This window comes from Saccharomonospora amisosensis, from assembly GCF_011761185.1.
Lineage (GTDB): Bacteria > Actinomycetota > Actinomycetes > Mycobacteriales > Pseudonocardiaceae > Saccharomonospora_A > Saccharomonospora_A amisosensis.
On record NZ_JAAOYM010000001.1, the window covers coordinates 2,034,308 to 2,259,371 of the forward strand.

Annotated in this window: 227 protein-coding genes, 2 tRNA genes and 3 pseudogenes (2 of these 232 cut by a window edge); 143 read left to right on the plus strand and 89 right to left on the minus strand. The window is 70.0% G+C overall.

Annotated elements, in window-relative coordinates; genetic code table 11:
* Both FHU38_RS09920 and FHU38_RS09925 read left to right on the plus strand, forming a co-directional pair.
* Positions 1-264, plus strand: the end of a protein-coding gene (locus FHU38_RS09920) for an endonuclease/exonuclease/phosphatase family protein (RefSeq protein ID WP_167169289.1). It extends 936 nt beyond the left edge of the window; the window shows 264 of its 1,200 coding nt (coding positions 937-1,200); the start codon falls outside the window, past its left edge; the stop codon is at positions 262-264.
* 9 nt (positions 265-273) lie between these two features.
* Positions 274-1,218, plus strand: coding sequence for a D-2-hydroxyacid dehydrogenase family protein (locus tag FHU38_RS09925; RefSeq protein ID WP_167169292.1), 945 nt, complete (start codon positions 274-276; stop codon positions 1,216-1,218).
* Positions 1,219-1,241: 23 nt separating this feature from the next.
* Here FHU38_RS09925 and FHU38_RS09930 read toward each other — a convergent pair whose 3' ends face one another.
* The 5 genes from FHU38_RS09930 to FHU38_RS09950 form a co-directional block, all read right to left on the minus strand.
* Complete coding sequence (locus FHU38_RS09930; RefSeq protein ID WP_167169295.1) at positions 1,242-2,057, minus strand: serine hydrolase domain-containing protein; 816 nt, start codon at positions 2,055-2,057, stop codon at positions 1,242-1,244.
* A 9-nt stretch (positions 2,058-2,066) separates the two neighbouring features.
* Complete coding sequence (locus tag FHU38_RS09935; protein WP_167169298.1) at positions 2,067-2,732, minus strand: dienelactone hydrolase family protein; 666 nt, start codon at positions 2,730-2,732, stop codon at positions 2,067-2,069.
* A complete protein-coding gene (locus tag FHU38_RS09940; protein ID WP_167169301.1) occupies positions 2,729-3,391 on the minus strand; it encodes a phosphoribosyltransferase in 663 nt (220 codons plus the stop codon). The genes FHU38_RS09935 and FHU38_RS09940 overlap by 4 nt, the downstream gene beginning before the upstream one ends.
* Before the next feature lie 35 nt (positions 3,392-3,426).
* Positions 3,427-3,714 (minus strand): DUF6343 family protein, encoded by a 288-nt coding sequence (locus FHU38_RS09945; RefSeq protein ID WP_167175880.1) that lies wholly within the window; start codon positions 3,712-3,714, stop codon positions 3,427-3,429.
* 81 nt (positions 3,715-3,795) lie between these two features.
* Positions 3,796-5,061: a PTS transporter subunit EIIC gene (locus FHU38_RS09950; protein ID WP_167169304.1), complete on the minus strand. Its 1,266-nt coding sequence runs from the start codon at positions 5,059-5,061 to the stop codon at positions 3,796-3,798.
* A gap of 176 nt (positions 5,062-5,237) precedes the next feature.
* On the opposite strand from FHU38_RS09950, the gene FHU38_RS09955 reads away from it, so the two are divergent.
* Both FHU38_RS09955 and FHU38_RS09960 read left to right on the plus strand, forming a co-directional pair.
* Positions 5,238-5,474 (plus strand): glucose PTS transporter subunit EIIB, encoded by a 237-nt coding sequence (locus FHU38_RS09955; protein ID WP_167169307.1) that lies wholly within the window; start codon positions 5,238-5,240, stop codon positions 5,472-5,474.
* Positions 5,471-5,935 (plus strand): PTS sugar transporter subunit IIA, encoded by a 465-nt coding sequence (locus tag FHU38_RS09960; RefSeq protein WP_167169310.1) that lies wholly within the window; start codon positions 5,471-5,473, stop codon positions 5,933-5,935. The genes FHU38_RS09955 and FHU38_RS09960 overlap by 4 nt, the downstream gene beginning before the upstream one ends.
* Positions 5,936-5,984: 49 nt before the next feature.
* On the opposite strand, the gene FHU38_RS09965 is transcribed toward FHU38_RS09960, so the two are convergent.
* On the minus strand, positions 5,985-6,446 hold the full coding sequence (locus FHU38_RS09965; RefSeq protein ID WP_167169313.1) for a QcrA and Rieske domain-containing protein: 462 nt from the start codon (positions 6,444-6,446) through the stop codon (positions 5,985-5,987).
* Between the two features lie 179 nt (positions 6,447-6,625).
* Between FHU38_RS09965 and FHU38_RS09970 the strand changes: the two genes are divergently transcribed.
* From FHU38_RS09970 to FHU38_RS10015, 10 genes are all read left to right on the plus strand, one after another.
* A complete protein-coding gene (locus FHU38_RS09970; RefSeq protein WP_167169315.1) occupies positions 6,626-7,012 on the plus strand; it encodes a hypothetical protein in 387 nt (128 codons plus the stop codon).
* The gene (locus tag FHU38_RS09975) at positions 7,009-7,521 is read left to right on the plus strand and encodes a sigma-70 family RNA polymerase sigma factor (protein ID WP_167169318.1); all 513 of its coding nucleotides are present in this window, start codon (positions 7,009-7,011) and stop codon (positions 7,519-7,521) included. Before FHU38_RS09970 ends, FHU38_RS09975 begins: the two co-directional genes overlap by 4 nt.
* Entirely contained in the window at positions 7,518-8,177 is a 660-nt protein-coding gene (locus tag FHU38_RS09980) for a zf-HC2 domain-containing protein (RefSeq protein ID WP_167169321.1), read from the plus strand. The genes FHU38_RS09975 and FHU38_RS09980 overlap by 4 nt, the downstream gene beginning before the upstream one ends.
* 191 nt (positions 8,178-8,368) lie before the next feature.
* Positions 8,369-9,061, plus strand: a complete 693-nt coding sequence (locus FHU38_RS09985; RefSeq protein ID WP_243852224.1) for a prepilin peptidase — start codon at positions 8,369-8,371, stop codon at positions 9,059-9,061.
* Positions 9,062-9,095: 34 nt separating this feature from the next.
* Positions 9,096-10,289, plus strand: coding sequence for a chorismate synthase (gene aroC, locus FHU38_RS09990; protein WP_167169324.1), 1,194 nt, complete (start codon positions 9,096-9,098; stop codon positions 10,287-10,289).
* Positions 10,290-10,345: 56 nt separating this feature from the next.
* Positions 10,346-10,918: a shikimate kinase gene (locus FHU38_RS09995; RefSeq protein ID WP_167169327.1), complete on the plus strand. Its 573-nt coding sequence runs from the start codon at positions 10,346-10,348 to the stop codon at positions 10,916-10,918.
* Positions 10,915-11,349 carry a hypothetical protein gene (locus tag FHU38_RS10000; RefSeq protein ID WP_167169330.1) on the plus strand — a complete coding sequence of 145 codons (435 nt, stop codon included), beginning with the start codon at positions 10,915-10,917 and terminating at the stop codon, positions 11,347-11,349. Before FHU38_RS09995 ends, FHU38_RS10000 begins: the two co-directional genes overlap by 4 nt.
* 8 nt (positions 11,350-11,357) lie before the next feature.
* Complete coding sequence (gene aroB / locus FHU38_RS10005; RefSeq protein ID WP_167169333.1) at positions 11,358-12,464, plus strand: 3-dehydroquinate synthase; 1,107 nt, start codon at positions 11,358-11,360, stop codon at positions 12,462-12,464.
* Positions 12,461-12,892 (plus strand): type II 3-dehydroquinate dehydratase, encoded by a 432-nt coding sequence (gene aroQ, locus FHU38_RS10010; protein ID WP_167169336.1) that lies wholly within the window; start codon positions 12,461-12,463, stop codon positions 12,890-12,892. Before aroB ends, aroQ begins: the two co-directional genes overlap by 4 nt.
* 165 nt (positions 12,893-13,057) lie before the next feature.
* The gene (locus FHU38_RS10015; protein ID WP_167169339.1) at positions 13,058-14,578 is read left to right on the plus strand and encodes a beta-xylosidase; all 1,521 of its coding nucleotides are present in this window, start codon (positions 13,058-13,060) and stop codon (positions 14,576-14,578) included.
* Here the strand turns inward: FHU38_RS10015 and FHU38_RS10020 are convergent.
* The gene (locus tag FHU38_RS10020; protein WP_167169341.1) at positions 14,548-15,000 is read right to left on the minus strand and encodes a B-4DMT family transporter; all 453 of its coding nucleotides are present in this window, start codon (positions 14,998-15,000) and stop codon (positions 14,548-14,550) included. The genes FHU38_RS10015 and FHU38_RS10020 overlap by 31 nt on opposite strands.
* Positions 15,001-15,093: 93 nt before the next feature.
* Here FHU38_RS10020 and FHU38_RS10025 point away from each other — a divergent pair, with 93 nt between their 5' ends.
* Genes FHU38_RS10025 through nusB form a run of 3 tightly spaced genes read left to right on the plus strand, consistent with a single transcriptional unit; the run spans position 15,094 to position 17,248 of the window.
* A complete protein-coding gene (locus FHU38_RS10025; RefSeq protein ID WP_167169344.1) occupies positions 15,094-16,185 on the plus strand; it encodes a M24 family metallopeptidase in 1,092 nt (363 codons plus the stop codon).
* A gap of 38 nt (positions 16,186-16,223) precedes the next feature.
* The gene (gene efp, locus FHU38_RS10030; protein ID WP_167169347.1) at positions 16,224-16,781 is read left to right on the plus strand and encodes an elongation factor P; all 558 of its coding nucleotides are present in this window, start codon (positions 16,224-16,226) and stop codon (positions 16,779-16,781) included.
* A 14-nt stretch (positions 16,782-16,795) separates the two neighbouring features.
* On the plus strand, positions 16,796-17,248 hold the full coding sequence (gene nusB / locus FHU38_RS10035) for a transcription antitermination factor NusB (protein WP_167169350.1): 453 nt from the start codon (positions 16,796-16,798) through the stop codon (positions 17,246-17,248).
* Between the two features lie 28 nt (positions 17,249-17,276).
* Here nusB and bldD read toward each other — a convergent pair whose 3' ends face one another.
* Positions 17,277-17,765: a transcriptional regulator BldD gene (gene bldD, locus FHU38_RS10040; protein ID WP_009154954.1), complete on the minus strand. Its 489-nt coding sequence runs from the start codon at positions 17,763-17,765 to the stop codon at positions 17,277-17,279.
* A gap of 259 nt (positions 17,766-18,024) precedes the next feature.
* On the opposite strand from bldD, the gene pyrR reads away from it, so the two are divergent.
* The 23 genes from pyrR (at position 18,025) to FHU38_RS10155 (ending at position 41,888) form a co-directional block, all read left to right on the plus strand.
* Entirely contained in the window at positions 18,025-18,606 is a 582-nt protein-coding gene (pyrR, locus tag FHU38_RS10045; RefSeq protein ID WP_167169353.1) for a bifunctional pyr operon transcriptional regulator/uracil phosphoribosyltransferase PyrR, read from the plus strand.
* Positions 18,603-19,580, plus strand: coding sequence for an aspartate carbamoyltransferase catalytic subunit (locus FHU38_RS10050; protein ID WP_167169356.1), 978 nt, complete (start codon positions 18,603-18,605; stop codon positions 19,578-19,580). Before pyrR ends, FHU38_RS10050 begins: the two co-directional genes overlap by 4 nt.
* Positions 19,577-20,875, plus strand: coding sequence for a dihydroorotase (locus FHU38_RS10055; protein ID WP_167169358.1), 1,299 nt, complete (start codon positions 19,577-19,579; stop codon positions 20,873-20,875). The genes FHU38_RS10050 and FHU38_RS10055 overlap by 4 nt, the downstream gene beginning before the upstream one ends.
* Positions 20,875-21,378, plus strand: a complete 504-nt coding sequence (locus FHU38_RS10060) for a PH-like domain-containing protein (protein ID WP_167175886.1) — start codon at positions 20,875-20,877, stop codon at positions 21,376-21,378. The genes FHU38_RS10055 and FHU38_RS10060 overlap by 1 nt, the downstream gene beginning before the upstream one ends.
* Positions 21,375-22,532, plus strand: a complete 1,158-nt coding sequence (gene carA, locus FHU38_RS10065) for a glutamine-hydrolyzing carbamoyl-phosphate synthase small subunit (RefSeq protein ID WP_167169360.1) — start codon at positions 21,375-21,377, stop codon at positions 22,530-22,532. The genes FHU38_RS10060 and carA overlap by 4 nt, the downstream gene beginning before the upstream one ends.
* Positions 22,516-25,842 (plus strand): carbamoyl-phosphate synthase large subunit, encoded by a 3,327-nt coding sequence (gene carB / locus FHU38_RS10070; protein ID WP_167169362.1) that lies wholly within the window; start codon positions 22,516-22,518, stop codon positions 25,840-25,842. Before carA ends, carB begins: the two co-directional genes overlap by 17 nt.
* 33 nt (positions 25,843-25,875) lie before the next feature.
* On the plus strand, positions 25,876-26,709 hold the full coding sequence (pyrF, locus tag FHU38_RS10075; protein WP_167169366.1) for an orotidine-5'-phosphate decarboxylase: 834 nt from the start codon (positions 25,876-25,878) through the stop codon (positions 26,707-26,709).
* A gap of 322 nt (positions 26,710-27,031) precedes the next feature.
* Positions 27,032-27,349 (plus strand): integration host factor, actinobacterial type, encoded by a 318-nt coding sequence (mihF, locus tag FHU38_RS10080; protein WP_005455668.1) that lies wholly within the window; start codon positions 27,032-27,034, stop codon positions 27,347-27,349.
* 68 nt (positions 27,350-27,417) lie between these two features.
* A complete protein-coding gene (gene gmk, locus FHU38_RS10085; RefSeq protein WP_208416192.1) occupies positions 27,418-28,017 on the plus strand; it encodes a guanylate kinase in 600 nt (199 codons plus the stop codon).
* Entirely contained in the window at positions 28,014-28,289 is a 276-nt protein-coding gene (gene rpoZ / locus FHU38_RS10090; protein ID WP_167169372.1) for a DNA-directed RNA polymerase subunit omega, read from the plus strand. Before gmk ends, rpoZ begins: the two co-directional genes overlap by 4 nt.
* Positions 28,290-28,295: 6 nt before the next feature.
* Entirely contained in the window at positions 28,296-29,534 is a 1,239-nt protein-coding gene (gene coaBC / locus FHU38_RS10095; protein WP_167169374.1) for a bifunctional phosphopantothenoylcysteine decarboxylase/phosphopantothenate--cysteine ligase CoaBC, read from the plus strand.
* A gap of 60 nt (positions 29,535-29,594) precedes the next feature.
* Positions 29,595-30,812: a methionine adenosyltransferase gene (gene metK / locus FHU38_RS10100; protein WP_167169377.1), complete on the plus strand. Its 1,218-nt coding sequence runs from the start codon at positions 29,595-29,597 to the stop codon at positions 30,810-30,812.
* Positions 30,813-30,896: 84 nt separating this feature from the next.
* Positions 30,897-32,021 (plus strand): acyltransferase family protein, encoded by a 1,125-nt coding sequence (locus tag FHU38_RS10105; RefSeq protein ID WP_167169380.1) that lies wholly within the window; start codon positions 30,897-30,899, stop codon positions 32,019-32,021.
* An 84-nt stretch (positions 32,022-32,105) separates the two neighbouring features.
* Positions 32,106-34,187: a primosomal protein N' gene (locus tag FHU38_RS10110; RefSeq protein ID WP_167169383.1), complete on the plus strand. Its 2,082-nt coding sequence runs from the start codon at positions 32,106-32,108 to the stop codon at positions 34,185-34,187.
* A gap of 102 nt (positions 34,188-34,289) precedes the next feature.
* Positions 34,290-35,213: a methionyl-tRNA formyltransferase gene (gene fmt, locus FHU38_RS10115; protein ID WP_167169386.1), complete on the plus strand. Its 924-nt coding sequence runs from the start codon at positions 34,290-34,292 to the stop codon at positions 35,211-35,213.
* Positions 35,210-36,634, plus strand: coding sequence for an RsmB/NOP family class I SAM-dependent RNA methyltransferase (locus tag FHU38_RS10120; protein WP_167169388.1), 1,425 nt, complete (start codon positions 35,210-35,212; stop codon positions 36,632-36,634). Before fmt ends, FHU38_RS10120 begins: the two co-directional genes overlap by 4 nt.
* Entirely contained in the window at positions 36,631-37,140 is a 510-nt protein-coding gene (locus tag FHU38_RS10125) for a flavoprotein (protein ID WP_167169389.1), read from the plus strand. The genes FHU38_RS10120 and FHU38_RS10125 overlap by 4 nt, the downstream gene beginning before the upstream one ends.
* A gap of 104 nt (positions 37,141-37,244) precedes the next feature.
* Positions 37,245-37,916: a ribulose-phosphate 3-epimerase gene (rpe, locus tag FHU38_RS10130; protein WP_167175889.1), complete on the plus strand. Its 672-nt coding sequence runs from the start codon at positions 37,245-37,247 to the stop codon at positions 37,914-37,916.
* A 56-nt stretch (positions 37,917-37,972) separates the two neighbouring features.
* Positions 37,973-38,980 (plus strand): bifunctional diaminohydroxyphosphoribosylaminopyrimidine deaminase/5-amino-6-(5-phosphoribosylamino)uracil reductase RibD, encoded by a 1,008-nt coding sequence (ribD, locus tag FHU38_RS10135; protein WP_167175892.1) that lies wholly within the window; start codon positions 37,973-37,975, stop codon positions 38,978-38,980.
* Positions 38,980-39,606: a riboflavin synthase gene (locus FHU38_RS10140; RefSeq protein ID WP_167169390.1), complete on the plus strand. Its 627-nt coding sequence runs from the start codon at positions 38,980-38,982 to the stop codon at positions 39,604-39,606. Before ribD ends, FHU38_RS10140 begins: the two co-directional genes overlap by 1 nt.
* Positions 39,607-39,608: 2 nt before the next feature.
* The gene (locus tag FHU38_RS10145) at positions 39,609-40,898 is read left to right on the plus strand and encodes a bifunctional 3,4-dihydroxy-2-butanone-4-phosphate synthase/GTP cyclohydrolase II (RefSeq protein WP_167169391.1); all 1,290 of its coding nucleotides are present in this window, start codon (positions 39,609-39,611) and stop codon (positions 40,896-40,898) included.
* Positions 40,895-41,401, plus strand: coding sequence for a 6,7-dimethyl-8-ribityllumazine synthase (gene ribH, locus FHU38_RS10150; RefSeq protein ID WP_167169392.1), 507 nt, complete (start codon positions 40,895-40,897; stop codon positions 41,399-41,401). The genes FHU38_RS10145 and ribH overlap by 4 nt, the downstream gene beginning before the upstream one ends.
* Positions 41,402-41,420: 19 nt before the next feature.
* On the plus strand, positions 41,421-41,888 hold the full coding sequence (locus FHU38_RS10155) for a PH domain-containing protein (RefSeq protein ID WP_208416197.1): 468 nt from the start codon (positions 41,421-41,423) through the stop codon (positions 41,886-41,888).
* Positions 41,889-41,903: 15 nt separating this feature from the next.
* Here FHU38_RS10155 and FHU38_RS10160 read toward each other — a convergent pair whose 3' ends face one another.
* The gene (locus FHU38_RS10160) at positions 41,904-42,821 is read right to left on the minus strand and encodes a DMT family transporter (RefSeq protein WP_167169393.1); all 918 of its coding nucleotides are present in this window, start codon (positions 42,819-42,821) and stop codon (positions 41,904-41,906) included.
* 82 nt (positions 42,822-42,903) lie between these two features.
* On the opposite strand from FHU38_RS10160, the gene FHU38_RS10165 reads away from it, so the two are divergent.
* A complete protein-coding gene (locus tag FHU38_RS10165) occupies positions 42,904-43,803 on the plus strand; it encodes a LysR family transcriptional regulator (protein WP_167169394.1) in 900 nt (299 codons plus the stop codon).
* Here FHU38_RS10165 and FHU38_RS10170 read toward each other — a convergent pair.
* On the minus strand, positions 43,800-44,588 hold the full coding sequence (locus tag FHU38_RS10170; protein ID WP_167169395.1) for an exodeoxyribonuclease III: 789 nt from the start codon (positions 44,586-44,588) through the stop codon (positions 43,800-43,802). The two genes, FHU38_RS10165 and FHU38_RS10170, sit on opposite strands and share 4 nt — an antisense overlap.
* A gap of 70 nt (positions 44,589-44,658) precedes the next feature.
* On the opposite strand from FHU38_RS10170, the gene FHU38_RS10175 reads away from it, so the two are divergent.
* From FHU38_RS10175 to FHU38_RS10200, 6 genes are all read left to right on the plus strand, one after another.
* Entirely contained in the window at positions 44,659-45,342 is a 684-nt protein-coding gene (locus FHU38_RS10175; RefSeq protein ID WP_167169397.1) for a haloacid dehalogenase, read from the plus strand.
* A gap of 85 nt (positions 45,343-45,427) precedes the next feature.
* Positions 45,428-47,398 carry an excinuclease ABC subunit UvrC gene (uvrC, locus tag FHU38_RS10180; protein ID WP_167169399.1) on the plus strand — a complete coding sequence of 657 codons (1,971 nt, stop codon included), beginning with the start codon at positions 45,428-45,430 and terminating at the stop codon, positions 47,396-47,398.
* 26 nt (positions 47,399-47,424) lie between these two features.
* A complete protein-coding gene (rapZ, locus tag FHU38_RS10185) occupies positions 47,425-48,282 on the plus strand; it encodes an RNase adapter RapZ (RefSeq protein WP_167175898.1) in 858 nt (285 codons plus the stop codon).
* Between the two features lie 8 nt (positions 48,283-48,290).
* The gene (locus FHU38_RS10190) at positions 48,291-49,259 is read left to right on the plus strand and encodes a gluconeogenesis factor YvcK family protein (protein ID WP_009154924.1); all 969 of its coding nucleotides are present in this window, start codon (positions 48,291-48,293) and stop codon (positions 49,257-49,259) included.
* On the plus strand, positions 49,250-50,236 hold the full coding sequence (whiA, locus tag FHU38_RS10195) for a DNA-binding protein WhiA (protein WP_167169401.1): 987 nt from the start codon (positions 49,250-49,252) through the stop codon (positions 50,234-50,236). The genes FHU38_RS10190 and whiA overlap by 10 nt, the downstream gene beginning before the upstream one ends.
* Before the next feature lie 166 nt (positions 50,237-50,402).
* On the plus strand, positions 50,403-51,431 hold the full coding sequence (locus FHU38_RS10200; RefSeq protein ID WP_167175901.1) for a glucosyl-3-phosphoglycerate synthase: 1,029 nt from the start codon (positions 50,403-50,405) through the stop codon (positions 51,429-51,431).
* Between the two features lie 13 nt (positions 51,432-51,444).
* On the opposite strand, the gene FHU38_RS10205 is transcribed toward FHU38_RS10200, so the two are convergent.
* The gene (locus FHU38_RS10205; protein ID WP_167169403.1) at positions 51,445-51,888 is read right to left on the minus strand and encodes a PPOX class F420-dependent oxidoreductase; all 444 of its coding nucleotides are present in this window, start codon (positions 51,886-51,888) and stop codon (positions 51,445-51,447) included.
* Between the two features lie 82 nt (positions 51,889-51,970).
* Between FHU38_RS10205 and FHU38_RS10210 the strand changes: the two are divergent.
* Positions 51,971-52,972 (plus strand): annotated as a pseudogene (locus FHU38_RS10210) (DUF5914 domain-containing protein); the annotation flags it as partial.
* On the opposite strand, the gene FHU38_RS10215 reads toward FHU38_RS10210, so the two are convergent.
* The 7 genes from FHU38_RS10215 to FHU38_RS10245 all read right to left on the minus strand — a co-directional run bounded on the left by FHU38_RS10215 (position 52,957) and on the right by FHU38_RS10245 (position 58,215).
* The gene (locus tag FHU38_RS10215; protein ID WP_208415617.1) at positions 52,957-53,496 is read right to left on the minus strand and encodes an MSMEG_6728 family protein; all 540 of its coding nucleotides are present in this window, start codon (positions 53,494-53,496) and stop codon (positions 52,957-52,959) included. The pseudogene FHU38_RS10210 and the gene FHU38_RS10215 sit on opposite strands and share 16 nt — an antisense overlap.
* 71 nt (positions 53,497-53,567) lie before the next feature.
* Positions 53,568-55,079 carry an FAD-dependent oxidoreductase gene (locus FHU38_RS10220; protein ID WP_167169404.1) on the minus strand — a complete coding sequence of 504 codons (1,512 nt, stop codon included), beginning with the start codon at positions 55,077-55,079 and terminating at the stop codon, positions 53,568-53,570.
* Positions 55,076-55,783, minus strand: a complete 708-nt coding sequence (locus tag FHU38_RS10225) for a class I SAM-dependent methyltransferase (RefSeq protein ID WP_167169406.1) — start codon at positions 55,781-55,783, stop codon at positions 55,076-55,078. Before FHU38_RS10225 ends, FHU38_RS10220 begins: the two co-directional genes overlap by 4 nt.
* A complete protein-coding gene (locus FHU38_RS10230) occupies positions 55,783-56,139 on the minus strand; it encodes a lycopene cyclase domain-containing protein (protein ID WP_167169408.1) in 357 nt (118 codons plus the stop codon). The genes FHU38_RS10225 and FHU38_RS10230 overlap by 1 nt, the downstream gene beginning before the upstream one ends.
* Positions 56,136-56,462: a lycopene cyclase domain-containing protein gene (locus FHU38_RS10235; RefSeq protein WP_167169410.1), complete on the minus strand. Its 327-nt coding sequence runs from the start codon at positions 56,460-56,462 to the stop codon at positions 56,136-56,138. The genes FHU38_RS10230 and FHU38_RS10235 overlap by 4 nt, the downstream gene beginning before the upstream one ends.
* Positions 56,463-56,464: 2 nt before the next feature.
* Positions 56,465-57,484: a phytoene/squalene synthase family protein gene (locus FHU38_RS10240; RefSeq protein ID WP_243852225.1), complete on the minus strand. Its 1,020-nt coding sequence runs from the start codon at positions 57,482-57,484 to the stop codon at positions 56,465-56,467.
* A gap of 83 nt (positions 57,485-57,567) precedes the next feature.
* Positions 57,568-58,215 carry a LysE family translocator gene (locus FHU38_RS10245; RefSeq protein ID WP_167169412.1) on the minus strand — a complete coding sequence of 216 codons (648 nt, stop codon included), beginning with the start codon at positions 58,213-58,215 and terminating at the stop codon, positions 57,568-57,570.
* A gap of 267 nt (positions 58,216-58,482) precedes the next feature.
* On the opposite strand from FHU38_RS10245, the gene gap (FHU38_RS10250) reads away from it, so the two are divergent.
* The 9 genes from gap (FHU38_RS10250) to FHU38_RS10290 all read left to right on the plus strand — a co-directional run bounded on the left by gap (FHU38_RS10250) (position 58,483) and on the right by FHU38_RS10290 (position 65,308).
* Positions 58,483-59,487, plus strand: a complete 1,005-nt coding sequence (gene gap, locus FHU38_RS10250; RefSeq protein ID WP_167169415.1) for a type I glyceraldehyde-3-phosphate dehydrogenase — start codon at positions 58,483-58,485, stop codon at positions 59,485-59,487.
* 10 nt (positions 59,488-59,497) lie between these two features.
* On the plus strand, positions 59,498-60,700 hold the full coding sequence (locus tag FHU38_RS10255; protein ID WP_313886873.1) for a phosphoglycerate kinase: 1,203 nt from the start codon (positions 59,498-59,500) through the stop codon (positions 60,698-60,700).
* Positions 60,700-61,485, plus strand: a complete 786-nt coding sequence (tpiA, locus tag FHU38_RS10260) for a triose-phosphate isomerase (RefSeq protein WP_167169420.1) — start codon at positions 60,700-60,702, stop codon at positions 61,483-61,485. The genes FHU38_RS10255 and tpiA overlap by 1 nt, the downstream gene beginning before the upstream one ends.
* A 59-nt stretch (positions 61,486-61,544) precedes the next feature.
* Positions 61,545-61,775 carry a preprotein translocase subunit SecG gene (gene secG, locus FHU38_RS10265; protein ID WP_009154909.1) on the plus strand — a complete coding sequence of 77 codons (231 nt, stop codon included), beginning with the start codon at positions 61,545-61,547 and terminating at the stop codon, positions 61,773-61,775.
* 53 nt (positions 61,776-61,828) lie between these two features.
* Complete coding sequence (locus FHU38_RS10270) at positions 61,829-62,170, plus strand: RNA polymerase-binding protein RbpA (RefSeq protein ID WP_167169424.1); 342 nt, start codon at positions 61,829-61,831, stop codon at positions 62,168-62,170.
* A 12-nt stretch (positions 62,171-62,182) separates the two neighbouring features.
* On the plus strand, positions 62,183-63,229 hold the full coding sequence (locus tag FHU38_RS10275; protein WP_167169427.1) for a DUF6346 domain-containing protein: 1,047 nt from the start codon (positions 62,183-62,185) through the stop codon (positions 63,227-63,229).
* Between the two features lie 22 nt (positions 63,230-63,251).
* Positions 63,252-63,698, plus strand: a complete 447-nt coding sequence (locus tag FHU38_RS10280) for a YbaB/EbfC family nucleoid-associated protein (protein WP_167169430.1) — start codon at positions 63,252-63,254, stop codon at positions 63,696-63,698.
* A gap of 81 nt (positions 63,699-63,779) precedes the next feature.
* Entirely contained in the window at positions 63,780-64,094 is a 315-nt protein-coding gene (locus FHU38_RS10285; protein ID WP_167169433.1) for a type VII secretion target, read from the plus strand.
* Between the two features lie 2 nt (positions 64,095-64,096).
* The gene (locus FHU38_RS10290) at positions 64,097-65,308 is read left to right on the plus strand and encodes a WXG100 family type VII secretion target (RefSeq protein WP_167169436.1); all 1,212 of its coding nucleotides are present in this window, start codon (positions 64,097-64,099) and stop codon (positions 65,306-65,308) included.
* 10 nt (positions 65,309-65,318) lie between these two features.
* Here the strand turns inward: FHU38_RS10290 and FHU38_RS10295 are convergent, their stop codons facing one another.
* The 8 genes from FHU38_RS10295 to FHU38_RS27285 form a co-directional block, all read right to left on the minus strand.
* Entirely contained in the window at positions 65,319-66,530 is a 1,212-nt protein-coding gene (locus FHU38_RS10295) for a sensor histidine kinase (protein ID WP_167169439.1), read from the minus strand.
* A 124-nt stretch (positions 66,531-66,654) separates the two neighbouring features.
* Positions 66,655-67,431, minus strand: coding sequence for a 6-phosphogluconolactonase (pgl, locus tag FHU38_RS10300; protein ID WP_167169442.1), 777 nt, complete (start codon positions 67,429-67,431; stop codon positions 66,655-66,657).
* Positions 67,428-68,402, minus strand: a complete 975-nt coding sequence (gene opcA, locus FHU38_RS10305; RefSeq protein ID WP_167169445.1) for a glucose-6-phosphate dehydrogenase assembly protein OpcA — start codon at positions 68,400-68,402, stop codon at positions 67,428-67,430. Before opcA ends, pgl begins: the two co-directional genes overlap by 4 nt.
* Positions 68,399-69,928, minus strand: a complete 1,530-nt coding sequence (gene zwf, locus FHU38_RS10310; protein ID WP_167169447.1) for a glucose-6-phosphate dehydrogenase — start codon at positions 69,926-69,928, stop codon at positions 68,399-68,401. Before zwf ends, opcA begins: the two co-directional genes overlap by 4 nt.
* A complete protein-coding gene (locus FHU38_RS10315; protein WP_167169450.1) occupies positions 69,925-71,550 on the minus strand; it encodes a glucose-6-phosphate isomerase in 1,626 nt (541 codons plus the stop codon). The genes zwf and FHU38_RS10315 overlap by 4 nt, the downstream gene beginning before the upstream one ends.
* A gap of 6 nt (positions 71,551-71,556) precedes the next feature.
* Positions 71,557-72,672 (minus strand): transaldolase, encoded by a 1,116-nt coding sequence (gene tal / locus FHU38_RS10320; protein WP_167169453.1) that lies wholly within the window; start codon positions 72,670-72,672, stop codon positions 71,557-71,559.
* Positions 72,673-72,714: 42 nt separating this feature from the next.
* Entirely contained in the window at positions 72,715-74,811 is a 2,097-nt protein-coding gene (gene tkt, locus FHU38_RS10325; RefSeq protein WP_167169456.1) for a transketolase, read from the minus strand.
* A gap of 166 nt (positions 74,812-74,977) precedes the next feature.
* A complete protein-coding gene (locus FHU38_RS27285; RefSeq protein ID WP_243852226.1) occupies positions 74,978-75,661 on the minus strand; it encodes a hypothetical protein in 684 nt (227 codons plus the stop codon).
* Positions 75,662-75,880: 219 nt separating this feature from the next.
* Here FHU38_RS27285 and FHU38_RS10335 point away from each other — a divergent pair, with 219 nt between their 5' ends.
* The 6 genes from FHU38_RS10335 (at position 75,881) to FHU38_RS10360 (ending at position 81,837) form a co-directional block, all read left to right on the plus strand.
* The gene (locus FHU38_RS10335) at positions 75,881-76,105 is read left to right on the plus strand and encodes a hypothetical protein (protein ID WP_167169459.1); all 225 of its coding nucleotides are present in this window, start codon (positions 75,881-75,883) and stop codon (positions 76,103-76,105) included.
* A complete protein-coding gene (locus FHU38_RS10340; RefSeq protein ID WP_167169461.1) occupies positions 76,105-76,635 on the plus strand; it encodes a DUF6879 family protein in 531 nt (176 codons plus the stop codon). Before FHU38_RS10335 ends, FHU38_RS10340 begins: the two co-directional genes overlap by 1 nt.
* A gap of 7 nt (positions 76,636-76,642) precedes the next feature.
* Complete coding sequence (locus tag FHU38_RS27950) at positions 76,643-77,461, plus strand: DUF5753 domain-containing protein (RefSeq protein ID WP_167169464.1); 819 nt, start codon at positions 76,643-76,645, stop codon at positions 77,459-77,461.
* Positions 77,462-77,662: 201 nt separating this feature from the next.
* Complete coding sequence (locus FHU38_RS10350; RefSeq protein ID WP_208415618.1) at positions 77,663-78,688, plus strand: heme o synthase; 1,026 nt, start codon at positions 77,663-77,665, stop codon at positions 78,686-78,688.
* 113 nt (positions 78,689-78,801) lie between these two features.
* Complete coding sequence (locus tag FHU38_RS10355; RefSeq protein WP_208415619.1) at positions 78,802-81,246, plus strand: ATP-binding domain-containing protein; 2,445 nt, start codon at positions 78,802-78,804, stop codon at positions 81,244-81,246.
* Between the two features lie 21 nt (positions 81,247-81,267).
* Positions 81,268-81,837, plus strand: a complete 570-nt coding sequence (locus tag FHU38_RS10360; RefSeq protein ID WP_167169467.1) for an FKBP-type peptidyl-prolyl cis-trans isomerase — start codon at positions 81,268-81,270, stop codon at positions 81,835-81,837.
* A gap of 136 nt (positions 81,838-81,973) precedes the next feature.
* Here FHU38_RS10360 and FHU38_RS10365 read toward each other — a convergent pair whose 3' ends face one another.
* A complete protein-coding gene (locus tag FHU38_RS10365; protein ID WP_167169469.1) occupies positions 81,974-82,945 on the minus strand; it encodes a quinone oxidoreductase family protein in 972 nt (323 codons plus the stop codon).
* A gap of 129 nt (positions 82,946-83,074) precedes the next feature.
* Here FHU38_RS10365 and FHU38_RS10370 point away from each other — a divergent pair, with 129 nt between their 5' ends.
* Genes FHU38_RS10370 through FHU38_RS10390 form a run of 5 tightly spaced genes read left to right on the plus strand, consistent with a single transcriptional unit; the run spans position 83,075 to position 87,785 of the window.
* Complete coding sequence (locus FHU38_RS10370; protein ID WP_167169472.1) at positions 83,075-84,133, plus strand: DMT family transporter; 1,059 nt, start codon at positions 83,075-83,077, stop codon at positions 84,131-84,133.
* Positions 84,134-84,137: 4 nt separating this feature from the next.
* The gene (locus FHU38_RS10375) at positions 84,138-84,824 is read left to right on the plus strand and encodes a hypothetical protein (RefSeq protein ID WP_167169475.1); all 687 of its coding nucleotides are present in this window, start codon (positions 84,138-84,140) and stop codon (positions 84,822-84,824) included.
* Between the two features lie 36 nt (positions 84,825-84,860).
* Positions 84,861-86,603 carry a phosphatase PAP2 family protein gene (locus tag FHU38_RS27290; protein WP_313886722.1) on the plus strand — a complete coding sequence of 581 codons (1,743 nt, stop codon included), beginning with the start codon at positions 84,861-84,863 and terminating at the stop codon, positions 86,601-86,603.
* Complete coding sequence (locus FHU38_RS10385) at positions 86,596-86,916, plus strand: hypothetical protein (RefSeq protein WP_167169478.1); 321 nt, start codon at positions 86,596-86,598, stop codon at positions 86,914-86,916. Before FHU38_RS27290 ends, FHU38_RS10385 begins: the two co-directional genes overlap by 8 nt.
* Positions 86,913-87,785, plus strand: coding sequence for an ATP-grasp domain-containing protein (locus FHU38_RS10390; protein ID WP_167169481.1), 873 nt, complete (start codon positions 86,913-86,915; stop codon positions 87,783-87,785). Before FHU38_RS10385 ends, FHU38_RS10390 begins: the two co-directional genes overlap by 4 nt.
* Positions 87,786-87,981: 196 nt before the next feature.
* Here the strand turns inward: FHU38_RS10390 and FHU38_RS10395 are convergent, their stop codons facing one another.
* The 5 genes from FHU38_RS10395 to mptB form a co-directional block, all read right to left on the minus strand.
* Positions 87,982-88,932, minus strand: a complete 951-nt coding sequence (locus FHU38_RS10395; RefSeq protein WP_167169484.1) for an acyl-CoA desaturase — start codon at positions 88,930-88,932, stop codon at positions 87,982-87,984.
* A 169-nt stretch (positions 88,933-89,101) separates the two neighbouring features.
* Positions 89,102-90,088 (minus strand): COX15/CtaA family protein, encoded by a 987-nt coding sequence (locus FHU38_RS10400; RefSeq protein ID WP_167169487.1) that lies wholly within the window; start codon positions 90,086-90,088, stop codon positions 89,102-89,104.
* A 90-nt stretch (positions 90,089-90,178) separates the two neighbouring features.
* On the minus strand, positions 90,179-90,988 hold the full coding sequence (locus tag FHU38_RS10405) for an ABC transporter permease (protein ID WP_167169490.1): 810 nt from the start codon (positions 90,986-90,988) through the stop codon (positions 90,179-90,181).
* Complete coding sequence (locus FHU38_RS10410) at positions 90,985-91,911, minus strand: ABC transporter ATP-binding protein (protein ID WP_167169494.1); 927 nt, start codon at positions 91,909-91,911, stop codon at positions 90,985-90,987. The genes FHU38_RS10405 and FHU38_RS10410 overlap by 4 nt, the downstream gene beginning before the upstream one ends.
* A 24-nt stretch (positions 91,912-91,935) precedes the next feature.
* Positions 91,936-93,507: a polyprenol phosphomannose-dependent alpha 1,6 mannosyltransferase MptB gene (gene mptB / locus FHU38_RS10415; RefSeq protein ID WP_167175910.1), complete on the minus strand. Its 1,572-nt coding sequence runs from the start codon at positions 93,505-93,507 to the stop codon at positions 91,936-91,938.
* Between the two features lie 137 nt (positions 93,508-93,644).
* On the opposite strand from mptB, the gene FHU38_RS10420 reads away from it, so the two are divergent.
* The 9 genes from FHU38_RS10420 (at position 93,645) to FHU38_RS10460 (ending at position 102,106) form a co-directional block, all read left to right on the plus strand.
* Positions 93,645-94,400, plus strand: a complete 756-nt coding sequence (locus FHU38_RS10420) for a helix-turn-helix transcriptional regulator (RefSeq protein WP_208415622.1) — start codon at positions 93,645-93,647, stop codon at positions 94,398-94,400.
* Entirely contained in the window at positions 94,397-95,857 is a 1,461-nt protein-coding gene (sufB, locus tag FHU38_RS10425; protein ID WP_167169500.1) for a Fe-S cluster assembly protein SufB, read from the plus strand. The genes FHU38_RS10420 and sufB overlap by 4 nt, the downstream gene beginning before the upstream one ends.
* Before the next feature lies 1 nt (position 95,858).
* On the plus strand, positions 95,859-97,034 hold the full coding sequence (gene sufD / locus FHU38_RS10430) for a Fe-S cluster assembly protein SufD (RefSeq protein WP_167169503.1): 1,176 nt from the start codon (positions 95,859-95,861) through the stop codon (positions 97,032-97,034).
* Between the two features lie 74 nt (positions 97,035-97,108).
* Positions 97,109-97,879, plus strand: a complete 771-nt coding sequence (sufC, locus tag FHU38_RS10435; RefSeq protein WP_167169505.1) for a Fe-S cluster assembly ATPase SufC — start codon at positions 97,109-97,111, stop codon at positions 97,877-97,879.
* A 15-nt stretch (positions 97,880-97,894) separates the two neighbouring features.
* Positions 97,895-99,190, plus strand: a complete 1,296-nt coding sequence (locus FHU38_RS10440; RefSeq protein ID WP_167169508.1) for a cysteine desulfurase — start codon at positions 97,895-97,897, stop codon at positions 99,188-99,190.
* Entirely contained in the window at positions 99,187-99,639 is a 453-nt protein-coding gene (sufU, locus tag FHU38_RS10445; RefSeq protein WP_167169511.1) for a Fe-S cluster assembly sulfur transfer protein SufU, read from the plus strand. Before FHU38_RS10440 ends, sufU begins: the two co-directional genes overlap by 4 nt.
* On the plus strand, positions 99,636-100,037 hold the full coding sequence (locus FHU38_RS10450; RefSeq protein WP_167169514.1) for a metal-sulfur cluster assembly factor: 402 nt from the start codon (positions 99,636-99,638) through the stop codon (positions 100,035-100,037). Before sufU ends, FHU38_RS10450 begins: the two co-directional genes overlap by 4 nt.
* Before the next feature lie 159 nt (positions 100,038-100,196).
* Positions 100,197-101,444, plus strand: coding sequence for a sensor histidine kinase (locus FHU38_RS10455; RefSeq protein WP_167175912.1), 1,248 nt, complete (start codon positions 100,197-100,199; stop codon positions 101,442-101,444).
* A complete protein-coding gene (locus tag FHU38_RS10460; protein ID WP_167169516.1) occupies positions 101,441-102,106 on the plus strand; it encodes a response regulator in 666 nt (221 codons plus the stop codon). The genes FHU38_RS10455 and FHU38_RS10460 overlap by 4 nt, the downstream gene beginning before the upstream one ends.
* On the opposite strand, the gene FHU38_RS10465 is transcribed toward FHU38_RS10460, so the two are convergent.
* Complete coding sequence (locus tag FHU38_RS10465) at positions 102,083-103,198, minus strand: lycopene cyclase family protein (protein ID WP_167169519.1); 1,116 nt, start codon at positions 103,196-103,198, stop codon at positions 102,083-102,085. The two genes, FHU38_RS10460 and FHU38_RS10465, sit on opposite strands and share 24 nt — an antisense overlap.
* A 30-nt stretch (positions 103,199-103,228) precedes the next feature.
* Between FHU38_RS10465 and FHU38_RS10470 the strand changes: the two genes are divergently transcribed.
* From FHU38_RS10470 to FHU38_RS10485, 4 genes are all read left to right on the plus strand, one after another.
* Positions 103,229-104,794 (plus strand): deoxyguanosinetriphosphate triphosphohydrolase family protein, encoded by a 1,566-nt coding sequence (locus FHU38_RS10470; protein WP_167169522.1) that lies wholly within the window; start codon positions 103,229-103,231, stop codon positions 104,792-104,794.
* 12 nt (positions 104,795-104,806) lie between these two features.
* Positions 104,807-105,478 (plus strand): acVLRF1 family peptidyl-tRNA hydrolase, encoded by a 672-nt coding sequence (locus FHU38_RS10475; RefSeq protein ID WP_167169525.1) that lies wholly within the window; start codon positions 104,807-104,809, stop codon positions 105,476-105,478.
* Positions 105,479-105,615: 137 nt separating this feature from the next.
* A complete protein-coding gene (locus FHU38_RS10480) occupies positions 105,616-107,244 on the plus strand; it encodes an ABC-F family ATP-binding cassette domain-containing protein (RefSeq protein WP_167169528.1) in 1,629 nt (542 codons plus the stop codon).
* Between the two features lie 192 nt (positions 107,245-107,436).
* Entirely contained in the window at positions 107,437-107,646 is a 210-nt protein-coding gene (locus FHU38_RS10485) for a helix-turn-helix domain-containing protein (RefSeq protein WP_005437638.1), read from the plus strand.
* Here FHU38_RS10485 and FHU38_RS10490 read toward each other — a convergent pair.
* Positions 107,633-108,964: a glycosyltransferase 87 family protein gene (locus tag FHU38_RS10490; protein WP_167169531.1), complete on the minus strand. Its 1,332-nt coding sequence runs from the start codon at positions 108,962-108,964 to the stop codon at positions 107,633-107,635. The genes FHU38_RS10485 and FHU38_RS10490 overlap by 14 nt on opposite strands.
* A 157-nt stretch (positions 108,965-109,121) precedes the next feature.
* Here FHU38_RS10490 and FHU38_RS10495 point away from each other — a divergent pair, with 157 nt between their 5' ends.
* The 8 genes from FHU38_RS10495 (at position 109,122) to FHU38_RS10530 (ending at position 119,674) form a co-directional block, all read left to right on the plus strand.
* A complete protein-coding gene (locus FHU38_RS10495) occupies positions 109,122-110,990 on the plus strand; it encodes an ABC transporter ATP-binding protein (protein ID WP_167169534.1) in 1,869 nt (622 codons plus the stop codon).
* 2 nt (positions 110,991-110,992) lie between these two features.
* A complete protein-coding gene (locus FHU38_RS10500) occupies positions 110,993-111,697 on the plus strand; it encodes an alpha/beta hydrolase (protein WP_167175913.1) in 705 nt (234 codons plus the stop codon).
* 245 nt (positions 111,698-111,942) lie between these two features.
* On the plus strand, positions 111,943-113,121 hold the full coding sequence (locus FHU38_RS10505) for an LCP family protein (RefSeq protein ID WP_167169538.1): 1,179 nt from the start codon (positions 111,943-111,945) through the stop codon (positions 113,119-113,121).
* A gap of 171 nt (positions 113,122-113,292) precedes the next feature.
* On the plus strand, positions 113,293-113,853 hold the full coding sequence (locus tag FHU38_RS10510) for a TetR/AcrR family transcriptional regulator (protein WP_167169541.1): 561 nt from the start codon (positions 113,293-113,295) through the stop codon (positions 113,851-113,853).
* Entirely contained in the window at positions 113,853-114,482 is a 630-nt protein-coding gene (locus tag FHU38_RS10515; protein ID WP_167169544.1) for a hypothetical protein, read from the plus strand. Before FHU38_RS10510 ends, FHU38_RS10515 begins: the two co-directional genes overlap by 1 nt.
* 160 nt (positions 114,483-114,642) lie before the next feature.
* A complete protein-coding gene (gap, locus tag FHU38_RS10520) occupies positions 114,643-115,659 on the plus strand; it encodes a type I glyceraldehyde-3-phosphate dehydrogenase (protein ID WP_167169546.1) in 1,017 nt (338 codons plus the stop codon).
* A gap of 35 nt (positions 115,660-115,694) precedes the next feature.
* Positions 115,695-117,272: a trehalose-phosphatase gene (gene otsB, locus FHU38_RS27955; RefSeq protein WP_167169549.1), complete on the plus strand. Its 1,578-nt coding sequence runs from the start codon at positions 115,695-115,697 to the stop codon at positions 117,270-117,272.
* Positions 117,269-119,674 (plus strand): glycoside hydrolase family 65 protein, encoded by a 2,406-nt coding sequence (locus tag FHU38_RS10530; RefSeq protein WP_167169552.1) that lies wholly within the window; start codon positions 117,269-117,271, stop codon positions 119,672-119,674. Before otsB ends, FHU38_RS10530 begins: the two co-directional genes overlap by 4 nt.
* A 24-nt stretch (positions 119,675-119,698) precedes the next feature.
* On the opposite strand, the gene FHU38_RS10535 is transcribed toward FHU38_RS10530, so the two are convergent.
* From FHU38_RS10535 to FHU38_RS10560, 6 genes are all read right to left on the minus strand, one after another.
* Positions 119,699-120,157 carry a peroxiredoxin gene (locus FHU38_RS10535; RefSeq protein WP_167169555.1) on the minus strand — a complete coding sequence of 153 codons (459 nt, stop codon included), beginning with the start codon at positions 120,155-120,157 and terminating at the stop codon, positions 119,699-119,701.
* Positions 120,158-120,186: 29 nt separating this feature from the next.
* A complete protein-coding gene (locus FHU38_RS10540) occupies positions 120,187-122,037 on the minus strand; it encodes a diguanylate cyclase domain-containing protein (protein ID WP_313886723.1) in 1,851 nt (616 codons plus the stop codon).
* Positions 122,038-122,243: 206 nt separating this feature from the next.
* A complete protein-coding gene (locus FHU38_RS10545) occupies positions 122,244-123,695 on the minus strand; it encodes a cytochrome P450 (protein ID WP_167169558.1) in 1,452 nt (483 codons plus the stop codon).
* Between the two features lie 96 nt (positions 123,696-123,791).
* Entirely contained in the window at positions 123,792-124,841 is a 1,050-nt protein-coding gene (locus FHU38_RS10550; protein ID WP_167169561.1) for a ribonucleotide-diphosphate reductase subunit beta, read from the minus strand.
* Between the two features lie 35 nt (positions 124,842-124,876).
* Positions 124,877-127,330, minus strand: a complete 2,454-nt coding sequence (locus FHU38_RS10555; protein WP_167169564.1) for a ribonucleoside-diphosphate reductase subunit alpha — start codon at positions 127,328-127,330, stop codon at positions 124,877-124,879.
* Positions 127,331-127,568: 238 nt separating this feature from the next.
* Positions 127,569-129,029, minus strand: a complete 1,461-nt coding sequence (locus tag FHU38_RS10560) for a flavin-containing monooxygenase (RefSeq protein WP_167169566.1) — start codon at positions 129,027-129,029, stop codon at positions 127,569-127,571.
* Positions 129,030-129,101: 72 nt separating this feature from the next.
* Between FHU38_RS10560 and FHU38_RS10565 the strand changes: the two genes are divergently transcribed.
* Positions 129,102-130,034 (plus strand): AraC family transcriptional regulator, encoded by a 933-nt coding sequence (locus FHU38_RS10565; RefSeq protein ID WP_167169569.1) that lies wholly within the window; start codon positions 129,102-129,104, stop codon positions 130,032-130,034.
* Positions 130,035-130,570: 536 nt separating this feature from the next.
* On the opposite strand, the gene FHU38_RS10570 is transcribed toward FHU38_RS10565, so the two are convergent.
* Both FHU38_RS10570 and FHU38_RS10575 read right to left on the minus strand, forming a co-directional pair.
* Positions 130,571-131,188, minus strand: coding sequence for an acetoacetate decarboxylase family protein (locus FHU38_RS10570; protein WP_167175918.1), 618 nt, complete (start codon positions 131,186-131,188; stop codon positions 130,571-130,573).
* 8 nt (positions 131,189-131,196) lie between these two features.
* Positions 131,197-132,033 carry an enoyl-CoA hydratase-related protein gene (locus FHU38_RS10575; RefSeq protein WP_167169572.1) on the minus strand — a complete coding sequence of 279 codons (837 nt, stop codon included), beginning with the start codon at positions 132,031-132,033 and terminating at the stop codon, positions 131,197-131,199.
* A gap of 227 nt (positions 132,034-132,260) precedes the next feature.
* On the opposite strand from FHU38_RS10575, the gene FHU38_RS10580 reads away from it, so the two are divergent.
* The 8 genes from FHU38_RS10580 to FHU38_RS10615 are packed head-to-tail and all read left to right on the plus strand — an operon-like array spanning position 132,261 to position 142,100.
* The gene (locus FHU38_RS10580) at positions 132,261-133,052 is read left to right on the plus strand and encodes a TIGR03084 family metal-binding protein (RefSeq protein ID WP_167169575.1); all 792 of its coding nucleotides are present in this window, start codon (positions 132,261-132,263) and stop codon (positions 133,050-133,052) included.
* Positions 133,053-133,054: 2 nt separating this feature from the next.
* On the plus strand, positions 133,055-134,740 hold the full coding sequence (locus FHU38_RS10585) for an acyclic terpene utilization AtuA family protein (protein ID WP_167175920.1): 1,686 nt from the start codon (positions 133,055-133,057) through the stop codon (positions 134,738-134,740).
* Positions 134,737-135,885 (plus strand): acyl-CoA dehydrogenase family protein, encoded by a 1,149-nt coding sequence (locus FHU38_RS10590; protein ID WP_167169578.1) that lies wholly within the window; start codon positions 134,737-134,739, stop codon positions 135,883-135,885. Before FHU38_RS10585 ends, FHU38_RS10590 begins: the two co-directional genes overlap by 4 nt.
* The gene (locus tag FHU38_RS10595) at positions 135,882-137,489 is read left to right on the plus strand and encodes an acyl-CoA carboxylase subunit beta (RefSeq protein ID WP_167169582.1); all 1,608 of its coding nucleotides are present in this window, start codon (positions 135,882-135,884) and stop codon (positions 137,487-137,489) included. Before FHU38_RS10590 ends, FHU38_RS10595 begins: the two co-directional genes overlap by 4 nt.
* Before the next feature lie 20 nt (positions 137,490-137,509).
* The gene (locus FHU38_RS10600) at positions 137,510-139,471 is read left to right on the plus strand and encodes an acetyl/propionyl/methylcrotonyl-CoA carboxylase subunit alpha (RefSeq protein ID WP_167175922.1); all 1,962 of its coding nucleotides are present in this window, start codon (positions 137,510-137,512) and stop codon (positions 139,469-139,471) included.
* A 2-nt stretch (positions 139,472-139,473) separates the two neighbouring features.
* Positions 139,474-140,631, plus strand: coding sequence for an acyl-CoA dehydrogenase family protein (locus tag FHU38_RS10605; protein ID WP_167169586.1), 1,158 nt, complete (start codon positions 139,474-139,476; stop codon positions 140,629-140,631).
* A 19-nt stretch (positions 140,632-140,650) separates the two neighbouring features.
* Positions 140,651-141,493 carry an SDR family oxidoreductase gene (locus FHU38_RS10610; RefSeq protein ID WP_167169589.1) on the plus strand — a complete coding sequence of 281 codons (843 nt, stop codon included), beginning with the start codon at positions 140,651-140,653 and terminating at the stop codon, positions 141,491-141,493.
* Positions 141,483-142,100, plus strand: coding sequence for a TetR/AcrR family transcriptional regulator (locus FHU38_RS10615; protein ID WP_167169593.1), 618 nt, complete (start codon positions 141,483-141,485; stop codon positions 142,098-142,100). The genes FHU38_RS10610 and FHU38_RS10615 overlap by 11 nt, the downstream gene beginning before the upstream one ends.
* 158 nt (positions 142,101-142,258) lie before the next feature.
* Here FHU38_RS10615 and FHU38_RS10620 read toward each other — a convergent pair whose 3' ends face one another.
* A complete protein-coding gene (locus FHU38_RS10620) occupies positions 142,259-142,873 on the minus strand; it encodes a TetR/AcrR family transcriptional regulator (protein ID WP_167169596.1) in 615 nt (204 codons plus the stop codon).
* A 44-nt stretch (positions 142,874-142,917) separates the two neighbouring features.
* On the opposite strand from FHU38_RS10620, the gene FHU38_RS10625 reads away from it, so the two are divergent.
* Genes FHU38_RS10625 through FHU38_RS10635 form a run of 3 tightly spaced genes read left to right on the plus strand, consistent with a single transcriptional unit; the run spans position 142,918 to position 145,507 of the window.
* On the plus strand, positions 142,918-143,670 hold the full coding sequence (locus FHU38_RS10625; protein ID WP_167169599.1) for an SDR family oxidoreductase: 753 nt from the start codon (positions 142,918-142,920) through the stop codon (positions 143,668-143,670).
* Positions 143,667-144,452: an SDR family oxidoreductase gene (locus FHU38_RS10630; RefSeq protein WP_167169602.1), complete on the plus strand. Its 786-nt coding sequence runs from the start codon at positions 143,667-143,669 to the stop codon at positions 144,450-144,452. Before FHU38_RS10625 ends, FHU38_RS10630 begins: the two co-directional genes overlap by 4 nt.
* A 56-nt stretch (positions 144,453-144,508) precedes the next feature.
* The gene (locus FHU38_RS10635; RefSeq protein WP_313886724.1) at positions 144,509-145,507 is read left to right on the plus strand and encodes a phosphotriesterase family protein; all 999 of its coding nucleotides are present in this window, start codon (positions 144,509-144,511) and stop codon (positions 145,505-145,507) included.
* Between the two features lie 12 nt (positions 145,508-145,519).
* Here FHU38_RS10635 and FHU38_RS10640 read toward each other — a convergent pair whose 3' ends face one another.
* The gene (locus FHU38_RS10640; protein ID WP_243852227.1) at positions 145,520-145,939 is read right to left on the minus strand and encodes a GNAT family N-acetyltransferase; all 420 of its coding nucleotides are present in this window, start codon (positions 145,937-145,939) and stop codon (positions 145,520-145,522) included.
* 183 nt (positions 145,940-146,122) lie between these two features.
* Complete coding sequence (locus tag FHU38_RS10645) at positions 146,123-146,719, minus strand: TetR/AcrR family transcriptional regulator (protein WP_167169607.1); 597 nt, start codon at positions 146,717-146,719, stop codon at positions 146,123-146,125.
* A gap of 106 nt (positions 146,720-146,825) precedes the next feature.
* Here FHU38_RS10645 and cutA point away from each other — a divergent pair, with 106 nt between their 5' ends.
* Positions 146,826-147,149, plus strand: a complete 324-nt coding sequence (cutA, locus tag FHU38_RS10650; RefSeq protein WP_167169610.1) for a divalent-cation tolerance protein CutA — start codon at positions 146,826-146,828, stop codon at positions 147,147-147,149.
* 7 nt (positions 147,150-147,156) lie between these two features.
* On the opposite strand, the pseudogene FHU38_RS10655 reads toward cutA, so the two are convergent.
* From FHU38_RS10655 to FHU38_RS10690, 8 genes and pseudogenes are all read right to left on the minus strand, one after another.
* A pseudogene (locus FHU38_RS10655) lies at positions 147,157-148,282 on the minus strand (acyl-CoA dehydrogenase family protein).
* On the minus strand, positions 148,279-149,472 hold the full coding sequence (locus FHU38_RS10660; protein ID WP_167169613.1) for an acyl-CoA dehydrogenase family protein: 1,194 nt from the start codon (positions 149,470-149,472) through the stop codon (positions 148,279-148,281). The pseudogene FHU38_RS10655 and the gene FHU38_RS10660 overlap by 4 nt, the downstream one beginning before the upstream one ends.
* Complete coding sequence (locus FHU38_RS10665) at positions 149,469-150,680, minus strand: acyl-CoA dehydrogenase family protein (RefSeq protein ID WP_167169616.1); 1,212 nt, start codon at positions 150,678-150,680, stop codon at positions 149,469-149,471. Before FHU38_RS10665 ends, FHU38_RS10660 begins: the two co-directional genes overlap by 4 nt.
* Positions 150,680-151,702 (minus strand): phosphotransferase family protein, encoded by a 1,023-nt coding sequence (locus FHU38_RS10670; RefSeq protein WP_167169619.1) that lies wholly within the window; start codon positions 151,700-151,702, stop codon positions 150,680-150,682. Before FHU38_RS10670 ends, FHU38_RS10665 begins: the two co-directional genes overlap by 1 nt.
* Before the next feature lie 111 nt (positions 151,703-151,813).
* On the minus strand, positions 151,814-152,275 hold the full coding sequence (locus tag FHU38_RS10675) for a MaoC family dehydratase (protein ID WP_167169622.1): 462 nt from the start codon (positions 152,273-152,275) through the stop codon (positions 151,814-151,816).
* Entirely contained in the window at positions 152,272-153,033 is a 762-nt protein-coding gene (gene fabG, locus FHU38_RS10680) for a 3-oxoacyl-ACP reductase FabG (RefSeq protein WP_167169625.1), read from the minus strand. The genes FHU38_RS10675 and fabG overlap by 4 nt, the downstream gene beginning before the upstream one ends.
* 30 nt (positions 153,034-153,063) lie before the next feature.
* Positions 153,064-153,717: a DUF998 domain-containing protein gene (locus tag FHU38_RS10685; protein ID WP_243852228.1), complete on the minus strand. Its 654-nt coding sequence runs from the start codon at positions 153,715-153,717 to the stop codon at positions 153,064-153,066.
* 128 nt (positions 153,718-153,845) lie between these two features.
* Positions 153,846-155,057, minus strand: a complete 1,212-nt coding sequence (locus FHU38_RS10690; protein WP_167169631.1) for a J domain-containing protein — start codon at positions 155,055-155,057, stop codon at positions 153,846-153,848.
* 288 nt (positions 155,058-155,345) lie between these two features.
* Here FHU38_RS10690 and mmuM point away from each other — a divergent pair, with 288 nt between their 5' ends.
* The 3 genes from mmuM (at position 155,346) to FHU38_RS10705 (ending at position 159,821) form a co-directional block, all read left to right on the plus strand.
* Positions 155,346-156,230: a homocysteine S-methyltransferase gene (gene mmuM / locus FHU38_RS10695; protein WP_167169634.1), complete on the plus strand. Its 885-nt coding sequence runs from the start codon at positions 155,346-155,348 to the stop codon at positions 156,228-156,230.
* Between the two features lie 79 nt (positions 156,231-156,309).
* On the plus strand, positions 156,310-157,575 hold the full coding sequence (locus FHU38_RS10700) for a serine/threonine-protein kinase (RefSeq protein ID WP_167169637.1): 1,266 nt from the start codon (positions 156,310-156,312) through the stop codon (positions 157,573-157,575).
* 149 nt (positions 157,576-157,724) lie between these two features.
* A complete protein-coding gene (locus FHU38_RS10705) occupies positions 157,725-159,821 on the plus strand; it encodes a VanW family protein (protein WP_167169641.1) in 2,097 nt (698 codons plus the stop codon).
* 20 nt (positions 159,822-159,841) lie between these two features.
* Here the strand turns inward: FHU38_RS10705 and FHU38_RS10710 are convergent, their stop codons facing one another.
* From FHU38_RS10710 to FHU38_RS10730, 5 genes are all read right to left on the minus strand, one after another.
* Positions 159,842-160,195 (minus strand): hypothetical protein, encoded by a 354-nt coding sequence (locus FHU38_RS10710; protein WP_167169644.1) that lies wholly within the window; start codon positions 160,193-160,195, stop codon positions 159,842-159,844.
* The gene (locus tag FHU38_RS10715; RefSeq protein ID WP_167169647.1) at positions 160,192-160,686 is read right to left on the minus strand and encodes a hypothetical protein; all 495 of its coding nucleotides are present in this window, start codon (positions 160,684-160,686) and stop codon (positions 160,192-160,194) included. Before FHU38_RS10715 ends, FHU38_RS10710 begins: the two co-directional genes overlap by 4 nt.
* Before the next feature lie 118 nt (positions 160,687-160,804).
* Positions 160,805-161,536 carry a metallophosphoesterase family protein gene (locus FHU38_RS10720; protein WP_167169650.1) on the minus strand — a complete coding sequence of 244 codons (732 nt, stop codon included), beginning with the start codon at positions 161,534-161,536 and terminating at the stop codon, positions 160,805-160,807.
* Complete coding sequence (locus tag FHU38_RS10725; RefSeq protein WP_167169653.1) at positions 161,533-161,799, minus strand: BON domain-containing protein; 267 nt, start codon at positions 161,797-161,799, stop codon at positions 161,533-161,535. Before FHU38_RS10725 ends, FHU38_RS10720 begins: the two co-directional genes overlap by 4 nt.
* Complete coding sequence (locus FHU38_RS10730; RefSeq protein WP_313886725.1) at positions 161,777-162,403, minus strand: nucleotidyltransferase; 627 nt, start codon at positions 162,401-162,403, stop codon at positions 161,777-161,779. Before FHU38_RS10730 ends, FHU38_RS10725 begins: the two co-directional genes overlap by 23 nt.
* Positions 162,404-162,690: 287 nt before the next feature.
* On the opposite strand from FHU38_RS10730, the gene FHU38_RS10735 reads away from it, so the two are divergent.
* Complete coding sequence (locus FHU38_RS10735; RefSeq protein ID WP_167169656.1) at positions 162,691-164,088, plus strand: aldehyde dehydrogenase family protein; 1,398 nt, start codon at positions 162,691-162,693, stop codon at positions 164,086-164,088.
* 31 nt (positions 164,089-164,119) lie between these two features.
* On the opposite strand, the gene FHU38_RS10740 is transcribed toward FHU38_RS10735, so the two are convergent.
* On the minus strand, positions 164,120-164,665 hold the full coding sequence (locus tag FHU38_RS10740) for a YbhB/YbcL family Raf kinase inhibitor-like protein (protein ID WP_167169659.1): 546 nt from the start codon (positions 164,663-164,665) through the stop codon (positions 164,120-164,122).
* 55 nt (positions 164,666-164,720) lie between these two features.
* Positions 164,721-165,713, minus strand: coding sequence for a selenide, water dikinase SelD (selD, locus tag FHU38_RS10745; RefSeq protein ID WP_167169663.1), 993 nt, complete (start codon positions 165,711-165,713; stop codon positions 164,721-164,723).
* 71 nt (positions 165,714-165,784) lie between these two features.
* On the opposite strand from selD, the gene FHU38_RS10750 reads away from it, so the two are divergent.
* From FHU38_RS10750 to selB, 3 genes are all read left to right on the plus strand, one after another.
* Positions 165,785-165,876, plus strand: a tRNA-Sec gene (locus FHU38_RS10750).
* A 191-nt stretch (positions 165,877-166,067) separates the two neighbouring features.
* On the plus strand, positions 166,068-167,360 hold the full coding sequence (gene selA, locus FHU38_RS10755) for an L-seryl-tRNA(Sec) selenium transferase (RefSeq protein WP_167169666.1): 1,293 nt from the start codon (positions 166,068-166,070) through the stop codon (positions 167,358-167,360).
* Positions 167,348-169,090: a selenocysteine-specific translation elongation factor gene (gene selB / locus FHU38_RS10760; protein WP_167169669.1), complete on the plus strand. Its 1,743-nt coding sequence runs from the start codon at positions 167,348-167,350 to the stop codon at positions 169,088-169,090. The genes selA and selB overlap by 13 nt, the downstream gene beginning before the upstream one ends.
* 5 nt (positions 169,091-169,095) lie before the next feature.
* On the opposite strand, the gene FHU38_RS10765 is transcribed toward selB, so the two are convergent.
* From FHU38_RS10765 to FHU38_RS10775, 3 genes are read right to left on the minus strand one after another with little or no spacing between them, the layout of a single operon-like run.
* Entirely contained in the window at positions 169,096-171,117 is a 2,022-nt protein-coding gene (locus FHU38_RS10765; RefSeq protein ID WP_167169671.1) for a CocE/NonD family hydrolase, read from the minus strand.
* A 26-nt stretch (positions 171,118-171,143) separates the two neighbouring features.
* Positions 171,144-172,412, minus strand: a complete 1,269-nt coding sequence (locus tag FHU38_RS10770) for an ATP-grasp domain-containing protein (RefSeq protein ID WP_167169673.1) — start codon at positions 172,410-172,412, stop codon at positions 171,144-171,146.
* A 57-nt stretch (positions 172,413-172,469) separates the two neighbouring features.
* Complete coding sequence (locus FHU38_RS10775) at positions 172,470-173,105, minus strand: alpha-ketoglutarate-dependent dioxygenase AlkB (RefSeq protein WP_167169675.1); 636 nt, start codon at positions 173,103-173,105, stop codon at positions 172,470-172,472.
* A gap of 136 nt (positions 173,106-173,241) precedes the next feature.
* Here FHU38_RS10775 and trxA point away from each other — a divergent pair, with 136 nt between their 5' ends.
* Positions 173,242-173,601 (plus strand): thioredoxin, encoded by a 360-nt coding sequence (trxA, locus tag FHU38_RS10780; RefSeq protein WP_167169677.1) that lies wholly within the window; start codon positions 173,242-173,244, stop codon positions 173,599-173,601.
* Between the two features lie 37 nt (positions 173,602-173,638).
* The gene (locus FHU38_RS10785; RefSeq protein WP_167169679.1) at positions 173,639-173,911 is read left to right on the plus strand and encodes a metal-sensitive transcriptional regulator; all 273 of its coding nucleotides are present in this window, start codon (positions 173,639-173,641) and stop codon (positions 173,909-173,911) included.
* 99 nt (positions 173,912-174,010) lie between these two features.
* Here FHU38_RS10785 and FHU38_RS10790 read toward each other — a convergent pair whose 3' ends face one another.
* Complete coding sequence (locus FHU38_RS10790; RefSeq protein WP_313886726.1) at positions 174,011-174,277, minus strand: SHOCT domain-containing protein; 267 nt, start codon at positions 174,275-174,277, stop codon at positions 174,011-174,013.
* Between the two features lie 26 nt (positions 174,278-174,303).
* Positions 174,304-174,546 (minus strand): PLD nuclease N-terminal domain-containing protein, encoded by a 243-nt coding sequence (locus FHU38_RS10795; RefSeq protein WP_167169681.1) that lies wholly within the window; start codon positions 174,544-174,546, stop codon positions 174,304-174,306.
* A gap of 139 nt (positions 174,547-174,685) precedes the next feature.
* Between FHU38_RS10795 and FHU38_RS10800 the strand changes: the two genes are divergently transcribed.
* Both FHU38_RS10800 and FHU38_RS10805 read left to right on the plus strand, forming a co-directional pair.
* On the plus strand, positions 174,686-176,113 hold the full coding sequence (locus FHU38_RS10800; RefSeq protein WP_167169683.1) for a DUF4389 domain-containing protein: 1,428 nt from the start codon (positions 174,686-174,688) through the stop codon (positions 176,111-176,113).
* Positions 176,114-176,165: 52 nt separating this feature from the next.
* Positions 176,166-176,435 carry a PASTA domain-containing protein gene (locus FHU38_RS10805; protein ID WP_167169686.1) on the plus strand — a complete coding sequence of 90 codons (270 nt, stop codon included), beginning with the start codon at positions 176,166-176,168 and terminating at the stop codon, positions 176,433-176,435.
* Positions 176,436-176,469: 34 nt separating this feature from the next.
* On the opposite strand, the gene FHU38_RS10810 is transcribed toward FHU38_RS10805, so the two are convergent.
* Genes FHU38_RS10810 through FHU38_RS10820 form a run of 3 tightly spaced genes read right to left on the minus strand, consistent with a single transcriptional unit; the run spans position 176,470 to position 177,810 of the window.
* Positions 176,470-176,853: a VOC family protein gene (locus tag FHU38_RS10810; protein ID WP_167169689.1), complete on the minus strand. Its 384-nt coding sequence runs from the start codon at positions 176,851-176,853 to the stop codon at positions 176,470-176,472.
* Complete coding sequence (locus FHU38_RS10815) at positions 176,850-177,140, minus strand: ArsR/SmtB family transcription factor (RefSeq protein WP_167169692.1); 291 nt, start codon at positions 177,138-177,140, stop codon at positions 176,850-176,852. The genes FHU38_RS10810 and FHU38_RS10815 overlap by 4 nt, the downstream gene beginning before the upstream one ends.
* 22 nt (positions 177,141-177,162) lie before the next feature.
* Entirely contained in the window at positions 177,163-177,810 is a 648-nt protein-coding gene (locus tag FHU38_RS10820) for a dihydrofolate reductase family protein (RefSeq protein ID WP_167169695.1), read from the minus strand.
* A gap of 91 nt (positions 177,811-177,901) precedes the next feature.
* Here FHU38_RS10820 and FHU38_RS10825 point away from each other — a divergent pair, with 91 nt between their 5' ends.
* The gene (locus tag FHU38_RS10825) at positions 177,902-178,465 is read left to right on the plus strand and encodes a TetR/AcrR family transcriptional regulator (RefSeq protein ID WP_167169698.1); all 564 of its coding nucleotides are present in this window, start codon (positions 177,902-177,904) and stop codon (positions 178,463-178,465) included.
* 42 nt (positions 178,466-178,507) lie between these two features.
* Here FHU38_RS10825 and FHU38_RS10830 read toward each other — a convergent pair whose 3' ends face one another.
* Positions 178,508-179,836, minus strand: coding sequence for an FAD-binding oxidoreductase (locus FHU38_RS10830; protein ID WP_167169702.1), 1,329 nt, complete (start codon positions 179,834-179,836; stop codon positions 178,508-178,510).
* 70 nt (positions 179,837-179,906) lie between these two features.
* On the opposite strand from FHU38_RS10830, the gene FHU38_RS10835 reads away from it, so the two are divergent.
* On the plus strand, positions 179,907-180,800 hold the full coding sequence (locus FHU38_RS10835) for a LysR family transcriptional regulator (protein WP_167169704.1): 894 nt from the start codon (positions 179,907-179,909) through the stop codon (positions 180,798-180,800).
* Here FHU38_RS10835 and FHU38_RS10840 read toward each other — a convergent pair.
* Positions 180,784-181,572 (minus strand): ribosome hibernation promotion factor, encoded by a 789-nt coding sequence (locus FHU38_RS10840; protein WP_167169707.1) that lies wholly within the window; start codon positions 181,570-181,572, stop codon positions 180,784-180,786. The genes FHU38_RS10835 and FHU38_RS10840 overlap by 17 nt on opposite strands.
* Positions 181,573-181,753: 181 nt before the next feature.
* On the opposite strand from FHU38_RS10840, the gene FHU38_RS10845 reads away from it, so the two are divergent.
* Positions 181,754-182,008 carry a hypothetical protein gene (locus tag FHU38_RS10845; RefSeq protein WP_167169710.1) on the plus strand — a complete coding sequence of 85 codons (255 nt, stop codon included), beginning with the start codon at positions 181,754-181,756 and terminating at the stop codon, positions 182,006-182,008.
* A gap of 178 nt (positions 182,009-182,186) precedes the next feature.
* Positions 182,187-182,627, plus strand: coding sequence for a PPOX class F420-dependent oxidoreductase (locus FHU38_RS10850; protein WP_167169713.1), 441 nt, complete (start codon positions 182,187-182,189; stop codon positions 182,625-182,627).
* Positions 182,628-182,701: 74 nt separating this feature from the next.
* On the opposite strand, the gene FHU38_RS10855 is transcribed toward FHU38_RS10850, so the two are convergent.
* The gene (locus FHU38_RS10855) at positions 182,702-183,208 is read right to left on the minus strand and encodes a flavodoxin family protein (RefSeq protein WP_167169716.1); all 507 of its coding nucleotides are present in this window, start codon (positions 183,206-183,208) and stop codon (positions 182,702-182,704) included.
* 178 nt (positions 183,209-183,386) lie between these two features.
* Positions 183,387-183,677 (minus strand): hypothetical protein, encoded by a 291-nt coding sequence (locus tag FHU38_RS10860; protein WP_167169719.1) that lies wholly within the window; start codon positions 183,675-183,677, stop codon positions 183,387-183,389.
* 122 nt (positions 183,678-183,799) lie between these two features.
* On the opposite strand from FHU38_RS10860, the gene FHU38_RS27305 reads away from it, so the two are divergent.
* From FHU38_RS27305 to FHU38_RS10920, 11 genes are all read left to right on the plus strand, one after another.
* A complete protein-coding gene (locus tag FHU38_RS27305; protein WP_167169722.1) occupies positions 183,800-184,084 on the plus strand; it encodes a hypothetical protein in 285 nt (94 codons plus the stop codon).
* 63 nt (positions 184,085-184,147) lie between these two features.
* Complete coding sequence (gene fdh / locus FHU38_RS10875; RefSeq protein ID WP_243852229.1) at positions 184,148-187,399, plus strand: formate dehydrogenase; 3,252 nt, start codon at positions 184,148-184,150, stop codon at positions 187,397-187,399.
* 1 nt (position 187,400) lies between these two features.
* On the plus strand, positions 187,401-188,342 hold the full coding sequence (locus FHU38_RS10880) for a 4Fe-4S dicluster domain-containing protein (protein WP_167169731.1): 942 nt from the start codon (positions 187,401-187,403) through the stop codon (positions 188,340-188,342).
* Between the two features lie 2 nt (positions 188,343-188,344).
* The gene (nrfD, locus tag FHU38_RS10885) at positions 188,345-189,328 is read left to right on the plus strand and encodes an NrfD/PsrC family molybdoenzyme membrane anchor subunit (protein ID WP_167169734.1); all 984 of its coding nucleotides are present in this window, start codon (positions 188,345-188,347) and stop codon (positions 189,326-189,328) included.
* Complete coding sequence (locus tag FHU38_RS10890; protein WP_167169738.1) at positions 189,325-189,978, plus strand: cytochrome c oxidase subunit II; 654 nt, start codon at positions 189,325-189,327, stop codon at positions 189,976-189,978. The genes nrfD and FHU38_RS10890 overlap by 4 nt, the downstream gene beginning before the upstream one ends.
* Positions 189,975-191,600 (plus strand): cytochrome c oxidase subunit I, encoded by a 1,626-nt coding sequence (locus tag FHU38_RS10895; protein ID WP_167169741.1) that lies wholly within the window; start codon positions 189,975-189,977, stop codon positions 191,598-191,600. The genes FHU38_RS10890 and FHU38_RS10895 overlap by 4 nt, the downstream gene beginning before the upstream one ends.
* Complete coding sequence (locus FHU38_RS10900; RefSeq protein WP_167169744.1) at positions 191,597-192,091, plus strand: hypothetical protein; 495 nt, start codon at positions 191,597-191,599, stop codon at positions 192,089-192,091. Before FHU38_RS10895 ends, FHU38_RS10900 begins: the two co-directional genes overlap by 4 nt.
* The gene (locus FHU38_RS26950; protein WP_313886727.1) at positions 192,088-192,552 is read left to right on the plus strand and encodes a hypothetical protein; all 465 of its coding nucleotides are present in this window, start codon (positions 192,088-192,090) and stop codon (positions 192,550-192,552) included. Before FHU38_RS10900 ends, FHU38_RS26950 begins: the two co-directional genes overlap by 4 nt.
* Positions 192,549-194,114, plus strand: a complete 1,566-nt coding sequence (qcrB, locus tag FHU38_RS10910) for a cytochrome bc1 complex cytochrome b subunit (protein ID WP_167169746.1) — start codon at positions 192,549-192,551, stop codon at positions 194,112-194,114. Before FHU38_RS26950 ends, qcrB begins: the two co-directional genes overlap by 4 nt.
* Positions 194,056-194,529: an NUDIX domain-containing protein gene (locus FHU38_RS10915; protein WP_167169749.1), complete on the plus strand. Its 474-nt coding sequence runs from the start codon at positions 194,056-194,058 to the stop codon at positions 194,527-194,529. Before qcrB ends, FHU38_RS10915 begins: the two co-directional genes overlap by 59 nt.
* Before the next feature lie 117 nt (positions 194,530-194,646).
* A complete protein-coding gene (locus FHU38_RS10920) occupies positions 194,647-194,952 on the plus strand; it encodes a hypothetical protein (RefSeq protein WP_243852230.1) in 306 nt (101 codons plus the stop codon).
* 248 nt (positions 194,953-195,200) lie between these two features.
* Here the strand turns inward: FHU38_RS10920 and FHU38_RS10925 are convergent, their stop codons facing one another.
* Positions 195,201-196,298, minus strand: a complete 1,098-nt coding sequence (locus FHU38_RS10925; protein ID WP_167169752.1) for an ABC transporter ATP-binding protein — start codon at positions 196,296-196,298, stop codon at positions 195,201-195,203.
* A gap of 128 nt (positions 196,299-196,426) precedes the next feature.
* Here FHU38_RS10925 and FHU38_RS10930 point away from each other — a divergent pair, with 128 nt between their 5' ends.
* The gene (locus FHU38_RS10930) at positions 196,427-197,563 is read left to right on the plus strand and encodes an ROK family protein (protein ID WP_313886728.1); all 1,137 of its coding nucleotides are present in this window, start codon (positions 196,427-196,429) and stop codon (positions 197,561-197,563) included.
* A gap of 104 nt (positions 197,564-197,667) precedes the next feature.
* Here the strand turns inward: FHU38_RS10930 and FHU38_RS10935 are convergent, their stop codons facing one another.
* The 10 genes from FHU38_RS10935 to FHU38_RS10980 form a co-directional block, all read right to left on the minus strand.
* A complete protein-coding gene (locus FHU38_RS10935; protein ID WP_167169755.1) occupies positions 197,668-198,282 on the minus strand; it encodes an SRPBCC domain-containing protein in 615 nt (204 codons plus the stop codon).
* A 21-nt stretch (positions 198,283-198,303) separates the two neighbouring features.
* Positions 198,304-198,651, minus strand: coding sequence for a histidine triad nucleotide-binding protein (locus FHU38_RS10940; RefSeq protein ID WP_167169758.1), 348 nt, complete (start codon positions 198,649-198,651; stop codon positions 198,304-198,306).
* Positions 198,652-198,816: 165 nt separating this feature from the next.
* Positions 198,817-199,167 carry a histone-like nucleoid-structuring protein Lsr2 gene (locus FHU38_RS10945; RefSeq protein ID WP_167169761.1) on the minus strand — a complete coding sequence of 117 codons (351 nt, stop codon included), beginning with the start codon at positions 199,165-199,167 and terminating at the stop codon, positions 198,817-198,819.
* A gap of 166 nt (positions 199,168-199,333) precedes the next feature.
* Positions 199,334-200,173 (minus strand): HAD-IIA family hydrolase, encoded by an 840-nt coding sequence (locus FHU38_RS10950; RefSeq protein WP_167169764.1) that lies wholly within the window; start codon positions 200,171-200,173, stop codon positions 199,334-199,336.
* Positions 200,160-201,629, minus strand: coding sequence for a biotin carboxyl carrier protein (locus FHU38_RS10955; RefSeq protein WP_167169767.1), 1,470 nt, complete (start codon positions 201,627-201,629; stop codon positions 200,160-200,162). The genes FHU38_RS10950 and FHU38_RS10955 overlap by 14 nt, the downstream gene beginning before the upstream one ends.
* Complete coding sequence (locus FHU38_RS10960; protein WP_167169770.1) at positions 201,622-203,010, minus strand: acetyl-CoA carboxylase biotin carboxylase subunit; 1,389 nt, start codon at positions 203,008-203,010, stop codon at positions 201,622-201,624. The genes FHU38_RS10955 and FHU38_RS10960 overlap by 8 nt, the downstream gene beginning before the upstream one ends.
* Positions 203,007-203,474, minus strand: a complete 468-nt coding sequence (locus tag FHU38_RS10965; protein ID WP_167169773.1) for an acetyl-CoA carboxylase biotin carboxyl carrier protein — start codon at positions 203,472-203,474, stop codon at positions 203,007-203,009. The genes FHU38_RS10960 and FHU38_RS10965 overlap by 4 nt, the downstream gene beginning before the upstream one ends.
* Positions 203,471-204,517: a PEP/pyruvate-binding domain-containing protein gene (locus FHU38_RS10970; protein ID WP_167169776.1), complete on the minus strand. Its 1,047-nt coding sequence runs from the start codon at positions 204,515-204,517 to the stop codon at positions 203,471-203,473. Before FHU38_RS10970 ends, FHU38_RS10965 begins: the two co-directional genes overlap by 4 nt.
* The gene (locus FHU38_RS10975; RefSeq protein WP_167169778.1) at positions 204,514-206,331 is read right to left on the minus strand and encodes a PEP-utilizing enzyme; all 1,818 of its coding nucleotides are present in this window, start codon (positions 206,329-206,331) and stop codon (positions 204,514-204,516) included. The genes FHU38_RS10970 and FHU38_RS10975 overlap by 4 nt, the downstream gene beginning before the upstream one ends.
* 18 nt (positions 206,332-206,349) lie before the next feature.
* Positions 206,350-208,341, minus strand: coding sequence for an acetoacetate--CoA ligase (locus FHU38_RS10980; RefSeq protein WP_313886729.1), 1,992 nt, complete (start codon positions 208,339-208,341; stop codon positions 206,350-206,352).
* A gap of 87 nt (positions 208,342-208,428) precedes the next feature.
* Here FHU38_RS10980 and FHU38_RS10985 point away from each other — a divergent pair, with 87 nt between their 5' ends.
* From FHU38_RS10985 to FHU38_RS10995, 3 genes are all read left to right on the plus strand, one after another.
* Positions 208,429-209,235, plus strand: coding sequence for a helix-turn-helix domain-containing protein (locus FHU38_RS10985; protein WP_167169783.1), 807 nt, complete (start codon positions 208,429-208,431; stop codon positions 209,233-209,235).
* Between the two features lie 120 nt (positions 209,236-209,355).
* Positions 209,356-209,985 carry a class I SAM-dependent methyltransferase gene (locus FHU38_RS10990; RefSeq protein ID WP_167169787.1) on the plus strand — a complete coding sequence of 210 codons (630 nt, stop codon included), beginning with the start codon at positions 209,356-209,358 and terminating at the stop codon, positions 209,983-209,985.
* 48 nt (positions 209,986-210,033) lie between these two features.
* Complete coding sequence (locus tag FHU38_RS10995) at positions 210,034-210,516, plus strand: rhodanese-like domain-containing protein (protein WP_167169789.1); 483 nt, start codon at positions 210,034-210,036, stop codon at positions 210,514-210,516.
* Positions 210,517-210,543: 27 nt separating this feature from the next.
* On the opposite strand, the gene FHU38_RS27960 is transcribed toward FHU38_RS10995, so the two are convergent.
* Positions 210,544-211,338, minus strand: coding sequence for an MOSC domain-containing protein (locus FHU38_RS27960; RefSeq protein ID WP_208415625.1), 795 nt, complete (start codon positions 211,336-211,338; stop codon positions 210,544-210,546).
* A 60-nt stretch (positions 211,339-211,398) separates the two neighbouring features.
* On the minus strand, positions 211,399-212,721 hold the full coding sequence (locus FHU38_RS11005; RefSeq protein ID WP_167169792.1) for a M20/M25/M40 family metallo-hydrolase: 1,323 nt from the start codon (positions 212,719-212,721) through the stop codon (positions 211,399-211,401).
* Between the two features lie 99 nt (positions 212,722-212,820).
* Between FHU38_RS11005 and FHU38_RS11010 the strand changes: the two genes are divergently transcribed.
* A tRNA-Leu gene (locus FHU38_RS11010) sits at positions 212,821-212,904 on the plus strand.
* A 90-nt stretch (positions 212,905-212,994) separates the two neighbouring features.
* A complete protein-coding gene (locus FHU38_RS27310) occupies positions 212,995-213,243 on the plus strand; it encodes a hypothetical protein (RefSeq protein WP_167169795.1) in 249 nt (82 codons plus the stop codon).
* A gap of 192 nt (positions 213,244-213,435) precedes the next feature.
* Here FHU38_RS27310 and FHU38_RS28155 read toward each other — a convergent pair.
* The 3 genes and pseudogenes from FHU38_RS28155 to FHU38_RS11030 form a co-directional block, all read right to left on the minus strand.
* Positions 213,436-213,948: pseudogene (locus FHU38_RS28155) on the minus strand (recombinase family protein); the annotation flags it as partial.
* Positions 213,949-214,196: 248 nt separating this feature from the next.
* On the minus strand, positions 214,197-214,439 hold the full coding sequence (locus FHU38_RS11025) for a hypothetical protein (RefSeq protein ID WP_167169797.1): 243 nt from the start codon (positions 214,437-214,439) through the stop codon (positions 214,197-214,199).
* Between the two features lie 63 nt (positions 214,440-214,502).
* Positions 214,503-215,162: an HNH endonuclease family protein gene (locus tag FHU38_RS11030; RefSeq protein ID WP_313886730.1), complete on the minus strand. Its 660-nt coding sequence runs from the start codon at positions 215,160-215,162 to the stop codon at positions 214,503-214,505.
* A 391-nt stretch (positions 215,163-215,553) separates the two neighbouring features.
* Between FHU38_RS11030 and FHU38_RS11035 the strand changes: the two genes are divergently transcribed.
* The 5 genes from FHU38_RS11035 to FHU38_RS11055 are packed head-to-tail and all read left to right on the plus strand — an operon-like array spanning position 215,554 to position 220,694.
* Positions 215,554-216,654, plus strand: a complete 1,101-nt coding sequence (locus FHU38_RS11035) for an ABC transporter ATP-binding protein (protein WP_167169800.1) — start codon at positions 215,554-215,556, stop codon at positions 216,652-216,654.
* 27 nt (positions 216,655-216,681) lie between these two features.
* The gene (locus FHU38_RS11040; protein WP_167169803.1) at positions 216,682-218,055 is read left to right on the plus strand and encodes an ABC transporter substrate-binding protein; all 1,374 of its coding nucleotides are present in this window, start codon (positions 216,682-216,684) and stop codon (positions 218,053-218,055) included.
* A 2-nt stretch (positions 218,056-218,057) separates the two neighbouring features.
* On the plus strand, positions 218,058-218,909 hold the full coding sequence (locus FHU38_RS11045; RefSeq protein WP_313886731.1) for a metallophosphoesterase: 852 nt from the start codon (positions 218,058-218,060) through the stop codon (positions 218,907-218,909).
* Complete coding sequence (locus FHU38_RS11050) at positions 218,903-219,871, plus strand: carbohydrate ABC transporter permease (protein WP_208415627.1); 969 nt, start codon at positions 218,903-218,905, stop codon at positions 219,869-219,871. The genes FHU38_RS11045 and FHU38_RS11050 overlap by 7 nt, the downstream gene beginning before the upstream one ends.
* Positions 219,861-220,694, plus strand: a complete 834-nt coding sequence (locus tag FHU38_RS11055; RefSeq protein ID WP_167169809.1) for a carbohydrate ABC transporter permease — start codon at positions 219,861-219,863, stop codon at positions 220,692-220,694. Before FHU38_RS11050 ends, FHU38_RS11055 begins: the two co-directional genes overlap by 11 nt.
* On the opposite strand, the gene FHU38_RS11060 is transcribed toward FHU38_RS11055, so the two are convergent.
* Positions 220,687-221,577 carry a LysR family transcriptional regulator gene (locus tag FHU38_RS11060; protein ID WP_167169811.1) on the minus strand — a complete coding sequence of 297 codons (891 nt, stop codon included), beginning with the start codon at positions 221,575-221,577 and terminating at the stop codon, positions 220,687-220,689. The two genes, FHU38_RS11055 and FHU38_RS11060, sit on opposite strands and share 8 nt — an antisense overlap.
* A 226-nt stretch (positions 221,578-221,803) precedes the next feature.
* Between FHU38_RS11060 and FHU38_RS11065 the strand changes: the two genes are divergently transcribed.
* The 4 genes in view from FHU38_RS11065 to FHU38_RS27965 are tightly spaced (at most 11 nt apart) and all read left to right on the plus strand, a layout consistent with a single transcriptional unit that may run on beyond the window.
* Positions 221,804-222,760 (plus strand): acyl-CoA desaturase, encoded by a 957-nt coding sequence (locus FHU38_RS11065; protein ID WP_167169814.1) that lies wholly within the window; start codon positions 221,804-221,806, stop codon positions 222,758-222,760.
* 11 nt (positions 222,761-222,771) lie between these two features.
* Entirely contained in the window at positions 222,772-223,041 is a 270-nt protein-coding gene (locus FHU38_RS27735; protein ID WP_313886732.1) for an acyl carrier protein, read from the plus strand.
* Positions 223,038-223,919, plus strand: coding sequence for a class I SAM-dependent methyltransferase (locus FHU38_RS11075; RefSeq protein WP_313886733.1), 882 nt, complete (start codon positions 223,038-223,040; stop codon positions 223,917-223,919). Before FHU38_RS27735 ends, FHU38_RS11075 begins: the two co-directional genes overlap by 4 nt.
* Positions 223,916-225,064, plus strand: the 5' portion of a protein-coding gene (locus tag FHU38_RS27965; protein ID WP_167169817.1) for a cytochrome P450. Its footprint extends 90 nt past the window's final position; the window shows 1,149 of its 1,239 coding nt (coding positions 1-1,149); it begins with the start codon at positions 223,916-223,918; the stop codon falls past the right edge of the window. The genes FHU38_RS11075 and FHU38_RS27965 overlap by 4 nt, the downstream gene beginning before the upstream one ends.

Genomic DNA, 225,064 nt, shown 5'->3' on the forward strand with positions numbered 1-225,064 from the left:
ACGTGCCCCGCCAGTCTCGGTGCCGCGGTGGCGGCGCGGGAGCAGGGCGGGGCCAACACCGAGCACGAGACAGATCCCTGGCTGGACACCGCCGACTTCGGCGACGCAGCGCCCGGCAACCTGCGGGTGGACTACGTGCTGCCCGCTCGCGGCCTTGGTGTGCGAGGTGACGGGGTGTTCTGGCCGGTGCCGGGGTCGGCGCTGGACCGGTTGGGGGACGCCTCCGACCACCACCTGGTGTGGGTGGACCTGCGAGTGCCCTAGCGTGAGGGCATGAAGATCGCGATCCTGGACGACTACCAGAACGTCGCGCTGAGCCTGGCCGACTGGAACTCGCTGCACGCCGACATCGAGGTGTTCACCCGCCACATCGCCGATCGCGACGAGCTGGTGCGACGCCTCGCCGGGTTCGACGTGGTGGTCGCGATGCGGGAGCGCACCCCGTTCCCGGACGGCGTGCTGGCCGGGCTGCCCGACCTGCGGCTGCTGGTGACCACGGGACATCGCAACGCCTCGATCGACGTGGCCGCGGCGACCAGGCGGGGCATCGTGGTGTGCGGCACCGGTTACCTACCGCACCCGACGGCGGAACTGACGTGGGCGCTGATCCTCGCCGCGCTGCGGCACCTGCCGAAGGAGGAGCGCGCGATGCGGGAGGGCGGCTGGCAGACCACCCTCGGCACCAGCCTGCACGGCAGCACGCTCGGCCTGCTGGGGCTGGGCAGGCTCGGGTCGCGGGTCGCGGGTATCGGGCAGGCCTTCGGCATGCGCACCATCGCCTGGAGCCACAACCTCACGCAGGAGCGCGCCGCCGAGCACGGTGTCACAGCGGTGTCGAAGGAACGACTGTTCGCCGAGTCCGACGTGCTGTCGATCCACCTGGTGCTCGGCGAACGCACCCGCGGGCTGGTCACGGCGGCGGAGTTGGCGGCCATGAAACCGACAGCACTGCTGGTGAACACCTCCCGCGGCCCCATCGTGGACGAGTCCGCGCTGGTGCAGGCGCTGCGACAGGGCACGATCGGCGGCGCGGCACTGGATGTCTACGACACCGAGCCGCTACCGGCGGACCATCCGCTGCGGTCGCTGCCGAACACGGTGCTGACCCCGCACATCGGCTACGTCACCCGCGACGTCTACGAGGTGTTCTACCGTGACGCGGTCGCCGACATCGCGGCGTTCGCGCAGGGGGCACCGATCCGGGTCGTCACCGCCTGATACGCGACGCCGGTGGGCCGCTCTCAGCGGCCCAGCTCGGCGAGCACCGCGTCGGTGAACGGCGGCCACGCCTGCGCCGCCCACGGCCCGAACTGCCGGTCGGTGAGTGCCACGCATGCCGCACCGGCGTCAGGGTCCACCCACAGGAACGTGCCTGACTGTCCGAAGTGGCCGAAGGTCCGGGGTGAGCTGCGGCTGCCCGTCCAGTGCGGGCTCTTGCCGTCCCGGATCTCGAAACCGAGGCCCCAGTCGTTGGGTTTCTGCTGCCCGAATCCCGGTAACACCCCGTCCAGGCCGGGGAACGCCACTGTGGTCGCCGTGTCCAGGGTGGAGGCCGCCACCAGCTTGGGCTGCTGCAACTCGACGGCGAACGGAATCAGATCATCCACGGTGGACGAAGCTGCTGAGCCGGGGGAACCCTCCAGCCGGGTCCGCGACATCCGAAGCGGGTCCAGCAGCGCCTCCCGCTGGTAGTCCGCGAAGGCGATGCCTGAGTGCTCGGTGAGCGCGTCGGCGAGCTGATCGAACCCGGTGCTGGAGTACATCCTGCGTTGCCCGGGAGCGGCGAGCACGCGGTGGTTGTCGAAGCCGAGGCCTGAGGTGTGAGCGAGCAGGTGCCGGATCGTTGACCCCGGCGGTCCGGCGGGCGTGTCGAGCTCCACCACGCCCTCCTCGATGGCGATCAGCGCCGTGTACGCGGTGAGGAGTTTGGTCACCGACGCGAGCGCGAACCCCCTGCCGCGGTCACCGTGTGCGCCAAGCACCGTGCCGTCGGCGGCCACCACCGCCACCGCCGCGTTGTCGACGGGCCACTGCTCGATCAACCGCACGCTGTCCATGCCCCCACCCTACGAAGGCGAGACACCCTGCCCTTCGGTGAGGTACGTGTGCAGCCAGTCACCGGCCAGTTCGGCGACCCGCCGCAGCGCGCCGGGCTCCTCGAACAGGTGCGTGGCACCGGACACCACCTGGATGTCGTGCGGGGCGCGTAACCGCCGCGCGGCCTGCTCGTTGAGTTCGAGTACCTGCCTGTCGCGCTCGCCGACGACGAGCAGCACCGGCGCCCTCACGTCCTCGAGCGCGTCATCGGCAAGGTCCGGCCGTCCTCCCCTGGAGACCACCGCCTGCACCAGGCCCGGCCTGCGCGCGGCGGTCGCCAGCGCGGCCGCCGCGCCCGTGCTGGCGCCGAACAGTCCGATGGGCAGCCCTCGGGTGTGCTCGGCCTTCGCCAGCTGGTCGACGGCGGTGACCAGCCGCCCGGTCAGCAGGTCGATGTCGAAGCGCAATCGTGCCGTCTGCCGGTCCAGCTCTTCCTCGTCGCTGCTGAGCAGGTCGAACAGCAGCGTGGCCAGTCGGTTGTCCTGCAACGTCCTTGCGACGGCGACGTTGCGCGGGCTGTGCCGGGAGCTGCCGGACCCGTGTGCGAACGCCACCACGCCCCGGGCGTCGGCGGGCACGGTCAGCTCGCCCGGTAGCGCGGCCCTCCCGGTCGAGACGTCGAAGGGCACCGTCATGCCTGGCTCCCCTCGTCGAGAAGTCGGATCACCTCGTCGTCGGTGGTCTGCGAGAAGTCGGAGTACCACTCGCCGACGGCGTGGAAGCGTTCGGGCCGCCAGGCGCAGACCACCTCGTCGGCCTCCGCCCGCAGCGCCTCCTCGGCCTGCGTGGCACACACCGGCGCGGCGAAGACCAGCTTCCGAGGGCCTTCCTGGCGAAGTGCCCGCAGCGCCGCCGTGGCGGTGACGCCGGTGGCGAGGCCGTCGTCCACGACGATGACGTCGTGGCCCTCCACCGGCTGCGGCTGCCTGTCACGCTGGTACAGCCGCGCTCTGCGCTGGGCCTCGGCACGCTCGCGTTCCGATGCCACGTCCAGCTCGTCGGCCGAGATACCCAGCGCGCGGACGCCGGCCGCGTCGTAGTTCGCCGGTCCGTGCGCGGTCACCGCGCCAACGCCGAACTCCGGCCTGCCGGGCGCGCCGATCTTTCGCGCCACCACCACGCCGAGCGGGGCGCCGAGCAGGCGCGCCACCTCGGCGGCGACGGGCACCCCACCTCGTGCCAGCCCCAGTACGACCGGCCGCACCCAGTGCCGTCCGGCGAGGGTTCGCGCCAGCCTCACGCCGGCTTCGCGGCGGTTGGTGAACGTCTGTCCGACCTTCGTCGTCCTGCGCATCACTTCCTGCTCGCCTCGTTCGACGTCGCTCGCGGTCAGCCCGGCTCGCCACGCCGCTTGCGACGGACGACCCAGCCGAGGTCGACGGCGCTGCCCGCGGCCAGTACGCCGAGCACGACGGCTCCCCAGATAATGCCGAACCAGGCGAACAGCACCGCGCCCGCGATGCCGAGCACGACCGCAAGGCTCGCGAGCACGATCCGCAACGTCAGCGCGCTGTAGGCGGGGGCGGCGCCGCCGAAGCCCCCGGTCGGGTCGTGGTAGTCGGGCAGACCTCGCTCGTATTCCTCGCGGGTGCGGGGCCGGTCGTGTCGTGCCTGCATGTCGACGGAGTACCCAGCCGCGCTTCCCGCGACACCTGCGGGTGACACCTGGACGGCCCCTCCTACCTCGGCGTCGGGCGGTCAGGTGTCGGCCTTGCCCGGCCGCTCGTCGGCGGTTTCCGTTCGGTCCGCGGGTTGGGTGGCGGTGGGCTGGTCGTCCTCCTCGCGGCCGGGGGTGCGCAGGTTCCACCTGACGATGACCCACCTGAACAGCAGGTAGTACAGCACGGCATAGGCGATCCCTATCGGGATGAGCAGCCACGCCCCGCTCGCCGCCTGCGCGCCCGCGTTGAGCAGGAAGTCGATCCCGCCCGCGGAGAAGGTGAAGCCGAGGTGGATGTCCAGTGCGTTGGCCAGCGCCAGGGACAGCCCGGTCAGCACCGCGTGAATGATGTAGAGCGGCCACGCCACGAACATGAAGGAGAACTCGATCGGCTCCGTCACACCGGTGAGGAACGAGGTGAGCGCGGCACTGACCATGATGCCACCGACGATCTTGCGCTGGCCCGGGCGCGCTGTCCGCCAGATGGCCAGCGCCGCCGCGGGCAGCGCGAACATGAAGATCGGGAAGAAACCGGTCATGAACGCGCCCGCGTCGGGGTCGCCCGCGAAGAAGTTGTTGATGTCTCCGCCGTCGAAGATCAGCCACACCGGGACGTTGAGCAACTGGTGCAGCCCTACCGGGATCAGCAGCCGGTTCAGCATGCCGTAGATGCCGCCGCCGACCACCGCGTCGGACGTGACCGCCTCGCCGAGCGAGCGGATGGCGGCGTCGATCGGCGGGAACGCGAGCCCGAACAGCACGCCCACCAGCAGCAGCACGAAGGCGTTGAGGATCGGCACGAACCGCCGCCCGCCGAAGAAGGCGAGGTAGGTCGGGAGCTTGACGCGGTGATAGCGCTGCCACAGCACGGCGGTCACCAGGCCTACCACCACTCCGGAGAGGATGCTGTAGGGCCATTTCACCGGCTGCAGGTACCAGCCCTGTTCGAACCCCTCCAGGTTCTCTATCGGCGCGAAAACCTGCACGACCTTGTTGAACACCACGAACCCGACCACGGCGGCCACGCCGGTGGAGCCGTCGCCCCTGCGTGCGAAGCCGACCGCGATGCCAACCGCGAACACCAGCGGCAGCCAGTCGAACAGCCCGCCACCGGCCGCCGCGAGCACCCTGGCGATGTCCTCGGTGGCCGACCAGCGGCCGAGCATGTCGTCCTGTCCGAGCCGCAACAGCAGGCCCGCGGCGGGCAGTGTCGCGATCGGCAGCATCAGGCTCCGCCCGAACCGTTGCAGCCCGGCGAACCGCCTGCCGCTGCCCTTCGGGGTGGCCTCGGTGGTGGCGTTCATCGGGAACCTCCGGTTCAGGTTGTGGCGGTGCCTCCGTGCTCGCCTTCGCTTGCCTGCCTTGGTACGTTGCGGGGTCTAGACCATTCGTCGATGGGGCAGAATGCTCCGCCACCGAGGCGGTGTCAACCGCCGTTACGGGTTTGTGGCTGCCAGCCGCACGACATGAGGAGATCACGATGGCGGACGAACGGCCGCGCCAGATCCTCGCCGCGCTGGGCGGCGTGGACAACATCGTCGACATCGAGGGCTGCGTCACCAGGTTGCGCTGCGAACTGCGGGACGGCTCCGCGGTGGACGAGGCCGCGCTCAGGCGGACGGGCGCGCACGGTGTCGTGCGAATGGGCGGCGTCGTGCAGGTGATCGTGGGGCCCGAGGCGGACACGATCGCGGGCGACATCCAGGACCTGCTGTGAAGCTGCGAGTCGGCAGCCCCGTGGCTGGCCGCACGGCGACGCTGGCGCGGGTGCCGGACCCGGTGTTCGCGCGGGCCCTCGTGGGGCCGGGTCTGGCGGTGTGGCCGGAGGACGGCCCCGCGGATGCCGTGGCGCCGATCGACGGCACCGTCGCCACGCTGCACCCGCACGCGTTCGTGGTGGCGGCGGACGACGGCCGTGCCGTCCTGGTCCACCTGGGCATCGACACCGTCGAACGACACGGCGAGGGCTTCACCTCACACGTGGTGCGCGGCGAGTCGGTACGGGCCGGCCAGCCGGTTCTCGGCTGGCATCCGGCGGCGGTGCGGCAGGCGGGTTACTCACCCGTGGTGCCGGTGATCGCGCTCGACGCCACGACGGCGGCCCTGGCCATACCGCCGGAGGGCGCGACGGTCGGCGTCGGGCAGGAACTGTTCGTCTGGTCGCCCCGACAGGCCTGACAGCGCTTTCAGCGCTGACAGCCGGGTCCCGTCGCCGACCGTCGCCGCCTCAGGCCGTGACGATCCGGCCGTTGTCGACGCGCACGTTGATCTCGGGTAGCGGCTGGTCGGCGGGACCTCGCCGCACCTCGCCGGTGAACGCGTCGAACACAGAGCCGTGGCACGGGCAGCGCAACTCGGCCCCCTGCGGGTCGACCTTGCAGCCCTGGTGCGTGCAGATGGCGCTGAACGCGGCCACCTCGTTCGCCGAAGGCCGGGACACGACCGCGTCCTGACCGTCGGGGGTGGTCACGGCTGTGGCGCCGCCTACGGGGACGTCGGACAGCGAGGTGAGGTTCTGCCCCGGTTGCCCGCCGGCTGTGGGCTGCTGCTCACCGCCTCCCGAGGTAGGCCCGCCCTGCTCACCTCCGCAGGCGGCGAGGGCGGCCCCGCCGACCGCGGCGGTGGCCACGGCGGCTCCGGTCGTCAGGACGGTGCGGCGGCTGGTTGAGTGCCGAGATCGCTCAGTCATATGCCTACATACGACAACGACACGCGTTCGGTTCAGTTTCTCGTGGGATCGAACCCCGCGGTGGGGTGCACCGTGTTATCGGTAGGGGTTGTCGTAGGGAACGCGAAAGGCGACGCGGATGCCGGAGGCTGCCCGCCGACGGCGGGCACCATGACAGCGACGGCGAGTCGGGAGTGGCGATGGTCGGCTGGGTGTTGCGGGTACTGGTGGCGGCGGGACTGCTCGGCTCGGCGTGGGTGCACCTCGTGGTGTGGCTCGACTGGGCGTCCGAAACCGCTGTGGTCGGAGAGTTGTTCCTGGTCAACGTCGTGGCAGGGGTGGTCATCGCCGCCGCCGTGCTGCTGTGGCGGCACTGGCTGCCCGCGCTTGCCGCCGTGGGTTTCGGCGCGGCGACGTTGCTGGCGTACGTGCTGTCGTTGACCGTGGGCCTGTTCGGCGTCCAGGAACAGTTCGCCACGCAGGAGGAGCTGTGGGCACTGCTGGCCGAGGCGGGCTGCGTGGTGTTCGGGCTGGCACTGCTGTTCGTCACCGGTCGGCAGAACTCGACCCGAGGCGACGTGGCGTGAACGAAGCGGCCGAAGCGCGGTTGATGCGTGCACTGCACGACGAGCACGCGGCGGCGCTGTGGTCCTTCGCGCTGCACCTGACCGACGGCGACCGCACCCGCGCGGAGGACATCGTGCAGGAGACGTTGCTGCGCGCGTGGCGCCACTCGCGGGTGCTCGACCAGTCCCAGCGGTCGGCGCGGTCGTGGCTGTTCACGGTGGCGCGGCGCATCGCCATCGACGGCTGGCGCTCGGCGGCGGCCCGCTCCGAGGTCGCCACCGACGTTCCGCCGGAGTCCGCCGTACCCGACGACACCGAGCGAGCCGTGCAGGGCTGGATCGTGGCCGACGCGCTGGGCGAGCTGTCCCCACGGCACCGCGAGGTGCTGCTGCTGTGCTTCTTCCAGGGACTGTCGGTGGCCGACGCCGCGGCACGGCTCGGCGTCGCCGAGGGCACCGTCAAATCCCGCACCCACTACGCCCTGCGCGCGCTGCGGCTCGTGCTCGAGGAGAAGGGGGTGACGAGGTGAGCCCAACCCCCGACGGCCACGTCGATCCGTTCACCACGTTCGACGGGGCCTACGTACTCGGTGCGCTGACCCCGGGGGAGCGAGCCGAGTTCGAGGAACACCTGCGGCACTGCGAGGAGTGCGCCCGCTCGGTCCGTGAGCTTGCCGGACTGCCCGGTCTGCTGGCGCAGGTCGAATCGCCTGCAAGGCTGGAGACGCACCCGCCGCCCGAGTTGTTGCCCGGTCTGCTGGCGAAGGTGCGCGGGCAGCGAAGGCGCCGGGTCGTCGGCGGTGTCGCGGCCCTCGCGGTTGCTCTCGCCGCCTGCATCGCCCTGCTGCTCACAGCGCTGCCAGGTGGCGAGTCCCCGGGGCCCGCAGCCACCGCCATGACACCGCTTGGCGCGTATCCGGTGCAGGCGAGCGTGCGGCTCACCGAGGTCGACTGGGGCACCCGGGTGGAAATGTCGTGCAGCTACGAAGGCGGCAAGGGCGGGGACTACGTGCTCGTCGCCGTGCGGCCCGACGGTACGGCCACCCGGTTGGCCAGCTGGTACGCGGTGCCGGACAACACCGCCGAACTGAACATCGGGACCCCGCTCACCCGCGCGGAGATCGCCGCGCTGGAGGTGCGCGTGCCCCAGGGCCCGGTGCTGCTGCGGCTACCAGTGTCAGGCTGACCCGCTGCCCGCGAGTCCCCCGTTCCTGCCCGCGAGTTCCGCGTTCCTGCCCGCGAGTTCCGCGTCGCCGTCAGGCACGGACGCCGTGCCGTAACCCGTGCCCGGTTCGCGGTAGCGACGAGCTGCGAAACCCGCACGAGTGAAATACCTGAGCCCGGCGCCACGAGCGGAACTCTCGTACCACGGTTTCCTTGCCAGCCGACTCGTTCGCGCCGCAGGCTGAATCGGTGTTCTGGGGACTGATCTTCGCCGTCACCGGCTTCGCCATCGGCTGGGCCGCGAGCCGGGTGCTGTGCCACGCGCCGCGCCCGGCCGCCGTGCCGGTCCGCTGGTGCGCTGCCGGGACGGCGTCGCTCTGGGCCGCGGTGGCCTGGCGCTGGACGGCAGGCGGCCTGCCCGCGTGGTGGCTGCCCGTGCCGCTCGTCGTCACAGCGCTGAGCGTGCCGCTGGCCGTGGCCGACCTCGGTCATCGCCGCCTGCCCGACGCCCTCACCGTGCCCGCGTACCCCCTCGCGGCGCTGGCGCTGGGTATCGCGGCGGTGGCCGGGCCCGGTGGCGCACTGTTCGCGCGGGCGGTGCTCGCGGCCGTGCTGTTCGCCGGTGTCCACGCTCTGGTACACGCCGTCGCGCCGACCGCGCTGGGAGCGGGTGACGTGAAGCTGTCGGGCAGCCTCGGTGCGGTTGTCGGCGCGACGGGATGGCAGGCCCTTGTGGTCACCGCGAGCACGGCCGCGGTGACCACACTGGGTCTGGCCGCGACGGCAGCGGCGCTGCGCGTTCGCCGCTGGCGTGACGGGGTACCGCACGGTCCCGGCCTGCTCATGGCGGCCTGTCTGGTCACGTTGTTCCCCGGCGCGGGCTCGGAGGTGCACATGGGTAGCTGAATGAGCGCGTGTGGGCTCGTGACAGGATCGTCGGGTGTTGCGCTGGATAACCGCTGGTGAATCGCATGGCCCGGCCCTGGCCGCCGTCCTCGAGGGCATGGTGGCGGGGGTGCGGATCACAACCGCTGACCTGAGCGAGCAACTCGCCCGCAGGCGGCTGGGCTTCGGGCGCAGCCCGAGGATGGGTTTCGAGACCGACCGGGTCGAGTTCGTCGGCGGCGTGCGGCACGGCCTCACTCAGGGCGGCCCTATCGCGGTGCAGATCGAGAACGCCGAGTGGCCCAAGTGGAAGCAGGTGATGGCCGCCGATCCGGTCGATGAGGCCGAGTTGCGGGGCCTGGCCCGCAACGAGCCACTGACGAGGCCCCGGCCCGGCCATGCCGACCTTCCTGGGATGCAGAAGTACGGCTTCGACGAGGCACGGCCGGTGCTCGAGCGGGCGAGTGCCAGGGAAACCGCGTCGCGGACGGCGCTGGGCACGGTCGCCCGGGCGTTCCTGCGGCAACTGCTGGGTGTCGAGATCGTCAGCCACGTGGTGTCCATCGGCGGGGCGCAGGCGCAGGAAGGGCCGCTTCCGCGTCCGGAGGATCTGCCCGGTATCGACGCCAGTCCGGTGCGGGCCTTCGGCGAGGAGGCGACGCAGGCCATGGTGTCGGAGGTCGACGAGGTCAGGAAGGCGGGCGACACCGTCGGTGGGGTGATCGAGGTGATCGCCTACGACCTACCGCCCGGTCTCGGCTCACACGTGCACTGGGACCGCAGGCTCGACGCGAAGCTGGCCGGGGCTCTCATGGGCGTGCAGGCGATGAAGGGCGTGGAGATCGGGGACGGTTTCACCACCGCCCGGCGCTGGGGCAGCCAGGCCCACGACGAGATCGACAGGGCCGATGGCCCCAAGGGTGTCAGCCGCCGATCCAACCGGGCTGGTGGCCTGGAAGGCGGCATCACCAATGGGGAGCCGTTGCGGCTGCGGGTCGCGATGAAGCCGATCTCGACTGTCCCTCGGGCGCTGTCCACAGTGGATGTCGCGACCGGGGAGCCAGCGGTGGCGATCCACCAGCGCTCGGACGTTTGTGCCGTGCCGAGGGCCGGGGTCGTCCTGGAGTCGGTGGTGGCACTGGTGTTGGCCGACGCGGCGTTGGAGAAGTTCGGTGGCGACTCGCTGCCTGAGAGCAGGCGCAACGCCGAATCGTATCTGGCGGGGCTGGAAAGCTGGTGGCAGCGCTGACCGGCCGCGGACCATCCGGTGCGCGGCACACCGGCGCGGAAGGCTACCGTGAGCGCATGACCGCTCGTGGCCCGATCGTCGTCGTCGGCCCGCCCGGCTCCGGAAAGAGCACGGTAGGCCCATTGCTGGCGAACCGACTGGGTAAGCCCTACCACGACGCCGATGCAGAACTGGAGGCGAGCACCGGCCGGCGCATCGCCGACATTTTCGCCACCGACGGCGAGGAGGTCTTCCGCGCGATAGAGGAGGAAGTCGTAGCCGAAGGCCTCGCTCGCGACGACGGCGTCTACGCGCTCGGTGGCGGGGCCGTGCTTTCCGAGCGAACTAGAAAACGTCTCCTCGGGCACATCGTGGTGTTCCTCAACGTCGGTATGGCCGAGGGTGTGCGACGCACCGGCATGTCGACAGCACGACCGCTGCTCGCCGGAATCAACCCCCGTGCGACGTACAAGGCCTTGCTGGAGGCCCGGCTGCCGGTCTACCGCGCGGTCGCCACGGTGGAGGTCGACACCGACGACCGAAGCCCTGACGAGGTCGCCGACCAGGTCGTCGAGCGGCTGCGCGAGGGCGGTGTGCCAGAATCGGCGCCCGGCAACAACACAACAGAACACTCCACAAAGGAGCGATGATGCGTTCACGCGTGTGGCTCGTAGGGCTGCTGGCCGGCCTCGCGGGACTGCTCGGCGCCTGCGGCTCAGGTGCCGAAGCGGGCGACAGCGGATCCGAACCGGCAGACCAGACCACGCGGGAGAAGACCTCCTCGGCGGCGGAGGCGCCTGGCGAGGGGGATGCCGCACAGGACGTCAAGATCACCAGTTGTGAGCAGACCGGCTACGTGCCCAGGGTGGGCCTCGAGGTCACCAACAGCACCGCCGAGTTGTACCGCTACGCGGTCACGGTGAAGATCAGCAACTCCAAGGGTGAGTCCACGGAGGCCTACTTCGTGGAGGGCAGGCTGCGGCCGGGGCAGACCGCCACCGAAACCGTCCCGGGATCCAACCCGGTACCGGGCGAGGTCAGCTGTGAGGTCAGCGAGGCCAAGCGGCTGCCACCGCAGTGAGGAACCCGATGACCGACCCAGTCCGCATACCGGTACGCACGGCCCAGCCCTACGACGTCGTAGTGGGGCGCGGCCTGCTGGGTGAGCTCGCGGGCACGGTGCGGGACGCCTCCAAGGTCGCGCTCATCCACCCGCCCACATTGATCACCACGGCGGAGGCCGTGCGCGCCGAGCTGGCCGACAGCGGGCTCGACGCGCACCGCGTCGAGATCCCGGACGCCGAGGACGGCAAGGCGCTGTCGGTGGCTGGGTTCTGCTGGGAGGTGCTCGGCCGCATCGGCCTCGATCGCCGGGGTGTCGTCATCGGTCTCGGCGGCGGCGCCGTAACCGACCTCGCCGGGTTCGTCGCGGGCACCTGGATGCGCGGGGTGCGGCTGGTGAACGTCCCGACCACGCTGCTGGGCATGGTCGACGCCGCGGTGGGCGGCAAGACCGGCATCAATACCGACGCGGGCAAGAACCTCGTCGGTGTCTTCCACGAACCGACAGCGGTGCTGGCCGACCTGGCCACGCTGGAGACCCTGCCGCCCAACGAACTCGTCTCCGGGATGGCCGAGGTCGTCAAGGCCGGGTTCATCGCCGACCCGGCCATCCTGGAGCTGATCGAGCAAGACCCGGCGGCGGCGGTGGACACCGGGGGCGAGGTGCTCGGCGAGTTGGTGCGCCGCTCCATCACGGTGAAGGCCAACGTTGTCGCCGCCGACCTACGGGAGTCCGACCTGCGGGAGATCCTCAACTACGGCCACACCCTCGGGCACGCCATCGAGCGGCGCGAGCGCTACCGCTGGCGGCACGGTGCGGCGGTCAGCGTCGGCATGGTGTTCGCCGCCGAACTGGCCAGGCTGGCGGGCAGGCTCGACGACGCCACCGCCGACCGGCACGCCACCGTGCTGCGCTCGCTCGGCCTGCCGACAACGTACGACCCCGACGCACTGCCCCAGTTGATCGAAGGAATGCACGCCGACAAGAAGAGCCGGTCCGGCACGCTCCGGTTCGTGGTGCTCGACGGCCTTGCCAAACCCGGCAGGCTGGAGGGCCCTGACCCAGCGCTGCTGGCGGGCGCGTACTCCGCCGTCGCGGGCGGAGAAACCAAGGACGGGGGAGTGTTGCTGTGAAGGTGTTCGTGCTCAACGGCCCGAACCTCGGCAGGCTCGGCAAGCGCGAGCCAGCCGTCTACGGGACCGTCACCCACGACGACCTGGCGGGAATGTGCACCGACATCGGCAAGGAACTCGGCCTGGATGTCGAGGTCAGGCAGACCGACCACGAGGGTGAGCTGGTCGGGTGGCTGCACGAGGCCGCCGACGAAGGCTCGCCCGTCGTGCTCAACGCGGGTGCGTGGACCCACTACTCCATCGCAGTACGCGACGCGGCGGCGCAGTTGAGCGCGCCGCTGATCGAGCTGCACATCTCCAATGTCCACAAGCGAGAGCAGTTCCGGCACCACAGCGTGCTCTCCGACGTCGCGACCGGCGTCATCGCCGGGCTCGGTGTCGACGGGTACCGGCTGGCCCTGCTGTGGATGGCGGGCAACGCGGCCTGAGGCCGCGGTCGTACCGCTTCGGACAGCCGTGTCCTGGTGGGAGACCCCGCCGGACAGGACCTCAGGCATACACCTGTTCGGGTGAGCGGCCACGTAAACTGAGCGGGTCGTCGGCCGGGCGTGGGTTCCCGGCTCCGGGGGATGGTTGGAGGTCTCGGCGTCACCATGCGCACTCGCCGCGGTCGGGGGCCGCTCACGGCCACGGCGCTCGCCATGGCCGCCACCGCGGTGCTCGGTGCTTGCACGGCCACCAGCGCCCGCCCGCAGGCTGGGGGCAGTGAGCCTGCGATCGGCGGTGGCAAGGAGCGGACAGCTTCCACCGTGGAGCAGCGCACCCTGCTGTCCAGTTCCGAGCGGTCCAGCAAGGGTGTCGTAGCCCGCGGCGGTGCCGACTCGGTCTACAACTACGGCCCCACGGTGATGGTGGACGGTGAGCGCACCCGGATGTGGTGGTGCAGCCAGTACGGCAGCGCCAAGCCGGCCGGCGACGACATCCTGTACGCCGAGGCCAGCTCACCCGACGGACCGTTCACCGGGCCCGGCGGCGCGCAGCCGCCCGCGGTGCTGTCGGGCAACCGCGGCCGGTTCGACGGCGTGCACACTTGCGACCCGTCCGTGCTGCGGGTCGACGGCACCTACTACATGTACTACACCGGCGCGGCGGGCGACCACGCGCTCGGCAACGCGATCGGGCTGGCGACCAGCACCGACGGGCTGCACTGGATACGGCCCACCGGCGAACCGATCGTGCGTCCCGCGGGCGACACCCGCCGGGACAATACCTATGGCGCGGGGCAACCCGCCGCGGTGTACCTGGACGGCTGGTTCTACTTGATGTTCACCGACACCACCGCACGCGCGGCGGGCTGGAACGGTGCCGGTCAGTTCCTGTTGCGGGCCAAGGACCCCACGTTCGCGGCCGGGGTGCAGGCGCTGGGTCCCGAGGGGTTCCACCCCGTTGCCGACACCTCCGCGCCGAGGACGAACTCGCTCGTCGACGCGTTCAGCGCGGACCTGATGTGGGTGGACGCGCTGGACGCGTTCGCGATCGCCCACCAGACCGACCGCGGCACCACGATCACCTTCTGGGACCGGCGGTTCTCCGCGAGCCCGTACCGCCCGGTGCTGATACCCAGCGAATGGGAGGAAGGGCCGGGGTTGGTGCGGCAAGGCGACGGGCACACGCCCGTCGCCACGAGCGACCCGTGCGGCACCGTCCCGATCGACGTGCTGCACGCCACCGTCATCGGCAGCGCCGGGGCGCCGACCGGCCTGCGGCACTTCGGCCTCGACCTGCGCGACGTCGACGGTTGTGCCGGGGCGCAGCGCACACTGTCCGTGCTCGACGGGCTGGCGATGCCTTCACCGCTGCGCACCATGGATCTGGTGATCGGGGGCGAGGTACTGCGGGTGGACCGCCGTTCGGTGGCGACCGGGCTGGCCAGGGAAGTGCTCGACGAACGCATCCCCGCGCTCGATCAGGCGACCAGCACCGTGCGGCTGGCGGCGGGCGCCCGCGCGGTGCGCGCGCCGGGCATGGGTACGGGCTTCCTGCTCGACGGCAGGCTGTGGCCGCTGGCCACACCCCACGCCGAGGAGATCCTCGCCCGCAACGGCTCGACCGCCGAACCGATCAGCCGCCAGGAGTGGGAGGCCTACCCGGCAGGACCGACCCTGGGTTCCTGAACCACCCTGTCGTCGTCGGCTTCGGTGGCGCGTGAACCGCCGAGGCGAGCGCCGACGAGCAGGCCGAGCCCGGCCGGAGCCAGTACCAGCAGGGCGGTGAAGGCCGCGCCGCCGGTGAGGGCGGCGCCGAGCGCGTTCACGCCGGTCTGGTCGACGAACACCGCCCGGCCGATGACGGCGAGCACCCCGGAGACCGGTCCGGCGACCAGCGCGGCGATGAACCAGGTGCGGGGGGCCCTGTCCACCCCGAGCCACGCGTCGATGGCGCTCCACAGCGCCGCCGCGCCGACCAGCAGCGCCAATGTCACGATCGTGACGAAGGTGACCTCGGTGGGTTGGAACACGGCGATCTTGGCGAGCGCGACTGTTCCGGCGGCGTGCAGCACCGCCATAACGATTCCGCGAGTAACCCAGGACGGCATCGGGTCACCTTAACGCCCTTGGCCGCGAATCGTCCCGCCCTGCCGCCGGGCGCTGGACGCGACCGGACGTCGCCGTGCTCATAGACTGGTCGGGTGCCCGATTTCCACGCCGGACGGCGAGCCGCGTTGCGCGATCTGTTGCTCGCGGCCGATCTCGACGCACTGCTCGTCACCGACGTCGTCAACGTGCGCTACCTCAGCGGTTTCACCGGTTCCAACGCGGCGTTGCTCGTGCCGTCGTCGGGCGAGGAGGGCACGGTGCTGTGCACCGACGGCCGCTACACCACGCAGGCCGCCGCCGAGGTGGCCGATCTGGAACGTGTCATCGACCGGCCGTGCGCGCCGGCGCTGCTGCGCCGCGCCGCCGGTGCCGCCTACCGGCGCACCGGGTTCGAAAGCCACCACCTGACGGTGGAGGAACACGCCGACCTGGTCGCGCTGACCGACGAGGTGCGGCTGCTGCGCGCGCCGGGGCTGGTGGAGCGGCTGCGCGCGGTCAAGGACACCACCGAGATAGCGGCCATCCGTACCGCGTGCACCGCCGCCGACCGTGCGCTCGCCGAGCTGCTGGAAAGCGGTGGCCTGCGGCCGGGCCGTACCGAACGCGAGGTGGCCGCTGACCTGGAGACCGGGATGGTCAGGCACGGCGCTGAGGGGCCCGCGTTCGCCTCCATCGTCGCGGCGGGCGCCAACTCGGCGGTCCCGCACCACCGCCCCACCAACGCCGTGCTGGCCCGCGGCGACCTCGTCAAGCTCGACTTCGGTGCAGTGGTGATGGGATATCGCTCCGACATGACCCGCACCGTCGTGCTCGGCGAGCCCGCCGGTTGGCAGCGCGACCTGCACGACCTGGTCGGCGAGGCGCAGCGAAGGGCCACCGCCGCCGCGTTGCCTGGCGCGGACGTGGCCGCGGTGGACGCCGTGGCGCGTGACTTCGTCGCGGGCGCCGGGCACGGCGCAGACTTCCCGCACGGCCTCGGGCACGGGGTGGGGCTGCGCATCCACGAGGCACCGAGTCTGGCCGCGACCGGCGAAGGTACACTGGCCGCCGGTATGACGGTCACCGTCGAGCCCGGCGTCTACCTGGCGGGGCGCGGTGGCGTGCGCATCGAGGACACGCTCGTCGTGCGGGAGGCGACTCCCGAGATCCTCACCCTGAGCACGAAGGAACTCGTGGCCGTCTAGTGCGCGGCCCACGCCGAAACACAGGAGAACTCACACTCGTGGCCACCACCAACGACCTGAAGAACGGCATGGTCCTCAACCTGGACGGCCAGCTGTGGTCCGTCGTGAACTTCCAGCACGTCAAGCCGGGCAAGGGGGGAGCGTTCGTGCGCACGACCCTGAAGCACGTGCTGTCCGGCAAGGTGGTGGACAAGACGTTCAACGCGGGCACGAAGGTCGACACGGCCACCGTGGACCGGCGCCAGATGACCTACCTGTACAACGACGGCACCGACTACGTGTTCATGGATGCCGAGACCTACGACCAGATCAACCTGCCCGCCGAGACCGTCGGCGACGGCGCCAACTACCTGCTGGAGAACACCGAGGTGCAGGTAGCGATACACGAAGGCACGCCGCTTTACGTGGAGCTGCCGACAACGGTGGAACTCGTCATCGAACACACCGACCCCGGACTGCAGGGTGACCGCTCCACCGGTGGCACCAAGCCCGCGAGGTTGGAGACCGGTGCCGAGATCCAGGTTCCGCTGTTCGTCAGCAGCGGCGAGAAGGTCAAGGTCGACACCCGCGACGGCCGCTACCTCGGCCGAGCGTGAGCGGTACCGGCGCGGTGAGCACTCGAGGGTCGGCACGGCGCGGCGCGCCAACCGGTCGTCGCGCCGCTCGCAGGCGTGCCGTCGAGCTGCTCTACGAGGGTGCGCAGCGATCGGTCGACCCGGTGACGCTGCTGGGTGACCGGATGGGCGCCAAGGACGTGGAGCCGATCCCGGACTACACGGTCTCGCTGGTCGAGGGTGTGACGGCCAACCGGGAGCGCATCGACGAGTTGCTCGCCGAGCATGCGCAGGGCTGGTCGCTGAGCCGCATGCCGGTGGTCGACCTCGCGGTGCTGCGCATCGGAGTCTACGAGTTGTTGTGGGCGGCCGACGTTCCCGATCCGGTCGCCATCGACGAGGCGGTGGGCCTGGCCAAGGAACTCTCGACCGAGGACTCGCCCCGGTTCGTCAACGGCGTGCTCGGCAGGATAGGCACCATCGCGGACCGCCTGCGCGCGGTCCTCTGACCTCGGCGGCGAGGACCGCGCGCGGCGGTCAGTCCTCCTTCGACGGGCGGGCCTCCGGCGGAAGCACCCCCCACTCGATGAGCTGTTCGGTCAGCTCGCCGGGGGTCATGTCGTAGATGATCGCGAGTGAGCGCAGGTCCTCGGTGCGGATCGAGAGCACCTTGCCGTTGTAGTCACCGCGCTGACTCTGGATGGTCGCCGCGTAGCGGGCGAGCGGACCCACCTTCTCCGCGGGAAGTTGCTGCAACCGCTCGAGATTGATCACAATCTTCGTCGCGGGCTCGGCGCCGGACGGCACCCTGCCCTCCGGCAGCAGCTCGACCACCGGGACACCGTAGAAGTCGGCGAGTTCGGCAAGCTTTTGTACGGTCACCGCGCGGTCTCCCCGCTCGTACGAGCCCACGACGACGGCCTTCCATCGGCCGCCGGACTTCTGCTCGACTCCGTGCAGGGACAGACCCTGTTGCTGGCGGATTCCGCGGAGCTTGGCCCCGAGCGCCTTGGCGTAATCGCCCATGTGGTGGTTCTCCGTTTCCTCGCCCCGATCCGGCCCGGATGACCGACAGGGAACTCCTGAGTCGAATACTCACAGTAATGGTTACTCTTTGTCGTCACCAGGTCAAGCAGATCGTCGCTGGCTGGAGTTACGCGGTTGCCGACACCACCCGGAAGGGCGAGACGCTCGACCTGTTACTGTCTCTTTGATACCCCGCGTATCCAGGGTTATCGACATCCTTTAAGGACCCGTCCGGTGAGGCGGGGAAGGAGGTCCCAACGTGGCGCCACGCCCACGTGGCGCGACGGAACCCGCGGCCGAGCGCGAACTGCTCTCGGCTGGTGACGTCGCGCGCACCATCGCCCGAATGGCGCATCAGATCATCGAGAAGACAGCGCTCGGTGCGGAGGGCACGCCCCCGCCGGTGCTGCTGGGAATCCCCACCAGAGGCGCGCCACTTGCCGCGCGGCTCGCGGAGCGAATCAGCGAGTTCTCCGGTGTCGAGGTGCCGGTGGGCGCGCTGGACGTCACGCTGTACCGCGACGACCTGCGCCGCAGGCCAACCCGGCCGCTGCAGGAGTCGCAACTGCCCGGTGGCGGCATCCAGGACCGGGTCGTGGTGCTCGTGGACGACGTGCTCTTCTCCGGGCGCACCATCCGTGCGGCGCTGGATGCGCTGCGTGACCACGGCAGGCCGACGGCCGTGCAGTTGGCGGTGCTGGTCGACAGAGGCCACCGGGAACTGCCGATCCGCGCCGACTACGTGGGCAAGAACGTGCCGACCTCCCGCTCGGAGGCCGTCTCGGTGCTGCTCACCGAAACCGACGGGCGAGACGCCGTGTTGCTGGGGGTGCGGGCATGAGGCACCTGCTCGGCACCGAAGGACTCGACGTCGACATCGCCACCGCCGTGCTGGACACCGCCGACGAACTCAAGCGCACGCTGTTGGGCAGGGAGGTCCGCAAGCTGCCGACTTTGCGCGGCCGCACGGTGGTGTCGCTGTTCTACGAGAACTCAACGCGTACCCGGGTCTCCTTCGAGATCGCGGGCAAATGGATGAGCGCCGACGTGGTGAACGTCTCCGCGAGCAGCTCTTCGGTCGGCAAGGGTGAGTCGCTGCGCGACACCGCGCTGACCCTGGCCGCGGCGGGGGCGGACTGCGTCGTCGTGCGACACCCTGCGTCCGGGGCCGCGCACCGGCTCGCCGGCTGGCTGGAGGACAACGGCACCTCGGTGGTCAACGCCGGGGACGGCACCCACGAACACCCGACCCAGGCGCTGCTGGACGCGGCCACGCTGCGCGAGCGGCTCGGTGGGCTTGCCGGAAGGCGGGTGGCGATCGTCGGTGACGTGCTGCACAGCCGGGTCGCGCGCTCCAATGTCCACCTGCTGACCACACTCGGCGCCGAGGTGGTGCTCATCGCCCCGCCGACGCTACTGCCGGTCGGGGTCGGCGCGTGGCCGGTCACGGTGTCGCACGACCTGGACGCCGAGCTGCCCGCCGTGGACGCGGTGATGATGCTGCGCGTGCAGGCCGAGCGAATGCACGGCGGCTTCTTCCCCTCGGCACGCGAGTACTCGATCGCCTACGGCCTCAGCGAGGCACGGCAGCGGCTGCTGTCCGAGCATGCCGTGGTGCTGCACCCGGGGCCGATGCTGCGCGGCATGGAGATCGCCTCGTCGGTGGCCGACGCGGCGAGCGCCGCGATCACCGAGCAGGTGCGCAACGGGGTCCACGTGCGGATGGCGGTGCTCTACCACCTGCTGGCCGGAGACAACACAGCGGGCGCCGCCGACGCGGCCACCGCCACGCGAACCCACGGAGGCGAGGCGTGAGCGAGATCCTGATCACCGGTGCGCGGCTGTACGGGACGGGTGATCCGGTCGACGTGCTGGTCGCCGACGGCCACATCGCCGAGATCGCGGCGGTGGGCGCCACCGCCGCGCCGAAATCGGCCCGGCTGCTGCGCGCGCAGGGGCGGGTGCTGCTGCCCGGTTTCGTCGACCTGCACACCCACCTGCGGGAGCCGGGCAGGGAGGACACCGAGACCATCGAGACCGGGTCGGCCGCGGCCGCGCTCGGTGGCTACACCGCCGTGTTCGCCATGGCCAACACCGACCCGGTGGCGGACAACGCGGTCGTGGTCGAGCACGTGTGGCGGCGCGGCCGCGAGGTCGGCCTCGTCGACGTGCATCCCGTCGGGGCCGTCACCGTCGGCCTCGCCGGGGAACGGCTCGCCGAGCTGGGCACGATGGCCAAGTCCGCGGCGGGGGTGCGGATGTTCTCCGACGACGGTCACTGCGTTTCCGATCCGCTGCTGATGCGCAGGGCGCTGGAGTACTCCACCGCGCTGGACGTGGTCGTGGCGCAGCATGCCGAGGAGCCGCGGCTCACCGTCGGCGCGCAGGCCCACGAGGGCGAGCGCGCGTCGCGGCTCGGCTACGCGGGCTGGCCCTCCTCCGCGGAGGAGACGATCGTCGCGCGGGACTGCCTGCTCGCAAGGCACGCGGGCGCGCGACTGCACGTGTGCCACGTCTCGACCTCCGGCACGGTCGATGTGCTGAGCTGGGCCAAGGAACTCGGCACCGACGTCTCCGCCGAGGTCACCCCGCACCACTTGCTGCTCACCGACGAGCGGCTGGCGACCTACGACCCGGTGAACAAGGTCAACCCACCGTTGCGGGCCGAGCGGGACGTGCTGGCCCTGCGGCGGGCACTGGCCGACGGTGTACTCGACTGCGTGGCCACCGACCACGCTCCGCACGCGCCGCAGGACAAGGACAGCGAGTGGGCGGCGGCACGGCCGGGGATGCTCGGGTTGCAGACCGCGCTGTCGATCGTGGTGGAAACCATGCTGCGGCCGGGCCTGCTCGACTGGCGCGGGGTGGCGAGGGTGATGAGCGAACGGCCTGCCGAGATCGCCGGGTTGCCCGACCAGGGCAGGCCGCTGGCGCAGGGTGAGCCCGCGAACCTGGTGCTGGTGGACCCCGACGCCGAGTGGACCGTGCGTGGCGGCGAGCTGGCCAGCATCGCGGCCAACACGCCGTACGAGGGCATGCGGCTGCCCGCCGTGGTGAGCGCCACGCTGCTGCGCGGCCGGTTGACCTCCCTTGAAGGGAAGATTGTGTGATGGAGAGGCTGCTGCTGACGCTGCTGTTCGTCGCCCTGTTCGCGCTGAGCCTGTACGGCATGTGGCGGGGTTGGCGCAGGCAGGCGCGCGAGCAGAGCGTGCGGGTGCCACCGTTGCCCTCGGTGCCGGACGAGCCGGGCGAGCCGCTGCTGGAGTCCAGCGGGCTCTACGTGGCGACGACGTTCGCCGGCCGCTGGCAACAGCGCATCGTGACCAGGGGAGCGGGTTTGCGCGGCCCCGCCGTGTTCCGGTTGTACCGCGACGGTGTCGAGGTGGACAGGGCGGGCGCGGCTGGGTTCTGGATCCCGAGGGAGTCGATTCTGGACGTGCACACCGCCAGGGGGATGGCGGGAAAGGTGATGGGCACCGAGAGCCTGCTGGTGTTCACCTGGCGGCTGCGGGACGGGGATCGGGACGTGGAACTCGACACCGGATTCCGGGGTGACGACCTCGCCGAGTACCCGAGTTGGAGCGAACAGGTCGAGGGAGGTGCGCGGGCATGAGCGGCACGAACGGCACGAACACGTCGGGTGAACCGGCCGTGCTGGTGTTGGAGGACGGCCGGGTCTTTCGGGGAGCGGCCTACGGCGCGCGCGGGCGCACCCTCGGCGAGGTGGTGTTCTGCACCGGCATGACCGGGTACCAGGAGACGCTGACCGACCCCTCCTACCACCGGCAGATCGTGGTGCAGACGGCGCCGCAGATCGGTAACACCGGCTGGAACGACGAGGACGACGAGTCGGCGCGGATCTGGGTGGCCGGTTACGTGGTGCGCGATCCGGCGCGGGTGCCGTCGAACTGGCGGTCCACCCGGTCACTGGACGACGCGCTGGCCGACGCGGGCGTCGTGGCTATCAGTGAGGTTGACACCAGGACGTTGACCAGGCACATCCGCGAGCACGGCGCGATGCGCGCCGGGATCTTCTCCGGCGACGCGCTCGGCACCGACGACGACCTGCTCGCGCAGGTGCTGGCCAGCCCGCCGATGAAGGGTGCCGACCTCGCCGGCGAGGTCACCACGGCACGGCCCTACGTGGTGCCCGCACAGGGGCAGCGGCGGTTCCGCGTCGCGGCGCTGGACCTCGGCATCAAGTCCAACACCCCGAGGGAGATGGCACGGCGTGGCATCGAGTTGCACGTCCTGCCACTGAGCAGCACGGTCGAGGATGTGCTGCGCATCGAACCCGACGGCTTCTTCCTCTCCAACGGGCCGGGTGACCCGCAGACCCAGGAGCACGCGATCGAGCTGACAAAGGAGATGCTGAAGCGGCGTATTCCGCTGTTCGGGATCTGCTTCGGCAACCAGATACTGGGCCGCGCGCTGGGGCTGGGAACGTACAAGATGCGGTTCGGGCACCGGGGCATCAACGTCCCGGTGCTGGACGCCGAGACCGGGCGGGTGGCGATCACAGCGCAGAACCACGGCTTCGCGCTGGAGGGCGAGCCGGGGCAGCGGTTCGACTCCCCGTTCGGCATCGCGAAGGTCAGCCACTACTGCGCCAACGACGGCACCGTCGAGGGATTGCGCTGCGAGGACGTGCCCGCCTTCTCGGTGCAGTACCACCCGGAGGCCGCCGCGGGACCGCACGACGCGGCTTCGCTGTTCGACGAGTTCGTGACTCTGATGGAGAAGTACACCGATGCCCAAACGCGCTGACATCGAGCACGTCCTCGTGATCGGTTCCGGCCCGATCGTCATCGGTCAGGCGGCCGAGTTCGACTACTCCGGTACCCAGGCCTGCCGGGTGCTGCGCGCGGAGGGGCTGCGGGTCAGCCTCGTCAACTCCAACCCGGCGACGATCATGACGGACCCGGAGTTCGCCGACTCCACCTACATCGAGCCGGTGACTCCGGAGTTCGTCGAGAAGGTCATCGCCACCGAGAAGGAGCTGGGAAGGCCGGTCGACTCGCTGCTTGCCACCCTTGGCGGGCAGACGGCGCTGAACTGCGCGGTGGCGCTGCACGAGCGCGGCGTGCTGGAGAAGTACGGTGTCGAGTTGATCGGCGCCGACGTCGACGCCATCCAGCGGGGTGAGGACCGGCAGAAGTTCAAGGACATCGTGCGCGCCGTCGGCGGCGACGTACCGCGCAGCACCGTGTGCCACTCGATGGAGGAGGTGCGCAAGACCGTCGCCGAGGTGGGCCTGCCCGTGGTGATCCGGCCGTCGTTCACGATGGGCGGGCTGGGTTCCGGCATGGCGCACACCGAGGACGAGCTGGAGCGGATGGCCTCGTTCGGGCTGGAGGAGAGCCCGGTTACCGAGGTGCTCATCGAGGAGAGCGTGCTCGGCTGGAAGGAGTACGAACTCGAGCTGATGCGCGACCGGCACGACAACGTGGTGGTCGTGTGCTCCATCGAGAACGTCGACCCGATGGGCGTGCACACCGGCGACTCGGTGACCGTGGCACCCGCCATGACGTTGACCGACCGCGAGTACCAGCACATGCGCGACGTGGGTATCGCGGTGCTGCGCGAGGTGGGTGTGGACACCGGCGGCTGCAACATCCAGTTCGCCATCAACCCTCGCGACGGGCGCATGGTCGTCATCGAGATGAACCCGAGGGTCTCGCGGTCCTCGGCGCTGGCGTCGAAGGCTACCGGTTTCCCGATCGCCAAGATCGCCGCCCGGCTGGCGATCGGGTACACGCTGGACGAGATCAGCAACGACATCACCGGCGAGACGCCCGCGTCGTTCGAGCCGACGCTGGACTACGTGGTCGTGAAGATGCCGAGGTTCGCGTTCGAGAAGTTCCCCGGCGCCGACCCCGAGCTGACCACCACCATGAAGAGCGTCGGCGAGGCGATGTCGCTGGGCCGAAGCTTCCCGGAGGCACTCGGCAAGGCGATGCGCTCGCTGGAGACCAAGGCTGTCGGGTTCTGGACGCGGCCCGACCCCGAGGGCGCGACGCTCGAGTCCACACTGGAGGAGCTGAGGGTGCCGCACGACGGCCGGATCTACGCCGTCGAGCGGGCACTGCGGCTGGGCGCGAGCGTGGCGCAGGTGCATGAGGCCAGCGGCATCGACCCGTGGTTCATCGACCAGATCGCGCTGATCGGGGAGCTGGGAAGGCAGTTGCGGGACGCGCCCGTGCTGGACGAGCCGCTGCTGCGGCGCGCGAAGCGTACCGGCCTTTCCGACTCCCAGATCGCCGCGCTGCGCCCCGAACTCGCTGGCGAGGACGGCGTGCGGGCGCTGCGCCACCGGCTGGGTGTGCGGCCGGTGTTCAAGACCGTGGACACCTGCGCCGCTGAGTTCGCCGCGAAGACCCCGTACCACTACTCGGCCTACGAGTCCGACCCCGGGGCGGAGTCGGAGGTGGCGCCGCAGCCGGAGAAGCCGAAGGTGCTCATCCTCGGTTCCGGCCCCAACCGGATCGGGCAGGGCATCGAGTTCGACTACTCGTGCGTGCACGCCGCGCTGGCGCTTCGCGAGGCGAGTTTCGAGGCCGTGATGGTCAACTGCAACCCCGAGACGGTGTCCACCGACTACGACACCTCCGACCGGCTCTACTTCGAGCCGCTGACGTTCGAGGACGTGCTGGAGGTGGTGCACGCGGAGCAGGCGTCAGGCGAGGTCGCCGGTGTGATCGTGCAACTCGGCGGGCAGACCCCGCTTGGCCTGGCGCAGCGGCTGGCCGACGCAGGGGTGCCGGTGGTGGGCACGCCTCCGGAGGCGATCCATCTCGCCGAGGAACGGGGCGCGTTCGGCGACGTGCTTGCCGCCGCGGGGCTGCCCGCGCCCAAGTACGGCATGGCGACGTCGTTCGAGGGCGCCAAGCGGGTCGCCGACGAGATCGGCTACCCGGTGCTGGTGCGGCCCTCCTACGTGCTGGGCGGCAGGGGCATGGAGATCGTCTACGACGAGGTGGCGCTGGAGGGCTACATCCAGCGTGCGACCGAGGTGACACCGCAGCACCCGGTGCTGGTGGACAACTTCCTCGACGACGCCATCGAGATCGATGTGGACGCGCTGTTCGACGGCGAGGAACTGTACCTGGGCGGCGTCATGGAGCACATCGAGGAGGCGGGGATTCACTCCGGCGACTCGGCGTGCGCGCTGCCGCCGATCACGCTCGGCCGCACTGATCTGGACACCGTGCGCCGCTCGACGGAGGCGATCGCTCGCGGGGTCGGCGTGCGGGGATTGCTGAACGTGCAGTACGCGCTCAAGGACGACGTGCTGTACGTGCTGGAGGCCAATCCGAGGGCGTCGCGCACGGTGCCGTTCGTGTCGAAGGCGACGGCCGTGCCACTGGCCAAGGCCGCCGCACTGATCATGACCGGCTCCTCGATCGCGTCGTTGCGCGGCCGGGGCGTGCTGCCCGCGAGCGGCGACGGTGGGCACCTGCCCGCGGACGCGCCGGTGGCGGTGAAGGAGGCTGTGCTGCCGTTCCACCGCTTCCGCACCCCCGAGGGGCACGGCGTGGACTCGCTGCTGGGTCCGGAGATGAAATCCACCGGCGAGGTGATGGGCGTGGACACCTCCTTCGGGGAGGCGTTCGCCAAGTCGCAGGCTGGCGCTTACGGTTCGCTGCCGACCAGCGGCAGGGTATTCGTCTCGGTGGCCAACCGGGACAAGCGCTCCCTGGTCTTCCCCGTCAAGCGGCTGGCCGACCTCGGCTTCGAGGTGCTCGCCACCTCGGGTACCGCGGAGGTGTTGCGCCGCAACGGTATCCGCTGCTCGGTGGTGCGCAAGCACTACGAGGGCAGCACCGAGCAGGAGCCGAACATCGTCGAGGTGATCCGTGACGGCGGGGTGGACATGGTGATCAACACCCCGTACGGCAACAGCGGTCCGCGTGTCGACGGCTACGAGATCCGCACGGCCGCGGTGTCTCGCGGCATCCCGTGTGTCACCACCGTGCAGGGCGCCGCCGCGGCGGTACACGGCATCGAAGCGTTGATCAGGGGAGACATCGGGGTCCGGTCGATACAGCAACTTCAGCGAGGGCTGCGGGCCACGTAGCGGCCCGTACGGCCACGGCAGGAAGGGGCAGGGATGCGGGAGGCGTTCGGCAAGCGGCTCGCCGATGCGATAGCGGCCCGTGGCCCGCTGTGCGCGGGGGTCGATCCGCATCCCTCGCTGCTGCGGGACTGGGGGCTGGCTACGGACGCGTCCGGGCTGGAACGGTTCGCGCTGAGCGCCACGGAGGCGATCGCGGAGCACGTGGCGGTGCTGAAGCCGCAGTCGGCCTTCTTCGAGGCACACGGGGCGCCAGGAATCGCCGTGCTGCAACGGGTCATCGGCCTCGCGGGCGAGGCTGGCGCGCTGGTGCTGCTGGACGTCAAACGCGGCGACATCGGCTCCACCATGGCCGCGTACGCGTCGGCCTACCTCGGGGACGGCTCCGCGCTCGCGGCCGACGCGATCACGGTGTCGCCCTATCTCGGCTTCGATTCGCTCGAACCCGCCCTGCGGCAGGCTGAGGCCACCGGCAGGGGCGTGTTCGTGCTCGCGCGGACCTCCAACCCGGAGGGCGCGCGGGTGCAGCGTGCCGACGCTGGTCGGGGCCGCACGGTGGCACAGTCGGTGATCGATGCCGCGGCACTGCGCAACGCCGGCGCGGCGCCGATGGGCCATGTCGGTGTCGTGGTCGGGGCGACGAACGAGCCCGGGCAGGTCGATCTGACTAGGCTGAACGGGCCAATTCTGGCTCCGGGTTTCGGCGCACAGGGCGCCACGGTGCGGGATCTGCCCCTGGTTTTCGGCGACGCCCTGCCCAGGGTGCTGCCCGCCACGTCGAGGGCACTGCTGCGGCACGGACCCGATCCGGCCGCGCTGCGTGCCGCGGTACTCAGCGTGACCGGCGAGCTGTCGCAGCTCGTCGGCTAACGCTTCCGGCCGGGATGGATGCCCTGGTCGACAGGGTTGTTGATCTTGGTCTAGGGTATCCGACGTGGCGTAACCGGGGGTGTTGGCGCCGCACAGGGCGACGATTCCCGCCGCGCGGGCTGACAACGGGCAACCGAATGTGAGTAGGGTCGTTCCTGGCCGTGCCTCGGCGTCCAGTCGGGGCGCGACAACACCGCGAAAAGGGCCGTCGACCGGCGTCCCGATGTCGCGATCAGCGCCCACCCCCGCATTGTGGGTCCAGGTCGAGGGTGGGTACGGTCGCCACACCCACCCAGAATTTTGAGTAACACCGGAGGAAAACGTGGCACTTCCCCAGCTCACCGAGGAACAGCGTGCTGCGGCGCTGGAGAAGGCCGCCGCCGCCCGTCGCGCCCGCGCGGAGCTCAAGGAACGGCTCAAGCGCGGCGGTACGACCCTCGCCGACGTGCTGAAGCAGGCCGACGAGGACGAGGTCCTCGGCAAGATGAAGGTCTCCGCGTTGCTGGAGGCCCTGCCGGGCGTGGGCAAGGTGCGTGCGCAGCAGACCATGGAGCGGCTCGAGATCGCTTCCAGTCGCAGGCTGCGCGGCCTCGGCGACAGGCAGCGCAAGGCGCTGCTCGCCGAGTTCAGCGGCGAGTGAGCGAGCAGCGAAACCGCGGTTCGATCGTGGCCGGCCCCTACGGCGGCCGAGACGGCGTCGGTGAGCCGATGCCGGGCGAAACGGCCCGGCATCGGCTCACCGTCGTGTCGGGACCCTCCGGTGTTGGTAAGTCCAGCGTCGTGGCGGAGCTGCGCAGGCTGTGTCCGAAGATCTACTTCAGCGTCTCGGTGACGACGCGCCCTCCCAGGCCGAGCGAGGTCGAGGGGGAGCACTACCACTTCGTCGACCCTTCGACGTTCGAGGCCATGGCGGCGCGCGGGGAGTTCCTCGAGCATGCCGAGTTCGCGGGAAACCGTTACGGCACCCCGAGGGCACCCGTCGAGGCGGCGCTTGCCTCCGGCAGGCCCGCCGTGCTGGAGATCGAGCTGCAGGGCGCGCGCCAGGTCCGACTGGCGATGCCCAGGGCCCGGCTGGTGATGCTGCTGCCGCCTTCGTGGGCGGAGCTCGTGGACAGGCTCACCAATCGGGGAACCGAGCGGGACGAGGCCGTGCGAGCCCGGCTGGCCGAGGCGGAGCGGGAACTGGCGGCCGCGGGAGAGTTCGACGAGCACGTTGTCAACGCCGACGTGCGGGTGGCCGCACGGGAGTTGCTAAGCTTGATTACCGGCGAAACCACCGTTTGCGATGATTCGGAGCACAGTCAGTGACAGCGATTACGCTGGGTCCTCATGGTGAGCAGCTCGAGGGCATCACCAACCCGCCCATCGACGACCTGCTCGAGAAGGTCAGCTCCAAGTACGCGCTCGTGATCTACGCCGCGAAGCGCGCCCGCCAGATCAACGACTACTACGCCCAGCTCGGCGAGGGCCTGCTCGAGTACGTCGGCCCGCTCGTGGAGCCGGGCCCACGTGAGAAGCCGCTTTCGATCGCGCTGCGCGAGATTCACGCCGGGCTGCTTGAGCACACCGAAGGCGAGTAGCACCAGGTGGCCTCGCGACCCCGGGTCGTCCTCGGCGTCGGAGGCGGCATCGCCGCCTACAAGGCCTGCGAGGTGTTGCGGGGCCTGACCGAGTCCGGCCACGACGTCCGGGTGGTACCCACCGAGTCGGCGCTGAAGTTCGTCGGGTCGGCCACGTTCGAGGCGCTGTCAGGGCATCCCGTGCACACCGGTGTGTTCACCGAGGTGCCGCAGGTGCAGCACGTCCGCGTCGGCAAGGAGGCCGACCTGGTGCTCGTCGTGCCCGCCACCGCCGACCTGCTCGCCAGGGCCGCGCACGGCATGGCCGACGACCTGCTCACCACCACGCTGCTGACCGCTCGCTGCCCGGTGGTGTTCTTCCCCGCGATGCACACCGAGATGTGGGAACACCCCGCTACCAGGGACAACGTCGCGTTGCTCCGTGGTCGTGGTGCCGTGGTGGCCGAGCCCGATTCCGGCCGGTTGACCGGCGCCGACACCGGCAAGGGCAGGCTGGCCGACCCAGCCGAGATCGTCGACCTCGTTCGGCTGCTGCTGGCGCGGCCCGACGCCTTGCCACGCGACCTGGAGGGGCGCCGTGTCGTCGTGTCGGCCGGTGGCACCAGGGAGCCGCTCGACCCGGTGCGTTACCTCGGTAACCGCTCCTCCGGAAAGCAGGGCTACGCGCTGGCCAGGGTCGCCGCGCAGCGCGGCGCCACCGTCACCCTCGTCTCGGCCAACACCTCGGCGCTGCCCGACCCGGCGGGAGTGGAGGTGGTGCCCGTCTCGACCGCGGAGCAGCTCGCGGCCGCGGTCCACGACGCCGCACCGGAGGCTGACGCCGTGGTGATGGCAGCCGCCGTCGCCGATTTCCGGCCCGCGACGCTGGCCGAGCACAAGATCAAGAAGACCGACGACATGCCTGCGCCGACGGTGCCGCTCACCCGTAACCCGGACATCCTCGCTGGTCTCGTGGCGAGCAGGCCCGAGGGCCAGATCGTGGTCGGCTTCGCCGCGGAGACCGGGGACGACCGGGGCAGCGTGCTCGACCATGCCCGCAGCAAGCTCAAGCGCAAGGGCTGCGACCTGCTGGTGGTTAACGCCGTCGGCGAGGGCAAGGCGTTCGGCACCGAGGACAACACCGGCTGGCTGCTGTCCCCGCAGGGTTTGCGGTGGCGCATCCCACTGGGCTCGAAGTCACAACTGGCGGCCACGGTGTGGGACGCGGTGAGCGAGCTGATGCGGCGACCGGGGGAGCGCCAGTAGGCTCGCGGCAGGGTCGGTGTCGGCCGGCTCGCAGGCGTCAGTGAGGAAGTGACGACAGTCGTGACCGTGTCGAACCGCAGGCTGTTCACCTCGGAGTCGGTGACAGAGGGTCACCCGGACAAGATGTGCGACGCGATCAGCGACTCCATCTTGGACGCGATGCTGGCCGCCGACCCGCGCAGCCGCGTCGCCGTGGAGACTTTGATCACCACCGGGCAGGTGCACGTCGCCGGTGAGGTGACCACGGAGGCCTATGTCGAGATCCCGGCGATCGTGCGCGAGCGCATCCTCGAGATCGGCTACGACTCCTCGGCGAAGGGCTTCGACGGCGCGTCGTGCGGCGTGAACGTGGCGATCGGGTCGCAGTCGCCCGACATCGCGCAGGGTGTGGACACCGCCTACGAGACGCGAGTCGGGGAACGCGGTGACTCAGGAGACGCCGACGACCTGGACAAGCAGGGCGCCGGTGACCAGGGGTTGATGTTCGGTTACGCGTGTTCGGACACGCCGGAGTTGATGCCGTTGCCGATCGCGTTGGCGCACCGGTTGTCGCGGCGGTTGACCGAGGTGCGCAAGAACGGGACGGTGCCGTACCTGCGTCCGGACGGTAAGACGCAGGTGACGATCGAGTACGCGGGTGAGCAGCCGGTGCGGTTGGACACGGTGGTGATCTCCAGCCAGCACGCCGAGGGCATCGACCTCGACGCGATGCTCGGGGTCGATGTCGCCGATCAGGTGGTGGCGCCGGTGCTGGCCGAGTTCGGCATGTCCGGCGACGGGCTGCGGCTGCTGGTCAACCCGACGGGCCGGTTCGTGGTGGGCGGGCCGATGGGTGACGCTGGGCTGACCGGTCGCAAGATCATTGTGGACACCTATGGGGGGATGGCGCGGCACGGTGGTGGCGCGTTCTCCGGTAAGGACCCCTCGAAGGTGGACCGTTCGGCGGCGTACGCGATGCGGTGGGTGGCCAAGAACATCGTCGCCGCGGGACTGGCGGGCCGTATCGAGGTGCAGGTGGCCTACGCGATCGGCAAGGCGGCTCCGGTGGGTCTGTTCGTGGAGGCCTTCGGCACCGAGACGGTTGACCCGGTGAAGATCCAGGCGGCCATCGGCGAGGTGTTCGACCTGCGGCCCGCCGCGATCATCAGGGACCTGGACCTGTTGCGGCCGATCTACGCGCAGACTGCCGCCTACGGGCACTTCGGGCGCGGCGACCTTGACCTGCCCTGGGAGCGCGCCAACCGAACCGAGGAGCTGCGCAGGGCGGTCGGCGCCTGACGGTCCGTTTCCGGGGCAGGCCGCCGGTTGCGCCGCCAACCCGCCCGGGCGGGTGGCACCCGGTTGCCTTAAGCTCTCGGACCCATGGTGCAGGCTAAGGAGCTCACGGCCCCCGAGAGCGGTCTGGCGCAACCGAAACCATCAGGTGTGCGGCACATCAGCTGGGATGCGGTCCGGGTCGTCAGCATCCTCGCCGTACTCGCCTTCCATGCGACGTTCCTGGCCCCGCTGACCCTGCCCGGGCTGGAGCTGCCTCCCGCGCCGTTGCGGATGGACTTCCCGTTCGGCGCCTCGGTGCTCATCACCGTTTCCGGCTACTTCGCGGCCATGACCATCGGTAAGCAGACCTCGCTGCGCTGGTGGTTGCGCAGGCTCGCCAGGCTGCTGCCCGCGTTCTGGGTCGCCGTGCTCGTCATCTTCGCCATCACCCAGTTGTTCGCCCCCGAGGGCCTGCCGAGGCACACCTACAGCGACCTGCTCGGCAACCTCGCGCTGGTGCACGTGCTCATCCCCGAGGTTTCCTACATCGATCTCGCGCACTGGACGGTGCCGGTACAGGTCGCCGGGTTCACGGCGATCGCGCTGCTGGCGTGGGGCGGCCGGATCAGGGGCAGGGCGGCGACCACCGTGATGTGGGTGGTGCTGCTGGTTCCGATGGCCCTGCGGTACCTGTTCATGGGGCAGGGTGAGGTGGCGCCGTTCTGGGTCAGGGTGATCATGGACGGCACCGGCATCAGCCGTGCCCACCTGCTGATCGCGGGCGTGGCCATCTACCGGTGGTCGAAGGGCCGCATCAGCTTCACCGAGCTGTACGCCATGCTCGGGGTCGTGCTACTGGCACACGGCCTGCACCCGCCCGAAGGGGATTCCGTGCTCGCGTTCGCGGTGGCGCTCGTGCTGGTCTGCGTCGCCGCGTACCAACCGGTGTGGGACGGCAGGTGGCTCGTCAGGTTCGCGCGGCCCATCCGGTGGCTGGCTGGCATCTCCTACGGCGTGTACCTCATGCACTACGTGGTCGGCACGATCGTGGCGCGCCACCTGGCCGACATCGGTGTTCCGTGGTGGGGCTGGATACCCGCGATGATCGCGTCGGCGATCGTCCTCGGCTGGGCGCTCACCCGGTGGGTCGAGCAGCCGGTGTTCAAGTTCCTCACCCGGCGCATAGATCCGCGGCGCGGCACCGACGAGCCGAGGGTCGTGAGCGCCTGACGGCTGGTTCGGTGAGTGCCTCGCGGGCCTGCGCCACCACCGTGGGACGCTGTGGGGACTGCCACGCCTGGTAGAGATGACGGCGTGAGCGGCGAGGAAACGACACCAACGACCCCACCACTGTGGGAGCTGCCACGCCGGCGTCGCACCGGCGGTGCGGGCGGGAAGGGTGCGGGCTCGCGCCGCAAGGGACAACGAGTACCCGCCGAGTCGGACCCGATAGCGCGGGTGGTCGTTGACGTGCCGCTGGCGCACCTGGATCGCACGTTCGACTACCAGGTGCCGAGCGAACTCGCCGACACCGCCGTGCCCGGCTGCCGGGTGCGGGTCAGGTTCGCGGGTCAGCTGGTGGACGGTTTCCTGCTGGAGCGGGCAGCCACCACCGAACACACCGGCAGGCTGGCCTTCCTCGAGCGCGTGGTGTCCAGCGAAGCGGTGCTGCCGCCACGGCTGGTTCGGCTGTGCCGGGCGGTGGCGCAGCGCTACGGCGGCACGCTCGCCGACGTGCTCCGGCTGGCCGTGCCACCCCGGCACGCCAGGACCGAGGCCGAACCCGCCGCCGAGCCGGTACCGCCGCCCGCCGAACCGCCCGCCGACGGGTGGCGCCGTTACCCGAGGGGAGGGGCCTTCCTGGACGCGTTGCGCGCCCGCCGGCCCGCGCACGCGGTGTGGCAGGCCCTGCCGGGGGAGGACTGGCCAGCGCGGCTCGCGGAGCTGGCCGCGACCGTCGCGGCGGACGGCAGGGGCGCGGTGCTCGTGGTGCCGGACCACCGCGACGCTGCCCGGCTGTACCAGGCGTGCGAGCGGCTCGCAGGGCCGGAGACGGTGGTGGCGCTGTCGGCGGAGGTGGGCCCCGCGCGGCGGTACCGCCGTTGGCTGGCGGTGTTGCGCGGCAGCGCGCGCATCGTGGTCGGCACACGCGCGGCCATGTTCGCCCCCGTCCGCGAACCGGGGCTGTACGTGGTGTGGGACGACGGAGACGACCTGCACGCCGAGCCCCGCATGCCGTACCCGCAGGTGCGCGACGTGCTGGTGCTGCGGGCGCACACCGACGGCGTGCCGTTGCTGGTGGCCGGTCACGCGCGCACCGCGGAGGCGCAACTGCTGCTGGAGTCCGGCTGGGCGCACCCGATCGTGGCCGGGCGGGAGGAGTTGCGCGCGTCGGCTCCCCGCGTCACCCCGACCGGCGAGGACTTCGACGTGGCCAGGGACGAGGCGGCCAGAGCGGCACGGCTGCCCGCCGTCGCGTTCGAGGCCGCAAGGGCAGCGCTGGCGAGCGGTGCTCCGGTGCTGGTGCAGGTGCCCCGCAGGGGGTACGTGCCGAGCCTGGCCTGCGCGCGGTGCCGCACCCGCGCCCGTTGCCGCCGCTGCGCGGGGCCGCTGCTGCTGCCGGGCGGTGCGCAGGCCGGGCCGCCGCGCTGTCGCTGGTGCGGCGTGGTGGAGGCGAACCACCGCTGCGCCGCGTGCGGGTCGCCCCGGCTGCGGGCCGTCGTGGTGGGGGCGGGCAGGACGGCGGAGGAACTCGGCAGGGCGTTTGCGGGGACGTCGGTGCGTACCTCCGGTGGTGGAGAGGTACTGGCGACCGTGCCCGCGCTGCCCGCGCTGGTGGTGGCAACGCCCGGTGCGGAGCCGGTGGCCGATGGCGGTTACGGCGCCGCGCTGCTGCTGGACGGGTGGGCGCTGCTCGGCAGGCAGGATCTGCGCGCTGCCGAGGAGACGCTGCGCAGGTGGATGGCGGCGGCCGCGCTGGTGCGTCCCGCCGGTGACGGCGGCAGGGTCGTGGTCGGCGCGGAGGCGGGCATCCCCGCGGTGCAGGCGCTGCTGCGGTGGGACCCCGGCTGGCACGCCGAACTGGAACTGGCCGAGCGCGCCGAACTCGGGTTCCCACCCGCGGTGCGGATGGCGAGCGTGGAGGGCTCCGGCGAGGCCGTGGCCTCGCTGCTGGAGGAACTGAACCCACCGGGCTCGGCCGAGGTACTGGGACCGGTACCGCTCGGGGAACTCGACGACGAAGGCAGGGCGCAGCGCGAGCGCGCGCTGGTTCGGGTGCCACGCGCCGACGGCAGGGCGCTCGCCGCCGCCGTGCATGCCGCCCGCGCTGCCCGCGACGCCAGGAAGGTCACCGAGGCCGTGCGGATCCAACTCGACCCGCTCTCGCTCGTCTGACGCGGCGCGGCCGAGGAGGTGTCGGTCCCGGGATCTAGACTTGGCCGCGATGCTCGATTCCCGCTTCACCGTTGCCGCCAGGAACGCCGCCAGGAACCGCCGATGAGGCTGGTGTTCGCAGGCACGCCCGAACCCGCTGTCCCCTCGCTGCGGGAGTTGCTGCGGTCGAGGCACGAGGTGGTCGCCGTCGTGACCCGGCCGGACGCACCCGCGGGCCGGGGACGCAGGCTCACGCGCTCGCCCGTGGGGTCGCTCGCCGACGAGCACGGCATCGAGGTGCTGACCCCCGCTCGCCCCGGGGATCGCGACTTCCTCGACCGGCTGGCCCGGCTGGCACCGGATGCCTGCCCCGTGGTGGCCTACGGCGCGTTGCTGCCGCAGGCCGTGCTCGACATTCCCCGGTACGGCTGGGTCAACCTGCACTTCTCGCTGCTGCCGGCGTGGCGTGGCGCGGCCCCGGTGCAGGCGGCGATCAGGGCAGGCGACGACATCACCGGCGCTACGACCTTCCGCATCGTGCCCGAGTTGGACGCGGGACCGGTGTTCGGCACGGTCACCGAGAAGATCGGCGCCACCGACACCGCGGGAGAGCTGCTGGAGCGGCTCGCCGTGTCCGGGGCGGCGCTGCTGGTCTCCACGTTGGACGCGATCGAGGACGGCACGGCGAGCCCGGTGCCGCAGCCAGCGGACGGGGTGAGCTACGCGCCCAAGATCACGGTCGATGACGCTCACGTCAGCTTCACCGATCCGGCCCTGGCGGTTGACCGGCGGGTGCGTTCGGTGACGCCGGACCCGGGGGCGTGGGCGGTTTTCCGGGGAGAGCGGCTCAAACTCGGGCCGGTGACACCGGTGGAAGGCGCCGCGCTCGCACCGGGTGAGTTGCTGGTCGAGCGCGACCGGGTGCTGGTGGGCACCGCGACCGGTCCGGTGCGGCTCGGTGAGGTGCAGGCGCGGGGTAAGAAGCGGCTGGCCGCGAGTGACTGGGCACGCGGCGCGAGGATCGAGCAGAAAGAGCGCCTGGAATGACAGCCGAACGCAGGCGGCAGGACCGCACCCGGCGACCCGCGCCACGTAAGCAGGGGCCTCGCAGGCCACCCGTGCACGATCCCGCCCGGCGGGCCGCTTTCGACGTGCTTCGGGCGATCAGCGACCGCGATGCCTACGCCAACCTGGTGCTACCGGAGTTGCTGCGGGAGCGCCGGATCACCGGAAGGGACGCCGCGCTGGCCACCGAGCTCACCTACGGCACCGCGCGCGCCCAGGGGCTGCTCGACGAGATCATCGCGGCCTGCCTGGACCGGCCGCTGGAGAAGGTGGACAGGGCGGTACTGGACGGGCTGCGGCTGGGCAGCTACCAACTGCTGCGCACCCGCATCCCGCACCACGCCGCCGTGGCGTCCACGGTGGACCTCGTGCGGGAGGAGGCGGGCTCGCACGTGGCAGGGTTCGCCAACGCCGTGCTGCGCAAGGTGTCCGAAAAGGACGAGCAGGAGTGGCTGGCCGAGCTCGCGCCGGACCCCGAGACCGACCCGATCGGGAACCTGGCGCTGCGCACCGCGCATCCGAGGTGGATCGCGCGCGCGTTCGCCGAGTCGCTCGGGGACAAGGGCGCGGAACTCGAGGCCGCGCTGCGCGCCGACGACGCCAGGCCTGCCGTGCACCTGCTGGCGAGGCCGGGGGAGATCAGCGCCGAGGAACTGGCCGCCGTCACGGCGGGCGAGGTGGCACCGTACTCGCCGTACGGGGTGCACCTGCCCGCGGGCACCGGTGACCTGACCGAGTCGGAGCCGATCCGGCAGGGCCTTGCCACGGTGCAGGACGAGGGCAGCCAGCTCGTCGCCGTCGCGGCCACCGAGGTCGGCCTCACCGGCGCAGGTGACAGCAGGTGGCTGGACCTGGCCGCCGGTCCTGGGGGCAAGGCGGTACTGCTCGGTGCGTTGGCCGCGCTGTCGGGAGCCGAACTCGACGCGGTGGAGAAGGCACCGCACCGGGCTCGGCTGGTGCGGCGGGTCACCGAGGGACTGCCCGTGACCGTGCACGTCGCCGACGGCCGCGACCCCGGGCTGGCGGCCGGTTACGACCGGGTGTTGCTGGACGCACCGTGCAGCGGGCTGGGATCGCTGCGCAGGCGACCGGAGGCGCGCTGGCGCAAGGAACCCTCCGACATTCCCGACCTGACCAGGCTGCAGGGCGAACTGCTCGGCTCGGCGATCCGGCTGCTGCGAACTGGCGGTGTGGTCACCTACGTCGTGTGTACGCCGCACCTGGCCGAAACCGAGGGCGTGATTTCCGACGCCGTCCGCAGGAACGACGGCGTGGTCGAGGTGGTCGACGCGCGCGAGTTCTTCCCCGGCGTGCCGGACCTGGGCGAGGGTCCGTACGTTCAGCTGTGGCCGCACCGGCACGGCACGGACGCCATGTTCTGCGCCATGCTGCGCAAGCTGTGACGGCGGCAGGGAAGGCGCTCGGGCTCGTCGCCGCCTCGTGCGGCGGCGTGGAGACCCGGTTGTGCGCCGAACTCGCCGAGCCCGCCGTGCGGCGCGGGTGGCGGCTGGCCGTCACGTTGACCCCTACCGCGGCGCGCTGGCTGGCCGGGACCGGCGAGTTGGACCGGTTGCGGTCGCTGACCGAACTGGAGGTTCGCCACGAACCCCGGCTGCCGGGGCAGCCGCGCCCGCACCCCGACCCGGCGACGTTCCTGTTCGCTCCCGCGAGCGCGAACTCCGTGGCCAAGCTCGCGCTCGGCATCGCGGACAACCAGGCGACCACCGTGCTCGGCGACGCGCTGGGCGAGCCGGGTGTCGACATCGTGGTGGGCTACCAGGTGCGGGACAGCCGGTTCTGCCACCCTGCCTGGCAGGGCCATCTCGACACGCTGTCCGCCGCCGGCGTGCGCACCCACCGGCTGCTGCCGGGACGGTCGTGGACGGGGCTGCTCGACCTGCTGGCATGAGCCCGCAGTCCGAAGCCCGTCCGAAGCTGCCGGATCCCGGTCCGACACCGCGCGCGTGGCGGCGCGCGGGCCCCTCGTACACTCGCGGCGTGGCCCAGCAACCCCTGATCGCACCCAGCATCCTTTCCGCCGACTTCGCCCGGCTCGGTGAGGAGATCCACGCCGTCGAAGGCGATGGCGACGCGCGCGCCGACTGGATACACGTCGACGTGATGGACGGCCACTTCGTACCCAACCTCACGCTGGGCCTGCCGGTGGTGACCTCGCTGTTGAAGGTCACCGACATCCCGCTCGACTGCCACCTGATGATCGAGGACCCGGACCGCTGGGCGCCCGGCTACGCGGAGGCGGGCGCCTACAACGTCACCGTGCACGTCGAAGCGGCGCACGACCCGGTGATGATCGCGAAGAACCTGCACGCCGCCGGGGCCAAGGCGGGTCTCTCGGTGAAACCGGACACCCCGCTGGAAGACCACCTCGACACGTTGAAGCACTACGACACGCTGCTGGTGATGTCGGTGGAGCCCGGCTTCGGCGGCCAGTCGTTCATCCCAAGGGTGCTGGACAAGGTCCGCACCGCCCGCCGCCTCGTCGACACCGGACACCTCAAGGTGCTCGTGGAGATCGACGGCGGCATCAACGCCGACACCATCGAACAGGCCGCCGAGGCGGGGGTCGACTGCTTCGTCGCGGGCTCGGCCGTGTACGGCGCGCAGGACCCCGCCGAGGCCGTAGCGGCGCTGCGAGCACAGGCGAGGCGGGCAGCACGGCGGTGAGCCCGGCACCGGGCGAACCCGCCACCGACCCGGCTTCGGACGCGGTGGTGAAGGCCATGGCCCGCGCGCTGGCCCTCGGCGAGTCCGTGCGTGGCACCACCAGCCCCAACCCGCCCGTGGGCGCGGTGATCCTCGACGCGGCAAGCAGGCCGGTCGGTGAGGGCGCCACCCAGCCGCCCGGCGGACCGCACGCCGAGGTGATGGCGCTGCGGCAGGCCGGTGACCGCGCTCGCGGCGGCACCGCCGTTGTCACCCTCGAGCCGTGCGCGCACCACGGTCGCACCCCGCCGTGCGCGGACGCGCTGGTCAATGCCGGGATCGCGGCCGTGCGTTACGCGGTGGCCGACCCTCACCCGCTTGGCGCGGGCGGCGGCGAGGTGTTGCGGGCAAGCGGGGTGGACGTCGAGGCAGGGCTGCTCGGAGACCGGGTGGCAGGCGGCCCGCTGCGGGCGTGGCTGCACGTCACGCGCACCGGTCGCCCGCACGTGACGTGGAAGTACGCGGCGAGCCTCGACGGCCGCGTTGCCGCGGCCGACCGCACCAGCAGATGGATCTCCGGCCCACAGTCCCGTGCCGAGGTGCACGCCATGCGGGCAGCGGCCGACGCGGTCGTGGTCGGCACCGGCACCGTGCGCGCGGACGACCCGTGGCTGACCGTCCGCACACCCGAGGGCGAACTCGCCTCCCGCCAGCCGTTGCGCGTGGTGGTGGGCACGGGCGAGATCGGCGACTCCGCCAGGGTGCTCGACAGCGCGGCACCGACGCTGCGAGCACGTACCCGTGACCCTCGGCAGGTGCTCGGCCTGCTCAGCGAGCGCGACGTCGTGGACGTGCTGCTGGAGGGCGGTCCCACACTGGCGGGAGCGTTCGTGCGGGCCGGGGTGGTGGACCGGATCGTGGCCTATGTCGCGCCGATCCTGCTCGGGCAGGGCCCGGCGGCGCTCGGACCCTCGGGCGTGTCGACGATCACCGAAGCGCACCAATGGCGGGTCGAAGGGGTCACCATGACTGGTAGGGATGTGCGGATCTCGGCGGTCCCGGCCACGGGGCAAGGAGGCGGCTAGTGTTCACCGGCATTGTTGAGGAACTCGGCGAGGTCGTCGGCGTCGAGCCGCGGGGTGACGCCACCCGCCTCACCGTGCGCGGGCCGGTGGTGGCCGGTGATGCCAGGCACGGTGACTCCATCGCGGTGAATGGTGTCTGCCTCACCGTGGTGGACGTCTCCGGCGGCGAGTTCACCGTGGACGTCGTGGCCGAGACGCTGCGGCGCACCAGCCTGGACAAGGTCGAGCCGGGCCGCCTGGTGAACCTGGAGCGGGCGATGCCCGCCGACGGCCGGTTCGGCGGGCACGTCATGCAGGGCCATGTAGACGGCACCGCGGTGTTCCTATGCAGGGAACCGGAAGGGCTCACCCACTTCGCGTTCCCGCCCGAGCTGGGCCGCTACATCGTGGAGAAGGGCTCCATCGCCGTGGACGGCATCTCGCTCACCGTGGCGGGGGTGACGGCGGAGGAGTTCGCGGTGGCGCTGATTCCCACCACCCTGTGGCTGACCACGCTGGGTCGTGCCGAACCGGGCGACCGGGTCAATCTCGAGGTCGATGTGCTGGCCAAGTACGTCGAGAAACTGGCCACCGTCCACCTTCGGGGTGCCTCGGTGGACAATGGTGTGGGCAAGGAGGACGCGTGACCATGACTGAGCCCCCCGCTGTGGACATCGGTCTGATCGAGCAGGCCATCGAGGACATCGCCAACGGCCGCCCCGTGATCGTCGTGGACGACGAGGACAGGGAGAACGAGGGCGATCTGATCTTCGCGGCGGAGAAGGCCACCCCGGAGCTGGTGGCGTTCATGGTGCGATACACCTCCGGCTACATCTGCGTCCCGCTCACCGAGGACGACTGCGACCGGCTGGATCTGCCGCCGATGTACCACACCAACCAGGACCGGCGCGGCACCGCCTACACCGTGACCGTGGACGCTGCCGAGGGCGTCGGCACCGGCATCTCCGCGGCCGACCGCAGCCACACCATCCGGCTGCTGGCCGACTCCACCGCGCGGCCGTCCGACTTCCGCAGGCCGGGACATGTGGTGCCGCTGCGGGCCAAGGAAGGTGGCGTGTTGCGCAGGCCCGGCCATACCGAGGCGGCCGTGGACCTGGCCAGGATGGCCGGGCTCACCCCTGCCGGGGTGCTGTGCGAGATCGTGTCGCAGAAGAACGAGGGCGACATGGCGCTGCGCGACGAACTCGAGGTGTTCGCCGCCGACCACGACCTGCGGCTGATCACGATCGCCGACCTGATCGCCTACCGCAAGCGCAAGGAGAAGCAGGTCGAGCGCGTCGCCGAGGCACGTGTCCCGCTCGCCGCGGGGACGTTCCGCGCGATCGGCTACGACAGCCTGCTCGACGGCATCGAGCATGTCGCCTTCGTCTACGGCGACATCGGCGACGGTGAGGACATCCTGGTGCGAGTGCACTCCGAATGCCTCACCGGGGACGTGTTCGGGTCGCTGCGCTGCGACTGCGGGCCTCAACTGCAGTCCGCGCTGGCGGCGGTGGCGCGGGAGGGCCGGGGCGTCGTGCTCTACATCCGAGGCCATGAGGGGCGCGGGATCGGCCTGCTGCACAAACTGCAGGCCTACCAGTTGCAGGACGCGGGTGCCGACACCGTGGACGCCAACCTCGCGCTTGGCGTGCCCGCGGACGCGCGCGACTACGGCACGGGGGCGCAGATCCTGGCCGACCTCGGCGTGCGGTCGATGCGGTTGCTGACCAACAACCCCGCGAAACGGGTCGGGCTGGAGGGCTACGGGCTGCGCGTGACGGGGCGGGTGCCGCTGCCGATCTCACCCAATCCGGAGAACCTGCGGTATCTGCGCACCAAGCGCGACCGCATGGGGCACGATCTTTCGCAGTTGGAGCACCTCGACGACGTGGGCGCCGAGGTCGGTGAGCTGCGAGACGGCGGGGGTCAGGCATGAGCGGTGAAGGGCGGCCCGAGGCGGGCCTGGAGTTGCGGGAGTGCGCCGACCTGCGGTTGGCGATCGTGGCGACCAGGTGGCACCCGAGGATCACCGACAGTCTGCTGGAGTCGGCGCTGCGCACGGCCGGTGAGGTGAGGCTGGCGGAGAAGCCGACGGTGTTGCGCGTCGCGGGCGCCGTGGAGCTGCCCGTGGTGGCACAGGCCCTTGCTCGCGGCCACGACGCCGTCGTGGCGCTCGGCGTGGTGATCCGCGGCGGAACGCCGCACTTCGAGTACGTGTGCGACGCCGTGACCGCGGGACTGACGCGGGTGGCGCTGGACGAGAGCACACCGGTGGGCAACGGCGTGCTGACCTGTGACACCGAGGAGCAGGCGGTGGACCGCGCGGGCCTGCCGGGTTCGCGGGAGGACAAGGGCCGTGAGGCCACCGTGGCGGCGCTGACCACCGCGAACGTGCTGCGTGGGCTGCGCGAGCCATGGCAGGAACAGGGCTTCGTGTGAGGGTTCGGTGAGCTTTTCGATGGGCAAGGTGACCGGTCAGCGGGCGGAGGCAGGCGAGGGCATCGTGCTGCGGCCACGGCGCGTGGTGTGGATGGCGGTGTTCGTGGCCGTGGTGCTGCTGGCGGTGTTCGTGACGGTCGGCGTGCTGCTGCGCACCTCCGACACCGGAGTGATCTTCCACGTCAGCGATCAGGTGGCGATGATCGGTGTCGGCGTGGTGCTGGCGGCGGCCTCGCTGGTGTTCGCGTTGCCGCGTGCCCGTGCCGACGCCGAAGGCATCGAGGTTCGCAACGTGCTGTCCACCAAGTACTTCTCGTGGAACGAGGTGCTTTCGGTGAGTTTCCCCGACGGTGCCTCGTTCGCGCGGCTGGAGTTGCCGGACTTCGAGTACCACTCGGTGCTGGCCGTCCAAGCCGTAGACAGGGAACGCGCGGTCGAGGCCGTGCGTGCGCTGCGCAAGCTCCACCGGCAGGCACGCGGCGAGTAGCCGCGTGCGGCGGGGTCAGCGTGTTCGCCGCCTCGCGATGGCGACGCCCGCCAGGCAGAGCGCACCGCCCGCGAGCCCGTACCCGGTGGGCACCTCACTGAGCAGCAGCCACGACAGCAGCACCGAAACGGCAGGCACGGCGTAGGTCGTCGCGCTCATCCTGCCCGCTTCGGTGCGGCGCAGCGCGTAGGCCCAGGTACTGAAGCCGATCGCGGTGGGAAACAACCCGAGGTAGATGCCGCCCGCGAGCGCGCCGGGTGAGGCCGTGCCCAGTTCGCCGACGAGTTGCGGGGTCCAGGGCAGCAGCGCTGCGGTGCCGAGCGCGCAGCCCAGCAAGGTCACGGCCGCGGCGTCCACGCTTCGCAGTGCCACCTTCTGGATCAGCACGCCCGCGGCGTACAGCAGCGCGGCCAGCAGGCACAGCCCGACGCCGAGCCAGTCGCCCCCGCCGCCGGAGTCCATGCTGATCACGGCGATTCCGGCGAGCGCGACAAAGGAGCCGACGATGAGCGTGCGCGGGCGGCTCTCACCGAGGAACATCCCGGCACCGAAGGCGATCAGCAGCGGCGCGAGGTTCACCAGCAACGCGGCGGTGCCCGCGTCCAGGTGCTGCTCGGCGGCGTTGAGGGCCACCGTGTAGCCGGCCAGCCACAGCACCCCGTATGCGGCGACCAGCACCAGCGAACGCCGCGAGGTGGGTAGCCGCGGCAGCCGCCGGTAGCTGAGTGGTACCAGCACGGCGAGCGCGGCCGTGGCGACGGCAAGCCGAAGCAGTGCCAGCGGCGCGGGGGAGAACGCGTGCCCGATGCCCCGGATGGCGACGAACGCGGACGCCCACAGCACCACGGTGACGGTGGCGGCCACGGCGGCTTTGCGACGGTCGTTCGTCGAGACCACGGGATCCGGGTCGGAAACGGGCAGCGATCGGGTCATGTTCCCATCCTCACCAGGTAGGACTCGACACGACAAGCGAATATTTCTCCATGTCCGTTAAGCGCTGCTGTACATTCTGCGGATGCTCGACGTACCGCGCCTGCGCGTGTTGCGCACCGTCGTCGCGAAGGGGTCGGTTCGTGCGGCCGCTGCCGCATTGGACTACACGCCCTCCGCGGTGAGTCAGCAGCTGACGTCCCTGCAGCGGGAGACGGGGCTGCGGCTGGTGGAGCGGGTGGGAAGGGGGATCGAGCCGACGGCGGCGGCGCGGGTACTCGCGGCCGAGGCCGAGTCGCTGTTCCAGGCGCTGAGCCGGGTGGAGGGATTGGTCAGGGATCTGCGGGACGGCAGGACCGGTAGCCTCTCCATCGGTTACCTCGCATCGGCGGGAGCCACCTGGCTTCCCGAGGTGGTCGCCACCCTGCTCGCGGAGTTCCCGCGGTTGCGGATCGATCTCCGCCTCGCCGAGCCGGTCGATACGCAGCGGGCGGAGACGGACCTCGCGTTGTTCATCGAAAGCCCTGGGCGGCGGCCGCCTGAGCTGACCCGGGTGTGCCTGCTTGCGCAAGACCCCTACTTCGTCGTGGTCCGCGAAAGCGACCCGCTGGCCGGCCTGGCGCGGGTGCCGTTGGCGGCGCTGGCCGAGCGTGGCTGGATCGACAACGAACTGGAGAACGGGCCGTGTCGGCAGGTGCTGCTGTCCGCGTGCGCGGAGGCGGGGTTCTGCCCCCGGTTCACCGTGGAGACGCACGATTACCGCACCGCCATCACCTTCGCGGGCACCGGTATCGGGATCACGGTGGTTCCCGGGTTGGGTATCGGCCGGCTGCCGGAGGGACTGGTCGCGAGGCCGGTGGTGGAGCCTGTTCCGGTGCGCCGCGTGTGCGTGGCGATCAGGGAGGCCGTCGCAGAGCATCCGGCGACGTTGCGGGCGCTGGAACTGCTCAGGTCCGCGGTGGCGAGCGACCCGCCGGGGCGCTAGCGCGGCGAGATGTCGAGGTCCACGACCACGGGTGCGTGGTCGGAGGCGGCCTTGCCCTTGCGCTCCTCCCGGTCGACGTAGGCGTCGGTGACGGCGCCCGCGAACGCCGCGTTGGCATAGACCAGGTCGATGCGCATGCCGCGGTTCTTCGGGAACGCCAGTTGCCGGTAGTCCCAGTAGGTGTAGGGGCGGTCGTACTTGAGCGCGCGGGGGACGACGTCGGTGAGCCCCGCCTCGCCCAGCATCGTGAGCGCCTTGCGTTCCGGATCGGTGACGTGTGTGGAGTCGGCGAAGGCGGTGATGTCCCAAACGTCGTCGTCGGTCGGTGCGATGTTGAAGTCGCCGAGGACGGCGAAGGGCCTGTCGGGGTCGCGCTCGGCGACCACCGTCGCGTGCAGTGCCTCCAGCCAGCGGAGTTTGTAGCTGTAGTGCGGGTGACCCACTTCGCGGCCGTTGGGCACGTACACCGACCACACCCGGACACCCGCGCAGGTGGCGCCGATGGCCCTGCGCTGGGTCTCGCCCTCGTAGCCGGGCTCGCCGACCAGGCCGGTGGTGACGTCGGTGATACCGACGCGGGAGAGCACCGCCACGCCGTTCCACCGGCCGCCGCCGTTGCAGGCGACGTCGTAGCCGAGTTCACCGACCTCCCGGCTGGGAAACGCCGCCTCTTCGCACTTCAGCTCCTGCAGGCACACCACATCGGGTTGGGCCGAGGACAACCACGAAAGCAACCGGGGCAGCCGCGCGGTGACGGAGTTGACGTTCCAGGTGGCGATCCGCATGCGGCGAGAATCCCACACGCGTTTCGTATAACGTCCTATACGGCACGGCCGCCGTGCGTACCCTGTGGTCATGACGCGCGCGAGGGCGAGGAAGCCGCGAGCGATCCTGTTCGACGTGCTCGAGACGCTGGTGCGGCTGGAACCGCTGCGTGAGCGCTTCGTCGAAGTGGGCAGGCCGGAGCACGAACTGGAGCTGTTCTTCGCCAGGACATTGCGTGACGGGATGGCGTACACGCTGTCGGGCGAGGCGCCGCCGTTCCGGGAGGTGGCCGCCGCGCAACTCGCACTGACCTCCGGGCACACCCTGAACACGGGGCAGATCGAGTACGTGCTGGACGGCTTCACACAACTGCCGCTGCAACCGGACGGCCGCCGCGCGCTGGACCCGGTCTCCGAGGCCGGTGTCCCAGCCTACGGCTTCACCCACGGCTCCGCCGACGTGCTGGAGCGGGCCCTCGAAAGGGAAGGCCTCCGCGACCGGATCGTGCGGGTGCTGTCGACGCGCGAGATCGGCATATTCAAGCCGCCCGCCCGCGCCTACCACTGGGCGTGCGAGCGAACCGCCACCCGGCCCGAGGCCACCGCACTCGTCGCCGTGCACTCGTGGGACACCAGCGGCGCGGCGCGGGCCGGCCTGCTCGCGGGCTTCGCCACCCGATTGGAAGGCAGGCTTCCCACGATCGCCGAACCACCACATGTGACGGCGGAGGGCGTCGACGAGGTGGTCGCCGACCTGCTCGCGCTGCCGGACTGAGCGAGCGGCCGCGGCAGGAGCGTCGCGCGCCCGGCCGTGCGGAGGCACTTCCCGTGATGTCGGACGGCCGCCATAGGCTGGGAGTGTGGCTGACCCGTCGACCTACCGGCCCTCGCCCGGCAGCATTCCCGACGCTCCCGGTGTCTACAAGTTCCGCGACGCCGGGGAGCGGGTCATCTACGTCGGCAAGGCCAAGAGCCTGCGAAGCAGGCTGAACTCCTACTTCGCCGACCTGGCAGGCCTGCACCCCAGGACCCGGCAGATGGTCACCACGGCGGCAGGTGTGGAGTGGACGGTGGTGTCCACCGAGGTCGAGGCGCTGCAACTGGAGTACAACTGGATCAAGGAGTTCGATCCGCGGTTCAACGTCCGCTACCGCGACGACAAGACCTACCCCGTGCTCGCCGTCACGCTGCACGAGGAGTTCCCCCGCCTGCACGTCTACCGTGGTCCGCGTAAGAAAGGGGTGCGCTACTTCGGCCCTTACGCGCACGCGTGGGCGATCCGGGAGACGCTGGATCTGCTGCTGCGGGTGTTTCCCGCCCGCACCTGCTCAACCGGCGTGTTCCGCAGGCACGGCCAGATCGGCAGGCCGTGCCTGCTCGGCTACATCGACAAGTGCTCCGCGCCCTGTGTCGGCAACGTCTCCGCGCAGCGGCACCGCGAGATCGTCGAGGACTTCTGCGACTTCCTCGCGGGCCGCACCGAGGTGATGATCCGCAGGCTGGAACGGGAGATGGCGCGGGCGGCCGAGTCGCTGGAGTTCGAGCGGGCCGCCCGGCTGCGCGACGACCTCGGTGCACTGCGCAGGGCGATGGAGAAGCAGGCGGTGGTGCTCGGCGACGGCACCGACGCCGACGTCATCGCCTTCGCCCACGACGAGCTGGAGGCCGCGGTGCAGGTCTTCCACGTCAGGGGCGGCCGCGTCCGCGGCCAGCGTGGCTGGGTGATCGACAAGGTCGAGGAGATGGACGTGCCCGCGCTGGTGGAGCAGTTCCTCTCGCAGTTCTACGCCGAGCAGGCCGAACTGGCCGAACAGGCACCGGGCAACGGTTCGCCGGTGCCACGGGAGGTGCTGGTGCCGGACCTGCCGCCCGATGCCGACACGCTGTCGGAGTGGCTGTCCGGGTTGCGCGGCTCGCGGGTCCGGCTGCGGGTGCCGCAGCGCGGCGACAAGCGGGCGCTGGCCGAGACCGTGGCCCGCAACGCCGAGGAGGCCTTCGCCCAGCACAAGTTGCGCAGGGCCGGCGACCTGACCGCCCGCTCGGCCGCGCTGGCCCAGCTGCAGGAGTACCTGGGTCTGGACAGCGCACCACTGCGCATCGAGTGCGTGGACATCAGCCACATCTCCGGTAGCGACGTGGTCGCCTCACTCGTGGCGTTCGAGGACGGGGTGCCGCGCAAGTCGGAGTACCGCCGCTTCGCGCTGCGGGAAGCGGCCGCCGAGGGGGATGTGGCCGCGATCGCCGAGGTCGTGCGCCGCCGGTTCGCCCGTTACCTGGCCGAGAACACCGAGAACACCGGGAGTGCACAGGAACGGGAGGGCGCGCCCGGCATCGACGCCGAGACCGGCAGGCCACGCAAGTTCGCCTACCCGCCGAACCTGCTCGTCGTCGACGGAGCTGGTCCGCAGGCCACGGCGGCCGCCGACGTGCTTGCCGAGCTCGGCATCACCGACGTGGCCGTGGTGGGGCTGGCCAAACGGCTGGAGGAGGTGTGGCTGCCCGCGGAGCCGGACCCGGCCATCCTGCCGAGGACGTCCGACGCGCTGTACCTTCTGCAGCGGGTACGCGACGAGGCACACCGCTTCGCGATCCGCTATCACCGCCAGAAGCGGTCCAGGCGAATGCGGACGTCTGTGCTGGACGGGATACCCGGCCTCGGGCAGGCGCGAAAGACGGCGCTCGTCAAGCATTTCGGTTCGGTGAAGAAGCTGAAGCAGGCGAGCGTGGACGAGATCGCCAAGGTGCCTGGGTTCGGCATGCGCACGGCACAGGCCGTGCACGCCGCGCTCGCAGGGGAAGGCACCGAGACGGAAGGGGAGTCGCAGACGTGACCGACGAAGAAGCCAGGGCCTCCGGCATGGAGGTGGCGGTGGTGACCGGGCTTTCCGGCGCGGGCAGAAGCACGGCGGCGAAGTGCCTGGAGGACCTCGGCTGGTTTGTGGTGGACAACCTGCCGCCGGAACTGATTTCCACGATGGTGGAACTCGGTGCGCAGGCCAGTGGGGCGATCACCAAGGTGGCCGTGGTGATGGACGTACGCTCGCGTGCCTTCACCGACGACCTGGCCTCGGTCATCAAGGACCTCGACGCGCGCGGCTACAAGCCGAGGGTGTTGTTCCTTGAGGCCACCGACGCGGTGCTCATCCGCCGCTTCGACCAGGTGCGCAGGAGTCACCCGATGCAGGGCGACGGTCGGCTGGCCGACGGGATCGCGGCCGAGCGGGCGCTGCTCGCGCCGCTGCGGGAGGAGGCGGACCTGGTGCTGGACACCTCCGCGCTCTCGGTGCACGAACTGCGGGCCAAGATCGAGGACGCGTTCGGCTCCGAGACCAGCACCCAGACGAGGGTCACGGTGCTGTCGTTCGGGTACAAGTACGGCCTGCCGATGGACTCCGATCTGGTGATGGACGTGCGGTTCCTACCGAACCCGTTCTGGATTCCCGAGCTGCGCGACCACACCGGCCTCGACGGAGACGTCCGCAACTACGTGCTGGGGCAGGAGGGTGCCGAGGACTTCCTCGAGCGTTACCACGAGTTGCTGCGGCTCATCGGCGCGGGCTACAAACGCGAGGGCAAGCGCTACCTCACGCTCGCGGTGGGCTGCACCGGCGGCAAGCACCGCAGCGTGGCGATCTCCGAGGAACTCGCCAAACGATTATCCAAAGAGGACGGCATGGCGGTGAAGGTGGTGCACAGGGACCTGGGCAGGGAGTGAACGCGAGGATGCGTGCCGTCGCACTCGGTGGTGGTCACGGGCTGCACGCGACGTTGGCGGCGCTGCGCAGGCTGACCCGCGACATCACCGCGGTCGTCACCGTAGCCGACGACGGGGGCTCCTCCGGCAGGTTGCGCCGTGAGCTCGGTCTGCTGCCTCCCGGCGACCTGCGCCAGGCGCTCGACGCGCTCGCCGACAACAACGGCGAAACCCTGTGGGCCCAGGTGTTTCGATACCGCTTCGGCGGTACCGGCGCGCTGAACGGGCACGCGGTGGGCAACCTGCTGCTGGCTGGGCTGTTCGAGGTGCTGGGTGACCCTGTCACCGGGCTCGACGAGGCGGGAAGGCTGCTCGGCATCGAGGGGCGGGTGCTGCCGATGTCGGTGGAGCCGCTGGAGATCGAGGCCGAGGTCACCGGCCTGGAGAACGGCGAGGTGAGCCTCATCCGGGGTCAGGTGGCCGTGGCGAGCACGCCGGGCCAGGTGCATCGCATCACCCTGCGCAACCCGGGCAGGCCAGGGCAACCGCCCGCCGCCTGCGCCGAGGCCGTCGACGCCGTGCTGTCGGCGGACACCGTGTTCCTCGGCCCCGGTTCGTGGTTCACCAGCGTGCTGCCGCATCTGCTGGTTCCTGAGTTGCACGACGCGCTGGTGCGTACCAGTGCGACGAAGGTCGTCATCCTCAACCTTGTCCCACAGCCGGGTGAGACGGCTGGGTTCTCACCCGAACGGCACCTCGACGTACTCTTCCAGCACGCTCCCCGGCTCAAGGTGGACGCGGTGATCGCCGACCGTGACTCCGTGCCCACTCCGGCGCGGCTGCGGCGCGCGGCCGCCGCGCTGGGCGGGCGCGCGCATCTGGCTACCGTGGCTGCTTCGGGTGTGGCCGACAGGCACGATCCGGATGCCCTTGCTGGTTGTGTGCGAGAGGCTCTTGGTCTGACCGAGAGCGAGAGGGAGGGGCTGACATGGCGATGACCGCCGCGGTCAAGGACGAGCTGAGCAGGCTCGAGATCACCAAGCTCAGTCCGAGGCGGTCGGAGGTTTCGGCGATGCTGCGATTCGCGGGGGGCCTGCACATCGTCGGAGGAAGGGTCGTGGTCGAGGCCGAACTGGACACCGGTTCGGTGGCGCGCAGGCTGCGTAAGGAGATTCACGAGCTGTACGGCTACCACTCCGACGTGCACGTGATCACCGCGGGCGGGCTGCGCAAGGGGACCAGGTATGTCGTTCGGGTGGTCAAGGACGGTGACGGTCTGGCGAGGCAGACCGGGTTGATCGACCAGCGCGGCAGGCCCGTGCGTGGGCTGCCCGCCGCCGTGGTGTCGGGTGGCCTCGCCGACGCGGAGGCCGCGTGGCGGGGCGCGTTCCTCGCGCACGGCTCGCTGACCGAACCGGGCCGGTCGTCGTCGCTGGAGGTCACCTGCCCCGGTCCCGAGGCGGCGCTGGCGCTCGTCGGTGCCGCTCGCAGGCTCGGTATCCAGGCCAAGTCGAGGGAGGTGCGCGGCGCCGACCGGGTCGTGGTACGTGACGGCGACGCCATCGGCGCGTTGCTGACCCGGCTCGGCGCCCACGAGACCGTGCTCGCGTGGGAGGAACGTCGGATGCGGCGCGAGGTGCGGGCCACGGCCAACCGGCTGGCGAACTTCGACGACGCCAACCTGCGCCGCTCCGCGCGCGCCGCGGTCGCCGCGGCCGCCAGGGTGGAGCGCGCGATGGACATCCTCGGCGACACCGCGCCCGACCATCTGCTCGCGGCGGGCAAGCTACGGCTGACCAACCGGCAGGCCTCGCTTGAGGAACTCGGCCAGCTGTCCGACCCGCCGATGACCAAGGACGCCGTGGCCGGCCGGATCAGGCGGCTGCTGGCGATGGCCGACAAGCGCGCGCAGGAGCTCGGAGTCCCCGACACCGAGTCGGCCGTGACCCCGGAGATGCTCGAGGAAGGCGCCTGACCAGCGAGGTGTGAACACCGGGCTAAACCCGCGCCCGGCGCATCGCGGCAGCCGTAACGCAGCGGTTGCACGCCCGCGCGGCGACCCGAAACGTGCGCGGCCAACCCTCGTGGCACTGGCCGGACACGACAAAAGGGGGCCGCTGGTGCACACGACGGGCAACGACATGGTGGGTGCCACCGACAGTTCCGAACTCGCCGAGTTCGCCGTGGCGACCGTGGCCGCGCGGGTGCGAAGCTGGCTGCGGTGCCGCTCCTGGCGGGCCGACGACTGGACAGCGGCTGAGCTCGTCGCCGCCAAGAGCGGGCGCACGGTCAGTGTGGTGATCCCGGCTCGCGACGAGGAGGCCACGGTCGGCGAGATCGTGCGCACCATCCGCACGTCGCTGGTGGAGCGTCACCGGCTGGTGGACGAGGTGGTCGTGGTCGACTCCCGGTCCCGTGACGCCACGGCGGCCGTGGCGGCCGGTGCGGGCGCCACCGTCGTCGCGCAGGACGCGGTGCTGCACCCACTGCCCGGCCTGACCGGCAAGGGGGAGGCGCTGTGGAAGGGACTCGCCGCCACCACCGGCGACCTGGTGGTGTTCGTGGACGGCGACCTGTACGACTTCACCGCCGACTACGTCACCGGACTGCTCGGCCCGCTGCTGACCAACGCCGACGTGGACTACGTGAAGGGTTTCTACCACCGTCCATTCCTGGGCGAGGGCCGCACCGACGCCGACGGCGGCGGCCGGGTCACCGAACTGGTCGCCAGGCCGCTGCTGAACATGTACTGGCCGGAGCTGTCCGGGTTCGTGCAGCCGCTGGCGGGCGAGTACGCGGGCAGGCGGGAGGTGCTGGAGAGTATCCCGTTCGTCGCGCACTACGGGGTCGAGGTCGCCCACCTGATCGACCTGCTGGAGTGTCGTGGCCTCGACGCGCTCGCACAGGTGGACCTGGGTATCCGGACCCACCGGCACCAGAGCACGCGGGCGCTGGGCAGGATGGCGGGCCAGATCATCCTGACGATCATGGAACGGCTGGACGGTTACGGGCGGCTGGTGTCGGCCGAGCCGCCGTCACCGCTACTCGCCCAGTTCCGCGGGGGTGGCAGCGGTGAAGGCGTCGATCGCGAACTCCTCGTCACCGACCTCACCGTGCGGCAGCGACCGCCGCTGGCGACGGTGCGGCCCGCGCCCGCGTGCCGAGATTGACCTGGCGGGGGCGTCAGTCGGACACGTCGGCGTGGGCGACCACGTTGGTGATCCGCACCCGCACCAGGTACTCGCCCGGCACCGCGTTGCGCTTGCCGAACGCCTCGGCCTGCTCGGCACCCATGTACCGCCCGCCGATGACGGTGGCCCAGTGCAGCATCTCGTCCAGGTCCTCGCTGATGCTGGCCTCACCGGTGAAGTGCACGTAGGAGTACGGCGGACGCTGGTCGTCCACCGCCATCGACACCCTCGACTCGGCCCGCAGCGACCTGCCCTTGACCGAGGTCGCGCCGGTGTTGAACACGAACTCGTCGGCCCCGTCGGCACCGCCTTCGTTGAGCACGAACCAGATGGGGGTGACGTGGGGGGAACCATCGGCGCGGATCACGCCCAGCTTGCCCGTCCTTGTGCCCTCGTTCGCGAACGACCACCACTCTGCTTTGGACATCTGCCGCATGATCGCTGACAGTACCGGGCGCCGCGGCCGGTGTTTAGCGGCGTCCGCACCCGGTTAAACAATCGCGACCCGGGAGGTGAGCGTGGCTGAACGCGGATCGCGAAATGGGCGCTGGCCACAGCGCTGGCCGGTGCAACCGCTGCCGCGCACGCCATGGTCCGCTCAGGAGCCAACGGTCCACCAGGCCAGCCCCGCGTTGATCGACGCGGCGGCACGGCGCGCGGGCGCGCGGCCGTCCGGCAACTGGTTCGCCTTCGCCGACAGCCGCGTCGTCCGGGCCGACCGCCCGTTCGGGACCACGGTGGCGGGGCGGGAACTGGTCGCCTGGCGAGACGAGGGTGGTGCGCTCGTGGTCGGTCCGGGTGCCTGCCCGCACCTGGGCGCGCCGCTGGCCGAGGGCCGCGTGGTGTGCGGGGAGGTGGTGTGCCGCTGGCACGGTCTCGCCCTCCCGCCGGACGGCAGACCAGGCTGGCGGCCGTTGCCCGCCTACGACGACGGGGTGCTGTCGTGGGTGCGGCTGGATGCCGAGGGTGGCGAGCCGCCGACGCCGGAACCGGTGCTGCCGCCGCGTCCCGCCACTGCCGGGTCGCTTTCGGCCGTCACGCGGCTGGAGGGGGTGTGCGAGCCGTTCGACGTGGTCGCCAACCGGCTCGACCCCTGGCACGGCGCCTGGTTCCACCCGTACTCGTTCACGCGGTTGAGCGTGGTGCGCGCGCCAGGGGCCACCGCCACCGACGGAGACGACCGGTTCCTCGTGGACGTCACCTTCCGCGTCGGCCCCCGGCTGGGGGTCGCCGTCCGTGCCGAGTTCAGCTGCCCCGAGCCGCGCACCGTCGTGATGCGCATCGTGTCGGGCGAGGGTGAGGGCAGCGTGGTCGAGACCCACGCCACGCCGGTGGGTATCGGGCCGGACGGGCTGCCCCGCACCGCGGTGCTGGAGGCCACGGTGGCGAGTTCGCCGAGGCCGGGGTTCGCGGTGGCACGCAGGCTCGCGCCGCTGCTGCGACCCGCCATGCGGCGCGCGGCGAGCAGGCTGTGGCGCGACGACCTGGCCTACGCCGAGCGGCGCTACTCGCTGCGCCGCCGGGGAGCCGACCGGGGCGGCGACGGCGGTCGCTCGCGGTCCGGCGCGACCCGGACCGATCCCGTCCGATCCGATCGCGGCCATACGTACGGCAGGTCGGGCGGGACATCGCCGAACAGCCCGCCGTAGAAGTCCGGGTCCTTGCGCAGCAGCGCCGAGCGGTGACTTCGGTGGAACCGTGGATCGCCCAGCCACGGCGGCAGTTCACCCGCTTCCGCCAGTTCCCGCTGCTGGCGCACCTTCGCGCGGCCCCGGGTGCGGGCGAGGTCGGCCACCAGTTTGGTCGCGCAGGTGTCGGCGCGCCCGCTCTCGGTCCAGCGCGCACACATGGTCAGGCCGTACCGGGTGAGTGCTTCCTCGTAGCCCGCCCACATCCGCACCGCGGGATGATGCCGCCAGCCGTGCCCGGGCACCGTCAGGGCCCGCAGCACCTGCAGCGCCTCCACCCGCTGCTTGCCGAGCCTGCGCACGTCCAGCACCGCCGCGGAGGCCGCGAAGTCCGGGTAGGGCAGGAAGGTCTGCATGCGGGCACTCCGAGGTGGCTGAGGTGGCTGAGGTGGCCGAGGTGGTTGAGGTGGTTGAGGTGGCCGAGGTGTCAGCGCAGCAGCGCGGCGAGGCCCCGAAGCACGGTGTGTCGCCCGCTGGTCGGCACGCTGAGCAGGTCGTGCCCGGCCACCCCCCACCGCGCCAGCAGTTGGTTGGCCGCCTGCCAGCCGGTGGTGGCGGCGCGCTCCATGAGCGCCACCGGCAGGTCGACGCGGACGCAGTCGCCCGCGAGCACGAGCCCGTCCACCGGGGTGAGCACGCCGGGTCTGTGTCGGAACGTGCCGGGTGCGAACAGCGGGCAGTCGGCGCGCCACTCCACGCGGTCCGCCACGATGCGCGCCCGCGTGGTCTCCGGGTAGACGGCTCGCAGCCTGGCCAGCAGTTCCGACTCCACCCGCGCGCGCGGCCCGGTGGCGGCGTAGGCGTGCAGTTCCACTACCGAACCGCCGTGCCGGGTAGCCCAACCGGCGGCGTCACTGTCGTATCGGTCGAGCAGGCTGATGTTGTCCAGCGGCGGCAGCCCGCCGACCGCGAGGAACGCAGGACGGCCGGTGCCGACCCCTCGGTCCAGCCACAGCCTGCGCACGCAGAACGGCGGTGCCGTTTGCTGCGCGGCGATGCGTTCCCGCCACGGGCCGGTGCCAAGGCCCGGGGAGGAGTCGACCACTTCGCGCAGCCCCGTTACGTCCAGCGCCAGCACGACGGCGTCGGCGTCGACCGCCCGCTCTCCCGCGTAGACCCGCAGCCGCCGCGTGCCGCCCTGCTCGACCCGGTTGACCGGCACCCCCTCGTTGATCGTGGCGCCGCGGCGCCGCAGGTACTCCGCCAGCGGCTGCCACAGCAGGTGGAACGGCGCGCGCGGCACGTCGAACAGCAGCCCCTCGGCCGAGCCGAGGAAGTACAGGTGGAACATCACCGCCAGTTCCGCCGCCGAAAGCCGCCGAGGGTGAGCGAAAAAGCTGCGCGAGAACACGTCGAACGCCAGGTGTTGCGCCGCGGGCGGAAACCCGATGCGTTCCAGCAGGGTCCGCGCGTCCAGGTCGTCGAGTTCTCGGTAGGTGTCCGGTACCCGCACGTCCAGCAGCGAAAGGGCCGCCCGCGCGTTCAGCCGTGGCACGTCACGGACGGCGAACGTCGGGCTGCGGGCGACGAAGCCCAGCGCGTTCCACGGCGGCGTGCGCGGCACCCCGAGGAAGCTGTCCACCCTGCCGTGCGCGTCGACCAGCGGGTAGTCCGGCAGGGCAAGCAGTCCCGCCAGCTGCGGGTCGGCCCTGCGCAGCAGCGCGCGCAGGTTGTAGTACTGCCTGAAGAACGCGTGGAAACCACGGCTCATCCCGGTGCGGGTGCCGTCGGGCAGTGTGGTGGTCCACCCGCCGACCCGGCCACCCAGGTACGGCGCGCGTTCGAACAGGTCCACCGCCACGCCTCGCTCCGCCAGCCCGGTGGCCGCCGCGAGCCCCGCGATTCCGCCACCGGCCACCACGACCCGTGGTGCGGGAGAGGCGACGGTGCGGCGGCCTTGCGGTGCCGGATGCCGTCTGCTCCTGCGGTCGCGACTCATGCCCGCGCCTTTCTGGCGTGGAAGGTGTGCACGATGCCGCGTTGCCAGCCGCCGACGCCACGGCAGCCCACGTCGGTGAAACCGGCCGCCCGGAGGCGGTCGGCGAACCGCGGCGGCGAGTCGAACCGCCGCACGCTGCGCCACAGGTAGCGGTACAACCGCGCGTCGCCCGCGGCGAGCCTGCCAGCCGGGATGATCATCGACCAGCACACCGCGTGCCAGGTCAGCCGGGGCAACAGGTTCGGGCTCAGGCTGTAGTCATGCACCACCAGCAGCCCGCCGGGGCGCAGCAGCCGCCGCAGCGTCGTCAGCGTGGCGTCGGGGTCGGGCAGGTTGCGCACCAGGTAGGCGGCGAAGGCGGCGTCGAACGGTCCCCGCACCCCCGCGTCCGGCAGCGTCTCAACCCGGCTGTGCACGAACCGCACCGAGCCGGGCCACTCCTTGGCGCGCGCGACGTCGAGCATGCCGCGCGAGGCGTCCACCGCCACCACGGCCGCGCCGGGATCGGCGGCCAGCAGCGCGGCGGTCGACGCCCCGGTGCCACAGCCCGCGTCCAGGATGTGGGGACCCGCCTGCCGCGCCGTGGCGGCGGCCTCCCGCAAGTTGGCGTGGTAGCCGGGATTGAGGCCGACGAGCCGGTCGTAGGCGGCCGCGGCGGCGTCGAAGGCGGCGGGCACGTCCTGCCGAGTGAGCGCGGTACCCATCACGGCCCCTCCGGTGTGCCGCGGGAAATCCGCACCCGTCCGGCTGTTTCCTTGCGTTCGTGGTGGGTCCAGCCGAGCAGGGTGGCCGTGACGAGGCTGAAGCCGAACAGGAAGTCCTCCACCGGGATGTCCAGCGGGAACCTCAGCCCCAGGAAATGCGCGGCGTCGTAGTGCACGATCGGCGCGCTCAGCTTGGTCAGCCACCCGTCCACCGGTACCTGGAAGGCGAACACGATGGCCAGTGTCAGCCAGTACGCCTTGCGACGGAACAGTCCGGTGCGCAGCCAGGCGACCTCGATGAGCACGACGGCGGCCACCGAAAGCAGCGCGGGCACCGTGTAGCCGAGGCCGATCATGGCCGCTCCCCGAGCGGCAGTTTGCGCACGGTCTCGAACGTCAGCACCGCGCACAACGGGATCACCAGGAAGAACAGCGCCTCCTCGACGGGTAGACCCGGCGCAGCCCTGGCCCCGAGGGTGTAGTCGGGGCTGATGCTCCACACCCCCGCGGCGATGGCGGCGACATCCCACACCAGAAACGCCGCAGCAGGGGGACCGAGCGCGCGCAGCAGCCTGCCGGGCTTGCGGTACACGCCCGCGCCGGTGAACTCCAGCGGCAGCGTGACGGCGAGGCAGGCGGCCAGTACGAGCAGATAGTGCAGTTGTTCGGTCGATTCCATGGTCAGTCCCTCGTGGTCACCGACAGATCCGCGGCAGGGTTCGTTCTCGTCGCCCTCGTCGGGGTTGTCGTCCTCGCCAGCGCGGTCCGTGCCACCGCGGCACCGGCGAGCGCGAGCCGACGCGGTGTGCCGACCACCGCGCGACCGGAGAACACGTCGTGGTCGCGGTCCTCGATGCGGTCGAGGATGCGCGAGTACAGGTCGAGGGCCGTGGCCACACACGGCCGGGAAGCCGGGTGCAGCATCCCTATCCCCGGGCGGGCCCTGCGGTACACCTCCCGGGTGCGTGCGACCTGGTCGGCCAGCGCCGCCCTCACCTTCGGTTCCGCGCGCCCGTTCCGCAGGCACCACCGCAGCAGGTCGGTGTCGACCCCGTAGGCGGCGAGCTCGTCGGCGGGCAGGTAGACGCGGCCCATGCGCAGATCCTCGGCGACGTCGCGCAGGAAGTTGGTGAGCTGGAACGCCGCTCCCAGCGCCGCGGCGTGTGGTTCGGCCTCGCGACGGTCGCAGACCGTGCCAAGCACGGGAAGTACCTGCAGTCCGATCACTTCCGCCGACCCGTGCACGTAGGTGTCCAACTCGGTCCTGCTCGGATAGCCGCTGACCGTGAGGTCCATCCGCATCGAGTCCAGAAACGGCCCGAACAACTCCGGGTCCACGCCGAAGCGCGCGGTGGTGTCGACGACCGCCGCCAACACCGGGTCGTCGGTTGCGCCCGTCGCGAGCCCGTCGGCCAGCGCGGCCGCGATGTGGTCGATCCGCTCGGCGATGTCGCGCACGGCCCAGCCGGGCTCGGGGTCGTCGACGAGGTCGTCGACATAGCGGGCGAAGCCGTACAACGCGTGGATCGCGGGCCGCTGCGCGGGCCGCAGCAGCCGCGTGGCCAGGAAGTAGGTCCTGCCGTGCCGCGCGTGCAGCCGCCTGCAGCGTGCGTATGCCTCGCGCAGGCGCGGCTCGATGACCCTGGCGGCGGTCAGTTCCCTGCCGCTCACGAGCCCACCCACGGCGGACGTTCCCGGCATGCCGCGCGGAATACCCAGGTGACGCCGTGGTGATACGTGCCGCGGCCCTCGGGTCGCTGAAACGGAGGAAGCGCGGCGGTGCCTCACGAATCCTTGCGGTTGGCAAGCGCGAGGCTGAGGCCGAGGCCGATCATCGTGATACCACCCGCCCCGCCGAGGAGTTCCAGCCTGCGCGGTGAGCGCGCGAACCAGTCCCGTGCCGCCGACGCCGCCAGCGCCCAGCCGGAGTCCAGCAGCAGCGCCACCACCGGCAGCACGATGCCGAGCAGCAGGATCTGCACCGGGACCGGTGCCGCATCCCGCTCGACGAAGTGGGGCAATACCGCGGCGAGGAACACGATGGACTTGGGATTGGCGAACCCGACGACGAAGCCGTCCCGCAGTACGCGCAACGTGTTGCCCGCGCGCGGTGTGACGGCCGTGCCGAGTGCCTCGGAAAGCGAGCGCCGGTGCAGTACCGCCCGCACACCGAGGTACACGAGGTAGCAGGCGCCAGCCAACTTGACCACGGTGAAGGCCGCGGCCGAACGTTCCACCAGCGCGCCGAGGCCGAAGGCGACCGCGACGATCTGCAGGTAGATGCCCGCGGCGTTGCCGACGACGGTGAGTAGCGCGTCGCGCCGCCCCAAGGTCAGTGCCCTGCCGATGGTGAACAACACACTCGGCCCTGGCACGATGACCATGACGAACGTCAGCGCCGCGAAAGCCGCGACCTGTCCGCAGGAAATCACCTGCGCAGGCTATGACGCGGGGGCGGGCCGAGGTAGTCAATTTCCGGACCCGGCCGGGGGTGTGCGGACTCGATCCGGTCCGGACGGGTTCCCAGCAGTACCTATCTCAAGGTAGCCTCTTAATCGATTCTCCCGCAGGTCGGCGGTGTGGTCGTCTCGTCCGGGTGACGCGGATCCTCGCTGGCCAGCACGCTAGGGTGGCGGGTGGAACCACGAACAGTCCAGGCCCGGCGGCGACCGGGAAGAGCCCACGAGGAGAGCAGAGCAGTGACCGTTCGCGTAGGCGTCAACGGCTTCGGCCGGATCGGCCGCAACTTCTTCCGTGCCGTGCAGGCCAGCAGCCACGACATCGAGGTTGTGGCATTCAACGACCTCGGTGACGTCGCCACGATGGCCCACCTGCTCAAGTACGACAGCATCCTGGGCCGGCTGCCCGAGGAGGTCAGCACCAGCGACGAGGGCATCGTCGTCGGCGGCAAGACCATCAAGGCGCTCGCCGAGCGCGACCCCGCCAACCTGCCGTGGGGTGACCTCGGGGTCGACGTGGTGGTGGAGTCCACCGGCTTCTTCACCAACGCCGACGCCGCCAAGGCACACATCGCGGGCGGCGCCAAGAAGGTGGTCATCTCCGCGCCCGCCAAGGGTGAGGACCTCACCGTCGTGCTCGGCGTCAACGACTCGGCCTACGACGGTTCCCAGACGATCGTCTCCAACGCCTCCTGCACCACCAACTGCCTCGCCCCGCTTGCCAAGGTGCTGCACGACGAGTTCGGCATCCAGCAGGGCCTGATGACCACCATTCACGCCTACACGCAGGACCAGAACCTGCAGGACGGCCCGCACAAGGACCTGCGAAGGGCGCGTGCCGCCGCGCTGAACATCGTGCCAACCTCCACCGGCGCCGCCAAGGCGATCGGACTGGTGCTGCCCGACCTCAACGGCAAGCTCGACGGCTACGCCCTGCGTGTCCCGGTGCCGACCGGCTCCACCACCGACCTGACGGTCACGCTCGACAAGAGCGCGTCACTGGAGGACGTCAACGCCGCCTACCGCGCCGCCGCCGAGGGCCCGCTGCAAGGCATCGTGCGCTACAGCGAGGAGCCGATCGTCTCCTCCGACATCGTCACCGACCCCGCGTCGTGCATCTACGACGCGCCGCTGACCAAGGTGATCGGCAACCAGGTGAAGGTCGTCGGCTGGTACGACAACGAGTGGGGCTACTCCAACCGCCTCGCGGACCTGGTCAACCTCGTCGGCTCCAAGCTGTCCTGACGCCATGCCGGTGAAGACACTCGACGACCTGCTCGGCGAGGGCGTCTCGGGCAGGCGCGTGCTCGTGCGCTGCGACCTGAACGTGCCCCTCGACGGCGACACGATCACCGACGACGGCCGCGTCCGCGCGGCGCTGCCAACCATCAAGCGGCTCGCGGACGCCGGGGCCAAGGTGATCGTCACCGCACATCTCGGCAGGCCCAAGGGCGCACCGGACGCGAAGTACTCGCTGCGCCCGGTCGCCCGCAGGCTGGGCGAGCTGCTCGGCGCGGAGGTGCCGCTGGCGACCGACGTGGTCGGTGAGCAGGCGGCCTCGGTCGTCGGCGCGCTCGCCGACGGCGGCGTCGCCATGCTTGAGAACGTGCGGTTCGACCCGAGGGAGACCAGCAAGACCGACGCCGAACGCGCGGAGCTGGCTCGCGACCTGGCCGCGCTCGTTGGTGAGGGTGCGGCCTTCGTCTCCGACGGCTTCGGGGTGGTGCACCGCAAGCAGGCCTCGGTCTACGACGTGGCCCGCGAGCTGCCCGCCTATGCGGGCGGTCTGGTGCTCGCCGAGCTGGAGGTGCTGCGGACGCTGACCGGCGACCCGAAGCGCCCCTACGCGGTGGTGCTCGGCGGCTCGAAGGTCTCCGACAAGCTCGCCGTCATCGAGGCGCTGCTGCCGAAGGTCGACCGGCTGCTTATCGGCGGCGGGATGTGCTTCACCTTCCTCGCCGCGCAGGGCCACGAGGTCGGCGACTCGCTGCTGGAGACCGACATGGTCGACACCTGCAAGCGGCTGCTCGCCGAAGCCGGCGGCAAGCTCGCCCTGCCGGTGGACATCGTGGCGGCCGACAAGTTCGCGGCGGACGCGAACGTGCGCACCGTGGCGGCCACGTCGATCGAGAAGGGCTGGCTGGGTCTCGACATCGGGCCGCAGACGGTCGCGGAGTTCGCGGCGGCGCTGGCGAACGCGCACACGGTGTTCTGGAACGGCCCGATGGGCGTGTTCGAAATGGCGCCGTTCGCCGAGGGCACCAGGGGTGTGGCCACGGCGATCGCGAACGCCGACGCGTTCAGCGTGGTCGGCGGCGGCGACTCGGCCGCCGCCGTGCGACTGCTCGGCCTGCCCGAGGAGCGGTTCTCGCACATCTCGACCGGCGGTGGCGCCTCGCTGGAGTACCTCGAGGGCAAGGAACTCCCCGGTGTCGCTGTGCTGAGTGAGGAGCGCTGATGGCCCGCAAGCCGCTGATCGCAGGCAACTGGAAGATGAACCTCAATCACCTCGAGGCCATCGCGCTGGTGCAGAAGATCGCCTTCTCGCTGCCGGAGAAGTACTTCGCGAAGGTGGACGTGGCCGTGCTGCCGCCGTTCACCGACATCCGCAGCGTGCAGACCCTCGTCGACGGCGACAAGTTGCTGCTCACCTACGGTGGGCAGGACCTCTCGCCGCACGAGTCGGGCGCCTACACCGGCGACGTTTCCGGGCCGATGCTGGCCAAACTCGGCTGCACCTACGTCGTCGTGGGGCACTCGGAGCGTCGTGAGTACCACGCCGAAACCGACGAGGTGGTGAACAAGAAGGTCCGTGCCGCCGTCAAGCACGGCCTGACGCCGATCCTGTGTGTCGGTGAGCCGCTGGAGGTGCGTGAGGCCAGCGGCCACATCGAGCACACCACGGCCCAGCTGATCGCTGGGCTGAAGGGGCTCAAGGCCGAGCAGGTGGACGGCATCGTCGTCGCTTACGAGCCGGTGTGGGCGATCGGCACCGGACGGGTCGCCACCCCTTCCGACGCCGAGGAGGTGTGCGCGGCGCTTCGCTCCGCGCTGGGCGACAAGTACGGGGCCGAGCTGGCCGAGCGGACCCGGGTGCTCTACGGCGGCTCGGTCAAGTCCGGCAACATCGCCGACCTCGTCAAGTGCGACAACATCGACGGAGCGCTGGTCGGCGGAGCCAGCCTCGACGGCGAGGAGTTCACCAAGCTCTGTGCCCTCGCGGCGGGCGGCCCGCTTCCCTGAACGTCGGGGGATTGGGCTACCCTGGAGGCTCCCGCCACCCGCAGTACACAGAGGATGACATGAAGCTGTTCCTGCAAATTCTGTTGATCGCGACGAGCGTGCTGCTGATCGTCGCGGTGCTGCTGCACCGCGGTCGCGGTGGTGGGTTGTCGTCCCTGTTCGGTGGCGGCATGCAGTCCAGCCTGGCCGGGTCGAGCGTGGCCGAGAAGAACCTGGACCGGATCACGCTCGGCCTCGGTGCCGTCTGGGTCATCTGCGTGGTGGGGCTCGGTTTGCTGGTGAAGATCTGATCGATGTCGGCGTGCCTGGGGGTACGCCAACTGTCTGGTGGGTGTGAGAATTCATGGTTGGCGGTAACGCGATTCGAGGCACGCGGGTCGGTGCCGGCCCGACAGGGGAGTCGGAGCGGGGAGAGACCGCGCCGCGTCGCCGAATCTCCTACTGGTGTGCGAACAGACACGAGTCCTGTCCGTCGTTCGCGATCGACGCCGAGATTCCGGAGGAATGGGACTGCCCCCGTTGCGGGCTCCCAGCGGGTAGGGACGAGCAGAACCCGCCCGCCGCGCCACGGACGGAGCCGTACAAGACGCACCTGGCGTACGTGAAGGAGCGGCGCAGCGAGGCCGACGGCGAGGCCATCCTCGCCGAGGCACTGGAACGGTTGCGGCAGCGCAGGCAGATCTGAGCCGTCGGCGACGTGGGGTCCAACCGGGAGCGAGACAGGCCGCGTCGGCTGCGCTCGTGGTCGGAGCTGAGCACGGCACAACGGTCGCTGTTCGTGCCGCAGCTGCTGTCGCAGCTCGTCGTGCGGGTCGGCGTCCTCCTGTTGACGCTGGAGTTCCTGCTTGTCGCCGGGCCGAATATCGGGTTCCTCGGCGACGACACCACCGGCCGGGAAGGGCAGGCCGTGGTGCTTTCGTGCGAGTCCGCCGGTGTGCCCGCGGCAGTGGGGCTGAGCTGGTACCACAGTTGCGAACTCCGAGTTCGCTGGCCGGGCAGTAGCGGTGGTGGCGGGGAAACCGTGCCACTGGACACCGCGCAACTCGACGCGGACGATGTCGGCCGAACCGTCGATGTCGTGGAACGCGAGGGCGGCGACAAGTGGGGAACCGTCCAGCAGTATGTGGCACTGGCGCAGCCCTCGCCCCACGCGGCGCTGGCGGTGATCGCGTTCCTGTCGCTGGGCGTGGTGGCGCTGCTGTTGCCGTACTGGTACCGGTTCGGCGATCGCGACGAACGAGCGCGACGCCGGTTCCGGTCGCGGTTCAAGGCGCGGCCCGCGCTCGTGGTGGCGGGCGGCTACTGGCTGCTGTTCGCGGCGGGCGCGGGCTGGCCGGTTTCCCCGCCGGTGCCGGGCCTGCCGGGCTGGGGAGCGCTGACCTGGCCTCCCGCGTTGCTGCTCGTCACCGGCGTGCTCGTGCTCTGCACCGGGCTGTTCCTGGTGCGGTATCGGCAGTCGAAGGGCTACCCGGCTGCCGACTTCCGGCCGTCCGCGCTCGGCAGGTTCGGCCGTGTCGTCGGCGGCGTGCTGCTGTTGGTCATCTCCACCGTCGCGCTGATCGAGTCGGCCGTGTCGGAACAAGGTGCGTGGCCGGTGTGGCCGTTGCGGTGGTGCCTGCCGGTGCTGCTGCTGGTAACCGGCGCACGGCTGTTGCTCGTCTGGTGGCGGGGGAGGTCGCTGCCCCGACCGAATTCGCGCTCGAGGGAACCGGACGCGGCGGCGCGTAGTCAGACCGCCGGCTGACCTGAAGACGAGGAGCGCGAGCATGACCGAACAGCCCCAGTGGCTTGCCGACCTCCAGCGCCGGGGCGAGGAGATGGTGCGGCAGTCGCGGCAGGCCCAGGAGGAACTGGCCGAACTGACCGAGACGGCGGCTTCGGCGGACCGGATGGTGACCGTGACGGTCGGCGCGAACGGCGCGCTGCGGCAACTGACGATCGACGACCGCGCGTTGCGCCGATCAGGCGCCGAACTCGCGGCGTCGATCATGCAGCTGGCGGGCAGGGCGCAGGCGGCCGCGGCACGCAGAGCCGTGCGAGTGGTTGAGCCCTTCGCCGGCGAGGAGGGTATGGAGTTCCTTCGCAGCCAGTTGCCCCCTGACGACGAGATCGACGAGGACGGCGGCGCCGAGCAGGGTCCGGCGGCTCGTGGCCGGGACCGCCGCGACGATGACGACGAACCACCGCAGAGCTTCCTGCGTCCGGCGCACTGATGACCGGGGACTGGGAACCGAAGACTGGGAACCGAAGACTGGGAACCGAAGACTGGGAACCGAAGACTGGGGACTGAGCACATGACAGGGGATGGATTCACGGTCGAGGCCGACGAACTCGACACACACGCCTCCTCGCTGGACGGAATCGCCCAGCGGGTGCAGGCCGAGGGAGAGCGCGGCGGCGGGATCGACTTCGGCATCGACGCCTTCGGCATCGTCGGGCAGGCGTTCTCGACGCAGGCACGGCAGGTCTCGAGCGAGGCGGCTGACCAGATCACGGGCTACGCGCAGGACATCCGAGACCTCGGGACCGCGGTCAGAGCGGCGGGCAGGGCCTACGTGGAATCGGACAAGGGACACGCGGAGCCGTTCCGTGGCGGCGAGGGAGGCTGACGATGGTTGATCTCGACAGCGCGGAGTCCAGGACGAACACCAGCGGCGCGGGCATCATCGACACGGTTCGCTCCACCGGCGCCGCGATCCAGGGCGAGGACTGGGGCGAGTTCGCGGCCAGCGCGGGTGTGCTCGCGCTCGACGGACTCGCCATGGTGGTCGATCCGGTCGGCACGCTGCTCGCGGCGGGTGTGGGCTGGTTGATCGAACACATCGAACCGTTGAAGGACGGGCTCGACAAGCTCGCAGGCGACCCCGCCGCCATCCAGCAGGGCGCGGACACCTGGTCCGACGTGCAGTCCGAGCTGAAAGCGATCGCCGCCGAGATCCCCGGCATCGTCGAGCGCGACATTCCCAACTGGACCGGCGCCGCCGCCGACAAGTACCGCGCCCGCGCGCAGGACATGGCCGACGGTGTCGAGGCCCTGGCCGAAAGTGCGGGCAACGCCGCCACCGTTGTCGCCACCGCCGGAACGATGGTCTCCACCTGCCGAGCGATCATCAGGGACATCGTCGCCGCCTTCATCGCGGAACTGATCAAAGGCGCGCTGGCCGCGCTGGCCACTTCGGTGGTCAGTTTCGGCGCCACCGTCGCCGGCTACATCACCTATGCGGTGGGGCGGATCGGTATGAAGGTCGCCGAGATCGCGGCCAAGATCAGCAAGCTGCTCGCCAAACTCGGCAAGGCCGGTGCCCACCTGGCGAAGGTGCTGGACGACATCGCCGAGGTGGCCGCGAAGATCGGCAGCAAACTCGGCAAGCTCGGCTCCACCGTCGGCAAGGTGGCACCCGGGCCGGGTACCACGATCTCGGGTGTCGGTGAAGGCTTCGCGAGGGCGGGCTCCCGCCTCGACGACGTCGCATCGTCGGTGGGCAGGGGAGCCGACCGTGTCACCGGCGTCGCCGACGACATCGGCGACTTCGCGGCACGGACGGGTTCCAGGGCCGGTGACCAGGTCGCGAGCGGGCGCCACCTGATCGACAACGCCGACGATATCGGTGCGCGGGCGGGTGACTTCGTGCGCAACGGCCCGCTGTCGAACGGCCCGCTGCGCGAGTTCGGGGAGACGGCGGGACTGGTCAACGACGGCTACAAACTCAACCCGACAGGCATCGCGGCCCGCGGCGTGGCCTACGGCCCCCAGTACGAGGAGCAGAACGACACCGAGGACATCCGGGAAGGCAACACCGACTTCCGGCACGAGCAACGCTGACGCGCGAGCCTCAGGGCACGGCCGGGTAGCGCGCGCTGACCCGGAAACCCCCGTCCTCGGTATGGCCGGTCTCGAACGTGCCGCCGAGCAGCCTCGCGCGCTCCGCCAGCCCGGCGAGCCCGAAGCCGCCACCGGATGGCAGTTCCTCGCCGGGGTGGCTCGGCGCGGCGTTGCGCACCTCGACGCGCAGCTCGTCCGGCGCGCCGCGAACCGTCACGAACGCGGTCGCGCCGGGCGCGTGCTTGCGCACGTTCGTCAGGCACTCCTGCACCGTGCGGTAGGCGGCGGCGGACACCTCCGGCGGCAACTGCTCCGGCACCCGCTCCACGGCCAGCCGCACCGGCACATCGGTACCGCTCACCAGAGCCTCGATGTCGCGCAGGTCGGGCCGAGGTCCGTCGTCCGCGCCGGACCGCAACACCCCGACCAGCGCGCGCAGCTCCTCGAGAGTGTGCGTGCTGAGCTTGCGGATCGTGGCTGCCGTCGTCTGGACCTCTTCGTTGTTCTCCACCGACGCCAGCGCCCCTGCCTGCATCGCGATCAGCGTGATGTCGTGAGAGACGACGTCGTGCATCTCCCTGGCCAGCCGGGCCCGCTCCTCGGCACGCACGGCCTGCGCGTGCAACTGACGCTCGCGGTCCCGGCTGCGGGCCAGCTCGGCGAGTCGGGCCGACAGTTCCGTCCGCGCGCCGATGAGCAGCCCGATCGCGATGGGCATCCCGGCGACGATGATGCCGTAGATGCTGTCCAGGATGTGTTCACGCCAGCCCAGTTCAAAGAAGTCGGGCAGCGGCCACAGCACGAATCGGCACAGCCACACCAGACCCGCGCCGAGGAAGACCTGCCAGTGTGACTGCTTCTTCGCGGCGAGCGAGCCGAGCGCGATCATGGCCGCGAGCTGGGCCCAGCCCGCGAGGAAACCCGGCACGGTAGCCAGCACCACGGTGAACGGCAGCCACCGTCTGGCCACCAGGGCGACACAGCTGGCCGCGGAAAGGTACACCGAGTACGGCTCGGCCTGCTCCGGGATCACGAGCCACACGTCCAGCACCGCGATCAGGATGGCGAGCGCGTCCACGGCCAGTCCGCGCACGGCGGGCTTGCGCCGGAGTGCGGTTTCTCGGGGCGCGGCGGTTGCGGTGGGCCGCCGCGATCGGTCTCGCGCCATCGGGTCGGGGTCGCCGACCGACACCTCAGGGATGGAGATGCCCTCCGTGGTCATCGCTTCGACCTCTCGTCTCGTGGACTCGACCTGAGAGAGGTTTCAGCGACCACGGTGCGCCGCGCAAGACCGAAATGTGTGCGGATGCAACGAAACGCACCGCGCTAGGCCAGACGTCGCAACGCTACTGGCTGGCCGATCCGGTCAGGCTTCCCAGTTTGCCAGCCGCGGCCCTGTCGAGTAGCCACAGCGTCCGGGAACGGCCCTTCGCACCCGCGGCCGGGAGCCGGACCTCGCTCGCGCCCGCGAGCGCGAGAGCGACCGCGTCGGCCTTGGCCTCGCCCGTGGTCACCAGCCACACCTCAGCGGCGGCGCGGATGGCTGGGAAGGTGAGTGAGATCCTGGTGGGCGGCGGTTTCGGCGAGTCGCGCACGGCGACGACACGGCGCCGGTCCTCGCTCGCGGCCTGCGAGGCCGGGAAGATCGACGCGACGTGCCCCTCACCGCCGATGCCGAGCAGCAGTACGTCGAACGTGGGGACGTCGCCGCCGTCCTGCCCCGCGTTCGCCGCGAGAATCCCCGCGTAGGCGGCCGAAGCCGCGTCCGGGTCGTCACCGAACTCGCCGTCGGAGGGCGCCATCGGATGCACCCGCGCCGGATCGACACCGACGTGGTCGAGCAGCGCCTCGCGAGCCTGCTTCTCGTTGCGCTCATCGTCGTCGGCTGGCACGAACCGCTCATCTCCCCAGTAGACGTCGAGCCGGGACCAGTCGATCGCGTCCCTCGCGGGGCTTCGGCGCAACTGTTCCAGTATCGCGATCCCGGTGCCGCCCCCGGTGAGCACCACCGACGCCGAACCCCTTGCCGCCTGCGCGTCGGCCAGCCGGGTAACCAGCCGTGCCGCGCACGCCGCGGCGAGGATGTCCGCGTCGTCGTGGACGATGACCTCGTTCGCGCTCATACCTTCGCCTTCCGCCCTGCCCGGCCGGTGCTCGACACAGCAGGCTTGCGGCCGTGCGCCGACAACTTGGCCAGTCCGCGCAGCGCCGCCTCGTAGACCTCGTCCGGGTCCAGCCTGCGTAGCTCCTCGATCAGGCATTCCCTGGTGTCGCGGCGCTGTAACGCGATGCGGCGCGGGGGCTGGAACGGCTGGGAGAGCGTGCCCGTCTTTCCGTCGGGACGGTGCAGCTCGACGGGGCCGGACCGCCGGTCGAGCCTCACCGACACGATGCCCTGCGCCGTGGTGCTCTTGACACGGGTGACCGGCACGTTCAGGTACTCGGCCAACCATCCCGCGAGCAGCTCGGTCGACGGCGAGTCGCCCTCACCGGTGACGGTCGCGCCGGTGATGCGCTCGAACGGCGGCAGGTCCAAAGCGGACACCAGTTGCGCGCGCCAGTTCGTGAGCCGCGTCCACGCCAGGTCCGTATCACCGTCCTGATAGGACTTCGCTCTGGTGCGCAGGCTGCGGATCGGGTTCTTCTCCGCCGCGGAGTCGGTGATCCGTCGCTGCGCGAGCTGGCCGATCGGGTCGGTTGCCGGTGCCTTCGGGCCCGCGAACGGCCACCACGCCACGATCGGTGCGTCCGGCAGCAGCAACGGCACCACCGCGCTGCGTGCCTGGCCGACCAGCGGACCGTACAGTCGCAGCACGACGACCTCGCTGGCCCCGGCGTCGCCGCCGACCCGGATCTGGCCGTCGATCCGCGGCGCCGCCGTGCGGGCACCCCTCGCCACGACGATCACCCGGGACGGGTGTTCCCTGCTCGCCTCGTTGGCGGCATCGATGGCATCCTCGAGCAGGTCGTCGTCCTCGGCGACGATCACCAATGTCAGCACCCGGCCGAGTGCCACCGCACCACCGCGTTCACGGAGCTCGACCAGCTTCTTGTTCAGCTGCGAAGTCGTTGTGGATGGCAGGTCAATGATCACGGCCGCCTCCAGTGCCTGCCGCTGCGACCAAGCAGTGCCTCCGCCGACGGCGGACCCCACGAGCCCGGCTCGTACGGCTCCGGGGTGCCCTGTTTGGCCCAGTGCTCCAGGATCGGGTCGAGTATCCGCCAGGACAGCTCAACCTCTTCGTTGGCGGGAAACAGCGATGGCTCGCCCAGCAGCACGTCGAGGATCAGCCGCTCGTAGGCCTCAGGAGAGGTCTCGGTGAAGGCATGTCCGTACCCGAAGTCCATGGTGACGTCGCGGACCTCCATCGTCGTCCCCGGCACCTTCGAGCCGAACCGCATCGTCACACCCTCGTCCGGCTGCACCCGGATCACCAGCGCGTTCTGGCCCAGCTCCTCGGTCGAGGTCGTGTCGAACGGCAGGTGCGGCGCGCGCTTGAACATCACGGCCACCTCGGTGACCCTGCGCCCGAGTCGCTTACCGGTGCGCACGTAGAACGGCACTCCGGCCCAGCGGCGGTTGCGGACCTCCAGCGTCACCGCCGCGTACGTCTCGGTGGTGGAGTCCTTGGAGAATCCCGGCTCCTGCAGCAGCCCCGGCACCTTCTTGCCACCCTGCCAGCCACCCGCGTACTGGCCGCGCGCTGTTGTCTCGTCGAGCGGCCCCACCGGCTTGGTGGCGCCGAGCACCTTGACCTTCTCGGTCCGCAGCGCCCTCGGCTCGAACGAAACCGGCTCCTCCATGGCGGTGAGCGCGAGCAACTGCAACAGGTGGTTCTGGATGACGTCGCGAGCCGCCCCGATTCCCTCGTAGTAGCCCGCGCGACCGCCGAGGCCGATGTCCTCGGCCATCGTGATCTGTACGTGGTCGACGAAGTTGGAGTTCCAGATCGGCTCGAACAGCTGGTTGGCGAAGCGCAGCGCCAAGATGTTCTGCACCGTCTCCTTGCCGAGGTAGTGGTCGATGCGAAACACCGACTCCTCGGGAAACACCTCGTTGACTATCGCGTTGAGTTCCTTGGCGCTGGCCAGATCGTGGCCGAACGGCTTCTCGATGACCACCCTGCGCCACACGTCCGCGCTGGACTGGGCGAGGCCGCACCGGGCCAGTTGCTTTGTCACCACCGGAAACGCCCACGGCGGGATCGAAAGGTAGAACGCCGTGTTGCCACCGGTACCGCGCTCGTCGGACAGCTCCTGCACCGTTCGGGCGAGCCGGTCGAAGGCATCGTCGTCGTCGAATGAACCCTGGACGAACCGGATGCCCTCCGCCAGCCGGTTCCACACCGACTCCCGGAACGGGGTGCGGGCGTACTCGGCGACGGCGTCGTGCACCTGCTGCCCGAAGTCCTGGTCGGCCCAGTCGCGGCGAGCGAAACCGATCAGTGAGAACCCGGCGGGCAGCAGGCCCCGGTGCGCGAGGTCGTAGATCGCGGGCATCAGCTTCTTGCGGGAGAGGTCGCCGGTGACGCCGAAGATCACCAGGCTGGACGGCCCGGCGATCCTCGGCAGCCGCTTGTCCCTCGGGTCGCGAAGCGGGTTGGTCGTACCCTGCGTCATCCCCTCAGCTCCTGCACAGCCCGGACCACCTCGGCCAGCCCCGCCGCTCGATCGGTGAGGTGCAGCCGCAGCACCGGCCTGCCGGTCTCCGCCAGCACCTGGCCGTCCCCGATGGCCTGCGCGAGTTGCAGCGTACCGAGGCTGTACGGCCGGTCCGGCACGTCGACGTCTTCCTCCACGTTCCCGGTGAGCTGCAGGAACACCCCGTTGGGGTGGCCGCCCTTGTGGTACTGACCCGTGGAGTGCAGGAAGCGCGGCCCCCAACCGAAGGTGACCTGCGATCCGGTACGCCTTGCCAGCTCCGTGCGCAGCACCGCGGCGGACGCGTCGGTGATGCGGTCCAGATAGGCCTGCACCGACACGTAACCACGGCCGGCCGCGGCCGCGGCGTCCACGAACTTCCGCAGCACGTCGGCGAGCCCGCCCTCGGCGGGGCTGCCCTCGGGCGCGTACACCTCCACGGGACCGACGACCTTCGTCGGTTCTCCCGTGGCGGCCAGCGCATCCGGGTGGTCCAGCAGTGCGCGGGCTGCCCGCTTCGCGGCCTCCACGTCGGGCTGGTCGAACGGGTTGATGCCAAGCAGCCTGCCCGCCGCCGCCACGGCGTGCTCCCACAGCAACAGTTGCGCACCGAGCGACCCCGACACGGCGATCGCGGCACCGGTCACGGCGTCTCCGACCGCGACCGCGGTGGCGTCACCCCCGGCGTCGGCGAAGCCGGGGGCGTCCGGGCCCTCCGCCACGACCGGCAGCAGCCCGGTGCCCTGCTTGCCGGTGGACTCGGCGATGAGTTGCTCGGCCCAGTCACCGAAGCCCACGATGCCGGAGCCGCTGTCGGCGAGCACCACCTTCTCGGCGCCGCCCGCGTGCGCGGCGCCGAGCGCGGCGGCCAACCGCAGCGCGGGGTTCTCGGCCGAGTCGGCGCCGAGCGCGGGGGCCACACCGGCCGCCTGGTCCAGCAGCCGTGCCACGTCGGCCCCCGCCAGCCCGGCGGGCACAAGCCCGAACGCGGTGAGCGCGGAGTAGCGGCCCCCCACGTTGGGATCGGCGAGGAACACCTTGCGGTATCCCTGTGCCCGCGCCAGCTCGGCCAGCGGCGAACCCGGATCGGTCACCACCACGAACCTGCTCGCCGCGTCGATGCCAGCGTCGGCGAACGCCTTCTCGAAGATCCGCCGGTGGCTGTCCGTCTCGACCGTGGTGCCGGATTTCGACGACACCACCACCACCGTGCGCTCCAGGTCACCGGCGAGTGCGTCGGCGACCTGTCCAGGATCGGTGGTGTCGAGCACCGTCAGCGAGACACCCTCGGTGTTGGTGATCACTTCCGGTGCCAGCGACGAGCCGCCCATGCCCGCGAGCACCACGCGGTCGATGCCATCGGACCGCAATCGCGCACGCAGTGTCTCGATCTCACCGATCAGTGGGCGCGACGTCTTGTGCAGCGTCGTCCACGACAGCCGGATCGCGGCCTCCGGTTCCGCGTCGGCGCCCCACAGTGTCGCGTCGCCCGCCGTGAGCCTGCTCGCCACCCGGTCGTCGACCAGCGACTCCAGCAGCGGGACGGCCGCGGACCACAACCCGGCGTCGCAGACCGTCACTGCCGTGTGCTCCGTGGCCATCCGCCCTCAGCCTTTCGCCTTGCCGAGCTGGTCGCCCACGGTGTCCAGCAACTCGGTCCAGGACTTGTCGAACTTCTCCACGCCCTCGTCCTCCAGGGTGGTGAACACGTCGCTGATGTCGATGCCCACGGCGGCCAGCCGGTCGAACACCTGCTGGGCCCGCGCCGCGGTGCCGCTGACCTTGTCGCCCTCGATCCGGGCATGGTCGGCCGCCGCCTCCAGCGTCTTCTCCGGCATCGTGTTGACGACGCCAGCCACCACCAGCTCGTCGACGTAGCGGGTGTCGGAGTAGTCGGGGTTCTTCACCCCCGTGGACGCCCACAGCGGTCGCTGCGGGTTGGCTCCGGCTTCCCGCAGCGCCTGCCAGCGCGGCGACGCGAACAGTTCCTCGTAGGTGGCGTAGGCCAGCCGGGCGTTGGCGATCGCGGCCTCACCACGCAGCGCCAGCGCCTCGTCCGTGCCGATTGCCTCGAGCCGGTGGTCCACCTCGGTGTCCACTCGGGACACGAAGAACGAGGCGACCGACTGGATCGACCTGAGGTCGTGACCGTTGGCCCTGGCCTGTTCCAGGCCCGAGAAGAAGGCGTCGATCACCGCGCGGTAGCGCTCTACGGAGAAGATCAGCGTGACGTTGACACTGATGCCTTCGGCGAGCGTCCTGGTGATGGCGGGCAGCCCCTGCTCGGTCGCCGGGATCTTGACGAAGATGTTGGGCCGGTCCACCGCCTTCCACAGGTCGGCGGCCTCGGCCACGGTCTTGTCGGTGTCCCATGCCAGGCCGGGGTCCACCTCGATGGACACCCGGCCGTCCTTGCCGCCCGTGCCGGTGTAGACGTCGCGCAGCAGGTCGGCCGCGTTGCGAACGTCGGTGGTGGTGAGTTCGCGCGCCGCCTCGTGCACGTCGGCGCCGCGCTGGGCCAGCGCGCGCACCTGCTCGTCGTAGGACTCGCCGCGCGAGAGGGCGTTGGCGAAGATGGTGGGGTTCGTCGTCACACCCACCACGTGCCGTTCCCTGACCAGCTCGGCCAGGTTGCCCGACTCCAGTCGCTGCCTCGACAGGTCGTCGAGCCAGATCGACACCCCTGCCCGTGAGAGCTGGGCCAGCCTGTCGGTGTTGCCCATCGCGTTCATCCCCTCATACGTCGGTGTAGTCGTCGGCGGCTGTCAGCGGACCCGGGCCAGCGACCGGCGCGCCGCCGCCACCACCGCCTCGGCGGTGATGCCGAACTCGCGGAACAGCGTCGCGTAGTCGGCCGAGGCGCCGAAGTGTTCGATGGACACGACCTCGCCCGCGTCGCCGACGAACCTGTGCCACGGCTGCGCCACGCCTGCCTCGACCGCCACCCGAGCCCTGACCGCGGGTGGGATCACCGCGTCCCGGTAGTCCGCGTCCTGCTGGTCGAACCACTCCACGCACGGCATCGAGACCACACTGGTGGCAACGCCCTCGGCCTGCAGTGTCTTCCTCGCCTGGAGTGCGAGCTGCACCTCCGAGCCGGTGGCGATCAGCACCACATCGGGTGTGCCGCCGTCGGCCTCGGCGAGCACGTAGCCGCCCCGTGCCACGCCTTCGGCCGTGGTGCCTTCGAGCACCGGGACGTTCTGCCTTGTCAGCGCCAGCCCGGTGGGGGCGTGCACGTCCTGCAGCGCGGCCTTCCACGCCGCGGCGGTCTCGTTGGCGTCGGCGGGGCGCACCACGTTGAGCCCCGGGATCGCCCGCAGCGCGGCCAGTTGCTCGATCGGCTGGTGGGTGGGCCCGTCCTCACCGAGGCCGATCGAGTCGTGCGTCCACACGTAGACGACCGGGGCCTTCATCAGCGCGGCGAGGCGCACCGAGGGCCGCATGTAGTCGCTGAAGATCAGGAAGGTGCCGCCGTAGGGGCGGGTGCCACCGTGCAGTGCGATTCCGTTGAGGATGGCCCCCATCGCGTGCTCGCGGACACCGAAGTGCAGGTTGCGCCCGTATGGGCTGGTACGGAACATCGCCGTGCTCGCGGCCGAGGGGCCGAACGAGTCCGAGCCCTTGATGAGTGTGTTGTTGCTCTCCGCCAGGTCCGCCGATCCGCCCCACAGCTCGGGCAACTCGTCGCCGATGGCGTTGAGCACCTCGCCGGAGGCCTTCCTGGTGGCGATGCCCTTCGCGTCGGGTTCCCAGGTGGGCAGCTTCTGCTCCCACCCCTGCGGCAGCGTTCGGGTGCGCAGCCGGTCGGCCAGTTCCTTGCGCCGGGGGTTCGCGCGGGCCCACGCGTCGAACCGCTCCTGCCACTGCGCGCGGTCGGTCTTGGCACGGTCGACGATCGCGCGGGTGTGCGCCAGTACCTCGTCGGCGACCTGGAAGCTGCGCGCCGGGTCGAAGCCAAGTGCCTGCTTGACCCCGGCCACCTCGTCGGCCCCGAGCGCGGCACCGTGTGCCTTGCCGGTGTTCATCTTGGTCGGCGCGGGATAGCCGATCACTGTGCGCAGCAGGATGAACGACGGCCTGGTGGTCTCGGCCTTCGCGGCCGCGACGGCCTGCTCGAAGGCCACGATGTCCTCGCCACCCTCGACCACCTGCACGTGCCAGCCGTAGGCCTCGTAGCGCTTGGCGGTGTCCTCCGACAGCGCGATGCTGGTGTCGTCCTCGATGGAGATCTTGTTGTCGTCGTAGATGACGACAAGGTTGCCCAGTTCCTGCCTGCCCGCCAGCGACGACGCCTCGGCGGTGACGCCCTCCTCGATGTCACCGTCGGAGGCGATCACGTAGATGTGGTGATCGAACACACTCTGCCCGTCCGGGGTTTCGGGGTCGAGCAGCCCGCGTTCGCGCCTGGCGGCCATCGCCATGCCGACCGCGTTCGCCAGGCCCTGTCCAAGCGGACCCGTCGTGGTCTCGACACCGGGAGTGTGCCGGTACTCCGGGTGGCCGGGAGTCTTGGAGCCCCACTTGCGTAGTTGCCGCAGATCCTCCAACTCCAGCCCGTACCCGGCGAGGAAGAGCTGGATGTAGAGGGTGAGGCTGCTGTGCCCCGCGGAGAGCACGAACCGGTCGCGTGCAGGCCACTCGGGGTCGGTCGGGTCGTGCCGCATGATGCGCTGGAAAAGCGAGTATGCGACGGGTGCCAGGCTCATCGCGGCGCCGGGGTGACCGCTGCCGCAGTGCTCGACCGCGTCGGCGGCCAGCACCCTGACCGTGTCCACCGCACGAGTGTCCAGTTCCGTCCAGTCGGCCGGGTAGTTCCGGCGCAGCAGTGGGTTGTTCTCGGTGGTGGGGTTCTCCGACACTGACCTCGGCTCCTGACTCTTACGAGTGATCGCTGTACCCGGCTACCCGCATGTCCTGCTTGCCACCCGATCTTAATCGATCCCGAAGGGGTTGCCCCTTCCCATCGCGGGCGGGGTGGCTCAACATGACGGGCCGCCGCCAGAGTAGACGACCGGGTAGCCGGGGTCAGCGATCCTCCGGCATGCCCGGATAGGCCAGCAGCCACTCCGCCAACGCGTGCACCGCCCTTCCGGTGTCGCGTACGGCGCGCTCGTCGTGGCAGGGCGAGTCGGCCAGCCTGGCCAGCAGTTCGATGCCCCGGTGCGCCCTCGACCGCAACTCGCGGTCGGGCGCGGGCCCTGGGGCCTCGCCGACATCGAGGGTCTCGACAGCGGGGTTCTCGACAGCGGCGTTCTCGGCAGCGGCGGTGTTGCGGGTGTCGGCGCTTTCGGGCGCGGCACGGCGGGGGTGACCGGTCTGCCCGGCGGGCGGAGGCCACTCCGCGGGGCGGGAGCACTCCAGGATGCCGCGACCCTCGGTGGCGATGTCGTGCGCCGTCTCGCCGCCGAGCTCGCACACCCGGCCGAACAGTTCGGCCAGCGCCTCCCACTGGCCACGGGACAGCGTGGTGTGCCCGGCGCGCGGGTCGAGGAGGTAACGCGGCACCGCCTCGACGACGCGACCGTCCAGTTCCGCCGCGCGCGCGAGGAAGTCGGAGCCGAGCCAGCACACCGCGCGTCCGAGGGCACGAAGTTGCTCGGCGGGCAGTTGCCCGTCGTCCTGATGCGTCATGAGATCGGCGACGACCGCGCCGAGCCCCCGGTTCACCTCGGCGGCACGGGTCAGCAGCTCCCGATCGCGACGGATCATGCGACCTCCCTGTCCGCCTGTCACCGGCCGGGCCGGCGCCCGCCTCGTGCGTCGGCCCGGCCGGCTGCCCGCGCCCGCCAAGTTGCGCGCAATTTAGCATAGATGCGCGCAACTACCGGTTGGTTGCACACTAATGAGCGATCGTGGCGAAAATGCGGTCGGACCGGCTTTGATCTTGGATCGAGGTTGCTCGCCCATACCCTCAGACACGGAGGAACGATGAAGGTGACCTACCTTGGCTCAACCTCGACCGTCGGTCAGTGCCCGACCGTGTATGCCACGGACCGGGGCACCTTTCTGATCCAGGGGGACATCGTGACCGACGCGGAGGCGCTCGCCGAGTTGCGCAGGCACGGCAACGGCATCCCGGCGCACGAGACCGTGGTGGAGGTCCCGGTCGAGCTGATGCGGTTCGTCCCGGCACCACAGCTGGCGGCCGACTGATGCCGCCGCCGCTGGTCACCGGCAAGGCATGGGCCGAGCTGTTCACCCGATACCGGCATCGCGCGTGGCGCTACGAGTGCCAGGGCGAGTACCACGAGCCGTACGAGACCGAGCCGCTGCGCAGGTTCCTCGCGGGAGAACCCTACGACCTGGAGTACATGCGACCCTGGCTGGACAGCATCCGGCGGGCGGTGGCACAGGGCAAGAGTGTCGCCCGGGTGCGTGTACTCACCCTGCCGCTGACCGACTACCTGCGCTTCGAGATGAGCGTGGCGCAGCTCAACGCGGCGGCGGGCGAGGACATCCGGGTCATCGACGCCGAGCGCGCCGAGCAGTTGCGACTCGGTGACCGAGACTTCTGGATATTCGACGACGACACGGTCGCGCTCATGCATTTCGGCACGCGCGGCTTCGAAGGTGCGACCATCGAGTCCGAGCCGGAGGCGACCGCGCCCTACCGGCTCATCCGCGACCGGGCGTGGCGGCACGCCCGGCCGTTTCACGACCATCCAGCGCTAGCGCGCAGCTGAGGAGCCCGTGACCAGCTTCGAGCACAGGAAGTCCGCATTCGGCGACAGCCTTCGCCAGCTCCGAGGTGGGCTGAGCGCGAAGGCTGTCGCCGCGGGCGCGGGCTGGCCTGCGCACAAGCAGTCGAAGATCGAGAACGGCAGGCAACTGCCCACCGCGGACGAACTCGACCTGCTGCTACGGCTGCTCGACGCGCCCGCCACCACGGCGGCGCGGCTGCGCAACGAGCGCGCCGCCATCGAGGACGAGCGGGTGGTGTGGCGGCAGCGGGTGCGAGCGGGTTACCGCGCACGGCAGGACGAGGCGCTGGCCATCGAGACCTCGGCCACGACGATCAGGGCGGTTGAGCTCAGCGTCGTTCCCGGACTGCTGCAGACCGCCGACTACGCACACGCCGTGCTGAGCACCGCGCGCGAACTGCACGGCGGCACCGACGATCTCACCGAGGCCGTCCGGGTACGGATGCGCCGCCAGCACGTGCTCTACGAACCGGGCCGCACGCTGGGGTTCCTGCTCGCCGAGTCGGCGTTGTGGCACCCCGTGGCGCCACCGGAGGTGATGGCCGCGCAGCTGCACCGGCTGCTGGCCACGATCGGCGTGCCGAACCTGCGGTTGGGCATCCTGCCCGCCCGCACCCGGTTGCCTGTCGTGCCGCTGCACGGGTTCTGGATTCTCGACGAGGTGGTGCTCGTCGAGGACCTTAGTGGCGAACGTCGCATCACCGATCCACGCGAGGTCGACACCTACCGCGCCGCCGTCGAGCGGCTGTGGGAAGTGGCTGCCGAAGGGGACCGGGCACGCGAAATCCTGGCCCGCATCGAATACTGAGCAACACACCACTGGTCCGCACGTCCGCGCAGGTCGACCGGCGGTTGTCTAGGGCGGCTCCTCGCGGGGCGGTGCCGGGCGCGGTCGCGGCGGGTCGACCCCGCCGGATGCCGCCGCACGTTCACCGGGAACCTCTACTACGATCTGTCAAGGTGCCGCGTTCACGTGGCGAGGCACCGGCAGTCTGACGCAGGGAGCGAGATGTCGTTGGTGGCGCACGGGCGCGGAGACCAGGTCGGCGACCGGGTCGGCGCCGTGCAACCCGCTGCTGGAACGGCCGTGGCAGGCGGACCAGGTGGCAGGCAGGTCGAACAGGGCGGACAGGGCGGACGCAGCCTCCGCGCGGTTGTCGGCGCCTACGCCGCACTCGCCAAGCCGCGAGTCATCGAGCTGCTGCTGGTCACCACGATCCCCGCGATGTTCCTCGCAGGCAGGGAGATCCCGTCGCCGTGGCTGGTGCTGGCCACGCTTGTCGGCGGGACGATGGCCGCGGGCAGCGCGAACGCGTTGAACTGCGTGATCGACGCCGACATCGACAAGGTCATGCACCGCACGCGGCGGCGGCCGCTGGTGCGTGACTCGGTGCCCCCGCGCAATGCCCTGGCCTTCGGACTCTCCCTCGGTGTGGCGTCGTTCGCGGTGCTGTACCTCGCCGTCAACTTGCTCGCCGCCGTGCTGGCCGTCGCCACGATCGGCTTCTACATCTTCGTCTACACGCTGCTGCTGAAGCGCCGCACACCGCAGAACGTGGTCTGGGGCGGCGCTGCGGGCTGCATGCCGGTCATCATCGGCTGGGCCGCCGTGCAGGGCACGGTGGAATGGCCCGCGTTCGTGATGTTCGGTGTGATCTTCTTCTGGACGCCGCCGCACACCTGGGCGCTGGCGATGAAGTACCGCGAGGACTACCAGCGCGCCGGTGTTCCGATGCTGCCCGTGGTGGCAACGCCCAAGCACGTGGCGAAGCAGATCGTCGTCTACTCCTGGGTGATGGTGGGCTGGACACTGCTGCTCGCACCGGCCACCAGTTGGCTCTACGCGGCGTTCGCGGCGCTGGCGGGGGCGTGGTTCCTGTACTACGCCCACCGGTTGTACGCCGCGGCGGGCAGGGGCGAGCCGACCAAGCCGATGGCGCTGTTCCACCGTTCCAACACCTACCTGATGATCGTGTTCGTCGCGTTGGCCGTCGATGCCGCGATCGGGCTGCCCGTGCTCGGCCTGCCCTTCTGACACCGGGGCAGCGGCAGGGCACCCGCGGGGGAATTCCAGGGGCGGGGCGATCGTTGTTGGTCGGTTAGGCGAATGCATCCGACACCGAACGACTCCGAAAGTGGGGTTGCCCCTTGTCCGTGTCCCCGTCTCATCGGGAGCCCGACAGCCACGCCGACACCGTCACCACCGAACGCTCGCACAGGGCCGCCGATATCGCGGCGGAGCAGTCGTACGTATCCGCGCTGTACGAGCGGCTTGACGCCGAGCGGGAACTGGCGGCGCGCAGGCTGGACGAGGCGCTGCGTTCCAGCGGCGGCCCGCCGCAGGCCCAGGCCGAGCGCGAGGCCGCGACCAGGACGTACAGCGACCGCTTGGCCCAGCTCGGCGCCGTCGAGCAGGGGTTGTGCTTCGGCAGGCTCGACTTCTCACCCGGACACGACGGCGACTCGCCGCTCTACATCGGGCGGCTCGGGCTGTTCGACTCCGACGACGACTACCGTCCGCTGCTGCTGGACTGGCGCGCGCCCGCGGCGAGGCCGTTCTACCTGGCCACGGCCGCGTCGCCGGACGGGGTGTACCGCCGCAGGCACATCCGCACGCTGACCAGGAAGGTCGTCGGCCTTGACGACGAGGTGCTGCGACTCGACGCGGCGCAGCACAGTGACCATCTCGGTCTGGCGGGGGAGGCCGCGTTGCTGGCCGCGCTTGAGCGCAGGCGCACCGGTGAGATGTCCGACATCGTCGCGACGATCCAGGCCGAGCAGGACCGCATCATCCGCGCCGATCCCGGCGGCGTGCTGGTGGTGCAGGGGGGTCCCGGCACCGGCAAGACCGCGGTCGCGCTGCACCGCGCCGCGTACCTGCTCTACACCTACCGGCGGCAGTTGACGACGCGCGGGGTGCTCGTGGTGGGGCCCAACAGCACGTTCCTGCGCTACATCGGCCAGGTGCTGCCCTCGCTCGGCGAGACCGGCGTGTTGCTGGCCACCATCGGCGAGCTTTTTCCCGGCCTCGCGGCCACCGGACTCGACTCCTCGGCCGCCGCCGAGGTGAAGGGCCGCGCGGTGATGGTGGACGTGCTGGCCGCGGCCGTGGCCGACCGGCAGGTTGTGCCCACCGACGCGCTGGCCGTCGACGTCGACGGCGAGGTGCTCACCCTGGACCGGGCCACGTGCGAACGGGCCAGGGCCAAGGCGCGCGGCACGCTGCGCCCGCACAACCCCGCCCGGCGGGTGTTCGTCGACGACCTGCTCGACGCGCTGGCGCAGCAGTCCGCGAGCAAGCTTGAGGCGAGCGTGCTGGACGACGTGCCACAGGTGCCGCTCGCCGAGGGCGAGTCCGACGACGCCGACCTGCTGGACGCGCGCGACCACGCAGCGATCCGGGAGGAGCTGGCCAGCGACGAGCGGGTGCTCGCCGCGCTCAACACGCTGTGGCCGAAGCTCACGCCGCAGGAACTGCTGAGCGATCTGCTCACCGATCCGGCACGGCTGCGCCGTGCAGGCGAGGGGTTGCTTGACGACGCCGACCGGGCTGCGCTGCTGCGCCGGCCCGGTTCGCTGTGGACGCCCGCCGACGTGCCGCTGCTCGACGAGCTGGCCGAACTTCTCGGCGAGGACGACACCGAGGCCCGCGAGCGCAGGGAGCGCAGGCGGCGTGAGCAGCGCGCCTACGCACAGGGCGTGCTGCACGTGCTTGAGCAGGACGAGGAGATCCTCGACGAGGAGATCATCCGGGTCCGCGACGTGCTCGACGCCGAACTACTTGCCGAGCGCCAGGAGGCCAGCAACGACCTCACCGCGGCGCAGCGGGCGGCCATGGACCGTTCCTGGACGTTCGGGCACGTGATCGTGGACGAGGCGCAGGAGCTTTCGGCGATGGATTGGCGGTTGCTGATGCGACGCTGCCCGAGCCGGTCGATGACCATCGTCGGTGACGTGGCCCAGACCGGCTCGGCCTCGGGCACCTCGGCGTGGGGCCGGGTGCTGCAGCCCTACGTCGGTGATCGGTGGCGGCTGCGCGAGCTGACGGTGAACTACCGCACGCCCGCCGAGATCATGGAGCTGGCCGGACGGGTGCTCGCCGAGATCGACTCGGGCCTGTCCGCGCCGGTGTCGGTGCGCGGCACCGGGGTTTCGCCGTGGCAACGGCAGGTGCCCGCCGGTGAGGTGGCGCACCGGTTGCGGACCGTGGTCGACGCGGAGCTGGCCGAGCTGGACGGCGGCACCCTGGCGGTGCTGTGTCCGGCGTCGCTGGAGGCGCCGCTGTCCGCCGAGCTGGCAGAGACCGCGGGCGCGGCGGGCACGGTGGACATGGTGGGCGGGATGGACGGCGGGATGGCTGACGAGGCCGGCTCCGCGCGGCCACAGCCGAGGGTCTCGGTGCTCACCGTGGAACGGGCCAAGGGCCTGGAGTTCGACGGGGTCGTGCTGGTGGCGCCCGACGAGATCCTGCGCGACTCGCCGAAGGGGCTCAACGACCTCTACGTGGCGTTGACACGGGCGACGCAGCGGCTCGGGATCATCCACACCTCCCGGGTTCCGGCCGTGCTCTCAGGTGCGCAAAGCGGCCGGTAGGCGCCCAGCTAGGGTGTCCACATGCGCAATGCTGGCAAGATCATCGCGGTGGCGGCGTTCGCCGTCGGGCTGGTGGCGTGCTCACCGCCGAACGAGCAGCCCTCCGACCTGCCGCCGGGCGCGGAGCCCACGCCCACGTCGGCGGCCGCTCCCACCCAGACGACCCCGCAGGGCAAGGAGTGCACGGCCGAGGACATCACGGTCCGGCAGCAGCCGGACACGATCGGTCCGAACGTGGAGATCCCGCAGGACTGCGAGGCACCCACCCGGCTGCTGACCAGAGACCTGGAGCGAGGCCAGGGACCCGCCGCTGAGCAGGGCAGCACGGTACAGGCCGACTACCAGCTGGTGTCGTGGTCCGACGGGCAGGTCCAGGAGAACACCTTCGACCAGCAGGCTTCGCTGACCATCACGCTCGGCGAGCCGCACGAGTTCGATGGCTGGGACGAGGCACTGAGCGGCATCCGGGAAGGCGGGCGCAGGTTGGTGCTGGTGCCCGCCGGGATGGGCTTCGGTGACGCCGCGGGCGAGCCGCTCGCCGACGAGCCACTTGCCGTCGTCGTCGACGCCTTCAGCGTGCGAAGCCAGTAGCGACAGCCGCACCTGCCGTTCGGCCGGGGTCGTGGGGCGCCGCTGAGGTCAGCTGAGGTCACGGCGGCCAGCTGAGGTCACTGGGACGCGCTGGGACGCGTTGAGACGTGCTGAGGGCACCCACGACCCCGTCCGGTCACGGCAACAACAGCACCTTTCCCGTTGTGCGGCGGCCCTCCAGGTCCTCGTGGGCCTCGCGGGCCTGCCGCAACGGGTACCGCTGCCCGACGCGTACCGTCAGCGTCCCCGCCCGCACGGCCTCCAGCAGTTCGGAGGCTCGCCACGTGGACTCCTCGCGCGTCCGCGTGTAGTCGGCGATCTTGGGCCGCGTCAGGTACAGCGAGCCGCCCGCGTTGAGTCGCTGCGGGTCGATCGGCGGTACCGGGCCGCTGGAAGCGCCGAACAGCGCGAGCAGCCCCCTCGGCCGCAGACACGACAGGCTGCCCTCGTAGGTGGACTTGCCGACACCGTCGTAGACCACCGGCACGCCCGCGCCGTCGGTGAGTTCCCGGGTTGCTTCCACGAAGTCCCGCTCGGTGTATCGGATCACCTCGTCGGCGCCCGCGTCTCGAGCGAGCTGCTCCTTCTCCGGTGTCGACACGGTGCCGATGACCCTGGCGCCCTTCGCTTTCGCCAACTGCACCAGCAGTAGCCCGACACCACCGGCCGCGGCGTGTACCAGCACGGTCTCGCCTTCGCTGACCGCGTAGGTCGAGTTCAGCAGGTAGTGGGCGGTGATGCCCTGTAGCAGCAGCGCCGCGGCGGACTCGTCGGACACGCCGTCGGGCACGGCGAAGGCGATGTCGGCGGGCACCAGGGCCTGCTGCGCGTAGCCACCGGGCGTGCCTTGCCAGGCCACCCGATCGCCCACGGCGAAGTCGTGTACCTCGGACCCGACGGCGGCCACAGTGCCCGCGCCCTCCAACCCCGGCGTGTAGGGCAGCTCCATCGGGTAGATGCCGGACCGCTGGTAGGTGTCGATGAAGTTGACCCCCGCCGCCGCGACGTCGACCAGGATCTCCCGGGGACCGGGACCGCCGATCTCGACGTCGCTGACTTCGAGCACCTCGGGGCCGCCGGTTCGCCGTACCCGCACCGCCGTGGCCATACGCACTCCTTCTTCGTCCTCGTTGGTTGTTTAGCAGGGCCGCGACCAGGCTAAACACTCAGCAGCGTGGTGTGCGGTAACCTGCGGTGACCGCCGTTTCCAGCCACCACGGACGCAGATCATGCCGGAATGGTTACCCGCCGCGAAGCGCTGGTCAATGACGTGCTGATACCTGTCGTTCTAGGCTTCACCGCGGCCTTCCTGTTCGCCGCCTCCGCCGCGTTGCAGCGACGGGCGGTGATCAGGGCCGCCGACACCGACGCTCGGCATCGCGCCGCGACACACCGGCTTCCGGTGCTGTGGTTGCTGAGGCGAATGCTGAAGCAGCGGCTGTGGCTGCTCGGGTGGGGAACGAACCTCACCGGTTTCGCCAGCCAGGCGACCGCGCTGCACTTCGGCTCCGTCGCGCTGGTGCAGCCGCTGCTGGTGACCCAGTTGCTCTTCGCGTTGCCGATGGCGTCGGCGGCGGTCAGGCGCTGGCCGTCGCTGCGGGACTGGCTCTCGGCGCTGGCGATCACCGGCGGTGTCGCGCTGTTCCTGGCTGTGGAGGGCGCGGCCCCGCTCGGCGGTGAACCCGACCGCGGCCGGCTGATCCTCGCGCTGTTCATCGCGGTGGTGACGGTGGCGGTGCTGGTGCAGGCCGCCCAGCTGGCAGGGCCGTTGCTGTTCACCGCGCTCATCGCCGCCTCCGCCGGCATCTGCTACGCGATGAGTGCGGCCATGATGAAACTCACAGCCGACAGTCTCGCCCAGCGAGGGGTGCTCGCCACGGCTTTGGACTGGCCGGGCTACACGCTCGCGGTCACCACCACGTGCGGCCTGCTGCTCGGCCAGCAGGCCTATGCCTCCGGCTCGCTTTCCGCGGCGATCGCGGTGATGTCGATTGTCAATCCTGGGGCCAGTTTCGCGGTCGGCGTGCTGGCCTTCGACGGGCACCTGTCCACCGATGCGGGGCCGCTCGCCGCGGTCGCCGCGGCCGGAGCGCTGCTGGTGCTAGGGGCCTTCGGCCTGGCACACTCACCCGCCGTGCGGCTGGAAAGCCGGAGTACAGCGACGCATGGGGTTTACCCAGTCCGAGCTAAAGTGTCTGACAGCGTCGATACGCAGGCGCATGCTGTTGGCAAGTTCCATGGGACACAGAGCCGGAATGGGGCCCGGACCAGACCCAGGACCCGACCTGGAGGTTGAGCCCGTGCACAAGGCGCAGGCAACCGAGCGACATCACGAACGGCACCTGGTCATCGAGATCCCGCATCTGCGGTCGACGCTCACGCGTGCGGTGACCCTGCTGCTGGAAACAGTTGTCGTCCCCACACTGCTGTTCATGGTCCTGCTGCACTTCTTCGGCCTGGTGCCCGGCCTCGCGGCCGTGATGGGCTGGAGTGCGCTGGTGATCGGCGCGCGCAGGCTCATGCGTCGCGAACTGCCACAGACGCTACTGCTGTCGACGGGCATGCTCGTCAGCCGCGCGATCGTGGCTCTCATCACCTCCAGTGCGGCGGTGTACGTGCTGCAACCCGTGGTGGGCTCGATACTCATGTTCCTGCTGTTCGTGGGAAGTGCCGTGATCGGGAAGCCGATCACGGAACGACTGGCCCGCGACTTCGTGCACCTGCCCGCCGAGCTGTTCTCCCATCAGACCGTGCGCAAGGTGTTCGTCAACGTCGCCCTGCTGTGGGGCGGCTCACGCCTGCTCGATGCCGCGATGACCATGGCGTTCCTGCGGTGGAGTGTGGAGGCGGGCCTGTTGTCGCGTGGCGTGTTCAGCGGGCTGCTTACCGCGCTGACGGTGGCGATCGCCGTCGGCCACGGCTGGCGCACGCTGCGCAAGGTGCCCGGCGTGACGCTGCGGCTGGGTAAACCTCCCGTCACCGCATAGTTCGACGGCGCGGGGACGCGTAGATCACTACGGTTCGTGATATACGGTGTTGTGCTCACTGCGGGATCAGCGGTCCGCGCCGCGGCGGCAGGCACCGGGATCGGCGCCGATCGCCGACTGAGATGGTGGGTCGAGATCCTGCTCGGCCTCGCGCTGTTCGGTGTCTACCTGCTCGTGCATTCCTGGCCGCTGCCCGGCCACGTGGCCAGGGCCATGGCCAACGGCGAGGCCATCCTCGCCTTCGAGCGGGCCCTGCACACCGACTTCGAACTTCCGATGAACCTGTGGCTGGCCGACACGGGCTGGCTGCGAGTGGTGGCGAACTACGAGTACGCCTTCACCTACATCGTCACGACCCTGGTCGTGCTGGTGTGGCTCTTCCTGCGCAGGCCGAGGGTCTACCGCTGGGCGCGTGACTCTTTCGCGCTGCTCAACCTGTTCGCGCTGGTGTGTTTCTGGCTCTACCCCGTGGCCCCGCCGAGGTTGCTGCCCGGCGCGGGCTTCGTCGACACCGTCCGGTTGAGCGGCACGTGGGGGTCGTGGGGCTCGCCGATGGTGGACAACGCCAACCAGTTCGCGGCCATGCCCTCGCTGCACATCGGTTGGGCGGTGTGGGTGTCGGTCGTCCTTGCCCGCATCGCGAGCGGGTGGCTGGCGCAACTCGCCAGCGCGGTGCATGTGCTGGTGACCTTCCTGGTCATCATCGCCACCGGTAACCATTACTGGCTCGACGCCGTGGGTGGCGTGCTGGTGGTGTGGCTCGGTGTCGCCGGGGCAGGGCTGCGCGGACACCCTCAGGACACGCGCAGCGCGCCAGAGCGGTGGACGACGCGGGCGAACGTGGGCAGGCTGCTCCTGCTGGAGGCGCGGCGCATCGAAAAGGGCGCAGCAGGCACCAAAGGCGCCAACTGCACGGACCTGGTTTGGCTGAGGCAGCGCGTCCGAGGGCTCGTGCTGGCCGACCACCGGCGGGCGGCGGGTCCCGGCCAGGAACAGCGGCCCGAGCCGGACTGGTCGTGGCATCTGCCCGAGTACGACCTCACCGGTAAGGGCGAGCAGCGGGCGCGCGCCACCCTGTACCGCATCGCGGCGGACCTCGTCGCGCGGCCGTTGCCGCCCGACCGGCCACCGTGGCGGTGCGCGCTGGTCAGCGCTGACGGCGTGGCGGCGGTGGTGCCGATCGCCGCCCCCGCGCCAGGTAGCCGCGCCGGGGACGGCGCCGACCCGGCTGCGGGCGGCCAGCCGCGCCGGCTGAGGCTGACGGTCGTCGGGCTGCCGGAGCGCGCCGTGTGTGACCTCGCGGCGGCTCACCGGGCTCGGGCCTCGGAAGTGCTGCTGTGCGCGGTGACGGGCGCGCTCGCGGGCGGGCAACCGGACATCCTGCCCGACCCGGTGCGGGTGTGGCTGGCCGATCGGGAAGGTGGGGTGCCGGTGGACGTGCCGCTGCGCGGCCTGTTGCCCAAGCGGCGGCTGGCGGTGCTGGCAGGCACCCTCGGTGCGCGTCCTTGCCGCGCCGAGGACGCGGGCGTGGAGGCGGAGCTGGCGGGGCCCCGGTGGTGTGAGCCGCCCGTGCCGGTCGACGAACTGCCGGTGAGCGTCGCGGTGCCGCTCGTGGCACCGGGGCCGGACAGCCCGCTTGGGCTGGGCGCGCAGACCGTGGACGGCACCCTGTGGGTCGGGTTGCTAATCGCCTGTGAGCTCGTGGGTGACGTGGACCGCTTCGAGACCCGGTTGAGCACGGAGCTGGCCAAACTCGGCCTACACTCGCGCCGTGGCTGACACCGAAACCGAGCAGACCCCCGCCGAGCCCACCTCCAGGCAACTGGCGGTGGCGCGCGCGTTCGTGGCCGAGCACGGCAAGCCCGCGAAGGCCGTGGTCGAGCGAATCGGCCGAGCGGGCGCCCGTGTGGTTCTCGTCGGCGCCGACGGCGCGCTCGGCGATGTCATCGTGCCGAGCCCGCAGGCAGGGGACGCGCTTGTCGAGGCGGTTGACGAGCTCGAACCGGCCGTGTGGGACGCCGAGACCGTGGCCGCCACCGTCATCGGAGCCAGGCACCGATACAGGATGGCCGGTCCGCTGGCTCGCCGGTGACCGCGAAGGTCATCCTCGCCACCTCGGCGCGCCTGCCGCACGGCGATCCCGACGAACGGGCGGTGCCCCCGGCTCTCGCCGACGTCGGCGTGACTTCCCGCTGGTTCGCCTGGGACGACCCGGCCGCCGACTTCACCGCCGCTGATCTGGTGATCCTGCGTTCCACCTGGGACTACCCGGACAGGTGGGAGGAGTTCCTCCGCTGGTGTGCTTCCGTGCCCAAGTTGCGAAACACCTTCGACGTGGTGCGGTGGAACACCGACAAGTCCTACCTGGTGGAGTTGGCCGAGTCTGGGCAGGCTGTCGTGCCGACCAGGTTGCTGCGGCCGGGGGACACGCCGAGCTGGCCGGACGCGGAGTTCGTGCTCAAGCCCGCGGTGGGGGCCGGATCGAGAGGGGTGGGCCGGTTCGGGCCCGCCGACACCGAGCGGGCCGCCGACCACCTCACCGCGCTGCATGCGCGGGGCAGGGCGGTGCTGCTGCAGCCTTACCAGCGCCGGGTGGATACCGAGGGTGAGACCGCGCTGGTGTTCTTCTGCGGCGTGTACTCCCACGCCTTCACCAAGGGCCCGATGCTGGCCGGGCAGGGAATGGATCGGTCAGGGTTGTTCGTGACGGAGAAGCGGGCCGCCACCGACCCGCCGCCGCGGTTTCGCGCGCTTGCCGAGGACGTGCTCGACGCGGCGGCACACCGGCTCGGTAAGAGCAGGGCGGAACTGCTGTACGCGCGGGTGGACGTGGTGCGCGTTGACGACGGTGCGCCCGCGCTGCTGGAACTGGAGCTCACCGAGCCTTCGCTGGGGTTCGAGCAGGCGGGGAAGGACGCCGCCGCGCGCTTCGCGTCCGCAGTGCGCCAACACCTCGCCTAATCCCGCGAGTCTCCCGTTCCTGCCCGCGAGTCCTGCGTTCCTGCCCGCGAGTCCTGCGTTTCCGCCCGCGAGTCCTGCGTTTCCGGGCCTGCTCCCGGACGCCCCGAGCGCAGAACTCATCGCCCCGAGCGCAGAACTCATGGGCGAGAGCGGGGGACTCGCGGGCGAGAGCGGGGGACTCGCGCAGGGTGACGGGTCAGGCGGTCGCGGTGCGCTTGGCCGCCAGTCGCTCCGGCTTGGGCCAGCGAACGTTGCGTGCCCACCCCAGCTTCTCGAACAGCCAGATCAACCGGGCGGAGATGTCGATCTGGCCGCGCAGCACGCCGTGCCGGGCGCAGGTCGGGTCGGCGTGGTGGGAGTTGTGCCAGGACTCGCCCATCGACAGGATCGCCAGCGGCCAGAAGTTCGACGCCTTGTCCCGGCTGGTGAACGGGCGCGAGCCGACAAGGTGGCAGATCGAGTTGACCGACCAGGTGACATGGTGGGAGAAGGCGACCCGCACCAGCCCCGCCCAGAAGAAGGCCGTCACCGCGCCCCACCACGACCAGGTGATGAGGCCACCGAGTACCGCGGGCAGCGCGAGACTCGAGGTGATCCACAACCAGAAGAACCGGTTCACCACGCGCAGGTCCTTGTCGGCGAGCAGATCGGGAGCGAACCGCTCGTAGTTGGTCACCTCGCGCTTGAACATCCACCCCATGTGGGCGTGCCAGAATCCGCGCAGCAGCGCCGTGGCGGAGGTGCCGAACAGCCACGGCGAGTGCGGGTCGCCCTCCCGATCGGCGAACGCGTGGTGCCTGCGGTGACTGGCCACCCAGAAGATCACCGAGCCCTGCACGGCCATGCTGCCGGTGATGGCCAGCGCCACCCGAAGGGCGCGGTTGGTCTTGAAGGCGCCGTGGGTGAAGTAGCGGTGGTAGCCGACGGTCACACCGAGCGTGGCCACGGTGTAGAACACGGCGGCGAGCGCGAGGTCGAGCCAGCTCAGCCCCCATCCCCACGCGAAAGGCACCGCTGCGACCAGCGCGATGAACGGAATCAGCAGGAAAGCCTTCAGTACGATCATCTGACCAGTCGTGCGTTGCTCTCCGACGAGCGGCTTGGGACCGGTGTTCGCTGCGGACGGTGGCATGGTGCTGGTGCTCATGGTGCGGTGCGACCTCGAATCGAGTTGAGGAGTATCAGGGCACGGTTCGGTGCTGGACAGGGTAGCGGCGTGGGTTGGCTCTCGCGCCGCCAAGGGATGACGCCACCGTGACGGTCGATCGACGCGCCGATGTGTTCGGCGCCCGCGACCCGGAGTCCGTCACCCGACGTTACCGGGTGACCGGGCTGTCATCGCCCAGGCTTCGCGTCGCGGCGGCGGGCTGCTGGCTCGTCGTGGGTCCTCGATCTCTGGCCGCGCACCACAGCGCCGCCGTCGCCACGATCACCAACATCGAACCGAGCACGTGCAGCGACACCAGGCCCTCGGGGACACCGAGCGCGTACTGCAGGCTGCCGAGCCCGCCCTGGGCGAGGGCGACCGCCCAGACGACGGCGTAGCGTCGCCACAGCCGCGCGGTGGCGCCGGTGCGCAGCCATTGCAGCCCGAGCATCGCGAGCACGAGCAGGAACAGCACGAGCAGCGCGCCGTGCACCTGGGCCAGCGCATCGATCGGCGCCTGCAGCCGCGGTGTTTCCGGGTCACCGCCGTGCGGGCCCGCGCCGGTGACGGTGGTCCCCGCGATCAGTAGCGCGAACATGATGCCGACGAGCGTGCCGAGCAGGATCCGCCCGCTCGGGGTCACCCGCCAGCGGGGTGGTTCGTCACCTTCCTGGAAGGCGTGCAGCAGCAGCACCGCCAGCCACACCAGGACGGTGGAGGCGAGGAAGTGGATCGCCACGGTCCACCACAGCAGATCCACGAGCACGGTGATGCCGCCGATCACGGCCTGGGCCACGACGCCCGCCGGCATGGCGAGCGCCAGCTTCATGAGCCGCCGACGGCCAGGATGGTCGATCAGAATGCGCCACGCGGCGAGCACGCTGAGCGCGGCGACGGCCACGACGACGATCGTGAACAGCCGGTTGCCGAACTCGATCCACTGGTTCAGCAGGTCGTACTCCGGGTGCTCTACCGGGACCATGCTGCCGGAGAAGCACTGCGGCCAGGTAGGGCAGCCGAGTCCGGAACCGGTGACGCGCACGACCGAGCCGGTGACTCCGATCCCACCCTGCGTGACGATGGCGGCGACGGCGAGGGCTCGTTGAACCGCCTGCGACGGGTACGGCAGGCGGGCGACGAGCGAAGAGAACTGCACGACATCGCATAGTAGAGCCGAACCGAGCGCGACCAATTGGGTGGTGGGGGGTGACCGGCACCGGGGCCGGGCGATGGGCGTCGCGGACGGTCAGGTGAGCTTCGTGGTTCGCGTGGCCAGTGCGGCGGCGGCGGCGCCCCACGCCACGAGCGGCAGCAGCGCGGGCCAGGAGAACTCGCCGTGTACCAGCGCCGCGTACAGCCCCTCCGCCAGCGCCGCGGACGGCAGCAGCGACACGACGGCGCCCACGGAGCCGGGCAGCGCGGAAGGGGCCAGAATGATGCCTCCGGCGAGCAGCAGCACGAACCACACGATGTTGGCGACCGCGAGCACCGTCTCCGCCCGCAACGCCCCGCCGAGGAGCACCCCGAGAGCGCCGAAGGTCAGCGTGCCGAGCACGAGCAGCGGCACCGCCAGCGCGATCCCCGCCGTCGACGGTGACCAGCCGAGCGCGAAAGCGACGGCGGCCAGCACCGCGGTCTGCAGTGCCACCACCACGAGCGCCGCGGTCAGCCTGCCCGCCACCAGCAGCCAGCGCGGCAGCGCGGTGGCCGAGAGCCGCTTGAGCACCCCGTAGCGGCGGTCGAAACCGAGAGCGATCGCCTGGCCGGTGAAGGCGGAGGACAACACGGCGAGCGCCAGGATTCTCGGTGTCACCGCGTCGACGCGGGCCAGACCCGGTTCGGCACCGGTGGGGACCACGTCGAGCAGGCTCAGCCCCACCAGCAGCGCCAGCGGGATGAGCAGCGTCAGCAGTACCTGCTCGCCGTGCCGCAAGGTAAGGCTCGTCTCGACACGGGCGTGGGTGAGCAGCATGCGCCCGATGCGCCCCGGCCCAGGCGCCGGGGTGAAGGTGCCAGGGGGAAACCGCGGCGCGCGCACCGCCTGGTGCTCGGTCATGCCCGCAACTCCCGCCCGGTCAGTTCCAGGAAGACCTCTTCGAGGTCGCGCTTGCCGACGTGCAGTTCCTGTGCCAGCACGCCCTGCTGGGCGCACCAGGCGGTGACCGTGGACACCACCTGCGGGTTCACGGCTCCGGAAACCCGGTAGGCGCCGGGGGAGGACTCTTGCACCCGGTAGCCCTCCGGCAGTGCCTCGCGCAGCAGCTGGGTGTCCAGCCCCGGCCGGGCCCGGAACCGCAGGTGTGCGTCGTCGGCGTGCTCCGCGGTCAGCGCGCTCGGCGAGCCGGAGGTGATGACCTTTCCGCCGTCCACGATCACGACGTCGTCGGCCAGCGTCTCCGCCTCCTCCATCAGGTGGGTGGTGAGCAGCACGCTGACCCCGTCGGCGCGTAGCGCCGCCAGCAGCTCCCACACCAGGCGGCGGGCCTGCGGGTCCATACCCGCGGTGGGCTCGTCGAGGAACACCAGCTCCGGCCGTCCGACGAGCGCGCAGGCCAGTGAGAGCCGCTGCTGCTGCCCGCCGGAAAGCCGTTTGAACGGGGTACGCCTCACCCCGTTCAGCCCGAGCACGTCGAGCAGCCAGGCCGGGTCGAGCGGGTCGGCGGCGCAGGCGGCGACCAGCCGCAGCATCTCCTCGGTTCGCACCCCGGGGTAGGCGCCCCCGCCCTGCGGCATGATGCCGATACGGGGCCGCAGCGCGGCGCCGTCGCGGGCGGGATCGAGGCCGAGCACCCGGACGGTGCCCTCGTCGGGTCGCTGGAAACCCTCGCAGATCTCGACAGTGGTGGTCTTGCCCGCGCCGTTGGGACCGAGCAACGCCAGCACCGTGCCCCTCGGCATCTTCAGGTCGAGGTGGTCGACGGCCGTGACCGGCCCGAAGCGCTTCACCAGCCCGGTGATCTCGACGGCCGCTGCACTCACGAAACTCAAGGGTACGGCGCCTGCCTAGCCGGCGTTCTCCGGGCGGCGGAACAGCATCGGCATTCGCCGCCACACCAGCAGCAGCACACCGGCGAGCACGATCGCCCCGGCGAGGTAGGCCTGGTGCAGCAGGTAGGCCCGCCCGTCGAAGGGGCTGCCGGTGGGCGGGATCAGCATCGCCAGCACGGCACTGACCGCCGTGGCGGCGACCCGGAACCGGGACGTGCCCGCCGAGGCCGCCAGCGGGATCACCGCCCACAGCAGCCACCACGGCTGCATCGCGACGTGCAGCATCATGAAGGCGCCGAGCGACACCCCCAGCCCGATCATCGGGCGACGACGCCAGCGGAAGCTGTCCCACAGTAGCTTCACCGTGATGGCGCCGGCCACGACGTAGCCGAGCATGCCCAGTATCGCGATGATGGACGCGGTGTGGTTGCCCAACCCGAGCGCGATGCCGAGAACGCCGCCGAGTTGGCCGAGTTCGGCGACCGGGGCGATCCAGTTCCAGATCTTGGCCGGGGTGTCGAGCGCGCCGATCCAGCCGAAACCGAGTCCCGTGGCCAGCCCCACGGCGACCATGACCGTGGTGAAGATGCCCACCATGAGCGCGGCCGCCCACGCCAGGTCCGTGATTCGGCTGCGCCAGCGTCTGGCGATCATCACACCGAGGAAGCCGAGCGCGACGATCGCGTGGATCTTCACCATCGCGGCCAGCGCGATCACCGTCGCGCCGAGCAGGATGTAGGTCACCTCGCCCTTGGCCAGTGGCGGAGGCTCGTCGCCTGCCACCCTCACGGGGAGCCTGCGGATGCCGAGGTCGATGCCCGCGAGCATCAGGCCGATGCCGAGTGCCTCGTTGTGGGCGCCCGCGACGAGATGGAACAGCACCAGCGGGTTCGCCGCGCCCAGCCACAGCGCGGTGCCTGGCTGTACGCCGAACCGCCTTGCCAACCTCGGCAGCGCCCACACGATCAGGGCGAGGCCGATCAGTGCGAGGATCCGGTGCGCCAGCACACCGGGCACGATGTCCGTGCCCACCATCCTGGAGATCCAGCTGCCGATCTCCAGGAAGAGTGGCCCGTAGGGGGCGGGGGTGTCGCGCCACATGTTGGACACCCCCGAGGTGAGCGGGTCGGCGACGCCGAGCGCCTCGGCGGGGCCGAGCGCGTAGGGGTCCATGCCGCGGTGCACGATCTCGCTCTGCGCGAGGTAGGCGTACACGTCGCGGGAGAACAGCGGGGGAACGAACAGCAGCGGCACGATCCACGTCGCCAGCGTGCGCAGCAGTTGCCCCTGCCCCGCGGACCGGCGCCTGCCCGGCCTGACGAACCGGCCGAGCAGCAGCCACGCCGCCACCATCAGGCCCATTCCGGTGAACGCCACAGCGACGGACACCGTCGGGATACGGGTGAACACTCGAAGCACCGGAATGCCGAGCACCGGGTTCAGCACCGGGGCGGCGCCCGCGCCCAGTGAACCGAACGCCAACAACAGCGCACCCAACGTGCCCAGTCTGCGCACGACGGTCAGCGCCCGGATCTCCTCGGCGTCGAGCGGTTCGGCGTCGCCGGAGTGCACCGGTGAGCGCATCATGGTTCCGCCCTTTGCCAATGCCACGGTGAGCAGCGTATCGAGCGGCCTGTGGAGTGAGTCCGGTCACTCGGCTTTCGGTCGGCTTTGCCGTGGAGCCGGAAATACGACACACTTATGTTGTGAAAAAGCAGGGGAGCTTGGACGAACACGTCGGCGGGCCGCGCGCCGCCGTGGACATCCCTGCTCAGGCTGCCCACGTTACGGCCGAGGGCCGCACCCGGCACGAGGTCGCCAGGCTGCTGCTGGAGCAGGGACCGATGTCCGCGGTCGCGGTCGCCGAGGAGCTGGGCATCAGCCCGACGGCGGTGCGCAGGCACCTCGATGTGCTGGTCGCCGACCAGGAGGCCGAGACAAGGCAGGCCTCCCGGCGTGGCCCGCGCGGCAGGGGACGTCCCGCGAAGCTGTTCCTGCTCACCGAGCAGGGCAGGGCCCGGTTCGGGCACGCCTACGACGACCTCGCGGTCTCCGCGATCCGCTTCCTCGCCGAGCACGCGGGTGAGCCAGCGGTACGGGCGTTCGCCGAGCGCAGAGTCGCCGCCCTGGTCGAGCCCTACCGGGACGCGGTGACCCACAGCCCGGGTGCCTCGGCGAGAGCCAAGGCCCTGGCGAACGCCCTGACCAGGGAGGGCTACGCCGCGTCGACCCGCGAGGTCGGCGCTCCCGGCGGGAAGACGGGTGCGCAGCTGTGCCAACACCACTGCCCGGTCGCCCACGTCGCGGCTGAGTTCCCACAGCTGTGCGAGGCGGAGACCGAGGCATTCGCCGAACTGCTCGGCACCCATGTGCAGCGGTTGGCGACGATCGCACGCGGAGACACCGCCTGCACCACGCACGTGCCCGCCGACACGTCGGGTAACGAAGGACGAACTCCGAATGGAGGGACTACCGCATGACTGCCGCTGCCGAGCAGCGCAACCCCACCACCGCGCCGCCGAAGGAATCGCTGAGCCAAGAGGAGACCATCGAATCCCTTGGCAAGTACGCGTTCGGCTGGGCGGACCCGGACACCGCGGGCGCGACCGCCCGACGTGGACTCAACGTCGAAGTTGTCACCGACATCTCCGACAAGAAGTCCGAGCCGGAGTGGATGCGCGAGACGCGCCTGAAGGCGCTGAAGCTGTTCGAACGCAAGCCGATGCCGAGCTGGGGAGCGGACCTCTCTGGGATCGACTTCGACAAGATCAAGTACTTCGTGCGCTCCACGGAGAAGCAGGCAACGAGCTGGGACGAGCTGCCCGCCGACATCAAGAACACCTACGACAGGCTGGGTATCCCGGAGGCGGAGAAGCAGCGCCTGATCGCGGGCGTGGCCGCGCAGTACGAGTCCGAGGTGGTCTACCACCAGATCCGCGAGGACCTGGAGAAGCAGGGCGTCCTCTTCCTCGACACCGACACCGGGCTGCGCGAGCACCCCGAGCTGTTCCGGGAGTACTTCGGTTCGGTGATCCCCGCCGGTGACAACAAGTTCTCCGCGCTGAACACGGCCGTGTGGTCGGGAGGTTCGTTCATCTACGTGCCGCCGGGCGTGCACGTCGACATCCCGCTGCAGGCCTACTTCCGGATCAACACCGAGAACATGGGCCAGTTCGAGCGGACGCTCATCATCGTCGACGAGGGTGCCTACGTGCACTACGTCGAGGGCTGCACCGCCCCGATCTACAAGTCGGACTCGCTGCACTCGGCGGTCGTGGAGATCATCGTGAAGAAGGGCGGACGCTGCCGCTACACGACGATTCAGAACTGGTCGAACAACGTCTACAACCTGGTCACCAAGCGGGCCAAGGCCGAAGAGGGCGCGACCATGGAGTGGATCGACGGCAACATCGGCTCCAAGGTCACCATGAAGTACCCCTCGGTGTTCCTGATGGGCGAGCACGCCAAGGGTGAGGTGCTCTCGGTCGCCTTCGCCGGTGAGGGCCAGCACCAGGACGCGGGCGCCAAGATGGAGCACCTCGCGCCGCACACGTCCTCGACGATCGTGTCGAAGTCGGTGGCGCGCGGCGGTGGCCGCACCTCCTACCGTGGCCTTGTGAAGGTCGCCAAGCGGGCGCACCACTCCAAGTCCACGGTGAAGTGCGACGCGCTGCTGGTGGACACGGTCTCGCGTTCCGACACCTACCCCTACGTCGACATCCGCAACGACGACGTGTCGATGGGCCACGAGGCGACGGTGTCGAAGGTCAGCGAGGACCAGTTGTTCTACCTGATGTCTCGCGGGCTCACCGAGGACGAGGCGATGGCCATGGTGGTGCGCGGGTTCGTCGAGCCGATCGCACGCGAGCTGCCGATGGAGTACGCGCTGGAGCTGAACCGCCTGATCGAACTGCAGATGGAAGGAGCCGTCGGCTGACATGACGGTGACGGAGAACAGCGTTGCCAATACAGCCGCCGCCGCGGAGGCCACCGTCCCGGCGGCCTCCCGCGGCGAGCGCTTCACCTCCTACGACGTGGCGGCCTTCGAGGTGCCCAGCGGCAGGGAGGAGAACTGGCGGTTCACGCCGATGAAGCGGCTGCGGGGCCTGCACGACGGCACCGCGGCCGCCTCCGGCGAGGTCAAGGTCGACGCCGAGGCCGCGCCCGAGGTGTTGGTGGAGACGGTGCCGCGCGACGACGAGCGGCTCGGCCAGGCGGGCAGGCCCGCCGACAGGGTGTCAGCGCAGGCCTACTCGTCGTTCGAGGCGGCCACGCTGGTGACCGTGCCGAAGGAGACAGCCGCCTCGCGCCCCACCGTGGTACGGCTGACCGGCCCCGGTGAGGGCAGGACGGCCTACGGGCACGTGCAGGTCAGGGCCGAGGCGTTCGCCTCAGCGGCGATCGTGCTCGACCACGTCGGCTCCGGTACCTACGCCGACAACGTCGAGTTCGTCATCGGTGACGGCGCGAGCCTGACCGTGGTCAGCGTGCAGGACTGGGCCGACGACGCCGTGCACGTCTCCGAACAGCACCTGCGGCTGGGTAAGGACGCGCGGCTGAAGCACATCGTCGTGACGCTGGGCGGCGACCTGGTGCGCGTGAGCCCCACGGCCACCTTCGCCGCACCGGGCGGGGATGTGGAGATGCTCGGGCTGAACTTCGCCGACGCAGGCCAGCACCAGGAACACCGGTTGTTCGTCGACCACGCAGTGCCGCACTGCAAGTCCAACGTGCTCTACAAGGGCGCGCTGCAGGGCGAGAACGCGCACTCGGTGTGGATCGGTGACGTGTTGATCCGGGCCGCGGCCGAGGCGACCGAGACGTTCGAACTCAACCGCAATCTGGTGCTCACCGAGGGCGCCAGGGCCGACTCGGTGCCCAACCTGGAGATCGAGACCGGCGAGATCACCGGTGCCGGCCACGCGAGCGCGACGGGAAGGTTCGACGACGAGCAGTTGTTCTACCTGCAGTCGCGAGGGATCGAGGAGGAGCAGGCACGCAGGCTGGTCGTGCGTGGCTTCTTCCACGAGATCCTTATGAAGATCGACATCCCGGAGGTGCGCGAGCGGCTCGAGGCGGCCATCGAGGACGAGTTGCAGGCCGTCGGGGTCTGACGAGCCCGCGCCATGACCACGCGCGGCGAGAAGAAGCGAAGCTTTCCGGTAACTGACGAGAGAAACGAAGAGGCATGGCAACACTGGAAATCAAGGATCTACGCGCCGACGTCGTCACCGACGAGGGCAGCAAGGAGATCCTCACCGGCGTCAACCTGACGGTCCGCTCGGGCGAGACCCACGCGATCATGGGCCCGAACGGCTCCGGCAAGTCGACCCTCTCGTATGCCATCGCCGGTCACCCCAAGTACCAGGTGACCTCCGGCGAGGTGCTGCTCGACGGTGAGAACGTGCTCGACATGAGCGTGGACGAGCGCGCTCGCGCGGGCCTGTTCCTCGCGATGCAGTACCCGGTGGAGGTGCCGGGGGTGTCGATGTCGAACTTCCTGCGCTCAGCCGCCACCGCGGTGAGGGGCGAGGCCCCGAAGCTGCGGCACTGGGTCAAGGAGGTCAAGCAGGAGATGGGCAAGCTCGACATCGCCTCGGAGTTCGCGGAGCGCAGCGTCAACGAGGGTTTCTCCGGCGGCGAGAAGAAGCGGCACGAGATCCTGCAGCTCGCGCTGCTGAAGCCGAAGATCGCGGTGCTCGACGAGACCGACTCCGGTCTCGACGTGGACGCGCTTCGGGTGGTGTCGGAGGCGGTCAACGAGTACAAGGCGAACAACGAGGTGGGGGTCATGCTGATCACCCACTACACCCGCATCCTGCGGCACATCCAGCCGGACTTCGTACACGTCTTCGCGGGCGGCCGGATCGTGGAGTCCGGCGGCAAGGAGCTCGCGGACGACCTCGAGGAGACCGGTTACGTCAAGTACACCGGCAAGGCCGAAGCGGCTGGCGTTTAGACAGGTGGGCAAGCGATGAGCACGACGGCTGAACCTGCGGTGCCGCTGCCACTGGACGTGGCGGCGCTGCGAGCCGACTTCCCGATCCTGTCCCGCACGGTGCGGGACGGCAAACCGCTGGTGTACCTGGACTCCGGCGCCACCTCGCAGCGTCCGGTGCAGGTGCTCGACGCGGAGCGGCGGTTCGCCGAGACCGCCAACGCCGCCGTGCACAGGGGCGCCCACCAGTTGGCCGAGGAGGCGACCGACGCCTACGAGGAGGCGCGCTCGAAGATCGCCCGCTTCGTCGGCGTCTCGCCCTCGGAGCTGGTGTTCACCAAGAACGCCACCGAGGGGGTCAACCTCGTCGCCTACGCGATGAGCAACGCCGCCACGGCGGGGCAGCAGTTGCGGCGCTTCGCCGTCGGTCCCGGTGACGAGGTCGTGGTGACCGAGATGGAGCACCACGCCAATCTCGTGCCCTGGCAGCAGTTGTGCGAGCGCACCGGCGCGAAACTGCGCTGGTTCGGGGTCACCGACGGGGGCAGGCTGGACCTGTCCGGCATCGACGAGCTGATCACCGAGCGCACCAAGCTGGTCGCCTTCACCCATCAGTCGAACGTGCTCGGCACCGTGAACCCGCCTGCTCCGCTGCTGGAGCGGGCGCGGCAGGTGGGCGCGCTGACGCTGCTGGACGCCTGTCAGTCGGTGCCGCACACGCCGGTGGACTTCCACGAGCTCGGGGTGGACTTCGCGGTGTTCTCCGGGCACAAGATGCTCGGTCCCTCCGGGATCGGGCTGCTGTACGGCCGCACCGAGCTGCTCGAGGCGATGCCGCCGTTCCTCACCGGCGGGTCCATGATCGAGCTGGTGCGGATGGAGGGCTCGACGTTCGCCCCACCGCCTCAGCGGTTCGAGGCGGGTGTGCCGATGACGGCGCAGGCCGTCGGGCTCGGCGCGGCGGTGGACTACCTGTCGACGATCGGCATGAACCGCGTCGCCACGCACGAGCACCTGCTCACCGAGCGGGCACTCGCGGGATTGGCGGCCATTCCTGGCGTACGTGTGATCGGGCCGACCGACACCGAGTTGCGCGGCAGCGCGGTGTCGTTCGTGATCGACGGCGTGCACCCGCACGACGCGGGCCAGGTGCTCGACAGTCTCGGTATCGCGGTCCGGGTGGGCCACCACTGCGCGTGGCCGCTGCACCGCAGGATGGGTGTTCCGGCGACGGTTCGTGCCTCGTTCTACCTTTACAACGAGCTGTCCGAAGTGGACGCCCTGGTCGAGGGTGTTGTCGAGGCGCAGCGGTTCTTCGGGGTGGGCAAGTGAACTTGGAGAGTATGTACCAGGAGATCATCCTGGACCACTACAAGAACCCGCACGGTCGCGGCCTGCGGGATCAGTACGACGCCGAGTCGTTCCAGGTGAACCCCACTTGCGGCGACGAGGTGACGCTTCGGGTCAAGCTGGACGGCGACAAGGTCGCCGACGTCTCCTACGAGAGCCAGGGCTGCTCGATCAGCCAGGCATCGACCTCGGTGCTGTACGACCTGGTGGTCGGGCATCCGCTGGACGAGGCAACGGCGACGATGAACGCCTTCGTCGAACTGATTCAGGGCAGGGGCGAGGTCGAGGCGGACGAGGACGTGCTCGAGGATGCTGTCGCGTTCGCGGGCGTCGCGAAGTACCCTGCGCGGGTCAAGTGCGCACTGCTCGGCTGGATGGCGTTCAAGGACGCGGTGGGCAGGACGTCGAACGACGAGGTGGAGGCATCATGACGGGGGCGCAGACACCTGAGCACCGAGAGGGACGCACTGCGGCCGACCTGCCGGAGCAGCAGGTCGAGTCCGACGGCGCCGTCGCCAAGGTCGAGGACGTCGAGGAGGCCATGCGTGACGTGGTCGACCCCGAACTGGGCATCAACGTGGTCGACCTCGGTCTGGTCTACGACATCAGGGTGGAACCGGACAACACCGCGACCATCGACATGACGCTGACGTCGGCGGCCTGCCCGCTGACCGACGTGATCGAGGACCAGACCGAGTCGGTGCTGACCGGCGGCTCGGGAGTGGTGAAGGACTTCCGGATCAACTGGGTCTGGATGCCGCCGTGGGGACCGGAGAAGATCACCGAGGACGGCCGCGAGCAGTTACGCGCGCTCGGCTTCACGGTCTGATTCGCTGACTTCGGTCTTGAGCCGGGGTCCCACCTAGCGGTCGTGTATAACGACCTATACGGTTGGGCTTTCTCGGTTCCATAGGCTCGGTAGGCCGTGACACCCCCCAACCAAGCCGTCGACTCCGGAGGCACCCTACCGATCTGCGAGGATCGGACGATGTGGCGGCGCGTGCTCGGGTCGGTGGTGAGTCGCACGACCTATCGCCGGTGGACCTATCTGATCCTCGGCGGTGCGCTGCTGGTTCCGTACGCGCTGTTCGGTGCGGTGCTGCTGCCTTCGGTCGTGCCACAGGCAGCGAGCCCGCCCGCCGCGTTCGTCATCGGCGGGACCGCCGCGCTCGTCGTGCTGGTAGCGACGTCGTTCCTCCCCGCGGTGCGGGTACTCGAGGGCACCGCCGTGCGAGAGCTGCTGGCCGATCCGGTTCCAGATGCGACCTTCGGCGGCACGACGAGCTGGGCGGTCCGCGCGCGGTCGAGCGTGCTGTTCGTCGGTCACGTGCTCGTCGGCGGAGTGGTCAGCCTCGCCAGCCTGCTGCTGCCCTCGGTGCTGGCGCTGTCGCTGACCGCGCCCTTCACAGGGAAATTCCCGCTCGGTGGTGAGGGCGGGATCTCGGTCCCGCGAGGATGGCCGGGAGCGTGGCTGCCCGCCGTGTCGCTACTTGCCACGCTGTCGCTGTTCGGAATCGTCAACGGTGCCGGGGCGCTGCTGACTCGCGCCGCGAAGAGTCTGCTCAGTCTCCCGGTCGCCGAGCGCATCGCCCAGCTCAAGCGCAGGGCGGACCGGCTCGCGCAGCGCAACCGACTGGCGCGGGAGCTGCACGATTCGGTGGGCCACGCGCTCAGCGTCGTTTCCCTCCAGGCAGGCGCGGCGCGTCGCATGCTGCGAACGGACCCCGCCGGTGCGCAGCAGGCGCTGCTCGCCGTCGAGGATCGCGCGCGGGCCGCCCTCGCCGACCTCGACTCCGTGCTCGGGTTGCTCCGTGAGGACGAGGCGGCGAGCCGTTCCCCCAGCGCGGGCCTCGAGGAGTTGCCCGCGCTGGTTTCGGCCACCAGGCTTGCTGGTGTGGCCGTCGACTGCGAGGTGGACGGCGATCTTGCCGCCGTCGCGCCCGTCGTGTCCAGAGAGTCCTACCGCATCCTGCAGGAATGCCTCACCAATGTGCTTCGTCACGCCGGTAAGGTGCCCGTGAGCGTGCGTGTGCGGGCGGGGGAGTCGGAGTTGGAACTGATCGTGCGCAACCCGATGGGTGCCGGGTCCGTAACGCGTTCGGGCGGTGGCAGCGGGCTGCGCGGTATCGCCGAACGGGTCGAGCTGCTGGGCGGACACTCGCGGGCAGGCCGAGACGGCGACGACTGGGAGGTCGTGGTGCGGCTTCCCGGAGGCGGGCGGGGTACCGGCGCATGAGCGAACCCGAAATCCGGGTGCTGCTCGTCGACGACGAGCCGCTGGTGCGCACCGGGCTACGAGCGATACTGGATTTCGAACCCGGTCTCACCGTGGTGGGCGAGGTGGCCGACGGTGCTCTGGTGCCGGACTCGGTGGCAAGGCTGCGACCCGACATCGTGCTCATGGATGTGCGGATGCCGAAGGTGGACGGGATCAGGGCTACCGAGCATCTGATGTCCACATCGGACGATCCACCGAAGGTGATCGTGGTGACCACCTTCGAGAACGACGACTACGTCTACGACGCGTTGCGCGTCGGCGCGAGTGGGTTCCTGCTCAAGCGCGCGGCCCCGGAGGAGATCGTGGCCGCGGTGCGCACCGTGCACTCGGGCGAGTCGCTGCTGTTTCCCGCCGCGATCCGGCGGTTGGCCGCCCGGCACTCCCGTGCGGGTGACGCGCTTCGCGGCAGCGGCCTCACCGAGCGCGAGGCCGAGGTGTTGCGGCTGATGGCGGCGGGGCTGTCCAACTCCGAGATCGCGCAGCGGCTGTTCCTGGGAGTGCAGACGGTCAAGACCCACGTCGGCAATGTGCTGGCCAAGCTGGGCGCCAGGGATCGCACGCAGGCGGTCATCGCGGCTTTCGAGTCAGGGTTCGTGTCACCGCACGAGAGCGGCGCGTAGCCGCCACGGCGCGGCGGCGAACAGCCGCGCCATCGCCGCCGCCACCGCGGCCGGGTCCTCGCGGGCGGAGGTGAAGGCGCGTTGACTGTGTGGTGGCAGGGCGAAGAACTGATCGAAGAAGTCCGGCACCTGCTGGGGCGGAAGCCGTCGTAGCGAGCGCAGCGCGTAGCGGCGCATGGCGTGCACGGCGACCGCTCTGGCGGGCCACAGTGCCGCATGGGCCGCTCTCGCGGCTGCCCGAGGACCGCTGTGCAGGTGCTCGCCGATGGCTTCGGCCACGCGTGGGGCCAGCGTCAGGGAGGCGGCGATGCTGTAACCGGTCGCCGGGTGCACGAGTGCTGCGGCGGCCCCGAACGGCACGGTACGGCCGCGCCGGGGCAGCGGGAGGTCGAGCGGTATCCGAACCCGTTCCCGAGGTAGCCCGCGCGCGTCGATTCCGGCGACTTCGAGTCGCTTGTGGAGCCTGGCCGAGAGCGCCGAGAGCGACACTCCGGGCCGTGCCGCCAGCGAGGTCTCCTCCACCAGCACGCGGCCGTTACCGAGCGGTACCGCGTAGAGGAAGCTCGGATCGACCGCGGTCGCCGCCCGCCAGTCCATGAACACCGCGGTGTCGCCGGGCACGATCCGCACCGCCTGGGAGGCAGGCAGCACCACCCCGAACGCGGTCTGCTCCGTGCCACCACCTTCCGGTCGCGCGCCGCGGGCGTCGACGGCGATGCCCGCGGTGAGCGTGCCGCCGCCGCTGAGGTGGACGACGCAGTCGTGCGGCCGGTTGACGACGCGGGTGCTGGTGCCAGCCACCTGCTGCACGCGGTCGTCGCTGAGCCAGCGGCGCAGCCCGGCGTTGTCCACGACCAGGTACTCGCGATCGAGCCAGCTGCACGAGCGCCCGGCGGCGAGCGTGCCGCGCGGTCGTGCGGCGATCGCCTCGGCGGGCAGGTCAGGCACCTCGTCGCGCCACACCGCGTAGGTGTTCGGCCACGACTTCCCTGGTTCCGGGTCGAGCAGCGCGGTGCTGAGCCCGGCACGGACGCAGCAGGCGGCCAGCGCCCTTCCCGCCGGGCCACCGCCGATGACCAGGACGTCCACCACACGTCGATCTCATCACATACGGTGTGCCTCATGGATACGCAGCCGGACCCGCGTTCACGCAGGCGGGACGAGGCAGCCGAATCGGGCGGGTTCGCCGACCTGGCGGGCAGCCCGTTCCGGGTGGACAGGGACCGCATCGTCGCGTCACCGTTCTTCGCCCGGCTGGCCGGGGTGACACAGGTGGTCAACGCCAGCGGGTCCGCGCTGCTGCACAACCGGCTTACCCACAGCCTCAAGGTGGCGCAGGTGGCAAGGGCCATCGCCGAGCGGGTCACCGCCACCGACGATTCCGGGCAGGTCGCGGCCAAGCTGGGCGGCTGCGACCCCGATGTGGCCGAGGCCGCCGCGCTGGGCCACGACCTCGGCCATCCGCCGTTCGGTCACCTCGGTGAGCAGGTGCTCGACCGCATCGCGCGGCACCGGTACGGCCTCGCGGACGGGTTCGAGGGCAACGCGCAGACTTTCCGGATCGTCACCACCACCGAGGTCGGCGGCCCCACACCCGAGGGACTGAACCTGACGGCGGCAACCCGGGCCGCGCTGCTGAAATACCCGTGGGCGAGGCTGCACTTCCCCACTCCGCACCCGGCTGCCATGGACGTGCCGCCCCGAGGAGCCGCCGAGCCGGAGGAGTCGCCCGGCACCGGGTCGGCCAAGTTCTCCGCCTACTCCACCGAGCTGGACGACCTGCGACAGGGCAGGGCGCCGTTCGCCGACCGGGTGGAGGTCTGGCAGCAGACCGTTGAGGCCTCCGTGATGGATCTGGCCGACGACATCGCCTACGCGATCCATGACCTGCAAGACTTTCACCGCATCGGGGTGTTGCAGCACGCCTCGGTGGCCACCGAACTCGGCCAGTGGCGGGCCACGATGGGGGAGCTGGCCGAGCTGCCCGCCGCCGAACTGCTCGACCAGCACCGAAAGCCGGGCAGGTCACTGGAGTACCTGCGACGCCGGATGCACGCCAAGGACGGCTGGGTGACCGATGACGAGGCGTTCGCCGCCGCGGTGGCCAAGGTGCGTGGTGAACTCGTCGACGAGTTGCTCGCGATTCCGTTCGACGGCTCGATCGAGGCGGAGCAGGCGACGGCGCGGTTCTCCGCACGGTGGACGGCGCGGCTGGTGAACGGTGTGCTGGTGACCACGGCGCCGCCGACACGCACCGGGCACGTGACGTTGCGACCCGCCCAGTGGCACGAGGTGCAGGTGCTGAAGTTCGTGCACCGGCGGTTCGTGCTGCAACGGCCGGACCTGGCGTTGCACCAGCGGGGGCAGGCCACGTTGCTGGCGCAGTTGGTGGACGCTCTAGACGCGTGGCTGGCCGACCGTGACGAGGCACACCGGCTGCCCCGCAGGCTGCACGACCTGGTGGAACTCGCGCACGCCGAGTACAGCGGCCTCGCCCGCGTCGCTCCCGAACTGCTGATCGGAGCGACCGGTGAGCCGGTACGCGGCACCGACGCGGTGCGGGGCCTCGCGCGCGGCAGGGCAGTCATCGACTTCGTGGCGTCGCTGACGGACCGGCAGGCGGCGAGCATGCTCGACGCGATCTCCGGCCGCTCCGAACAGCCGTGGTCGGAACCCTCGGTGCTGTAGCGGGTCGCGAGCATGGCACGTATCAGGCAGGCACCCGGCGGGGGCCGCATCGTCGAGGTCGAGGCGGAGCGGCTCGCGGGCTGGTTCGAGCGCTTCGCCGAACGCAACGGTGGCGTACGGCGGACCCGGCTGGGTCGGCACGAGGTGACGGTGACGGCAGGCAACGGCACGACCGCCACGGTGGCGGTGCCGTTCGGCCCGCTGGAAGGTATCGAGAGTGACACGACGGTCGACGGCCTCGCCGTGGGCGCGCTGATGGAACACGTTCGCAAGCCGAGGCGGGTCGGGCTGCTACTGGTGCGGCTCGGCGGGCACAGTGTCGGCGTGGCCGAGGCTGGGGAAGTGGTGCGCTCGCGTACCGACCGGCACCTCGTGCACGGCCGCAGCGCCGCGGGCGGTTGGTCGCAGCAACGGTTCGCCAGACGCAGGAGCGGGCAGGCGCGGCAGGCGTTGCGCTCCGCCGCGGACGACGCGGCCGAGGTGCTGGCGCCCAGGGTCCGGGAGCTGGACGCGGTGGTGCTCGGCGGCGACCGCAGGGCGTTGGACGAACTGCGTACCGACCCGCGGCTGGCGGAGGTGTTCGCGCTGGCCGAGCCGAGAGTGCTCGAGGTCGCGCGACCACGGCGTAGCGTGCTCGACGAGGCCGCCCGCAGGGCGCACGCGGTGGAGGTCCTCCTGAGGTGAGCCGGCCCACGGTGATCGATAATCGCTGGACGGCTCCCCTTACACTGGGATGCGTGGTTGTCCGCCTGGAGTAGCTCGCCCGCCCCGCGCGGGCGTTTTCACGTGTCCAGGTTCGTCACTACACCACGGAGTTCTTCTTGATCACGGCCAGCGGCCTCGAACTGCGCGCGGGTTCGCGCACCCTGTTGGGTCAAACCACACTGCGAGTACAGCCCGGCGACCGGATCGGCCTCGTCGGCCGCAACGGCGCGGGCAAGACCACGACACTGCGGGTGCTGGCGGGCGAGGGCGAGCCCTACACGGGTGATGTGCGGCACACCGGCGAGATCGGTTACCTGCCACAGGACCCGAGAGAGGGCGACCTTTCGGTGGCGGCCAAGGACCGGGTGCTTTCGGCACGCGGTCTCGACGTGCTGCTGCGCGACATGGAAAAGGCGCAGAACGCCATGGCCGAACTTGTCGACGACGCGGCACGTGACCGCGCCGTTCGCCGCTACGGCAGGCTGGAGGAGCGGTTCTCCTCGCTCGGAGGCTACGCGGCCGAAAGCGAGGCCGCGCGGATCTGCGCGAACCTGGGCCTGGAGGAACGGGTGTTGCCGCAGCCGCTGCACACCCTGTCGGGAGGCCAGCGCCGCCGTATCGAGCTGGCACGCATCCTGTTCGCCGCCTCGGAGGCGGGCGCAGGCGGCAGGTCCGGCACGACGCTGCTGCTCGACGAGCCGACCAACCACCTCGACGCCGACTCGATCAACTGGTTGCGCGGCTTCCTGAAGGCACACGAGGGCGGTCTCGTGGTGATCAGCCACGACGTGGACCTGCTGGACGAGGTCGTCAACAAGGTGTGGTTCCTCGACGCGACGAGAGCCGAGCTCGACGGCTACAACATGAACTGGAAGCGTTACCTCGACGCTCGCGCCACCGACGAGAAGCGCAGGCGGCGGGAACGCGCGAACGCCGAGAAGAAGGCGGCCGCGCTGCAACAGCAGGCGGCGAAACTGGGCGCCAAGGCGACGAAGGCGGTCGCCGCGAAGAACATGGCCCGCAGGGCGGAGCAGATGCTGGCGAACCTGGACGAGGAGCGGCGGGCGGACAGGGTCGCGCGGATCACCTTCCCCTCACCTGCCTCCTGCGGCAGGACACCGCTGACGGCGGAAGGGCTTTCGAAGTCCTACGGTTCGCTGGAGATCTTCACCGGTGTGGATCTGGCGATCGACCGCGGCTCCAAAGTCGTCGTGCTCGGGCTCAACGGTGCCGGAAAGACGACATTGCTGCGGTTGCTCGGGGGACTGGAGAAACCGGACACCGGAAAGGTGGTGGCCGGTCACGGGCTGCGGCTGGGCTATTACGCGCAGGAGCACGAGACGCTCGATCACGAAGCGAGCGTGTGGGAGAACATCCGTCATCTCGCACCGGATGCCGGTGCGCAGGAACTGCGCAACCTGCTGGGGTCTTTCCTGTTTTCCGGCGAGCAACTGGACCAGCCCGCCGGGACGTTGTCGGGTGGGGAGAAGACCCGGCTCGCGCTCGCGGGGTTGGTGTCCAGTGCGGCGAACGTGTTGCTGCTGGACGAACCGACCAACAACCTCGACCCGGCGAGCAGGGCGCAGGTGCTGGACGCCTTGCGCAGCTACGGCGGTGCCGTGGTGCTTGTGACACACGATCCCGGTGCCGTCGATGCGCTCGAACCCGAACGGGTGATCCTTTTGCCTGACGGTACCGAAGACCACTGGTCCGACGAATATCGCGAACTCGTACAGCTCGCCTGAGTGCGCAGGGTGGCGACGTAACGGACGTTGCGTTCGTACGCAAGCCAGTTGGCACTGAATCGGCGCAATATTGCCGCCGTTTCGGCAGGTTTTCGAGCCCTCGTCTGGCATTCGGCGGCGCTGTGTTCGATCATTGCGGCAGCAGGGGTCGAATGTGGCCCGAAACACCAGACGGGCGGAAGGTGGATTGACGTGGCAGACCTGAAGAAGGGTGCGCGCATCACCGGAAACACGCGAGACAAGTTGGCCGCTGACCTGAAGAAGAAATACGAGAAGGGGGCGAGCATCCGGGCCCTGGCGGAGTCGACGGGCCGTTCCTACGGCTTCGTGCACCGGGTGCTGTCGGAGTCCGGCGTTCAGCTTCGGGGACGCGGCGGAGCGACGCGCGTCAAGAAGAAGTAAGCCCGACACGCCCACTGGTGGCGCCCGGATCGGGCTCCACGACCGAGGGCGTAGCCGGGTGTGGCGTGGCCCGGTGTCGAAACACCAGCAGCGCGCCGAGCGTGATCGTGCAGTACACCAGATAGCCGAACCTCGTGGCCGGTGTGAGCATCGTGAAGGTGCCGAGGCCGACCGCGATGCGTAGCAGCGCGTCCGCGCCGCTGTGCGGTGGCTTGCGCACCAGCCACAGCAGGATCGCCAGTGCCGCGGCAGCGAGCAGCACGTAGGCGGCCACCTTTCCGGCGGCGCCGGTACTCGCGATGAGGTGTCCCGGTAGCGGGCTCGCGGCAGGAGAACTCACCGCCGCCAGGCCGGCGGGAAACCGGATGACGTGCTCGAAGAAGGTGTGCGGAGCCACGAGCAGCGCGGGCAGTTGCACCGCCGCGAACACGGCGGTGAACAGCAGGGCGAATCGCGCCAGTGCACGGCCACCCAGCCTGGTCGCGACGAGGAAGGCGAGCACCACCGCCGCGGGTAGCACGATGAGCTTGGCCGCGGTCACCAGTCCGAGCAGTATCGCCGACTGCCCGGGCCGATCGATCGCGGCCAGCGCGCAGGCGAGCACGAGCAGCGCGGCGATCGCCAGATCCGGGCCTGCGGTGGCGAACGTCAACGCCGTGAGCGGGAAAGCCACGGCGAGTTGTGCCGCGCGCACCGGTACCGCGGGTTTGCCGAGCAGCCGCAGTGTCGCCACCACGCTCAGCAGCGCCACCAGCGCGAACACCAGCCGGACGTCGGTGAGCGCGTCGCCGACGGGCGTGCCACCCAGCAGGGCCCTCGGCAGGCCGAACAACGCCATCACGGGGCCGTACGGAGTGTAGTCGTAGCTGCCGGGCGGGTGACCCAGCGTCGCGAGATCGGCATAGGGCGTTCCCGATTCCAGCAACAGTCGGGCCGAGCGCTCGATCACCCATACCTCGGGCTGGGCGTTCCAAGCCCCCGGTGAGGCGGTCCAGTCGCCGCCGGACAACCTGCGCACCACCAGCGTGATCAGTGGTGCGAGCATCCCGACGACGCCGACCACCGCGACGCTCACCCAGCGCGACCGCCACCAGCCCGGCCGAACTCCTCGGGAGAAGGTCAGCCAGCAGGTGTGCGCCAGCGCGAGGCCGTATGCGGCCACGGCGAAGGCCGCCCACACGCGGAAGCCGAAATGCCGGTCGGTCAGCGCCAGCACCAGCGCGTAACCGGTGCAGACGAGGTAGAGGACGGCGTCCACCCGTAGCGGGCCTATCGCCAGGACCCGGCGTGCCCGGTCGATGATCGCCTGTGTCCCCATGGCGCATGAGGCTACCGACTCGGCCGGAACTGTCGGTGCGGGTGGGCACAATACGTTCCCGGGGGATCGGGAAGTTCTTGATCGGGTTCGCTGTTGTGCTGCACATCCGCTCGGGAATTAGCTCTACTATGGTGCAGGTCTGGAAAGGGGTGGCGGGGTGGACAACACATGGTCGTTGCTCAGCGGTGCGATGAGATCGGCGGACGCGCCGAAAGGGCTGCGGCGCGGAACCGTGCGCAGGGTGGCGCGGTTCGCCCGCCCGCACTGGCCACGGCTGCTGATCTTTCTCGGTCTGACGGTCGTCGCCGCGGTGCTGGCCGTGAGCACACCGTTGCTCGCGGGCAGGGTCGTCGACGCGATCGTGAACGGGTCCGCCGCCTCGACGGTGATCGTGCTGGCACTTGTCATCGCCGCTATCGCGATCGCCGACGCCGGGATCGGGCTCGCCGAGCGCTGGCAGTCGGCGCGCATCGGTGAGGGGCTCATCTTCGATCTGCGCAGGGCGGTCTTCGAGCATGTGCAACGGATGCCGATCGCGTTCTTCACGCGGACGCGCACCGGAGCGCTGGTCAGCAGGCTGAACAACGACGTCATCGGAGCGCAGCGCACCTTCACGGCGACCCTGTCGGGGCTGGTCACCAACGTGATCCAGCTCGTGCTCTCGCTGGCGGTCATGGTGACGTTGTCGTGGCAGGTCACGCTGTTGGCACTGGTGTTGTTGCCGGTGTTCGTGCTGCCCGCGCGCCGCATCGGCAGGCGGATGGCGCAGTTGCAGCGGGAGTCGGCCACTTTGAACGCCTCTATGACCACGCAGATGACCGAGCGGTTCTCCGCGCCTGGCGCCACGCTGGTGAAGCTCTTCGGCAGGCCGAAGGTGGAGGCGGAGGAGTTCTCCGGCCGGGCGGGCAGGGTTCGCGACATCGGTGTGCGCACCGCGATGCTCACTCGCTGGTTCATGACCAGCCTGACGCTGGTCTCGGCACTGGCGCAGGCTCTGGTGTACGGCCTCGGCGGCTGGCTCGCGTTGCGTGGCAGCCTCGACGCGGGCACGGTTGTGGCACTGGCGTTGCTGCTCACCCGGCTCTACACGCCACTGACGGCGCTCGCCAACGTCCGCGTCGACGTGATGACGGCGTTCGTTTCGTTCGAGCGGATCTTCGAGGTGCTCGACGTCGACCCGATGATCAAGGAGCGGCCTGATCCGGTGCCGCTGCCGGAGGCCGGCGTCTCCGTGGAGTTCGCCGACGTTCGGTTCAGTTACCCCTCCGCGGAGAAGTACTCGCTCGCCTCCCTGGAGGAAGTGGCCACTGTGGACAGCCGAGGTGGCGAGGAGGTGCTGCACGGTGTGAGTTTCGTTGCCGAACCAGGGCAGATGGTGGCGCTGGTCGGCTCGTCGGGTGCGGGCAAGTCCACCATCGCGTCGCTGGTTCCCCGGCTCTACGACGCCGACTCCGGCGCGGTTCGACTGTCCGGTGTGGATGTTTCCGAGCTGAGCTTCGAGACGCTGCGCCGCACGGTGGGTGTGGTCACCCAGGACGGGCACCTGTTCCACGACACGATCCGGGCCAACCTGACCTACGCGGCACCGGAGGCGACCGAGGACGAGATCTGGAACGCACTGCAGCGTTCGCGCCTGGCGACGCTGGTGCGCTCGCTGCCGGACGGGCTCGACACCATCGTCGGTGAGCGCGGCTACCGGTTCTCCGGCGGGGAACGTCAGCGGTTGACGATCGCGCGACTGCTGCTGGCGCAGCCGCGGGTGGTGGTGCTGGACGAGGCGACGTCGCACCTTGACTCCGAGTCCGAGGTCGCCGTGGGGGCGGCGCTCACCGACGCGTTGCACGGTCGCACGGCGCTGGTGATCGCGCACCGGCTGTCGACCGTCCGTGCCGCCGACCAGATCCTGGTTGTGGAAGCGGGCAGGATCGTCGAGCGCGGTACCCACGAACAGTTACTGGCCGTGGGTGGACGGTATGCGGAGCTGTACCGGACGCAGTTCGCCCAGAACGAACCCGCGGCGGCGTGAGGATGGCCGAACGCGGTGGGCGGGTGCCCGCGCTGCGGGTGTTGACCCCGGATGTGCCCGTTCGCGCCGTCGCACTCGTGCTACACGGTGGGGCGCAGCACGGCCTGACCACCGTGCGGCCGTGGGGGCTGGCCTACCTGCGCATGGTCGCGCTGGCGCGGATGCTGGCGGCGGCGGGTGGACGGAGTGGGCTGGAGGTGTGCCTGCTGCGCAACCGGGTGCGCGGGTGGAACGAGCCCACCCTGCACCCGGTGCTGGACGCGCGTTGGGCGCTCGACCGCGTCCGGGTCCGGCGGCCGGGGCTACCGGTGGTGCTGGTTGGCCATTCGATGGGCGGCCGTGTCGCGCTGCGGATCGCCGACGATCCCTCGGTGGCGGGTAGTTGCGCGCTGGCGCCGTGGACTCCGCGAGCGGAACCGGTGGAGCCCGTCACCGGGCGCAGCGTGTTGATCGCACACGGAACCCACGACACCATCACGCCTGCGGAGGACTCTCACGACTATGCCGTGCGGGCGGCTGCCGTGGCGGCGCGTGTCGCCCGGTTCGAGATCGCTTCCGAAGGTCACGCCATGCTGCGCAGGCCCGGACCGTGGAGCAGGCTTGTGGCCGACTTCACCCTTCACTCGGCCGGACTGGGCCGGGAGAGCGACCTGCTCGCGCGAGCGTGGGCGGGAAGCGGAGCGGGGCGGTTTCGCGTTCCGCTGTGAACCCTGTGAACCCGGTCGACAGTGTGCGGTAGCGCTATTACCCAGCGTGATTGAAATGTGGGTTCAGGCGCAACCTGATCGGGGGACCACACGTCTATCTTGCGAGGCTTGCGGTTAGGTTGGCCTCGCGCGGCAGCGCGTGCGACGGCCGGTGAAACGAGAGGCGGAGGAAAGCCGACAAGGGCACAGGAAAGCCCAGAGCAGCCCACGACAGGCCAGCAAGGTAGAGGCGATCGGGAGATGCGATGACCTACGGCGGGCACTACGGCGGCCAGCAGCCGCCCCCTTCCGGCCGTCGGCCGCCACGCGGCCCTCGGCAACATCAGGGCGCACAGATGATGCCCATTCCGGGGAGTGACAGAGCCCGCCAGGCGCAGCGCAGGCCACAACAGGCCACGAGGGTGGCACCCGCGGGACCGCCGTACGACCCGCCTGCGGCACGCCCGGGTGGAGCGCCCCCACCGAGGCCGCCTCGGCGCAAGCGGTGGTCCTTCGGCCGCGTCGCGACGGCGTTGTTGCTGGTGGTCGTGATGCTGCTGGCGGCGGTGTGGCTCTACCTCGAGTTCTCGATCAACCGGATCGACGCGCTGCCCGACTACGAGGGCAAGCCCGCCGCCGCGGAAGGCACCAACTGGCTGATAGTGGGCTCGGACTCGCGGGCGGGGCTCGACGCCGAACAGCAGGCGCAGCTTTCCACCGGCGACGCCGGAGGGCAGCGCACCGACACGATCATGATCGCGCACATCCCGGACAACGACACGCCCGCCACCTTGCTCAGCCTGCCCCGCGACTCGCAGGTCGAGATACCGGGCCACGGTGTCAACAAGATCAACGCGGCGTTCGCCTTCGGCGGCGCGCCGCTGCTGGCGCAGACCATCGAGCAGGCCACCGGGCTGCGGATCGACCACTATGCCGAGATCGGGTTCGGTGGTTTCGCCAACATCGTCGAGGCGATCGGCGGCGTGGAGATGGACATACCGGAGGAAATGCGCGACACCAAGACCGGGATGGTCATCCCGGCGGGCAGGCAGACGCTCGACGGGGCGCAGGCACTGGGCTTCGTTCGCATGCGGTACAGCTCGGCGACTCCGCGATCCGATCTCGACCGGGTCGCCAACCAGCGCAAGTTCATCGGCGCGCTCGCCAACGAGATGGCCAGCCCCGCGACGCTGCTCAACCCGTTCGAGGTGTTCCCGCTGCTGGCCGATGCCCCCGACGCGCTGACCATGGACACCGAGGACCACCTGCACCATCTGGTCGGCCTCGCCTGGGCCATGCGAGGCATCTCCGACGGCGGTGTCGTCACCACGACGATGCCCACCACCTCGGCATCCGCCGAACAGTGGGACGAGGAGAAGTCACAGGTGCTGCTCGACGCGCTGCGGACGGACTCGCCGATTCCCGACAGCGTCGTCGTGAACTGAGGTCGGCGCGACGCGCCGATCGGTCCACCGGGGCCACGGCGGGTCGTCGCGCCCGGTGGGCGAGCAGCTTCTGGCGGCTTGCGCGCATTCTCCTGACTGTGTGGCGGTCGCGACTCGTCCGCCCGCCGGACGTGGTTGAACAGGCAAGCTAATGCCATTAGCCTGTTTGCTATGAGCCCTAGGGTTGGCCTGTCGGCCGATGGTGTCGTCGACGCCGCGCTCGCGCTCGTGGACGAGCGGGGTACCGAAGCGCTCACGCTCGCGAACGTCGCCGCGCGCACCGGTGTCGCCACCCCGTCCCTGTACAAGCACGTCGGCGGGCTCGCCGAACTTCGCGCCCTCGTGGGTGTGCGGATCCTGGACGAGATGACCACCCGGTTCAGTGCCGTCGCGGTGGGCCGTGGCGGCGACGCCGCGGTGGCGGCGTTGATGCGGGAGTACCGCGCCTACGTGCTGGACCATCCGAAGCGCTACCCGTTGACGCCGATGGATCCGCTGCACGACCCCGTCCAGCGGGAGGCTGGCACGCGGCTGCTCCAGGTCATGCTCGCCGCGTTGCGTGAGTACGGACTCGAAGGCGCCGACGCCGTCCACGCCACCCGGCGACTGCGGGTTGTGGTGCACGGCTTCGCCTCCATCGAGGCGGCGGGTGGGTTCGGCCTGCCGGAGGCGCTGGACGAGACCTACGAACAGCTCATCGACATGTATCTGGCGAGCCTGAGGAGAACCTGATGACCACGAAGCGGCTCGGTGCGCTGGCTCTGGCGAGCGCCGGTGTGCTGTTCCTGCTTTACCCGGCCGTCCGGCCGTGGTACGATGAGTCCACTGTGGACGGAGCGACGCGGTCGATGAGCTCGTCCGCGTGGGTCGCCTCGCACCTGTTCGCGATGCTCGGCTTCGTCCTGGTTTCGCTGGCCCTGCTGAGCCTGCGACGCCGCACACCCGCAGCCGTCTTCTGGGCCGGGGCGGGCCTCACGCTTCCCTACTACGGCGCCGAGGATTTCGCGTTGCACGCCGTCGCCAGGCATCAGGCCGACGTGCTGGCGATCACCGAGGACTTCCGCTACGGCCCGGTCGCGGTCACGATGTTCGCCACCGGTCTGCTCGCCATGGCCGCCGGCGCGGTGCTCGCGGCGCGGACGGCCGGCCCCGGCGGCCGGCTGTTCGCCGCCGGATTCGTGCTGTTCCTGCCGCAGTTCTTCACCCCGGCGCCGGTTCGGATCGCGCACGGCGTGCTGCTGCTGGCCGGGTGCCTGTGGCTCGCGCACTCCCTGTGGCGAGGCGCTGTGGGTGACGGGACAGGTTCCAGATCGACGGCCGCCGTGTCGGACGGTGCCGTCGTCGGCGACGGACACAGGTGACCACTCGTGGCAACTGACTGTCACGCCGACCGGTTGACCGGGGCGGTGGGCGGCTGCCGCGCGGGCTGAGGTCCCTAGGGTGTGGGGTCCAACGTCCCTTTTGGCCCGCCCACCTGCCGAAGGATTATTCGGCGGGAACCAGGCGGACCAGGAGGTGGTCATGACCGCGAGGATTGCCATCAACGGCCTCGGCCGTATCGGCCGTGCCACGCTGAGGTCCGTGCTGGCCGAGCCTGCACTGGAGCCGGTCGCTGTCAACGACCTCGCCTCCGCCGACAACCTGGCATACCTGCTGCGCTATGACACCGTCTACGGGCGCGCCGAGTCCGACGTCGAGGTGTCGGACTCGGCCATCCTCACGCACGGCAGGCGGATCAGCGTGTTCAACGAGCCCGATCCGGCTCGGTTGCCTTGGCAGGACCTCGACATCGACCTGGTCTTCGAGTGCACGGGTGCCTTCCGCAGGACCGTCGACGTCGTCAAGCACCTCGATGCGGGCGCGCGCAGGGCGATCCTGTCCGCCCCGGCCAAGGACGAACTCACCACCGTGGTCCCGGGGGTCAACTCCGACGAGGTCGCCGGCGAGCGGATGGTCTCCTGCGCGAGCTGCACCACCAACTGTGTGGCGCCGGTGCTGGAGGTGCTGGACCGCAACCTCGGTGTCCGCAAAGCCACCATGTCGACGGCGCATGCCTACACCTCCAGCCAGCAGCTCGTCGACGGCCCGGCAGGCAAGCGATGGCGGCGCGGGCGGGCGGCCGCGGCGAGTATCGTGCCGAGCACCACGGGAGCGGCTGAGGCGACGGCGCGGGTGCTGCCCGAACTGACCAACCGCTTCGACGGGGTCGCGCTGAGGGTGCCGGTTCCGGTCGGTTCGATCGCGGACATCGTGTGCCTCACCGAACGAACCACCAACGCCGAACAGCTCAACGAGTTGTTCCGCATCGAGGCGGACAGCGACCGCTACCGTGGGGTGCTCGGGGTGAGCGAGGATCCGATCGTGTCGGCCGATGTGATCGCCGACCCACGCGCGACGATCGTCGACCTCACACTGACCACGGTCACCGACGGTGACCTGGTGAAGGTGATGGCCTGGTACGACAACGAGTGGGGCTACGCCCAGCAGCTGATCCGCCAAGCGCTCGCCATGGTCGGTGAACCGGCCACGGTGCGCTGAGGTTCGCCGAAGGCCCGCCCACGACAGGAGAGCCGATGTCGGTGACCGTCGACGCCGGACTGCACCACGCGGTGCTGTTCGATCTGGACGGGGTGATCACCGATACCGCATCGGTTCACGCCGCCGCCTGGAAGAACCTGTTCGACGACTACCTGGCGCGGTTGCCGTCCGACAGCGTGGCCGACCGCTCCCCGTTCACCGACGACGACTATCGCCGGTTCGTGGACGGCAGGCCCCGCTACGACGGGGTCGATGCCTTCCTGCGCTCACGCGGCCACACGCTGCCGTGGGGGGATCCCGCTGACCCTGACGACACCGAGACGGTGTGCGGCCTGGGTAACCGCAAGAACCGCTACTTCCACCAGCGGCTGCGTGCCGACGGGGTGCGCGTGTTCGACTCCACCGTCGCCCTGGTGCACAGCCTGCGGGAGGCGGGGGTGGATACGGCGGTGTTCTCCGCCAGCCGCAACTGCGGCCCGGTACTGGAGGCCGCCGGGCTGGGCCAGTTGTTCGGCGTCCGGGTCGACGGAGTGGTGGCCGCCGAGTTGGGGTTGCCGGGCAAACCCGATCCCGCCGCGCTGCTGGAGGCGGCCAGGCGAGTCGGGGCGCACCCGGCCCACACCGTGGTGGTGGAGGACGCCGAGGCGGGGGTCGCCGCGGGTCGTCGCGGCGGCTTCGGGCTCGTGATCGGCGTGGACCGCACCGAGGGCACCGGACACGCCGAGGCGCTACGGCGGCGCGGCGCCGACGCGGTGGTGCCGGACCTGGCACAGGTGCGGGTGCGGCCGCGTGCCGAGACGCTGACACGGATTCCGCACGCGCTGGAGTCGTGGGAGGCGGTCGCGGGCGTGCTGCGTGCCAGCGACCTGGCCGTGTTCTGCGACTTCGACGGGACCCTCTCCGAGATCGTGCCGGTACCGGGCGACGCCGTGCTCGCCGACGGGCTGGCGCCTGTGCTGCGGCGGCTCGCCCGGTGCTGCCCGGTGGCCGTGGTCAGCGGACGCGCACTCGCGGACGTGCGCGACCGTGTGGACCTGCCGGGAATCTGGTACGCGGGCTGCCACGGTTTCGAGATCGACGGGCCGGACGGCGAGCACTTCGAGTACGAGGCGGCACGGGATGCGCTACCCGTCCTCGCCGAGTCCGCCGGGGCACTGCGCGACCGGCTCACGGCCGTGCCCGGTGCGTTGGTGGAGGACAAGCGGTTCGCCGTGGCGGTGCACTACCGCAACGTCGAACCCGGCAGCGTTGCCGAGGTGCTCGCCGCCGTGCGTGAGGTCGGGGACCGGCCCGGGGTCAGGATCACCGGCGGCCGCAAGGTCGCCGAGCTTCGGCCCGACATCGACTGGGACAAGGGCACGGCGCTGTGGTGGTTGCTGGAGCGGGTCAGTGAAGGCACGGACCGGGTGCTGCCGGTGTACGCGGGCGACGACCTCACCGACGAGGATGCCTTCGCAGCCGTGCGGCACCGAGGGTTGGGTGTCGCCGTCAGGGGAGGACAGCAGGGTGACCGGCCGTCGAGCGCACACGTCGCGGTGACGGACCCGCGTGAGCTCCAGGTGTTGCTCACCAGGCTGGCCGAGCTGGCCGAGCGCCGGAGGACCGGCCGATGACGAACAGCGAGTGGACGTTGTGTTACCAAGGCTACGATCCGGCGCAGGAGGGGCTGCGCGAGGCGTTGTGCACGGTGGGCAACGGCTATCTCGCCACGCGCGGAGCCGCGCCGGAGTCCGAAGCGGACGGTACGCACTACCCCGGAACCTACGCGGCCGGTGTCTACAACCGGCTTTCCACCGATATCGCCGGGCACACCGTGGACAACGAGTGCCTTGTGAACCTGCCGAACTGGCTGGCGCTGACCTTCCGTGTCGACGACGGGCCCTGGTTCGACCTCGCCTCGGTGACGGTGCTGGACTACGAGCAGTACCTCGACATGCGACGGGCGGTGCTGGTGCGCAGGTTGCGGTTCCGCGACGGCGGTGGCCGTACGACCGCGGTGACCCAGCGCCGGTTCGTCAGCATGCGGTTCAAGCACGGTTGCGCGCTGGAGGTCACAGTGGTCGCGCTGGACTGGTCCGGCAGGCTGGAGTTGCGTAGCGGGCTGGACGGCAGGGTGGACAACAGCCTGGTCGAACGGTATCGCGACCTGCCGGGGCGGCATCTTGAGCCGGTCGCGACCAGGGAGTTGTCCGGCGACTCCGTGCTGCTTCAGATGCGGACCAACCAGTCGCGGATCGCGGTGGCGATGGCGGCCAGGAGCGTGCTGCGCCGAGGTGATCGGGAATCGTCCAGCTCGGACGCCTCGTACCGACTCGTCCAGGAAGATCGCTGGGTCGGCCACGACATCGGTGTCGAGGTGCACCCGGGCGAGGTCGTGACGGTGGAGAAGCTGGTCACCGTATTCACCGGACGGGACCGAGCCATCTCCGAGCCCGGCGCCGAGGCCGCACGCTGGCTGGATCGGCTGGGCGACTTCGACGAGATGCTGCGCGGTCACATCCTGGCCTGGTCACACCTGTGGGACCGGTTCCACGTCGAGCTCGGAAATCAGGGTGAGGAACTGTGCATCGTGCGGCTGCACCTGCTGCACCTGTTGCAGGCGGTGTCACCCAACACCACGGAACTGGACGCGGGTGTTCCCGCGAGAGGGCTGCACGGCGAGGCCTACCGGGGGCATGTGCTGTGGGACGAGTTGTTCGTGTTCCCGATCCTCAACCTGCGGATACCGGCACTGACCCGCGCGCTACTGCGCTACCGGTACCGGCGGCTGCCCGAGGCGCGGCAGGCGGCCACCGCCTCGGGGCACCGCGGCGCGAGGTATCCCTGGCAGTCCGGCAGCGACGGCCGGGAGGAGAGCCAGCAGCTGCACCTCAATCCGCTTTCGGGCCGCTGGATTCCCGACGCAAGCCCGCTGCAGTTCCACATCGGACTGGCGATCGCGTACAACACCTGGCAGTACTACCAGGCCACCGGTGACAGGGAGTTCCTCGCGAACTACGGCACCGAGATGCTGGTGGAGATCGCGAGGTTCTTCGCGAGCCTGACGACCTACGACCGGGCACGGGACCGGTACGTGATCCGCGGCGTGATGGGGCCCGACGAGTTCCACTCCGGTTACCCGAGCCAGCCCGGCAATGGCATCGACAACAATGCCTACACCAACGTGCTCGTCGTGTGGACACTGCTGCGGGCGGCCGAGGCGCTTGAGGTGATCCCGCACCGTACCCGCACGGAATTGGAGCAGGCGCTCGGCCTGCGGGCCGAGGACCTGCAGCGGTGGGAGGACATCACGCACAAGATGTTCGTGCCGTTCCACGGCGACGGCGTGATCAGCCAGTTCGAGGGCTACGAGCTGCTGCGGGAACTGGACTGGGAGCACTACCGGCAGCGCTACGGCAACATCCAGCGGCTCGACCGCATCCTCGAGGCGGAGGGTGACGACGTCAACCGGTACAAGGCGGGCAAGCAGGCCGACGTGCTCATGCTGTTCTACCTGTTCTCCGCCGACGAGTTGGGGGAGCTGTTCCACCGCCTGGGCTACCGGCTCGAACACGACACGATTCCGCGCACCATCGACTACTACCTCGCGCGCACGTCGCACGGCTCCACCCTCAGTGCCGTGGTGCACGCGTGGGTGCTCGCGAGGGCGAACCGCGAGCGAGCACTGGAGTTCTTCGGCAGGGCCCTGCGTTCCGACATCACCGACATCCAGGGCGGCACCACCCCGGAGGGAATCCACCTCGCCGCGATGGCGGGCAGCTTCGACCTGCTGCAACGCTGCTTCTCCGGACTGGAGACCAGGCAGGACCGGCTGCAGCTCAATCCGCTGTGGCCGAAGTCGCTCGGGGTGCTGGAGCTGGCCATCCACTACCGGGAGCACCCGTTGCGGCTGCGGATCAGCGGCAGCCGGGTCGACGTCGCCGCCGAGGAGGGATTGCAGCGCCCGGTGGAGGTGGCGTGTCACGGCGAGGTCGCCTGGCTGGAACCTGGTTCGACGGTGCGGTTCTCCTCCTGACCAGGGCGGCTCTTTCCGAGGCGCTCAGGTGCGGGTGTGGGCGCGCAGCACCTCGAGGGCCTGCTCAGCATGGACGGCCATCCGGAACTCGCTCTTGATCACGGCGAGCACCGTGCTGTCGGTGCCGATGACGAACGTGTGCCGCTTGGTGAGCAACGGACCCAGCTTGCGGCGCACCCCGAACATTCTGGCGACGTTGCCGTCCTCATCGGACAGCAACGGGAAGTCGAACGCGTTGGTGTCGGCGAACCGGCGTTGCTTGTCGACAGGGTCGGGGCTGATGCCGACGCGGTGCGCGCCAAGTTCGGCGAACTCGGCGGCGAGGTCGCGAAACTGGCAACCTTCCTGGGTGCAGCCGGGGGTTAGCGCGGCCGGATAGAAGAACAGCACCACGGGGCCGGTACGCAGAAATTCCGAAAGCGAACGCTGCCTACCGTCGGCGTCGGGCAGCGTGAAGTCGTCGACCTGGTCTCCCTGTCTCATACGGCGATGGTACGGGTTGTGGCCGGCCGTCAGCGCCGTCCAGCGATGAGTGATCTGATCTCGTCACCGGACACGGCGTCGCCGAACAGCTTGCCGCGGCCTGCGACGACGCCGATCTCACGCAGCCTGGCCGCGTGTTCGGTGTTGCGCACCCCTTCCGCGCCGATCCGTTCGATACCCAGTTCCCGTGCCCGCGCCACCAGTGTGCCCAGGTGTCTTCGGGCGCCGTCGGCCTCGGCGCCGTCGGAGGCCAGCGCCTCCACCAGCGGGCCTGCCACGATCGCGAAGCCGACCGGCAGCCGGTGGGTGTGGACCAGTTCGAGGTCGGCCGCCCCCGAGACGGCCAGGGCGATCTTGACCTCCAGTTCGGACAGTACGGACAACGCCTCCAGTACCTCGCCCCTGCGATCGAGCAGGGCCATGGCGTCGGTGCACACCCGCAGTTTCCCCGGCGGGAGTTGGGTTCGGTGCAGCTCGCCGTGCACGATGCCGACCAGGTTGGGGTCGATGGCGAGCCGGATCGGCAGCCGCACGCACAGGTCGGGCGCCTCGGCGAACTCCCGGTACCACGCGGCCGCATCCGACATCGCCTGGGTCAGCAGCAGGCGGCCCAGCGCGGGTGCCATGCCGGTGAGGTCGGCCATCGGGTAGAAGTCGCGTGGCCCCAGCACACCGTGCTCGGGGTGGTTCCACCGTGGCGCCGCGTTGACGACGACGATCTCGTCACTGCCGTCGAGCTTCACAGTGGGTTCGTACTCCAGCTCGAACTGGCCGTTCTCGATCGCCCCGCCGATCGCGGCGCCGATACTGTAGCGGCGCCGATCGGCCCTGTCGAGTTCGGGCTCGTACAGCATCCACTGCGCGCGGCCGTTCTCCTTCGCCCGGTGCAACGTGATCTCGGCGGCGCGGTGCAGATCCTCGTGGTCGACGGTTGTGGTGTCGGCCACCACGATGCCTGCGCTGAGGCTTATCCCGATGCCGCGGCCGTCCACGTACACCGGCTCGGCCAACTCGGCCATCGCCTCCTCCACCAGGTCCACGACGTCGGCGGTGTCGAGCCTGCCGTGCAGCAGCACTGCGAAGCCGTCGCCGGACAGCCTGGCCACGAACCCGTCGTACCGGTCGAACACGGCCGCCAGCTTCGTAGCGACGTGGCGCAACACCTCGTCGCCGGCGCCGGGGCCGAGGCCGTCGTTGACGATCCTGAAGCCGTCGATGTCGAGATAGACCAGTGCCAGCCGGTCGTCGCCCCCCGAGGCCAGCGTGGTCTCCAGCTTGTTGACGAAGCTGCCCGCGTTGGGCAGGCCGGTGAGCGCGTCCAGCACGTTCTGCTTGCGCAGCGCCTCGCGCAGCAGGGTCAGCTCACCGACGTCCTCCACCATGAGCACCGGGTACAGCGTGCCGGGCGTATCGCCCGACAGCGCGGCGATGGTGACCTGGGTGCGGACCGGGCCGTCCTGGGTGTGTTCGAGGTCGGCGCGCTCGCGGCGCCGGGAACGTCCGGTGACACGCAACGAATCCACAGCGGAGCGGATGGTGTCCGCGTCGTCATCGGTCGCCGCGAGCCCGGTCAGTGGTTCGCCCGCGAGGTCGTCGGTGCTGTAGCCGAGCAGTTGGGTGAACGCGGGATTGACGTCGAGGATCTTTCCTTCGGGGTCGGCGAGCACGACTCCGATCGGTGATTCTGAGTACAGTGCGGTGAACCGGCGGGTCGCCGCATCGAGGGCGGCTTCGACCGGTGCCCGCGCTGCCGTGGCGAACTCGAGCAGGTACGCTTCCAGTTCGCTGTCGGTCAGGTTCACTCCCTCGGTGTTCGCCAGTCTGCGAGCCCAGCCCCGCGCGATCTCCACCAATCCTGGCGCGTCACCAGGTTCGGCCACACTTCACCTCTCAGCCGCGTCTTCTCGCATCGCCATTTCGCGTTGAATGCAGGTTACGAGCCGTACGCGGGCCGGGGTGGCGGTGGCCGACGGCGACCCACGTGGCCGAAGCCCTGCCACCGCATCATGCGTCACGGGGGATGTCTACCGGCTGGAAGGGTGGTTCCGTCATACGGTCGGCTGGTGCCGATGTGTACGCTGCGTGTTCAAAGTGGCCGCAGCGTCACCGGAAGGCCGTCGACCGGAACGGGTAGTGACACGTAATCCCAGCGAACCTGGTAGTCCGAGGGCACGCTCCAGCGGTAGCGGCGCAACATCTCGTGCAGCAGGGCCTTCACCTCGAACATCCCGAAATGCAGGCCGATGCACTTGTGCGCGCCCCCGCCGAACGGCATCCACGCGAAGCGATGCGACTTGTCCTCCCTGCGCCCCTCCGCGAACCGCTCGGGGTCGAAGGAGTGCGGGTTGGTCCAGTGCCTCGGGTCGAAGTGGTTCAGCGACGGTGCGGCGCTGAGCAGAGTGCCCGCGGGGACGTAGTGGCCGAGGATGTCGGTGTCCTTGACCGCCAGCCGCGGCAGGCTCGGCACCGGGGCGACGAGCCGAAGCGACTCCTTGATCACCAGGTCGAGGGTGTGCAGTTCGTCCAGCGCCGACGTGTCGGGCAGGTCGTCGCCCAGCCGCAGCGATTCCTCGCGGGCGCGTTCCTGCCACTGTGGGTGCTTGGCGAGGTAGTACGCCGCGGCGGTGCTGGTGATGGTGGAGGTGTCGTGTGCCGCCATCATGAGGAAGATCATGTGGTTGATGACATCGACATCGCTGAACCGCTCGCCGTCCTCAGTGGTGGCGTGGCACAGCGCGGAGAACAGGTCGGCGTCATCGGACGCCCGCTTGGCGGGCAGTCTGGCAGCGAAGTAGCGTTCCAGCAGTTTCCTGCCGTCGAGCCCGGCCTTCCACCTGCCCCCCGGGACCGGGTGGCGGATGACGGCCGTGCCCGCCCGAACCGTGTCCACGAACGCGCGGTTGACGGCCTCGGCGTCGTCGCCGCTTTCCATGCCCATGAACACGCGAGTGGCGACGTCAAGTGTGAGCCGCTTGAGCGACCAGTACAGCCGCGGCCTTGTGGCGTCGGCCCACGCGGCGACGCCCTGCCGCACCTCGGGGGCGAGGGTGTCGACGTAGCCGTTGAGCCGGTCGCGGGTGAAGGCCTGCTGCATGATGCGCCGGTGGGTGTGGTGCTCCTCGAAGTCCAGCAGCATCAGACCGCGCGGGAAGAACCGCTCGATGAAGAACTTCCAGCCCTCCTGAGAGAACGCCTTGTCCTTGTTGACCAGCACCGTCTGGGTCGCCTCGGCCCCGGTCGCGGTGACGATGCGCTTGCCGAACGCGCTTGCCCACCACACCGGCCCGTAGAGTTCGAACCTGCGAAGGCCGTACTCGACGCCGAACCGCATCGCGTCGAGTGTGTGCCCGATCAACGGTGGGCCCGCGTCGCCGAGGACGGGGGAAAGGCCGCTGCCCTCGGGTGGCGTCGCGAGCTCCCGTACCGGCCAGCGCCGGGACAGGATGCGCTCGTCGACCGCCCGGGGCAGCGGCAGCGCGGTGAGCGGGGGCATGCGTTGCCGCAGTGTTCCCGCCATCCTGTCGACCGCTGTCACCATGCAGACCATCTCCTCACCGAGCTGGTCCTTCCACGGTGCCGCTTTATTGGCGCAACGACAAGAGGGTTACGCCGATTGCTCGCGCATGATTTCCACTCAGTCCCATTCCAGCGCGCCGCCACTGCGGTAGTCGGTGACGCGGGTCTCGAAGAAGTTCTTCTCCTTGCGCAGGTCGATCGCCTCCGAAAGCCACGGGAACGGATTCTCCCGCTCTCCGAATACCGGCTCGAGCCCGAGCTGAGCGGCCCGTCGATCGGTGATGAAGTGCATGTACTGCTCACATAGCGCAGCCGTAAGCCCCAGGACGCCGCGTGGCATCGTGTCGCGGGCGTAGGCCACCTCCAGTTCGCAGGCCTCGGCGAGCATGCCGCGGACCTCCCCGGCGAACTCGGGTGTCCACAGGTGCGGGTTCTCCAGCTTGATCTGGTTGATGCAGTCGATGCCGAAGTTCAGATGGATCGACTCGTCGCGCAGGATGTACTGGTACTGCTCCGCGATGCCGACCATCTTGTTGCGTCTGCCCAGCGACAGCACCTGGGCGAAGCCGGTGTAGAACCACATGCCCTCGAACACCACGTAGAAGGCGACGAGGTCGCGCAGGAAGTCCTGGTCGGCCTCGAACGTTCCGGTGGCGAAGTCCGGATTCTCCAGGTTGCGCGTGTAGCGCAGTGCCCACGCGTCCTTGTCCGCGATCGAGGGCACCTCGCGGTAGGCGTTGAACAACTCGCCCTCGTCAAGGCCGAGGCTCTCGCAGATGTACTGGAACGTGTGGGTGTGCACCGCCTCCTCGAACGCCTGCCGCAGCAGGTACTGCCGGCACTCGGGGTTGGTCAGGTGCCGGTAGACCGCCAGTACCAGGTTGTTGGCCACCAACGACTCGGCGGTGGCGAAGAAGCCCAGGTTGCGCTTGAGCAGCAACCGCTCGTCGTCGGTGAGACCGCCGGCGGCGCTGTCGGACTTCCACAACGCGATGTCGGCCTGCATGGAGACCTCGGTGGGCATCCAGTGGTTGTCGCAGCCTGCCAGGTACTTCTGCCATGCCCAGCCGTACTTCATGGGCAGCAACTGGTTCACGTCGGCCCGCGAGTTGATCATCGCTTTGTCGTCGACGCTGACGCGGCGCGCGCCGAAGGTGAGCTCGGTCAACGGGGTCCTTTCCTACGGTCGGGGGAGTGGGGTCGTTACTGGCAGGCTTCGCAGTCCTGATCGTCGATGCGGCAGGCGGCCGGTTCGAAACCGCCGACCTCGCCGGGTGCGGCGGCAACGGCGGGTGCCACGGCGTTGAGCCTGCCGTCGGTGCCGTGCAGCGTGCTCTTCTCCACCTGGGTCGCGGCCCTGGTGCGCAGGTAGTAGGTCGTCTTGAGCCCGCTTCGCCACGCGTGGCGGTACAGCTCGTCCAGCTTGCGGCCGCTCGGCGAGGCCAGGTAGAGGTTCAGCGACTGCGCCTGGTCGATCCACTTCTGCCGCCGCGCCGCCGCATCGACCAGCCACCGGCTGTCCACCTCGAACGCCGTGGCGTACAGCCGCTTGAGGTCGTCGGGAAGGCGGTCGATGCTCTCGACACTGCCGTCGTGGTACTTCAGGTCGGTCACCATCGCCTCGTCCCACAGCCCGCGCCGCTTGAGGTCGCGCACCAGATGCGGGTTGACGACCGTGAACTCGCCGGACATGTTCGACTTCACGAACAGGTTGGAGAACAGCGGCTCGATCGACTGGCCGACGCCGCAGATGTTGGAGATGGTGGCGGTCGGCGCGATGGCCAGCACGTTCGAGTTGCGCATTCCGGTCGTTCGTACCCGCTCACGCAAACCGTCCCAGTCCAGCGTCGCAGTGGTGTCCACCCGCAGTTCGCCGTCCTCGCGATCCCGGGCGAGCAGCCGCAGCGAGTCGATCGGCAGGATGCCTCGGCTCCACAGCGAGCCCTCGAACGTCTCGTACCGGCCGCGCTCCGCCGCCAGCCGCACCGACGCGGCGATGGCGAAGTAGCTGAGCTGTTCCATACTGCGGTCGGCGAACTCGACCGCCTCCTGTGACGCCGGTGGCAGCCCCAGCTCGAACAGCGCGTCTGTGAAGCCCATGAGACCAAGCCCCACGGGCCGGTGCCGCAGGTTGGCCGTGCGGGCCTGCGGCACGGTGTAGAAGTTGATGTCGATGACGTTGTCGAGCATCCGCACCGCCGTGTTCACGGTGCGCTCCAGCTTCGCGGTGTCCAATCCGGACGCCGTGACGTGAAGGGCCAGGTTCACCGACCCGAGGTTGCACACCGCGATCTCGTCGGCGCTGGTGTTGAGGGTGATCTCGGTGCAGAGGTTGGAGGAGTGCACCACGCCCACGTGCTGCTGCGGCGAGCGCAGGTTGCACGGGTCCTTGAAGGTGATCCACGGGTGACCCGTCTCGAACAGCATGGTCAGCATCCGCCGCCACAGTGTTCGGGCTCGCACCCGGCGGAACACCCTGATCTGACCGGCGTCGGCGGCACGCTCGTAGCCGCGGTAGCGGCGAGCGAACTCGGCACCGTAGGTGTCGTGCAGGTCAGGCACCTCGTCGGGGGAGAACAGTGTCCACTCACCGTCGACCTCCACCCGGCGCAGGAACTCGTCGGGCACCCAGTTCGCGGTGTTCATGTCATGGGTGCGCCTGCGGTCGTCGCCGGTGTTCTTGCGAAGGTCGAGGAACTCCTCCACGTCGATGTGCCAGGTCTCCAGGTAGGCGCAGGCCGCGCCCTTGCGCTTGCCGCCCTGGTTGACGGCGACCGCCGTGTCGTTGGCGATCTTCAGGAACGGTACGACGCCCTGGGACAGGCCGTTGGTGCCCTTGATGTGAGCGCCGAGCCCGCGCACCGGTGTCCAGTCGTTGCCCAGCCCTCCCGAGTACTTCGCCAGCAACGCGTTGTTGCGGTAGCCCTCGAAGATGGAGCCGAGGTCGTCGGCGATGGTGGTCAGAAAGCACGACGAGAGCTGCGGGCGGGTGGTGCCGGAGTTGAACAGGGTGGGGGTGGAGGCCATGAACCGCAGCGTCGACAGCAGGTCGTAGAACTCGACGGCGCTGGCCTCCCTGTCGTCCTCGCGGATGGCCAGCCCCATCGCCACCCGCATGAAGAACGCCTGCGGCAACTCGAACCGCGTACCCCGCTCGTGCAGGAAGTAGCGGTCGTACAGGGTTTGCAGCCCGAGAAAGCCGAGGTCGAGGTCGCGTGCGGGCCGGATGGCGGCGGTGATCGCGTCCAGGTCGAACGTGGCCAGTTCGGGGTCCAGCAGTTCACACTCGATCGCGTGGCCGAGGTAATCGCGGAAGTAGCCGGCGTAGCGGCTTTCCAGTTCGGCCTGGTCGGCCTGCACCACCTCGCCCGCGAGGTGGCTCAGCGCCTCACCCCGCAGCTTGTCCAGCAGCAGCCTCGCGCAGACGAGGGAGTAGTCCGGCTCCCGCTCCACGAGGGTGCGGGCGGCCATGACCTGCGCGGTGGCCAGTTCCTCGGCGCCGATACCGGGGTAGCAGGCGCGCCTGATCTCGGCGAGCACCTCTTCGGCGGAGGTCCCCGGCAGGTCGCCGACGGCCTCGTGTACCACCCGCGAAACGCGGTCCCAGGCAACTGGATCGAGGGCGGGTGGGCCGGACAGTGTTGTTTCCACGGGCATGTACGGACTCCAAAAGGGCGCGTTCGACCAGCCCGCCGGCCGCGTGCCGACGGGCTGAGGCGATGGGTGCTTCGTTCAGCTGATGACTGGGCGAAGCCTACATCTAGGGGTTGGTCGATGCGTGGAGCCCAATATATGGCGTGTCGTGGTGTTGTTGATCACGGAGTGCCGCTGACCCGGTGAGGCAGTCGTCCCGCGCCGGACGGCACGGAGCGGACAGCGAACCCGACCGGCTCACTCAGCGGGTGGTGCGCACCTCGAAGTCGGCGAGGTCGACGGCGCGGGTGCGCTTGCGGTACTCACCGGTGCGGCCGGGCCAGTTCGACACCACCCTGCCGTGCTCGTTGCGGTACCAGCTGCTGCAACGGGTCCACACCGAGCGCTCGAGCCGCGCCTGCACCTCGTCGTCCCAGCGTTGCTCGGCCTCCGCGCGCACGTCGAGGTAGTGACCGGGGTGCCGGACGAGCTTGCGCACCGCGTCGCCGATGTAGCGGGCCTGACTCTCCAGCATGTAGATGATCGAGCCGCCGCCGAGGTTGGTGTTCGGTCCGTACATCAGGAACATGTTCGGAAAACCGGGGACCGTGATACCGAGGTGGGCACGCGCACCCTCGCTCCACGACTGCGAAAGCGGCCGGTGGCCCAGCCCGTGCACCTTCATCGGCGCGAGCAGTTCTCGCGCCGCGAAGCCGGTCGCGTAGATGATGATGTCGGCGGCGTGCTCGGTGCCGTCGGCGGTGCGCAGCCCGGTCGGCGTGATCTCCACGATCCGCTCGGTAACCAGTTCCACATTGGACTCCGCGAGCGCGGGAAGGTAGTCGTTGCTGAACAGCACGCGCTTGCAGCCCAGCTCGTAGTCCGGGGTGAGTTTGCGGCGCAATTCCTCGCCGGGCACCTGCTCGCGCAGGTGCTTGCTGGTCTGCCGCAGGAACAGCGGGGTGAATGCCCGCCATTTCGAAAGGCAGAGCTGGGCGAACTCGGCGTAGAGCCAGAACAGCAGCCGGTCCAGCGTCTGCAATGGCGCCAGTCGAAGGAGCCTGCGGTGCCAGGCGGTGTAGTCGTGGTCGCGCTTGGGCATGATGTACTGCGCCGAACGCTGGAACACCGTCAGTTTGCCGACATTCGGCTGAATCTTCGGCACGAACTGGATCGCGCTCGCCCCCGTGCCGACGACGGCGACACGCTTGCCGGTCAAGTCGCAGTCGTGGTTCCACTCCGCCGAATGGAACGAGGTGCCCTGGAAGGAGTCGATACCAGGGATCGGCGGGTAAGCGGGCCGGGACAGCTGCCCGGTCGCCGGGATGAACACCCGGGTGGCGAACTGCCCGCCGTCGGTAGTGCGCACCAACCACGTTCCGCTGGTCTCGTCGAACTCGGCGGTGGCCACCTCGCTGCCGAAGCGGACATGGTTGAGCACACCGAACCTGGCCGCCGTGCGTTCGAGGTAGGCGTGGATGTCGGCCTGCTCCGAGTATCGGCGCGGCCAGGAGCGGTTGCGCGCGAACGAGTAGGAGTACAGCGGTGAGGGCACGTCGCAGCCGGACCCGGGGTAGGTGTTCTCCCGCCAGACCCCGCCGACGCGGTTCGCCTTCTCCAGCACGACGAAGTCATGGATGCCCGCCCGTCGCAGTTCGATCGCCATCGCGACGCCACCGAATCCCGCGCCCACAATGAGGGCTGTCGTGCTGATCGTGTCCATGCCGGGAGATTAGAGGGGGCTCGAGCGGCACTCCAGCGGAGGTGAGGACAAGATATTGATATTTTCGGACACATGGTCGCCTGGGACTTCCCGCGCGGGATCGTCAGCGTCGCGCTGCTCGTGGACTTCGCCATGGCGCGCGGGATCGCCGCCGAATCCGTGCTCGCGGGCACGGGCATCGACGTGCGCACCACGCGTGATCCGCTCGCGCAGGTCGAGGCCCACCAGGAACTGGCGGTGGTGCGCAACCTCATCCACTGCGACGACGAGGACCCTGCCACGCTGGGCTCCGAAGCGGGCAGGCTGTACCACGCGACGTCCTACGGCATCTTCGGCTACGCCGTCACCAGCAGCCGCACGGTCGGCGACGCCATCGAGTTCGCGCTGCGCTACGTCGAGCTGACCTACGTGTTCTGCGTGCCGGAGTTGCGGGTGGAAGGTGACACCGCGCACCTGTACTGGCGTGCCGAAACCGTGCCGTCCGACGTGCGGTCGTTCCTGCTGGCACGCGATGTGGCGGCGACTTTCACGCTGATGGACGAGCTACTGGGCATGCGGCCGGAGTACGACGGCGAACGTCATCGCGTGAGCTTCGCGCGGCACCTGCTCGACCTGCCGATGCCGCAGGCGAACGAGCACACCGCGGCGCTGTGCGAGCGACAGTGCCGGGAGTTGCTCGCCCGCCGCCGTGAGCGCTCCGGTGTGGCCAGGCAGGTGCGGGACCGCCTGCTGGCCGCGGACGGGTTGCGCGCGGGAATGGAGCACGTCGCCGCGGACCTGGGTATGAACGTACGTACGCTGCGGCGCAGGCTTGCCGAGGAGGGCACCAGCTACCGCGCGCTGGTGGACGAGGTTCGCGAGGCGTTCGCGGAGGAACTGCTGGCCACCCGGGCGCTGTCGGTGGAACAGGTGGCATACCGGCTCGGCTACGGCGAGGCCTCCAGCTTCATCCGCGCCTTCCGGCGCTGGAAACGCACCAGCCCCCGCCGCTACCTGACACATTGAGTGAGCCACGAGGCCGCGGTCAGGAAGCCGGGCTCACGACATATGGCGATCAACATTGCGTTGGCCTGGACTCTCGCCGGTCGTGTGGCAGACGTCGAGTGAGGGCCCGCGCGACCCGATCGCGGTGCACACGCGTGGCGCCGCACGTCGAAGCGAAGGGCATGACGTCGGCCGGTGGCGTTGATGCGGACACGATGTGGGGTCAGCTTCTTCGGCGGATGACCGAACTCGGCGCGCCGGGCGTGCGGTACGCGGTCGTCGTGCCCGAGTCGATCCTCCGGCACGCGCTGAGGGCTCCGGCGATCGTCCGTGACCGGCTCGGCGTGACGGTGTACGTCGTCGTCCGACGGCGCCGTGTCCGAAGCGACCAGACCAACGTTGGCAACCGACAAAGAGCCTGGGTAGGCAGATTGCACCGAGCTTCGGCGCGGGTAGGCGGACGAATTGGTAGAAACCGGGTTCTGGCCGGCCGGGTGGCGAGGCGCTCCTTGTTTGCGGAACCGGATCGCGATCGGCGAAATCGCGCCCGCGAGCGCTCAGGCGCGTCCGCCGAACCTGATCCGGAAATCCAGCAGCTGGGCACTCAGCAACGGCTTGCGACCCGCGAGGTAGCCGAGCGGGCCCGCCGGGTTGATGTTCCACCTCGCCGAGGCCAGCCGCGGCCTGCCTCGGGAGGCGACCCTGCTGGCCAGTGGCGCACCGTCCATCGACTGCACGATCGCGAACGCGGCGGGCACCCGCACGGGCGGACCGCCACGTGAGGTGAACGCCGCGGTGGCGATCCAGGCCCGCTGCGTGCTCGCCGAGCCGGTGAAACCGCTGCCGCCGGTGAAGTTCAGGTTCGCCAGTTCCTTGGGGATGCCCCACAGTTGCCGACCACCCGCCAGCGAGGCCTCACTGTCCACCCAGATCTCGGTGATCGTGCCGGTCGGCCGCGCGCCACGGCGAACGGCGACGGTGGCGAGCAACTCGTGATACGACATCTCGCCCGGCGGGCGGTAGTCGATCCAGGCGGTGACCACCACGGCCCTGCCACCGATGGTCACCGGCGTCACCGAGGCGGGCAGGCGGGGCAGCCGCCGGTGCGGCACCGGCCACACCGACAAATGCGCGTCGCCTGCCAGGTTCCACGGTTCGGGGGGATAGTCCGGCATCGCCTCGTTCAGCCCTTCACCCACGGCAGGAAGTCGGGCAGGTCGTTGTTCGCGCTCATGGTGAACTTCGGCGGCCGCTTCTGCAGGAACGAAAGCACACCCTCGGCCGAGTCGGGATTGTTCATGATGCTCGCGATGAGCTTGGAGTCCACCTCGTGCACGGGCAGCGGTGAGTCCATACCGGACATGCGGTACAGCAGTTGCCTGGTGACGGCCACCGAGACCGGCGCGGTGTTGGCCGCGAGGTCGGCCGCCAGTTCGTAGGCGGCGTCGAGCACCTTTTCGGGCTCGTGCAAGCTGTGCACCAGCCCGGCCGAGTGGGCCTCCTGCGCGTCGAACACTCGCCCGCTCACCATCCAGTCCATCGCCCTGCCCATGCCGACCAGCCGGGGCAGGAACCACGCGGAGGCGCCTTCGGGATAGATGCCCCGCCGCACGAAGACGAACCCGAAACGGGAGTCGGTGGCGGCGAGCCGGTAGTCGGCGGAGAGGGTGATCGTGATGCCGCCGCCGATGGCCGCGCCCTTGATGGCGGCGATCACCGGCTTGTTCAGCTGGAACACCCGCTTGGACACCCGACCGGCGGGCTCCTGCCATGCCGTGTCGGGGCCGCTCTGATCGAAGTCGAACCCGCCCTGCGACAGGTCGGCGCCGACGGAGAAGTCCTTGCCCTCGCCGGTGAGCACCACGACCCGCACGTCCTCGTCGGCGTCGGCGCGGCCGAACGCGTCTGCGAGCTCGTCGGACATCCGCACGGTGTAGCCGTTACGGGCCCGCGGGCGGTTCAGCGTGATCGTCGCGATGCGATCCGCGACGCGGTAGGTGATCTCGGCGTAGTCGGTCACGGGAAGCCTCCTGTGGTCTTGCGGGACACCCACCCCTGGTGCCTCGTGTGTCCTGCGGCGCACCTGGTCCTGTGCCTACCCCGGCGCGGCGATCGTTGACCGTATTGCACCACACGCTTACTGGCAACCGGTCAACAACCCAAAACAATCACGCGTGCTTGATTTTTTCTCCTGGCAGTGCCACGCTCGCCGCAGGCGGGCCGCGGCGCCGAGGAAGGTGGGTTCAGGTGGTGGAGCTCGAGGCGATCCTTCGCGATCTCGACGCGGAGAGCCAGGAAGTGGACGACCTCGTGAGCGGGCTGGCCGACGACGAATGGGCGAAGCCGACTCCCGCGCCGGGCTGGACCGTGGCGCACCAGATCGCGCACCTCGCGTGGACCGACGGCAAGGCGCTGCTCGCGGCGCGGCACCCCGAGCAGTTCGGTGCCGAGGTCAAGCGCGCGCTGGCAGCGGGGGAGGGCTACGTCGACGAAGCCGCCGCCGAGGGCGCCGCGACACCGCCGACGGAACTGCTCTCGGCATGGCGGCATGGGCGTGCACAGCTGCGGCAAGCACTGGCAAGCGTGCGCACCGGCACGAAACTGCCCTGGTACGGCCCTCAGATGAGCGCGGCTTCGATGGCCACGGCGCGAATGATGGAGACCTGGGCCCACGGCCATGACGTCGCCGACGCGCTCGGCGTCCAGCGCGTTCCCACGGCCCGGCTGCGCCACATCGCGCGGTTCGGAGTACGCACCCGCGACTTCGCCTTCCAGCTGCACTCGCTGACCCCACCCGCCGAGGAGTTCCGCGTCGAGTTGACCGCGCCGGGCACCGGAACCTGGGCGTTCGGGCCCGCCGACGCGGCGCAGCGGGTGAACGGCTCGGCGCTGGACTTCTGCCTCGTCGTCACCCAGCGCCGCCACCCTGCCGACACCGGACTGCGGGCCGAGGGCGCCGACGCCGAGCAGTGGTTGCGCATCGCGCAGGCGTTCGCGGGCCCGCCGGGTCAGGGCAGGCAGCCGGGACAGGCGGGGTGAGCATGCTGAGGATCGCCAACGCGTCCGGCTTCTACGGTGACCGCTTCGCCGCGGTGCGCGAGATGCTCACCGGCGGTGAGATCGACGTGCTCACCGGCGACTACCTTGCCGAGCTGACCATGCTCATCCTCGGCCGAGACCGACTGAAGGACGCGAGTCGCGGCTACGCCAGGACGTTCCTGCGCCAGCTCGAGGGCAGCCTCGGGATCGCCAAGGACCGCGGTGTCAGGATCGTCACCAACGCGGGCGGGCTCAACCCGGCGGGGCTTGCCGACGCCGTCCGGGAGCTGGCGCAGCGGCTCGGCATCACCGTCAGCGTCGCCCACGTCGAGGGCGACGACCTGCTGGCGCGGGCGGAGGAACTCGGGCTGGGCCAGCCACTCACCGCCAACGCCTACCTCGGGGCGTGGGGTATCGCCGAGTGCCTGCGAGCCGGGGCCGACGTGGTGGTCACCGGCCGGGTCACCGACGCCTCGCTCGTCGTCGGCCCGGCGGCGGCGCACCACGGCTGGCACCGCGACGACTACGACGCGCTGGCGGGTGCCGTGGCCGCGGGGCACGTCATCGAGTGCGGCGCGCAGGCCACCGGCGGTAACTACGCGTTCTTCACCGAGCATGACATCGGCGTGCCGGGGTTCCCGATCGCGGAGGTCCACGCGGATGGCTCCAGCGTGATCACCAAGCACGAGGGCACCGGGGGAGTGGTGACCGTGGGCACGGTCACCGCGCAACTGCTGTACGAGATCGCCGGTGCGCGCTATCCGGGCCCTGACGTCACGGCTCGTTTCGACACCGCCGAACTGCGGCAGCAGGCCACGGACCGCGTGCTCATCCAAGGGGTGCGCGGCGAACCGCCACCGAAGACGCTCAAGATCGGGCTGAACCGGCTCGGCGGGTTCCGAAACGAGGTGACGTTCGTACTCACCGGCCTCGACATCGAGGCCAAGGCCGCACTGGTGCGCGAGCAACTCCGCAGCGCGTTGCGCGGTAACGAGCCCGCCGAGGTGCGCTGGACGCTGGGGCGCACCGACCACGCCGATGCCGACACCGAGGAGGCCGCAAGCGCGCTGCTGCACTGCGCGGTCAGGGACACCGATCCGAAAGTGGCGGGCAGGGCGTTCAGCGGTGCGGCGATCGAACTGGCATTGGCCAGTTACCCCGGCTTTCACGTCACCGCGCCTCCCGCCGAGGCCTCGCCGTACGGCGTCTTCACCGACTCCACTTTGGACGCCAGGCAGGTGCCGCATGTCGCCGTACTCGCCGATGGCACGCGCGTGGACATCCCACCGCCGGACGAGACCCGCGAACTGCGAGAGCCTGCGGACCCGCCGCTGCCGGAACCGTTGCCGAAAGGTCCGGTCCGGCGGGTGCCACTTGGCACGATCGCCGGTGCCCGCAGCGGCGACAAGGGCGGCAGCGCCAACGTCGGAGTGTGGGTACGCACCGAGCGGCAGTGGCGCTGGCTGGTGCACACGCTCACCGTCGAGCGGCTGCGGCGGTTGTTGCCCGAGACCGAGGACCTACCCGTACGCAGGTATCTCCTGCCGAACCTGTTCGCCGTCAACTTCGTCGTCGACGGGTTGCTCGGTGAGGGTGTCGCGGCGCAGGCGCGCTTCGACCCGCAGGCGAAGGCATTGGGGGAGTGGCTGCGCAGCAGAGTTGTCGAGATTCCGGAGGAACTACTGTGAGCGACCCCTTCGCCACGCCCGAGCGCGTCGAACTGCGGCGCACCGTGCGGCGGTTCGTCGAGAACGAGGTGCTGCCTCACCTCGACGACTGGGAGCGTGCCGGGGAACTGCCGAGGGACCTGCACCGCAAGGCGGGCGACATCGGGTTGCTGGGCGTGTCGTTCCCCGAGAGCGTCGGCGGCTCCGGCGGGAACTACCTCGACGCGCTCACCGTGACCGAGGAGATCCACTACGCGGGCGGTTCCGGCGGCCTGGTCGCCTCGCTGTTCACCTGCGGCATCGCGGTGCCACACATCGCGGCGGCGGGCGACGAGCGGCAGATCGAACGCTGGGTGCGGCCGACACTGGCAGGCGAGAAGATCGGATCGCTGGCGGTCACCGAGCCCGACGGTGGTTCCGACGTCGCCGCGATCCGCACCACGGCCAAGCGCGACGGCGACCACTACGTCGTCAACGGCGCGAAGACCTTCATCACCTCCGGTACCCGCGCCGACTTCGTGACGACCGTCGTGCGAACCGGCGACCAGGGGGCGCACGGCCTTTCGTTGCTGGTGGTGGAGCGCGACACGCCGGGCTTCACGGTCAGCCGCAAGCTGGAGAAGATGGGTTGGCACTGCTCCGACACCGCCGAGTTGTCCTTCAGCGACGCCAGGGTGCCCGCCGCCAACCTGGTCGGCGAGGAGAACAGCGCCTTCGCCCAGGTCGCGACCCAGTTCGTCACCGAGCGCCTCTCACTCGCGGTGCAGGCCTATGCCACCGCGCAACGCGCGCTCGACCTCACCCTGCGGTGGTGCCGTCTCCGAGAGACCTTCGGCAGGCCACTCATCTCACGCCAACTCGTGCAGCACAAGCTGGTCGAGATGGCCCGCCGGATCGACCTCGCCCGCACCTACACCCGGCAGGTGGCGACCCGCCACGCGCAGGGCGAGGAAGTGATCGCGCAGACCTGTTTCGCGAAGAACTCCGCGGTCGAGACCGCCGAATGGGTGCTCAACGAGGCGGTGCAACTGCACGGCGGGTTGGGTTACCTTCGGGAGTCCGAAGTGGAGCGGCACTACCGCGACGTACGCATCCTCGGAATCGGCGGGGGAACCAACGAGATCCTCGCCGGGCTCGCAGCGAAACTACTGGGGTACACCGCATGACCACGCTGCGCTCCACACTGGACACCTCGGGCGAGGAGTACACCGCCTACCGCGAGGCCATGCTCGCCAAGCTCGCGGAAGTGGAGGCCGAGCACGCCAAGGCCGCGGCGGGTGGGGGCGAGAAGTACGTCACCCGGCACCGCGAGCGGGGCAAGCTGACGGTGCGCGAGCGGATCGAACTGCTGCTCGACGAGGACTCCCCGTTCCTGGAGCTGTCCCCGCTCGCCGGGTGGGGCAGCGACTTCCAGGTGGGCGCCAGCGTCGTGACCGGGATCGGCGTCGTGTCCGGTGTGGAGTGTGTCGTCATCGGCAACGACCCGACAGTACGAGGCGGCGCGAGCAACCCGTGGACGGTGCGAAAGATCTTCCGCGCGTCCGACATCGCGCTGCAAAACCGGCTTCCGGTGATCAACCTGGTCGAGTCCGGCGGTGCGGACCTGCCGACGCAGAAGGAGATCTTCATCCCGGGCGGGCGGCTGTTCCGCGACCTGACCAGGCTCTCGGCAGCCGGTATCCCCACGATCGCGCTCGTCTTCGGCAACTCCACCGCAGGTGGGGCGTACGTGCCCGGCATGTCCGACTACGTGGTGATGATCGAGGAACGCTCGAAGGTGTTCCTCGGTGGCCCGCCACTGGTGAAGATGGCGACCGGCGAGGAGTCCGACGACGAGTCCCTCGGTGGCGCGCGGATGCACGCCCGCACGTCGGGGCTGGCCGACTACCTCGCCCGCGACGAGCCTGACGCGATCCGCCTCGGCAGGCGGATCGTGAGCAGGCTCAACTGGCGCAAGCACGGCCCCGCTCCCACCGAGGTGGCGCCGCCGCGCTACGCCGAGGACGAACTGCTCGGTGTGGTGCCCGATGGGCTGAAGGTGCCGTTCGACCCGCGTGAGGTGCTGGCCCGTGTGGTGGACGGTTCGGAGTTCGACGAGTTCAAACCGCTGTACGGCACCAGCCTGGTCACCGGTTGGGCACGCGTGCACGGCTATCCCATCGGCGTGCTCGCCAACGCACAGGGCGTGCTGTTCAGCGAGGAGTCGCAGAAGGCCACCCAGTTCATCCAGCTGGCCAACCAGACCGACACTCCGCTGCTGTTCCTGCACAACACCACCGGCTACATGGTCGGAAAGGACTACGAGCAGGGCGGCATCATCAAGCACGGCGCGATGATGATCAACGCGGTGTCCAACAGCAAGGTGCCGCACATCTCGATCCTCATCGGAGCCTCCTACGGTGCGGGGCACTACGGCATGTGCGGGCGCGCCTACGACCCCCGCTTCCTGTTCGCCTGGCCCAGCGCCAAGTCGGCGGTGATGGGGCCGCAGCAACTGGCGGGGGTGCTGTCCATCGTGGCCAGGGCCGCGAGCCAGTCGCGCGGCCAGCCGTACGACGAGGAGGGCGACGCCGCCATGCGGGCCGCCGTCGAGGCGCAGGTGGAGGCCGAGTCGCTGCCGATGTTCCTTTCCGGACGGCTCTACGACGACGGGGTGATCGACCCCAGGGACACCAGGACCGTGCTCGGGCTGTGCCTTTCGGCCATCCACACCAACCCCGTACGCGGTGCCCAGTTCGACGGCACCGGCTTCGGCGTCTTCCGGATGTGAGGGGCGGCTGCGTGACCACCGTGATCGAGAACCTGCTCGTCGCCAACCGGGGCGAGATCGCGCTGCGGATCTTCCGCTCCTGCCGCGACGCCGGTATCGGCACCGTCGCCGTGTACTCCGACGCCGACGCCGCGGCACCGCATGTCGAGGCCGCCGACGCGGCGATCCGGTTGCCCGGCGACGCACCGGCACAGACCTACCTGCGTGCCGACGCCATCGTGGCGGCGGCCACCTCGGCCGGTGCGGACGCGGTGCACCCCGGCTACGGCTTCCTATCCGAGAACGCCGACTTCGCCCGCGCGGTTACCGGTGCCGGGCTGACCTGGGTGGGGCCGCCGGCCGAAGCCATCGAGGCGATGGGCTCGAAGGTCGAGGCCAAACGAATCATGGCCGACGCCGGAGTGCCGGTGCTGCCCGAACTCGACCCGCGCGAGGTCACCGAGTCCGACCTGCCCGTGCTGGTGAAGGCATCCGCCGGTGGCGGCGGCCGTGGCATGCGCGTGGTGCGCGAGCTGCGCGAACTGGAATCGGCCGTGGACAGTGCCAGTGCCGAGGCCGCGTCGGCGTTCGGCGACCCCACCGTGTTCTGCGAGCGCTACCTCGAAACTGGCAGGCACATCGAGGTGCAGCTCATGGCCGACACCCACGGCACGGTGTGGGCGGTGGGCGAGCGGGAGTGTTCGATCCAGCGCAGGCACCAGAAGGTGGTCGAGGAGGCGCCCTCACCGCTGGTGGACGACGCCATGCGGCAGCGGCTGTTCGAGGCCGCCCGCGCGGCTGCCCGTGCCATCGGTTACGTCGGCGCCGGCACGGTGGAGTTCCTCGCCACGCCCAGCGGCGAGTTCCACTTCCTGGAGATGAACACCCGGCTGCAGGTGGAACACCCGGTCACCGAATGCACCACCGGGACGGACCTGGTGGAACTGCAACTGCGGATCGCGCAGGGACACGCACTGCCGAGCGAGCCACCCGCACCGAGCGGGCACGCCATCGAGGTGCGGCTCTACGCCGAGGACCCGGCGCAGGGGTGGACCCCGAGAAGCGGGCCGCTGCACCGGTTCGCGGTGCCCGGCGTCACCGCCGAGTTCGCCGTGCCCTCGCGCCACGGCATCCGGCTCGACAGCGGGGTCACCGACGGCACCGTGGTGAGCGTGCACTACGACCCGATGCTGGCGAAGGTCATCGCGTGGGGCCCGGACCGGCGGTCCACGGCGAGGATGCTCGCGGCAGCGCTGGCGAAGGCCCGCGTCCACGGGGTCGGCACCAACCGCGACCTGCTGGTGAACGTGCTGCGGCATCCGGCCTTCCTCGAAGGTGACACCGACACCGCCTTCCTCGACCGGCACGGCATCGACACGCTGTCGGCCCCGCTGGCCGACGAACGCGCGGTGCGCCTTTCGTCGCTGGCCGCCGCGCTGGCCGACGCGGCACGCAACCGCGCCGAGGCTGGCGTGCTCGGCGGGTTGCCGAGCGGGTGGCGCAATGTCGCCGCCCCGCCGCAGCGCAAGTCCTACACCGCCAGCGACGGTAGCCACCACGAGGTGCGCTACCGGTTGGGCCGCGACGGGCTGTGGAGTCCGGACTTCACCGACGTCACGCTGGTCGGGGCGAAGCCCGAGCGGGTCGTGCTGGAGATCGCGGGTGTGCGCCGGAGGTTCGACGTCGCGCGCTATCCCGGACTCGTCACGGTGGACTCGCCGCTGGGTCCGGTGAGCCTGGCGCCGGTGCCGCGCTTCACCGACCCCGACGCCGAACTGGCCGCCGGATCGCTGGTCGCGCCGATGCCGGGAACCGTGGTGCGCGTCGCCGTTTCGCAGGGCGAACGGGTACGCGCGGGGGAAGCGCTGCTGTTCCTGGAGGCCATGAAGATGGAGCACCGCATCGCCGCGCCCGCGGACGGTGTGGTGGCACAACTGCCCGTGTCCGTGGGCCAGCAGGTCGAACTCGGCGCCGTGCTCGCCGTCGTCAACACAGAGGAGTGAACGTGAATTTCGTCGAGGCACCCGAACGGCAGGCGCTGCGTGAGGCGGTGGCCGAGCTGGCGGGCAAGTACGGCCACGAGTACTACCGCGACAAGGCTCGCAGCGGGGGGCACACCAGCGAGCTGTGGGACGAGGCGGGCAGGCTGGGCTACCTCGGCGTGAGCGTTCCCGAGGAGTACGGCGGCGGGGGAGCGGGCATCGGGGACCTCGCGGCCGTGTGTGAGGAGTTCTGCGCCGCGGGCACCCCGATGCTGCTGATGGTCGTCTCGCCCGCCATCTGCGCCACCGTCATCGCGCGGTTCGGCACCGATGAGCAGAAGCGGCGCTGGCTTCCCGGGTTCGCCGACGGAAGCGTGCGGATGTCGTTCGCCATCACGGAACCCGACGCGGGCTCAAACGCCCACCGCATCACCACCACCGCGCGCCGCGACGGCGGCGACTGGATTCTCAACGGGCGCAAGGTGTTCATCTCCGGCGTGGACGAGGCCGACGCGGTGCTCGTGGTCGGCCGCACCGAGGACGCCAGGACCGGCAACCTCAAGCCCGCGCTGTACATCGTGCCCACCGATACCCCCGGGTTCGAGTACCGGCGAATCGAGATGGACCTGGTGTCGGCCGACAACCAGTTCGGCCTGTTCCTCGACGACGTTCGGCTGCCCGCCGACGCGCTCGTCGGCTCCGAGGACGCCGCCATCGCCCAGCTGTTCGCCGGGCTCAACCCCGAGCGCATCATGGGCGCCTCGTTCTCGGTGGGCATCGCGCGTTACGCGCTGGACAAGGGCGTGGCCTACGCCAAGCAGCGCAGTGTCTTCGGTGCGCCGATCGGTTCCCACCAGGGCCTCGCGCATCCGCTGGCGCAGGTGAAGATCGAGCTGGAATTGGCGAAGCTGATGACCCAGAAGGCCGCCGCACTGTACGACTCCGGCAACGACTTCGGCGCGGGTGAGGCGGCCAACATGGCGAAGTACGCGGCGGCCGAGGCCGCGATCCGCGCGGTCGACCAGGCGGTGCAGGTGCACGGCGGTAACGGGCTGGCATCGGAGTACGGGCTGGGCACGCTGCTCGCCGCCGTCCGCGTCGGTCGCATCGCCCCGGTGAGCAGGGAGATGGTGCTGAACTTCGTGGCGCAGCACAGCCTCGGCCTGCCGAAGTCCTACTGAGCAACAAGGGAGCATGACCATGACGACACTGGCCGGAAAGACCCTGATCATGTCGGGCGGCAGCCGGGGCATCGGCGAGGCCATCGCCGTGCGCGCGGCGCGCGACGGTGCCAACGTGGCGCTGCTGGCCAAGACCGCCGAGCCGCACCCGAAGCTGCCCGGCACGGTCTACACCGCCGCCAAGGCGGTCGAGCAGGCGGGTGGCCACGCGCTGCCGATCGTCGGTGACGTGCGCGACGACGAGACCGTCGCCGCGGCGGTGCAGCGCACGGTCGAGCAGTTCGGCGGTCTGGACATCGTGGTGAACAACGCCAGCGCCATCGACCTCACCGGCTCCGAGCACATCCCGATGAAGCGCTACGACCTGATGCAGGACATCAACGCGCGCGGGTCGTTCCTGCTGTCGCGAACGGCCATCCCGCACCTGCGAGCCGCGGCCAACCCGCACATCCTCACGCTGTCACCGCCGATCCGGCTGGAGCCGAAGTGGTTCGAGGCGGGGCATCTCGCGTACAGCATCGCGAAGTACTCGATGAGCCTGGTCACGGTGGGTCTCGCCGCCGAGTTGCGTGGCGACGGCATCGCGGCCAACTCGCTGTGGCCACGCACCACCATCGACACGGCCGCCATCCGCAACGTGGTCGGCGCCGAGCTGTCCAGCCGGTCACGCAGCCCCGAGATCATGGCCGATGCGGCTCACGCGATCCTGATCAAGCCCAGCCGCGAGGTGAGCGGCAATTTCTTCATCGACGACGAGGTACTCGCCTCCGTCGGCGTCACCGACCTGGCGAAGTACCGGCTGTGTGAGCGGGAGGAAGACCTGCAGCTCGACTTCTGGGTTGATCCCGCCGATGGCGCGTGAGCCGAGGCAGGAACGCAGCAGAACCACCCGACGGAGGCTGGTGGACGCCGCCGTCGAGTGTCTGGCCGAGTTGGGCTGGAACGGCACCACGGTCGGCGTGATCGCGGAGCGGGCCGGGGTGTCGCGCGGCGCGGCCCAACACCACTTCCCGACCAGGGAGCAGCTGGTCGTCGCCGCCGTGGAGTTCCTCACCGAGGAGCAGATCGCCGAGCTGCGCGAGCAGGCGGCGGCGCTGCCGGAGGGCCCTTCCCGGGCCGGTCCGGTCGCGCGGATGTTGCTGAATCTCTACACCGGGCCGAAGTTCCGTGCCGCGCTGCACCTGTGGGTGGCCGCCTCCACCGATGACGCGTTGCGCGCGATCCTGGCGCCGCTGGAAGCGCAGGTCGGCAGGGAGGCGCATCGGATGGCGGTCGAGTTGCTCGGTGTCGACGAGTCACGGCAGGGCGTGCGGGAGATCGTGCAGGCCACCCTCGACCTCGCCCGTGGCCTGGGGCTGGCGAACCTGCTGACCGACGACACCAAGCGGCGGGAGCAGATCGCACGGCAGTGGGCCACCCTGCTGGAGCCGATGGTGGCCGAGGGGTCCGGCAGCGCCGCCGCCCGGTGAACGCCTACGCGCACTCGCGAACGCAGAACTCGTGGGCGGGAGCGGGGGACTCGCGGGCAGGAACGGGGGACTCGCGCGGGGGTGGCGTGACGGGTGAGCGAGCGCTTAGTATGTTGCGGCGTCAGCGTCGCCGGGCAGGAGGTGAGTGTGAGTCGCGGTCAGTCGACCTTCGCCCCCAGCATTCGCAACGCGAGCTCGCCGTATTCCTCGCCGAGGACCGCGGGCGCCTTGCGCGCCCGCTCGGAATACCAGCGCGCGACATCGATGCCCAGCGACAGTACCGCCCGCGCCGCCGTGCCCGGGTCGGCGACGGTGAAGTCGCCCGACTCCATTCCGCGCACCACGAGGTCGCGCATGATCCGCTCGATACCGCGCCGCAGATCCGCGACCACCTCGAACTCCTTCTCGGGCAACGCCTGCAGTTCGTACTGCACCACCCTTGCGACGGTGTGCCGCCGGGCATGCCAGGTAACGAACCGCTCCACGATCAGGCGGACGCCCTCGACCGGTGAGTCCGCCTCCTCGGCGGCCTCCCGCACGAGTGCCAACGCCTGCTGGTGCCCGTTGCGGCTGATCTCGAACAGCAGCGCCGCCTTGGAAGGGAAGTGGACGTACAGCGCGGCCGGGCTCATGCCCGCGCCACTGGCGATGTCGCGGGTGGTGGTGGCGTGGTAGCCGCGCCGCGCGAACGACTCGACCCCGGCCAGCATCAACCTGCGTGCCGCCTCCGGCTGGACGTCGGGCCACAAGTCGGCCGACAGGGACATCGTCATGCGAGGATTGTAAGCGAGCGCTTAGCGTGGATTGGAGAAACACGGTGAATTCCCTCAAGGGCCGCGTGGCCATTGTGACAGGCGCCAGCCGTGGCATCGGACTCGGTGTGGCCCACGCGCTTGTCGAGGCGGGCGCCAAGGTCTGCATCACGGCGCGCAAGCCAGAGCCGCTCGCTGACGCCGTCGAACAGCTCGGCGGTGACGCGGTCGCGATCGGGGTGCCGGGCAAGGCCGACGACCCCGAGCATCAGGATCAGGCCGTCGCCCGCACCGTGGAAACGTTCGGCAGCCTGGACCTGCTGGTCAACAACACCGGCATCAACCCGATCTACGGCCCGATGATCGACGTCGACATCGATGCGGCGGCAAAGATCTTCGCGGTGAACGTGCTGGCCCCGCTGGCGTGGACCCGCAAGGCGCGCGAGGCGTGGATGGGCGAGCACGGCGGCGCGGTGGTCAACGTCGCCTCCATCGCCGGACTGCGCACCTCGCCCGGTATCGGCATGTACGGGGTCTCCAAGGCGGCGCTGATCCGGCTGACCACCGAACTGGCGGCCGAACTCGCGCCCACGATCAGGGTGAACGCGGTGGCGCCAGCGGTGGTGAAGACCAAGTTCGCGACCGCGCTGTACGAGAACCGCGAGGACGAGGTCGCCTCGGCCTACCCGATGAAGCGGCTGGGGATTCCCGAGGACGTCGCGGGCGCGGTGGCGTTCCTGCTGTCGGACCGGGCGAGCTGGATCACCGGGCAGACGCTCGTCATCGACGGCGGCAGCACGCTCGGCGGTGGGTTGTGAGCTTCGACTTCTCCGGCGCCGGTGTGGTGATCACCGGTGCCGGTGGTGGCATCGGCGCCGCGCTGGCCCGCCGCTTCGCCGGTGAGGGTGCGCGTGTCGTGGTTGCCGACCTCGACGGCGACGCCGCCCGTGCGGTGGCGGCCGAGGTGGGAGGCACGGCCTTCGCGGGTGACGTCGCGAGCGAGCACGGCGCGCGGGCGTTGATCACCGAGGCGCGGCGGGTACTGGGCGAGATCGACCTGTTCTGCGCCAACGCGGGTGTGGCCGTGCACGGCGGGCCGGAGGCCGGCGAGGAGGCGTGGGCGCGTTCGTGGGAGGTCAACGTGATGGCCCACGTGCGTGCCGCCAGGCTGTTGCTGCCCGCGTGGCTGGAGCGAGGCAGGGGCCACTTTCTGGCCACGGCGTCGGCGGCCGGGCTGCTCACCAATCTCGGGTCGGCACCGTACTCGGTCAGCAAGCACGCCACCGTGGCGTTCGCGGAGTGGCTTCACGCCACGTACCGGCATCGGGGCATCACCGTGCAGGCGGTGTGCCCGCAGGGTGTACGGACCCGGATGCTGGCGGACGCGGGTAGGGGCGGCGACCTCATCATGGGCGCGGGCGCGATCGAGCCGGAGCAGGTGGCCGAAAGCTGTGTCGCGGGCCTGCGGGACGGCGGCTTCCTGATCCTGCCGCACCCGGAGGTGGCCGACTACTACGCCACCCGTGCCACCCAGACCGATCGCTGGCTCGCCGGGATGAACAAGCTGCAGCGAAAGGTTGAGCAGGCGCTGGGGGAGTGAGGCGATCCGGGCCGAGCGGCAGCCCGCGTCCGGGGAAGAAGGCGAGGTGGCCCTCGGTGGCCGAGGCGGGATCGGCACAGCGGGCGAAGCAGGTGCAAACCGTGCGCGGTCCGGTGAGTGCCTCGCGGTTGGGCAGGGTGCTGGCCCACGAACACATCTTCGTGCTCAGCCCTGAGTTCCTGGTGAACTACCCCGAGCACGAGGGCTTCCGGGAGGCCGAGGACGTGCCCGAGGCCGTGCGTCGGCTGAACGAACTCGCCGCCGAGGGGATCGACACGATCGTCGATCCCACCGTCGTAGGTCTGGGCCGCGACATCCGGCGCATCCAGCGGGTCGCGGCCGAGGTGGACCTCAACATCGTGGTCGCGACCGGCCTCTACACCTACCGCGACCTGCCGCACTTCCTGCACCAGCGCGGGCCCGGCGGCCCCTTCGGCGATGCGGAGCCGCTGGTGGACATGTTCGTCGGCGACATCACCGACGGCATCGCGGGCACCGGGGTGAAGGCGGGCGTGCTCAAGTGCGTCACCGACAGGGCGGGCATCACCAGCGGGATAGCCAGGGTGTTGCGGGCGGTCGCCGAGGCACACCACCGCACAGGCACACCGATCATGACGCACACCCACGCGGGCAGCAGGCAGGGCCTCGCCCAGCAGAACACGTTCGAGGCCGAGGGGGTCGATCTCTCGCGCGTGCTGATCGGGCACTGCGGCGACACCACCGACCTGGACTACCTCATGGAACTCGCCGATCGGGGCTCGCTGCTGGGGATGGACCGGTTCGGCGTGGACGCCATCCTGCCGTTCGAGCGGCGGGTCGACACCGTGGTGCGGCTGTGCGAGCGCGGCTACGACGAGCACCTGGTGCTGTCCCACGACGCCGCCTGCTACATCGACTGGCTGCCGAGGGACCGGCTGCCCAGCGTGCTGCCGAACTGGCACTACCTGCACATCACCAGGGACGTACTGCCCGCGTTGCGGCAGCGGGGCGTCACCGAGCGGCAGTTGGAGCGGATGCTGGTCGACAACCCACGCCGGTTTCTCGCGGGCGGTTGAGCCGCGCCGCGCTCAGCTGGGCGGTGGTAGTGGTAGCTGGTAGTTGATGCTGTCCTCGTCCGCCGTGCCCAGCGCGCCCGGCCACAGCCGGGCGATGCCGAGGTGTGCCGCGTCGTTACTGGGCAGCACGGCCGCGTCGAAGGTGCGGATACCGTGTGCGGTCGCGAGTTCGGCGAGCCGGGTGACCAGCGCCCGCCCCACTCCCAGGTGCTGCCAGCGGTCCACCACCAGCACGGCCAGGTCCGCGCGGGCGGGGCTGCCCGCGCTCGCGTACTGGGCCAGGCCGACCACTCGCGTGCCGACGACTGCCACGACGGCCTCCTGCTGCCGGTGGTCCAGTCTCGCCAGCTGGCGTAGCAGCGCGGCCGGAATCGCGGGCGTGCCGACGAAGAACCGGTGGTGCAGCGAGGTGGCCGACAGCCGCGGCGACATCGCCTCTATCAGGGGCAGGTCGGTCGGCCGGAACCGGCGGACAACGGGCCACCGCCGTGCCCCGGCCGCAGCGGCGGAACCGGACAGAGCAAAAAAACGATCGATCGTGCTATTTAACGTGGACAGTTCGGCTCGCGGGATCATGTGGCACCTTTCTCGTGGTGGGCCTGGGTGAAGGGCTGGTCAGCGGGGAGCGCGGAGGCTGTCGAGCAGGGTTTCGAACGCGCGCATTGCCCGCTGCCGCGCGGCCGGATCGTCGAGCAGCCTGGCGGCGTGGATGTAGGCCAGCACGATGCCGTGCAGGTCCTGGGCGAACTGGTGGGGATCGACGTCGTCGCGGAAGTGCCCCTCGGCCACACCGGTACGGCACACCTGCGCGATCGTGTCCCTGAGGTCGCGTTCGTCGCTCACCAGCAGGTCACGCACCGGGCCAGGCTGGTCGTCGAACTCCGTGGCGGCGGTGGTGAACAGGCAGCCGCCGCTGAGCACGTCGCCGGAGCACCAACTCAACCAGTGCTCGAAGAACGCGCGGACCCGTGGCTCGCCTCGGGGGGTGGCCAGCGCGGGACGCACCACCACGTCGACGAACCGGTCGCGAGTGTGCCGCAGCACGTCCAGTTGCAGCGACTCCTTGGACCGAAAGTGCGCGAACAGCCCGCTCTTGGACAGTTCCGTCCTGGTGGCGAGGGTGCCGATGGTCAGGCCTTGCAGGCCGACCCTGCTGGCGATCTCGGCGGCCTCGTCGAGGATCGCCTGCTTCGTGCTCTCACCCTTGCCCACCCCACATGTTTAGCACGATCGTTCGGTCCTGCCAACCCGGCGTGCGGCGCAGAGCTGCGCCCGTGGCGACCACTGCTCTTGACTACCGTTGACTACCCTTGCCCGCATGGCTTCCGAGCACGTCATCGTCGCTACCACCACCGACTCCGAGGAGCGCGCACACGCGCTCGCCGCGAGCGTCGTCGAGGCGAAACTCGGCGCGTGCGCGCAGATCGTCGGCCCGATCACCAGCGTTTATCGCTGGCAGGGCGCCGTGGAGACCGACAGGGAGTGGCGGGTCGAGGTCAAGTCGGCCGCCGACCGCGCCGAGGCACTGGTGCGTCACCTCACCGAGCACCACACCTACGACGTGCCCGAGGTGATCGTCACCCCGATCACCTCGGGCCACGCCGACTACCTTTCCTGGCTGGTTACCGAGACCCGGTCCTGAGCCGTGCTCAGCCGGGCAGGTCGACGAGCCCGGCCAGGGTGGCGCGGTGCCGTCCCGGCGCGCCGAGGGTGATCTCGTCGGCCTTGGCGCGCTTGAGGTAGAGGTGCGCAGGGTGCTCCCAGGTCATCCCGATGCCGCCGTGCAACTGGACGCACTCCTCCGCCGCGTGCACGGCGACGCCCGCGCAGTACGACTGCGCGACCGCCACGGCCACACCCGAATCCTCGCCGCCGGTGGCCAGCACGTCGGCGGCGTAGCGGGCCGCGGCCCGCGCGGCCACCAGTTCCAGCCACAGGTCGGCGATGCGGTGCTTGAGCGCCTGGAAGGACCCGACAGGGCGGCCGAACTGGTAGCGGCCCTTCAGGTAGCTCACCGTCTCATCGAGGCACCACTGCGCCACCCCGAGTTGCTCGGAGGCCAGCAGGCCCGCGCCGACGAGCAGCCCGTGCTCCAGTGCGGACACCGCCAGTTCGGGTCCGGCCAGCAACCGGCCGGGAGCCTGGCGCAGCGTCACGTCCGCGACCCGGCGGGTCAGGTCCAGCGGCACCACGTCAGCCACCTCCACTCCGGCGGCCGAAGTGTCCACTTCGTACAGGCCTGGTCCGTCGTCGCCGGTGGCGGGCACCACGAGCACGTCGGCCACCGCCGCGTCGGCCACGGTGGCGACCACGCCGTCGAGTGAGCCGTCGGGCGCTCACCCGCACCGAGGACGGGAACGCCGAGCCCGCCGCCGAGGACATCGGCACGACGAGCGCGGCGGTCGCCTCGCCGCCGGCGAGCCTGCGCAGCAACGCGGCCACCGGCTCGGTCGAGGTGTCGGCGCGCAGCAGCACGGACGTCGCCAGTACGGCGCTACCGAGGAACGGCACCGGCGCGACGGCCCTTCCCAGCTCCTCGAGCACCAGCGCGGTTTCCCGGGTGGAAGCGCCCTGCCCGCCCAGCGACTCGGGCACGTGCAGCCCGGCGAGGCCGAGCTCGGCGCTGAGCGTGCGCCACAGCGCGGGATCGTACGGCTGTTCGCCCTCCACCCGCGCCAGCAGCGCCGAGGGCTCACACCGGTCGGCGAGCAGGTCCCGCACGCTGGCGCGCAGGTCGGTCTCCACATCGGAGTACAGCAGGTTCGGCGTGCTCATCGCGGCAGGTCCTTCCACGGTACGTCCTTGTCGACACGCGGCTCCGACGGCAACCCCAGCACGCGCTCGGCGATGATGTTGCGCAGGATCTCTGAGGTGCCGCCCTCGATCGAGTTGCCCTTCGCCCGCAGGTAGCGGTAACCGGCGTGCCTGCCGAGGAAGTCGACGAGTTCCGGCCTGCGCATGGTCCAGTCGTCGTAGCGCAGCCCTTCGTCGCCGAGCAACTCCAGCTCCAGCCCCGAAAGCGCCTGCGAAAGCCGGGCGAACGCCAGTTTCATGCCGGAGCCCTCCGGGCCGGGCGAGCCGGCGGCCAGCTGCTGGCGCAGCCTGGTACCAGCGAGCCGGAACGCCTCGGTCTCCACCCACAGCCGCAGCAGCCGGTCGTGCAGGTCGGGAGTGCGCGACTCGGGGCGTGCCCGCCAGGTGGAGGTGACCTTGCCGAGCATGCCGCCCTCGCGGGGCATCGCGTTGCCGCCGATGGCGACCCGCTCGTTCATCAGCGTGGTCTGCGCGACCTTCCAGCCCTCGCCGACCTCGCCGAGACGGTGGGAGTCAGGAATGCGCACGTCGCTGAGGAACACCTCGTTGAACTCGGCCTCACCGGTGATCTGCCGCAGTGGCCTGACCTCCACACCGGGGTGGGTCATGTCGCACACGAAGTACGTCATGCCCTGGTGCTTGGGCACGTCGGGGTCGGTGCGGGTCACCAGGATCGCCCAGCGGGCGGTGTGCGCGGTGGAGGTCCATACCTTCTGGCCGTTGACCACCCACTCGTCGCCGTCCCTGACCGCCCTCGTCGCCAGCGCCGCCAGGTCCGAGCCCGCGCCGGGCTCGCTGAACAGCTGGCACCACACCTCCTCACCGGTCCACAACGGACGCAGAAAGCGTCGCTTCTGCTCCTCGGTGCCGAACCGCAGGATGGTGGGCGCGGCCATGCCGAGGCCGATGCCGATCCGGCGCGGGTTGTTGTCCGGGGCGCCCGCGGCGGCCAGTTCGGCCTCCACCACGGACTGCAGTTCCCTCGGCGCCCCCAGCCCGCCGAGTCCGGGCGGGAAGTGCACCCACGCGAGCCCGGCGTCGAACCGGGCGCGCAGGAACTCCATGCGGTCGGTGGTGGCCGGGTCGTGCTCCTCGAGCAGCGTCTTGAGGCGGTCGCGCAGTTCGGTCGCGTCGATGGCGGAGTCGGTCATGACTGGTACCTCTTCAGTTCTCGCCGGGCCATCGAACGTTTGTGTACCTCGTCGGGGCCGTCGGCCAGCCGCAGCATCCGTGCCGAAGCCCACAGCCCTGCCAGCAGGAAGTCCTGGCTGACGCCGGCGGCACCGTGGGTCTGGATGGCCTTGTCGATGATCCACTCCACCGATGCCGGAGTGGCGATCTTGATCGCCTGGATCTCGGTGTGCGCGCCCCGGTTGCCCACCTTGTCCATCAGCCAGGCCGTCTTGAGCACCAGCAGCCGCAACTGCTCGACCCGCACCCGCGACTCGGCGATCCACTCCCGGATCACGCCCTGCTCGGCGAGCGGCTTGCCGAAGGCCACCCTGGACACCGCACGCTCGCACATCAACTCGATGGCGCGCTCGGCCATCCCGATCAGCCGCATGCAGTGGTGGATGCGGCCGGGACCGAGCCTGGCCTGTGCGATGGCGAAGCCGGAGCCCTCCTCGTCGATCAGGTTCTCGGCGGGAACCCTCGCGTTGTCGAACACGATCTCGGCGTGCCCACCGTGGTCGCCGTCGTCGAACCCGAAGACGTTCATGCCGCGTCTGATGTGGACACCCGGCGTCTCGCGGGGTACGAGGATCATGCTCTGCTGGCGGTGCGGCGGCGCGTCCGGGTCGGTCTTGCCCATCACGATGAGGACGCGGCAGTTGGGGTTCATCGCTCCGGTGATGAACCACTTGCGCCCGTTGATGACGTAGTCGTCGCCGTCCCGCTGGATGCGGGTGGCGATGTTGGTGGCGTCGGAGGAGGCGACCTCCGGCTCGGTCATGGCGAACGCGGAGCGGATCTCGCCGTCCAGCAGCGGTCGCAGCCACTGCTGCTTTTGCTGCTCGTTGCCGAACTCGGCCAGCACTTCCATGTTGCCGGTGTCGGGCGCGGCGCAGTTGATCGCGGCGGGAGCCAGTTGCGGGCTGCGCCCGGTGATCTCGGCCAGCGGGGCGTACTGCAGGTTGGTCAGCCCCGCGCCGAGTTCACCTGGCAGGAAGAAGTTCCACAGTCCGCGCTTGCGAGCCTCGGCTCTCAGCTCGGTGATGACCGGCGGTACCTGCCACGGGTTGGCCTTGTCGCGCGTCTGCTCGGCCAGCACCGGCTCGGCGGGGTAGACGTGCTCGGCCATGAACGACTGCAGCCGCTGCCGGTGCTCCTCTGTCGTGGAGTCGAAGTCGAAATCCATCAGTCCTCCTTCAAGGTGGCGTTGCCGTGCGCCACCAGCGGTGGCACGCCGTCGCCGATGGCCTCGAACCCCTCACCGACGGTCTTGCCCTGGCTGAACCGGTAGTAGATGCCCTCGAGGATCACGGCCAGCTTGAAGAAGGCGAACCCGACGTACCAGTTGAGAGCCGAGACGTCGCGGCCGCTGCGCTGGGTGTAGCGGGTGATGACCTCGTCGGCCGCCGGGTAGCCCGGGGCGGCGCTGACATTGCTGACGACGCCGACGTCCAGCGTGCTTAGTTCGGCGTAGGCGATGAGCAGTGCCAGGTCGGTGAGCGGGTCGCCGAGCGTGGACATCTCCCAGTCCAGCACGGCCTTGATCTCGTCGTCCGCACCCACCAGCACGTTGTCGAGCCGGTAGTCGCCGTGCACGATGGTCGGGCTGCCGGAGTCCGGCAACCGGGCGGCGAGGCGCTCGTGCAGCGTGTCGATGCCGGGCAGGTCGCGGCTGCGGGAGGCGTCGAGCTGTTTCTTCCACCGCCGCAGCTGCCGCTCCAGGTACCCCTCCGGCCTGCCGAAGTCGGCGAGGCCCACCGAGGCGAAGTCCACGGCGTGCAGGTCGCCGAGCGTGTCGATCAGTGCGTCGGCGATGTGGCGGGTGCGCCGCTCGCCGAGCACTGCCAGCTCCTCGGCCTTGCGGTAGGGCGTGCCCTCCACGAAATCCATCACGTAGAACGGCGCCCCGATCACCGATTCGTCCGTGCACAGCAACCGGGTGGGCGGAACGGGCACCGCCGTGGGCCCCAGCGCGCTCAGCACCTTGTGCTCGCGGCCCATGTCGTGTGCGGTCGGCAGCACGTGTCCCAGCGGCGGGCGGCGCACCACCCAGCGGCCGGTGCCGTCGCTGACCACGTAGGTCAGGTTGGACCGGCCGCCCTCCACCAGCTGGGCGCTCAGCGGTCCCGCCACGAGGCCGGGTAGTTCACTGTCGAGGTGGGCGCGAAGGCGTTCAAGATCGAGGCCCGGTGGGTCCTCGTTGCTCATCTGACCTCCTTGTCGATGGGCGGGGTGCGGGCGAGGCGACCGTGGTCGCCGCGATGTGCGGCCGCCCCCGCCCGTGCCGGTGACCGCGCTGTCGGGTACTGCCTGCCCGTGTCAGAGCACCAGCACGACGACCGTCTCGGCCACGCAGGCGGGCTTGGCCTCGCCCTCGATCTCGATGGTCCACCTGACCACCGCCTGCTTGCCCTGCGAGGCATCGCTGACCGAGACCAGTTCGGCGCTGGCCCTGATCCGGGAGCCGACCTTCACCGGCTGCGGGAACCGCACCTTGTTGAGCCCGTAGTTGATACCCATGCGAAGGCCCTCGACGTGGTAGACGTCCTTGCCGAGCATGGGGATCAGCGACAGGGTCAGGTACCCGTGGGCGATCGGCGCGCCGAAGGGCCCCTTCGCGGCGCGCTCCGGATCGACGTGGATCCACTGGTGGTCACCCGTGGCGTCGGCGAAGGTGTCGACCTGCTGCTGGGTTACGGTGTGCCACTGGCTGGTGCCCAGTGACTCGCCGACCGCGGCCGCGAACTCGTCGAGCCCGGAGAACACCCTCGTCCGCGTCATGCCTTCGGCCCGCCGGCGACGTAGATGACCTGACCGGACACGAACGACGCGTCTTCGCTGACCAGGAACGACACCACACCCGCGATGTCGGAGGGCTGGCCGACCCTGCGCACCGGGATCTCCTGCGCCGCGGCCTTCTGGAACTCGTCGAAGGGCACCCCGACCCGCTCCGCGGTGGCGGCGGTCATGTCGGTGACGATGAAGCCGGGGGCGATGGCGTTCACGGTCACGCCGAACTTGCCCAGCTCGATGGCCAGCGTCTTGGTGAATCCCTGCAGGCCCGCCTTGGCCGTGGAGTAGTTGGCCTGGCCCCGGTTGCCCAGCGCGGACACGCTGGAGAGGTTGACGATGCGGCCCCAGCCCTGCTCGGTCATGTGCTGCTGCGTGGCCCGGCTCATCAGGAACGACCCGCGCAGGTGAACGTTCATGACCGAGTCCCAGTCACCCTCGCTCATCTTGAACAGCAGGTTGTCCCGCGTGATGCCGGCGTTGTTGACCAGCACCGTCGGTGCGCCGAGCTGCTCGGCGACCGCCTTGACCGCCGCGTCGACCTGCTCGGCGTCGCTGACGTCGAGACCGATGCCCACCGCGCGGCCGCCGTCGGCGGCGATCGCCTCCGCGCCTGCCTTGGCGCCCGCCTCGTCGAGGTCAAGCAGACCCACCGCGAAGCCGTCCGAGGCCAGCCGCCTGGCAATGGCCGCGCCGATGCCTCGGCCTGCCCCGGTGACGATCGCGACACGGGAAGGGGAGTCCGTCACGTGATACCTCCTCGCCTAGTAAGCGTTCGCTTAGGAAGGTATCAGGTGAGGCGGCGGATTTGGACTACTGTTCGCGGGACGCAACGAGCCGTACAGCAGCACCGCGAGGGCGAGCACCTCGCCACCGGCAAGGAACCGTTCGACCAGGCCTGGTGGGATCGCCCGCCACCACGGCTCGCCACCCGCGAGCATCAGCGCCACCGCACCGAGGATCACCCCGAACCACAGCAGCGACGTGGTCGCCAGCAGCCTCGCCAGTCCACGCAGCGGCCTCGAAGCAGGCAGGGCCGCGCCCGCACAGCTGAGCACGGCCAGCGGTAGCGCCACGAACGCCACGATGCTGGCGTACCTGTGGATGGTTCCGCCAAGGCTCGGCCCCACCGACCAGTCGGTCTTCTCGAACAGCGTGACCGTCGCCAGCCCAGCCACCCACAGGCCGCCGAACAAGGTGGTGGCCGAGGCCGCGCGAACCAGCCCGCGCGCGACGAGCATGCCGAACGCCCCGGCTGAGCCCGCGGCCACGAGCAGCACCGAGAGATCGAACAGCCACTTGTCGGGGCCCAGCGCGTACTCGCTGATGGTGCGCCGCACCGGGTCGATCACGTCGCTGGACGGCAGCAGGTGCAGCAATCCCAGCAGTGCCGCACCGCTCAGCAGCGCGAACAGGCGGGCTGCCGGAAGCAACGCGGTTCCTCGGCTCGGGCTCCGCTGCGACACCAGCTCCCGCCCGTGCCGTGGTCAGGTACGCGCACGCTACCGGCGGCGGTGTCGCGAAGCCGTCAAGGCCACAGAGTCAAGGCCGTCGAGGGGGCTCAGCCGACCACCTGGCCGAGTACGGTGCCGAACACGTCGCGGTCGACGGTCGCGGGCTCCACCGCCAGCCACGCGCCCAGTTCGCGGATGAACCGCTGCGGCGTCATCGCGGGGATGTCCGCGCCCGCGTCCGGCTCGGTGGTGAGCTCTCCCGCCCTGCTGGGGTAGAGCACCAGCGCGCCTCGGACCTCCACCTGTGGCAGCAGCCGTCGGAAGCGTTCCACGCTTTCGGTCAACCTGGTGCCGCCACCTCGAAACCGGTGCCCGTTGCGCAGCAACCTGCCGGAGGAGTCGGTGCTGTAGTGGCCGGGCAGCCACAGTTTCGACTCGACGAGAACGAGCCTGCGCCCGCACAGTACGGCGTGGTCCACGTCGGCGAACACCGAGTCGGGCCAGGCAAGCCCATGGAACACCCGCACACCGGGCAGCCTGGTCAGGTAGGCGGCGATCAGGTCGGCGGTGAGTCGCTCGGCAACCTGGTCGGGCTCGCTGCCCGGCCGCCCGAACACCGCCGTGTCACCGAACTCGCCCTGGAAGGCACGAAGCTGCCGAAGCGCCGCCAGCTGCCTCCTGCCGAGCAGCAGCGCGGCCGTGAGCGCGGCGGCCAGCAGGACGAGGCAGCCTGCGAGCGGTACTGGGGAAAGGTCAACCGGCAACAGCAGGAGCAGCGCGGCCAGTGCCACGACGAGCGCGGTGGCCACCGTGGGTGCGTGACCGACAGTGCCGGGCTGGGCGTAGTGCACCCTTGCCGTGTCGTCGACGCGATGCCACCACGGGATCGTCGCGACGGGCAGCCGAGGTGTGTCAGGTACGAAGGCGGGGTCCTCGCCGAACTGGCTCGGCCGTGCGCGGTACCGCGAGCGCCGCGTCCGCGTGGCCGCTGCGGTACGGCCTGCCCCGGTGGTTTCGGTGGTCTCGAAGTCGGGCTCGCCGGGCTCGTCCATGTCCGGATCGTCGGCGTCGTACTCGGCGTCGTACTCGGCGTCGTACTCGGCGTCGTATTGGGCGTCGTATTGGGAACTGTCGTATTCGGCGCGCCGTACCGGATCGCCCAGCGTCTCGTAGGCCTCGCGCAACAACCGGAACGTGCCCGCCGTTCCACCGGTGTCGGGATGCATCGACCGCGCGAGCGCGCGGTACGCCGACTTGATCTCCGCAGCCGTCGCGTCCGGCCGGACGCCAAGCAGTTCGTAGTAGTCGACGTCGGGCACTCTCACCTCCGCTTGCCGCGGCACACAATATGGCCCGCGCCCAGCGGCACGGCCACCGCCTGGCGTCGGCGGGTGGCGGGTCGCCCGTGTGCTAAGGCAGGCCCGCCAAGCCCGCGAGTCCCCCGTTCCCGCCCGCGAGTCCCCCGTTCCCGCCCGCGAGTTCCGCGTTCCCGCCCGCGAGTTCCGCGTGGACGCGGTGGCGGAGGGCCGGGCGGCGGGCCGCGCGCGTCCTGCGCGGGCGGAACGTGCTCGGGTCAACCCGGCCGATACTTCACATACGCTGATGACGTGTGGGAACGACAGCGGGTCGTGCTGGACGGCGGCGTCGCGACCGAACTCGAGGCACGCGGGCACGATCTCTCCGACGCGCTGTGGTCGGCGCGACTGCTCGCCGACGCGCCCGAGGAGGTGGTGGCGGCTCACCTCGCGTTCTTCCGCGCGGGCGCCAACGTCGCCACCACGGCGAGCTACCAGGCCAGTTTCACCGGGTTCGCCGCGCGCGGTATCGGGCCGGTGCAAGCCGCCTCGTTGCTGCGTCGCAGTGTGGAACTCGTCAAACGCGCGCGCGACCAGGTCAGCGACGACGTGCCGCGCTGGGTCGCCGCCTCGGTGGGGCCGTACGGGGCCGTGCTCGCCGACGGTTCGGAATACCGGGGCCGCTACGGGGTGAGCCGCCACAAGCTGGCCGCGTTCCACCGGCCCCGGCTCGACGTGCTGGCCGAGGCCGAGCCGGACCTGCTCGCACTGGAGACCGTGCCCGACGTCGAAGAGGCCGAGGCACTGCTGGACGCGCTGGAGTCCGTCGGCATGCCCGCGTGGCTTTCGTACACGGTCGATGGCGGCCGAACCCGCGCGGGCCAGCCGCTGGAGGAGGCCTTCGCGGTCGCCGCAGGGCGGGCCGACATCGTCGCGGTCGGCGTGAACTGTTGCGCCCCCGAGGACGTCGCCGACGCCGTCGTCATCGCCAGGGAAACGACCGGCAAGCCGGTGCTGGCCTATCCCAACAGCGGCCAGGGCTGGGACCCCGAGGCAGGCCGCTGGACGGGCACGTCACGTTTCAGCGCCGACGAGGCGGCGAGCTGGTACGCGCGGGGCGTCACGGCGGTGGGCGGTTGCTGCCGGGTTCCGCCCGCCGACATCGCCGCGCTGGCCCGGGTCGTCCGGTCCGGCTGAACGCCCGACACCCCCCTGGCACGCGGCGCGTCGCGCACGGCAAGCTCTAGGCTGTCGCGCGTGCAAGGGAGGCCCACAGGTGAGTGAGGGCGGGGAGCCGCTGGTCGAGGGACGCTACCGGTTGAAGAGCCGGATCGGCAGCGGTGCGATGGGAATCGTGTGGCGCGCGGTTGACGAGCGGCTCGACCGCACGGTGGCGGTTAAGCAGCTGCTGCTGCCACCCGGACTGAACGACGAGGAGACGGAGAAGGCGCGGCAGCGAGCCTTCCGGGAGGGCCGTATCGCCGCCCGGCTGCAACATCCGCACGCCATCTCCGTGTACAACGTGGCCGAGCACGACGGGCACCCGGTGCTCGTGATGGAGTACCTCCCCTCGCGCAGCCTGTCCGCCGTGTTGGAGGAGCGCGGCACGCTGCCGCCGGTGGAGATCGCCCGCATCGGCGCGCAGGTGGCCACGGCACTGGCGGCCGCCCACGCAGCCGGCGTGATTCACCGTGATGTCAAGCCGGGCAACATCCTGCTCGGCGAGGACGGCACAGCCAAGATCACCGACTTCGGCATCTCGCGTGCCGCTGGTGACGTCACCGTCACCAGCACCGGGCTGCTCGCGGGCACTCCGGCGTTCCTGTCCCCCGAGGCCGCCCGTGGTGCCGACCCCGGCCCCGCCTCGGACGTGTTCTCGCTGGCCGCCACCCTGTACGCCGCCGTGGAGGGCAGACCACCGTTTGACAGCGCGGACGGCAACGAGATCGCCATGCTGCACGCCGTTGCCACCGGCCGGGTGGTCCCACCGCGCCAGGCCGGTCCGCTGACCGCGCCACTGGGGTGGATGCTGAACAGCGAGCCGACCGCCCGCCCCACCATGGCGCAGGTCGAGCAGGCCCTGCGGGCCGTGGCCGACGGGCAGAACCCACCGTCACACCCACCGCTACCGGGTGCCCAACCGCAGAGCCACCAGCCCCACAACCCTCAGCCGCAGGTCGCGCAGCCGGTCGCCACCGAGCCGCCGACCATGCCCGCGAGCCCGATGCCGCCGAGCCAGGGACCCGCGCCCGCCAACGCGCAGGCCGCGCACCGGCCGGGTTCGACCAGGCTGGACCTGCGACCGGGACCGCTGGCCCCGCCACCGCCCGCCATGGCACCAGCTCCGAGGCCAGCGGCCACGGCGGCAGCACCTGCCAGCTCCCGCACCCGGCTCACCGTTGCCGCGCTGGCCGTGCTCGCGGCCGTTGCCGTGGGCATCCTCGTCTCCGAGCTGCTGTTCGTTCCGGGGCAGCCTGACGACGCGAACAGTGGCTCACCGGCCACCACCGCCGTCTCCACCGCAACCGCGAACCTGGGCTGAGCGGGCCTGATCGATCGCGCCGAGACCGAGCTTGCGCCCGATCGACACCCAAAAGTGATCTCTCCGCGTGGTCGGCGGGCATCGAACAACCGTGGTGTAGCTTGGCCCCGCCAGTTCGCCGCCGCACCACGTGACCAGCCGGGGAAGCCTTGCTCGACGACACGCTCGACGACAACGACTCGACCGAACCGCCGCGCGCGGCGCGCACCGAGGACCCTGCCCGCAGCGGCGAGCACGATGCCGGTTCCGGCGACGAACTCGCGCCGGATACCGCGGCCGATGCTGCTGCCGCCGATGCTGCTGCCGCGGCGGCCCGCGAGGCGGGCACCGGCAAGGTCTTCGCCGCCATCGCTCGGTTGCGTTCGGTGTTCGACCGGCGAAACCCGTTGCGGGCACCGGCGATCGTCGCCGCCGCCGTGTTCGCCGGGTCGTTCCTGCTCTACGCGGGCGACGTGCTCGTCAGCCAGGGCGACGTCGCACGCGGCACCGTTGTCGCGGGCGTCGACGTCGGCGGTCTCGACCGCGCCGAAGCCGAACTGCGCCTGCGTGAAGCCCTTGAGCCCCGGATGCGAAGGCCAGTGCTGCTGCGAGCGGCCGGTGTCCGGCACACCATCGACCCCGAGGCGGCACGACTCACCCTCGACTGGGACGCCACACTCGACCGCGCCACCGAACAGCCGTTGAACCCCTTCGCCCGGCTCACCTCGCTGTTCACCCGCAGGGAGATCGGTGTGGTGTCACACGCCGACCAGGGCAGGCTCGACTCCGAGCTACGGCGGCTCGCCGCGGTCGTCGACCTGCGGGCCCGCGAAGGCGACGTGCGCTTCGACGGCACCCGGCCCGTCGCGATCGACCCCGTTCCGGGCAGGCGGCTCGACCACGCGAAGACCCGCGCGCTGATCCTGCGGCACTGGGTCTCCCCGTGGCCGCTGCGGCCGCCGGTGACCACCGTGCCCGTGCGCAGTACGCCCGAGTCCGTCCGTACCGCGCTGCGACGGATCGCCGAACCCGCGGTGTCAGGGCCGGTGACCGTGCACGCCGACGGAAAGGACGTTTCGCTTTCGCCGCGACACATCGCGCACGCGCTGCGGTTCGGCGTCGACCGAGCGGGTTCGCTCGTGGCCGAGGTGGACACCGAAGCGCTCACCGAGTCGCTCGGCCCCCGGCTCGCCGACACCGAGAAACCTGGCCGCGACGCCGGGTTCGGGTTCGAGGGCGACCAGGTGCGGGTGCGGCCTTCACAGCCTGGCCGCACTGTCGACTGGCAGGCGCTGGCCAATGACCTGCTGCCGGTGTTGCGCGGCAGCGAGCAACGTCAAGTCGGCGTCCGCTACGCCGAACACCGCGCGGAACTGACCACATCGGACGCCCACGCGCTCGGCATCGTCGAGGTCATCGGAGAGTTCACCACCAGCGGGTTCGCCTACGACTCCGGTATCAACATCCGGCGGGTGGCGCAGGAGGTCAACGGCGCGGTCGTGAAGCCAGGGCAGACCTTCAGCCTCAACGGCCACACCGGCCCGCGTGGCCTGGAGCAGGGCTACGTCCAGGCGGGTATCATCTCGGGCGGCAAACCGGGGCGCGCTGTCGGCGGCGGAATCTCGCAGTTCGCGACAACGCTGTACAACGCCGCCTACTTCGCGGGAATGCGCGACACCGAGCACACCGAACACAGCTACTACATCAGCCGCTACCCGCAGGGCAGGGAGGCCACGGTCTTCCAGAATCCGGACGGCAGCAGCGTGATCGATCTGAAGTTCACCAACGACGCGCCCACCGGTGTGGTGATCCAGACCAGGTGGACCTCCTCCGACATCACGGTCCGGTTGTGGGGTACCAAACGCTACGAGGTCGAGTCGGTCACCGGCGGCCGGTTCGACTACACCGCGCCGCCCACGACGGTGCTGCCCGAGGAGGAGTGCTCACCGAGTTCGGGAACCAGCGGGTTCACCACTACCGACACCCGCATCATCCGCGATGCCGGCACCGGTGCCGAGATTCGCCGCGAGAAGCGCACGGTGGTGTACCGAGGGCAACCGAGGGTGGTGTGCGAGAAACCCGAACCAGATCCCGAGCCGTCACCCGGTTCGCAGGGCAACGGCGGTGACCCCGCAGGGCAGCCGGGGCAGCCGGGCCAGCACGCGGCGGGCACCGGTGACCCCGGCAGCGGTGACAGCGCCGGTGCGGCCGATGGCGCCAGTGGAGGCGCCGAAGCGGCCGCCACCGTCGGTGTCCCCGGGACCTGAACCGCGGCTGGCGGCGAGAATCAGCCGCGCCGGTCGCCCTTGGGTTTGGCGGGCTGCGCGGGCACACCGTGCGGCGGCGGGTTGACCGCCTCTGCGGTGGTGTCGGTGCCGACCCGGGAGCCGCCGCGGGTCGGCGGCGACTGCTCCGGCCGGATGCTGTGGTCACCGGAGGTCGGCGCCGCACCCTGCTCCAGCTGTTCCAGGCGGGCACGCATCGCGGTGACCACCGGCAGCCGGTCGGCATGGGCGTGCTCGTAGGCCAGCAACCGCTCGATCTCCTCGGCCGTCAGTGACCGGATGCGCTCGCGAAGCGCGGGCACCGGCAGGTGGTCGTAGTCGGGCAGCGGCAGGTCGTCGCGCTCGTGGTGAGTCATGCTCCTCCTTGTGCCTTGTCCGGAGCGGGCAGAGCCGAGTCCGCGTCGAGTTCGGCGATGGCCGACTCCACGGCGGCGAGCACGTCGGCGCGGTGAAGCGACCTCACCGCCCGGTGTGCCTTTCCGGCCGGGCTCACGGTGCGGACCGTGATGCCGAGGACGTGCTCGCCTGCCCACCCCTTGCCAGGGTCGACCAGTAGCAGCGCGCGCACCGGACCGGCGTGGCGGTTGAGCAACGCCCGGACCCGCTCGTCCGCGCCGGGTCCGGTGACGACGTCGATGGGCCTGCCCAGCGCGTCCGGGTCGGTGAGCAGCCGGTCGGCCTCGGCCAGCGCGTCAGCGGCCGCCAGCCTGCACCACACGATCTGTCGCCGGGTGCTGAGCTCGCGCCAAGCGCGCGGCAACTCGACGTGATCGGTATCCGGGGCCGGGTCGAGCACCAGCACGGTGGGGGAGTCCCGGTCGCCCTCGCACACAACGCTGGTCGTCATCGGCGCTCCCTTTGTCGTCGCAGCACGAGCCTTCCCGTGCCGGTACGCGGTGAAACCCGCGAACCGCCAGCCACGCGCGGGAAGCCGGGTCAGGCCGCTGACCCGGCGGGCGGCTCGCTCAGCCGCAGCCGCCCGCCCCGTCCCGCAGGCAGTACACCGCGAACGCCGAACGGATCACCGGCTGCGCCACATTGCGCACCCGCACCCCGCCGGGCGTGACCCCGTGCTCGCAGCCGAGGTGGGCGTGACCGTGCAGTGCCAGATCGGTGCCGGTGGCGTCCACCGCCTCGCCGAGCTGGTAGGCGCCGAGGAACGGGTGGATCTCCGGCGGCTCGCCCCGCAACGTCTCCGGTGTCGGCGAGTAGTGGGTCAGCGCGACCCGCTCGTCGCAGTCCAGCGAATCCAGCGCCGAACGCAACTTCGCCGCGACATCGACGGTATGGCCGACGAAGTCCTTCATCTCGCGCTCCCCGAACGCGCTGGCGCAGCGCCCCGCGAAACCGCCGCCGAAGCCCTTCACCCCGGCCACGCCCAGCCGTGCGTCGCCGACCGAGAGCACGACACCGTCGCCCTCCAGTACCTGCACGCCAGCCTCGGTGAGTACCTCGGTCAGCTCGGGAACCGCTTCGGCGTGGTGGTCGTGGTTGCCCAGCACGGCCACCACCGGCACGCCGAGGTCGCGGAACTCGTCGGCGACCACTTTCGCCTCCTGCACCGTGCCGTGCCGGGTCAGGTCCCCCGCCAGCAGCAGCACGTCGGCGTGTTCGGGCAGCCGCCGCAACGCGGGCCGCAGCCTGCCACGCGCGTCCTCGCCAAGGTGGACGTCTCCGACGGCCGCGATCCTGATCACCGCAGCACCTCTGGCTCTCCCGGCTCGCCCGACTCGACCACGCGCACGTCGTTGTGCAGCTTCGCCTCCGGTTCCAGTTCGCGCAGCACCTTGTCCAGTTCATCCCTACGGCCGGGGGACGACACGGTCCCGGTCAGGTAGACGTCCTCACCTCGCACCGTGACCTGCACCCCCAGCTCCGCCGTGCGCGCATCCTCGGCCAGCACCCGGTGCAGCCGGGCGGCGCGGTACTGCGGTGGCTCATGCTCCTCCGCGTCGCGCATCTGCGTCTCCTTCCGTGGTCGCTTCCGTGCCAACTTGTGTGCTCGCCAGTTCCCGTGCGCTCACCACACCCAGCTCGGCCAGCAGCGAAAGCAGCGACCTGGCGTAGGGCGAACCTCCCGTCTCCCGCGCCACCCTCGGCCACTGGACCTGCTCCCGCAGCGCTCGCGTCACCGGCAGCAACGGTGTGAAGTCGCAGCGGTGCTCGCCCAGCACCAGCAGCTTGTCGATCACCAGCTCGGTCGCGGGCAGCACGGGCGCCGAGGTGGCCCCCACCCGGGTCTCGGTCGCTCTGGCCAGCAGATCCGTGGTCACCTCGCGCTGGTTGGGGCGAAAGATCAGGTCCACCAGACAGTCCCCGTCGTAGACCTTGACCAGCCAGTCCTCCGGCGGATCTGCCGCGCGCATCCCGGCGGCCACCAGCGCCTTACGCGCCAGGGAGGCGTCCTGTTTGGTGAGGAAGACGTCGACGTCGTGCTCCGAGGCCGGGCCGCCGAGCGCGTAGACCGCGCATCCGCCCGCCAGCGCGAAGGAGATCCCTTCGGCACGCAACACGTTGCTGACCCGCATGGCCGTGCGCAGCAACCGGTCGATGTCGACATCCACCGGGTGCGGTTACCCCTGGCTGCTGAGGGGTATGCGTGGACCTGGAGGTGAGAGCATGCCCGCGCCAGGTCCCATCCAGATGCAGGAGTACCTGTCCGGGGTGGGCCACCCGTGCACGAGCAGCTGGTAGAACGCGCCCGTTCCAGGGGCGCCTGACCGCACTTACAACGGGCCGAACGCGGTGAGCCAGGATTGCGCCCGAACCTGACGGCGTACCACCTGCCCCGGCGAGGCCACGTTTACCGAAGCGGTGCGCGGATCACCCTCGCCGCCAGGAGGTGCGTGCCATGACCGATCTCGCCGTACAGCTCGACCTGCCGGCGGCCGCGCCGGACGATCCGCACGGTATCCGCATCGACAATCCCGCCGACGGCACCGTGGTAGGCCGTATCGCGATGGCGAAAGAAGCCGACGTCGCGGCCGCTGTCGCGTCGGCCGCCGCGGCCAGGGCGATGTGGGCCAGGACCCCCGCCGCCGACCGGGCGGCGGGCTTGCGAGCGGCGGCGGCAGCGGTGCGCGACCGAGCCGACGACCTGGCCCGCGTCAACGAGTTGGAGACGGGCAAACCGCTCGACGAGGCAAGGGCCGGTGTGCTCGCCGGTGCCGCGACCCTGGAGCAGTACGCCGAACTCGGACCCGTTCACCGGGGCAAGACGCTGCTGGGCGAGGTAGGCGCCACCGACCTGATGGTGCCGCAGCCACGCGGCGTGGTCGCCGTGCTGACGCCGTGGAACGATCCCGTCGCCGTGGCCTGCGGGCTGCTCGGCGCCGCGCTGGTGACGGGCAACACCGTGGTGCACAAGCCGAGCGAACGTTGCCCGCACACCGGGCTGCTGCTGGGTGAACTGCTCGCCCCGCACTTGCCTGAAGGCGTGCTGAACTGCCTCGCCGGAGACGGCTCCGTCGGCAGGTGGATCACCTCCAGCCCGGACATCGACGTCATCGCCCACGTCGGCAGCAGCGAGACCGGCCGGGCCATCGCGAGGGCGGCAGCGGAAACCGGAGCCAAGGTGCTGCTGGAAAACGGCGGCAACGACCCGCTGCTCGTCGACGCCGGGGTGGACCCGGGATGGGCCGCCGAGCAGGCCGCCACCGGCGCGTTCGCCAACAGCGGACAGATCTGTGTCGCGGTGGAGCGCATCTACGTCCACCGGGCGGTGGCCGAGCCGTTCCTGGCCGCGCTCACCGCCCGCGCCGACCGGCTCGGCCTGCTGCCGCTGGTCGACGCCAGGCACCGCGACAAGGTGCACGAGCACGTCACCGACGCCGTCGCGGCGGGCGCCCGGCTGCGGGCGGGGGGCGTGCTACCCGGCGAGCCAGGGACGCTGTACCCGGCGACCGTGCTGTCCAACTGCGAACCAAGCATGCGGGTCATGCGCGAGGAGACGTTCGGTCCGGTGGCGCCGGTGCGTGAGGTGGCCGATTTCGAGCAGGCACTCGCGGAGGCGGGCGACGACCGCTACGGCCTGGCCGCCACCGTGCTCACCCGCTCGATGGAAAACGCGCAACGGGCCTGGCGGCATCTCGACGTCGGCACGGTCAAGGTCAACGCCGTGTTCGGCGGCGCGCCCGGCGGTGCGGCGCAGCCGAGGCGGGCCAGCGGCCAGGGCTACGGCTACGGTCCCGAACTGCTCGACGAACTGACCACGACCAAGGTCGTGCACCTGGAGCCCGCTCCGGGCTGAGCACCGCCCGCCACGGCTTCGGCCGCGGGCGTCAGCGAGCGAACAACCCCACCAGGTTCCCGGTCGCCAGGGCGTGGCCGTCCACGGCCGCCCGCACGTCCTCGGCGGTCACTCCCTCACCCAGCCCGAGCGGGCGGTCGACGGCATAGAGCCGGAAGAAGTACCGGTGCGCGTCGTCGCCAACCGGGGGCTGCGGTCCGGCCCAACCGATGTCGCCGAAACCGTTGCGGCCCGGTACCGCCTCGCGCGGCAGCCGGTCCTCGTCGATGCCGGACGACTCGGGCGAAAGATTGGTGACGACCCAGTGCGTGAAGTCGCCGCCTGGCGCGTCCGGGTCCTCACACACCAAAGCCAGCTCCTCGGTGCCGTCGGGCACGTGGGTCCACTCCAGCGGCGGTGACACGTTGCCGCCCTGCCGCGAGTAGCGCTCCGGAATGAGCGTGCCGTCACTGAAGGCCGAGCTGCGCAGCTCGAGACCCGAAGCGATTGGCCGTGGCGGTTCATCGATCGAAGGATCGCCCCTGCTGGTTCCTCGTACGCCCTTCGGGCCCAGTGCCCTGTCACCCTGCTGCGCCACGAGCTCCTCCTTTCCTCGCTGCCACTGGCGTTCCCGGGGCGACCGAGGGCAAACCTCAGCGCACCACCACCGTCGGGCCGCGCATCGGAACCAGTTCGCCGATCACCGTGGCCCCCGGGATCTCACCCGCGAGCAACAGCCCCCCGGAGGTCTGGGCGTCGGCGAGCAGCAACGCGGTGTCAGCGTCCACCCCGGACAGTTCGACGTGCGGCACCACCCAGTCGAGGTTTCGCTTCGTGCCACCGGACACGAACCCGTCACGCACCGCCTGCCACGCACCGTCCAGCAGCGGCACCGCGGCGGAATCGACGACCGCGGTGACCCCGCTGGCACGTGCCAGTTTGTGAAGGTGACCGAGCAGGCCGAATCCGGTGACATCGGTCGCGCAGGTGATGCCCCTGCCGACCGCGGCCCGCGACGCCTCGTCGTTGAGCGTCGTCATCACCTCGATCGCCTCGTCGAACCGCTCCGCCGTCGCCTTGTGCCGCGTGTTGAGCACACCCACACCGAGCGGTTTCGTCAACGAAAGCGGCAGCCCGGCACGGCCGGAATCGTTGCGCAGCAACCGTTCGGCGTCGGCGGTGCCGGTCACCGCGAGCCCGTACTTCGGCTCGGGATCGTCCACACTGTGCCCGCCCGCCAGGTGGCAACCCGCGTCACCGCACACCCGCGCGCCGCCCGCCAGCGCCTCGGCCGCGAGTTCGAACGGCAAGGTCTGTCTCGGCCAGCACAGCAGATTCACCGCCACCACCGGGATGCCGCCCATCGCGTACACGTCGGACAGCGCGTTGGCCGCCGCGATCCTGCCCCAGTCGTAGGGATCGTCCACGACCGGCGTGAAGAAGTCCGTTGTGGCGAGCACCGCCCGCGAGCCGTCGATCCGCACGGCCGCCGCGTCGTCCCCGTCGTCGAGGCCGACGAGCAGCTCCCCGGCAGGCGAGGTGGGCTTGGCGCCGGTAAGGCCGCTCACCACCTCCTCGAGCTCGCCGGGTGGGATCTTGCAGGCACAGCCGCCGCCGTGGGCGTACTGGGTGAGTCGGTAAGCCATGTCACCATGCTGCGGCCTGCGCTCGCGCTGCACACCTCGAGCGCTCTTGCGAGGATGGCCGAGTGGCACAGGGAGGCGCTTCCGGCCTGGTGACCGGCACGGTCTTCAAAACCGTTGAACGGCAGGCACTGCCGTTGGCGGGTTCGATTCCCGTTCGCCTCCGCTCTGTTGGTCGCGGGGGCGACCCCCGCTCACCCCACGGTGCGTGCTCGGCGCCGTGGCGGGCGTGGTTGTGTGGTGGTGGTGACCAGCGGTGGTGTGCTGCGGGATGTGGTCGCGGGGCGCGTTCAGCTCCGCCCGCGCACCCCTCGGTGCGTGCTCGCCCCAGCCAGCGCACACCCGAGGGGTCGTGGCATGACTGATCCACGACGTCACATCCCGCGCACCGACACTCTGCTCGCCGAACCACGGCTGGCGAAGGCGGCACAGCAGCTCGGAACCGGCCTCGTCAAGGAGGTGATCAGCGCCGCCCAGCAGAGCGCGCGACGCGGAGACATCACTGCGGGAGAGGTGGCCGAGCGGGCCCTGGCCATGCTGCCGCCGACGGCGTCGTCGCTGCGCCCGGTGCTCAACGCCACCGGCGTCATCGTGCATACCAACCTCGGCCGCGCCCCGCTGTCGGTCGCCGCGCTCGACGCCGTACACGCGGCGGGCGGCAGCACCGATGTCGAGTTCGACCTGACCGAAGGCAGAAGGGCTGGCAGGGGAAGGGGAGCCCTCGCCGCGCTGGCCTGCGCCGTGCCCGATGCCGCCGACGTACACGTCGTCAACAACAACGCCGCCGCGCTACTGCTGTGCGCGCTCGCCCTCGCCCGCGACAAGGAGATCGTCATCAGCAAGGGAGAGCTGGTCGAGATCGGCGACGGCTTTCGCATCCCGGACCTGCTCGAAGGCACCGGGGCGCGGCTGCGCGAGGTCGGCGCCACCAACCGCACCACCGTCGCCGACTACGCCGAGGCGCTGGGACCGGACACCGCGTTCGTGCTGAAGGTGCACCCGTCCAACTTCCGCGTCACCGGCTTCACCTCGCAGGTGCCGATCGCCCAACTCGCGGCGCTCGGCGCGCCGGTCGTAGCCGACATCGGTTCCGGGCTGCTGCGCCCCGACCCGCTACTGCCCGACGAGCCCGACGCGACGACCGCGCTACGCGAAGGCGCCACACTGGTCACAGCCAGCGGCGACAAGCTGCTCGGCGGCCCGCAGGCCGGACTGCTGCTCGGCGACTCCGCGCTCGTGCGCGGCCTGCGCGGGCACCCCTGCGCCCGCGCACTGCGGGTGGACAAGCTGACACTGGCCGCGCTCGAAGCCACGCTACGCGGGCCCACGCCACCGGTGCGGGCAGCGCTGGACGCCGATGCGGGCACGCTGCTCGGTCGCGCCAAGGAACTCGCATCCGCGCTGCGCCGCAGGGGAGTGGATGCGCACCCGGTCGCTTCGGTGGCCGCGGTCGGCGGCGGTGGCGCGCCAGGGATCGAGCTGCCCAGCGCCGCGGTAAGCATTCCCGCCGAGCACGCCGCACGGCTGCGCCGTGGCCAACCGCCCGTCGTCGGCCGGGTCGAGAAGGGCCGCTGCCTGCTGGACCTGCGCACCGTCGATCCAGACGACGACGAGCGCCTGCTGGAGGCGGTGTCGGCATGCACGTCGTAGCCACGGCCGGACACGTCGATCACGGCAAGTCGGCGCTGGTACGCGCGCTCACCGGGATGGAGCCCGACCGGCTGCAGGAGGAACGCAGCCGCGGGCTCACCGTCGACCTCGGGTTCGCGTGGACCGAACTGTCGGGCCACGTGCTCGCGTTCGTGGACGTGCCCGGCCACGAACGGTTCGTGTCGAACATGCTGGCGGGTACCGGCCCGGTGGCGGCGGCGCTGTTCGTGGTGGCCGCTGACGAGGGCTGGCAGGCTCAGTCCAGCGAGCACCTGGCCGCGCTCGACGCGTTCGGTGTGCGTCACGGCCTGCTGGTGGTGACCAAGGCCGACCGCGCGGATCCCGCGCCGGTGCTGGCCGAGGCGCTGGACCGCATCGCGCCCACCTCGCTTGGCGAGGTGAACGCGGTCGCACTCAGCGCACGCACCGGCGAAGGGCTCGACCGGCTGCGCCAACACCTTGTGGAGCTGGCGGACGAGCTGCCCGAGCCGGACCGCGACGCCGACGTCCGGCTGTGGATCGACAGGGCCTTCACGGTGCGAGGGGCGGGAACCGTGGTCACCGGCACCCTCGGCGCGGGCACCATCGGTGTCGGCGAGCAACTGCGGCTCGGCACGGGGCCGAGGGTGACCGTGCGTGGCCTACAGACGCTGGGAGAGCCACGCTACGAGGTCGGCGCCGTGGCGCGGGTCGCGGTGAACCTGCGCGGCGTCGACCGCGCCGACGTGCGGCGCGGCGACACGCTGCTCACCGCGGGCGCCTGGGAGCACACCCGCGAGATCGACGTGCGGCTGCGCGGCGCCAAGAGCGCCGAGGTGCACCGAGGGCTCGTGCTGCACGTCGGCGCGGCGGCCGTGCCCGCCCGCGTCCGTCCACTTGGGACCGACACGGCGCGGCTGGCGCTGGCGACGGCGCTGCCGCTGCGGGCGGGCGACACCGGGCTGTTGCGCGACCCCGGCGAGCACCGGGTGCCCGCAGGGGTGGACGTGCTCGACCCGGACCCACCACCGCTACGCCGCAGTGGAGCGGCACGTGCCAGGGCAGCCGAACTGGACGATGGCGACGAGGCCGTCGCGGCGGCCTATGTTCGCCGCCACGGCGCGGTGCCGTTGTCGCGGCTACGCGCGCTGGGTTGGCGCCCACCCGATTCCCGCGTCGGAACGTTCGCTGTGGACGAGTACCTGCTCGCCGAACTACCCGGCAGGGCGAAGCAGGAGTTCGCGGCATGGCGTGCCCGCGAACCGCTCGCCGCGGGACTGCCGGTGGGCTCGCTTCGGCAGGCGCTGGGAGTGCCCTCGGAAGTGCTGACAGCCGTGCTGCCCCACACCGGACTCGAACTGCGCGACGGAGTCCTGCGTGACCCCGGCTCCACCGGGAAACTGCCCGACCACATCGACCGGGCGGTGAGCGAGGTGGAGCGCGCGCTGACCCGCGATCCGTTCCAGGCCCCGGAGGCCGACGACCTCGTCCGGCTCGGTCTCGGGCCCAGGGAACTCGCGGCCGCGGAGCGGGCGGGCAGGCTCGTGCGCGTGGCGCGTGGTGTTGTGCTCGCGCCACGGTCGCTGAGCAGGGCGCGGGCCGTGCTGACCGGGCTGCCGCAGCCGTTCACCGTCAGCCAGGCCAGGAAGGCGCTGGGCACCACCCGCCGCGTGGCGGTGCCGCTGCTGGAGCGGCTCGACGCGGACGGTGTCACGCGACGAAACGGCGACGGGACGCGCACCCTGCGCTGACGCCACTACACGTTGTCGCGCCGGATCGTGGTGTGCCAGTTGCGCGAGAACACCCGCGCGCCTTCCTCGTAGGCGTCCAGCGTCGCGTGCAACCGGAACTCGGTCGGGGTGCACGACAGCGTCGTGTGCGTTTCGGTGCGCACGTCCCAATCCCCCCTTGTGAATCGCATGGTCCAGTCCACCTGGCCGCGCGCGGAGGAGAAGTCGTCACCGACCCACTCGTAGCGTTCGTCGGCGCGGCGGTGCACCGTCAGGTCGATGTCGTCGAACCGCAGTATCCCGAGGTCCTTTACCACTTCCAGCGCCGAGCGGTAGTTCACCAAGTCCCTGGACACGGTCCAGCGGCCGTCGCCCTGTTCCAGCCGCGTGGTGGGGGGCGCGGGGGTGCCCTCCGGTTCGCCGAACGGGTCGGAGTGCTCCTCACCGGCACGCGGTGGCCGGATCGGCAGCATCACGTCGCTGCCAGGCGTGTAGACACTCAACCGCACCGGCTCCGGTGGCGGCCACGCCAGCGGCCAGTACGACGTGGAGATCGCCAGCCTGATGCGGTGCCCGGCGGGAAACGCCTGCGCCAACCCGTTCAGCGGCACACTCACGCGGTAGCGCTCGCCGGGAACCAGCGCCTCCGCGCGATCGTGACCGTTTCGGTGGGTGAGGTTGAGCAGCCCGTAGCTGACGCGGGTCGCCCTGCCCTCCGGCGACACGTCCGAAAGGCGGATCGTGACCATGGCGACCGGCCTGTCGGCGGACAAGTCGAGGTTCACCACCGGGGAACCCAGTATCTCCGTGCGCTCGGTGAGGACATCACTGTCGAAGACCAGCGAGCCGCCGTCCTCCTCTCGCTGGTCGTATGGCAGGTCCGGCGGTGCGTTGTAGGAGCACCACTTGCCGGCGAACTGCCCAAGCGAGAGCGGGGACTCCAGCGTCAGCACGTCCTTGGTGTCCGGCACGGCGTTGGCCACCATCCGGTTGGGCAGCAGGGTGTAGGTGGTCTGCTGGATTTCCGGGGACGGCCAGTCTGCCTCGCCGATCCAGCGCCCCGGCCGCTTCTCGTACGCGGTGGCGGGCCGCTCGCTCTCCTGCATCCAGATGCGCAGCATCGGCTCGTCCATCACACCGGTGTCCTTGCCCTTGAGCCAGTGGTCCCACCAGCGCACGAGTTCCTGCAGAAACCCGATGGCGGGCCCGGGCTTGCCGATGTGCGGATACTTGTGCGACCACGGCCCGATCAGCCCCTTGCGCGGCACGTCGAGGTTGGCCAGCAACCGGAACACCGCGTTGGAGTAGCCGTCGGCCCAGCCGCTGACGGCGAGCACGGGGCACTCGATGGCGCCGTAGTCCTCACAGACCGAGCCGTGCCTCCAGTAGTCGTCGCGACGCTGGTGGCGAAGCCACTCGATCAGCCACGGCTCACAGTTCTCCACCCGGTCTCGCCACATCCGCCGCCAGCGGTCGCCGACCACGGCGGGATCGGGCGGGCAGGAGTTGTACGCGAACATCGTCGACGCCCACGACAGGTTGTCCGAGAGCAGGCAACCGCCCATGTAGTGCACGTCATCTGCGTAGCGGTCGTCGCTGGAACTCAGCGTCGCGATGGCACCGAGGCTGGGCGGGCGCCTCGCGGCGATCTGCAGCGCGTTGAACCCGCCCCAGGAGATGCCCATCATGCCGGTGCGGCCGTCGCACCACGGTTGCTCGGCCAGCCACGCCAACACCTCCATACCGTCGAGGAGTTCCTGCTCCAGGTACTCGTCGGCGAGGATGCCGTCGGAGTCACCGCTGCCGCGCAGGTCCACGCGCACGCTGGCGTAACCGTGGCCCGCCAGGTAAGGGTGGTGGATCGAGTCGCGCACCGCGGTGAGGTCACGCAGCCGGTAGGGAATGAACTCCAGGATCGCCGGAACCGGGTCGGTGTCGGAGTACACCGGCCGCCAGATCCTTCCGGCAAGGCGGGTCCCGTCCGACAGCGGGACCCAGACGTGGTGCTCGGTCCGGACCGGGTACGGAAGCGAGGTCACCGTCCGCACGGACGCCCTCCTGCTGGTCTCTTCGGTTACTCGTCGATCTCGAACGGTAGTGCCTGCACGCACCGCTCGTACTTGTCCGCCAGTTCCTCCTGGCTGTCGGCGCCGATGTGGATGTTGGCGAGCTCGTAGCTGTAGCTGTCCCTGGCGTACTGCTCCGACAGTCGGGCTCCCTGCTCCGTCACGACGTCCACAGTCGTGCCGGGTATCCGGTGCTGGACCAGCTCAATCTCTTCCGCTGTGGGAACTCTGCGCACGATCCCGTCGGCGAAGTGCCGCAGGAAGTACTTGGCCGCCGTGGCGTAGCGGCCCTGGCGGTGCGGCATCCTCGGGTCCTTGCCCAGTGCGAGGCTGACCATGCAGTGGTGGTTGGCCACCCCGTCGACGTGCTCGAACAGCGCCGCGTGAGACTGCGACAGCCGCGGGTTGACCTCAAGCACCCACACCTGCTCGGTTTCGGTGTCGACGAAGAACTCGATGTCGAACGTGGTGGACCGCAACCCCATCCGCTTGACGATGCGTTTGGACAGCTCGCTGACGCGCTCGATCAGGTGTGGCGGCAGCGTCGAGGGGTACTGGTAGCGCAGGAAACTGGAGCTGTCAGGGTAGTGGATCGAGTCGACGACACCGTAGACGTGCGGTTCGTGGTGGTATCGGTAGCCCTCGACGGTCACCTGCGCACCCGAGACCGCCTCCTCGACTATGCAGACCTGCGCCCCCGCCTCGGCGAGGTGCGGCGGCAGCGTCACCCGCTCCAGCACGGCCTCGAACGGGCCGCCGATGTCGCTGATCTCCTCCCGGATCCGCGCGAGGGCTTCGCCCAGTTCGTGTTCGTTGTCCACTTTGAACGCCAGCTTCGAGGAGGCCGACTTGATCGGTTTGATCCACACCGGGTAGCTCAACCCGGGCGGCAGCGCGGCCTCGCCGTGCGGGTCGAGCAACCCGAACCCGGGGTACTCGTCGATCACGTGACTCTGTTCCAGCCTGCTCCAGTACTTGTGCTCGCACTTGACGATCGACTCCAGGCTGGAGTGCGGCAGGCCGTACCGCTCGCACAGCACCGGCGCGAGCGAGGTGACGGGGAAGTCCCAGTAGCCGGTGATCGCGTCGATCGAGCCGTCGAAGGACTCCAGCCGCTGTTCGGCGCGTTCGAGCGAGCCGACGTAGTCGGCGAAGCCGATGCGCAGTTCCTCGACATCGAGCAAGGCGTGGAACCGGTAGTCCTCAGCGCCCGGAAGGCGGCGCAGCAGTCGCAGGTTCGCCTCGTCGAGTCCGAGGATGAAGATGTTGTCGGGCACAGCTACCTCCGCGGCGACGTCCTGCTCGCAGGGTGTCCCGTGGCCGGGGCGGTAAACTCAGCGCACGCCTCGCGGCCGGAACTGGACGCTGATGCGCGGCCCGGCCGGTCTACTGGTCTTGGGCACGCTGTGTTCCCAGGTCCGCTGGCATGAGCCGCCCATCACGAACAGGTCCCCGTGACCGAGGGCGTACCGTACCGTGCCCCCGCCCGCGCGTGGCCGCAGCAGCAGTGGGCGGGCGGCGCCAACCGAGAGAATCGCCACGATGGTGTCGTGTGTGCTGCCGCGGCCGATGGTGTCGCCGTGCCAGGCCACGCTGTCGCGGCCGTCGCGGTAGTAACACAGGCCCGTGGTCCGCAGCGGCTCGCCGAGCTGTGGCGCGTAGTGCCTGTTCAGCGCGGCTTTGGCCGCTTCGAGGGTCGGGTCGGGCAGCGGATCGGCCTCGCCGTAGAAGCACAGCAGGCGCGGCACGTCCACGGTGCGGTCGTACATCCTCCTGCGCTCGGCGTGCCAGGGAACCCGCGTGGCCAGGCGCTGGAACAACCCGTCCGCGCCGGCGAGCCAGCCGGGCAACACGTCGATCCACGCGCCGGAGCCGAGCTTGGTACGGCGGGCATCGTCGAGCGGCAGGAGCGGTTCCTCCCGACCCGGGTCGCCCTCGTCGAACAGCGAACCCTGAAGTGCCAGGTCCATGGCACCGATCCTACCCGGCATCGAACTGATGTTCTAGTCACGGCGGGTCTCGGCGCCCGGATTTCGGTGGGGAATGTTCCGGCGAACCCTCGTGTTTGCATACCCGTACGGGTATTCCTACGGAGGTAAATCAGTCATGGCGACCGTCGAGTTGACGAGCGAGAACTTCAAGGACGTTGTCAGCAAGCCCGGCATCGTCCTCATCGACTTCTGGGCCGCCTGGTGCGGGCCGTGCCGCATGTTCGCCCCCGTGTTCGAGCAGGCGTCGCAGGAGCACACCGACATCGTGTTCGGCAAGGTGGACACCGAGGCTCAGGTGGAGCTCGCGCAGACCTTCGGCATCTCCTCGATTCCCACGCTGATGGCCGTGCGCGACGGCGTGGTGCTCTACGCCGAGCCGGGCGCGCTGCCCGCCGCCGCGCTGGAGCAGCTCATCGGTAAGGTGCGTGAGGTCGACATGGAGGAAGTTCGTCGGGAGATCGCCAACGCCAGTTGACAGGTACCCTATGGGGTAAGTGCGACGGAGGTGTGGCGTGGAACTCAGCGAAGACGTGATGTCGGATGTGGTCAAGCGGTTACGCAGAGCACAGGGCCAGGTCGGCGGCCTGATCCAGATGATTGAGGACGGCCGCGACTGCAAGGACGTGGTCACCCAGCTCGCCGCGGTTTCGCGAGCGCTGGACCGGGCCGGATTCAAGATCATCGCAAGCGGGCTTGAACAGTGCCTGCAAAGCGGTGAAGAGGGATCTCCTCAGCTGGAGGCCGACCGCGCCGAGCTGGAGAAGCTCTTCCTGTCGCTGGCCTGATAGTCCAGCGACCAGACACGGCGGCGCGCCGGATACCATCGGTAGCCGGCGCGCCGCCATGTCGTCGTCACCGCACGCGGGCGGCATCACCCGCGCATATCACCCGCGCAGCCTAGTACGCCTGCGCTCGTACTCCTCCTCATCGATCTCACCACGCGCGTAGCGCTCGTCGAGGATGCGCAGGGCGCTGCCGTAGCCGTCCCGGCCCTCGCCGCCCTCGCCGCGTGAGCCGCCGTGCCCGGCGAACCGGCGCACGAGGATCACAACGACCGTGATGACGCCTCCCCACAGCAGAACCATCGACAGCAGCATCAGCAGGCCGCCGACCCAGCCCCCGTCCCAGTAGCCATGGTCCCAGTACGGCACGGCCGCTCCCTTCTTCGAATCCGTTCCTAGTCGAACGGAACAACGCCCCCGCGCCTGCCGAACGTGAAGTAGGCGATGGGGCCGAGGAAATTGATCGCGATCACGAAGGCCCACAAGCGGCGCGAGCCGCGTACCTCCGCGTCGGTCCTGCGAGCCAGATCGACCCACGCGATCGCCGCGAGCGTGAACTGCGCCAATGAGCCCACCACGACGGCTCGCTGCCTGGAGCGGCTCAGGTCCCGCCAACGGATCTTCTTCTTGCCTCGCATGAAGGCCACCGTGTCAGGCGATGTCGGCGAGCACACAGGGCCGGAAGACTCCAAGCGCGAGGACGTTCGTTTCTCCCGCCGTGACAAGCGCGTCACCCATAGTCCGGATGACGAAACAGGTGTGAAGGGGGCCTTCCACATGGCTACCACAGCGGCTTACCCGGTGCGTGTCGAGGCGTCGCTCGACGCACCACTGTCCCGCGGGCTCTGGCTGGTCAAGTGGTTGCTGGCGATCCCGCATTACTTCCTACTCGCGCTGCTGTGGCCGGTGTTCTTCGTGCTCACCGTGGTGGCGTTCGTGGCGATCGTGATCACCGGCCGCTACCCGAGAGCGATCTTCGATTTCAACGTGGGCGTGTTGCGCTGGACCTGGCGCGTGCACTACTACGCGTACGCGGCACTGGGAACAGACCGCTACCCGCCGTTCACACTCGCCGACGTGCCGGACTACCCTGCCAGGCTCGACCTCCCCTATCCGGAACAGCTGTCCCGGGGACTGGCACTGGTCAAGTGGTGGCTGCTGGCCATCCCGCACTACATCATCGTCGGCGTGTTCGCCGGTGGCGGGATCTGGCTGTTCTCCGACGTCGACAACGGCCGGTTCGGCTGGGGCGAGAACGGTTTCTCCTGGGGCGCGGGCGGACTGATCGGTGTGCTTGTGCTGATCGCCGGGATCGTGCTGCTGTTCACGGGGCGCTACCCGCGGCCCATCTTCGACTTCGTGCTCGGCATGGACAGGTGGGTGATCCGGGTAGCGGCCTACGCGGCGCTGATGACCGACGAGTACCCGCCGTTCCGGCTGGACATGGGTGGGCACGACCCGGCGGGGGAGATCGAAGGGGGCACGGTCAAGCCGACCCCGGCCGCACCCCAGCACGGCTGGACCACCGGCAGGGTGGTGTCGGTGGTGGTGGGCGCTGTGCTCGCGCTGGGCGCGATGGGCCTGATCACCGGTGGCGCGTCGTTGCTCTGGCTCGACCGCGCCGAGCGTGACGCCGACGGCTACGTCACCGTGTCCGGGACCTACAGCACGGGCGGCTACGCGATCGCCAGTGACACCGTCGAGCTGCGTGGTACACCCGCCGACTGGGAGGCCGCCTCCGGCTTCCTCGGCGACGTCCGTGTCAGTGCCCAGACGGTGAACGAGCGCCCCGTGTTCGTCGGGATCGCGCCGTCGAACGAGGTCGCGGGCTACCTGGCGGGTGCCGAGTACGCCACGGTGCGAGACGCGGGTTCGGATGACGACCTGGTACTCCAAAATGGAGGGCCGCTGCCGACCCCGCCCACGCAGCAGGACTTCTGGACCACCCAGTCAGCGGGGCCCGGAACGCAATCGGTCTCCTGGCCCGCTGGTAGCGGTGACTGGACCGTGGTGGTGGCCAACGCCGACGGTTCGGCAGGGGTGAACGTTCGAGCGGAGGCGGGTGCGACGATCCCGTCACTGTTGTGGATCGCCATCGGCGTCCTTGTCGGTGGAATCCTGCTGTTCGCTCTCGGCGCGGTACTGGTGGGCGTCGCCGCGTACCGCGCGGCGCACTCCTCCCCGCCGACGGCCGAGGTCAGCTGAGGGCCGGACTTCGGGGGTCGGTCCAGGGCGCCCAAGGCCGTACAATCACCCTATGCGAGGACCTCGACCGGTGACCGAGGTGCCGGACGTCGTCGGGCTCGGAGCCGAGGACGCCTGTGACATCGTGCGCAGAGCTGGGCTGATCCCGGTAGGGCCTGACGGCGCGGGCGCACCCGCGAGCGGGGTCGTCACCGCTCAGCGCCCGGTGGGAACCGCGGGTGCCGAGGAGGGGGCCGAGGTGGTTCTGTGGACCCACCCCGGCCGGGACGCCTCCGTGGGCGCGGTCTCACCCAGTCCCGTGGAGTCCGCGACGCCGGTCTGATCCACAACGGACGAGCGCCCGATGTGGCGTGCTCCTACTGTGCGGCCAGTTGGATCAGATTGCCGCACGTGTCGTCGAAAACCGCCGTCGTCACGGGCCCCATCCGCAGCGGTTCCTGAGTGAATCTCACCCCGAGTTCGGTCAGTCGGCGGAACTCGGCTTCGACGTCGTCAACCGCGAACGAGGCGAACGGGATTCCGTCGGCGACCAAGGCGTCCTTGAACGGCCGCACCGCGGGGTGACTGTCGGGTTCCAGCAGCAGTTCGGGACCTTCCGGTTGCTGCGGCGAGGTCACCGTGAGCCAGCGGGCCTCGCCGAGTGGCACGTCCGCCTTCTTCTCGAATCCGAGTACCTCGGTGTAGAAGCGCAGAGCCTTGGCCTGGTCGTCCACGAAGACGCTGGTGATGTAGACCTTCAACGCTCGTTCCCTTCGTTGTCGTTCACTGGCCAGCGGCCGGTGATGGCACGCAGCGGCGATGTGTCGAGCCAGTGGAACTTGTATCGCCCCTCGCGCCGGGTGACGACCAGGCCCACCTCCTCGAGAATGCCCAGGTGCTGCGAGATCGCCTGGCGGGAGGAGTCCAGCCCGTACTTGCTCGTCAGCCGGGCACACAGTTCGAACAGGGTCTGCCCGTCGCGTTCCCGTAGCTCGTCGAGGATGTGTCGCCGGGTCGGGTCCGCGAGTGCCTTGAAGACATCGGCCACAACCGTGACAATACGCAAGTGTTCACTTGCGTATCAACGCACCCGCCACTGTGGACACCGGACCCGGTCTCGATCGCGCCGGTGTGCTCACGCGACGCGCTTGCGGGTAGGTGAGCACGACGACGCCGCTGTTGCGGGCCGTCGAGCGGACGAGATCGTAGCGTTCGGGCGCGAAGCCGGCTCCGTCGAACAGTCCGATTCCGTCACCCGCTGCCACCGGATTCAGCTGGATGATCAGTTCATCGATCTCGTCGCGTAGGGTGGTGGCAAGTTCGCCGCCGCCGCACAGCCAGCTGCCCATACCGTCCTGGCGTTTCAGTTCCCGGACCTTCGCGACGGGGTCGGTGTGGACTACTTTCACGGTCGGGTCGGGACTCGTGATCGTGGTGGAGAACACGATGCTGCGCAAGTGTCGGTACGCGTTGGTGATGCCCTCGCGCAAGCCGATCTCGTAGCTGCCTCTGCCTTGCAGCACGGTGTCGAAATGCCTGTTCGGCACCTCGTCGAGTCCAAGCGGCGAACGCGCGTGCGTGGGATACATCTCGGGGTACTCCTCGCGCAGCGGTGCGACGTGGTCGCCGTCCAGCAGGAGGAAGTCCGGGTTCGTGTTGCCCGGGCCGGTGATGTAGCCGTCGATGGTCGATGCCACCAGGTAGGTCAGTGTTCGCATGAGTCCTCCACCGCTGCCGAAACCACTTCATTTGAAGTACTTCGGCTAGAGTGCTCTGTATGTAGTGGTTCCGGCGAGGTGGGAGGGCTCAATGGTCACCAATCCCCAGCGGCGGACGGCGCTCGTCGACGCGGCGATCGATGTGCTGGCCAGGGACGGCGCGCGCGGGCTCACGTTCCGTGCTGTAGATGTCGAGGCAGGCGTGCCGAAGGGCACCGCGTCCAACTACTTCGCCAACCGCGACGATCTGCTGAACCAGGCCGCGGCCCGCATCCACGTGCGGGCCGCGATCGACGTCGCCGAGGGCACCGAGTCCGACCCGGCGGCGTTGCTCACCCAGTTCATGCGACTGCTGCTGCACCGGATCTCCGACGACCGCTCCGGCTGGCTCGCGCTGCTGGAACTACGGCTGGAAGCCACGCGGCGCCCGCAACTCCGGCAGAAGCTGACGACGACGCTGCGGGACAATCTCGACGCGAACATCCAGGGCCGCGGGGAAGGTGGTCTGCCCGGCGACGACCTGACGACCGTGTTGCTGTACTACGCGATGACGGGCCTGATCCTGGAGCACCTGACGCTGCCTGACGTGCTGCGAGACACCGATCTCGACCGGCTCGTAGCCGATTTCGTGCACCGATCGCTGCCCCGTGACTGATTCGTGGTTGTCGCCGAGCGCTGTCGACAATGGACCCCGACATCACCCGGGCTCGATGTTGCTGTGAAAGCGGAACAGGTTCCGCGGATCGTGCAGCGCCTTGAGTTTCCGTAGCCGCTCGTAGGTCACCGCGTCGAAACGCTCCCGTGCGGAGGCCACCGGCCCGTAGGCGAAGTTCACCGATCGCCCGAGTGTCGCGGGCGCCAGCGCGGCGAAAACCTTGTCCTGCACTGCTCGCGATTCCGGGGACTCAACCCAGGTGTCCACACCAGACAGAACCAGCACCTGGTATGTGGCGGCGCGGTGGCTCACCGCACTCGGCTGCGTGGGGCGGGCCAGCGCGCCACCGAGGTGGCGCACGTCCACAACACAGTCGCTGCCCGGCCCGGCGTGCTCCAGCAGCGCGTCGACGGCGGCCGGGTCGAGCTCGCGCAGCAGCACGTTGTCGCCGAAATAGGCGCGCGGCTGGTCCGGCTCGCCGTAGATCGAACCCGACTCCGCGAAAGGCAGCTCCCGCAGCGTGTCGGCGATCGGCTGCCCCAGCTCGCGCAACGGCGCCACCAACCGCTCGCCCTCCGCGCGGCCGCCGAGATAGGCCACCCGAAGCTGGGTGATGTGCCTGCCACGTAGCGGCGGCGGCAGCGACGGCAAGTCCGGCATCGGGATCATGGCCACCGATGCGGTGAGCTCCTCAGGTGCCAACGAAGTCCATTCCCGGAAGGCGTTCAACACGTCGGCGGCGAGCACGCTGTCGAAGGTCAGCGCGCCCCCGTAGATCCGGGTCTGCGGGACGAGGCCGATCTCGAGGGAGGTGACAACGCCGAAGTTGGCTCCCGCGCCGCGCAACGCCCAGAACAGGTCGGGCTCGGTGTCCGGCGTGACACGCAGCAGACGGGCGTCCGGCGTCACCAGCCGCAGTTCGCGGACGTGGTCGGCGGCGTAGCCGTAGCGGCGACCGAGTGGGCCCAGCCCGCCGCCGAGCGTGTAGCCGACGGCACCCACCCCGGGAAACGACCCGCTGAGCGGGGCGAGGCCGTGCGCCGCGGCCCGTTCGAGCACCGTGCCCCATCGAGCGCCCGCGCCGATGCGGGCCGTCCGCGTGACCGGATCGACGTGGACCGAACCCAGGTCTTTCGTGCTCACCAGCACGTCGCCGTCGGCAGGTATGCCGACACCGTGGCCGGTGGCCTGCACCGCCACCCCCAGCCCGTGTCGTGCCGCGTAGTCGACCGCCGCGCGAATATCCTCGGCGTCGGCCGCGCGCACGAGTAGGCCGGGACGGTGGACGAATCCGGTCTGAAAGCCCTTGCGCTCGGCGTCGTAGCCCGGTTCGCCGGGCAGGTACTGGGAACCTCGAGTTCGCAATCGCATGAACCCAGTCTGCGAACGACAAGTGGATAACAGCAACATCTAGTTGTGCTCGCTCTTATAATTTCTGGTTATGGAACTTCGGCAGCTGCGGTATTTCGTCACGGTCGCCGAAGAGGCGAGCTTCACCAGGGCGGCGGCGAAGCTACACGTCGCGCAGCCCGGGATCAGCTCGCAGATTCAGCGGCTGGAGCGTGAGCTTGGCCAGCCACTGCTGGAGCGCTCGGCCCGGTCGGTGCGGCTGACGCAGGTGGGCGAAGCTGTGTTGCCCCACGCTCGTGCCGCGCTCGCGGCCGCGGAGGGTGCAAGGTCCGCGGTGGGGGAGTTCACCGGTCTGTTGCGGGGACGGGTCGCGCTCGGGGCGATCCCGTCGTGCGCGGTGTTCGACCTGCCGGGTCTGCTGGCTGGGTTCCACGACCGCCACCGTGCGGTCGAGATCACGCTGTCGGAGTCGCGTTCGGACGTGCTCTTCGCGGGCCTGCGCTCCGGCGAGTTGGATGTCGCCGTGGCCGCCTACTCGGGAAGCGAGCCGCCGACGGGCATCGAGGCGCGAGTGCTGGCCGACGAGCCGCTCGTCGCCGCCGTCGCGACCACCGACCCGCTCGCCGCGTTCGACGCCGTGGCGCTGGCGGACCTGCGCGACCGCGCGTTCATCACCCTGCCGCCCGGCCCCGGCATCCGCTCCGCCCTCGACGAGGGCTGCGCTGCGGCGGGGTTTCGCCCCCGGATCGCGTTCGAGGCGAGCGACCCCGCCATGCTGGCCGAACTGGCCAGGCGAGGGCTCGGCGTCGCGCTGCTGCCGGAGTCGGCCATCGGAGAGCGGCCGGGTGAGCTGCACGGGCTGGAACTCACCCGGCCCCGCCTGCGCGGCTGTGTCTCGCTGGTGTGGCGATCCGGTGGGCCGGGCGGACCCGCTGCCAGGGCCTTCCTGCGCTACGCCAAGGACATGCTCACTCCGGGGGAGTGATCAGGCCGTAGTGGCCGTCGTAGCGGTGATAGATGACCTGGCCCCTGCCTCGATCGGCGTCGGAGTAGAACAGGAACGGCAGCCCGGAAAGGTCGAGCCGTTCGATCGCCTCGGCGAGGTTGAGCCGTGGCGCGGCGTGCTCACTGACACTGACGTCCACCTCGCCGGTCTCGATGTGCCTTGGCCGCGGGTGCACCTGAGCCAGCCGATAGCCCTCCGGGGTGCGGTAGAGCACGCTGTCCTCTTCGCTGCCGCGTTCGGTGAACAGGTGGAAGTCGTAGTCCATCAGGTCCATCTCGATCGCCGCCTCGCCGACGGGCAGCTTCGCCAGCGTGAACGCCTTGTGCCGCACTACTTCCCGCTCCTCGGCCGGGCGAGGGAAGAACGGCGGCCGCTCGCTCGGCTCCTCGCCGTGCCGCCAGCTACCGGGCTTGGGTTGCCTGCCCTTGATGGCCTGCCAGTTGCGTGCGGACTTCTCCAGCTGCCTGCGTAACCGTTGCGCGAGCCGGTCGATCGCCTCGTGCGCCGTCTCCGCCTCGACCTGGGCCCTGATCAACCTTCCCCGCAGATCGAGGTTGGCCTGCGCGACGACCTTGCGGCGCACGGACGGGTCCTCGTGCTTGGTCAGCCGCACGCTCGCGTCCAGGATCGGCTCGGGTGCGTACTTGAACACCGAACTCACCTTCTCCTCGGCATACGCGTCCGCGCCGGGTAGGTGGCCGTGCACACGGACTCGCACGGTCTCCGGGACGGTTGGGCTACGTCGGTTCATCGCTCGCCTTCCTTTCGTTCCCGACCAGCGTCTCGCCCTGCCCCCGTGCAGACACAGGGCCGGAGGTCCCTGCAGGGACGGGCCCTCCGACAGGAGCGGTTCCGGCGCGAGCGTTCGTAACGTCAGTGCCGACGAGGGCAGACAAGCCGCCGGTTCAACAGGTCGACCCAGGAGGAACACAGTGAACGTCGCGCAGCCGAACAAGTGGCAGCGGCACCGCGCCGCCCGCGCCATGGCGCACTACGCCTCGGATGCGGCCGAACTGGCCGAGTTCCTCGAGATGGCCGGGCTCACCGCCGAGGAAGGCAAGTTCGTGCCGGAGGAGGAGCCGGAACCCGAGCAGCGGGTGCCTGACGACCGCGGCGAAGAGCCGAAGGTCGCGCCTGAGGAGCTGCGCAGACTCGCCAACGTGCTGCTGGCCTCCTACGGCCGCTGAGCGCGAACCCGGCCGGCCACCCGCGAGTCCCCCGCTCTCGCCCGCGAGTCCCCCGCTCTCGCCCGCGAGTTCTGCGTTCAAGCGTGCACGACTCGCCGTTCACGGCGTCGCCGCACGGGACGGCTAGGCTGGGAGCGGTCGAACTGTCTCGCGAACGCGAACCACTGGGGGAGTGCCTATGACCGCCGCATCCTTCGATCCCCGTGCCCTGCTCGCCGAGAGCAAGCTCGGCGTTCTCGCGACGATCAAGGCGAGCGGCCTGCCGCAGCTGTCTCCGGTCACGCCCTACTACGACCGTGAGGCCCCGGAGGGCGAGGTCATCTACGTGTCGATGATCGAGGGCCGTGCGAAGACGACCAACCTGCGCAGGGACCCCCGGGCCGCGCTGGAAGTCACCAGTGCCGACGGCTGGGCGTGGGCCACGGCAGAGGGGCCGGTCACGCTCACCGGGCCCGGAACCGACCCGTATGGCCCCGAGGTCGAGGCACTGGTGCGCTACTACCGCCTCGCGGCGGGTGAGCACCCGGACTGGGACGAGTACCGCTCAGCGATGGTCGCCGACCGACGGGTGCTCATGACGATGACGGTCGCGCACGTGTACGGCGACCGGCTGCGCTGAACTCACAGACCTGCACGCCGAACTCGCGGGCAGGAGCGGGGGACTCGCGGGCAGGAGCGGGGGACTCGCGGGGGTCAGCCGTGCCGCACACCCGCGAGTTGGCCTGCCCAGCCGCGGGCCCGCTCGATCTCACCTTCCACGAGCGGGCCGAGGCTGCCGTCGACGTAGAAGTTCTGCGGCCTGATGACCAGGCGGCAGCCCAGCTTGCGCAGCCGCTTGGCCGCCGCCCTCGCCGCCGAGCCCGGCAGCCAGGGCTTGCTCAGCTTGGTGTCGAACGCGGCCGCCGCGAGGTCGGAGGTGACCGACAACCGCTCCAGCCACTCGCGCATACCGAACTTCCGCGACACCAGCGGCTCGCTGCCCTGCTTCGCCGCGTCCTGCCTGGTGGACTCCCGGCTCATCCCGAAGGCGTGGGTCGGTGCGCCCACCACGAGCAGGTCGACATCCTGCCCGACCACCTCCGGCGCGTCACCCACCTCGACGACGTCGGTGTCCATGTGCTCGGACAACTCGGTCGCCACCGCCCTGGCGATGCTGCGGGTGTTTCCGTACATCGACTCGTAAACGACCAGTGCGCGCATGTTGCTTTCCTTCCACTCGACCGCGGCCGTCGAGGTGTCGCCGGTGTCATGCCGGACACCTTCGCCTTCGACCGTGTCGCCGCATGAGCCATGCGGGCAGGGGCACAAGGCCGTTTCCGGCCGGGACCTTCGGCGCCGGTCCCGGCCGAGGTCGCTCCTCCCGTCGGTTACCCGCCGCTCAGCTGACGGGCGTGACGGGTCGCATCACACCGGCCGGGCGGTTGGCCGGGGTGCAGCGCTGACGGGGCACGCCCGCCCGACCGTGGCGGGCGGCAAGGCGTGCCGCGGCCGCGACGCGGGCACGTTCCCGTTCCCTGCACGGCAGGCATGAGATGACGGTGCCGACCACCTCGCCTGCCGGGTCCACCAGCGACGCGACTCGCGCCGTGCGGTATCCGCACTCCCCGCACACGATCGCCGGGGCGTCCGAGTGGAATCTGATGGTCGTGTCGCCGGATGTCGACGTCACAGCACATCGACCTCCTCACTGTGTGTGAACGAGACGGTCGCCGGGTACCCAAGACTCGCGACGGCACACGAGGTATGCGAAAGGACTTCTAATTCCGCCATCTGAATGACAAGGGGACGGCCATGCCGACAAAAACGCAGGTAAAGGCGCTACTCTCCGCAGGCTCCGATTACCGCGAAGCTGGGAGGCGGCTCGGGATTTCACCCGGTCTGGCGTACCTCATCGCCACGGGGTCACCTGCGGACGGTAGCGACGCACCCAGTCCGGACGAGCGGCGCGAGCGGGGCTTGTTGCCAAGCAGCCAAGAACTGTCCAACCCGGCCCCGGAGAACCCCACCGCGCGCGACACCGTCCGCAGGTGGGTCGCCGAGCGCGTACGGGCGGACAGCCAGCCGCACCGCGTTTGATCTTTACCGCTAACGGGTAGCACCGCGCAGACGCCACGGCGAAGAACGATCTCGGGAGGCGTGATGGGTGTCCGGCGATGGATCGAGGATTGGCCGGTCTACCGGCAACTGCGCGATGGCGATCGCAGCGGGCGAGGCGCCGCCGCCAAGAGCCACCACAGTGACAACCTAACCTCCCGTACAAGCACCGCCGACAAGGTCACCAAGTCGGTGTGCCCGTACTGCGCCGTCGGCTGTGGACAGAACATCTACGTCTCCAACGGTGAGGTCACCCAGATCGAGGGCGACCCCGATTCGCCGATCAGCCGGGGCCGGTTGTGCCCCAAGGGCGCGGCGAGTCTGCAACTGACCACCGGGTCCGCGCGCAAGCACCAGGTGCTGTACCGCGCTCCACATGCGACACGGTGGCAGGAGCTGGAGCTGGACACGGCGATGGACATGATCGCCGACCGGGTACTCGCGGCACGGGACCATGGCTGGCAGGACGAGGTGGACGGTGCCGCCGTGCGGCGCACCCTCGGCTTCGCCAGCCTCGGCGGGGCCACCCTCGACAACGAGGAGAACTACCTCATCAAGAAGTTGTTCACCGCGTTGGGGGCTATCCAGATCGAGAACCAGGCCCGCATTTGACACTCCTCCACGGTTCCCAGTTTGGGAACCTCCTTCGGTCGCGGCGGTGCCACGACGTTTCAGCAGGACTTGGCCAACTCCGACTGCATCGTCATCCAGGGTTCCAACATGGCCGAGTGCCATCCGGTGGGTTTCCAGTGGGTGATGGAGGCCAAGGCGCGCGGGGCCAAGCTGATCCATGTCGACCCCAGGTTCACCAGGACCAGCGCGCTGGCCGACATACACGTGCCACTGCGGGCGGGAACCGACATCGCCTTCCTCGGCGGGATCGTCAACTACGTGCTGGCCAACGACAAGTACTTCCGTGACTACGTCGTCGCCTACACCAACGCGGCGATGATCGTCAACGAGGAGTTCGCCGACACCGAGGACCTCGCCGGGGTGTTCTCCGGACTCGATCGCGAAGGCCGGGAGTACGACGTCCAGACGTGGCAGTACCAGGGTGCGCAGGTGCAGGCAGCCTCGGGCAAGCGTGACCAGCAGTACCCGGAGCGCACGAAGAAGTCAGGGGTGCGGCACGCGGCGCGCGGTGAGGCGCACGGTTCCGGTGGTGCCGAGATCGGCGCCGAACCGGACACCGACGAGACGCTGCGGCACCCGCGCTGCGTGTTCCAGATCCTCAAGCGGCACTTCTCGCGCTACACCCCGGAGGCCGTCGAGCGCATCTGCGGAGTGCCGCAGGAGAAGTTCTTGCAGGTGTGCGAGCTGCTGGCGGAGAACTCAGGACGGGAACGCACCAGCGCGTTCGCCTACGCGGTCGGCTGGACCCAGCACACCGTCGGCGTGCAGTACATCCGCACGGCCGCGATCCTGCAGGCGTTGCTCGGCAACATCGGCAGGCCGGGCGGCGGCATCCTCGCGTTGCGCGGGCACGCCTCGATCCAGGGCTCCACCGACATCCCGACGTTGTTCAACCTGCTGCCTGGCTACATCCCCATGCCCCATGCCCACAGCGGCGAGGACCTCGACACGTTCGTGGAGGCCGAAGGCGCACGCAAGGGTTACTGGGGCAACATGCGCTCCTACCTGGTGAGTCTGCTCAAGGCATGGTGGGGTCGTGCTGCCCGGCCGGAGAACGACTTCGCGTTCTCCTACCTACCCAGACTGACCGGCACCCACAGCACCTACGAGACCGTGCAGGCACAACTGAACGGCACCTGCAAGGGCTACTTCCTGATGGGGGAGAACCCCGCGGTCGGCTCGGCCAACGCCAAGGCGCAGCGGATGGGGATGGCGCACCTGGACTGGCTGGTGGTGCGCGACTTCTCGCTGACGGAGAGCGCCACCTGGTGGAAGGACGGGCCCGAGATCGAGACGGGGGAGCTGAACACCGAGGACATCGGTACCGAGGTGTTCTTCCTGCCCGCCGCCGCTCACACCGAGAAGGACGGCAGCTTCACCAACACCCAGCGCCTGCTGCAGTGGCATCACCAGGCGGTGGAGCCCGCGGGCGACGCCCGAAGCGAGCTGTGGTTCACCTACCACCTCGGTCGCAAGATCAGGGAGAGGCTCGCGGCCTCCGAGCGCGACCGTGACCGGCCGATCCTGGACCTGACGTGGGATTACCCGACGAAGGGGTCGCAGCAGGAGCCGGAGGCGGAGGCGGTACTTGCCGAGATCAGTGGCTGGAACTCCGACGCCGAGCCGCTGAGCACCTACGAGCAACTCGCAGACGACGGCTCGACGGCGTGCGGCTGTTGGATCTACTGCGGTGTCTACGCCGGCGGGGTCAACCAGGCGGCTCGCCGCAAGCCCGCGGCCGAACAGAGCTGGGTCGCGGGAGAGTGGGCGTGGGCCTGGCCGCTGAACCGGCGCATCATCTACAACCGCGCCTCGGCCGACCCGGACGGAAAGCCGTGGAGCGAGCGCAAGAAGTACGTGTGGTGGGACGCCGAGCAGGGCAGGTGGACCGGCTACGACGTACCCGACTTCAAGGCGACCAAGCCGCCCGACTTCGTTCCGGAGGAGGGCAGCACGGGCCCGGACGCGCTTGCTGGCAACGACGCGTTCATCATGCAGGCCGACGGTAAGGCGTGGTTGTTCGCGCCCGCAGGCCTGACCGACGGCCCGCTGCCGACGCACTACGAGCCGCACGAGTCGCCGTTCGAGAACTACCTGTATCCGCAACAGCGGAACCCGGTTCGTGAGGTGCTGCGCAACGAGTACAACCGGTACCAGCCCAGTGCGGGCCAGCCGGGTTGGGATGTCTTCCCGTTCGTGGCCACCACCTACCGGCTCACCGAACACCACACCGCTGGCGGCATGTCACGGTGGCAGCCCTACCTTTCGGAGTTGCAGCCGGAGATGTTCTGCGAGGTGTCTCCTGAGCTGGCGGCCGAGCGCGGTCTGGACCACCTCGGCTGGGCGACGATCGTCACGGCGAGAAACGCCATCGAGGCAAGGGTGCTGGTGACCGACCGGATGACCCCGCTGAAGGTCGGTGGCCGCACCCTGCACCAGGTCGGCCTGCCGTACCACTGGGGTGGCAACGGGGTCAGCACCGGCGACGCGGCCAACGAGTTGGCCTCCATGGCGCTGGACCCCAACGTGCACATCCAGGAGGTGAAGGCGCTGGCCTGCGACATCAGACCGGGCAGGAGGCCGCACGGGCCGCAGCGCGTTGAGCTGGTGCGCGAGTACCAGCGACGGGCCGGCATCACCGACGAGACCGGTACCGAGGTGTGACATGACGACCGCGACCGATCCGGCGGGCGAGGCGGGCTACGCCGACCACCCGCCGAGGATGGGCTTCTTCACTGACACCACCGTGTGCATCGGTTGCAAGGCATGCGAGGTCGCCTGCAAGGAATGGAACGCCGTGCCAGCGGACGGCATGGAACTGACGGGGATGTCCTACGACAACACCGTCGGACTCGGTGCCAACACCTGGCGGCACGTGGCCTTCATCGAGCAGCGCAAACCACTCGCCGCGCAGGACCCGGGCATGTACCACGACACCGACGTGCTCGCGATGGCCCAGCGTGGCGCGGGCAGCGCGCCACCGGACGCCGCGATGACACCCACCACACCCGGCACCGGCGGTGGTGGTGACGGTGACTTCCGCTGGCTGATGGCCTCCGACGTGTGCAAGCACTGCACCCACGCCGCCTGCCTCGACGTGTGCCCGACCGGGTCGCTGTTTCGCACCGAGTTCGGCACGGTCGTGGTTCAGGAGGACATCTGCAACGGCTGTGGCTACTGCATCCCGGCCTGCCCCTACGGGGTCATCGACCAACGCAAGGACGACGGCAGGGCGTGGAAGTGCACGCTGTGCTACGACCGGCTCGGTAACGGGCTGGAGCCCGCCTGCGCCAAGGCGTGCCCCACCGACTCCATCCAGTTCGGACCGCTCGACGAACTGCGCGACCGGGCGGCGCGCCGGGTCGAGCGGCTACACGAGGCCGGGGTGACCGACGCCAGGCTCTACGGCGAGAACCCCAGCGACGGAGTCGGCGGCGACGGCGCGTTCTTCCTGCTGCTGGACGAGCCGGAGGTCTACGGCTTCCCGCCCGATCCGGTGGTGACGACCAAGGATCTGCCCAGCATGTGGCGGCACGTCGCCACGGCGGCCGCGACGCTGGTCGCCGGCGCGGCGGCGGCCTTCCTCGGCGCGGCGAAGGGACGGTGACGATGAACTCGCAACAGCAGGCCAGGCCGGGCAGGGAGGCGATGACCGGCGTGGCGACCGGACGTCGCAGGCGGGGGCGCGGGGAGCAGCCGGTGGTACCGGACACCGAGTTCACGTCGTACTACGGCAAGCCGGTGATCAACGGGCCGGTGTGGAAGTCGCCGGATATTCCCGGCTACCTGTTCCTCGGCGGGCTCGCGGGAGCGTCGTCGCTGCTCGCCGCGGGCTCGCAGCTGCGGGGCGACACGCGGGTGGCGACGGCGGCCAAGACGGGCGCGCTCGGTGCCATCACGCTGTCCGTCGGTGCGCTGGTGCACGACCTCGGCAGACCGGGGCGGTTCGTGAACATGCTGCGGGTGTTCAAGCCGACCTCACCGATGAACCTGGGTTCGTGGCTGCTGGCGGGCTACGGTCCGCTGGCGGGTGTCTCCGCGGCGTCGGCCGTGACGGGTCGGCTGCCGAAGCTGGGGGCCGCGGCCACGGCGGGTGCGGCTCTGCTCGGTCCCGCTGTCGCGTCCTACACCGCCGCGCTGGTCAGTGACACGGCGGTACCCGCCTGGCACGACGGCCATCGGGAGATGCCCTACGTGTTCACCGGTTCGGCGGCGGTCGCCGCGGGCGGTCTCGGGCTGCTGGCCGACGGCGAAAGGGCGAGCACGCCCGCCCGCAACCTGGCGCTGTTCGGCACCGGGCTCGAACTCGCCGCATCCCGGCTGATGGAGCGGCGGCTCGGAATGGTGGCCGAACCCTACCGAACCGGCAGGTCCGGCAAGCTGCTGCGGGCCGGTGAGCTGCTCGCCGTGGCGGGAACCGCAGGGGGGTTCCTGTCACGGCGAAGCAGGCTGGCCAGAGCGCTCTCGGGAGCAGGGCTGATCGCTGCTTCCGCGCTGACCAAGTGGGGCGTCTTCGACGCGGGCATCGCTTCGGCGGACGACCCGAAGTACACGGTCGTTCCGCAACGGCAACGGCTGCGGGAGGGTTCGTGAGTTTCCTCGAGGTTTTCCAGCGGACCCTGTCGTGGCAGGCCGTGGTGGCCTCGGTGGTGTTCGGCCTGATAGCGCTCACGTTGCTCGGCACGCTCGCGGTGTCGAGGCGGCGCTCACCCGATCGCAGGCGCAGGGACAGCCGCCCGGTACTGGAGGGTGTCTACGCGCTGCTGCTGGCGGGCACGGCGGGCGTGATCGTCTATGTGACCGCGTCGGCACACCAGGAAGTGCGCACCGGCGAGACGGGCTACCACGTGAGCAACCGCCCGGGGGCGGTGAGGGTTGACGTCACGGCGTTCCAGTGGTGCTGGCAGTTCGACTACGCCGACACCGGCAAATCCGTGACCGGAACCTGCCGTGAAGGCAATGAAGGGTTGCCGACGCTCGTGGTTCCCACCGGCAGGCCGGTGGAACTCAGGCTCACCTCCAACGACGTGGTGCACGCGCTGTGGATTCCCGACCTGGCCGTGAAGCTGGACACCTACCCCGACCACACCAACACGCTGACGATGAGCTTCGACCGGGAGGGTCGCTGGCTGGGGCGCTGCGCGGAGTTCTGCGGTGAGCACCACCCGGCCATGCACTTCAACGTGCGCGCCGTGGCGCCCCAGGAGTATCAGCAGTGGCTTCAGCAGGGGCCGGCCGCATGACGGCCGAACTCGACACGGTCACCGGGCAGGTGCCATCTCCTTCGCCGTCCCGGTCGTGGCTGGCGACGACCGACCACAAGCGGATCGCGCTGCTCACCATCAGCACCGCGTTGCTGCTGATGTTCGGGATGGGGGCGCTGGCGCTGGTGATGCGTGCCCAGCTCGCCCAGCCGGAGCTGGGCCTGGTGAACAACGACCTTTACAACCAGCTGTTCACCATCCACGGCTCGGGAATGATCTACCTGGTGATCACGCCCATCGCCGTGGCGTTCGGGCTGTATCTGGTGCCGTTGCAGGTCGGCGCGCCCGCCGTGGCGGCGCCGCGGCTGACGATGCTGGGCTACTGGCTGTATGCGGGTGGCGCCGTGACGATCCTCGCCGGGTTCGTCACCACCGGCGGCGCCGCGAAGGAGGGCTGGACCGCCTACACCCCGCTGTCCACCGCGCGCTTCTCCCCGGGATTCGGCACCGACCTGTGGCTGCTGGGCACGTTCGCCGCGACGGTTGGAACGATGCTCATGGCGGCCACCGTGCTGTGGACGGTGTTGCTGAAACGCACCCCCGGGATGACGATGCTGCGCATCCCGGTGTTCAGCTGGTCGATGGTGGCGACGAACCTGATGGTGCTTGCCGCCTTTCCCTCGCTGCTGATCGCGCTGGGAATGATCGCGGTGGGCAGGACCGCCTCCGAGTTGTTCAGCCAGAACGTGTTCAACATCGGCTACCAGCACCTGTTCTGGTTCTACGGGCATCCCGTCGTCTACGTGATGTTCTTCCCGTTCGTCGGCGCGGTCGCGGAGGTGCTGTCGACGTTCGCGGGCCGCCGGTTCTTCGGCTACAAGGCCACGGTGCTGTCGTTGCTGGCGTTCGCGGCGCTGTCGATGAGCGTGTGGGGCCACCACATGTTCACCACCGGTCAGGTCGCCGACAACTACTACTCGCTCACCTCGATCATGCTGCTCGTCCCGGCCGGTATCGAGTACTTGGCGATGCTCGGCACGATCATCGGGGCCAAGCTGCGGCTGGCCGTGCCGATGCTGTTCGCGCTGGCGTTCATCCCGCAGTTCCTCATCGGCGGGCTCACCGGGATCATGGTCGGTACCCCGGTGGTGGACTACCAGATGCAGGACAGCTACTTCGTGGTCGCCCACTTCCACTACACCCTGGTGGCGGGCAGCCTGTTCGGTCTGTTCGCCGGTTTCTACTTCTGGTTCCCCAAGGCCACCGGCGTGCTGCTGGGCAAGGGACTCGGCCACGCGCACTTCTGGCTCATGGTGGCGGGTACCAACGTCACCTTCCTGCCGATGTTCTGGCTCGGTGTGGCCGGGATGCCCCGCAGGGTCGCCACCTACCTGCCCACCGACGGCTTCGGGACCGGCAACCTCATCGCCACCATCGGCTCCGGCCTGCTTGGGCTGGGCATGCTGGCGTTCGCGCTGAACATCGTGCTCTCGCTCGCCCGCCGCAAGCGAGTCGCGCCGGACAACCCGTGGCGGGCGCACACCCTGGAGTGGGCGACGTCCTCGCCGCCACCTCCGCACAACTTCGACGCCGACCACCCGATCCCGCCCATCCGCAGCTTCACCCCGATGCTCGACCTGCGTAAGGAAGGCAGGCGGTGAAGGCGGTACTCGTGGTGTTCGGTTGGGCGGCGCTGAACGCGGTGCTGGTGCTGGTGATGCTGCCCTACGGTGAGAGCGCGCTGTTCATCGGCATGTACGGCGCTGGTGTCGCCGTCATCACGCTGTTCGGAGTCGTGGTGTGGCTGGTGGCGCGCGCCGCGGGCTGGCAAAGCCGTGGCGCGCGGCTGGCCACCGCCAGCCTGTCCTCGGGCTTCGTCGCCCTGGCCGCGATCCTCGTCGGCCTCTCCTTCGTCTACGGGTACTGGTTCGCCGTGTTCGCGGGGCTGCCGCTGATAGCGGCCGCCTACCGGCTGTCGAAGGAGCGCCTACCGCAAGGGATGAGGCCTACCGCCACGGCGGTGCCCACGCTGCCTGCCGAGCGCACCAGGGCGCCGTCGGCCCTCACCCGGCCGGTCAAGGCGGTCGCCTCGGTGTTCGCCGCGGTCACCGCCGCGCGCTCGCTGCGGCCGTCGAGGAGGGCAAGGCGGTGACCGGGCAGCTGGTGCACATGGCGGCGATGGGCCTGCTGGTCTCGGTGCTGGCTCCGGTGATCGTGCTCGCCGGGCGGCGCACCGTGCCCTGGCACCGGGTGCCGGCACCCGCGCTGCCCACCCTCGTCGGCTTCGTGCTGCTGCACGGCGGGATCACGGTGTTCCTCGAACAGCGACACGTGCCTGCGCTCGCGGAGGCCTGGTTGCACCTGCTGCTGCTCGCGGGCGCGGTCGTGTTCTGGTTGCCCGTGCTGGAACCAGGGCACGGGCTCAGCGACGCGGGCCGCAGCGTCTACCTGTTCCTGGCCGGGCCTTCGCTGGACCTCGCCGCCGTCTACCTCGTGCTCACCGGCGACTCGGCGGGTGGTATCGCCATGATCGTCGCGATGCTGCCCGTGGGGTTCGCCGCTGTCGGCGTGACGTGGCGCTGGATCAGCAGGGAGGAGCAGCGAACGCCATGAGGACAGCGGAGCGGGCAGGCAGGGGCACGCGCGCCATGGCGGCCATGGACACCCGGTTCCACCTGGCCAAGGCGCTGCGGCCCCGGCTGAACAAGGTGTTTCCCGAACATTTCACCTTCCTGTTCGGTGAGCTGGCGCTGTACAGCTTCGTGGTGCTGGTGGTGTCCGGCACCTACCTGGCGCTGTTCTTCGATCCGTCGATGACCGAGACGACCTACCGGGGTTCCTACACGTTCCTGCAGGGCCTTGAGTTCTCCCGCGCCTACGCCACGTCGCTGGACATCTCGTTCGAGGTCAGGGGCGGCTTGCTGGTGCGGCAGGTGCACCACTGGACCGCGCTGATCTTCGTGGCCGCGATCGTGACCCACATGGGGCGCATCTTCTTCACCGGTGCCTACCGACGGCCGAGGGAGCTGAACTGGCTGATCGGCGTCTTCCTGCTCGCGCTGGCCATCCTGGAGGGTTTCCTGGGCTACTCGATGCCCGACGACCTGCTGTCCGGCCAGGGGGTACGCATCGCATCGGGGATCGTGCTGAGCATCCCGCTGGTGGGTACGTGGCTGCACTGGATGGTGTTCGGGGGCGAGTTCCCCGGTGACATCTTCGTGCCGCGGTTCTTCACGCTGCATGTCTTCCTGGTCCCCGGGCTGATCCTCGCACTGGTCGCCGTTCACCTGGCCTCGGTGTGGTATCAGGAACACACCCAGTTCCCCGGCAGGAGGAAACGCGAGAGCAACGCGGTCGGTACCCGGACGGTGCCCGCGTTCGCGATGAAGAGCACCGGCCTCGCCACCGGCGTCACCGCGATCATGGTGCTGCTCGGTGGGTTCTTCCAGATCAACCCGATCTTCAACTACGGTCCGTACCTGGCCTCGCACAGTTCGCTCAACGCACAGCCCGACTGGTACCTGATCTTCGTCGAGGGCGCGCTGCGGCTGTTTCCCTCCTGGCGGATCACCGTGGGCGGCCACTCGATCGCGGCCGCTTTCTGGCCTGCTGTGGTGCTGCCCGCCACGCTGTTTCTGCTGCTCGCGGCGTATCCGTTCATCGAACGCAAGCTCACAAGGGACTACCGCGAGCATCACCTGTTGCAGCGGCCGAGGGACGCGCCGGTGCGCACAGCCACGGGCGCGATGGCGCTGACCTTCTTCATGGTGTTGATGATCGCGGGCTCCGACGACGTCATCGCGTTCCTGTTCAAGATCCCCATAGAGGGCTTCGTGTGGGCGCTGCGCATGGCGCTGTTCGCGCTGCCGCCGCTGGCCTTCCTGATCGCCTACCGGTCGTGCCTGCGGCTGCAGCGGTTCGACACCGACGTGCTCGAGCGGGGTGTGCACGCGGGTGTCGTGGAGCGCAGAGCGGACGGCTACTACGTGGAGGTCAGGCAGCCGCTGGCCGCCGACCCCGACGGCGGCGCACCCCGGCGCCCGCGTTACCAGGGCAGCAGGCTGCCCACGCTGCCCGGTGACCTGAACACCCGTCCCGAGGAGGACAATTCCGAAGGTGGCGACCAACCGCGGCAAGCGCAGCGCCGGAATACTGCTGTACCGCCTGAGCGGTGACCGGCCGGAGGTACTGCTCGGCCATATGGGTGGACCGTTCTGGGCGCGCCGCGACGCCGGTGCCTGGTCGGTGCCCAAGGGGGAGTACGACGACACCGAGCAGCCGCTGGCCGCGGCTCGGCGGGAGTTCGGCGAGGAACTCGGTCTGCCCGTGCCGGGAGGCCGGCCGGTGGACCTGGGAGAGGTCCGGCAGGGCAGCGGCAAGCTGGTGAGGGTGTGGGCCGTGGAGGGCGACCTGGACCCTGGTGCCGTGGTGCCCGGCACGTTCGAGCTGGAATGGCCGAAGGGTTCGGGCCGGGTGCGGTCGTTTCCCGAGGTCGACCGGGTCGGTTGGTTCGGACTCGACGTCGCGGCTGAGAAGATCGTGGCCGGACAACGCCCGTTTCTCGATCAGCTGCGGCGAATATTGGACTGAGCGTTCACACCGCAACTCCTGCATTGGTCCATTCGGGTGTACTAGACCTTTTCTTTGTCACTGTTTGCATGCCACCCATCAGGGTATGCCCGGACTATGAGCACGGTGCCGGAAGCGATGGTGACAGCAACAGGCCCGGTGCGTGTCCAGGCGGAGCCGATCCGACATATCGCGCTGGCGGACGGGACCCAGGTGCGGGTCCTCGCTTCGTATCCGGTGCGGCCGGAAGCCGATCTCTTCAGCATCGAGGCGCCCATCGAGTTCCGTTGCGCCACCTGCTGCGATCCGTGCGAGGCGACGCTCGTGGCCGTCCGTGACGAGTGGTTGGTCTGCCCGGGCTGCTACGCCTCGACCGAGCGGATTTCGGACATATCACCCACGGTTCCGGCCGTGGCAGGTTCGGACAGGGCGACAGCCGCGTGAATTGGGGGCTTTCGACCCTGCTGTCCGGTGGGCCCCGCCAGTCACATTGGGTACGTTCGCCCGCCAGTTCCGCGGTCAGGACGGGGCGAACGTAACGGGGTCCGGCCGCGGGAGGGGCACTCGTCGGGCGCGGGGAAAGTATCCGGCGGGTGCCGGCGTGCGGGCAGCCGGTGCGCGCGAACCGGCTGCCCGCACTGGTAACCCGGGTGGCGCCAAGGCGACCCCCGCCACCGACCGCGGTCTGAGGATCAGCCCAGCCGCTCGCCGGTCTTGGGATGGAAGGTGTGCGCGACCCCGGGGTCGCGCAGTGCCACCCGGACGACCTCACCGAACGACGGCGTCGAGCGCGCGTCGGTGCGCACGATGAAGCGCTCCTGCCTGCCGCCGACTTCCACCTTCCCGTACACGTAGGCGTCGGAACCGAGCACCTCGACCAGTTCCACCCGAAGCTCCATGGCCGGTTCCCCCGCCGAGGCAGGGCGCAGCCCCTCCGGCCGGATGCCGACGGTGACCTCACGCAGTCCGGCGGCCTGCTCACCGGCGAGCAGGTCCCTTTCCAGCGGCACGGTGAGGCCGTCGAGTTCGGCGCCGGCGTCGGTGAGCACCGCGGTGGTGAGGTTCATCGCGGGAGAGCCGATGAACCCGGCCACGAACACGTTGGCAGGCCGGTCGTAGAGCGCGCGCGGTGTGTCGCACTGCTGCAGCACACCGTCTTTGAGCACCGCGACCCGGTGGCCCATCGTCATGGCCTCGATCTGGTCGTGTGTGACGTACACCGTGGTGGTGCCGAGCCTGGCCTGTAGCGCCGTGATGTTGGCGCGCGTCTCCACCCGCAGCTTGGCGTCCAGATTGGACAATGGTTCGTCCATGAGGAAGACGGCTGGCTCGCGCACGATGGCCCTTCCCATGGCCACGCGTTGGCGCTGGCCGCCGGAAAGTGCCTTGGGCTTGCGGTCGAGGTAGTCGGTGAGGTCCAGCAGTCGTGCGGCCTCCTTGACCCGCCTGGCGATCTCCGCCTTGCCGGTGCGCTTGATCTTCAACGCGAAGCCCATGTTCTCCGCGACGGTCATGTGGGGATAAAGCGCGTAGGACTGGAAAACCATGGCGATGTCACGGTTCTTCGGCGACACCGCCGTGACGTCACGGCCGCCGATCGTGATCATGCCTTCGTCGACGTCCTCCAGGCCCGCCAGCATGCGCAGTGCCGTGGACTTGCCGGAGCCGGACGGCCCGACGAGCACAAGGAACTCGCCGTCGGCGATGTCGAGCGAAAGCCTGTCCACCGCCCGTACCGGTGGGGTGCCGGGGAACACGCGCGAGGCTTGCTGGAAGGAGACATCGGCCATGATGCGCTGGTCCTCTCTGCCCACCTCGGGCGGGCCCGTCGGGTGACGCGTGCGATGTCTACCCGAACTCCGGCAACGCTGGCTAGGGTTTGATAGTCCAGTGGACTTACTAATTCGGCGGAGGTGGCGTGGAGCGCGAAGTGCCCGCACGGCCGCTGCGGCAGCACGAACACAACCTGGCCCTCGTCGCCGAACTCGTCGCCAGCCTCGGCCCGGTGTCGCGAGCCGGGCTGGCTCGGCACAGCGGCCTCACCAAGACCACGGTCACCCAGCTCACCGGGGAGCTGCTCGACGGCGCGCTGCTGCGGGAACTGGGAACCGGCCGCGCGAGGGGGCCTGGCAGGCCCGCCACCGACCTGGTGCTGAACTCGCTCGGTCCGGCGGGAATCGGACTGCAGTTCGAGGCGGACCACGTCGCAGGATGCCTGGTCGACCTCACCGGGCGGGTGCGGGACCGGGCCATCCGCCGCGCCGATGACCTGCGAGGCGACGCTGCCCCCGCGAGCAGAGCCGCCGAGGTGGTGTTGCGACGCCTGCTGCGCACCGCCGAGACCACCGGCAACGTCGTCGCGGGTGTGGCTGCCGGGGTGCCGGGGCGGGTCGCCGACTCGTCGGTGGTGAACTCGACCGAACTGGGGTGGCAGGAAACCGATCTCGGTTGCCTGCTCGGTGACCGGCTGGCGGCGCTCGGCGGCGGGATCGCGGTGAGCGCGCACGGCTCCCACCGGCTCGCCGCACTGGCCGAAACGTTGTTCGGTGGAGCGACGCGGCAGCAGCCGCTGCTCTACGTGGGCGGTGAGCTCGGTCTCGGCGCCTGCGTGCTCACCGCCGCGGCCACGGGCCCTCCGGCCGGAAGGGAGTCGCCGGGCGACCTGGCCCACCTGCGAGTCCGGCGCGGCGGTCCACGCTGCTCGTGCGGCGGGCGGGGCTGCCTGGAGACGGTGGCCGGCTACCGGGCGATGCTGCGCGCGGCGGGGGCGCGCACCGTAGCCTCGTCGAGGCTGTGTGGCGGCGAAGGGCCGTTGCCGGGGTTGCTGGAGTCGGGCGACCCGGCGGCGGTTGCGGCCACCCGTGCGGGGCCCGCGCCCTCGGCCGCGCGCTCGGTGGCCCGGTGGCGTTGCTGGAACCCGGCGAGGTCGTACTCGGCGGCAGGCTTGGCACACTCGGCGAGGCCTTCGCCGGCGAGGTGCGGGCGGCGCTGGCCCGGTGGTGCCCGGCCGCGGCGGCCCGGGTGCGTGCCTCCCGCCTGCCCGGTGACGCGGTAGCTCGCGCGGCGGCGGCTGTGGTGACCTCTGGCCTGCTCGCCGATCCCGCTGGGTGGCTGGCGCAGTGAGCCCGCGAACCCGACGGCCGCCGAGATCGCGCGGGCTCAGCCGGTGAGGTCGGGAGCGAACCGCCGCAGCGCCGCGGCGAGCTGCTCCTCGCCTGCCGCTCCGGTCGCTTCGGTGACCCTCGCCCATGCGCTCACCGAATGCTGGCAAAAGGTCTGGACCTGCTGCGAGGAACGCCACGCGGCGGGATCACCCATCGGCTGTGCGCGCAGGTGGCGCTCCAGTGCCAGGAACGCCACATCCCAGCCAGGCCCGCTGCGCAGGCAGTCCGCGACAGCGGGGTCCGCCGCGTGCACCAACTCGACGATCGTGGCCGCGCCGCCGGCTTCGCCGGAGTGCTCGTCGGCGGCGAGGCGCACCTCCACGACATTGCGCTCGTCGCCCCACGACAGCCGCAGCAGGTGCGGGGGCTCGCATCCGAGGATCACGCCGTCGGTCTCGCCCTCGACCTTGAAGCAACCGCCTGGACGCAGGTCACCGGTGACTCTCGGGAACCAGCGGGCGAGCTGGTCTGGCTCGGTGACGGCCTGCCAGACGTTGTCGATGGTGGCGGGGAAGCGCCTGCGCAGCAGCACGCTGACCGCCTCACCCGCGGCGGATGCCGCCCGAACCTCCCGGCACGTGGCGCTGAGCTGGTCGGCGATGTCGATCATCTGTTCTTCCCGTTACAGGTCTCAGCCCGGTGGCCACGACATCCGGCGCCCGCCGAGCACATGGCAGTGTGCGTGGAACACCGTCTGGTTGGCGTCGGTCCCGGTGTTGAAAACGAGGCGGTATCCGGTGGCATCGATGCCGTCGGCCTTGGCCGCCTTACCGGCGGCGGCCAGCACGTCACCGGCGAGTCGCGGGTCGGCCGTGGCCATGGCGGCGGCGTCGGGGTAGTGCTCCTTGGGGATGACCAGCAGGTGGCTCGGTGCCTGCGGGTCGATATCCCGAAACGCCAGCACGGTGTCGGTCTCGTGTACCACGGTCGCGGGCACGGTACGGGCCACGATGCCGCAGAACAGGCAGTCTGTGCTCACACGTTCACTCTAGGGGCACACCCGCGCGGCCGCTGCCGACCTCGTGCTCGGCTTCACAATCGAACGCCTCACAGCCGAACGCGGTGTCCGGATGCCGCGACCAGTTACTTCCCCCGTGCCCAGCGGCTCTGTGCCCAGCCGTTTCGTGGTTAGCGGGCTTCGTGGTTAGCGGGCTTTGTGGTATGCCTCGGTGACCTCGGAAGGAATACGGCCCCGATCGGAAATGGTGTATCCGTTCTTTCGGGCCCAGGCGCGAATTGCCTGATTCTGTTCCCGCTCCGCGGAGGAGGATCGACTCGGCGCTTTACCGTTGGAACGCCGCGAAGGGGCCCGCTTGCGGCCGCCCGCTTTGCGTGAGTGAGCGACGTAGTGGGCGAGTATCTCGCGCAACTCCTCGGCATTCTCCGAGGACAGGTCGATCTCGTAGCTGATGCCGTCCAGGCCGAACTGGATGGTCTCGTCGGCCTCGGAACCGTCCAGATCATCCACGAGGGAGACAACAACCCGCTGCGCCACCAGTCCTCCTGTTTCAGCTGAGAATGACCGAATCCGAATTGCCCTCCGCCTGCCGCGAAGTGTACCCGACACCCTCGCGCGCACTCGGCACGCCCCTTTTATCTTCGGTGCGAGCCGATAGCGGAAAGCGACTCGTCGACTTCGGCGAAACCGCGCAGGGCTCCACTCAGCTTCGTGCGCGAAGGATCGACAGCAGCTGCTCCACCCCCGGCAGCCGCAGGTGCGGCAGTCTGCCCGGCGGAACGTCCGCGTACTCCTCGCCGCCGGAAACCCCGGTGTCCACCGCGATCGCCACCGCGCCGCCCCTTCGAGCCATGGGCGTCTCCAGCATCGGGTCGTCGCCGACCACCGCGACCTCCCGGGCGGGCAGCCCCAACCGGTGGCATGCCGCGCGCAGTGCGTGGGTCGAGGGTTTGCCCACGACCGTCACGCGAGCCCCGGTGACACTGCTGATCGCCGCGCAGAGCAACCGAGAGGTGCCGAGTGCCTTGCCGTCGGCGCTGGCGAAGAACACCGACTGCGAGGCGCTGTAGAGGCTCGCCCCCTGCCACACCGCGTGGCAGGCGGCTTCGATGGTGTCCATCGAGAACTCCCGGAACCAACCGACCAGCACCGCGTCGGCGGCGGGCCTGCCACTGGGAGGTAGCACCTCGATACCGGCGTCGCGGAGCGGGTCGGCCAGCCCGTCCCCGCCGAGCACGACCACCCGGCGCTGCCCGCGCCGCAGCAGTACCTCGACCGCGCTGCTGGCGGGAGTGAGCACCTCGTCGTCCTCGAACCCGAAACCGAGCTCGGTGAGCAGCTTCACGTAGCCGCTCGCGGTGCGCGTGGTGCCGTTGGTGAAGACCACGAACGGCACTCCCCGCTGCCGCAGCCAACCGATCAGTTCCAGCGCGCCGGGCAGCGGGCGCAGCCCGTTGTTACGCCGGTCTCCGAGCACCAGCGTGCCGTCGAGGTCGAACAGGAATCCCTTGACACGGTCCAGTTCGCTTTCAGCTGTGCCCACCGCGCAACTCCAGGTGAAAGTCGGGTTTGTCGACGACGAGGTCGGGCACGCTCGGCCTGCTCGCGAGTTCTCGCAGCAGCCGCAGCACCGGTGCCAGGTCGGGGTTGTAGTGCCGTTTCGCCGGGCCTGCCGCCACCATCGCGTCGACCTGTTCGCTCGGCATCGTCGCCCGCAACAGCAACTCCTCGTCGCTGATCCGGCTGCCGAAGGTGCGGCGCAACTCCTGCGGTGTCGGCGGTGGTGGTTCGGCGGCGAGTTCCTTGGTTCTCGGCAGGGAATGGATCCGGTCGGCCACGCCGGGATCGATCGGGGTCGTCGGCCTGCCGAAGCTGCCGAGGGCGTATCGGATGACCTGGTCGGACACCGTTTCCCAGCGCCGGTGCCCGATCACGTTGTAAAGCGCCTGCGAGCACACCATCTGCGGGAACGGCGTCACCATGATCGGGTGGCCCAGTTCGGTCCTGACCCGGTCGACCTCGTCGATCACCGCGTCGAAGCGGTCCTGCAGGCCGAGCTCACGCAACTGCCGGAGGGTGGTGGTCAGCACCCCGCCCGCGATCTGGTGCCGCAGGAAAGCTGCGTCGAACTGTTGCGGTGCCCCGGCGGGAAGCCCCTCGGCGACGGCCATCCGGTGGAAGTAGTCGGCCGCCCTGTCAAGCAACCTGTCGTCGACATCGACGGTGTGCCCCAGTTCGCGCAGGTTGGCCACGGTGCGCTGGGCGTCGGGAAGGGAGGAACCGTTCGCCAGCGGTCCGCACGCGACATGTAGCACCTCGACACCGAGTTCGGCCGCGGCGAGATAGCTCAGTTGCGACAGCCCCAGGGTGCAGTGGGAGTGCAGCTCCAGCGGCTTGCCGCCCAGCCGCGCCCGCACCGAGGGGATCAGCGTGCGTGCCCGTTCGGGGGTGAGCAGCCCTGCAGGGTCCTTGATGTACACGCGGTCGATCTCGGGTGTCTCGGCCAGCTGTTTGGCCAGGTTGGCGTAGAGCTGGTCGTCGTGCGCGTCGCTGACGGTGTATACCAGGGCACCCATGATCTCCTCGGCGCCCGCCGCCCGGATCATGCTCGCCGAGCGGCGCATGGCGTCGATGTCGTGCATCGGGTCGAGCACCACGAACCGGCTGATGCCGGATGCGACGAGCCGGTCGTAGGCCAGCCGCATCAGCTCCGGGTGCACGCTCTCCCACGAGATGAACCGGAACCCGGTGCCGATGAACTGCAACGGTGTGTTCGGCATGGCCTCGCGGGTGAGGCGGATGCGTTCCCACGGATCCTCCCTGAAGGTGCGCACCGCGACGCCCATGTGCGTGCTGGAGGTGTAGTCCAGCGCGTGGAACCCGATCCGGTCGAGCAACGGCGCGATCTGCAGGATGCGGCCGGTGTTCAGCCCGGTCGCGCCCCACAGGCTCTGGTTGCCGTCCCGCAGCGACACGTCGACGATCCGCAGCTCAGCCATGACCGATCCCCGCCAGGTAGCGGCCGAACCAGGCGGTGTCCACACCACCGACGACGAACGCCTGGTCCGCCACCACTGCCTCGTGCAGCCCGATCGTGGTGCGCACACCCTCGACGCGGCAGCGCGCAAGGGCGCCGCGCAGTCGTTGCACCGCGGCCGCGCGGGTGGGCGCGTGCACGATCAGCTTGGCCAGCAGCGAGTCGTAGAACGGCGGTACCTGCGAACCCGCCTGCACGTGCGTGTCGACGCGAATCCCCTCTCCCACGGGCCATTCGGCGTGGCTGACGGTGCCAGGATGCGGCAGGAAGCCATTGGTGTAGTCCTCGGCGTTGATCCGGCACTCGATCGCGTGCCCGCGCGATACCACGTCGGCCTGGGCCAACCGAAGCGGGTGGCCCTCGGCCACCGCGAGCTGTTCGGCGACCAGGTCGATGCCGGTGACGGCCTCGGTCACCGGATGCTCCACCTGGATACGCGCGTTCATCTCGAGGAAGTAGAAACTCCGCCGCCGGGTGTCCACAAGGAACTCGACGGTGCCAAGTCCGCGGTAGCCAAGCCGCTGTCCGAATCGCACGGCGGCGCGGTGCATGTCCTCGCGCAGGTGCTCGTCCAGTACGGGAGCGGGTGCCTCCTCGATGAGCTTCTGGTAACGCCGCTGTACCGAGCAGTCCCTGGTACCGAGGTGCACCACCCGCTCGCCGTCGCCGAGCAGCTGCACCTCCACGTGCCGCCCCGAGGCGATGAACCGTTCCAGGTACACGCGCGGATCGCCGAACGCGGCTTGCGCCTCCGACATCGCCAACTCCACGGTCGGCAGCAGTCGCGCGGGGTCGGTGACCCGCTTCATGCCCCGGCCGCCACCGCCGCCGACCGCCTTCACCAGCAGTGGAAAGCCGATCCGTTCGGCCAGCTCGGCCGCGTCGGCCGGGTCGGTCAACTCGCCGCCGGGCACCACCGGGATACCCGCCGCCTCGGCGTGCGCTCGGGCCCGCAACTTGTCACCCACGGCGGCGAGCTGCGCGGGCGTGGCACCGACGAAAACGATCCCCGCGTCGGCACACGCCCGCGCGAGCCGCTGGTTCTCGGACAGAAAGCCGTACCCGGGGTGCACCGCCTGCGCGCCACTGGCGACGGCGGCCGACACGACGGCCGACACGTCCAGGTAGCTGGCAGCCGACGGCGGCGGGCCCAGCCGAACGGTCGCGTCGGCCAGCCGCGCGGGCAGCGTCCGGGTGTCCGCGTCGGAGACCGCGAGCACCGCTTCGATCCCGAGCCGGCGACAGGTGCGAATGATCCTGGCGGCGATCTCTCCCCGGTTGGCGACGAGGACGCGGCGCAGTGGCCGCGCGGTCGCCGCGGTCCGGTTCCGCGCCGCCGTCATGAGCCGTCCGCCTCGATCAGGACGAGCACGGCACCCTGCGCGGCTGGCGCCGCGTTGCCGAGCCGGATCTCGGTGACCGTGCCCGCCGTGCCAGCGACCACGGAGTTCATCAGCTTCATCGTCTCAACGATGCCGACGACCGTTGTGTCCTCGACGTGGTCGCCCACCTCGACGAACGGTGCGGCACCCGGCTTGGGCGCGCGGTAGAACGTGCCGGGCAACGGCGCCCGCACCGGCACCAGACCCGGGGGCACCTGCTCGGCGTCTGGCGGCTCGTGCGGCTCGGCCTGCTCACCCTCAACCGGGTCGGCGTGCACGGTCGTGGACCGCGTCCAGCCCCCGCCGTCGCGGCGCAACGTGAGGCTGAACCGCGAGGTACGCAGGTGCAGCTCGTCGACGGTGGTGCTGTCCACGAGCTCGAGGATGTCGCGCACGTCCTCGTCGGTCAGATTGCTCGGATTCAAGCGCCACCCCCCAGCAGGTCGAGTACGTGGTCGAACGCGCGGGCCTTCGGGACCGCGACCGGCGGCTGTTCCCTGGCCGCCCACACCGTTTCCGGTCTGCTCTGCAGCAGGAACACCTCGCCCGCCTCGGTGATGGCCCACTCGATGTCCTGCGGGCAACCGAAGTGCCGCTCGATCGCTCTGCCGAGGCGCACCAGCTCCCCGATCTCGTCGTCGGAAAGGCACGGCACCTCACGCAGCTCGGACGGCACGTCGTCGGCGAGCACGCCGCTGCCGGAGGGGTCCATCCGGTGCAGCCGGAGTTTGGCGGGCACCGACCGGTTCAGTACCTCGCCGGTCACCTTGTTCACCACGAAGCTGTCCGGCGTGACGTCCCCGCTCACCAGCGCCGAGCCCAGTCCCCAACTGCCCTCCACGGCGATCACCGACCGGTCGCCGGTGAGCGGGCTGCGGGTGAACATCACCCCCGCCGCTTTCGGCTCCACCATCCGCTGGACCACAACGGCCATCGACAACCCGTCCTCCGGCAGGCCGCGGCGGCCGCGGTAGGTCAGCGACTCCGCGCTGTACAGGCTCGCCCAGCACCGCCGTACGGCGGTGCATACGGCGTCCTCACCGCGAACCCACAGGTAGGTGTCCTGCAGTCCCGCGAAGCTGGCGTCGGCGCCGTCCTCCGCGGTGGCGCTGGAGCGCACCGCGACCGGACCCGCGTCCAGTTCCCGGTAGTGCCGCAGTATCGCCTCGCGCACCGGCGGCGGCAGCGGCGTGGACTCCACCCGCCGCCGCAGCCTCGCCGCCGCGTCGGCCAGTGCGGTGGTGTCGTCGACATCGCCCGATGCCAGCCGCCGTGCCTGGTCGCGGACCGAGCCGTCGACGGCCAGGTCGAACGCCGCCGTGGTGACCACGCAACCGGGCGGTACCTTGGCGCCCGCCCTGGTCAGCTCGCCCAGCGCGGCTCCCTTGCCGCCTGCCCTGTTCACGTCGCCCTTGCCCAGCCGCATGAACTCGGCGACGTAGCGGGCGTGGTCGGTGCCGCCGGTCACGCCGCACCGTCCTCGAGGACGGTTACGACCCCTCGATCGCCGTCAACGCGAACGCGCTGCCCGGTGCGGATCTTCTTGGTGGCGTTGCCGGTGCCCACCACGGCGGGCATGCCGTACTCCCTTGCGACGATCGCGGCGTGGGACATGGTGCCGCCGATGTCGGAGACGGCGGCGGCGATCTTGCCGAACACCGGTCCCCAGCTCGGTGCCGTCACCGGGCACACCAGGATCTCGCCCTCGCGGACCTGGCCGATGTCGTTGACGCTCATCAGCACTCGCGCGACGCCCTCCACGACACCCGGTGCGGCCGCGTAGCCGCTCACCGCGTCGTCGTCATCGGCTCGGGCCCAGGCTTCGATCGTCTCGCTGGTGATGCCCCACAGCATCTTCACGGCGGGGTCGTTCAGCGCTTCCGGAACCGGCCCGAGCGCCGGTGGCGGCGACCAGTCGCGCAACGCCTCCAGCATCTTCTTGCGCTGCGCGACGATCGGTTTGAAATGGTCGCCGCCGAGTGGCCTGCCTCCGCTTGACCAGGCGAGCATGACGTCGGCGAGTGCGGAGTCGATCTCGCTGTGGTGCAACTGGAAGATGTCCTCGGCGGTGTCGAGGACGCCCTGGTCACACAGCAGCTTTCCGAAGTCGCGGATGCGGTCGAAGAACTGGGTGGTGAACCAGTGCTCGCAGTAGAACTTGTGGTCCTCGACGTAGGGGAACACCACCCGGCACAGGCCCAGCATCTGGTCGAACGCGGCCTTCTCCTCGTCGCTGGCCAGCAGGCCGCGGTACTCGGCCGCGATGCGCTCGCGCTCCCGCTTGAGCTGCTCGGTAGGTCTGGACCGCAACTCGCCCTTGCGAGCCAGCTCCACGTAGCGGGGGAGCGCGGCGAACGGCACCGTGAGGTCGTCGTTCCAGCTCCGGTGATGGTGGTAGAAGCCGTCGCCGGTGGAGACGTTGAACCACGGCCGCTTGGCCTCCTCCAGCGCGGCGAGCCAGCGCGTACCGCCCTCGCCGCGGTTGCCGAGCGCGTCGAGTACCTTCGCCGGGTCACACCCCTCCACGAACAGGTCGTCGACGCCGGCCTCCACGGCGAGCGCGGCGAGCCGCTTCAGCTCGTCGTCCGGCCGGTACATCACCACGTCGATGCCCGCCACCATGCGCGCCACCGTCTGGTCGGGGATCTCGGGGAAGGCCTGCTTGCAGAACTCGAAGAACACCACGTAGGCGCCGTAGCCGAGCATGAGGAACTCGGTGTGGTGATGCCACATCTTGGAGAACAGGTCGATGCAGCGGTGGTAGTTCTCACGCACGTAGTGGTTCTGAGCGATACCTCGGGCCCGCGTGACGACCTCGGCGTCGTCGAACTCCGGCAGGGTGGGAACCTCGATGGACTCGATCTGCTCGATCAGGTCGGTGATCCGGTCCTTCCACTCGCCGAACAGCCGGTCCCAGTTCGCGTAGTAGTAGCCCGCCCGTTCGGTGAACACCTCGTTGCGTCTGGCGATCTCGTCGGGGTCGAGCACGGGGTTGGCCGTGATGTACACGCGGCCGTTGACGATGCGGTGTTCGATGCCGAGCGTGGTGGGGAAGGCGAACACCCTCGCGGTGTTCGCGCCGATCGCCGTGTACGGGACCTCGGCGGTGATGGCATCGAACGCCGAGATCGGCTCGGGGAAGTGCATCGAGTTGTAGAACCAGAACCGCTGGTCGTCCTCGGGCTGGAAGCGGGTGAAGTAGGGGTACATCGACCGCCAGTTCTCCGCGCCCGGCACGTCACCGATCTGCGAGGGCAACGGGAATGCGCCTGCCTTGTCCATAGGTCTTCCCTTCGGCGATCAGTTGGGTTGGTTACGGGCGTACTCGACGAACGCGTCCAGCGCGCAGGGATCTGCCATGGCGGAGCGGTCGGCCACCTGCTCCACCGGTTCGCCCTGCAGGATGCGGCGGACGGGGATCTCCAGCTTCTTGCCGGAGATCGTCATGGGGATGGCGGGAACAGCCACGATCTCGTCGGGAACGTGCCTCGGGGTACGGGTGCGCCGGAGCTGGTCGTTGATCTTCGCGCGTAACGCCTCATCCAGCACGGTGCCCTCCGTCAGCCTGACGAACAGCGGCATGTGGAACCCACCGCCGGGGCGGTGCAGGTTCACCACCAGAGCATTGTCGATCTCGGGCAGCTCGTCCAGCGCCCGATAGATCTCCGCTGTGCCGATGCGCACACCGTGCCGGTTCAGGGTGGCGTCGGAGCGGCCGAGGACGAAGCAGCCACCCCGTTCGTTCACCAGGAAGAAGTCACCGTGTCGCCACACCCCGGGGAAGTGCTCGAAGTACGACGCCCGGTACCGGCTGCCGTCGTCGTCACCCCAGAACCGCAGCGGCATGGAGGGCAGCGGTTCGGTGAGCACAAGCTCGCCGACCTTACCGGTCACCGGCCTGCCGCTGTCGTCGAAGGCGTGGGCGGCGACTCCGAGCGAGCGTGCCTGGATCTCGCCCGCGCGTACCGGCAACGTCGGGACCCCGCCGACGAACCCGGTGCAGCAGTCGGTGCCCCCGCTGCCGGTGGCGACCCACAACTGGCGCTTGACGTTGCGGTAGAACCACGCCGTGCACTCGGCCGAAACCGGCGACCCGGCTGGCACCACCGTGCGCAGCGCGCTCAGCTCGAATCGCTCGCCCGGCGCGAGTCCCGCCCGGTCAACGATGTCTACATAGGATGGACTCGCCCCGAAGCAGGTGACCTCGGCGTCCTGGGCCAGCCGCCACAACACATCGATGTCCGGATGGGTGGGGCTGCCGTCGTAGAGCACGGGAACGGCACCCGCCAGCAATGAGCTCGCCAGGAAGTTCCACATCATCCAGCCGGTGGTGCTGTGGAAGAACAACCGGTCGCCCACGTGTAGATCCATGTGGAAGTGGTGCAACTTCAACTGCTCGAGCAGGATGCCGCCGTGTCCGTGCACGATCGCCTTCGGTGGACCTGTGGTCCCCGAGGAGAACAGTATCCATAGTGGATGGTCGAAGGGAACCTGCTCGAAGCTGAACTCCTCCGCGCTGACGCCAGGATGGTCAAGCATTCGTTCCCAGTCGAGGGTGCCCTCGGGTGACGGCTGGTCGGGGTACAGGTAGCTCACCCAGACCACGTGCCGTAACCCCGGCAGCGCCTCCGCGAGCGCGCGGACCTCGTCGCGGCGGTCGCGCTCGACGCCGGCGTAGCGGTAGCCGTCGACGGCGAACAGCACGGTCGGCTCGAGTTGGCCGAACCGGTCGAGTGCGCCGGTCGCGCCGAAGTCGGGGGAGCAGGCGGCCCACACCGCGCCGATGCTGGTGGTCGCCAGCATGGCGATGAGCGTGTGCGGGATGTTCGGCAGGTAGGCCACCACGCGGTCACCTGGGCGCACGCCCAGCTCGCGAAGGCGGGTGGCGAGAACGCGCACCGCTGCCGCGAACTCCTGCCACGACATGGCACCGAGCGGCAGGTGCTCCGCCGCCCACAGCACGGCGTCACCGCCGCGGTGCTCGGCTGAGAGGGCGTGCTCGGCGTAGTTCAGCTCCGCACCGGGAAACCAGTGTGCGCCAGGCATCGAGCGATCCGCGAGGACACACCGCGCCGGTGCCGAGGCGCGCACGCCGAAGTAGTCCCAGATCGACTGCCAAAACGCCGCAAGGTCCGATACCGACCATTCCCAAAGCGCCGCGTAGTCGGCGAAACGCAGCCCCCGTTCACGTTCCAGCCACCCCAGGTAGGCGGTCAGGTGCGTGCGGTCGCACCATGCCTGGTCCGGTTCCCACAACAGCTCGCCCTCTACCACCTCAGCACTGAGTCGCACCTGGTAACGGTCGCCAAGAGCCGGTGACCGAAGCAACAGTTTCCTGCTAGTTTTTCGCGGCGTGAAAAATCCGGAGGGAGCGTCGCGATGCGGGAGTATCGGGTCAAGCCGGTGCGTTCGCTGGCGCGCGGCCTGCGGGTCTTGCGGGTACTGCAGGAGATGCGTGCCGCCAGCCTGCACGACCTGCATCTGGCCACCGGAATCCCGAAGGCCACGCTGACCCGGATTCTGCACACCTGCCACCGTGAGGGCCTGGTGTGGCAGCGGATGGCCGACGGTGCGTTCCTGCCGAGCCACATCCAGCAGCGCCGGGCCAAGATAGACGACGCGGAGTGGCTGGTGGAGATCGCCTCGCCCGTGCTGAAGCGGCTGTGTGAACAGACAAGGTGGCCGTCGGTGCTGAGCGTGCCGCGGCTGGACTACATGGAGACGATCGAGACCAACAGCCCGCTTGCCTACTTCGACGACGTCATGGCGAAGCCGGTCGGTTTCCGGGTCAACATGCTGCGTTCTGCCTCGGGTCGGGCATACCTCGCCTTCTGCGCGGACGAGGAGCGTGAAGCGGTGCTTCGCAGGCTACGCGAGCGGGACGTGGCGGGCCACGAACTCGCTCACGACGACGACCGGGTGCGGCGCATCGTCGAGCAGACGCGACGGCGCGGGTACAGCGTGCGCGCGCCCGACTTCGGCGGCGACTACGGCAGGCCGCGTGCCGAGTCCGACGACGGCCGCAACTCCATCGCCGTGCCGCTACGGGTGGCCGGGCAGGTGCTCGGGTGTGTCAACCTGACCTGGCGGCTACGGGTCATGTCGGCCAAGGAGGCCGCCCGCAGGCACCTGGCGCAACTGCGTGCTGCGGTGCGGGAGGTCGAGCACCACGCGGCCGGGCCGTGACCGACCCGAGTGCTCACCGCTGTCACGGCTGCCGCACGATGACGTCCGGGTGTTACTCGCCTGGTACGAAGGAAGGGCGGCTCGCCTTTGAGCCGCGGTGAAGGAAGGGAAGGCAGATCGATGGCTTCGGGCACGGACCTCGACCGGCTGCGCCGATACTGGGATCGCAACTCCCGCGGTTACGACAGGCAGATGAGCTTCTTCGACCGCAAGCTGTTCGGCGACACCCGGCAGTGGGCCTGCGCGCAGGCGGAAGGTGACGTGCTCGAGGTGGCGATCGGAACCGGGCTGAACCTGCCGTTCTACCCCGAGGACGCGCGACTGACCGGGATCGACTTCAGCCCGGGAATGCTCGAGTACGCGCGTCGCCGTGCCGACGACCTCGGTCGTGCGGCGCGGTTGCGGGTCGAGGACGCGCAGCGGCTGGACTTCCCCGACGCCTCGTTCGACACGGTGGTGAGCACCTTCGCGCTGTGCGGGATTCCCGACGAGCGGGCCGCGGTAGCGGAGATGGTGCGGGTGTTGCGCCCCGGTGGCCTGCTGGTGCTCGCCGACCACGTCAGGAGCACTTCGCTGCCCGCGCGTGCCGTGCAGTTCCTGCTGGATGCCGTGATGGTGCCGATCGGCGGGGAGCATTTCCGCAGGCGGCCGATCGAACACGTCCGGACACACGACGTCACCGTCGAGCGACACGAGCGCTTCAAACTGGGCATCGTCGAGCGGCTGGCCGCCCGCAAGGCGAAAGCGTGAAGCAGCCTGCCCACCACCCCCGAACCACTATGCGTCATAGTAGTGGGCATGGACAGTCCAAGCGTGGGAACGACCCGAGCTGATCGCGGCAGGGGACGGGCGCGTCGTCGCCGCGCCCGGTGGCTCGTGCTCGCCGCCGTCGCGTTGCTCGGCGTGGCAGGATGTGGCCCGGTCGAGCAGGATTCCGAGCCGACCACGGCGGCGACCGGGCCCGCGAGGTTGCTCGGGCCCGAGGAGTTCGCCGACGCGATAGCCGATCCCGCTCGCGTGACCATCAATGTCCACGTGCCCTTCGAGGGGACGTTGCCCGGGACCGACCTGGCCATCCCGTTCGACCAGATCGAAAGCCAGCAGGCCCGGTTGCCGTCCGATCGCGCCACCCCCGTCGCGATCTACTGCATGAGCGGCACGATGAGCGCGGAGGCGGCGCGCGCCCTGGAGGGGCTGGGCTTCACCGACGTCGTCGATCTGGAGGGCGGCATGCTCGCCTGGCAGCAAAGCGGCCGGGAGGTGTCCTCCTCGGCAGGGTGACCCGCCGGGAGGTCCCGCCGGTCACGGTCAGGACGTGGGCGGCAGTAGCACGCCGTCCTTAGGCCGCAGCGTGCCGCCGCTGACGACCTCGGCGTACACGCCGCACTCGAGGTGGCCGTACTCGCGGGTGAGCAGCTTCGGCACGTTCAGGTCGCGGCGGGCGGTGTCCGGGTCGACAGCCGTGGCCGCGCACCGCTTGATGCCGACCACCACGCGAAGCGTCAGCTCGCCGATACGGATCTCCTCACCGACGAGGTCACGTTCGACCCACGGCGGCAGGCCTTCGACGTAGATGTTGGCGCGGAACCGCAGCGGGTGCACCGGTTGGCCGATCCGGTCTCGCAGATCACGCACCGAGGCCAGGTTGATGATCGAGACGGCGTTCATCATGGCCTCCGAGCGCACCGACACGTCGGTGAAGCGCCTGCCCTCGGCGTGCGCGAACACCGGTGCCCGCTGCGGTGCGCGATCGAGCACCCCGGCGAAGAACCGCGTCACCTCGGCGCGCCCGGCCTCGGATCGCAGGTCGGCCGAAAGAACCTCCCGGCCCTGCCTGCCGACCCGCAGCAGTCCGCTGCTGGGATCGAAACTGGTCGTGACACCCGCGAGCGAGGCGTCCTTGGCGAGCATGAAGAATTCCGTCTTCGGCAGCGGCTCGGCCATGCCGGGCCGGTAGCGGCCCTCCGGTCGAGCCAGTGCGAACTCGCGGTCTCCGGGGAAGCCCTGCCCGGTGCGAAGCGTCACCTCTCGCAGCGGCTGGGGGCTGAGCCCCTTGATCGGGTAGACGAACAGGTTCTCGACATATCCGGGAGATTGGCTCACTTCCGGTACGATACCCGGCGCGGACCTGGGCTTTGGCCCTACTCGTGTGCTCGGGGCGACTCAGCAGGAGCGGAAGAAGCGATCGAGCACGCGGGTGCCGAACCGCAGTGCCTCCACCGGTACCCGTTCGTCCACCCCGTGGAACAGCGCCGAGAAGTCCAGGTCGGCCGGCAGCCGAAGCGGAGCGAAGCCGAAGTTGCGGATACCCAGCTTCTGGAACGCCTTGGCGTCGGTTCCGCCGGAGAGCATGTAAGGCAGGGTGCGGGCACCGGGGTCCTCGGCCACGACGGCCGCCGTCATCGCGTCCACCAGCGCACCGTCGAAGGTGGTCTCAACGGGTGGCAGTTCCATCCACTCGCGCTCGATGTCGGGGCCGAGCAGTTCGTCCAGCTCGCGATCGAACGCCTCCAGCCTGCCTGGCAGGATGCGGCAGTCCACCGCGGCCTCGGCGGTGGAGGGGATGACGTTGGACTTGTAGCCCGCCGTGAGCATTGTCGGGTTGGCGGTGTCGCGCAGCGTCGCCCCGATCATCCGGGAGATGTTGCCGAGCTTGGCTACCGCGCCGTCGAGGTCGTCCTCAGGGAAGTCCCAGCCGGTGATGTCGGTGACCCCGGCGAGGAACTCCCGCACCGAATCGGTGAGCACCAGCGGGAAGCGGTGGTTGCCCAGCGTCGCGACCGCCTCGGCCAGCTTGGTCACCGCGTTGTCCCGATGGATCATCGAGCCGTGGCCCGCTGTGCCTCGCACCCGCAGCTTCATCCAGCGGATGCCCTTCTCCGCCGTCTCGATCAGGTAGGCGCGCACGTTGTCACGCAACGTGATGGAGAAGCCGCCGACCTCGCTGATCGCCTCGGTGACGCCCTCGAACAGTTCCGGGCGGTTGTCCACGAGCCATTGCGCTCCGTACTTGCCGCCGGCCTCCTCGTCGGCGAGGAAGGCGAACACGATGTCGCGCGGCGGTACGATCCCGTGGCGCTTGTAGTGCCTGGCCAGCGCAAGCGTCATGCCGACCATGTCCTTCATGTCGACTGCGCCGCGGCCCCATACGTAGCCGTCCTGGACCGCCCCGGAGAACGGGTGCACCGACCACTCGGAGGCGTCGGCGGGTACCACGTCGAGGTGGCCGTGCACCAGCAGCGCGCCTCTGCCCGGGTCCGACCCCGGCAGCCGGGCGATCACGTTGTGCCTGTCCCGGCCACCGGACTCCACGTAGGTGATCTCGTACCCGACTTCGGTGAGCCGCTCTGCAACGTACTCGGCGGCGGCTCGCTCACCGGTCACCGTTTCGGGGTCGCCGGTGTTGGTGGTGTCGATGCGGATCAACTCGCTGGTCAGCGTCACCGCCTCTGCTTCGGCGGCCTCGATGGGGCTCGGTGTGTTCACCCGGTATTCCTACCATTGACGCAGGTGAGGCTGATGGGGCGGCGTGGGCCACCCCCGGTGCATGGCCGGGGGTGCGTCCGCTACGCTGTTTCGCAGCAAGTCCGAGTGGCGGAATGGCAGACGCGCTAGCTTGAGGTGCTAGTGCCCGTAAAGGGCGTGGGGGTTCAAGTCCCCCCTCGGACACAGACCGTAACCCCACATGTGCGCGTCGAGTGTTATCTCGGCGCGCACTTCGTGTTTTCCGGGCTGGTAGGTCAGGTTGAGGCCTAGTTTGTGGTAGACGTCGGCTTTGTCGTTGGGGTTGGCGTGGTGGATGGTGGTGCGGATGTCGCCGAGTTCTTGGATGAGTGTGTCGATGTCGGTGTCGGTCAGTGGTTTCGGTTGGTTGGTTGTGGTGGTGGTGGCGAGGGCTTGGGCGCGGCGGGCTTGGATTTGGGCGGTCCATTGGGCGATGAGGGTGGGGTCGGTTCCGGCTTCGAGGGCTTTTCGGTATTGGTCGAGTTTGGTGTCGCATTCGCGTAGTGCGCGTTCGGCGGCGAGGTGGGCGGGGTCGGTGGTGGGGTCGGGTTGTGATGTGGCGAGTGTGGTGAGGGTGTCGCGGAGTCGGTGTGGGGTGAACAGGGTGGCCAGCCAGTCGTCGAGGGTGGGCAGGATGTCGCGTTCGGCGAGGTAGACGTTGCGGGGGTGGGCGATTTTGTTGGCGAGGCCGTATTCGGTGGGGAAGCGGCAGCGGTAGTAGGGCTGGTTGCGGGTGTGTTGGCCTTGCATGCGGCGTTGGCACAGGCCGCAGTGCAGGAGTCCGCGTAGCTGGTAGGTGTGTTGGACGCGGCGCCGGTCGCGGGTGTTGCGTTGTTTGCCGTGCGCGGCCAGCAGGGTTTGTGTTTGGGTGAAGGTGTCGGTGTCGATGAGGGGTTCGTGGGCGGGGTCGGTGGAGGAGATCCAGGCGTCTTGGGTGTTCCAGACCAGTGTGGTGGTGTGGCCGAGCGCGACGTTGTCGACGTCGAGGAGGCGTTCGTGTTTGCGTTGCCGGTTCCAGATTTGGTGGCCGGTGTAGCGGGGGTTGGTGAGGATGGCGCGGATGGCGGCTTTGGACCAGGCGGTGCCGCAGCGGTGTTTGTTGCGTGCGGGGTCGTGGGCCGAGGGGCAGGGGATGCCCTCGCGGGTCAGTTCTTCGGCCAGTGAGTACAGGCCCTGCCCGGCGAGGTAGGAGGTGAAGATGCGGCGCACGACCGGCGCGGCGGTACCAACCTGCCTCCTGTCGGGTGCCGTGTTCGTCGGCAGTAGGGCCCGGTGGCATCGGAGCCGCTTTGCGAGTTACGAGCCGCTAAAGACGTTACCTCCGGCACACTGATCAGTTTCTTTGCTGGCAACAACCTGGCGGTGCTCACGCTGGGATGAATCTCAGCGTGTCGGCGGCGTTGGCGTTCGGTTGGGGGAGTGCCTGGTTTGTCAAACACTTCCGTAGGAGTTCTGACCTACGGGCGGGCGAGTACGGTGGCGAGGATGCGGTGCACGACTTCGTGATCGCGCGGGTCGTGCAGGCGGTGGCCGTTGCCGGGTAGTGTGTACCACTCGTCGGCGCCGTGGTAGGTGATTCTCAGTGTGAGTAGGCCGTGGTTGTCGCAGTTGGTGCGCAGTTCGAGTTCGCCGCTGATCACGCCGACCTCGGTGGTCATGACGCCGTGGCTGGCGGTGAAGACCGAGGACCGCTCTGCCATGCAGACTCCTTGCGCGAAGCCGTGGCGTCACGGGTGTGCGCGCGTGACGCCACGGCGGTGTGTTCAGTACGAGCAGGTGTTGAGCATGCTCTGTAGTGAGGACTTTTCCGATGACTGCAGGTGCAGGCCCCAGCGGTATTTGGTGTGGATCCACCATTTGGAGTAGGCGCAGCGGGCGCCGGAGCGCGGTGGTTGCCAGGCGGAGGGGTCTTGGTCGCCCTTGGCCTGGTTGACGTTGTCGGTGACGGCGATCAGCTGGGGACCGTTGAGGTCGTTGGCGAAGCTCTGCCGCTTGCTGGTTGTCCAGTTGCGTGCGCCGGAGCGCCATGCCTCGGCGAGGGGCACGATGTGGTCGATGTCGACGTCGGATGCCTGATACCAGACGGCGCCGTCGTAGTAGCTGTACCAGCGGCCGGAGTCGGGGTAGCAGTCCGCGCCGATGCTGGCGTAGTCGGCGTCGCGTTCGAGCACTACTTCGCGGGTGTTGCAGTTGTCGCCTTGTCCGATCCAGTGTGGGAACTTGTCGCGGGAGTAGCCGGTCATCGACTCCTGGGAGCGGACGGTCAGCGAGTCGAGTTCGGCTTGTGCGGTGGCTTTGGACGGCGTTCCGGGAGGTAGCGCGAGAGCGGACGGGGCGGTCATCGTGGTTGCGCTGCTGAACAGCAGCGCCGCGATGGCGACGGTAAGCAGGCTACGCAGCGAGATTCTCGGCGAGAGAGCCACGGGGTGAACCCTTCGGGAGACGATACGACCCTCACACGGTGTTCGTGTTGGGTGAAGTAGCCGTTTTGTGGCAATGACGCCATTGCCAACCGGTTGTGAACGATTCGATGTGTTCGCGTGGAACCGGGTGATCTTCAGTGTGCTCGGCGAGCGAATCGACACGGTGGGGGCGAAGTCATCGAGCTCGCGGTGCGCGGCGCCGAGGTCGCGGCTGTGCTGTCCGGCGGAACGCCACCGGTGGTGCGTGAGCGCGCGGCCAGAGGCGATCGTACTGGGCTGATTGCGTTTCCCGATCGTCACGGGGTTTGTTCACCATCCGTATACGAACTGCTGTTGCACTGAGCCCGTTCGGTGGAAAGCCGCCGACGACAGGAAAGGTGCGGTAGCGGTTGTGAGCCGGATTCGACTTCAGGGGCTGACCCGGCGCTTCGGCGCGGTGACGGCCGTTGACGACATAGAACTGGACATCGCCGACGGCGAGTTCCTCGTCCTGCTGGGACCGAGTGGATGCGGCAAGTCGACTCTGCTCCGCATGATCGCCGGCCTGCTGCCTCCCACCGAGGGCAGGCTCTGGCTCGGCGACGCCGACATAACGCACCTGCCGCCGCAGCGGCGCGACGTGGCGATGGTGTTCCAGAGCTACGCCCTCTATCCGCACCTGTCCGTGGCCCGCAACATCGGTTTTCCGCTGCGTACCAGGAAACGTCCTCGGGCGGAGATCCGGGCGAGGGTGGCGGAGGTGGCCGCAACGCTCGGTCTCACCGACCTGCTCGACCGCAAACCTCGCGAGCTCTCCGGCGGCCAGCGGCAACGGGTGGCGCTCGGCAGGGCGCTCGTGCGCGACCCCGGTGCCTTCCTCATGGATGAGCCCTTGTCCAATCTGGATGCCAAACTGCGCGCCGGAACCCGAGCCGAGATCGCGGAGCTGCACCGCAGGCTGCGGACCACGACGGTCTACGTCACCCACGATCAGGTCGAGGCCATGACCATGGCCACGCGCATCGCACTGCTGAACGAGGGCAGGCTCGAACAGCTCGGCACACCATCCGAGATGTACGACGCGCCCGCGTCGGTGTTCGCCGCGACGTTCCTCGGCTCGCCAGCCATGAACGTCCTCGACGCGACCGTGCGTTCGGTGGACGGTGTGCTCCTCGCCGAGGCCGAAGGGCTCCGCCTGTCACTCGGCATCGAGGCGGACATCCCGGAACGGCCGGTCCGGCTCGGTGTCCGGCCCGAGCACCTCACGCTCAGCCCGGCCGGAAGGCAGGGAATCCGAGCCGTTGTCACGACCGTCGAGAACCTCGGCAGCGAGGAGGTCGCCCAATGCCGGGCCGGGCACACCACCGTCTCCGTGCGCGGCCCGCGTCCCCTCGGGGTCACCCCCGGGGAGGCAGTCACCCTGGATACCCGGCCGGAGCAGCTGCACCTGTTCGACCACAGCAGCGGGCGCAGGCTCGCCTGGCAGGCCGTGTCGGTCCCCGAACCCGTCTGATCACCCCCGAAGAAAGAGGAATCCCCCATGAAACGTTTCCTGCTCGCGGCCTGCGCCGCGGCGCTGATGCTGGCCACCGCGGCCTGCGGACTGGGCAGCGAGAGCACCGGTTCGGAAGGGCCGGTGAGCCGCGTTCCCGAACTGAAGCCGGACCAGAAGGTGTCGATCGTCTTCGAGAGCTACAACTTCGGCCAGGCCGGGGCGTGGCCCGACACCTTCAACGAGCTGATCGCCGCGTTCGAGAAGGCACATCCGAACATCTCGGTGACGGCGCAAAAACCGCAGGGCAACAGCGCGAACCCGGCCACCGACACCATCTCCAGCCTGCAGAGCCAGCTCACCGCCGGCAGCCCGCCCGACGTCGTGCAGCTCGGTTTCTCCGACCTCGACTTCACCGTCAACCAGCTCAAGGCGCTGCCGCTGGACGACCTGGTCGGCAAGGACACCGTGCAGGCCAACTTCGACGGTGAGCAGTACCCCTATGCGGCGTCGGCACGCACCCTCGGCGACTGGGAGGGCAAGACCTACGGCGTGCCGTTCGTCTTCTCCACGCCGATGCTCTACTACAACAAGCAGCTGTTCACTCAGGCCGGTCTCGACCCCGAAAACCCGCCCGCCACCTGGGCCGAGGTCCGCGACGCGGCCGAGGCCATCAAGAAGAGCACCGGCAAGGACGGCGCCTATGTGGACTGCCTGACCAAGGCCGCCAAGGACTGGTGCTTCCAGGCTCTCGTGCGCTCGGGCGGCGGCAGGGTCATCTCCGAGGACCGCTCGAGGCTGACGTTCGCCGACGAGCCCTCGGTCGAGGTCGTGCGCACCATGCAGGACATGGTGAAAGCCGGCGCCATGCCCAACCGCACGCAGATGCAGGCCGTCGAGTCCTTCGCCCGTGGCGACCTCGGCATGATCCTGGAGTCCAGCGCCATCCAGGGCACCTTCCTCAAGGGAGCCGGTGACAGGTGGGAGCTCGGCGCCGCGGCGATGCCGAGCTTCGACGGCAAGCAGGCCATCCCGACCAACTCCGGGGCCGCGCTGTTCGTGTTCTCCAAGGACGCGGCCAAGCAGCGGGCCGCGTGGGAGCTGATCAAGTTCCTCACCAGCGAGAAGGCGTACACCACGATCGCCACCAAGATCGGCTACCTGCCGTTGCGCACCGGGCTGGTGGACGACCCGGACGGCCTGAAGCAGTGGGCCGACGAGAACCCGTACCTCGAGCCGAACCTGAAGCAGCTGGAGCACCTTGAGCCGTGGGTGTCGATGCCCGGCGCGAATTACCTGCAGATCCGCGACGGGATGATGCAGGCCGTGGAGAACGCCGTGTACCAGGGCGCTGATCCCGCGGAGGCGCTGCGATCCGCGCAGAAGGAAGCCACGGCGCTGCTCCCGGGCGGAGGGAAGTGAGCGTGGGCACCGGGCCGGACCTCACCCTGGTGCAGCTGACCGACAGCCACCTGCTGCCCGAGGGAGCGCTGATGCACGACGTCGTCGACACGGCGGCGAACCTCGTCGCGGCGCTGGAGATGATCGAGCGGTCGGACCTGCCGGTGGCGGCGCTGCTGCTCACCGGTGACCTCGCCGACAACGGCGCTGCCTCCGCTTATCGCAGGCTGCGGGAGGTCGTGGAGCCCGCCGCCCGTCGGCTCGGTGCCGAGGTGATCTACACGATGGGCAACCACGACGAGCGAGGGGCCTTCCGCGCCGAGGTGCTCGGCGAGCAGCCGTCCACAGCGGACTACGACACGGTGACCACGATCGGCGGCCTGCGTGTGGTGTCGCTGGACAGCAGCGAACCGGGCCAGCACGACGGGCACCTGTCCGGTGAGCAGCTCGACTGGCTGGGCGACGTGCTCGCCACGCCCGCACCCCGGGGCACCGTGCTGGTGTGCCACCACCCGCCGCTGCCGTCGCCGGTGCCGACCGTGCACCTGTTGCGGTTGCGGGAAGCCGAGCGGCTGGCCAGGGTCGTCGAGGGCAGCGACGTTCGGCTCGTGGTCACCGGACACGCCCACCACGCGGGCTGTGGAGCGCTGGGCGGGATTCCGGTGTGGGTCGGGCCTGCCCTTGCCTACGGCGTGGCGGCGGTGCCCCCGAGCGGCAGGCTGCGGGCGCGCGCGGACGCGGCGTTCAGCCGCATCGACGTCTTCGGGGACCAGCTCGTGGCCACCGCGGTGCCGCTGTCGCGGGCCGAGGGCGTGTACGACGTGGCGGCCGCCGAGCGGGTGCGGCTGGTGCGGGAGGTCGTCGGCGCATGGTGAGCGGCACCTTTGTGGAGGTCGCCGCCCCCGCGCGGAACCGGGAGGCGGGCACGGCGGACACTGTGCCCGCCTCCCGGGAGGCGGTGTGGAACCGGATGCGCCGGCTCGCGCCGCCGTACCTCTACCTCGTGCCCGCCGTCGTACTGCTCGTCGTGTGGACCTACCAGCCGCTGGCCCAGACGTTCGTGCTGTCGACGTACTCGTGGAACCTCGTGCCGAGCACGCCGATGGTCGATGTGGGGCTCGGCAACTACGAGCGGCTGCTCAGCACGCCGGAGCTGAGTCGCGCGGTCTGGCGCACGGTGGTCGTGATCCTCGGGATGCTGCCGTTCGCGGTGGTGATCCCGGTGGTGGTAGCGCTGCTCACCCGGCGGGTGCGAGGCAGGGCGCAGGGGGTGTACCGGGCACTGGTGTTCGCGCCGATGCTCGTCGCCCCGGTGGCCGGTGCCGCCGTGTGGCAGTGGCTGCTTGACCCGTCCGCCGGTGCCGTCAACCGCGTGCTCGGCACCGACGTGAACTGGCTCAACACGGCGGGGACCGCGCAGTTGTCGATCATCGTGATCACCGGCTGGCACGTCGTCGGGTTCGCTGTGCTCGTGGTGACGGCCGGGCTGGCGGGCATCAATCCTGACTACGCGGCGGCGGCGCAGGTCGATGGAGCCTCGCGAAGCCAGGTGACCCGCTGGGTCACCCTGCCGCTGCTCTCACCGACGCTGGCGTTCCTGGTGCTCATGACCGTGCTGTTGTCGGCACAGTGGACGTTCCCGCTGATCGACACCCTGACCCAGGGCGGGCCGGTCGGGTCGACCACCAACCTCTACTACCTGCTCTGGGAGTACGGCTTCCGCAGCCACGACGCGGGCCTGGCCGCCGCGGCGGGAGTGCTGTTCTTCCTCGGCTTCATCGTGGTGGCCGCGTTGCTGACGCGGCTCTCCGAAAGGCTGAGTCACCATGACGACTGACGACGTGGTGGGTTTGTCGTCGCGGGCGCGGCGGCTCGGCGGGCACGTCGTGCTCGGCCTGCTGAGCCTGGTGTGCGTGTTCCCCATCTACTGGCTCTACGCCACATCGCTGCGCGCACCGCGGGACGTGTACTCGCTGTCGGTGCTGCCGTGGCCGCTGTCCACCGCGAGTTACACGGAGGCGTTCGCGAAGAACGACGTGCTGGGCATGCTGTTCAACACCGGCGTGGTCGCGGTGTTCAGTGCGCTGGGGCAGCTGCTGGTGGCGCTGCTCGCCGCCTACGCCTTCGCGGCGTGGCGGTTCCCGCTGCAACGGCTGCTGTACCTGATGTTCGTCGGTACGTGGCTCGTGCCGTTCCAGGCGACGATCTTGCCGAACTACGTGCTGCTGTCGCGGCTGGGCCTGCTGGAGACTCTCGCGGGCGTGATCGTGCCCACGCTGTGCTCGGCGCTGGGTGTGCTGTTGCTACGGGAGCACCTCAACGCCTTTCCGAAGGAACTGCTCGACGCCGCGCGCATGGACGGCCGGACATCGTGGAGTACGTTGTGGACCGTCGTGGTCCCGACGCTGCGGCCCGCGCTGGCCGCGCTGGGCATTCTGCTGGCGATCAGCGCGTGGAACGAGTACTTCTGGCCCGCGATGGTGCTGCAGCGCAGCAACGCCGTGGTGCAGCTGGGCCTGCGCAGCTTCATGGGCACCGAGGGCAACGAATGGGGCCCGCTGATGGCCACGGCTGGGCTGGCGTGCCTGCCGGTGTTCGCGCTCTACCTCGTCCTGCAGCGGCACATCGTGAACGCGTTCGTGCGGTCGGGACTCAAGTGAGCGAACCAGGCAGGCAACTGAGGAAGGCTTCCACGAGCGGGTTCCGCGCGTCGGGCCAGACGACGTAGAGGTCAAGCATGGGGACGGGGTCGTACAGGGCGACCGAGGTGGTGCGAGGGCTGCCGGGTGTGCCGCCGAAGACGCCCCGTGCCGCCGAGGCGAACCCGACGACCGGCTTGATGGCCGCGAGGATGGCCGTGGCGCCGGGGTCGTCGACCTCCTCGGCGATGGTGAGCCGGATGCCGCTGCTGTGGGCGGCGGAGAGGATGGTGTCGTACATCGCGGCCGACTGCGCCCGGTTGAACAGCACGCAGGATTCGGCGGCGAGTTCCCCGAACGGTACGCGCCTGCGGCCCGCCCAGCGGTGCTTCTCGCCGACGATGGCGACCAGCGGAATGCGCAGCAGGTGCCGGCTGAGCAGCGACGTGGAGCTGGGTTTGCCGTACACCATCGCTACGTCGAGCTTGCCCTCGGCCAGCGCGGCCAGCTGCGGCCCGGTGCGCATCTCGAACATCTCGACGTCGACGGCGGGGTGGCGGCTGTCCAGCGTGGTGAGCACACCGGGCAGGATCCGCTGTCCCGCGGGGAAGTTGTACCCGATTCGCAGGGTGCCCACCTTGCCCGCGGCGGCGGCACGGGCCGCCGCTCCAGCCTGATCCACCTTGGCGACGATGTCGCGGGCGAGATCGAGGAACGCCTCGCCCGCGGGAGTGAGCCGCACCTCGTGAGAGTTGCGCGCGACCAGTTCGACCCCGACCGAGCGTTCCAGCCTGCGCAGGTGCTGGCTCAGCGACGGCTGGGCCAGGTGCAGGCTCGCCGCGGCGCGGCCGAAGTGCAGCTCGTCGGCGATCGCGAGAAACGAGATCAGATGGCGCAGTTCCACGTCCGAACGGTAGCCGCGGTGTGCGAGCACCCGGTGAACACCGGGCGACGAAGTGGCGTCGTGCGCGGCGCATTTGGAACGGGAGCCTGACCCGATAACGAAGTCCTATGCCGCGATCGGCAACTCGGCAAGCACGCGGGCCGGAGGACCCGGCGTTGTTACGTTCAGTGCCGTCCGCGCTGACGACAAGCCTGTTGGCAACCGGCGAAAGGGCAGTTGAGCGACGATGACCGAAGACATGGCCGAGCGAGCGCCGGAAAGGCCCGTTCCTCGCCGCAAGACCATCAATAGCCCATACCTGCACCGCCTGCAACGGCGCCACTTCCTGCTGTTCGACATCCTGCCCATTGTGGGCACCGCGGCGGCTTTCGTGTTCCTCGCGGTGCATCCGTTCGGCTGGACCGAGCTGGCCCTGCTGCTGTCGATGTGGCTGCTCACCGGGCTCGGCGTGACCGTCGGGTACCACCGGCTGTTCACGCACCGCACGTTCAAGGCGGCCCAGCCGGTGGCGGTCGTGCTCGCGGTGCTCGGTTCGATGGCAGGCCAGGGCGGGCTCGTGTCGTGGGTGGCGCTGCACCGGCGGCATCACGAGTACAGCGACCGCGAGGGCGACCCGCACTCGCCGAACCTCTCCGGAGGCGGGCTCAGGGGCACGCTGCGCGGTCTGGCGCACTCGCACTTCCTCTGGATGCGCCGCCACGAGTACCCGAACATCGTGCACTACGCTCCCGATCTCATCCGCGACCGCGCACTCGTCCGCGTCGCCCGCCTCTACTACCACTGGGTCGTGCTCGGGCTTGTTGTTCCCGCGGCTGTCGGCGGGTTGGTCTCGATGAGCTGGACCGGCGCCGTCAGCGGCCTGCTGTGGGGCGGCCTGGTGCGGATCTTCGTGCTCGAGCACATCGTCTGGGCGATCAACTCCTTCCTGCACATGTTCGGCACGCGGCCCTACCAGTCCAGGGAGAACAGCCGTAACGGAGGGATCTTCGCAATCGTCACGCTGGGCGAGTCCTGGCACAACAACCACCATGCCTTCCCGGAGTCGCCGTCGTTCGGTCTCGACTGGTACCGCCTCGACCCCGGGTTCTGGCTCATCAAGCTGCTCGCGTGCTGTGGCCTGGCGTGGGACCTCAAGGTGCCCTCCGCCGCGCGCATGGACGCCAAGCGCATCACCGCCGCATAGGAGACACGCACGTGGACAACAACAGCGACACGAGCAGGGAAGCCATCGTCGCGTGGTGCCAGGAGTACATCGCGGGGTTGATCGACGTCGAGCCGGCGGCGGTGGATCCCGCCGCCGACTTCGACCGGCTCGGCATCGACTCCGCGCTGGCGGTATCGCTGCTGATCGAGGTGGAGCAGCGCTACGGCGTCGACCTGGCCCCGGAGGACCTGTTCGACAACCCGACGCTCAACGCGGTCGCCGACCACCTGCACGCGCACACCCAACGGACCGTGGCGTGACCGGCCGGATGGCGGAGGCGGCCGCCGCCATCCGCCACCACTACGACGTCGGCACCGACTTCTTCGCCCTGTGGCTGGACCGCTCGCTCACCTACTCGTGCGCCTGGCGCGAAGGAGAGGGTGACACGCTCGACACCGCGCAGCAGCGCAAGCTGCGGTACCACCTCGACGCCGTCGGTGCCGCCGAGGCCGACAGCGTGCTGGACATCGGCTGCGGCTGGGGCTCGATCCTGGGCGCGCTGTCGCGCGACCACGGCGTGTCCCGTGCCGTTGGCCTCACGCTCAGCGAGGACCAGGCGGCCTACGTCCGGTCCCGGGACTATCGCGGCGTCGAGGTCCACCTCCGGGGCTGGCAGGAGTACGAACCCGGCGACCGCTTCGACGGCATCATCTCCATCGGAGCGTTCGAGCACTTCGCCAGGCCCGGCGACACCAGCGCCGGCAAGATCGCGACCTACCGTGCGTTCTTCGACCGGTGCCGAAGCTGGCTACGGCCCGGCGGTGCGTTGTCGCTGCAGACGATCGCCTACGCCAACATGTCCCGCGAGAACGCCAGCACGTTCATGCAGCGGGACGTCTTCCCGGACGCCGACCTGCCGACCCTCGCGGAGATCGCCGCCGCCGCCGACGGCGTGTTCGACGTCTGCTCGCTGCACAACGGCAGGCTCGACTACGCCTGGACCTGCGAGCAGTGGGCACGCCGGCTGCGGGAGCGCCGCAGTCAGGCGGTCCGGCTCGTCGGAGCCGAGGTCGTCGCCAGGTACGAGCGCTACCTCAAGCTGTCGGCGCTCGGCTTCCGCATGGGCAAGATCTGCCTGCTGCGGCTGGTGCTGCGGCCCTTCCCCGACGGCTACTTCCGCACAGGAGGACACCGGTGAGCGCGGGCACCGCGGTGCGGTTCAACCCGTTCAGCGCGGCGTTCCGTGACGATCCCTACCCGCTCTACCAGCAGCTGCGCGAGCGGCCCGTGCACAAGACGCTGGGAATGTGGGTCGTCTCCCGCCACGCCGACGTCCGGGCCGTGCTGCAGGATCGCACGTTCAGCTCCGAGCTGATCCCACAGCTGGTGAGCAGGCAGGCCGAGCGGGTGGCCCACGAGGGCGTCGAGCGGATCCAGCGGGTTCTCCGCCTCGGCCGCGCGTCACTGGTCTTCACCGACAATCCCGGCCACGCCCGACTGCGCGGGCTCGTCAACCGCGTGTTCACCGCGCGGGCCGTCGCGGCCCTGCGCCCAAGGGCCGAAGCGATCTCCGGACGACTGGTCGAGCGGGCCCTCGCCGACGGGGGCATGGATGCCATCGAGGGACTCGCCGCGCCCCTGCCCGTCGAGGTGCTGTCGGACTGGATGGCACTGCCAGGGGAGCTCAGGAATCAGGTGGGCCCGTGGACCCACGCCATCAGACACCTGCTCGAACCGGGCCTGTTGCGCGGAACCGTGTTGGCCAGGGTGGCCGGGGTGGTCGAGGAGTTCGCGCAGGCGCTGCGTGAGGTCGTCACCCTGCGCAGGGCCCGGCCGGGCACCGACCTCGTGAGCAGCCTGCTGGCGGCCCGGACGGCCCGCGGCGATCGTTTCGGCGACGAGGAACTGGCGTTCGTGTGCATCATGTGCTTCGTCGCCGGCAACGAGACCACCAGGTCCCTCATCGGCAACACCCTGCTCGCGCTGCTACGCCACCCCGAGCAGGCCCAGCGGCTGCGCCGGAAACCGGGCCTGGCTCCGGCCGCGGTCGCGGAGGCGCTGCGCTACGACAGCCCGTTGCAGCTCACCAAACGCCTGACCACGCGCGAAACCGAGATCGGGGGCGTGCGTGTCGGAGCGGGCGAGCAGGTGCTGCTGTGCCTCGGCTCCGCGAACCGGGATCCCGCCGTTTTCGCCGGCCCCGACGTGTTCGACCTCGCCCGCGGCGCGCGCGCCCACCTCGCCTTCGGCCATGGCATGCACGGCTGCCTCGGTGGCGCGCTGGCCACGATGCAGGCCGAGTCCGCCCTCACCTGCCTGTACCAGCGCACCGAACACGTCGAG

Bases quoted from the DNA above. Each gene is read 5' to 3' on its own strand.
- FHU38_RS10955 (WP_167169767.1), bottom strand. From the start codon at position 201,629: ATGGCTGAGCTGCGGATCGTCGACGTGTCGCTGCGGGACGGCAACCAG.
- FHU38_RS10880 (WP_167169731.1), top strand. From the start codon at position 187,401: ATGACGACCGCGACCGATCCGGCGGGCGAGGCGGGCTACGCCGACCAC.
- FHU38_RS27305 (WP_167169722.1), top strand. From the start codon at position 183,800: ATGCCGACAAAAACGCAGGTAAAGGCGCTACTCTCCGCAGGCTCCGAT.
- FHU38_RS10145 (WP_167169391.1), top strand. From the start codon at position 39,609: ATGACTGAGCCCCCCGCTGTGGACATCGGTCTGATCGAGCAGGCCATC.
- FHU38_RS10855 (WP_167169716.1), bottom strand. From the start codon at position 183,208: ATGCGCGCACTGGTCGTTTACGAGTCGATGTACGGAAACACCCGCAGC.
- FHU38_RS10800 (WP_167169683.1), top strand. From the start codon at position 174,686: ATGGCTACCACAGCGGCTTACCCGGTGCGTGTCGAGGCGTCGCTCGAC.
- FHU38_RS10895 (WP_167169741.1), top strand. From the start codon at position 189,975: ATGACGGCCGAACTCGACACGGTCACCGGGCAGGTGCCATCTCCTTCG.
- FHU38_RS10555 (WP_167169564.1), bottom strand. From the start codon at position 127,330: ATGCCCGTGGAAACAACACTGTCCGGCCCACCCGCCCTCGATCCAGTT.
- FHU38_RS09925 (WP_167169292.1), top strand. From the start codon at position 274: ATGAAGATCGCGATCCTGGACGACTACCAGAACGTCGCGCTGAGCCTG.
- FHU38_RS10570 (WP_167175918.1), bottom strand. From the start codon at position 131,188: ATGCCGGACTATCCCCCCGAACCGTGGAACCTGGCAGGCGACGCGCAT.
- FHU38_RS11050 (WP_208415627.1), top strand. From the start codon at position 218,903: ATGGTGAGCGGCACCTTTGTGGAGGTCGCCGCCCCCGCGCGGAACCGG.
- FHU38_RS10120 (WP_167169388.1), top strand. From the start codon at position 35,210: ATGACAGCCGAACGCAGGCGGCAGGACCGCACCCGGCGACCCGCGCCA.
- FHU38_RS11065 (WP_167169814.1), top strand. From the start codon at position 221,804: ATGACCGAAGACATGGCCGAGCGAGCGCCGGAAAGGCCCGTTCCTCGC.
- selA (WP_167169666.1), top strand. From the start codon at position 166,068: ATGACTGATCCACGACGTCACATCCCGCGCACCGACACTCTGCTCGCC.
- FHU38_RS10985 (WP_167169783.1), top strand. From the start codon at position 208,429: ATGCGGGAGTATCGGGTCAAGCCGGTGCGTTCGCTGGCGCGCGGCCTG.
- FHU38_RS10015 (WP_167169339.1), top strand. From the start codon at position 13,058: ATGCGCACTCGCCGCGGTCGGGGGCCGCTCACGGCCACGGCGCTCGCC.
- sufC (WP_167169505.1), top strand. From the start codon at position 97,109: ATGGCAACACTGGAAATCAAGGATCTACGCGCCGACGTCGTCACCGAC.
- FHU38_RS10515 (WP_167169544.1), top strand. From the start codon at position 113,853: ATGACCACGAAGCGGCTCGGTGCGCTGGCTCTGGCGAGCGCCGGTGTG.
- FHU38_RS10335 (WP_167169459.1), top strand. From the start codon at position 75,881: ATGAAGGTGACCTACCTTGGCTCAACCTCGACCGTCGGTCAGTGCCCG.
- FHU38_RS10285 (WP_167169433.1), top strand. From the start codon at position 63,780: ATGACAGGGGATGGATTCACGGTCGAGGCCGACGAACTCGACACACAC.
- FHU38_RS10960 (WP_167169770.1), bottom strand. From the start codon at position 203,010: ATGACGGCGGCGCGGAACCGGACCGCGGCGACCGCGCGGCCACTGCGC.
- FHU38_RS10610 (WP_167169589.1), top strand. From the start codon at position 140,651: ATGACGACACTGGCCGGAAAGACCCTGATCATGTCGGGCGGCAGCCGG.
- FHU38_RS10490 (WP_167169531.1), bottom strand. From the start codon at position 108,964: ATGGGGACACAGGCGATCATCGACCGGGCACGCCGGGTCCTGGCGATA.
- FHU38_RS10020 (WP_167169341.1), bottom strand. From the start codon at position 15,000: ATGCCGTCCTGGGTTACTCGCGGAATCGTTATGGCGGTGCTGCACGCC.
- FHU38_RS10990 (WP_167169787.1), top strand. From the start codon at position 209,356: ATGGCTTCGGGCACGGACCTCGACCGGCTGCGCCGATACTGGGATCGC.
- FHU38_RS10670 (WP_167169619.1), bottom strand. From the start codon at position 151,702: ATGAGCAACGAGGACCCACCGGGCCTCGATCTTGAACGCCTTCGCGCC.
- pgl (WP_167169442.1), bottom strand. From the start codon at position 67,431: ATGAGCGCGAACGAGGTCATCGTCCACGACGACGCGGACATCCTCGCC.
- rapZ (WP_167175898.1), top strand. From the start codon at position 47,425: ATGGAGGTGGCGGTGGTGACCGGGCTTTCCGGCGCGGGCAGAAGCACG.
- FHU38_RS10805 (WP_167169686.1), top strand. From the start codon at position 176,166: ATGCGAGGACCTCGACCGGTGACCGAGGTGCCGGACGTCGTCGGGCTC.
- FHU38_RS09955 (WP_167169307.1), top strand. From the start codon at position 5,238: ATGGCGGACGAACGGCCGCGCCAGATCCTCGCCGCGCTGGGCGGCGTG.
- FHU38_RS10795 (WP_167169681.1), bottom strand. From the start codon at position 174,546: ATGCGAGGCAAGAAGAAGATCCGTTGGCGGGACCTGAGCCGCTCCAGG.
- FHU38_RS10725 (WP_167169653.1), bottom strand. From the start codon at position 161,799: ATGCGCGACGCGGAGGAGCATGAGCCACCGCAGTACCGCGCCGCCCGG.
- FHU38_RS09970 (WP_167169315.1), top strand. From the start codon at position 6,626: ATGGTCGGCTGGGTGTTGCGGGTACTGGTGGCGGCGGGACTGCTCGGC.
- FHU38_RS10155 (WP_208416197.1), top strand. From the start codon at position 41,421: ATGGGCAAGGTGACCGGTCAGCGGGCGGAGGCAGGCGAGGGCATCGTG.
- FHU38_RS10475 (WP_167169525.1), top strand. From the start codon at position 104,807: ATGGCACGTATCAGGCAGGCACCCGGCGGGGGCCGCATCGTCGAGGTC.
- FHU38_RS10170 (WP_167169395.1), bottom strand. From the start codon at position 44,588: ATGCGGATCGCCACCTGGAACGTCAACTCCGTCACCGCGCGGCTGCCC.
- FHU38_RS10545 (WP_167169558.1), bottom strand. From the start codon at position 123,695: ATGGTGACAGCGGTCGACAGGATGGCGGGAACACTGCGGCAACGCATG.
- FHU38_RS10230 (WP_167169408.1), bottom strand. From the start codon at position 56,139: ATGATCGGCCTCGGCTACACGGTGCCCGCGCTGCTTTCGGTGGCCGCC.
- FHU38_RS10850 (WP_167169713.1), top strand. From the start codon at position 182,187: ATGACCGCCGCATCCTTCGATCCCCGTGCCCTGCTCGCCGAGAGCAAG.
- FHU38_RS10585 (WP_167175920.1), top strand. From the start codon at position 133,055: ATGCTGAGGATCGCCAACGCGTCCGGCTTCTACGGTGACCGCTTCGCC.
- FHU38_RS10710 (WP_167169644.1), bottom strand. From the start codon at position 160,195: ATGACTCACCACGAGCGCGACGACCTGCCGCTGCCCGACTACGACCAC.
- FHU38_RS10925 (WP_167169752.1), bottom strand. From the start codon at position 196,298: ATGGCCGATGTCTCCTTCCAGCAAGCCTCGCGCGTGTTCCCCGGCACC.
- FHU38_RS10190 (WP_009154924.1), top strand. From the start codon at position 48,291: ATGCGTGCCGTCGCACTCGGTGGTGGTCACGGGCTGCACGCGACGTTG.
- qcrB (WP_167169746.1), top strand. From the start codon at position 192,549: ATGAGGACAGCGGAGCGGGCAGGCAGGGGCACGCGCGCCATGGCGGCC.
- cutA (WP_167169610.1), top strand. From the start codon at position 146,826: ATGGCTTCCGAGCACGTCATCGTCGCTACCACCACCGACTCCGAGGAG.
- FHU38_RS09950 (WP_167169304.1), bottom strand. From the start codon at position 5,061: ATGAACGCCACCACCGAGGCCACCCCGAAGGGCAGCGGCAGGCGGTTC.
- FHU38_RS10340 (WP_167169461.1), top strand. From the start codon at position 76,105: ATGCCGCCGCCGCTGGTCACCGGCAAGGCATGGGCCGAGCTGTTCACC.
- FHU38_RS09945 (WP_167175880.1), bottom strand. From the start codon at position 3,714: ATGCAGGCACGACACGACCGGCCCCGCACCCGCGAGGAATACGAGCGA.
- nrfD (WP_167169734.1), top strand. From the start codon at position 188,345: ATGAACTCGCAACAGCAGGCCAGGCCGGGCAGGGAGGCGATGACCGGC.
- whiA (WP_167169401.1), top strand. From the start codon at position 49,250: ATGGCGATGACCGCCGCGGTCAAGGACGAGCTGAGCAGGCTCGAGATC.
- FHU38_RS10660 (WP_167169613.1), bottom strand. From the start codon at position 149,472: ATGACCGACTCCGCCATCGACGCGACCGAACTGCGCGACCGCCTCAAG.
- FHU38_RS10560 (WP_167169566.1), bottom strand. From the start codon at position 129,029: ATGGACACGATCAGCACGACAGCCCTCATTGTGGGCGCGGGATTCGGT.
- FHU38_RS10935 (WP_167169755.1), bottom strand. From the start codon at position 198,282: ATGATCGACATCGCCGACCAGCTCAGCGCCACGTGCCGGGAGGTTCGG.
- FHU38_RS09935 (WP_167169298.1), bottom strand. From the start codon at position 2,732: ATGACGGTGCCCTTCGACGTCTCGACCGGGAGGGCCGCGCTACCGGGC.
- FHU38_RS10615 (WP_167169593.1), top strand. From the start codon at position 141,483: ATGGCGCGTGAGCCGAGGCAGGAACGCAGCAGAACCACCCGACGGAGG.
- FHU38_RS09930 (WP_167169295.1), bottom strand. From the start codon at position 2,057: ATGGACAGCGTGCGGTTGATCGAGCAGTGGCCCGTCGACAACGCGGCG.
- ribH (WP_167169392.1), top strand. From the start codon at position 40,895: ATGAGCGGTGAAGGGCGGCCCGAGGCGGGCCTGGAGTTGCGGGAGTGC.
- FHU38_RS10290 (WP_167169436.1), top strand. From the start codon at position 64,097: ATGGTTGATCTCGACAGCGCGGAGTCCAGGACGAACACCAGCGGCGCG.
- FHU38_RS10460 (WP_167169516.1), top strand. From the start codon at position 101,441: ATGAGCGAACCCGAAATCCGGGTGCTGCTCGTCGACGACGAGCCGCTG.
- FHU38_RS09940 (WP_167169301.1), bottom strand. From the start codon at position 3,391: ATGCGCAGGACGACGAAGGTCGGACAGACGTTCACCAACCGCCGCGAA.
- FHU38_RS10920 (WP_243852230.1), top strand. From the start codon at position 194,647: ATGGTGACAGCAACAGGCCCGGTGCGTGTCCAGGCGGAGCCGATCCGA.
- FHU38_RS10505 (WP_167169538.1), top strand. From the start codon at position 111,943: ATGACCTACGGCGGGCACTACGGCGGCCAGCAGCCGCCCCCTTCCGGC.
- FHU38_RS10105 (WP_167169380.1), top strand. From the start codon at position 30,897: ATGGTGCAGGCTAAGGAGCTCACGGCCCCCGAGAGCGGTCTGGCGCAA.
- FHU38_RS10825 (WP_167169698.1), top strand. From the start codon at position 177,902: ATGGTCACCAATCCCCAGCGGCGGACGGCGCTCGTCGACGCGGCGATC.
- FHU38_RS10620 (WP_167169596.1), bottom strand. From the start codon at position 142,873: ATGACGATGTCCCTGTCGGCCGACTTGTGGCCCGACGTCCAGCCGGAG.
- FHU38_RS10050 (WP_167169356.1), top strand. From the start codon at position 18,603: ATGAGGCACCTGCTCGGCACCGAAGGACTCGACGTCGACATCGCCACC.
- FHU38_RS10405 (WP_167169490.1), bottom strand. From the start codon at position 90,988: ATGACCGAGCACCAGGCGGTGCGCGCGCCGCGGTTTCCCCCTGGCACC.
- FHU38_RS10235 (WP_167169410.1), bottom strand. From the start codon at position 56,462: ATGGAATCGACCGAACAACTGCACTATCTGCTCGTACTGGCCGCCTGC.
- FHU38_RS10360 (WP_167169467.1), top strand. From the start codon at position 81,268: ATGCGCAATGCTGGCAAGATCATCGCGGTGGCGGCGTTCGCCGTCGGG.
- FHU38_RS10000 (WP_167169330.1), top strand. From the start codon at position 10,915: ATGATGCGTTCACGCGTGTGGCTCGTAGGGCTGCTGGCCGGCCTCGCG.
- FHU38_RS10735 (WP_167169656.1), top strand. From the start codon at position 162,691: ATGACCGATCTCGCCGTACAGCTCGACCTGCCGGCGGCCGCGCCGGAC.
- FHU38_RS11040 (WP_167169803.1), top strand. From the start codon at position 216,682: ATGAAACGTTTCCTGCTCGCGGCCTGCGCCGCGGCGCTGATGCTGGCC.
- FHU38_RS10565 (WP_167169569.1), top strand. From the start codon at position 129,102: ATGGTCGCCTGGGACTTCCCGCGCGGGATCGTCAGCGTCGCGCTGCTC.
- trxA (WP_167169677.1), top strand. From the start codon at position 173,242: ATGGCGACCGTCGAGTTGACGAGCGAGAACTTCAAGGACGTTGTCAGC.
- sufD (WP_167169503.1), top strand. From the start codon at position 95,859: ATGACGGTGACGGAGAACAGCGTTGCCAATACAGCCGCCGCCGCGGAG.
- FHU38_RS10240 (WP_243852225.1), bottom strand. From the start codon at position 57,484: ATGCCGGGAACGTCCGCCGTGGGTGGGCTCGTGAGCGGCAGGGAACTG.
- FHU38_RS10455 (WP_167175912.1), top strand. From the start codon at position 100,197: ATGTGGCGGCGCGTGCTCGGGTCGGTGGTGAGTCGCACGACCTATCGC.
- FHU38_RS10975 (WP_167169778.1), bottom strand. From the start codon at position 206,331: ATGGACAAGGCAGGCGCATTCCCGTTGCCCTCGCAGATCGGTGACGTG.
- FHU38_RS10830 (WP_167169702.1), bottom strand. From the start codon at position 179,836: ATGCGATTGCGAACTCGAGGTTCCCAGTACCTGCCCGGCGAACCGGGC.
- FHU38_RS10835 (WP_167169704.1), top strand. From the start codon at position 179,907: ATGGAACTTCGGCAGCTGCGGTATTTCGTCACGGTCGCCGAAGAGGCG.
- FHU38_RS10440 (WP_167169508.1), top strand. From the start codon at position 97,895: ATGAGCACGACGGCTGAACCTGCGGTGCCGCTGCCACTGGACGTGGCG.
- FHU38_RS10350 (WP_208415618.1), top strand. From the start codon at position 77,663: ATGTCGTTGGTGGCGCACGGGCGCGGAGACCAGGTCGGCGACCGGGTC.
- FHU38_RS10270 (WP_167169424.1), top strand. From the start codon at position 61,829: ATGGTTGGCGGTAACGCGATTCGAGGCACGCGGGTCGGTGCCGGCCCG.
- FHU38_RS10175 (WP_167169397.1), top strand. From the start codon at position 44,659: ATGACGCGCGCGAGGGCGAGGAAGCCGCGAGCGATCCTGTTCGACGTG.
- zwf (WP_167169447.1), bottom strand. From the start codon at position 69,928: ATGACGCAGGGTACGACCAACCCGCTTCGCGACCCGAGGGACAAGCGG.
- FHU38_RS27285 (WP_243852226.1), bottom strand. From the start codon at position 75,661: ATGATCCGTCGCGATCGGGAGCTGCTGACCCGTGCCGCCGAGGTGAAC.
- FHU38_RS10470 (WP_167169522.1), top strand. From the start codon at position 103,229: ATGGATACGCAGCCGGACCCGCGTTCACGCAGGCGGGACGAGGCAGCC.
- sufB (WP_167169500.1), top strand. From the start codon at position 94,397: ATGACTGCCGCTGCCGAGCAGCGCAACCCCACCACCGCGCCGCCGAAG.
- FHU38_RS10225 (WP_167169406.1), bottom strand. From the start codon at position 55,783: ATGGGTACCGCGCTCACTCGGCAGGACGTGCCCGCCGCCTTCGACGCC.
- FHU38_RS10395 (WP_167169484.1), bottom strand. From the start codon at position 88,932: ATGAGCACCAGCACCATGCCACCGTCCGCAGCGAACACCGGTCCCAAG.
- FHU38_RS10165 (WP_167169394.1), top strand. From the start codon at position 42,904: ATGCTCGACGTACCGCGCCTGCGCGTGTTGCGCACCGTCGTCGCGAAG.
- FHU38_RS10315 (WP_167169450.1), bottom strand. From the start codon at position 71,550: ATGGCCACGGAGCACACGGCAGTGACGGTCTGCGACGCCGGGTTGTGG.
- FHU38_RS10500 (WP_167175913.1), top strand. From the start codon at position 110,993: ATGGCCGAACGCGGTGGGCGGGTGCCCGCGCTGCGGGTGTTGACCCCG.
- FHU38_RS10530 (WP_167169552.1), top strand. From the start codon at position 117,269: ATGACGAACAGCGAGTGGACGTTGTGTTACCAAGGCTACGATCCGGCG.
- FHU38_RS10200 (WP_167175901.1), top strand. From the start codon at position 50,403: ATGGTGGGTGCCACCGACAGTTCCGAACTCGCCGAGTTCGCCGTGGCG.
- FHU38_RS10840 (WP_167169707.1), bottom strand. From the start codon at position 181,572: ATGAACCGACGTAGCCCAACCGTCCCGGAGACCGTGCGAGTCCGTGTG.
- bldD (WP_009154954.1), bottom strand. From the start codon at position 17,765: ATGGGCGATTACGCCAAGGCGCTCGGGGCCAAGCTCCGCGGAATCCGC.
- FHU38_RS10280 (WP_167169430.1), top strand. From the start codon at position 63,252: ATGACCGAACAGCCCCAGTGGCTTGCCGACCTCCAGCGCCGGGGCGAG.
- FHU38_RS10535 (WP_167169555.1), bottom strand. From the start codon at position 120,157: ATGAGACAGGGAGACCAGGTCGACGACTTCACGCTGCCCGACGCCGAC.
- gmk (WP_208416192.1), top strand. From the start codon at position 27,418: ATGCCGGGCGAAACGGCCCGGCATCGGCTCACCGTCGTGTCGGGACCC.
- FHU38_RS10160 (WP_167169393.1), bottom strand. From the start codon at position 42,821: ATGACCCGATCGCTGCCCGTTTCCGACCCGGATCCCGTGGTCTCGACG.
- FHU38_RS10665 (WP_167169616.1), bottom strand. From the start codon at position 150,680: ATGGATTTCGACTTCGACTCCACGACAGAGGAGCACCGGCAGCGGCTG.
- FHU38_RS09965 (WP_167169313.1), bottom strand. From the start codon at position 6,446: ATGACTGAGCGATCTCGGCACTCAACCAGCCGCCGCACCGTCCTGACG.
- selB (WP_167169669.1), top strand. From the start codon at position 167,348: ATGCACGTCGTAGCCACGGCCGGACACGTCGATCACGGCAAGTCGGCG.
- FHU38_RS09995 (WP_167169327.1), top strand. From the start codon at position 10,346: ATGACCGCTCGTGGCCCGATCGTCGTCGTCGGCCCGCCCGGCTCCGGA.
- fmt (WP_167169386.1), top strand. From the start codon at position 34,290: ATGAGGCTGGTGTTCGCAGGCACGCCCGAACCCGCTGTCCCCTCGCTG.
- FHU38_RS10510 (WP_167169541.1), top strand. From the start codon at position 113,293: ATGAGCCCTAGGGTTGGCCTGTCGGCCGATGGTGTCGTCGACGCCGCG.
- tpiA (WP_167169420.1), top strand. From the start codon at position 60,700: ATGGCCCGCAAGCCGCTGATCGCAGGCAACTGGAAGATGAACCTCAAT.
- FHU38_RS10820 (WP_167169695.1), bottom strand. From the start codon at position 177,810: ATGCGAACACTGACCTACCTGGTGGCATCGACCATCGACGGCTACATC.
- FHU38_RS10060 (WP_167175886.1), top strand. From the start codon at position 20,875: ATGGAGAGGCTGCTGCTGACGCTGCTGTTCGTCGCCCTGTTCGCGCTG.
- FHU38_RS10640 (WP_243852227.1), bottom strand. From the start codon at position 145,939: ATGTCGCCGCGGCTGTCGGCCACCTCGCTGCACCACCGGTTCTTCGTC.
- carA (WP_167169360.1), top strand. From the start codon at position 21,375: ATGAGCGGCACGAACGGCACGAACACGTCGGGTGAACCGGCCGTGCTG.
- FHU38_RS11025 (WP_167169797.1), bottom strand. From the start codon at position 214,439: ATGGCAGAGCGGTCCTCGGTCTTCACCGCCAGCCACGGCGTCATGACC.
- FHU38_RS10675 (WP_167169622.1), bottom strand. From the start codon at position 152,275: ATGACGCGGACGAGGGTGTTCTCCGGGCTCGACGAGTTCGCGGCCGCG.
- FHU38_RS10215 (WP_208415617.1), bottom strand. From the start codon at position 53,496: ATGCAGACCTTCCTGCCCTACCCGGACTTCGCGGCCTCCGCGGCGGTG.
- FHU38_RS10370 (WP_167169472.1), top strand. From the start codon at position 83,075: ATGGTTACCCGCCGCGAAGCGCTGGTCAATGACGTGCTGATACCTGTC.
- pyrF (WP_167169366.1), top strand. From the start codon at position 25,876: ATGCGGGAGGCGTTCGGCAAGCGGCTCGCCGATGCGATAGCGGCCCGT.
- selD (WP_167169663.1), bottom strand. From the start codon at position 165,713: ATGGCTTACCGACTCACCCAGTACGCCCACGGCGGCGGCTGTGCCTGC.
- tal (WP_167169453.1), bottom strand. From the start codon at position 72,672: ATGGGCAACACCGACAGGCTGGCCCAGCTCTCACGGGCAGGGGTGTCG.
- secG (WP_009154909.1), top strand. From the start codon at position 61,545: ATGAAGCTGTTCCTGCAAATTCTGTTGATCGCGACGAGCGTGCTGCTG.
- FHU38_RS10365 (WP_167169469.1), bottom strand. From the start codon at position 82,945: ATGGCCACGGCGGTGCGGGTACGGCGAACCGGCGGCCCCGAGGTGCTC.
- FHU38_RS10295 (WP_167169439.1), bottom strand. From the start codon at position 66,530: ATGACCACGGAGGGCATCTCCATCCCTGAGGTGTCGGTCGGCGACCCC.
- otsB (WP_167169549.1), top strand. From the start codon at position 115,695: ATGTCGGTGACCGTCGACGCCGGACTGCACCACGCGGTGCTGTTCGAT.
- mptB (WP_167175910.1), bottom strand. From the start codon at position 93,507: ATGATGCGCTCACCGGTGCACTCCGGCGACGCCGAACCGCTCGACGCC.
- carB (WP_167169362.1), top strand. From the start codon at position 22,516: ATGCCCAAACGCGCTGACATCGAGCACGTCCTCGTGATCGGTTCCGGC.
- aroB (WP_167169333.1), top strand. From the start codon at position 11,358: ATGACCGACCCAGTCCGCATACCGGTACGCACGGCCCAGCCCTACGAC.
- FHU38_RS11055 (WP_167169809.1), top strand. From the start codon at position 219,861: ATGACGACTGACGACGTGGTGGGTTTGTCGTCGCGGGCGCGGCGGCTC.
- FHU38_RS10220 (WP_167169404.1), bottom strand. From the start codon at position 55,079: ATGAGTCGCGACCGCAGGAGCAGACGGCATCCGGCACCGCAAGGCCGC.
- gap (WP_167169546.1), top strand. From the start codon at position 114,643: ATGACCGCGAGGATTGCCATCAACGGCCTCGGCCGTATCGGCCGTGCC.
- FHU38_RS10775 (WP_167169675.1), bottom strand. From the start codon at position 173,105: ATGGACCTGGCACTTCAGGGTTCGCTGTTCGACGAGGGCGACCCGGGT.
- FHU38_RS10595 (WP_167169582.1), top strand. From the start codon at position 135,882: ATGACCACGCTGCGCTCCACACTGGACACCTCGGGCGAGGAGTACACC.
- FHU38_RS10995 (WP_167169789.1), top strand. From the start codon at position 210,034: ATGGACAGTCCAAGCGTGGGAACGACCCGAGCTGATCGCGGCAGGGGA.
- ribD (WP_167175892.1), top strand. From the start codon at position 37,973: ATGGCCCGCGCGCTGGCCCTCGGCGAGTCCGTGCGTGGCACCACCAGC.
- FHU38_RS10450 (WP_167169514.1), top strand. From the start codon at position 99,636: ATGACGGGGGCGCAGACACCTGAGCACCGAGAGGGACGCACTGCGGCC.
- FHU38_RS10715 (WP_167169647.1), bottom strand. From the start codon at position 160,686: ATGACGACCAGCGTTGTGTGCGAGGGCGACCGGGACTCCCCCACCGTG.
- FHU38_RS10205 (WP_167169403.1), bottom strand. From the start codon at position 51,888: ATGCGGCAGATGTCCAAAGCAGAGTGGTGGTCGTTCGCGAACGAGGGC.